The organism is Pseudomonas sp. MS19, from assembly GCF_013277615.1.
GTDB lineage: Bacteria > Pseudomonadota > Gammaproteobacteria > Pseudomonadales > Pseudomonadaceae > Aquipseudomonas > Aquipseudomonas marincola.
Genome location: NZ_VBTO01000005.1, coordinates 228,739 through 458,172 on the forward strand (window position 1 = coordinate 228,739; position 229,434 = coordinate 458,172).

213 protein-coding genes, 1 tRNA gene and 3 pseudogenes (2 of these 217 cut by a window edge) are annotated in these 229,434 nt (G+C 56.7%); 120 read left to right on the forward strand and 97 right to left on the reverse strand.

Translation table 11 applies throughout. The features are described 5' to 3' along the window. The 13 genes from fleN to FEZ62_RS03500 all read left to right on the forward strand — a co-directional run. Nucleotides 1-729, forward strand: the 3' portion of a protein-coding gene (gene fleN, locus FEZ62_RS03440) for a flagellar synthesis regulator FleN (protein WP_069901768.1). The gene continues 102 nt to the left of window position 1, outside the view; 729 of the gene's 831 nt are visible here — the last part of the coding sequence; its start codon lies off the left edge, out of view; it ends in the stop codon at nt 727-729. After that, nucleotides 726-1,469: an RNA polymerase sigma factor FliA gene (fliA, locus tag FEZ62_RS03445; protein ID WP_170827796.1), complete on the forward strand. Its 744-nt coding sequence runs from the start codon at nt 726-728 to the stop codon at nt 1,467-1,469. Before fleN ends, fliA begins: the two co-directional genes overlap by 4 nt. 133 nt (nt 1,470-1,602) lie before the next feature. Then, the gene (locus FEZ62_RS03450) at nt 1,603-1,977 is read left to right on the forward strand and encodes a chemotaxis response regulator CheY (protein ID WP_170827797.1); all 375 of its coding nucleotides are present in this window, start codon (nt 1,603-1,605) and stop codon (nt 1,975-1,977) included. 19 nt (nt 1,978-1,996) lie between these two features. Further along, complete coding sequence (locus FEZ62_RS03455) at nt 1,997-2,785, forward strand: protein phosphatase CheZ (RefSeq protein ID WP_172927066.1); 789 nt, start codon at nt 1,997-1,999, stop codon at nt 2,783-2,785. A 13-nt stretch (nt 2,786-2,798) separates the two neighbouring features. Further along, nucleotides 2,799-5,054 (forward strand): chemotaxis protein CheA, encoded by a 2,256-nt coding sequence (locus FEZ62_RS03460; protein ID WP_172926820.1) that lies wholly within the window; start codon nt 2,799-2,801, stop codon nt 5,052-5,054. An 86-nt stretch (nt 5,055-5,140) separates the two neighbouring features. Then, nucleotides 5,141-6,271, forward strand: coding sequence for a chemotaxis response regulator protein-glutamate methylesterase (locus FEZ62_RS03465; protein WP_172926821.1), 1,131 nt, complete (start codon nt 5,141-5,143; stop codon nt 6,269-6,271). Further along, on the forward strand, nt 6,271-7,011 hold the full coding sequence (locus tag FEZ62_RS03470) for a flagellar motor protein (RefSeq protein ID WP_069901773.1): 741 nt from the start codon (nt 6,271-6,273) through the stop codon (nt 7,009-7,011). Before FEZ62_RS03465 ends, FEZ62_RS03470 begins: the two co-directional genes overlap by 1 nt. 19 nt (nt 7,012-7,030) lie before the next feature. Next, nucleotides 7,031-7,951, forward strand: coding sequence for a flagellar motor protein MotD (gene motD / locus FEZ62_RS03475; protein WP_172926822.1), 921 nt, complete (start codon nt 7,031-7,033; stop codon nt 7,949-7,951). A gap of 5 nt (nt 7,952-7,956) precedes the next feature. Further along, nucleotides 7,957-8,745: a ParA family protein gene (locus FEZ62_RS03480; protein WP_069901775.1), complete on the forward strand. Its 789-nt coding sequence runs from the start codon at nt 7,957-7,959 to the stop codon at nt 8,743-8,745. 86 nt (nt 8,746-8,831) lie between these two features. Then, on the forward strand, nt 8,832-9,686 hold the full coding sequence (locus FEZ62_RS03485; RefSeq protein ID WP_172926823.1) for a CheW domain-containing protein: 855 nt from the start codon (nt 8,832-8,834) through the stop codon (nt 9,684-9,686). A 103-nt stretch (nt 9,687-9,789) separates the two neighbouring features. Then, entirely contained in the window at nt 9,790-10,269 is a 480-nt protein-coding gene (locus FEZ62_RS03490; protein WP_069901777.1) for a chemotaxis protein CheW, read from the forward strand. Nucleotides 10,270-10,272: 3 nt separating this feature from the next. Further along, complete coding sequence (locus FEZ62_RS03495) at nt 10,273-10,677, forward strand: DUF2802 domain-containing protein (protein WP_069901924.1); 405 nt, start codon at nt 10,273-10,275, stop codon at nt 10,675-10,677. A 133-nt stretch (nt 10,678-10,810) separates the two neighbouring features. Then, nucleotides 10,811-11,263 carry a rhodanese-like domain-containing protein gene (locus FEZ62_RS03500; RefSeq protein ID WP_172926824.1) on the forward strand — a complete coding sequence of 151 codons (453 nt, stop codon included), beginning with the start codon at nt 10,811-10,813 and terminating at the stop codon, nt 11,261-11,263. Here FEZ62_RS03500 and FEZ62_RS03505 read toward each other — a convergent pair. Both FEZ62_RS03505 and FEZ62_RS03510 read right to left on the reverse strand, forming a co-directional pair. Then, nucleotides 11,232-11,564: an EscU/YscU/HrcU family type III secretion system export apparatus switch protein gene (locus tag FEZ62_RS03505; protein ID WP_069901779.1), complete on the reverse strand. Its 333-nt coding sequence runs from the start codon at nt 11,562-11,564 to the stop codon at nt 11,232-11,234. The two genes, FEZ62_RS03500 and FEZ62_RS03505, sit on opposite strands and share 32 nt — an antisense overlap. Continuing rightward, nucleotides 11,561-13,114 carry a flagellar hook-length control protein FliK gene (locus tag FEZ62_RS03510; RefSeq protein ID WP_172926825.1) on the reverse strand — a complete coding sequence of 518 codons (1,554 nt, stop codon included), beginning with the start codon at nt 13,112-13,114 and terminating at the stop codon, nt 11,561-11,563. The genes FEZ62_RS03505 and FEZ62_RS03510 overlap by 4 nt, the downstream gene beginning before the upstream one ends. Before the next feature lie 193 nt (nt 13,115-13,307). Here FEZ62_RS03510 and ccmA point away from each other — a divergent pair, with 193 nt between their 5' ends. The 10 genes from ccmA (at nt 13,308) to FEZ62_RS03560 (ending at nt 20,614) form a co-directional block, all read left to right on the forward strand. Beyond that, a complete protein-coding gene (gene ccmA, locus FEZ62_RS03515) occupies nt 13,308-13,889 on the forward strand; it encodes a cytochrome c biogenesis heme-transporting ATPase CcmA (protein ID WP_242454891.1) in 582 nt (193 codons plus the stop codon). After that, nucleotides 13,886-14,557: a heme exporter protein CcmB gene (gene ccmB, locus FEZ62_RS03520; protein ID WP_069901781.1), complete on the forward strand. Its 672-nt coding sequence runs from the start codon at nt 13,886-13,888 to the stop codon at nt 14,555-14,557. Before ccmA ends, ccmB begins: the two co-directional genes overlap by 4 nt. A 79-nt stretch (nt 14,558-14,636) precedes the next feature. Beyond that, entirely contained in the window at nt 14,637-15,392 is a 756-nt protein-coding gene (locus tag FEZ62_RS03525; protein ID WP_090510625.1) for a heme ABC transporter permease, read from the forward strand. Next, a complete protein-coding gene (gene ccmD, locus FEZ62_RS03530) occupies nt 15,389-15,565 on the forward strand; it encodes a heme exporter protein CcmD (protein WP_069901783.1) in 177 nt (58 codons plus the stop codon). Before FEZ62_RS03525 ends, ccmD begins: the two co-directional genes overlap by 4 nt. After that, nucleotides 15,562-16,020: a cytochrome c maturation protein CcmE gene (gene ccmE, locus FEZ62_RS03535; protein ID WP_069901784.1), complete on the forward strand. Its 459-nt coding sequence runs from the start codon at nt 15,562-15,564 to the stop codon at nt 16,018-16,020. Before ccmD ends, ccmE begins: the two co-directional genes overlap by 4 nt. A gap of 11 nt (nt 16,021-16,031) precedes the next feature. Then, nucleotides 16,032-18,005, forward strand: a complete 1,974-nt coding sequence (locus FEZ62_RS03540) for a heme lyase CcmF/NrfE family subunit (RefSeq protein ID WP_172927068.1) — start codon at nt 16,032-16,034, stop codon at nt 18,003-18,005. After that, entirely contained in the window at nt 18,002-18,538 is a 537-nt protein-coding gene (locus FEZ62_RS03545; protein ID WP_172926826.1) for a DsbE family thiol:disulfide interchange protein, read from the forward strand. Before FEZ62_RS03540 ends, FEZ62_RS03545 begins: the two co-directional genes overlap by 4 nt. Then, nucleotides 18,535-19,014, forward strand: coding sequence for a cytochrome c-type biogenesis protein (locus tag FEZ62_RS03550; RefSeq protein WP_069901786.1), 480 nt, complete (start codon nt 18,535-18,537; stop codon nt 19,012-19,014). Before FEZ62_RS03545 ends, FEZ62_RS03550 begins: the two co-directional genes overlap by 4 nt. After that, nucleotides 19,014-20,288, forward strand: a complete 1,275-nt coding sequence (ccmI, locus tag FEZ62_RS03555) for a c-type cytochrome biogenesis protein CcmI (RefSeq protein ID WP_172926827.1) — start codon at nt 19,014-19,016, stop codon at nt 20,286-20,288. The genes FEZ62_RS03550 and ccmI overlap by 1 nt, the downstream gene beginning before the upstream one ends. Further along, nucleotides 20,285-20,614: a hypothetical protein gene (locus tag FEZ62_RS03560; protein ID WP_172926828.1), complete on the forward strand. Its 330-nt coding sequence runs from the start codon at nt 20,285-20,287 to the stop codon at nt 20,612-20,614. The genes ccmI and FEZ62_RS03560 overlap by 4 nt, the downstream gene beginning before the upstream one ends. 76 nt (nt 20,615-20,690) lie before the next feature. Here the strand turns inward: FEZ62_RS03560 and FEZ62_RS03565 are convergent, their stop codons facing one another. The 4 genes from FEZ62_RS03565 to FEZ62_RS03580 all read right to left on the reverse strand — a co-directional run bounded on the left by FEZ62_RS03565 (nt 20,691) and on the right by FEZ62_RS03580 (nt 24,354). After that, nucleotides 20,691-21,548, reverse strand: coding sequence for a pirin family protein (locus tag FEZ62_RS03565; protein ID WP_172926829.1), 858 nt, complete (start codon nt 21,546-21,548; stop codon nt 20,691-20,693). Between the two features lie 160 nt (nt 21,549-21,708). Beyond that, the gene (locus tag FEZ62_RS03570) at nt 21,709-22,491 is read right to left on the reverse strand and encodes a VacJ family lipoprotein (RefSeq protein ID WP_090510606.1); all 783 of its coding nucleotides are present in this window, start codon (nt 22,489-22,491) and stop codon (nt 21,709-21,711) included. Beyond that, nucleotides 22,484-23,782 (reverse strand): serine/threonine protein kinase, encoded by a 1,299-nt coding sequence (locus FEZ62_RS03575; protein ID WP_069901791.1) that lies wholly within the window; start codon nt 23,780-23,782, stop codon nt 22,484-22,486. Before FEZ62_RS03575 ends, FEZ62_RS03570 begins: the two co-directional genes overlap by 8 nt. Before the next feature lie 80 nt (nt 23,783-23,862). Then, nucleotides 23,863-24,354 (reverse strand): GNAT family N-acetyltransferase, encoded by a 492-nt coding sequence (locus FEZ62_RS03580; RefSeq protein ID WP_172926830.1) that lies wholly within the window; start codon nt 24,352-24,354, stop codon nt 23,863-23,865. Between the two features lie 121 nt (nt 24,355-24,475). Between FEZ62_RS03580 and FEZ62_RS03585 the strand changes: the two genes are divergently transcribed. Then, nucleotides 24,476-24,856 (forward strand): hypothetical protein, encoded by a 381-nt coding sequence (locus tag FEZ62_RS03585; RefSeq protein ID WP_172926831.1) that lies wholly within the window; start codon nt 24,476-24,478, stop codon nt 24,854-24,856. A gap of 51 nt (nt 24,857-24,907) precedes the next feature. Here FEZ62_RS03585 and FEZ62_RS03590 read toward each other — a convergent pair whose 3' ends face one another. Beyond that, nucleotides 24,908-26,461, reverse strand: a complete 1,554-nt coding sequence (locus FEZ62_RS03590) for a beta (1-6) glucans synthase (protein WP_242454869.1) — start codon at nt 26,459-26,461, stop codon at nt 24,908-24,910. A gap of 219 nt (nt 26,462-26,680) precedes the next feature. Between FEZ62_RS03590 and FEZ62_RS03595 the strand changes: the two genes are divergently transcribed. Then, nucleotides 26,681-27,001, forward strand: a complete 321-nt coding sequence (locus tag FEZ62_RS03595) for a ComEA family DNA-binding protein (protein ID WP_069901794.1) — start codon at nt 26,681-26,683, stop codon at nt 26,999-27,001. 181 nt (nt 27,002-27,182) lie between these two features. Here the strand turns inward: FEZ62_RS03595 and FEZ62_RS03600 are convergent, their stop codons facing one another. Both FEZ62_RS03600 and FEZ62_RS03605 read right to left on the reverse strand, forming a co-directional pair. After that, nucleotides 27,183-28,799: an NAD(P)/FAD-dependent oxidoreductase gene (locus FEZ62_RS03600; protein WP_172926833.1), complete on the reverse strand. Its 1,617-nt coding sequence runs from the start codon at nt 28,797-28,799 to the stop codon at nt 27,183-27,185. 173 nt (nt 28,800-28,972) lie between these two features. Further along, complete coding sequence (locus FEZ62_RS03605; RefSeq protein ID WP_172926834.1) at nt 28,973-29,638, reverse strand: hypothetical protein; 666 nt, start codon at nt 29,636-29,638, stop codon at nt 28,973-28,975. Between the two features lie 69 nt (nt 29,639-29,707). Here FEZ62_RS03605 and FEZ62_RS03610 point away from each other — a divergent pair, with 69 nt between their 5' ends. After that, the gene (locus tag FEZ62_RS03610) at nt 29,708-30,103 is read left to right on the forward strand and encodes a DUF488 family protein (protein WP_172927069.1); all 396 of its coding nucleotides are present in this window, start codon (nt 29,708-29,710) and stop codon (nt 30,101-30,103) included. 2 nt (nt 30,104-30,105) lie between these two features. Here the strand turns inward: FEZ62_RS03610 and FEZ62_RS03615 are convergent, their stop codons facing one another. From FEZ62_RS03615 to FEZ62_RS03675, 13 genes are all read right to left on the reverse strand, one after another. Further along, on the reverse strand, nt 30,106-30,432 hold the full coding sequence (locus FEZ62_RS03615; protein ID WP_069901797.1) for a cupin domain-containing protein: 327 nt from the start codon (nt 30,430-30,432) through the stop codon (nt 30,106-30,108). A gap of 21 nt (nt 30,433-30,453) precedes the next feature. Beyond that, the gene (locus FEZ62_RS03620) at nt 30,454-30,834 is read right to left on the reverse strand and encodes a nuclear transport factor 2 family protein (protein WP_172926835.1); all 381 of its coding nucleotides are present in this window, start codon (nt 30,832-30,834) and stop codon (nt 30,454-30,456) included. Nucleotides 30,835-30,945: 111 nt separating this feature from the next. After that, nucleotides 30,946-31,296, reverse strand: a complete 351-nt coding sequence (locus FEZ62_RS03625; RefSeq protein WP_069901799.1) for a DMT family protein — start codon at nt 31,294-31,296, stop codon at nt 30,946-30,948. A gap of 62 nt (nt 31,297-31,358) precedes the next feature. After that, on the reverse strand, nt 31,359-31,622 hold the full coding sequence (locus FEZ62_RS03630; RefSeq protein WP_172926836.1) for a pentapeptide repeat-containing protein: 264 nt from the start codon (nt 31,620-31,622) through the stop codon (nt 31,359-31,361). A 63-nt stretch (nt 31,623-31,685) separates the two neighbouring features. Next, a complete protein-coding gene (locus FEZ62_RS03635; protein ID WP_069901801.1) occupies nt 31,686-31,895 on the reverse strand; it encodes a hypothetical protein in 210 nt (69 codons plus the stop codon). A gap of 13 nt (nt 31,896-31,908) precedes the next feature. Beyond that, nucleotides 31,909-32,181, reverse strand: a complete 273-nt coding sequence (locus FEZ62_RS03640) for a hypothetical protein (protein ID WP_069901802.1) — start codon at nt 32,179-32,181, stop codon at nt 31,909-31,911. A gap of 50 nt (nt 32,182-32,231) precedes the next feature. Next, on the reverse strand, nt 32,232-32,627 hold the full coding sequence (locus tag FEZ62_RS03645) for a GFA family protein (protein ID WP_172926837.1): 396 nt from the start codon (nt 32,625-32,627) through the stop codon (nt 32,232-32,234). Nucleotides 32,628-32,667: 40 nt separating this feature from the next. Continuing rightward, on the reverse strand, nt 32,668-33,495 hold the full coding sequence (locus FEZ62_RS03650; RefSeq protein WP_172926838.1) for a PhzF family phenazine biosynthesis protein: 828 nt from the start codon (nt 33,493-33,495) through the stop codon (nt 32,668-32,670). 213 nt (nt 33,496-33,708) lie between these two features. Further along, nucleotides 33,709-34,077 (reverse strand): glyoxalase superfamily protein, encoded by a 369-nt coding sequence (locus tag FEZ62_RS03655; protein ID WP_172926839.1) that lies wholly within the window; start codon nt 34,075-34,077, stop codon nt 33,709-33,711. Between the two features lie 58 nt (nt 34,078-34,135). After that, nucleotides 34,136-34,468, reverse strand: coding sequence for a YnfA family protein (locus tag FEZ62_RS03660; protein ID WP_172926840.1), 333 nt, complete (start codon nt 34,466-34,468; stop codon nt 34,136-34,138). A 35-nt stretch (nt 34,469-34,503) separates the two neighbouring features. Continuing rightward, nucleotides 34,504-35,040, reverse strand: a complete 537-nt coding sequence (locus tag FEZ62_RS03665) for an AAA family ATPase (protein ID WP_172926841.1) — start codon at nt 35,038-35,040, stop codon at nt 34,504-34,506. A gap of 134 nt (nt 35,041-35,174) precedes the next feature. Then, complete coding sequence (locus FEZ62_RS03670) at nt 35,175-35,585, reverse strand: low affinity iron permease family protein (RefSeq protein ID WP_069901808.1); 411 nt, start codon at nt 35,583-35,585, stop codon at nt 35,175-35,177. Nucleotides 35,586-35,746: 161 nt separating this feature from the next. Beyond that, complete coding sequence (locus FEZ62_RS03675; RefSeq protein WP_172926842.1) at nt 35,747-36,313, reverse strand: HdeD family acid-resistance protein; 567 nt, start codon at nt 36,311-36,313, stop codon at nt 35,747-35,749. Nucleotides 36,314-36,703: 390 nt separating this feature from the next. Between FEZ62_RS03675 and FEZ62_RS03680 the strand changes: the two genes are divergently transcribed. Beyond that, the gene (locus FEZ62_RS03680) at nt 36,704-37,042 is read left to right on the forward strand and encodes a hypothetical protein (protein WP_172926843.1); all 339 of its coding nucleotides are present in this window, start codon (nt 36,704-36,706) and stop codon (nt 37,040-37,042) included. A gap of 517 nt (nt 37,043-37,559) precedes the next feature. On the opposite strand, the gene FEZ62_RS03685 is transcribed toward FEZ62_RS03680, so the two are convergent. Continuing rightward, nucleotides 37,560-37,635, reverse strand: a tRNA-Asn gene (locus FEZ62_RS03685). A gap of 256 nt (nt 37,636-37,891) precedes the next feature. Next, nucleotides 37,892-39,088 (reverse strand): amino acid aminotransferase, encoded by a 1,197-nt coding sequence (locus tag FEZ62_RS03690; protein ID WP_172926844.1) that lies wholly within the window; start codon nt 39,086-39,088, stop codon nt 37,892-37,894. 236 nt (nt 39,089-39,324) lie between these two features. On the opposite strand from FEZ62_RS03690, the gene uvrB reads away from it, so the two are divergent. Further along, complete coding sequence (gene uvrB, locus FEZ62_RS03695; protein WP_172926845.1) at nt 39,325-41,340, forward strand: excinuclease ABC subunit UvrB; 2,016 nt, start codon at nt 39,325-39,327, stop codon at nt 41,338-41,340. Between the two features lie 44 nt (nt 41,341-41,384). Here uvrB and FEZ62_RS03700 read toward each other — a convergent pair whose 3' ends face one another. Beyond that, entirely contained in the window at nt 41,385-42,452 is a 1,068-nt protein-coding gene (locus FEZ62_RS03700) for an FUSC family protein (protein WP_242454870.1), read from the reverse strand. 162 nt (nt 42,453-42,614) lie between these two features. On the opposite strand from FEZ62_RS03700, the gene FEZ62_RS03705 reads away from it, so the two are divergent. After that, nucleotides 42,615-43,040 (forward strand): hypothetical protein, encoded by a 426-nt coding sequence (locus tag FEZ62_RS03705; protein WP_172926846.1) that lies wholly within the window; start codon nt 42,615-42,617, stop codon nt 43,038-43,040. Between the two features lie 404 nt (nt 43,041-43,444). Then, a complete protein-coding gene (locus FEZ62_RS03710; protein WP_172926847.1) occupies nt 43,445-43,741 on the forward strand; it encodes a hypothetical protein in 297 nt (98 codons plus the stop codon). A 9-nt stretch (nt 43,742-43,750) separates the two neighbouring features. Here FEZ62_RS03710 and FEZ62_RS03715 read toward each other — a convergent pair whose 3' ends face one another. Both FEZ62_RS03715 and FEZ62_RS03720 read right to left on the reverse strand, forming a co-directional pair. Further along, nucleotides 43,751-44,017: a hypothetical protein gene (locus tag FEZ62_RS03715; protein WP_178115802.1), complete on the reverse strand. Its 267-nt coding sequence runs from the start codon at nt 44,015-44,017 to the stop codon at nt 43,751-43,753. 84 nt (nt 44,018-44,101) lie between these two features. Next, entirely contained in the window at nt 44,102-44,497 is a 396-nt protein-coding gene (locus FEZ62_RS03720; protein ID WP_172926848.1) for a hypothetical protein, read from the reverse strand. A 630-nt stretch (nt 44,498-45,127) separates the two neighbouring features. On the opposite strand from FEZ62_RS03720, the pseudogene FEZ62_RS03725 reads away from it, so the two are divergent. The 3 genes and pseudogenes from FEZ62_RS03725 to FEZ62_RS03735 all read left to right on the forward strand — a co-directional run. Next, a pseudogene (locus tag FEZ62_RS03725) lies at nt 45,128-47,086 on the forward strand (EAL domain-containing protein); the annotation flags it as partial. A 251-nt stretch (nt 47,087-47,337) separates the two neighbouring features. Next, on the forward strand, nt 47,338-48,555 hold the full coding sequence (locus FEZ62_RS03730) for an HTH domain-containing protein (protein WP_172926850.1): 1,218 nt from the start codon (nt 47,338-47,340) through the stop codon (nt 48,553-48,555). Nucleotides 48,556-48,590: 35 nt separating this feature from the next. Further along, nucleotides 48,591-49,226: a glutaminyl-peptide cyclotransferase gene (locus tag FEZ62_RS03735; protein WP_172926851.1), complete on the forward strand. Its 636-nt coding sequence runs from the start codon at nt 48,591-48,593 to the stop codon at nt 49,224-49,226. Between the two features lie 50 nt (nt 49,227-49,276). Here the strand turns inward: FEZ62_RS03735 and FEZ62_RS03740 are convergent, their stop codons facing one another. Next, entirely contained in the window at nt 49,277-50,464 is a 1,188-nt protein-coding gene (locus FEZ62_RS03740) for an MFS transporter (RefSeq protein ID WP_172926852.1), read from the reverse strand. A gap of 107 nt (nt 50,465-50,571) precedes the next feature. On the opposite strand from FEZ62_RS03740, the gene FEZ62_RS03745 reads away from it, so the two are divergent. Beyond that, nucleotides 50,572-51,501, forward strand: a complete 930-nt coding sequence (locus FEZ62_RS03745) for a LysR family transcriptional regulator (protein WP_172926853.1) — start codon at nt 50,572-50,574, stop codon at nt 51,499-51,501. Between the two features lie 144 nt (nt 51,502-51,645). Here the strand turns inward: FEZ62_RS03745 and FEZ62_RS03750 are convergent, their stop codons facing one another. Further along, the gene (locus FEZ62_RS03750) at nt 51,646-52,074 is read right to left on the reverse strand and encodes an organic hydroperoxide resistance protein (protein WP_069901818.1); all 429 of its coding nucleotides are present in this window, start codon (nt 52,072-52,074) and stop codon (nt 51,646-51,648) included. Nucleotides 52,075-52,472: 398 nt separating this feature from the next. Continuing rightward, nucleotides 52,473-52,922 (reverse strand): MarR family transcriptional regulator, encoded by a 450-nt coding sequence (locus tag FEZ62_RS03755; protein WP_172926854.1) that lies wholly within the window; start codon nt 52,920-52,922, stop codon nt 52,473-52,475. 179 nt (nt 52,923-53,101) lie between these two features. Between FEZ62_RS03755 and FEZ62_RS03760 the strand changes: the two genes are divergently transcribed. Continuing rightward, nucleotides 53,102-54,604 (forward strand): aldehyde dehydrogenase family protein, encoded by a 1,503-nt coding sequence (locus FEZ62_RS03760; protein WP_172926855.1) that lies wholly within the window; start codon nt 53,102-53,104, stop codon nt 54,602-54,604. Between the two features lie 151 nt (nt 54,605-54,755). On the opposite strand, the gene FEZ62_RS03765 is transcribed toward FEZ62_RS03760, so the two are convergent. After that, nucleotides 54,756-56,009 (reverse strand): ribonucleotide-diphosphate reductase subunit beta, encoded by a 1,254-nt coding sequence (locus FEZ62_RS03765; RefSeq protein WP_069901822.1) that lies wholly within the window; start codon nt 56,007-56,009, stop codon nt 54,756-54,758. Nucleotides 56,010-56,462: 453 nt separating this feature from the next. Next, nucleotides 56,463-59,366 (reverse strand): ribonucleoside-diphosphate reductase subunit alpha, encoded by a 2,904-nt coding sequence (locus FEZ62_RS03770; RefSeq protein ID WP_069901823.1) that lies wholly within the window; start codon nt 59,364-59,366, stop codon nt 56,463-56,465. A gap of 774 nt (nt 59,367-60,140) precedes the next feature. Between FEZ62_RS03770 and FEZ62_RS03775 the strand changes: the two genes are divergently transcribed. Continuing rightward, complete coding sequence (locus tag FEZ62_RS03775) at nt 60,141-60,866, forward strand: response regulator (RefSeq protein ID WP_090510540.1); 726 nt, start codon at nt 60,141-60,143, stop codon at nt 60,864-60,866. Next, nucleotides 60,863-62,467 (forward strand): ATP-binding protein, encoded by a 1,605-nt coding sequence (locus FEZ62_RS03780; protein WP_069901825.1) that lies wholly within the window; start codon nt 60,863-60,865, stop codon nt 62,465-62,467. Before FEZ62_RS03775 ends, FEZ62_RS03780 begins: the two co-directional genes overlap by 4 nt. A gap of 17 nt (nt 62,468-62,484) precedes the next feature. Here FEZ62_RS03780 and FEZ62_RS03785 read toward each other — a convergent pair whose 3' ends face one another. The 5 genes and pseudogenes from FEZ62_RS03785 to FEZ62_RS03805 form a co-directional block, all read right to left on the reverse strand. After that, nucleotides 62,485-62,892 (reverse strand): hypothetical protein, encoded by a 408-nt coding sequence (locus tag FEZ62_RS03785; RefSeq protein WP_242454872.1) that lies wholly within the window; start codon nt 62,890-62,892, stop codon nt 62,485-62,487. 67 nt (nt 62,893-62,959) lie between these two features. Then, nucleotides 62,960-63,214: pseudogene (locus FEZ62_RS03790) on the reverse strand (PAAR domain-containing protein); the annotation flags it as partial. Between the two features lie 414 nt (nt 63,215-63,628). Further along, nucleotides 63,629-64,807, reverse strand: a complete 1,179-nt coding sequence (locus FEZ62_RS03795; RefSeq protein WP_150548912.1) for a VWA domain-containing protein — start codon at nt 64,805-64,807, stop codon at nt 63,629-63,631. A gap of 187 nt (nt 64,808-64,994) precedes the next feature. Continuing rightward, nucleotides 64,995-65,840 (reverse strand): MoxR family ATPase, encoded by an 846-nt coding sequence (locus FEZ62_RS03800; RefSeq protein ID WP_069901828.1) that lies wholly within the window; start codon nt 65,838-65,840, stop codon nt 64,995-64,997. A 160-nt stretch (nt 65,841-66,000) separates the two neighbouring features. After that, a complete protein-coding gene (locus tag FEZ62_RS03805) occupies nt 66,001-67,065 on the reverse strand; it encodes a DUF748 domain-containing protein (RefSeq protein ID WP_172926857.1) in 1,065 nt (354 codons plus the stop codon). Nucleotides 67,066-67,185: 120 nt separating this feature from the next. Between FEZ62_RS03805 and cysK the strand changes: the two genes are divergently transcribed. Continuing rightward, nucleotides 67,186-68,160, forward strand: coding sequence for a cysteine synthase A (gene cysK / locus FEZ62_RS03810; protein ID WP_090510518.1), 975 nt, complete (start codon nt 67,186-67,188; stop codon nt 68,158-68,160). Between the two features lie 61 nt (nt 68,161-68,221). Here the strand turns inward: cysK and FEZ62_RS03815 are convergent, their stop codons facing one another. Next, nucleotides 68,222-69,130 carry an EamA family transporter gene (locus FEZ62_RS03815; protein ID WP_172926858.1) on the reverse strand — a complete coding sequence of 303 codons (909 nt, stop codon included), beginning with the start codon at nt 69,128-69,130 and terminating at the stop codon, nt 68,222-68,224. Between the two features lie 176 nt (nt 69,131-69,306). Between FEZ62_RS03815 and aceK the strand changes: the two genes are divergently transcribed. The 3 genes from aceK (at nt 69,307) to FEZ62_RS20835 (ending at nt 73,360) form a co-directional block, all read left to right on the forward strand. Beyond that, a complete protein-coding gene (gene aceK / locus FEZ62_RS03820; RefSeq protein WP_172926859.1) occupies nt 69,307-71,019 on the forward strand; it encodes a bifunctional isocitrate dehydrogenase kinase/phosphatase in 1,713 nt (570 codons plus the stop codon). Nucleotides 71,020-71,068: 49 nt separating this feature from the next. After that, nucleotides 71,069-73,105, forward strand: a complete 2,037-nt coding sequence (locus FEZ62_RS03825; RefSeq protein ID WP_242454873.1) for a TonB-dependent receptor — start codon at nt 71,069-71,071, stop codon at nt 73,103-73,105. Nucleotides 73,106-73,225: 120 nt separating this feature from the next. Continuing rightward, nucleotides 73,226-73,360, forward strand: coding sequence for a PA1414 family protein (locus FEZ62_RS20835; RefSeq protein ID WP_256547039.1), 135 nt, complete (start codon nt 73,226-73,228; stop codon nt 73,358-73,360). 36 nt (nt 73,361-73,396) lie between these two features. On the opposite strand, the gene FEZ62_RS03830 is transcribed toward FEZ62_RS20835, so the two are convergent. The 5 genes from FEZ62_RS03830 to speB form a co-directional block, all read right to left on the reverse strand. Beyond that, nucleotides 73,397-74,119: an MBL fold metallo-hydrolase gene (locus tag FEZ62_RS03830; RefSeq protein WP_172926860.1), complete on the reverse strand. Its 723-nt coding sequence runs from the start codon at nt 74,117-74,119 to the stop codon at nt 73,397-73,399. A 74-nt stretch (nt 74,120-74,193) separates the two neighbouring features. Then, nucleotides 74,194-75,534, reverse strand: a complete 1,341-nt coding sequence (locus FEZ62_RS03835) for a cytosine permease (RefSeq protein WP_172926861.1) — start codon at nt 75,532-75,534, stop codon at nt 74,194-74,196. 190 nt (nt 75,535-75,724) lie between these two features. Beyond that, complete coding sequence (locus tag FEZ62_RS03840) at nt 75,725-77,110, reverse strand: sodium:solute symporter (RefSeq protein ID WP_172926862.1); 1,386 nt, start codon at nt 77,108-77,110, stop codon at nt 75,725-75,727. Nucleotides 77,111-77,200: 90 nt separating this feature from the next. Beyond that, the gene (locus FEZ62_RS03845) at nt 77,201-77,923 is read right to left on the reverse strand and encodes a class II aldolase/adducin family protein (protein ID WP_172926863.1); all 723 of its coding nucleotides are present in this window, start codon (nt 77,921-77,923) and stop codon (nt 77,201-77,203) included. 91 nt (nt 77,924-78,014) lie between these two features. Beyond that, nucleotides 78,015-78,974, reverse strand: coding sequence for an agmatinase (gene speB / locus FEZ62_RS03850; protein WP_069901837.1), 960 nt, complete (start codon nt 78,972-78,974; stop codon nt 78,015-78,017). A gap of 213 nt (nt 78,975-79,187) precedes the next feature. Here speB and FEZ62_RS03855 point away from each other — a divergent pair, with 213 nt between their 5' ends. Together FEZ62_RS03855 and FEZ62_RS03860 are read left to right on the forward strand one after the other, a co-directional pair. Beyond that, nucleotides 79,188-80,081 (forward strand): LysR family transcriptional regulator, encoded by an 894-nt coding sequence (locus tag FEZ62_RS03855; protein ID WP_069901838.1) that lies wholly within the window; start codon nt 79,188-79,190, stop codon nt 80,079-80,081. Nucleotides 80,082-80,122: 41 nt separating this feature from the next. After that, on the forward strand, nt 80,123-80,776 hold the full coding sequence (locus tag FEZ62_RS03860) for a DTW domain-containing protein (RefSeq protein WP_172926864.1): 654 nt from the start codon (nt 80,123-80,125) through the stop codon (nt 80,774-80,776). A 1-nt stretch (nt 80,777) separates the two neighbouring features. Here FEZ62_RS03860 and FEZ62_RS03865 read toward each other — a convergent pair whose 3' ends face one another. The 3 genes from FEZ62_RS03865 to FEZ62_RS03875 form a co-directional block, all read right to left on the reverse strand. Continuing rightward, nucleotides 80,778-82,127, reverse strand: a complete 1,350-nt coding sequence (locus tag FEZ62_RS03865; protein WP_150548919.1) for an HlyD family type I secretion periplasmic adaptor subunit — start codon at nt 82,125-82,127, stop codon at nt 80,778-80,780. Between the two features lie 4 nt (nt 82,128-82,131). Continuing rightward, nucleotides 82,132-84,282, reverse strand: a complete 2,151-nt coding sequence (locus FEZ62_RS03870; RefSeq protein ID WP_172927073.1) for a type I secretion system permease/ATPase — start codon at nt 84,280-84,282, stop codon at nt 82,132-82,134. Nucleotides 84,283-84,424: 142 nt separating this feature from the next. Next, nucleotides 84,425-85,780 (reverse strand): TolC family outer membrane protein, encoded by a 1,356-nt coding sequence (locus FEZ62_RS03875; protein ID WP_172926865.1) that lies wholly within the window; start codon nt 85,778-85,780, stop codon nt 84,425-84,427. A gap of 442 nt (nt 85,781-86,222) precedes the next feature. Between FEZ62_RS03875 and FEZ62_RS03880 the strand changes: the two genes are divergently transcribed. Both FEZ62_RS03880 and FEZ62_RS03885 read left to right on the forward strand, forming a co-directional pair. Continuing rightward, entirely contained in the window at nt 86,223-91,961 is a 5,739-nt protein-coding gene (locus tag FEZ62_RS03880; RefSeq protein WP_172926866.1) for a retention module-containing protein, read from the forward strand. Nucleotides 91,962-92,073: 112 nt separating this feature from the next. Next, nucleotides 92,074-92,412 carry a tryptophan synthase subunit beta gene (locus FEZ62_RS03885; protein WP_150548921.1) on the forward strand — a complete coding sequence of 113 codons (339 nt, stop codon included), beginning with the start codon at nt 92,074-92,076 and terminating at the stop codon, nt 92,410-92,412. 70 nt (nt 92,413-92,482) lie between these two features. Here FEZ62_RS03885 and lapD read toward each other — a convergent pair whose 3' ends face one another. From lapD to FEZ62_RS03905, 4 genes are all read right to left on the reverse strand, one after another. Further along, nucleotides 92,483-94,432: a cyclic di-GMP receptor LapD gene (lapD, locus tag FEZ62_RS03890; RefSeq protein WP_172926867.1), complete on the reverse strand. Its 1,950-nt coding sequence runs from the start codon at nt 94,430-94,432 to the stop codon at nt 92,483-92,485. Nucleotides 94,433-94,441: 9 nt separating this feature from the next. After that, nucleotides 94,442-95,119 (reverse strand): cysteine protease LapG, encoded by a 678-nt coding sequence (gene lapG / locus FEZ62_RS03895; protein ID WP_069901845.1) that lies wholly within the window; start codon nt 95,117-95,119, stop codon nt 94,442-94,444. 93 nt (nt 95,120-95,212) lie between these two features. Beyond that, on the reverse strand, nt 95,213-95,611 hold the full coding sequence (locus FEZ62_RS03900; protein ID WP_172926868.1) for a YbaN family protein: 399 nt from the start codon (nt 95,609-95,611) through the stop codon (nt 95,213-95,215). An 8-nt stretch (nt 95,612-95,619) separates the two neighbouring features. Further along, nucleotides 95,620-96,207 carry a YecA family protein gene (locus FEZ62_RS03905; protein WP_069901847.1) on the reverse strand — a complete coding sequence of 196 codons (588 nt, stop codon included), beginning with the start codon at nt 96,205-96,207 and terminating at the stop codon, nt 95,620-95,622. Nucleotides 96,208-96,361: 154 nt separating this feature from the next. On the opposite strand from FEZ62_RS03905, the gene recQ reads away from it, so the two are divergent. From recQ to FEZ62_RS03935, 6 genes are all read left to right on the forward strand, one after another. Then, complete coding sequence (recQ, locus tag FEZ62_RS03910) at nt 96,362-98,488, forward strand: DNA helicase RecQ (RefSeq protein WP_172926869.1); 2,127 nt, start codon at nt 96,362-96,364, stop codon at nt 98,486-98,488. Nucleotides 98,489-98,597: 109 nt separating this feature from the next. Further along, the gene (locus tag FEZ62_RS03915) at nt 98,598-99,770 is read left to right on the forward strand and encodes a GGDEF domain-containing protein (protein ID WP_345940424.1); all 1,173 of its coding nucleotides are present in this window, start codon (nt 98,598-98,600) and stop codon (nt 99,768-99,770) included. A 120-nt stretch (nt 99,771-99,890) separates the two neighbouring features. Then, complete coding sequence (locus FEZ62_RS03920; RefSeq protein WP_069901849.1) at nt 99,891-100,325, forward strand: MarR family transcriptional regulator; 435 nt, start codon at nt 99,891-99,893, stop codon at nt 100,323-100,325. Then, nucleotides 100,322-101,728: a DHA2 family efflux MFS transporter permease subunit gene (locus FEZ62_RS03925; protein ID WP_345940425.1), complete on the forward strand. Its 1,407-nt coding sequence runs from the start codon at nt 100,322-100,324 to the stop codon at nt 101,726-101,728. Before FEZ62_RS03920 ends, FEZ62_RS03925 begins: the two co-directional genes overlap by 4 nt. 246 nt (nt 101,729-101,974) lie before the next feature. Continuing rightward, the gene (locus tag FEZ62_RS03930; RefSeq protein WP_172926870.1) at nt 101,975-104,128 is read left to right on the forward strand and encodes a FimV/HubP family polar landmark protein; all 2,154 of its coding nucleotides are present in this window, start codon (nt 101,975-101,977) and stop codon (nt 104,126-104,128) included. Between the two features lie 117 nt (nt 104,129-104,245). Beyond that, on the forward strand, nt 104,246-104,527 hold the full coding sequence (locus tag FEZ62_RS03935; RefSeq protein WP_069901851.1) for a SelT/SelW/SelH family protein: 282 nt from the start codon (nt 104,246-104,248) through the stop codon (nt 104,525-104,527). A 33-nt stretch (nt 104,528-104,560) separates the two neighbouring features. Here the strand turns inward: FEZ62_RS03935 and FEZ62_RS03940 are convergent, their stop codons facing one another. From FEZ62_RS03940 to FEZ62_RS03950, 3 genes are all read right to left on the reverse strand, one after another. Further along, nucleotides 104,561-105,412: an EamA family transporter gene (locus tag FEZ62_RS03940; protein WP_172926871.1), complete on the reverse strand. Its 852-nt coding sequence runs from the start codon at nt 105,410-105,412 to the stop codon at nt 104,561-104,563. Beyond that, the gene (locus tag FEZ62_RS03945; RefSeq protein WP_172926872.1) at nt 105,409-105,744 is read right to left on the reverse strand and encodes a tRNA-binding protein; all 336 of its coding nucleotides are present in this window, start codon (nt 105,742-105,744) and stop codon (nt 105,409-105,411) included. The genes FEZ62_RS03940 and FEZ62_RS03945 overlap by 4 nt, the downstream gene beginning before the upstream one ends. A gap of 81 nt (nt 105,745-105,825) precedes the next feature. After that, a complete protein-coding gene (locus tag FEZ62_RS03950) occupies nt 105,826-106,569 on the reverse strand; it encodes an AraC family transcriptional regulator (RefSeq protein WP_172926873.1) in 744 nt (247 codons plus the stop codon). A gap of 160 nt (nt 106,570-106,729) precedes the next feature. Between FEZ62_RS03950 and FEZ62_RS03955 the strand changes: the two genes are divergently transcribed. Together FEZ62_RS03955 and FEZ62_RS03960 are read left to right on the forward strand one after the other, a co-directional pair. Continuing rightward, the gene (locus tag FEZ62_RS03955; protein WP_242454874.1) at nt 106,730-107,611 is read left to right on the forward strand and encodes a UDP-2,3-diacylglucosamine diphosphatase; all 882 of its coding nucleotides are present in this window, start codon (nt 106,730-106,732) and stop codon (nt 107,609-107,611) included. Then, a complete protein-coding gene (locus FEZ62_RS03960; RefSeq protein ID WP_172926874.1) occupies nt 107,602-108,645 on the forward strand; it encodes a glycosyltransferase family 1 protein in 1,044 nt (347 codons plus the stop codon). Before FEZ62_RS03955 ends, FEZ62_RS03960 begins: the two co-directional genes overlap by 10 nt. A 9-nt stretch (nt 108,646-108,654) precedes the next feature. Here the strand turns inward: FEZ62_RS03960 and FEZ62_RS03965 are convergent, their stop codons facing one another. The 3 genes from FEZ62_RS03965 to FEZ62_RS03975 all read right to left on the reverse strand — a co-directional run bounded on the left by FEZ62_RS03965 (nt 108,655) and on the right by FEZ62_RS03975 (nt 111,135). Continuing rightward, nucleotides 108,655-110,043, reverse strand: a complete 1,389-nt coding sequence (locus FEZ62_RS03965) for an adenylate/guanylate cyclase domain-containing protein (RefSeq protein WP_172926875.1) — start codon at nt 110,041-110,043, stop codon at nt 108,655-108,657. 158 nt (nt 110,044-110,201) lie between these two features. Continuing rightward, entirely contained in the window at nt 110,202-110,786 is a 585-nt protein-coding gene (locus tag FEZ62_RS03970; RefSeq protein WP_090510461.1) for an HD domain-containing protein, read from the reverse strand. Nucleotides 110,787-110,817: 31 nt separating this feature from the next. Continuing rightward, nucleotides 110,818-111,135: an Mpo1-like protein gene (locus tag FEZ62_RS03975; RefSeq protein ID WP_069901858.1), complete on the reverse strand. Its 318-nt coding sequence runs from the start codon at nt 111,133-111,135 to the stop codon at nt 110,818-110,820. Between the two features lie 182 nt (nt 111,136-111,317). Between FEZ62_RS03975 and FEZ62_RS03980 the strand changes: the two genes are divergently transcribed. Then, nucleotides 111,318-112,352, forward strand: a complete 1,035-nt coding sequence (locus FEZ62_RS03980; RefSeq protein WP_172926876.1) for an AraC family transcriptional regulator — start codon at nt 111,318-111,320, stop codon at nt 112,350-112,352. 9 nt (nt 112,353-112,361) lie between these two features. Here FEZ62_RS03980 and FEZ62_RS03985 read toward each other — a convergent pair whose 3' ends face one another. Both FEZ62_RS03985 and FEZ62_RS03990 read right to left on the reverse strand, forming a co-directional pair. Further along, entirely contained in the window at nt 112,362-113,816 is a 1,455-nt protein-coding gene (locus tag FEZ62_RS03985; protein ID WP_090510457.1) for a TrkH family potassium uptake protein, read from the reverse strand. 86 nt (nt 113,817-113,902) lie between these two features. Beyond that, entirely contained in the window at nt 113,903-115,357 is a 1,455-nt protein-coding gene (locus tag FEZ62_RS03990) for a TrkH family potassium uptake protein (protein WP_069901861.1), read from the reverse strand. A 167-nt stretch (nt 115,358-115,524) separates the two neighbouring features. Here FEZ62_RS03990 and FEZ62_RS03995 point away from each other — a divergent pair, with 167 nt between their 5' ends. Both FEZ62_RS03995 and FEZ62_RS04000 read left to right on the forward strand, forming a co-directional pair. Further along, entirely contained in the window at nt 115,525-115,896 is a 372-nt protein-coding gene (locus tag FEZ62_RS03995) for a YkgJ family cysteine cluster protein (RefSeq protein WP_069901862.1), read from the forward strand. A gap of 224 nt (nt 115,897-116,120) precedes the next feature. Further along, entirely contained in the window at nt 116,121-116,696 is a 576-nt protein-coding gene (locus FEZ62_RS04000; RefSeq protein WP_172926877.1) for an NAD(P)H nitroreductase, read from the forward strand. Between the two features lie 44 nt (nt 116,697-116,740). Here the strand turns inward: FEZ62_RS04000 and FEZ62_RS04005 are convergent, their stop codons facing one another. The 5 genes from FEZ62_RS04005 to FEZ62_RS04025 form a co-directional block, all read right to left on the reverse strand. After that, nucleotides 116,741-118,078, reverse strand: coding sequence for an ATP-binding protein (locus FEZ62_RS04005; RefSeq protein ID WP_172926878.1), 1,338 nt, complete (start codon nt 118,076-118,078; stop codon nt 116,741-116,743). A 111-nt stretch (nt 118,079-118,189) separates the two neighbouring features. Beyond that, a complete protein-coding gene (locus FEZ62_RS04010; protein WP_069901865.1) occupies nt 118,190-118,591 on the reverse strand; it encodes a Spy/CpxP family protein refolding chaperone in 402 nt (133 codons plus the stop codon). 144 nt (nt 118,592-118,735) lie between these two features. Then, nucleotides 118,736-119,413, reverse strand: coding sequence for a response regulator transcription factor (locus FEZ62_RS04015; RefSeq protein WP_069901866.1), 678 nt, complete (start codon nt 119,411-119,413; stop codon nt 118,736-118,738). Nucleotides 119,414-119,436: 23 nt separating this feature from the next. After that, nucleotides 119,437-119,859: a translation initiation factor 2 gene (locus tag FEZ62_RS04020; RefSeq protein WP_242454875.1), complete on the reverse strand. Its 423-nt coding sequence runs from the start codon at nt 119,857-119,859 to the stop codon at nt 119,437-119,439. A gap of 116 nt (nt 119,860-119,975) precedes the next feature. Next, the gene (locus FEZ62_RS04025) at nt 119,976-120,275 is read right to left on the reverse strand and encodes a YciI family protein (RefSeq protein WP_150548937.1); all 300 of its coding nucleotides are present in this window, start codon (nt 120,273-120,275) and stop codon (nt 119,976-119,978) included. A 140-nt stretch (nt 120,276-120,415) separates the two neighbouring features. Here FEZ62_RS04025 and FEZ62_RS04030 point away from each other — a divergent pair, with 140 nt between their 5' ends. From FEZ62_RS04030 to rluB, 6 genes are all read left to right on the forward strand, one after another. Beyond that, nucleotides 120,416-121,291 (forward strand): PHP domain-containing protein, encoded by an 876-nt coding sequence (locus tag FEZ62_RS04030; protein ID WP_172927076.1) that lies wholly within the window; start codon nt 120,416-120,418, stop codon nt 121,289-121,291. Nucleotide 121,292: 1 nt separating this feature from the next. Beyond that, nucleotides 121,293-121,919, forward strand: coding sequence for an L-threonylcarbamoyladenylate synthase (locus tag FEZ62_RS04035; RefSeq protein ID WP_069901870.1), 627 nt, complete (start codon nt 121,293-121,295; stop codon nt 121,917-121,919). A 104-nt stretch (nt 121,920-122,023) separates the two neighbouring features. Continuing rightward, nucleotides 122,024-123,238 (forward strand): tryptophan--tRNA ligase, encoded by a 1,215-nt coding sequence (locus tag FEZ62_RS04040; protein ID WP_075723239.1) that lies wholly within the window; start codon nt 122,024-122,026, stop codon nt 123,236-123,238. Nucleotides 123,239-123,355: 117 nt separating this feature from the next. Next, complete coding sequence (locus tag FEZ62_RS04045) at nt 123,356-124,183, forward strand: ScpA family protein (protein WP_242454876.1); 828 nt, start codon at nt 123,356-123,358, stop codon at nt 124,181-124,183. Between the two features lie 2 nt (nt 124,184-124,185). Continuing rightward, nucleotides 124,186-125,163, forward strand: a complete 978-nt coding sequence (scpB, locus tag FEZ62_RS04050; RefSeq protein ID WP_172926880.1) for an SMC-Scp complex subunit ScpB — start codon at nt 124,186-124,188, stop codon at nt 125,161-125,163. Between the two features lie 137 nt (nt 125,164-125,300). Then, a complete protein-coding gene (gene rluB, locus FEZ62_RS04055; protein WP_069901874.1) occupies nt 125,301-126,404 on the forward strand; it encodes a 23S rRNA pseudouridine(2605) synthase RluB in 1,104 nt (367 codons plus the stop codon). Nucleotides 126,405-126,498: 94 nt separating this feature from the next. Here rluB and FEZ62_RS04060 read toward each other — a convergent pair whose 3' ends face one another. From FEZ62_RS04060 to FEZ62_RS04080, 5 genes are all read right to left on the reverse strand, one after another. Continuing rightward, nucleotides 126,499-127,425, reverse strand: a complete 927-nt coding sequence (locus tag FEZ62_RS04060; protein WP_090510433.1) for a GGDEF domain-containing protein — start codon at nt 127,423-127,425, stop codon at nt 126,499-126,501. Between the two features lie 248 nt (nt 127,426-127,673). Beyond that, nucleotides 127,674-128,414 carry a YciK family oxidoreductase gene (locus tag FEZ62_RS04065; protein ID WP_069901876.1) on the reverse strand — a complete coding sequence of 247 codons (741 nt, stop codon included), beginning with the start codon at nt 128,412-128,414 and terminating at the stop codon, nt 127,674-127,676. Nucleotides 128,415-128,503: 89 nt separating this feature from the next. Further along, a complete protein-coding gene (mupP, locus tag FEZ62_RS04070; RefSeq protein ID WP_172926881.1) occupies nt 128,504-129,175 on the reverse strand; it encodes an N-acetylmuramic acid 6-phosphate phosphatase MupP in 672 nt (223 codons plus the stop codon). Next, complete coding sequence (ubiG, locus tag FEZ62_RS04075) at nt 129,175-129,873, reverse strand: bifunctional 2-polyprenyl-6-hydroxyphenol methylase/3-demethylubiquinol 3-O-methyltransferase UbiG (RefSeq protein WP_069901878.1); 699 nt, start codon at nt 129,871-129,873, stop codon at nt 129,175-129,177. Before ubiG ends, mupP begins: the two co-directional genes overlap by 1 nt. 145 nt (nt 129,874-130,018) lie before the next feature. Then, nucleotides 130,019-131,341 (reverse strand): TRZ/ATZ family hydrolase, encoded by a 1,323-nt coding sequence (locus FEZ62_RS04080; protein ID WP_172926882.1) that lies wholly within the window; start codon nt 131,339-131,341, stop codon nt 130,019-130,021. A 240-nt stretch (nt 131,342-131,581) separates the two neighbouring features. Between FEZ62_RS04080 and mtnA the strand changes: the two genes are divergently transcribed. The 24 genes from mtnA (at nt 131,582) to FEZ62_RS04200 (ending at nt 161,716) form a co-directional block, all read left to right on the forward strand. Beyond that, on the forward strand, nt 131,582-132,658 hold the full coding sequence (gene mtnA, locus FEZ62_RS04085; RefSeq protein WP_150548941.1) for an S-methyl-5-thioribose-1-phosphate isomerase: 1,077 nt from the start codon (nt 131,582-131,584) through the stop codon (nt 132,656-132,658). 248 nt (nt 132,659-132,906) lie between these two features. Next, on the forward strand, nt 132,907-135,552 hold the full coding sequence (gene gyrA / locus FEZ62_RS04090) for a DNA gyrase subunit A (RefSeq protein ID WP_172926883.1): 2,646 nt from the start codon (nt 132,907-132,909) through the stop codon (nt 135,550-135,552). A gap of 155 nt (nt 135,553-135,707) precedes the next feature. Next, complete coding sequence (gene serC, locus FEZ62_RS04095) at nt 135,708-136,793, forward strand: 3-phosphoserine/phosphohydroxythreonine transaminase (protein ID WP_069901937.1); 1,086 nt, start codon at nt 135,708-135,710, stop codon at nt 136,791-136,793. After that, nucleotides 136,793-137,899, forward strand: coding sequence for a prephenate dehydratase (gene pheA, locus FEZ62_RS04100; protein ID WP_170827798.1), 1,107 nt, complete (start codon nt 136,793-136,795; stop codon nt 137,897-137,899). Before serC ends, pheA begins: the two co-directional genes overlap by 1 nt. A gap of 104 nt (nt 137,900-138,003) precedes the next feature. After that, complete coding sequence (hisC, locus tag FEZ62_RS04105; RefSeq protein ID WP_172926884.1) at nt 138,004-139,113, forward strand: histidinol-phosphate transaminase; 1,110 nt, start codon at nt 138,004-138,006, stop codon at nt 139,111-139,113. Continuing rightward, the gene (locus tag FEZ62_RS04110) at nt 139,110-141,365 is read left to right on the forward strand and encodes a bifunctional prephenate dehydrogenase/3-phosphoshikimate 1-carboxyvinyltransferase (protein ID WP_345940426.1); all 2,256 of its coding nucleotides are present in this window, start codon (nt 139,110-139,112) and stop codon (nt 141,363-141,365) included. Before hisC ends, FEZ62_RS04110 begins: the two co-directional genes overlap by 4 nt. Then, nucleotides 141,365-142,051, forward strand: a complete 687-nt coding sequence (gene cmk / locus FEZ62_RS04115) for a (d)CMP kinase (RefSeq protein WP_172927079.1) — start codon at nt 141,365-141,367, stop codon at nt 142,049-142,051. Before FEZ62_RS04110 ends, cmk begins: the two co-directional genes overlap by 1 nt. Before the next feature lie 181 nt (nt 142,052-142,232). Further along, a complete protein-coding gene (rpsA, locus tag FEZ62_RS04120; protein ID WP_069901883.1) occupies nt 142,233-143,918 on the forward strand; it encodes a 30S ribosomal protein S1 in 1,686 nt (561 codons plus the stop codon). Between the two features lie 274 nt (nt 143,919-144,192). Next, nucleotides 144,193-144,477, forward strand: coding sequence for an integration host factor subunit beta (gene ihfB, locus FEZ62_RS04125; RefSeq protein WP_069901884.1), 285 nt, complete (start codon nt 144,193-144,195; stop codon nt 144,475-144,477). A gap of 284 nt (nt 144,478-144,761) precedes the next feature. Next, entirely contained in the window at nt 144,762-145,817 is a 1,056-nt protein-coding gene (locus FEZ62_RS04130) for a Wzz/FepE/Etk N-terminal domain-containing protein (RefSeq protein WP_345940427.1), read from the forward strand. A gap of 117 nt (nt 145,818-145,934) precedes the next feature. Continuing rightward, entirely contained in the window at nt 145,935-147,185 is a 1,251-nt protein-coding gene (locus FEZ62_RS04135) for a hypothetical protein (protein WP_172926886.1), read from the forward strand. A gap of 27 nt (nt 147,186-147,212) precedes the next feature. Then, nucleotides 147,213-148,211, forward strand: a complete 999-nt coding sequence (gene pseB, locus FEZ62_RS04140) for a UDP-N-acetylglucosamine 4,6-dehydratase (inverting) (RefSeq protein ID WP_172926887.1) — start codon at nt 147,213-147,215, stop codon at nt 148,209-148,211. A gap of 3 nt (nt 148,212-148,214) precedes the next feature. Further along, complete coding sequence (pseC, locus tag FEZ62_RS04145) at nt 148,215-149,375, forward strand: UDP-4-amino-4,6-dideoxy-N-acetyl-beta-L-altrosamine transaminase (RefSeq protein ID WP_172926888.1); 1,161 nt, start codon at nt 148,215-148,217, stop codon at nt 149,373-149,375. Next, complete coding sequence (gene pseF, locus FEZ62_RS04150) at nt 149,372-150,079, forward strand: pseudaminic acid cytidylyltransferase (protein WP_172926889.1); 708 nt, start codon at nt 149,372-149,374, stop codon at nt 150,077-150,079. The genes pseC and pseF overlap by 4 nt, the downstream gene beginning before the upstream one ends. Before the next feature lie 50 nt (nt 150,080-150,129). Further along, complete coding sequence (gene pseG / locus FEZ62_RS04155) at nt 150,130-151,158, forward strand: UDP-2,4-diacetamido-2,4,6-trideoxy-beta-L-altropyranose hydrolase (RefSeq protein ID WP_242454877.1); 1,029 nt, start codon at nt 150,130-150,132, stop codon at nt 151,156-151,158. An 18-nt stretch (nt 151,159-151,176) separates the two neighbouring features. Beyond that, complete coding sequence (gene pseH, locus FEZ62_RS04160) at nt 151,177-151,734, forward strand: UDP-4-amino-4,6-dideoxy-N-acetyl-beta-L-altrosamine N-acetyltransferase (RefSeq protein WP_172926891.1); 558 nt, start codon at nt 151,177-151,179, stop codon at nt 151,732-151,734. 2 nt (nt 151,735-151,736) lie between these two features. Continuing rightward, entirely contained in the window at nt 151,737-152,795 is a 1,059-nt protein-coding gene (pseI, locus tag FEZ62_RS04165) for a pseudaminic acid synthase (RefSeq protein ID WP_172926892.1), read from the forward strand. Between the two features lie 43 nt (nt 152,796-152,838). Continuing rightward, nucleotides 152,839-153,930 carry a hypothetical protein gene (locus tag FEZ62_RS04170; RefSeq protein ID WP_172926893.1) on the forward strand — a complete coding sequence of 364 codons (1,092 nt, stop codon included), beginning with the start codon at nt 152,839-152,841 and terminating at the stop codon, nt 153,928-153,930. Nucleotides 153,931-153,964: 34 nt separating this feature from the next. Beyond that, nucleotides 153,965-155,194, forward strand: coding sequence for an O-antigen ligase family protein (locus FEZ62_RS04175; RefSeq protein WP_345940429.1), 1,230 nt, complete (start codon nt 153,965-153,967; stop codon nt 155,192-155,194). Beyond that, entirely contained in the window at nt 155,179-156,198 is a 1,020-nt protein-coding gene (locus FEZ62_RS04180; protein ID WP_172926895.1) for an NAD(P)-dependent oxidoreductase, read from the forward strand. Before FEZ62_RS04175 ends, FEZ62_RS04180 begins: the two co-directional genes overlap by 16 nt. Nucleotides 156,199-156,227: 29 nt before the next feature. Beyond that, a complete protein-coding gene (locus FEZ62_RS04185; RefSeq protein WP_345940430.1) occupies nt 156,228-157,160 on the forward strand; it encodes a glycosyltransferase in 933 nt (310 codons plus the stop codon). A gap of 934 nt (nt 157,161-158,094) precedes the next feature. Continuing rightward, the gene (locus FEZ62_RS04190; RefSeq protein WP_172926896.1) at nt 158,095-159,480 is read left to right on the forward strand and encodes an undecaprenyl-phosphate glucose phosphotransferase; all 1,386 of its coding nucleotides are present in this window, start codon (nt 158,095-158,097) and stop codon (nt 159,478-159,480) included. Beyond that, entirely contained in the window at nt 159,470-160,753 is a 1,284-nt protein-coding gene (locus FEZ62_RS04195; protein ID WP_242454897.1) for an O-antigen ligase family protein, read from the forward strand. The genes FEZ62_RS04190 and FEZ62_RS04195 overlap by 11 nt, the downstream gene beginning before the upstream one ends. A gap of 159 nt (nt 160,754-160,912) precedes the next feature. Continuing rightward, on the forward strand, nt 160,913-161,716 hold the full coding sequence (locus FEZ62_RS04200; RefSeq protein WP_172926898.1) for an SDR family oxidoreductase: 804 nt from the start codon (nt 160,913-160,915) through the stop codon (nt 161,714-161,716). Nucleotides 161,717-161,757: 41 nt separating this feature from the next. On the opposite strand, the gene rfbD is transcribed toward FEZ62_RS04200, so the two are convergent. The 4 genes from rfbD to rfbB all read right to left on the reverse strand — a co-directional run bounded on the left by rfbD (nt 161,758) and on the right by rfbB (nt 165,184). Next, nucleotides 161,758-162,636, reverse strand: a complete 879-nt coding sequence (gene rfbD, locus FEZ62_RS04205) for a dTDP-4-dehydrorhamnose reductase (protein ID WP_172926899.1) — start codon at nt 162,634-162,636, stop codon at nt 161,758-161,760. Nucleotides 162,637-162,638: 2 nt separating this feature from the next. Beyond that, the gene (rfbC, locus tag FEZ62_RS04210; RefSeq protein ID WP_150548961.1) at nt 162,639-163,181 is read right to left on the reverse strand and encodes a dTDP-4-dehydrorhamnose 3,5-epimerase; all 543 of its coding nucleotides are present in this window, start codon (nt 163,179-163,181) and stop codon (nt 162,639-162,641) included. Then, nucleotides 163,178-164,056 carry a glucose-1-phosphate thymidylyltransferase RfbA gene (rfbA, locus tag FEZ62_RS04215; protein WP_172926900.1) on the reverse strand — a complete coding sequence of 293 codons (879 nt, stop codon included), beginning with the start codon at nt 164,054-164,056 and terminating at the stop codon, nt 163,178-163,180. The genes rfbC and rfbA overlap by 4 nt, the downstream gene beginning before the upstream one ends. 69 nt (nt 164,057-164,125) lie before the next feature. Continuing rightward, nucleotides 164,126-165,184 carry a dTDP-glucose 4,6-dehydratase gene (rfbB, locus tag FEZ62_RS04220; protein WP_172926901.1) on the reverse strand — a complete coding sequence of 353 codons (1,059 nt, stop codon included), beginning with the start codon at nt 165,182-165,184 and terminating at the stop codon, nt 164,126-164,128. Between the two features lie 224 nt (nt 165,185-165,408). Here rfbB and FEZ62_RS04225 point away from each other — a divergent pair, with 224 nt between their 5' ends. After that, a complete protein-coding gene (locus FEZ62_RS04225) occupies nt 165,409-166,584 on the forward strand; it encodes an MFS transporter (protein ID WP_172926902.1) in 1,176 nt (391 codons plus the stop codon). A 33-nt stretch (nt 166,585-166,617) separates the two neighbouring features. Here FEZ62_RS04225 and FEZ62_RS04230 read toward each other — a convergent pair whose 3' ends face one another. From FEZ62_RS04230 to FEZ62_RS04245, 4 genes are all read right to left on the reverse strand, one after another. After that, the gene (locus FEZ62_RS04230) at nt 166,618-166,854 is read right to left on the reverse strand and encodes a YheU family protein (RefSeq protein WP_172926903.1); all 237 of its coding nucleotides are present in this window, start codon (nt 166,852-166,854) and stop codon (nt 166,618-166,620) included. Between the two features lie 120 nt (nt 166,855-166,974). After that, nucleotides 166,975-168,171, reverse strand: a complete 1,197-nt coding sequence (locus tag FEZ62_RS04235) for an osmoprotectant NAGGN system M42 family peptidase (protein ID WP_069900480.1) — start codon at nt 168,169-168,171, stop codon at nt 166,975-166,977. A gap of 67 nt (nt 168,172-168,238) precedes the next feature. Then, a complete protein-coding gene (gene ngg / locus FEZ62_RS04240; RefSeq protein WP_172926904.1) occupies nt 168,239-169,978 on the reverse strand; it encodes an N-acetylglutaminylglutamine synthetase in 1,740 nt (579 codons plus the stop codon). Nucleotides 169,979-170,112: 134 nt separating this feature from the next. Continuing rightward, entirely contained in the window at nt 170,113-171,882 is a 1,770-nt protein-coding gene (locus tag FEZ62_RS04245) for an N-acetylglutaminylglutamine amidotransferase (RefSeq protein ID WP_172926905.1), read from the reverse strand. Between the two features lie 111 nt (nt 171,883-171,993). On the opposite strand from FEZ62_RS04245, the gene FEZ62_RS04250 reads away from it, so the two are divergent. Continuing rightward, a complete protein-coding gene (locus tag FEZ62_RS04250; protein WP_090515351.1) occupies nt 171,994-172,467 on the forward strand; it encodes a MarR family transcriptional regulator in 474 nt (157 codons plus the stop codon). 115 nt (nt 172,468-172,582) lie between these two features. On the opposite strand, the gene FEZ62_RS04255 is transcribed toward FEZ62_RS04250, so the two are convergent. From FEZ62_RS04255 to mnmC, 4 genes are all read right to left on the reverse strand, one after another. Next, the gene (locus tag FEZ62_RS04255; protein ID WP_172926906.1) at nt 172,583-173,338 is read right to left on the reverse strand and encodes a sulfite exporter TauE/SafE family protein; all 756 of its coding nucleotides are present in this window, start codon (nt 173,336-173,338) and stop codon (nt 172,583-172,585) included. Beyond that, a complete protein-coding gene (locus FEZ62_RS04260; protein ID WP_172926907.1) occupies nt 173,335-173,877 on the reverse strand; it encodes a rhodanese-like domain-containing protein in 543 nt (180 codons plus the stop codon). The genes FEZ62_RS04255 and FEZ62_RS04260 overlap by 4 nt, the downstream gene beginning before the upstream one ends. A 28-nt stretch (nt 173,878-173,905) precedes the next feature. After that, nucleotides 173,906-174,172, reverse strand: a complete 267-nt coding sequence (locus tag FEZ62_RS04265) for a metal-sensing transcriptional repressor (RefSeq protein WP_172926908.1) — start codon at nt 174,170-174,172, stop codon at nt 173,906-173,908. 111 nt (nt 174,173-174,283) lie between these two features. Further along, complete coding sequence (gene mnmC / locus FEZ62_RS04270; RefSeq protein ID WP_172926909.1) at nt 174,284-176,254, reverse strand: bifunctional tRNA (5-methylaminomethyl-2-thiouridine)(34)-methyltransferase MnmD/FAD-dependent 5-carboxymethylaminomethyl-2-thiouridine(34) oxidoreductase MnmC; 1,971 nt, start codon at nt 176,252-176,254, stop codon at nt 174,284-174,286. A 165-nt stretch (nt 176,255-176,419) separates the two neighbouring features. Here mnmC and pap point away from each other — a divergent pair, with 165 nt between their 5' ends. After that, a complete protein-coding gene (gene pap, locus FEZ62_RS04275; RefSeq protein ID WP_172926910.1) occupies nt 176,420-177,907 on the forward strand; it encodes a polyphosphate:AMP phosphotransferase in 1,488 nt (495 codons plus the stop codon). A 116-nt stretch (nt 177,908-178,023) separates the two neighbouring features. Further along, nucleotides 178,024-179,208 carry a thiolase family protein gene (locus FEZ62_RS04280; protein ID WP_172926911.1) on the forward strand — a complete coding sequence of 395 codons (1,185 nt, stop codon included), beginning with the start codon at nt 178,024-178,026 and terminating at the stop codon, nt 179,206-179,208. Between the two features lie 61 nt (nt 179,209-179,269). On the opposite strand, the gene FEZ62_RS20700 is transcribed toward FEZ62_RS04280, so the two are convergent. Further along, complete coding sequence (locus FEZ62_RS20700; protein WP_242454878.1) at nt 179,270-179,491, reverse strand: DUF6316 family protein; 222 nt, start codon at nt 179,489-179,491, stop codon at nt 179,270-179,272. Between the two features lie 278 nt (nt 179,492-179,769). On the opposite strand from FEZ62_RS20700, the gene FEZ62_RS04285 reads away from it, so the two are divergent. Further along, nucleotides 179,770-180,738 carry a DMT family transporter gene (locus tag FEZ62_RS04285; RefSeq protein WP_172926912.1) on the forward strand — a complete coding sequence of 323 codons (969 nt, stop codon included), beginning with the start codon at nt 179,770-179,772 and terminating at the stop codon, nt 180,736-180,738. A gap of 92 nt (nt 180,739-180,830) precedes the next feature. On the opposite strand, the gene FEZ62_RS04290 is transcribed toward FEZ62_RS04285, so the two are convergent. Continuing rightward, a complete protein-coding gene (locus tag FEZ62_RS04290; protein WP_172926913.1) occupies nt 180,831-182,225 on the reverse strand; it encodes a class II fumarate hydratase in 1,395 nt (464 codons plus the stop codon). A gap of 389 nt (nt 182,226-182,614) precedes the next feature. On the opposite strand from FEZ62_RS04290, the gene FEZ62_RS04295 reads away from it, so the two are divergent. The 6 genes from FEZ62_RS04295 to FEZ62_RS04320 all read left to right on the forward strand — a co-directional run bounded on the left by FEZ62_RS04295 (nt 182,615) and on the right by FEZ62_RS04320 (nt 188,397). Then, entirely contained in the window at nt 182,615-183,115 is a 501-nt protein-coding gene (locus tag FEZ62_RS04295) for a DUF2059 domain-containing protein (protein WP_090515334.1), read from the forward strand. 12 nt (nt 183,116-183,127) lie between these two features. Continuing rightward, nucleotides 183,128-183,436, forward strand: a complete 309-nt coding sequence (locus tag FEZ62_RS04300) for a BolA/IbaG family iron-sulfur metabolism protein (protein ID WP_172926914.1) — start codon at nt 183,128-183,130, stop codon at nt 183,434-183,436. 174 nt (nt 183,437-183,610) lie between these two features. Next, complete coding sequence (locus FEZ62_RS04305) at nt 183,611-184,549, forward strand: rhodanese-related sulfurtransferase (RefSeq protein ID WP_090515330.1); 939 nt, start codon at nt 183,611-183,613, stop codon at nt 184,547-184,549. Nucleotides 184,550-184,552: 3 nt separating this feature from the next. Then, nucleotides 184,553-185,188: a DsbA family protein gene (locus FEZ62_RS04310; protein ID WP_172926915.1), complete on the forward strand. Its 636-nt coding sequence runs from the start codon at nt 184,553-184,555 to the stop codon at nt 185,186-185,188. Beyond that, nucleotides 185,181-186,959: an ABC transporter ATP-binding protein gene (locus tag FEZ62_RS04315; RefSeq protein ID WP_172926916.1), complete on the forward strand. Its 1,779-nt coding sequence runs from the start codon at nt 185,181-185,183 to the stop codon at nt 186,957-186,959. The genes FEZ62_RS04310 and FEZ62_RS04315 overlap by 8 nt, the downstream gene beginning before the upstream one ends. A gap of 196 nt (nt 186,960-187,155) precedes the next feature. Next, nucleotides 187,156-188,397: an alpha/beta fold hydrolase gene (locus FEZ62_RS04320; protein WP_172926917.1), complete on the forward strand. Its 1,242-nt coding sequence runs from the start codon at nt 187,156-187,158 to the stop codon at nt 188,395-188,397. Nucleotides 188,398-188,478: 81 nt separating this feature from the next. On the opposite strand, the gene FEZ62_RS04325 is transcribed toward FEZ62_RS04320, so the two are convergent. Next, the gene (locus FEZ62_RS04325; protein ID WP_172926918.1) at nt 188,479-188,730 is read right to left on the reverse strand and encodes a hypothetical protein; all 252 of its coding nucleotides are present in this window, start codon (nt 188,728-188,730) and stop codon (nt 188,479-188,481) included. Between the two features lie 635 nt (nt 188,731-189,365). On the opposite strand from FEZ62_RS04325, the gene hppD reads away from it, so the two are divergent. From hppD to FEZ62_RS04350, 5 genes are all read left to right on the forward strand, one after another. Continuing rightward, nucleotides 189,366-190,448 carry a 4-hydroxyphenylpyruvate dioxygenase gene (gene hppD, locus FEZ62_RS04330; RefSeq protein ID WP_069900461.1) on the forward strand — a complete coding sequence of 361 codons (1,083 nt, stop codon included), beginning with the start codon at nt 189,366-189,368 and terminating at the stop codon, nt 190,446-190,448. Between the two features lie 86 nt (nt 190,449-190,534). Next, nucleotides 190,535-191,518 carry a fumarylacetoacetate hydrolase family protein gene (locus tag FEZ62_RS04335; RefSeq protein WP_172926919.1) on the forward strand — a complete coding sequence of 328 codons (984 nt, stop codon included), beginning with the start codon at nt 190,535-190,537 and terminating at the stop codon, nt 191,516-191,518. Beyond that, nucleotides 191,508-192,158 carry a maleylacetoacetate isomerase gene (gene maiA, locus FEZ62_RS04340; protein ID WP_172926920.1) on the forward strand — a complete coding sequence of 217 codons (651 nt, stop codon included), beginning with the start codon at nt 191,508-191,510 and terminating at the stop codon, nt 192,156-192,158. The genes FEZ62_RS04335 and maiA overlap by 11 nt, the downstream gene beginning before the upstream one ends. 161 nt (nt 192,159-192,319) lie before the next feature. Next, on the forward strand, nt 192,320-193,780 hold the full coding sequence (locus tag FEZ62_RS04345) for a sodium-dependent transporter (protein ID WP_172926921.1): 1,461 nt from the start codon (nt 192,320-192,322) through the stop codon (nt 193,778-193,780). A 337-nt stretch (nt 193,781-194,117) separates the two neighbouring features. Next, a complete protein-coding gene (locus tag FEZ62_RS04350) occupies nt 194,118-196,076 on the forward strand; it encodes a methyl-accepting chemotaxis protein (RefSeq protein WP_172926922.1) in 1,959 nt (652 codons plus the stop codon). Nucleotides 196,077-196,135: 59 nt separating this feature from the next. On the opposite strand, the gene FEZ62_RS04355 is transcribed toward FEZ62_RS04350, so the two are convergent. Continuing rightward, on the reverse strand, nt 196,136-197,272 hold the full coding sequence (locus tag FEZ62_RS04355) for a metal-dependent hydrolase (RefSeq protein ID WP_172926923.1): 1,137 nt from the start codon (nt 197,270-197,272) through the stop codon (nt 196,136-196,138). 163 nt (nt 197,273-197,435) lie between these two features. On the opposite strand from FEZ62_RS04355, the gene arfB reads away from it, so the two are divergent. Both arfB and FEZ62_RS04365 read left to right on the forward strand, forming a co-directional pair. Then, nucleotides 197,436-197,849 carry an alternative ribosome rescue aminoacyl-tRNA hydrolase ArfB gene (arfB, locus tag FEZ62_RS04360; protein ID WP_172926924.1) on the forward strand — a complete coding sequence of 138 codons (414 nt, stop codon included), beginning with the start codon at nt 197,436-197,438 and terminating at the stop codon, nt 197,847-197,849. Nucleotides 197,850-197,943: 94 nt separating this feature from the next. Next, nucleotides 197,944-198,830: pseudogene (locus FEZ62_RS04365) on the forward strand (LysR family transcriptional regulator). Between the two features lie 37 nt (nt 198,831-198,867). Here FEZ62_RS04365 and FEZ62_RS04370 read toward each other — a convergent pair. Continuing rightward, nucleotides 198,868-199,491: a cation transporter gene (locus FEZ62_RS04370; RefSeq protein ID WP_172926925.1), complete on the reverse strand. Its 624-nt coding sequence runs from the start codon at nt 199,489-199,491 to the stop codon at nt 198,868-198,870. Between the two features lie 63 nt (nt 199,492-199,554). On the opposite strand from FEZ62_RS04370, the gene FEZ62_RS04375 reads away from it, so the two are divergent. After that, nucleotides 199,555-199,986 carry a helix-turn-helix domain-containing protein gene (locus tag FEZ62_RS04375; RefSeq protein ID WP_069900452.1) on the forward strand — a complete coding sequence of 144 codons (432 nt, stop codon included), beginning with the start codon at nt 199,555-199,557 and terminating at the stop codon, nt 199,984-199,986. 79 nt (nt 199,987-200,065) lie between these two features. Here the strand turns inward: FEZ62_RS04375 and gap are convergent, their stop codons facing one another. Further along, nucleotides 200,066-201,067, reverse strand: a complete 1,002-nt coding sequence (gene gap, locus FEZ62_RS04380; RefSeq protein WP_172926926.1) for a type I glyceraldehyde-3-phosphate dehydrogenase — start codon at nt 201,065-201,067, stop codon at nt 200,066-200,068. A 134-nt stretch (nt 201,068-201,201) separates the two neighbouring features. Between gap and edd the strand changes: the two genes are divergently transcribed. After that, a complete protein-coding gene (edd, locus tag FEZ62_RS04385; RefSeq protein ID WP_172926927.1) occupies nt 201,202-203,028 on the forward strand; it encodes a phosphogluconate dehydratase in 1,827 nt (608 codons plus the stop codon). Further along, the gene (locus FEZ62_RS04390; protein ID WP_172926928.1) at nt 203,025-203,978 is read left to right on the forward strand and encodes a glucokinase; all 954 of its coding nucleotides are present in this window, start codon (nt 203,025-203,027) and stop codon (nt 203,976-203,978) included. The genes edd and FEZ62_RS04390 overlap by 4 nt, the downstream gene beginning before the upstream one ends. Here the strand turns inward: FEZ62_RS04390 and FEZ62_RS04395 are convergent. After that, nucleotides 203,975-204,844 carry a MurR/RpiR family transcriptional regulator gene (locus FEZ62_RS04395; RefSeq protein ID WP_069900448.1) on the reverse strand — a complete coding sequence of 290 codons (870 nt, stop codon included), beginning with the start codon at nt 204,842-204,844 and terminating at the stop codon, nt 203,975-203,977. The genes FEZ62_RS04390 and FEZ62_RS04395 overlap by 4 nt on opposite strands. Nucleotides 204,845-205,016: 172 nt before the next feature. Here FEZ62_RS04395 and zwf point away from each other — a divergent pair, with 172 nt between their 5' ends. From zwf to FEZ62_RS04425, 6 genes are all read left to right on the forward strand, one after another. Continuing rightward, nucleotides 205,017-206,486, forward strand: coding sequence for a glucose-6-phosphate dehydrogenase (gene zwf, locus FEZ62_RS04400; protein WP_172926929.1), 1,470 nt, complete (start codon nt 205,017-205,019; stop codon nt 206,484-206,486). After that, on the forward strand, nt 206,473-207,195 hold the full coding sequence (gene pgl / locus FEZ62_RS04405; RefSeq protein ID WP_172926930.1) for a 6-phosphogluconolactonase: 723 nt from the start codon (nt 206,473-206,475) through the stop codon (nt 207,193-207,195). The genes zwf and pgl overlap by 14 nt, the downstream gene beginning before the upstream one ends. Nucleotides 207,196-207,207: 12 nt before the next feature. Then, entirely contained in the window at nt 207,208-207,879 is a 672-nt protein-coding gene (locus FEZ62_RS04410) for a bifunctional 4-hydroxy-2-oxoglutarate aldolase/2-dehydro-3-deoxy-phosphogluconate aldolase (RefSeq protein WP_242454879.1), read from the forward strand. Between the two features lie 135 nt (nt 207,880-208,014). After that, a complete protein-coding gene (locus FEZ62_RS04415) occupies nt 208,015-208,455 on the forward strand; it encodes a 3-isopropylmalate dehydratase (RefSeq protein ID WP_069900444.1) in 441 nt (146 codons plus the stop codon). Nucleotides 208,456-208,617: 162 nt separating this feature from the next. Then, on the forward strand, nt 208,618-209,037 hold the full coding sequence (locus FEZ62_RS04420) for a YciI family protein (protein ID WP_090515300.1): 420 nt from the start codon (nt 208,618-208,620) through the stop codon (nt 209,035-209,037). Nucleotides 209,038-209,066: 29 nt separating this feature from the next. Next, nucleotides 209,067-209,483, forward strand: coding sequence for a VOC family protein (locus FEZ62_RS04425; RefSeq protein ID WP_172926931.1), 417 nt, complete (start codon nt 209,067-209,069; stop codon nt 209,481-209,483). Between the two features lie 71 nt (nt 209,484-209,554). On the opposite strand, the gene ggpS is transcribed toward FEZ62_RS04425, so the two are convergent. From ggpS to phhA, 6 genes are all read right to left on the reverse strand, one after another. Then, a complete protein-coding gene (ggpS, locus tag FEZ62_RS04430; protein ID WP_090515296.1) occupies nt 209,555-211,834 on the reverse strand; it encodes a glucosylglycerol-phosphate synthase in 2,280 nt (759 codons plus the stop codon). 180 nt (nt 211,835-212,014) lie between these two features. Then, nucleotides 212,015-213,280 carry an MFS transporter gene (locus tag FEZ62_RS04435; protein ID WP_172926932.1) on the reverse strand — a complete coding sequence of 422 codons (1,266 nt, stop codon included), beginning with the start codon at nt 213,278-213,280 and terminating at the stop codon, nt 212,015-212,017. Between the two features lie 165 nt (nt 213,281-213,445). After that, nucleotides 213,446-214,783, reverse strand: coding sequence for a DUF2254 family protein (locus tag FEZ62_RS04440; protein WP_172926933.1), 1,338 nt, complete (start codon nt 214,781-214,783; stop codon nt 213,446-213,448). Nucleotides 214,784-214,921: 138 nt separating this feature from the next. Then, a complete protein-coding gene (locus FEZ62_RS04445) occupies nt 214,922-216,121 on the reverse strand; it encodes an aromatic amino acid transaminase (RefSeq protein WP_172926934.1) in 1,200 nt (399 codons plus the stop codon). Beyond that, on the reverse strand, nt 216,118-216,474 hold the full coding sequence (locus tag FEZ62_RS04450; protein WP_069900437.1) for a 4a-hydroxytetrahydrobiopterin dehydratase: 357 nt from the start codon (nt 216,472-216,474) through the stop codon (nt 216,118-216,120). The genes FEZ62_RS04445 and FEZ62_RS04450 overlap by 4 nt, the downstream gene beginning before the upstream one ends. An 83-nt stretch (nt 216,475-216,557) precedes the next feature. Further along, complete coding sequence (gene phhA / locus FEZ62_RS04455; RefSeq protein WP_069900436.1) at nt 216,558-217,343, reverse strand: phenylalanine 4-monooxygenase; 786 nt, start codon at nt 217,341-217,343, stop codon at nt 216,558-216,560. Between the two features lie 259 nt (nt 217,344-217,602). Here phhA and FEZ62_RS04460 point away from each other — a divergent pair, with 259 nt between their 5' ends. Next, nucleotides 217,603-219,165 carry a sigma-54-dependent transcriptional regulator gene (locus tag FEZ62_RS04460; RefSeq protein WP_090515287.1) on the forward strand — a complete coding sequence of 521 codons (1,563 nt, stop codon included), beginning with the start codon at nt 217,603-217,605 and terminating at the stop codon, nt 219,163-219,165. 113 nt (nt 219,166-219,278) lie between these two features. On the opposite strand, the gene FEZ62_RS04465 is transcribed toward FEZ62_RS04460, so the two are convergent. After that, nucleotides 219,279-219,545: an EF-hand domain-containing protein gene (locus FEZ62_RS04465; protein WP_150549693.1), complete on the reverse strand. Its 267-nt coding sequence runs from the start codon at nt 219,543-219,545 to the stop codon at nt 219,279-219,281. A gap of 367 nt (nt 219,546-219,912) precedes the next feature. Then, a complete protein-coding gene (locus FEZ62_RS04470; RefSeq protein WP_069900433.1) occupies nt 219,913-220,821 on the reverse strand; it encodes a LysR family transcriptional regulator in 909 nt (302 codons plus the stop codon). 150 nt (nt 220,822-220,971) lie between these two features. Here FEZ62_RS04470 and FEZ62_RS04475 point away from each other — a divergent pair, with 150 nt between their 5' ends. From FEZ62_RS04475 to FEZ62_RS04500, 6 genes are all read left to right on the forward strand, one after another. Beyond that, the gene (locus FEZ62_RS04475) at nt 220,972-221,799 is read left to right on the forward strand and encodes a MaoC family dehydratase N-terminal domain-containing protein (protein ID WP_172926935.1); all 828 of its coding nucleotides are present in this window, start codon (nt 220,972-220,974) and stop codon (nt 221,797-221,799) included. Nucleotides 221,800-221,827: 28 nt separating this feature from the next. Next, nucleotides 221,828-222,991: an acyl-CoA dehydrogenase family protein gene (locus FEZ62_RS04480; RefSeq protein WP_172927081.1), complete on the forward strand. Its 1,164-nt coding sequence runs from the start codon at nt 221,828-221,830 to the stop codon at nt 222,989-222,991. A gap of 10 nt (nt 222,992-223,001) precedes the next feature. Continuing rightward, a complete protein-coding gene (locus FEZ62_RS04485) occupies nt 223,002-224,351 on the forward strand; it encodes an MmgE/PrpD family protein (RefSeq protein ID WP_172926936.1) in 1,350 nt (449 codons plus the stop codon). A 57-nt stretch (nt 224,352-224,408) separates the two neighbouring features. Beyond that, a complete protein-coding gene (locus FEZ62_RS04490; protein WP_172926937.1) occupies nt 224,409-225,614 on the forward strand; it encodes a CaiB/BaiF CoA-transferase family protein in 1,206 nt (401 codons plus the stop codon). 33 nt (nt 225,615-225,647) lie between these two features. Then, nucleotides 225,648-226,472: a CoA ester lyase gene (locus FEZ62_RS04495; protein WP_172926938.1), complete on the forward strand. Its 825-nt coding sequence runs from the start codon at nt 225,648-225,650 to the stop codon at nt 226,470-226,472. Nucleotides 226,473-226,587: 115 nt separating this feature from the next. Further along, nucleotides 226,588-227,592 carry a TRAP transporter substrate-binding protein gene (locus FEZ62_RS04500; protein WP_172926939.1) on the forward strand — a complete coding sequence of 335 codons (1,005 nt, stop codon included), beginning with the start codon at nt 226,588-226,590 and terminating at the stop codon, nt 227,590-227,592. Nucleotides 227,593-227,831: 239 nt separating this feature from the next. On the opposite strand, the gene FEZ62_RS04505 is transcribed toward FEZ62_RS04500, so the two are convergent. Both FEZ62_RS04505 and FEZ62_RS04510 read right to left on the reverse strand, forming a co-directional pair. Continuing rightward, complete coding sequence (locus tag FEZ62_RS04505; protein WP_069900427.1) at nt 227,832-228,764, reverse strand: hydroxymethylglutaryl-CoA lyase; 933 nt, start codon at nt 228,762-228,764, stop codon at nt 227,832-227,834. A gap of 9 nt (nt 228,765-228,773) precedes the next feature. Then, nucleotides 228,774-229,434, reverse strand: partial view of a CoA transferase gene (locus tag FEZ62_RS04510; protein ID WP_090515269.1) — the 3' portion only. It continues 542 nt past the right edge of the window; only the last 661 of its 1,203 coding nucleotides appear in the window; its start codon lies beyond the right edge, outside the window — the gene reads right to left on this strand; the stop codon is at nt 228,774-228,776.

Sequence of the window (229,434 nt, forward strand, 5' to 3'; positions counted from 1 at the left end):
GGGCGTCGGGTCATGCTTATGGATGCCGACCTTGGTCTGGCCAATATCGACGTACTGCTTGGGCTGACGCCAAAGCGCACACTGGCTGATGTGATCAGCGGTGAATGTGATCTGCGTGATGTGATTCTGCAGGGCCCCGGTGGCGTGCGTGTCGTTCCGGCCGCGTCCGGTACTCAGAGCATGGTGCAGTTGTCGCCCATGCAGCATGCCGGCCTGATCCAGGCATTCAGTGATATCAGCGACAACCTCGATGTACTGATCGTCGACACCGCCGCCGGTATTGGCGACTCGGTAGTGAGTTTCGTGCGCGCCGCTCAGGAAGTGCTGGTGGTGGTGTGTGATGAGCCAACCTCGATTACTGACGCCTACGCGCTGATCAAGTTGCTCAACCGCGATTTCGGCATGAACCGTTTCCGCGTGCTGGCCAACATGGCTCACACGCCGCAGGAAGGTCGCAACCTGTTCACCAAGCTGAGCAAGGTGACCGATCGTTTCCTCGATGTGGCGTTGCAGTATGTTGGCGCGGTGCCTTACGACGAAAGCGTGCGTAAAGCCGTGCAGAAACAGCGTGCAGTGTACGAGGCGTTTCCGCGCTCGAAATGCTCCCTGGCGTTCAAGGCAATCGCCGAGAAGGTTGATGCCTGGCCGCTCCCTGCCAACCCGCGTGGCCACCTCGAGTTTTTTGTCGAGCGTCTGGTCCAGCCCGCCATACAGGAAATCGAGCCATGAGCAACGCAGGCCTACGTATGTATAGCAAGGCGCAAGCCATGGACGCTCAGCATCAGTTGATTGAACGTTACGCGCCGCTTGTCAAACGTATCGCCTACCACTTGCTGGCCAGACTGCCGGCAAACGTTCAGGTCGACGATCTGATTCAGGCCGGCATGCTCGGCCTGCTGGAAGCATCGAAGAAATATGACGCCAGCAAAGGCGCCAGTTTCGAAACCTTTGCCGGTATCCGCATTCGTGGCTCCATGCTCGATGAGGTGCGCAAAGGCGACTGGGCCCCCCGTTCGGTCCATCGAAATAGCCGCATGGTCAGTGATGCAATTCGAAAAATTGAAGCCAGAACGGGTCGAGACGCTAAAGATCAGGAGGTTGCTGCCGAACTCCAATTGAGTCTCGAAGATTACTACGGCATTCTTGGCGACACTTTGGGCAGTCGCCTGTTCAGTTTTGACGACCTTTTACAGGACGGTGAGCAGGGCGGATTGCAGGAAGACGTCAATAGTCATCATCCCGGGCCTTCGCGTGAGCTGGAAGACGAGCGCTTTCAAAGCGCACTGGCAGATGCCATCGGCAATCTGCCGGAGCGTGAACGCCTGGTCTTGTCGCTGTACTACGACGAAGAGCTGAACCTCAAGGAAATTGGTGAGGTGCTTGGGGTGAGTGAGTCTCGGGTAAGTCAGTTACACAGCCAGTGTGCCGCTCGTTTGCGGGCGCGGCTGAGTGAGTGGCGGGCGAAGTAAACAGATTTCTGGCGCGCCAGAGCAACGTTGCATATTGCTGGAAAGCGGGCCAATCAGCCGGTTTCTTGATTAAGGGGCGTGCCCATCAGTTGGGTGCGTTTGGGACTGTTCGGAGGTCGACTTGGACAAAAATATGAAAATCCTCATCGTTGATGACTTTTCAACGATGCGTCGGATTATTAAGAACCTGCTGCGCGATTTGGGGTTCACCAACACTGCTGAAGCGGATGATGGCGTAACCGCCTTGCCGATGCTGCAGAGCGGTAGTTTCGACTTTTTGGTAACAGACTGGAACATGCCTGGCATGAGCGGCATTGATTTGCTGCGTGCCGTGCGCGCGGATGAGCGCCTCAAGGGTATGCCGGTATTGATGGTGACGGCTGAAGCTAAGCGTGACCAGATTATCGAGGCAGCGCAGGCCGGCGTTAACGGCTACGTGGTCAAACCTTTCACCGCTCAAGTGCTGAAAGAAAAAATCGAGAAAATCTTTGAGCGAGTCAACGGCTGATCCACGCCGCGAGGTTGCAATGGAATACCAGGACTCCAGTAAGGCTGGTTTTGAATCAGCTTTAAAGCTTAACGCCAGCCAATTAGTCGACAGCCTAGAAAAAGGCGACATTGGCGAGGCGGTGCAACTCATCAATGAGCTTAACAAAACGCGCGACCGTGGCCTGTTTCACGAAGTCGGCAAGCTGACGCGTGAGCTGCACAACGCCATCATCAACTTCAAGCTCGACCCGCGCTTGCCACATGCCAGCGAAGTCTCACAAATTGCCGACGCCACTGAGCGTCTCAATTACGTGGTGACGATGACGGAGAAAGCTGCCAATCGGACCATGGATCTGGTCGAACTGAGCAGCCCTTTAGTCACGCAGGTCAGCACCGAGGCGCAAACCCTCAGCGAAGATTGGGGGCGCTTCATGCGCCGCGAAATGGACGCCGATGGTTTTCGTGAGCTTACCCGTCGAATCGAGCAGTTCCTTGCCCGCACGGCGCAGGATGGCGCTGCGGTTTCAGGGCATTTGAACGACATTTTGTTGGCGCAGGATTATCAGGATCTCACCGGTCAGGTCATCAAGCGTGTGACTCAGCTGGTCACCGAAGTTGAAAGCAACCTGCTGAATCTGATGCTTATGGCCAGCCGCGTAGACCGCTTTGCCGGTATCGAACACGGCGAAATTTCAGGGTCTGAGAAGGCTCACAAAGAAAAAAGTGCAAGTCACGGTGAAGGTCCGCAGATTCATGCCGATAAGCTTGATGACGTTGCATCCTGTCAGGACGACGTCGACGATTTGTTATCAAGCTTAGGGTTTTAGGAGCAGGTCCATTATGAGCTTCGGCGCCGATGAAGAAATCCTCCAGGATTTCCTGGTAGAGGCCGGCGAGATTCTCGAGCAGCTGTCTGAACAGCTGGTAGAGCTTGAAAGCCGCCCTGACGATATGAACCTGTTAAACGCGATTTTTCGCGGGTTTCATACCGTAAAAGGTGGTGCGGGCTTTCTCCAGCTGAATGCGTTGGTTGAGTGCTGTCACATTGCCGAGAACGTCTTCGACATCCTGCGCAAGGGTGAGCGTCGTGTCGACTCTGAATTGATGGACGTCGTGCTGGAGGCATTGGACACCGTCAATGCCATGTTTGACCAAGTGCGCGAAGGCGCCGAGCTGACCCCGGCAACGCCCGAACTGCTCGCGGCTTTGGCCAATCTTGCCCAGCCACAAGAACTGTTGGACGAAGAAGCCCCAGCCCCTGTTACAGAACACGCTGTGGCAGGCAACCCTGTGACAGCCAGTGCTGTGGCAGGTGATGCTGCTATTGCCGACGATGAATTCGAGCAGCTGCTCAGCGCATTGGCAGACAACGCAGCGCAGGCGCAAAAAACGCCTGCCAGTCCGGTAGCCAGTGCGGCGCAACCGTCAGACAGTGATGAAATCACCGATGACGAGTTCGAATCGTTACTCGACCAGTTGCACGGTAAAGGCCAATTTGTGGCCAACGCAGGCGGTCAGCCAGTTAAGGCTCAGCAGGATGACGATGTAGCCGTGGCCGATGCGCCCGATGAAATCACCGACGACGAATTCGAAGCCCTGCTCGATCAGTTGCACGGCAAGGGTCAATTCGCCAGCGGAGCTGCCCCAGGGTTGCCTGCCACAGCTTCGGCTGCCAGTACGCCGAGTGAACCAGTGGCCCCGGTTGCTGCCAGCAGCGCGGCGAGCGCTGATGAAATCAATGACGATGAATTTGAAGCGCTGCTGGATGAACTGCACGGCAAAGGCAAGTTCTCGGAAACGCCGGCCGTCAGCGCCGCCCCCGTTGCTGCCAAGGCGGTAGAAAAGCCAGCGGCCAAGCCTGCAGCAAAACCAGTTGCTGCCGCGCCAGCCAAAGCCCCAGCGCCTGAAAAAGCCGCGCCGGTCAATGAGGCCGAAACCACTGTGCGGGTGGACACGGCCCGGCTTGATGAAATCATGAACATGGTTGGCGAGCTGGTGTTGGTGCGTAACCGGCTGGTGCGTCTGGGTTCGACCAGCAACGACGAGGCGATGGCCAAAGCCGTATCGAATCTCGATGTTGTCACCGCAGACCTGCAATCCGCGGTGATGAAAACCCGCATGCAACCGATCAAGAAAGTCTTCGGGCGTTTCCCGCGACTGGTCCGTGACCTGGCGCGTAGCCTGAAAAAGGAAATCTCGCTTGAGTTGATCGGTGAAGAAACCGACCTCGACAAGAACCTCGTTGAAGCCCTGGCTGATCCGCTGGTTCACTTGGTGCGCAATGCGGTTGACCACGGTATCGAAACCCCGGAAGAGCGGGTGGCTGCGGGCAAATCGCGCGGCGGTAAAGTGGTGCTCTCGGCCGAACAGGAAGGCGATCATATCCTTCTGGTCATCAGCGATGATGGCAAGGGAATGGATGCTGATGTGCTGCGCCGCAAGGCTGTCGAGAAAGGCTTGCTGGAGAAGGAAGCGGCCGACCGGCTCAATGAATTTGAATGCTACAACCTGATCTTCGCCCCGGGCTTCTCGACCAAGACCGAGATTTCCGATGTGTCCGGTCGCGGTGTTGGCATGGACGTGGTGAAAACCAAGATCAGCCAGCTCAACGGCACGGTTAACGTGTTCTCGGTCAAGGGGCAGGGCTCGCGAATCGTCATCAAGGTGCCGCTGACGCTGGCGATCATGCCAACGCTGATGGTCATGCTGGCCAATCAGGCGTTTGCGTTCCCGCTGGTCAACGTCAACGAAATTTTCCACCTCGACCTGTCGCGCACCAATGTGGTGGACGGTCAGGAAATGGTCATCGTCCGTGACAAGGCATTGCCACTGTTCTATCTCAAGCGCTGGCTCGTTGGCCAGGCGGCCCACGAAGAGCAGGTTGAAGGCCATGTGGTGATTCTGACTGTGGGTAATCAGCGCGTCGGCTTTGTTGTCGACCAGTTGGTCGGGCAGGAAGAAGTGGTCATCAAGCCATTGGGCAAAATGCTTCAGGGCACACCGGGTATTTCCGGGGCGACCATTACCGGCGACGGTCGGATCGCGCTGATCCTCGATGTGCCGAGCATGCTCAAGCGCTACGCCCGTCGTTCCTGATCGCGCCTGTAGGGCAGTGGATGCGGCGCGGTTAAATTTGGCAGGACTGATCTGCAGTGGTTTCAGGCAGATTATTAGGAGTGGGTATGGCGGTTAAGGTATTGGTTGTTGATGACTCCGGTTTTTTCCGCCGGCGGGTGTCCGAGATCCTTTCGGCTGACCCGAACATCATGGTTATCGGCACCGCTACCAACGGCCGCGAGGCAATCGATCAGGTGCTGGCGTTGAAGCCGGACGTGGTCACTATGGATTACGAAATGCCGATGATGGACGGCATTACCGCCGTGCGAAACATCATGCAGCGGTGCCCGACGCCGGTGTTGATGTTCTCGTCGCTGACCCATGAAGGCGCTCGCGTCACCCTCGATGCGCTGGATGCAGGTGCCGTGGATTTCCTGCCGAAGAACTTTGAAGACATCTCGCGCAATCCCGAGAAGGTCAAGCAATTGCTCTGCGAGAAAGTCCATAGCATTGCCCGCAGCAATCATCGTTCCATGGCCCGGCTGACCACGCCGAGCGCTTCGCCTGCCGCTGCACACACACCAGCCCCTGCCGTGCGCACGCCGCCGAGTGCGGCGGTTGCGCGTCCTGCAAGCACGCCTACAAGCGCCACATCGGCACCTGCTGCGCGGCATTCTGTGGCCGTTAAGCGCAAGGCCTACCGGCTGGTCGCTATCGGTACGTCTACCGGTGGGCCGGTTGCTTTGCAGCGCGTACTGACGCAACTGCCGGCGAATTTTCCGGTGCCGATCGTGCTGATCCAGCATATGCCGGCAGCTTTCACCAAGGCCTTTGCCGAGCGCCTCGACAAGCTCTGCAAGATCAACATCAAAGAGGCCGAGGAGGGCGATATATTGCGTCCGGGTCTCGCCCTGCTGGCGCCAGGTGGCAAGCAGATGATGATTGATAATCGCGGCACGGTACGCATTCTGCCGGGCGATGAGCGCGTCAATTACAAACCCTGCGTGGACATCACCTTCGGCTCTGCCGCGCGCACCTATCACGACAAGGTGCTGGCGGTTGTATTGACCGGCATGGGCGCTGATGGCCGCGAAGGCGCACGTCTGCTCAAGCAGGGCGGCAGCCAGGTGTGGGCGCAGGATGAAGCCAGTTGCGTGATTTACGGCATGCCGATGGCCGTGGTCAAAGCCAATCTCACCGATGCAATTCTGCCGCTGGATGACATTGGCCGGCATATTGTCGAGGCCTGCCTGTAATGGACGTCCTCAGCCTCATCGGGATTGTGCTTGCTGCCGTGGCAATACTCGGCGGCAACTTTCTCGAGGGCGGCCATGCCAGCGCGCTGCTCAACGGCCCGGCGGCGTTGATTGTAATTGGCGGCACGCTGGGCGCTGCGTTACTGCAGACGCCGATGCCGGTCTTCAAGCGGGCGCTGGTGATTGTGCGCTGGATATTCATCGCGCCGGCCATCGATCTTGCGGGCGGGATTGATCGCGTGGTTGGCTGGAGCATGGTAGCGCGCAAGGAAGGCTTGCTCGGGCTTGAGGTGTTGGCCGATGGCGAGCCAGATCCGTATGCGCGTAAAGGCTTGCAACTGCTGGTGGACGGCGTTGAGCCCGAATTGATTCGAAGCATTCTTGAAGTCGATTTGTACACCCAGGAAGGGCGCGATATTCAGGCGGCCAAGTTTTTCGAGTGCATGGGCGGCTACGCGCCGACTATCGGCATCATTGGCGCCGTGATGGGGCTGATTCACGTGATGGGCAATCTGGCGGACCCGAGCATGCTCGGCAGCGGCATTGCCGTGGCGTTCGTGGCGACCATTTACGGTGTTGGCTTCGCCAATTTATTGCTGCTGCCAATCGCCAACAAGCTTAAAGCGATCGCCATGCGCCAGTCGCGTTACCGCGAAATGTTGCTCGAAGGGTTGTTGTCTATTTCTGAAGGCGAAAACCCGCGCGCCATCGAACTCAAGCTCCAGGGCTTCATGGACTGAACGGCTCAGGGAGTTGGCTATGGCGCGGCGTCGGCATCACGAAGAACACGAAAATCACGAGCGGTGGCTGGTTTCCTATGCGGATTTCATCACCTTGCTGTTCGCCTTTTTTGTGGTGATGTATTCGATCTCGTCGGTTAACGAGGGCAAGTACAAGATTCTCTCGGAAACCCTGACGGGCGTGTTCAATCATCCCGAGCGCTCGATTGTACCGATTGCTGTCGGCGAGTCGCGGCCGAAAACCACTTCGATGGACCAGGCCATCAGTAATCAGAATGGTGCGGACGACAACATCGAGAGCAGCAGTAATCAGCTCACGGTGATTGCGCAAAGCGTGCGCGAGGCATTTGCCGATCTGATAGATGCCGACCAGTTGCAAGTGCGGGGCAATGAGTTGTGGATCGAAATCGAACTGCGCTCAAGCCTGTTGTTTGGCAGCGGTGATGCGCTGCCCAATGACGCGGCCTTTTCGATTGTGGATAAAATTGCCAAAATATTGGCACCCTATGCCAACCCGATTCATGTCGAAGGCTTCACCGATGACCGGCCTATTAACACCATGCAGTTTCCGAGCAACTGGGAATTGTCGTCGGCGCGCGCCGCGAGCATCGTGCAGATACTGGCCATGAATGGAGTGAGTCCGGGGCGCATGGCCGCTGTGGGCTATGCAGAGTTCCAGCCCATCGCCGACAACACTACCGCCGAGGGGCGTGCGCGCAACCGGCGGGTGGTGTTGGTTATTTCACGCAATCTGGATGTTCGCCGCAGCGTAAGTGGAGTTGGCAGTGCCAATGCCAAGCCCGATTCCACGCTCAAACGCGCTGGCATGCAACCTGCAACAGTCTCGTCGAAGGAGCCGGCAAATGCGGCTTCACAGCATGTAGACGTCAACCCTCCGTCGCCAGTTCTCGACCGGCCGGTGCCAGAGTCGAGAGGATAAATACAATGAGAGTTTGGGCTGTAGCCAATCAAAAAGGTGGAGTCGGTAAGACCACCACGTCCATCGCTCTGGCGGGTTTGCTGGCGGATGCTGGCAAGCGCGTGGTGGTGGTCGATCTCGATCCGCATGGCTCGATGACCAGCTATTTCGGGCATGATCCCGATAGCCTTGAGCACAGCACGTTCGATCTGTTCCTCAATCAGGGCAATGTGCCTGAAGGCTTGCCCCAGCAGTTGTTGCTGCCAACCAGTCACGAGCGGATTTCGTTGCTGCCGTCGAGTACTGCGCTGGCCACACTGGAACGGCAGTCGCCGGGGCAGAACGGTCTGGGCCTGGTGGTTTCGAAAAGCCTGGCGCAGCTGTGGGGCGATTTTGACCATGCCATCATCGACAGCCCGCCATTGCTTGGCGTGTTGATGGTCAACGCGTTGGCGGCCAGCCAGCAGTTGGTGATTCCGGTGCAGACCGAGTTCCTCGCGGTCAAGGGGCTGGAGCGGATGGTCAGCACGCTGGCCATGATTAACCGCTCACGCCGTCAGGCATTGCCGTTCACCATCGTGCCAACATTGTTTGATCGTCGCACTCAGGCGTCCATGACCACGCTGCGCCAATTGCGCAACAGCTACCCCGAGAACCTGTGGCAGGCATACATTCCGGTGGATACTCGTTTGCGTGACGCCAGCCGTGCCGGCGTCACGCCTTCGCAGTTTGATCACAAGAGCCGCGGTGCGCTGGCTTACAAGGCGCTGCTTAAACACCTGCTCGAACAGCACGTGCGTGAAAAGGTAGCCTGAGTGGCAAACAATAGTGTGTGTCGGCCCTCAAGAATTTACTGCAACCTGCCGATAGCTGTTGCAAGTCAACTCTGTGAATTCGAACCATGAATCGTACCTTGCCCACTGCAACCAGGCCTCAAGTGGCCCTGCAGTCTTATCTCGACAGCTTGCTGCAAGAGGCCGTTATCGAGCTGGACAGCGGCAGTGAGTTGGCGGATTTCGAAGCCGCAGTGCTGGAAGAGCAATTGCGCGACGCCGAGCGCCTGCTCGAAAGCGTACCGGCGGTCAGTACGCCGCTGATACGCCCAGTCGAGTTGAGCTTGGTGACGGTGGCCGAAGAGCCGCCGGTTGAAACTCCGATGCCGGCTCCGGCCGCCAGTGAGTATTTGGCAGCCGCCGAACAAGCGCCGGCTCTTGAGGCGCCGCTGATTGACTTCAACCTCAACAATGAAGTGCCGGCGAGCCTTACGGTCGATTGGGATGAGCGTCCGCAGTGGGCAGAAGAACCCTTTGAATGCCTGCTGTTCGAAGTCGGCGGCCTGACTCTGGCTGTGCCGCTGGTGTGTCTCGGTTCGATTTATCCGCTGGCGGGGCACGAACTGACACCGCTGTTTGCTCAGCCGGACTGGTTCCTCGGCTTGCTGCCGTGTCAGGCCGGTAACTTGCGGGTACTGGATACGGCGCGTTGGGTGATGCCCGAGCGTTATCGCGATGAGTTACGCGAAACGCTGCAGTACGTGATTTCGATTCAAGGTTTTGAATGGGGGCTGGCCGTGCATCAGGTCAGTCGCTCGATCCGTCTCGATCCCGATCAGGTCAAGTGGCGCTCGCAGAGAGCCCAGCGGCCATGGTTGGCGGGTACGGTTATTGAACATATGTGCGCGTTGCTGGATGTCGCCGCGTTGGCCAAGCTGATCGAAAGCGGCAATGCCCAGCGTGCACTGGTCGGCAATGGCTGACGGAGTATTGCGCGCGACCTGAAAAAGGTCGGCGCAACCTGATAATTGACTGCGGGGTTTAACCGCGAATGCCGCTCAGGCGGCTTGTGATGAGGTCTGAATTATGAACAAAAGTGCAGCGCAAAGTGCTGATGATCCCATCCTGCAGTGGGTAACATTCCGCCTCGATAACGAGAGCTACGGCATCAACGTGATGCAGGTTCAAGAGGTGCTGCGTTACTCTGAAATTGCCCCGGTACCGGGCGCACCGAGCTATGTGCTGGGCATCATCAACCTGCGCGGCAATGTAGTGACGGTGATCGACACGCGTCAGCGTTTTGGCTTGCAGCCAAGCGAAGTGACCGACAACACCCGTGTGGTGATCATCGAGGCCGACAAGCAAGTGGTCGGTATCCTGGTCGATTCGGTTGCCGAGGTGGTGTATCTGCGCCAATCTGAAATTGAAACCGCGCCGAATGTGGGCAATGATGAGTCGGCAAAGTTCATCCAGGGCGTGTGCAACAAGAACGGCGAATTGCTGATTCTGGTTGAACTGGACAAGATGATGAGCGAAGAAGAGTGGTCTGAACTGGAGTATATCTGAGTGATGGTAACGAGTGCGCTGGTAGCGCTGGCCTGCCTATGCCTGATTCTTGTCGGCGTTTGCACCAGCCTGCATGTACGCCTCAAGCGCGCCCTGCAACAGCAGGCCGAGCGTGATGGCGTGCGTGATCAGCGCATCAAGGAGTTGTCGAAGCGCCTCGACGCGTATCTGACCGGCAGCATCACCATGGGTGAAGAGCTGCATGAGTTACGTCAGATCGTCGCGCCAATTCCCGACAAGCTCAGCCAGATCGAACAGCGTAACCCCAGCAGCCTGTCCTTCACGCAGGCCGCACGGCTCGCCGGAATGGGTGCCAGTGTGGACGACCTGACCTTGTCCTGTGGCTTGAGCAAGGCTGAGGCTGAGCTGGTGGCCAAGTTGCATCAGTCGCGCCAAGCCAATCGCTGACGCACACAGCTTTTTCCAGTGCCTTTAGTCCACCAGGCTCTTAGCCTGCGCGGCAGGTGCGCTTTTTATTCCTTTACGTAACGGTCCTACCCCCTAAGCTGAACCTGTGTGAAACCAACACGGGAGCAAGCTCATGCGCGCAATGGTTATTGTCGCAGTCCTCCTGCTCGGCTGGTCTGCTGCGAATGCGCAGGAAGCCCCGGCGCAAGTACCTGGTGCGGTTACCGTCAACGTTTTGCAGGCGCGTTATCTGTATGAGCAGGGCGCTTTGTTCGTTGATGTTCGCCCACAGCGTGAGTGGCTCTGGGGGCACGTTAATGGCGCCGTACAACTGGGGTTGGCGGACGAGTTCAAGAGCCTTAAACAGCCCGATTTGCCGCGCGAAATCGCCTTGGTCATTTACTGCGAGAGTGAGATTTGCAGTGCTGGTGCGCAGGCCGCCAAGCTCGCCGTAAGCTGGGGCTACAGCCAGGTTTACTACTTCCGCGAAGGCTATTTTGCCTGGCAGTTACTGGATTTTCCGCTGGCCAAGGGCTTTGAAGAGCCCAACGGGCTTATTGCTCAGGCGACTCGGGTGGCGCATTGAGCAGCAGTTGTGAATTGGCTTCGGGTTGCTCAGCGTTAAAGCCGGCCGGGCTTTTGCCTTGCAGATACCAGGCAAAGGCAATGATCTCGGCAATGCAGCGGTACAACTCGGCGGGTATCGCATCTCCCAGCTCCAGGCGCGCCAATAGTCTGACCAGTTCAGCGTTCTCGTAAATCGGAATCTCGTGCTCGCGGGCAATGGCCAGAATGGTCTCCGCCAACTGGTCATCGCCCTTGGCTGAGAGAGTCGGGGCGTTGAGGCCGTCGTAGGTGAGGGCAATGGCTTGGCGAGGGTTGCTCATGCGGTTTCATCCACCCAGCGTTGTTCCAGTGTCGTGCGCGCACCCTGCGGCGCCGTGCCTTGCTTGCACGCCAATTCCCTGACTTGCAGCCCGGCTGCCAACAGGCGCTCGCGCAGGTTGTCGAGTTCGCTGTCGATCAACAGTGCGGTGTCACTCTGTTGCGCCCACAAACAACCCGACAAACTGCCAAACGCCAACTGCGCCTGAACATGGATCGGCCCGAGTGGCGGTATATCGAACGCCAATTCGACCTTCCACAGGGTTTCCCGCGGCTCATCTGTTTGGCTTTGCTGCTGTTGCTGGTCCTGCTGAACTTTGATCTGCACCGGGTAGAACTCCTGCGCGTGACGCATCGGTACTTCCAGTTGCCAGGTGGTCAGTAAATTGCCATCCGGGCCGATCTGGCTTTGTGCAAGGCTTGAAAGCTGGTGCGTCTGCAGGCGGGAAATCGCGGCTGCCGCCAGTTTGAGCAAGGCTTCGAGGTCGGCTTCTTCCTCACAGTTGAGCGCCGCCCCCGCATGCAGCGGGAAACTCAAAGCCTGTTGGCGGCTATTGGACTGCGCCAGATTACCCAGAATATTGCGCGCGAACGCCGGCAAGGCTTGCGACAGCGCCGTGCTTGCCGCTGCATTGGCGGGGATCAGTGGCGCCGGATTGGTCAGGTTGGGCTGCAGTTGGCCGAGCAGGCGCAGCAAATTGGCTTTGAGGTCGGTGGGCAACTGCTGGGTTTGCCCGCCGAGCAGCTTGCTCTCCAGAAACAGCCCGCTGTTTTCCAGTGCGCCACTGAGGCCCTTGGCTGTGCTCAACTGGCTGCTGTCGGGCAGGGCGGCGAATAACTTGTCGATACTGCTGCGCAGGCCTTCACTCAAACCGGGTTGGCTGTTCAGGCTTTGCATGGTTTTCAGCAGGCCATCCAGCGAACCCTGGCGCGTCTGTTGGCCGCCAAGGTGCTGGTTTAACGCCAGCTGGTCGAGCCGCGAGCCCAGCGGAATGAAATTCAGGGCCTGTGCACCTTTTACTTCGGCGCTGAGCAGGCTGCCCGGTTGCAGCGCCAGATTGGTTTCAAGGTTGAGTGTGCGTCCCGCCAGCGCCGAGTTAAGCAGCATAACCACGGTCTTGAACACTGCCTGCGGGCCCGTTTGCCCCGGCAGGGCTTCACGGCTGAGCACTTTGCCCTGAAGCAGGGTGCCAACCGGTAATTGGTTGAGGTCTAGCTGGCCAAGGGGCTTATCTGTGCCGCCCTGCAAGAGCACGCTCAGGCGGGTATCGGACAGGGCAGTCACGGCGGTATTCAGGCCGAGTGCCAGTGGGCGAGAAGAAGTCGCTTCAAGGGTTGTTTGCCGGCCACTCTCGAGGGTCAGCTTGAGCAACACCTGAAAGCTCTGTTCGATCGACTTGACTCCCACCACTTCGGCCTTGGCGGTCTCGCCGCTGGCCAGCAAGCCGCCCAGCGGTTGCAGCAGTTTCAGCGTCTGCGCAACATTCTGCGCGGCGCTGCGAGCCGTGGCTGGTGACGGGGTGGCTGGGCGAGGGCCGCTGATTTCGGTCATGGTGGGTTACAACCTTTTGGAAATGGCCCTGCGGTGGTGCAGGCATGCTATGTATAATGCTGCGCCAATTGAGCTTGGAGCCTTAGCATGTTAACGGCTACCAGTCTGCCAACTTGAATCAAATTTGGGTATCAATGCCTTGACCCGCGCCCTGATAGAAGCTGAAGCCATCGCCTGCGAGCGTGACTGGCGCATGTTGTTCGAAGATCTGCACCTGCGCCTGTTACCGGGCGAGATGCTGCAGGTTTCCGGCCCAAACGGCAGCGGTAAAACCAGCCTGCTGCGCCTGCTGGCCGGTTTGATGCAGCCGACAGCCGGACACATTAAGCTTAACGGGCAGGCGCTTGACGGCCAGCGCAACGAACTGACGAGCAATCTATTGTGGATTGGTCATGCCGCCGGAATCAAAGGTTTGCTCACCGCCGAAGAGAATCTGGCCTGGCTTTGCGCGTTGCACAGCCCGGTGGAGCGCAGCCAGATCTGGCAAGCGCTGGAGGCGATCGGCCTGCGCGGTTTTGAAGATGTGCCGTGCCATACGTTGTCTGCCGGCCAACAGCGCCGGGTAGGCCTGGCGCGTTTATACCTGCCAGGCCCTGAATTGTGGATTCTCGACGAGCCGTTCACCGCGCTGGATAAACGCGCTGTGACCCAGTTGGAACAGCATCTGGCCGACCACTGTGAAAAGGGCGGTGCGGTAGTGCTGACCACTCACCACACCCTGGCCATCAAGGCGCAGGGTTATCGTGAGCTTGATCTGGGATTGCGCGCCGCATGAGTAACGTTTTCAGCCTGTTACTGGCCCGTGAATCGCGCTTGTTGTTTCGTCGTCCGGCGGAGCTGGCAAATCCGCTGGTTTTCTTCGCAATCGTCATTGCATTGTTTCCGCTTGCTGTCGGCCCCGAGACCGAACTGCTGCAAAATATTTCCCCCGGCCTGATCTGGGTAGCGGCCCTGCTGGCCGTGCTGCTCTCGCTGGACGGGCTTTTCCGCAGTGATTTCGAGGATGGCTCACTGGAACAGTGGGTCCTTTCGCCGCACCCCCTGCCACTATTGGTTCTGGCTAAAGTACTGGCACACTGGGCTTTTTCCGGGTTGGCGCTGGTTGTTTTGGCGCCGTTGCTGGCCATGATGCTGGGCTTGCCCGTGCGCTGCCTGCCGGTGCTGTTGATATCGCTGCTGCTGGGCACGCCGATACTGAGCCTGCTGGGTGCGGTCGGTGCGGCGCTCACGGTCGGGCTCAAGCGTGGCGGATTGTTGCTGGCGCTGCTGATATTGCCGCTGTACATCCCGGTATTGATTCTGGGCACGGGTGCGCTGCAGGCGAGTTTGCAAGGTTTGCCGGCGGTCGGCCAGTTGCTCTGGTTGGCTTGCCTGACTGCACTGGCCGTAACATTTACACCTTTTGCCATTGCCGCCGGACTTAAGATAAGTGTTGCAGAATAGACAACACAGCTAACGTCCTGCGGCCTTGTGTGCCGGTGGGAAGCTCCACCGAATAATTGAAGAACTGATGAGTAAATAGATGAACTGGACGTGGTTTCATAAACTCGGCTCACCTAAATGGTTCTACGAGATCAGTGGCCGTTGGCTGCCCTGGTTGGCTGTCGCGGCGGGCGTCCTGATGGTCGTCGGACTTGTCTGGGGGCTGGCGTTTGCGCCGCCCGAACGGTATCAGGGTGACAGCTACCGGATCATCTACATCCACGTGCCGGCTGCATTCCTTGCGCAGGCCTGTTACATCACCATGGCGCTGGCCGGCGCTGTAAGCCTCATCTGGAAAATGAAACTGGCCGACGTGGCCCTGCAACAAGCCGCGCCGATTGGCGCCTGGCTGTGTTTTATCGCGTTGGTCACCGGCGCCATCTGGGGTAAACCCACATGGGGCACATATTGGGTCTGGGATGCGCGACTGACCTCGATGCTGATCCTGCTGTTCCTGTACTTCGGCGTCATTGCACTCGGCCAGGCAATCAGTAATCGTGACAGCTCGGCCAAGGCCTGTGCGGTTCTGGCACTGGTGGGCGCTGTGAATATCCCGATCATCCAGAAGTCGGTTGAGTGGTGGAATACCCTGCATCAGCCGGCGACCTTCAAGATTACCGGCAAGGCCAGCATGAGCGCCGAAATGTGGTTGCCGCTGCTGATCTCGGTGCTGGGTTTTTACTGTTTCTTTGTGGTTGTGCTGTTGCTGCGCATGCGCCTTGAAGTTCTCAAGCGCGAGTCGCGGAGCAGTTGGGCCAAGGCTGAAGTTATTCGCCAGGTGGAGGCGCGCTCATGAGTTTCGACTCCTTCCAGGATTTTCTGGCAATGGGCAAACATGGAGCCTACGTCTGGTCGGCGTATGGCATCAGTCTGGCGGTTGTCGCGTTGAATATAGCCATGCCGATTCTAGCTAAACGGCGTTATCTGCAAGACGAGGCGCGCCGTTTGCGCCGGGAGAAAAAATCGTGAACGCGGTCCGTAAAAAGCGTCTGTATATTGTTCTGGCTCTGGTTGCCGGCGTAGGTATTGCTGTCGCGCTGGCGTTGTCGGCGCTGCAGGAAAATATCAACCTGTTCTACACCCCGACGCAAATCGCCAACGGTGAAGCACCAACCGGTTCGAGGATTCGCGCCGGTGGCATGGTTGAGGAAGGATCGCTGAAACGCTCGGGTGATTCGTTGAGCAATGAATTCGTCGTAACCGATTTTGCCAAGAGCGTGACCATTCGTTATCACGGCATTCTTCCGGATCTGTTCCGTGAAGGGCAGGGCATTGTTGCGCTGGGCAAACTCAATGCGGACGGCGTGCTTGAGGCCGATCAGGTATTGGCCAAGCACGATGAACAGTACATGCCGCCCGAGGTGACCAAAGCCCTCAATGAAAGCGGCAAGTCGAAACCACAGACCAAAGAGGGCGGAGCATGAACAGCAGTCTGATGATCCCGGAACTTGGCCATCTGGCCATGATTCTGGCGCTGTGCATGGCGCTGGTGCAGGCAACCCTGCCGATGATTGGTGCCTGGCGGGGTGATCGCCAGTGGATGAGTCTGGCCCAGCCAGCCGCCTGGGGCCAGTTTGCCTTTCTGCTGTTCTCATTTGCGTGCCTGACCTATGCCTTCATGGTCGATGACTTCTCGGTGCGCTACGTTGCCAGCAACTCCAACAGCGCACTGCCGTGGTACTACAAGTTCAGCGCCGTGTGGGGCGCTCACGAAGGTTCATTGCTGCTCTGGGCGCTGATCCTTGGCGGCTGGACCTTTGCGGTGTCGGTCTTCTCGCGCCAGTTGCCGGAAGAAATGCTCGCCCGTGTACTCGGTGTGATGGGCATGATCAGCGTTGGCTTCCTGCTGTTTCTGATCATCACCTCCAACCCTTTTGCACGCTTGCTGCCGAATATCCCTGCAGATGGCCGTGACCTCAATCCGCTGCTGCAGGACTTTGGCCTGATCATTCACCCGCCGATGCTCTACATGGGCTATGTCGGTTTCTCGGTCGCCTTCGCCTTCGCCATTGCGGCGTTGCTCGGCGGCAAGCTGGACGCTGCATGGGCGCGCTGGTCGCGGCCGTGGACGATTATTGCCTGGGCATTTCTCGGCATAGGCATCGCGCTCGGTTCCTGGTGGGCGTATTACGAGCTTGGCTGGGGCGGCTGGTGGTTCTGGGACCCGGTAGAGAATGCCTCGTTCATGCCGTGGCTGGTCGGCACCGCGCTGATTCACTCATTGGCGGTTACCGAAAAGCGTGGCGTGTTCAAAAGCTGGACCGTGCTGTTGGCCATCGCCGCGTTCTCGCTGAGCCTGCTCGGTACGTTCCTGGTGCGCTCGGGTGTTCTTACCTCTGTGCACGCGTTCGCCACAGATCCGGAGCGCGGGGTGTTTATCTTGGCGTTCCTGCTGGTCGTCGTAGGCGGCTCGCTGGCCTTGTTTGCAGTGCGTGCGCCGGTGGTTAAAAGTCAGGTCGGTTTTGCATTGTGGTCACGGGAAACATTCCTGCTGATCAACAACCTGATCTTGGTCGTCACGGCGGCAATGATTCTGCTCGGCACCCTGTATCCGTTGGTGCTGGATGCCATGACCGGCGCCAAATTGTCGGTCGGCCCGCCTTACTTCAATGCCTTGTTCGTGCCGTTGATTGGCCTGCTGATGGCCGTGCTGGCAGTAGGCGTGCTGGTGCGCTGGAAAGACACGCCGGTGAAGTGGCTGATCAGCATGCTGCTGCCGGTTGCACTGGCCAGTGCAGTGTTGGCGGTTATTGCCACGCTGCTGCTGGGCGACTTCAACTGGTCGGTACTGGCCGTGTTCATGCTGTCGGCGTGGGTGGTATTGGCGGGCGTGCGCGACATTCTCGACAAAACCCGGCACAAGGGTTTGCTCAAAGGATTGCCGGGTCTGGGCCGCAGCTATTGGGGCATGCAGATGGCCCACTTCGGCCTGGCGGTCTGCGCCATGGGCGTGGTGCTGACCAGCGTTGGCAACTTCGAGCGTGACCTGCGCATGGCGCCGGGTGACTCGGTTGACATGGGCCACTACCAGTTCGTGTTTGAGGGCGCTGCCCATCGCGAAGGCCCGAATTTCCAGGCTGACCGTGGCACCGTGCGGGTACTTGAAGACGGTAAGCAGATTGCCGTTCTGCACCCGGAAAAACGTTTTTATCAGGTTCAGCAGTCGATGATGACCGAAGCGGCGATTGATGCCGGCTTCACCCGCGACTTGTTCGTTGCCTTGGGCGAGCCGCTGGAAAACGGCGCGTGGGCCGTGCGGGTTCAGGTTAAGCCATTTGTGCGCTGGATCTGGCTCGGCGCTTTGCTGATGGGCCTGGGCGGCTTGCTGGCTGCTGCTGACCGGCGTTATCGGGTCAAGGTCAAAACGCGCGTGCGCGAGGCGTTGGGGATGGCAGGAGCACAAGCATGAAACGACTGATTTTACTGGTGCCTCTGGCGATCTTTCTGGCTGTCGCCGTGTTTCTCTATCGCGGGTTGTTTCTCAACCCGTCTGAGCTGCCTTCGGCGCTGATCGACAAGCCGTTTCCGGGCTTCGAGCTGCCTGCAGTTGAAGGCGACAAGACTGTGTCGCTGGCGGACATCAAGGGTAAGCCGGCGCTGGTAAACATTTGGGCGACCTGGTGCATCTCGTGCAAAGTCGAGCACCCGGTACTCAACGAGATTGCCAAGACCGGCGTCAATATCTACGGCGTCAATTACAAGGATGACAACGCCGCTGCGCAGAAATGGCTCAGGGAATTCCAGGACCCATACCAACTGAATATCAGCGATCCGAAAGGTACGCTGGGTCTGGATTTGGGGGTTTATGGTGCGCCGGAAACCTTCCTGATCGACAAGAACGGCATCATCCGCCACAAGTTTGTCGGTGTGATCGACGAGTCGGTTTGGCGCGATAAGCTGGCACCGCTGTATCAGGCGCTGGTTGATGAGGGCACGCCATGAAACGTTTGCTAGCGGCCTGTGTGATTGGCCTCAGCTTGATCGGCGTGGCCAATGCGGCCATTGACACTTATGTGTTCAAGACCGACGCCGAACGCATGCGCTATCGCACGCTCACCGAAGAGCTGCGTTGCCCGAAATGCCAGAACCAGAACATTGCCGATTCGGATGCACCGATTGCCATGGACCTGCGTGCGGAAATCTACCGCATGATGGAAGAGGGCAAGGACAACCAGCAGATCATTGATTATCTGGTCGCCCGCTACGGCAATTTCGTGCTCTACAACCCGCCAGTTACGGCGCGCACCATGCTGCTCTGGTATGGGCCAGGTGGTTTGCTGATCTGCGGCTTTATCGTGCTGGCGGTCATCCTCATCCGTCGACGTAAGAAAGCCGCAGCGCCTACTGGCCTGCTTGCCGATGAGCAGCAACGTCTTGACGCCCTGTTAACTCAAGCGCCTTTGGATAAGAAAGACTGATGATTGAATTTTGGCTGTTAGCCGGCCTGCTATTAGTGGCCGCTCTGGGTTTCTTGTTGGTTCCACTGGTGCGCGGGCGTAAGGCTCAAACCGAAGAAGACCGCACTGCACTCAACGTTACGCTCTATCAGGAGCGCATGGCTGAACTCGAAAAACAGGCAGCGGCCAACGTGTTGACTGCCGAGCAGTTGCAGGCGGGCAAAGATGAAGCCGCCCGCGAACTGCTGGCTGATACCGATGGCTTGCAAGGCAAGGGCACAACTGTGCTGGGCCGTCAGGTGCCGATTATCATCGCCTTGCTGGTGCCGTTGATGGGCTATGGCATGTATCTGCACTGGGGCGCGATTGGCGATGTCGAGCGCACGGTGGACATGGTTGAGAATCAGCCCAAGAGCATCGAGGAGATGACTGCCCGGCTTGAGAACTCCCTGAAAGAAGACCCCAACTCGGCAGAAGGCTGGTATTTCCTCGGCCGTACTTACATGGCGCAAGAGCGCGCCAGCGAGGCCGCCAAGGCTTTCGAGCGTTCCATTGAGTTGAGCAGCCGCGACCCTGCATTACTCGGCCAATGGGCGCAGGCGTTGTATTTTGCCAGTGACAAGCAATGGACCGAGCAACTGCAAAGCATCACCGACGAGGCACTGAAGGCCGACCCGGAAGAGGCAACAAGCCTTGGGCTGCTGGGTATCGCGGCGTTCGAGGAAGGCCGCTTCAACGATGCGATTGGCTATTGGGAAAAGCTGGTGGCCGTGCTGCCGCCTGAAGACCCTTCGCGTGCCGCGATTCAGGGCGGTATTGAGCGTGCGCGTGCGCAGATCAATCCGGACGCTCAGGCTCCGGCTGTTGCCGGCGCTGATCAGCAGGCTGGGCCGCAATCGGCTGGGCCGCAGTCGGCTGAGCCACAAACGGCTGCCACTGACAGCGCTGCCAAGCTTAACGTCAAGGTTTCACTGGCCGCCGACCTTAAAGACAAGGTGCAGCCGGGCGACAGTGTGTTCGTATTCGCCCGCGCCGTTTCCGGCCCGCCAATGCCGTTGGCCGTCAAGCGCATGACGGTGGCAGATTTGCCAGCCGAGGTGAGTTTGTCCGACGCTGATGCAATGATGCCGATGCTGAAAATTTCCGGTTTCAAACAGGTGCAACTGGTGGCGCGCATTTCGCGTAGTGGCAATGCCCGCGAAGGCGAATGGGTGGGGCAGAGCGAACCCTTGAACAATGACACCGCCGAGTTGCAGCAACTGACCATCAACACAGCAGACACTCAAGTCCAATGAAACTGATACGTGGGGCGCTAGTCGCCGGTTTGTTGTTTGTTTCGGGGTGCGCCGTGCAGAGCACGACGCCAGGCACTACGCCGGCCAGCCAGTTGCCGACCAAGCCGTCGCATCCGCGCTATGCACCGCCGCCTGGCGTGAGTAGCGAATGGGTGCCAAGCCTGGGCGTGTATGCCGTGGGTGGCCAGCGGGATATGTACTACCGCGAACGCACCTACTACCGCTGGAACAATGGCTGGAGCTGGGCGGTAAGCCCGAACGGCCCGTGGACCGACACCGACAGCAGCGGGATTCCGCCTGGCCTGTATCGCCAATACAGCCAGTAACGCGTTCAGGGTTCGATAAAAAAACCGCACAACCTCCCGGCTGTGCGGTTTTTTTATTGCTGGCAAATACCGTCCGTTATTGGCCGAATACGCCATCGCGAAAATCACGCATGGCCTGCTCGATCTCTTCGCGACTGTTCATCACGAACGGCCCATATTGCACGATGGGCTCACCCAGCGGCTTGCCGGCAATCAGCAGCACGCGTGCGCCAGATTCGCTGTAGATAGTCAGGCTGCCGCTATCCGACAGACGCACCAAGTTGCCAGCCTTGACGCTACGGTTCGGCGTGCCCTGCAGCTGGATTTCACCTGAATACACATAAAGCATCGGGCGGATGCCATCTGCCAGCAGCGGCGCGATGTGCGAGCCAGCCGGCAAGGCCAGATCGAACAGCTGCGGTTCGGTATGCGGCCGCTGCACCGCGCCTGCCTGTTCAATGTTTGCGGTGCGCAATGTACCCGCAATCACCACGGCCTCAACACCCGCTTCGGTGGTAATGCGTGGGATGCTCTTGGCCGGTATGTCGCGATAGTCGGCGGGGTTCATCTTGTCTTTGCCTGGCAGGTTCAGCCACAGCTGAAAGCCGCGCATCATGCCGTGCTCCTGCTCGGGCATTTCACTGTGAATGATTCCGCGTGCGGCGGTCATCCATTGCACGTCACCGGCTTGCAGCAAGCCGACATTGCCCAGATGGTCTTCGTGGCGCATGCGCCCTTCAAGCATGTAGGTAATGGTTTCGAAGCCGCGGTGCGGGTGCGGTGGAAAACCGGCGATGTAGTCATCGGGATTGTCGGTCGAGAACTCATCGAGCATCAGAAACGGGTCGAAGCGTTCGATACCGGCGCCACCAATTACCCGGTTTAGACGCACGCCAGCGCCATCCGATGCAGGCTGGCCGGGCTGAATGCTGAGAATGGAGCGAGGGTTATCCATGTGGCACCTCCGTAGTGAGCGATGTGCCTAGCTTATTCTGATTTATTCGATTGATGGGTGAGTAATTTACGGCTTAGTAATCGAATAGTTTGATGGTTTGCCTTTAACCGGGTGAGCTCAGTTGCCCCGGTTAAAGGCAGATACAGCATAACTTTCGGCGTTACTCGGCGATTTGCAGCTTACGTGCCTCGGTCACCACGTAGCGGATTTTCTCGTACTCGAATGGCGAGTTGAGCTGGCCGTAACGGAAGTCAGTGGTCTTGCGCAGGTCGATTGCCCACAGAGCGGTCATGGGCAGGGTGTCCATGCTGATCGAGGCAAACTCAAGGAAATCCACAGAGCCTTCGGTCTCGAAGTCGACCAGCAGGCCGGTGCCATCGCGCAGGCTGGATGGGCCGAAGAACGGCAGCATCAGGTAAGGGCCGGCTGGCACACCCCAGTAACCCAGTGTTTGGCCAAAGTCTTCGCGCTGCTGGGGAATGCCCATCTTGGTCGCCGGGTCCCAGGCGCCCAATACACCAATGGTGGTGTTGAGGAGGATGCGTGCGGTGGTGTCCATCGAACGTTTGACCTTGAGCTGCAACAGGCTGTTCATCAGGCCGCTGAAGTCGCGGATGTTGTTGAAGAAATTGGTCACCCGGTCTTCAACAAAATCCGGGGTTATCCAGCGATAGCCGCGCACCGTTGGCAACAACACCCACTCATCAAAGCGGTAGTTGAAGTGGTAGATTTCCCGGTTGATCGGTTCAAACGGATCGTAGACTTCAAGTGCTTCGAGGGTTGATCGCTCAAAAACGCGTTGATCCAGACCCGGTCGGAACTTGAGTTCTTGCAGCGGATTCTTGAAGCCATCGTCATCGACAGCGGGTTTTTCGCTATCAGGCTGTGCATGGGCCAGGCTGGTGGCGAGTAACAAGGACGGCAGGAGAAGATTCTTAACCACGGAAGAACTCCAGCATGGCGTCGCTGTTGACGCGGTAATTAAGGTTGCCGCAATGGCCCCCGAGCGGATAAACAGTCAGACGATCACCAAAGGTGCTGCGCAAAAAGCCCAGATCGCCACGGCTGAGGATGATGTCGTCGGCGTTGTGCATGACCGCAATTTTCGGGCTGTTGTGCAGGTAGTCCTTGAGGCTGTAGAGACTGACGTCCTGAATCAATTGATTGAGGCTGCCGCCGTCATAGCGCGCTCGCCACATGGGGATCAGCTGTTCGGTCATGTAGCAGTCAAAGTCGCACGTCAGCGCACGGCGGAAATACGGCGTCATGTCGGTGCTTTTCTTGATCTTGACGTCTGGCGGGGTGATCAGCCCGCGATGGTTGAGCAGGTCTGAGGTGAAGGCGATATCGGCGGATGAGAAGCGAAATGCCGTGCCGATCAGCATCGCCATCTGCTCATCGTTCAAGGCTTCCTTGGAGCTTTGGAAGTCGGCCAGCATCGCTTCATTGATGTCGATGTAGCCCTTTTGCTTGAAGTAGCGGGTGAGCTTCTTGAAGATCAAGTCATAGAAGTTGGTGTTGTTGCTGACCCCCTTGACCTCGGTTTGCACCAGCTTGTTGAGGTTGCTGATCGAGGCGTACAAGTTCACTGGCGGGTTGAGCAGGAGTACGCGTTTGAAGTTGAAGCTGCGGCGCGTTTCATCCAGCTTGCTGACGAACGCGGCGTGCAGGCCGCCCAGGCTGTAACCGGTGAGGTAATAGTCGGTGACTTTGAGTTCCGGGTGCTGAGCACGTACCGCCTGCATGGCGCGGTAGAGATCGTCGGCATCTTCGGTAGACACGCCAGGCGTGGCGAAGCGCGAAGCCGATACCATGAAGTCATAGCTTGTAGGCGATGAGAGTTGCACCACATGGTAGCCCGCGCCATAAAACAGTTTTTTCAGGTATTCGGGCGTGCTGCTGGAGTAAGCCGCACCTGTGCCGGCAATGATGAATACCAGCGGCGCAGCGCCTTTTTGCCGGGCCAACCGGTAACCCATCTTGGTGACCGGCCAAAAGTTGTCAGTCAACTCAAAGGCGCGCTCGGGATGCAGCTGGATCTTGTAGTCATCCTGATCAATGTCGCTGTCCTCCGGAAGCTTCGGGCGCAGAGCTTCCGGGGTGGTGGCCAGCGTGGCGGCGAACGGATTGGTGATCGGGTAGCCGTAAGTCTGTGGGTCTACATCCAGTGCTAAAACCGGCGCACTGGAAAACAGACCGCAGAGTACAGCGGCAAAGTAGAAAACACGCAGCATGGCAAAATCCTGTTTAGCAAGCAGGGCAATTTAGTTATGGATGTATGACAATCGATTAAGCGAAATGATCGCTTAGCCTGCTATTTATTGTTATAGGCAGCCAACTCACCCAAGGCCGGGCCGGTTAACCGGTAGACCGTCCATTCATCTTGCGGCACTGCGCCCAGCTTCTTGTAAAAGCCGATCGCGGGTTCATTCCAGTCGAGAACAGACCATTCCAGGCGACCGCAATTACGCTCGACGGCCAGCTTGGCCAGTGCCCCGAGCAATGCTTTGCCGAGACCGACGCCGCGCGCGGACTGCCGCACATAGAGGTCTTCGAGGTAGATGCCGGGCTTGGTCAGAAACGTCGAATAATTGTGGAAGAACAGCGCAAAGCCCATGGGTACGCCGTCGATTTCCCCGATCAGCACTTCAGCATAGGGTTTGGCGCCAAACAGGTGTTCGGACAACTGCGCGGGATCGGCAACCACCTGATCACTGAGTTTCTCGTACTCGGCCAGCTCGCCAATCAACTCGATGATGAATCCGACGTCTTGAGGTTGAGCAGGGCGGGTGTTTATCTGGTGCATGGTCATTCCTTAACGGCTTAGCCTGAAGAGAATGCCGTGCTACCGGCAAATGAGCAACAGCACTTGCATCCTTTGGCCGTCAGATTACTCTAGCGGGCTTGATTGATAGGAATGCATGTTGATGCCTCGTTACCTCGGTTGGCTGGTCTTTGCGGTGAGTGCCTTGCTGGTTCTGGCAGCCAGTTTGTGGCTGCGCTATAGCTTGATGGAAGGCCCGCAGTGGGTCGATATTTGTCTGCAACCCGAGGTGAGCTGGCAGTGCCAGTTGCGAGCCTATCTGGGACTTTGGATACATTTCGGGGTCTTGTCGGCTGCCGCGTTGATCAGCGCCGTAGTGGCTTTTTTCTGGCCGGGCAAATCAGGGCGTGTTATCGCAGGGCTGAGTTTTTTGCTGGCGATACCGGCGCTCATTTTGTACAGCGCCAGCCTCGGTGTGCTGGCTACGGTGTTGGCGCTGTTGCGTTTGGTGCGTGACAACAAGCGGCCTTTCGCTGCCGCTTGATGTGCCGACTCATGGCTATGTGCACAAAACCATTGCGGGGTTTGCGAGTCCTTAACCGGGCAACGGCCGCGAGCTGCGCCAGAGTGCGCAGGCGAGCAGTGCACTGACCAGCGCCCAGCCAATGGCCTGCTGATTGCCCAGAGTTTCGATATACAGCTGCGGTGCAATGCCCAGCGTAATGATCAGCGCCAGCAGCCTGCACTCACGAACCGGCATGCGCACTGGGCGCAATGCATAAAACAACGCCGGCAGCAGCAAAGCACTGCTCGGGAAGCTGCGATAACGCGCATCGACCACCAACGCGAGCATCATTACTGCCCCCGCAAAACCTGCGCCCAGCAGCCAGTAATGGGCGCGACGCTGCAACCACTGAAACCAACGCTGACGCCAGCCGTGTTGATTTGAAAGGGCGAGAGCGGCGTGCGCCATAACCATCAAATTGAGCAGCAGCAAGGCAAATGCCCACAACCATTCGCCCCAATAGCGGCTGGTAAGCCAGCTCAACTGGACCCATAGCGCGATAGAACCCCCGGCAATACTGGCCAGTGCAGGCAGCAGCAAGGCATTGCGTCGCGAAGTGACTGTACCGCCCAGCCATAAGGCGATCAGCACCAAAGCGCCACTGACCGCCAGCCAGACGGGCCAGTCAGGCACATTGGAGACATCGCCCTGCAGAATTGCCTTGTCGTTGCGGTCGGCATCATAAAGCCCCCAGTAACCGCCCACTGCGCCTTCGCTGGCGCGCTTCCAGGGCTGATCGAACGCTTCGATCAAGTTGTAATCCCAGCCATTTTCCTCAGCCATCGCCACGAAGCCGCGCATGAAGAGCGCCTGATTGACCCGGCTGGGCGCTGCGGTTTCACGCTGGCGGCCTTCGCTTGGCCAGCCGGTTTCACCGATGAAAATCTCTTTCGGGGCGAATTGCTTGGCAAAGCGATCATGCACCTTGGCGACTTTGCTCAGCGCAGTGTCGATGCCCGCCGGATTATCTTCCCAATAGGGCAGCAGGTGGATGGTGATGAAGTCTACCGCCGGTGCTACTTCCGGATGCTTGAGCCAGAACTCCCAGACATCGGCGTAAGTGACAGGCTGCTTGACCTTGGCTTTGACCTGCTCGATCAGCTTGACCAATTGGCGCGGCGTCACCTCTTTGCGCAGCAGCGCCTCGTTGCCGACGATGACCGCTTTGACAACATCCGGATTGGCGTTGGCCATGCGTATCGCGTTGTTGATTTCGACTTGGGTGTCGTCATGGCTGCGGCTGACCCAGGCGCCGATCATCAATGTGAGGCCATGTTCGCGGGCAATTTCTGGCAACGCCTCAAGGCCTGTGACCGAATAGCTGCGCACGCAGGTGAATTGCTTGGCCAGCAGCGCCAGATCGGTCTCCATTTGCTCGCGGTGTATTTGCAGCGGCTGCTGGAATGGCGATTGGTCCTTGCCGAACGGGCTGTATGAGGCGCACTGCATTTTGTGGCTGGCGCTGGCAACATCGGGCAGGTTCACCGCGCGGCCAAGTCCGTACCAAAGGTAGGTCAGGAGAGCGAGGCTGACTGCGCAAGCAACAAGGTAGACGAGGCGAACAGAGGGTTTTTTGGCTGGCATAGTTGCGGTAGTCAAGGGACAAGCGGCGCATATTAGCCCAAGCGCAGCGGCGCGGATATGGACGGATTAACCGACCGTGAACGCTCTACTTAAACGATATGAGCGCGCAAACACAAGCCCCGGATTGACAGCCGCTTGCTGCCAGCTAGGTTTGCCCTTGCAGTTCGCCAACGCAACTGTGGCCAGGCCGGCCAATATTAACCGAGATGGAGTTCGACCATGCGCAGTCATTTTTTGCAGCTCATTTTTGCAACCCTCCTGTTAGCAGGCCCTTGTCATGTAATGGCCGAGCCGGAGCAGGCAGTGGCCGGTACTGAACCGGCCGTTCAGGAGCAAAACAACAGTGCGATAAACCTCAATACCGCCGATGCACAAACCTTGCAGCAGTCTTTGGCTGGTGTAGGCGAGGTAAAAGCCTCGGAGATAGTCAATCATCGCGACGCGCATGGCGATTTTGTCAGCGTCGATGAATTGCTGGAGGTGAAAGGAATTGGCACCTCGATCATCGATAAAAATCGCGACAAACTGATCGTTGACTGAGGTGTATACCAGCCGCCGGCGCAATGCCGGTTGCTGGAGATAGGCGGCAGGAATGTGAATAGCTGCGCAATGCCTCAGCGAGTTTAGGCGGTGGCGCGGCACGCAAAACGTTTGTGGCATCTGTGCCGGGGCGGGTGGGGTTGAACACGCCACCCGCCGCTGTATTGCGCTGTAAAAGGGCTCAGGCAGGAGAGGTGCCGAGCATGTCATGGATTACCGCTTCAGCAACCCGAATGCCGTCGACGCCCGCCGAGAGAATCCCGCCGGCGTAACCTGCACCTTCACCTGCCGGGAACAAACCTTTGACGTTAAGGCTTTGCAGTTCTGCGTTGCGGGTGATACGCAGGGGCGATGACGTGCGGGTTTCGATTCCGGTGAGCACTGCATCGTGCATCGAGAAGCCGCGAATCTGCTTTTCGAACGCCGGCAGCGCCTCGCGAATGGCTTCAATGGCAAAATCCGGCAAAGATGGCGCCAGATCGCCCAGTTTCACGCCTGGCTTGTAGGACGGCTCGACGCTGCCCAGTCCCGTGGATGGCTTGCCAGCAATGAAATCACCGACCAATTGGCCTGGCGCTTCATAGGTGCTGCCGCCGAGAATGTAGGCGTGAGATTCAAGCTGCTCTTGCAGTTCGACACCCGCCAACGGACCGCCCGGATAATCCTGTTCCGGAGTGATGCCCACGACAATACCGGCATTGGCGTTGCGCTCATTACGCGAGTACTGGCTCATGCCGTTGGTGACCACGCGATTGGGCTCGGATGTTGCCGCCACCACAGTGCCGCCCGGACACATACAGAAGCTGTAAACCGAACGGCCATTTTTTGCGTGATGCACCAGTTTGTAGTCGGCCGCGCCCAGTTTCGGGTGGCCGGCATATTTGCCCAGACGGGCGCGGTCGATGATCGATTGCGGGTGTTCAATGCGGAACCCCACCGAGAACGGTTTGGCTTCCATGAACACGTCGCGGCTGTGGAGCATGCGGAAGGTGTCTCGCGAGCTGTGACCGAGCGCCAGAATCACGTGACGGCTGAGCAATTGTTCGCCGTTTTCGAGCACTACGCCTTGCAGTTGACCGTCTTCTATCAAGACATCGCTGACGCGCTGCTCAAAACGGACTTCGCCGCCCAGCGCCTTGATTTCTTCGCGCATGGTGGCCACCACGCCGGTGAGGCGGAAGGTGCCGATATGCGGCTTGCTGACGTACATGATCTCTTCCGGCGCGCCGGCTTTGACGAACTCGGTGAGCACTTTGCGGCCGAGAAATTTCGGGTCCTTGATCTGGCTGTAGAGTTTGCCGTCCGAGAATGTCCCGGCGCCGCCCTCACCAAATTGCACGTTGGATTCCGGGTTAAGCACATTCTTGCGCCACAAACCCCAGGTGTCTTTGGTGCGTTGGCGGACTTCCTTGCCGCGTTCCAGCACGATTGGTTTAAGACCGGCCTGCGCCAGAATCAAGGCCGCAAAAATTCCGCAGGGGCCAAAACCGACAACGATTGGGCGTTGTTCAGGCGCGGTCTTGGCTACGCCCGCAGGCTTGTAGCTGATGTCGGGGCTGACGCTGATGTGGCGGTCTTCAGCGAATTTTTCGAGCAGTGCGGCTTCATCACGCACGGCGCAGTCGATGGTGTAGATGAACTGCAATTCGCTGGATTTCTTGCGCGCATCGTAGCTGCGTTTGAACAGCGTGAAGTCGAGCAGGGCGTCATCGTTGATGCCAAGACGCTGCGCAATAGCAGGGCGCAGGGCTTCTTCCGGATGATCGAGGGGTAATTTGAGTTCGGTAATGCGCAGCATGAGGGCGTCCACATTCAGGGCCGGAGGCAACCCGGCAACTTGAGAAGGCGCTGATTATACGCGGATTTGCGCGCCGCGAGACTGCCCGGCGCTGAGCCCGGTCAGCCGTTTGGCTGAAAGTGTTGCGAAGCAGCGGCTGCCAGCATCGGGGGTCGCCAGCAGCCACTTGCGATTCAGCGGTCGTATGCGCCGCCGTAGTAGGCACAACCGCGCATAACCGTGCCATTGAGGCGCAGTTCTGCGCTCAGGTGCTGAACGCCGCCGCTCATGCTGTTAATGCAGCGCTGCGGAGTGACCCACAACTCAACGCGCTCACCATTGGCTTCGCTGGCGATGCTGGTGCGGCCTTCCGGCAACTGCTCGACCACATAAGGCAGAACCAGCGGGTCTTTACCCAGACGCTTGAGGAGCATGCCCTTATTGCTGACCAACACATTCCAGTCTGGCTCAGTGCCACTGGCGTTGATCACGGTTGGCAAGAAGTTCAGGTCGCGGCAGGTTTGGCCTTCGGCCTGCAGGCGATAAACCGTGTCGAGCACAAATCGGCCATCGGCTTCGTTGTTGCCACCGGCGGTCAACTGGCCGCCAAAGTCGGCGTGAAGCGAGGAAGCGCCGTCGGCCATCAGGCGGCGGGCGTCCTGAGCAACACCGGTTGGGTCATCGTCGCTGATGACAAACTGACGCTTCTCATCGCACGGCTGGAACAGCAGTTTGCCGGCACTCATTTTCACTTCGCCTTGCATGCGACTGGAAGGAATCGGCGCATCCGGCTTGCCGGTGTACACGCAACCGGCAAAAATGGGTAACAGGGCAAATACAAAGGCGCGGCTGAGTTGCATCACAAGGTCTCCTGACAAGTGCGGCCACGTTACCGAGCCCGCCCGGTGTTCACAAGAGGCAGCATGGCGATGATTCAATCTAAGCGAGTCTATGAAGCCGTAACCGATAACGACGGACAGCGGGTGCTGGTGGATAGGCTGTGGCCGCGCGGCATCAGCAAGGCTGATTTGTCTGACGTTAACTGGTGCAAAGAGGTGGCGCCGAGTGATGCGTTGCGCAAACAGTTTCACCAACACCCCGACACCTTCACTGAGTTCCGTAAGGGTTATCGTCAGGAACTGGCGGCGCATCCGCAATACTGGCAGCAACTGCTGGTGATCGCCGCACGTGAAACCCTGACGCTGCTGTATGCGGCCAAGGACACGGAGCAGAATAACGCCGTGGTCTTGGCCGAATTCCTTGAGGATGAGCTGGATAGGCGCGGCGATTCAAGCTCGCCAGTGTGTTACGCCGACGAACGCTAAGGCTATTCTGCTGCGATGTCGGTTGGCTTGAACCAGAACTCGATTTCGTCGGTGTCCTGCTCGAAAGAGGCGGCATGTTCAACATGCGCCGGTACGTGATACCAGTCGCCGATGCCGAAGCGCTGAACAGCGCCGTGCATATGCAAGATTAATTCGCCGCGAATAATCACCCCATAGTTATCGGTGTCGTGGCTGTGGGGTTCGATATGGTCGCCGCTGGCGTAGGAGGCCAGCAGGACATCGGCGCCGTCTGCCGCCAGCTTGTAGGCATCAAATCGCCCGCTGTAGAGGGGTAGGGTGCGAAATTTGTCGGGATAAAGACCGCTCATGAAACCTCCGTATCGGGATAGCTAGAACATTCCGTGTTGATTAGGTGACTGGGCAGGCACCGCCTGAGCAATATCCCACAGTTCGACGATAAGGCCATCGACAAATCTAAACAGGTGCACCACCGCAATGCCGGGATCACCCGGTTTGTGAATCACCCGCGAGTGAACAGCCACGCGGTCACCGTCCTGCAAGCAGGTCTGCACCTCGAGTGCGGCGCAAGGATTGTTCTCGGCATTTTCCTGCATGGCCTGCATCAGCGACTGGGCATCGCCCTTGAAGTGCGGGTTATGGTGGATGAAGTCGTGGCGCACGCAGGCGCTGTAGGCTTTGGCGCTATGCCCCGAGATAGCCAGCTGGAGAAAGGCGACTGCGGTTTCTTTGTTTGACTGGGCTGTGCTCATCTTCGGCTCCTGTCAGGTGGCGCGTGATGCTGGTCCGCGAGGCCAGTGGGTTAGCGCATGAGTAAAGCGCATCACCCGAAAAGCCACAATTTTCAGCTTTTGCCAGCCGGATCAGCCGAGCTTGCTTCTAAACATAAAGTAAACCGCGCCCACCAGGCAAAGGCCTGCCCACAAGTAATCCAGCTTCAGTGGTTCTTTGAGGTACATCACCGAGAACGGCACGAAAACACTCAGGGTGATGACTTCCTGAATGATTTTCAGTTGGCCGACACTCAACACAGTAAAGCCAATGCGGTTGGCCGGAACCTGCAGCAAGTATTCGAACAGCGCGATGCCCCAACTGATGAACGCGGCGATTATCCAGGGTTTGTTATTCAATTCCTTGAGGTGGGCATACCAGGCGAAGGTCATGAACACATTGCTGCAGGCGAGAAGCCCGATTGAGACGAGGATTGGATTCATTGCTGTGGTTTCTGCGAGGTCAGGCCAGATTCAGGCCGCGAGCGCCAATGATAGGGTCGAATTCAACGCGCGTGAAGCAGCTGGTAGGCGCGAAACAACTCGCTGACGGCAATGCCATCAATGGTCATTTCGCTGAGGTCGGCATCTTCGATACGAACCCCGCTCAGGCAGACGTTGCGCAGGGTAGCGTTACGCAACGAGACGTTGTTGAACTGCGCCAGATCTATGCGAACGTCATTGAAGCAGGCGTGGCTCAAATTGACGTCGTCAAAAGTCGAGCCTGTAAGGTCGGTGTTCTCGTGGTGTACGGCGTTGGTGTTCGGCATCGCTGTGCTCCTTGGCAGTGGTTGCAGCATCCATTTATCGCGGTGAACACGCGTTTGGTGAGCCTAGCGCCTGAAAAAGTAAGGCAATGCCGCCACCACGGCGCACACCGCGACCATCAGCACAACAGATTCGATGAAGTAGGGCAGGCCCATCAGCAGAAGGCCGCAGACAAAGGGCACGGCCGAGCGCTGTTTCTTGCCGTAAATGGCGTAGCCAAGGCCAATAGAGCCGAACAGCAAACCCCACAACAGTGATGCCGTGTCTAAGCTCAACCTGAGTTACCCATCAGCGTTTCAGGCTCCAGGTGTCTGGCGCGCCCTGAACGGCGATAATTTCCGGGCTGCGCGTGCAAACTGCGCGAACCCGGTCGGGGGGCAGGAGTAACGCTTCGGCCATGTCTTGCGCGGTGTGGAGGGTTTCAGGGTTTGTGCCGGCAGCGTCTCGCAGAAACTTCAGCACCACGCCTTCATCGATTTTGAACTTGATCCATTTATAGAGCCAGTAATGGCCGATAAGCGCCACGATCACCACGATGGCAATTATCACTTTCGCTTCCATGTCCGGCTCCTGTTTCTGCGCTCAGGCTTAAAGCGCCAAGCATACGGGTTTCAGCGCCCCGGCTGCCACTGATCATAGGCCGGCAGGCCGTTGTATTCGAGCCACGGCACGTCGTATTCAGTCCAGATATGGTGCTGAGGTTGCACGCCAGGGTCTTCATCGAGTGTGGCAACGCGCACAATCACATGAGGCTGCTGGTCGCGCTCGGCAACCAAGTGCGAGCCGCAGACTGAGCAGAAGCGCCGCAGTTTGCCGGGTGATGACTCGAAAGCTGCTAGTTTGTCTTCACCTTTGAGCCAGCGAAAATGCTCGCGCAGTACCCCGGCCGTGGTGGCAAAGGCCGCTGAGTGCGCCTTGCGGCAGGTGCGGCAATGACAATGCCCGATTGGCTTGTCGAGGCTGTCTATCTGGTATTCGATTGAGCCACACAAACAACTGCCTTTCATGTTGCCTCCAGAGACGCTGGTTAGTGATTGGTTGTTGCTTTCAGAGGGTTCGTACCGCGCCTGAAACACGGATGGAGGCGCCTGGTGTTGGGGGAATCTGCGCGGTGATTCGCGAGCGCATCCCCATGTCTTCACCCTGAATGATCTCTATTTGGCCGTTATGTGGCCAGCTGATGTCACGCAGGTAGCCCGCCAGTGCTGCGGTTGCTGCGCCGGTTGCCGGGTCTTCGTAAACGCCGCCCGAGGCAAACGGATTCCGGCTATGGATCAACTGCGGTGTTTGCGCATAGCCGAGCAGAATGGTCACCAGCCCGGCATCGTTCATCAGCTTGCGTCCAGCCTCCTGGTCGTAGTGCATGGCAGCGAGTTGTTCGCGGCTGTTGAGCATGATCAGCAAATGATCGGCGCCGCCGTTTGCCAGCGCGGGTGCAATGCGCGTGTCCAGTGCTGCACGGTTATAGCCGAATAACGCCAGTGCTTGATCCAGCAGGTCATCGGGCGCTGGCGCGCTGCGTGTGGGAGGGGATTGCAGCGCCGCTGAGAGTTGCCCATCGGTTTGTTGGCCTTCGACGCTGATCGATGCCAGATTCAGTTCCAGCGGATAGACGCCATTGCCGTGACGCATGGCCAGCGCCGCGCCCAGTGCAATGGTTGCATGGCCACAGAAAGGCACTTCCGATTCTGGCGAGAAATAGCGCACGAGCCATGCCGAGCCTTGAGGCGCGGCGAAGGCTGTTTCGGAGTAACCGACTTCATGGGCGATACGCTGCATGTCCTCGGCGGCAGGCAGTTCGTTACAGATAACTATGCCAGCAGGATTGCCGCCCGTTTCTCCATCAGCAAATGCCGCCAATCGTTGGATGTCCATGATCTCTCCGGGGTTAGTCGCGTGTTATCAATTTTACTGTGAAGTCTTGCGTTGCGCCTGGTGCTGCAAACAACTGTCCGAGTGTTGGAAAGTCTTCTTCGCTATCAAAAGCGCCGCGCTGCGGTTGTTGGCGTCTGCGTTCCGCCAGTTGCGCCAGGCATAGCGCATCGCTCGTTTGCAGTCCGTATTGGCGACGTCTGACGGCCTGATTTCTCAGGTGTCGGTGGCCATGGTGAAGGTCAGGCGGTTGCCGAACGGGTCCATCACCGACATATCGCGGCTGCCCCACGGCATGTCTGCAATGTGCGGGCGACTGTAGCCGTAGGCTTTGGCGAGTAATTGTTGCTGCAGTGCATCGATGTCTGCGCTCTCGATACGCAGTGCCGCACCGGGGCAGCAATCGCCGTGATGCTCGGACAGGTGAATGATGCAGGCATCGCGCGAGACCTGCATATATAGCGGTAAGTCTGCGGCAAAGCGATGTTGCCAGTCGAGCGTGAAACCGAGGAAGTCGACATAAAATTCGAGAGCCTTGGCACTGTCGAAAATCCGCAGAATCGGGGTGGTTTGCAGCAGCTTCATGGTCACGCGTTCCCTGTGCGAGTTGTTGTGTAAGCTTTGTATAGTTCAGCCTGGCGCTTCAAAGCTGGCGCGGGGCAAACATGATGATTGCCATGCCCAGCAGCGCCACGCCGCCGCCAATCAGGTCCCAGTGGCTGGGCTTGATCCCGTCCACCAGCCACAGCCAAATCAGCGCGGTCGCTATATAAACGCCGCCATAGGCTGCATACACGCGACCTGCGGCCGTTGGGTGCAGGGTCAGGAGCCAGGCAAACAGGCTCATGCTGAGCAATGCCGGGAGCAGCAGCCAAATGCTCTTGCCTTGCTTCAACCACAGATAGGGTAAATAGCAGCCGATTATTTCGGCCAGCGCGGTCAGTACAAACAGGCCGATGGTTTTAAGCTCAGGCATGGGCGATTACCTGCAACAGCCGCTGGTGCGGGGAGTCAAAATACATCTTCGACTACGTCCAGAATGAAGTCGGCGCGCTCTTCAATACTCACCTTGGGCACCTCGACAGGCGTGTATCCCCAGAGCGTGTACCACTGTTTCAATCCTTCGAAAACCTGCACCGATTCCTCGAAGGTCTGGTCGCGCTCGGCGTCGGTCGTGTAGATTTCCGGCCACGGCTCGAATAAAAACACCACCTCGTTGTACGGATGGGCAACCACTTTGCGGGCCTTGTCGAGGTGTGAAAGGGCGCCGATGACATTGAGCATGTTCAACGCATCGAGAACGCCACGGTCGTAAAACGTGGGCTCGTCCTCGATCCAGAGTTTGTGATATTGCTCGATGTCTGCGCGCAGAACGTCCTGGGCAAAGGTTTTTGGGTCTGGGCGCGGCGGCAGGTTCTGACTCAGACGGGCTTGGATGATTTGCCTGGCAGACTCCGGTGCAACCGCCAGTTCACGTTGCTGCAAGGCATGCAGTACGCTGGTTTTGCCCGCACCCGGGCCGCCCGTGAGTACAAATCTGCTATTCATTTACACCGCCAATGTGTGCTGGGAGTCATCTGCTGCTACCGAGTGTTTGCGTGGCCGTGGCACAAGGTCTGAGCACTTTACCCGAGCACAGGTTCAAGTTTGTTGAAAAGTTACAGATTGAGCTTGGCACGTGCTTAGGCCTCGGGTGTGCCCGTGTCCTGGTCGCCTGAAGACAGGCCAGCCCGTGCGGCTGCGGCCAGGGCCTGATATTTGAGCTTGAAGGCATCCAGCGCGTCTTCCTCCAACTCCTCAAGGTCCAGCAGCGCGTTGTGCGCACCTTGGGTGGCACGAATCAATTCATCCAGCTTGACCTGAATCGCCTCAGTGTCGCGGTTCTGAGTGTTTTGGATGAGGAACACCATCAGGAAGGTGATGATGGTCGTGCCGGTATTTATCACCAACTGCCAGGTGTCGCTGAAGCCAAACAGCGGGCCGCTGATCAGCCATACGACGATTAACCCGGCAGCGAAGGTGAATACGCGTGGGCGGCCGCAAAAGTGTGCCGCCGATTTGGCGAAGCGCGAATACCAGGCGTTGCGTTGCATCAGGCGGCTCCCGTTACGGTTGGGGACTTACTTTTTGTCGAGGATCAGGTCGTTTAGTAGCAATCAGTCTTGGATGAGGGTGGCTGCACAAAAAAGGGATCAGCCGACTATTTGCATCGGGCTGATCCCTTAATTAACGGTTGAGCTATGGGCCTGAGGCGTTAGCCATTAACCAGTTGTTTCTTGAACTTCTTGGCCTTGAACGCCAGCACCACCATGATCACGCCAAAAACAACCGCATATGTGGCGATGAGCCAGAGCAGGGTCAGCGCGCCGGCAAGCGGTTGCGCCACCATGATCACGCCAAACAGAATCGAGGCGGCACCTGCCAGAATCAACAACCACTCACCCTTGATCTCACGGCGCAGACGAATAGCCGTAACCACCTGCATAACCCCCGATGCAATCGCCCAGATCGCAATGTAGAACATCAGCGCCACGGTCGTAATGCCCGGGGCAGTGAGCGTCAGTACACCAATGCCCACGCCGACCAGCCCCCAGAGAAGAAAGGCCCACCAGTGATCGTCTTCTTTACGCCCGGATATTGCAGTCCAAATCCCCAGTACCCCATCCGTCAGGCTATAGATACCGAACAGAATGACTAATGCCGCCAGAGAAATGCCCGGTTGGATCCACGTCAGTACGCCAAACAAAATTGCTATCACGCCGCGCACCAGCAGCATCCACCATGTATCGGAAAGAATGCCGGACAATTGGTTTTTATCCATCTGAATATCCATATGCGATTTACTCCGTCAATTAAGAACCTGCCACTTCAGTCTATGCCAATCTGCAATTTTTGCTTGAGTCATACGCCGTCCATAAATGTGCGCACGGGGTGTCTAACAGGCATGGATCGGGGCATTAGCGATACGGGGCTGGGGGAAAGGACAACGTGGTATGGCGTCGACGCCTTTGGAGACCGAAGCTGCCCGGCAAAATAGTAGAGCTAGCCCACCGAAAGATGGATAACCGCAGGTTAGGTGACCGTTGAGCAAAGGTGCGGCATTGCCGCGGGCCCGAGATTGGGCGATTGCCATCGCCATGACGGATTACCCGGCGCCGCCGTGTTATCCATCCTCCGGTTTGGCCATCAAGACCGAGGCGAGTCTCGGAGGATGGATGAACCGAAGGTTGATCCGTCATTGAGGGATCGGCGTGAAATGGATGCGACCGGTTTAGGCGATTGTCATCGCCATGACGGATTACCCGGCGTGGCCGTGTTATCCATCCCCCGGTGTTTGGCCATCAAGACCAAGGCGAGTGGCGGAGGATGGATGAACCGCAGGTTGATCCGTCATTGGGGGATTGGCGTGAAATGGCTGCGACCGCATTGGGCGATTGTCATCGCCATGACGGATTACCCGGCGCCGCCGTGTTATCCATCCTCCGGTTTGGCCATCAAGACCGAGGCGAGTGGCGGAGGATGGATGAACCGCAGGTTGATCCGTCATTGAGGGATCGGCATGAAATGGGGGCGCACGCATTGGGCGATTGCCATCGCCATGACGGATTACCCGGCGCCGCCGTGTTATCCATCCTCCGGTTTGGCCATCAGGACCGAGGCGAGCGGCGGAGGATGGATGAACCGTAGGTTGATCCGTCATTGAGGGATTGGCGTGAAATGGATGCGGCCGGTTTAGGCGATTGTCATCACCATGACGGATTACCCGGCGTGGCCGTGTTATCCATCCCCCGGTTTGGCCATCAGGACCGAGGCGAGTATCGGAGGATGGATGAACCGAAGGTTGATCCGTCATTGAGGGATTGGCGTGTAATGGGGGCGCACGCATTGGGCGATTTCATCGCCATGACGGATTACCCGGCGTAGCCGTGTTATCCATCCTCCGGTTTTGCCATCAGGACCGAGGCGAGTGACGGAGGATGGATGAACCGCAGGTTGATCCGTCGTTGGGGGAATGGTTTTGTAACACGCATTAAAAAGCCCCGGTTATTAAACCGAGGCTTTGAATTTGGCTCCACGACCTGGACTCGAACCAGGGACCCAATGATTAACAGTCATTTGCTCTACCAACTGAGCTATCGCGGAACAACGGTGCGTATCCTACTGATTCAGAACGGAAAGTCAACACTCTGCCGATCATTGAAATGCAATTTTTTTCGCTCTTTTATAATTTTAGCTGGCGCTGCAGAATTTTGGCCGGTGAGGCGCTGCTGAAAAGAAAAAAACGGCATAAAAACCCAGATTATTTAGAATCAATCTGAGCCTTTAGCCGTTTTCAGGGTGTCGATTGTCTCGACACCCATTCTGCTGGAGGCGCATTTTGGTTGCGCCTCTTAATCGCTTACAGGACGTTGGCGATTGCTTCGGTCACTGCTGGCAGGTTGCGCTGGTTCAGCGCCGCTACGCAGATGCGGCCTGTGCCGACGGCGTAGATGCCGAACTCGTTGCGCAGGCGTTCTACTTGCTCGGTGGTGAGGCCGGAGTAGGAGAACATGCCGCGCTGTTGGGCAACGAAGCTGAAATCGCGCTTGGCGCCAAGGGCGGCCAGTTGTTCAACCATGGCCATGCGCATGTTGCGGATGCGGTCGCGCATTTCGCCCAGCTCGGCTTCCCACATCGCCCGCAGCTCTGGCGTGTTGAGCACGGTGGCGACAACGCTGGCGCCATGCGTTGGCGGGTTGGAGTAGTTGGTGCGGATGACACGCTTGACCTGCGACAGAACGCGGCCGGTTTCGTCGTTGGAGCCGGTCACGATCGACAGTGCGCCGACGCGCTCGCCATACAGCGAGAACGACTTGGAGAACGAGCTGGACACGAAGAAGGTCAGGCCCGACTGAGCAAACAGGCGCACAGCCACGGCATCTTCTTCAATGCCGTCGCCAAAGCCCTGATAAGCGATGTCGAGGAATGGCACGTGCTCGCGCTCACGGAGGATTTCCAGGATCGCTTGCCAGTCTTCGAGGTTCAGATCTACGCCGGTCGGGTTGTGGCAGCACGCGTGCAGCACAACGATTGAGCGGGTTGGCAGGTTCTTCAGGTCTTCGAGCAGGCCGCCGCGGTTTACACCGTTGCTGAATGCATCGTAGTAGCGATAATTACGCACAGGGAAGCCGGCCGACTCGAACAGGGCGCGGTGGTTTTCCCAGCTTGGGTCGCTGATGGCGACAGTTGCATCCGGCAGCAGGCGCTTGAGAAAATCTGCACCGATCTTCAGTGCGCCGGTACCGCCGAGCGCCTGAGTGGTGACTACCCGGCCTTCGCTGATCAGTCGCGAGTTGGCGCCGAACAACAGGGTTTGTACCGCTTGGTCGTAAGCCGCGATGCCTTCAATTGGCAGATAGCCGCGCGGGGCATGCGCTTCAATGCGCGCCTTTTCCGCCTCGGCCACTGCGCGAAGCAGCGGAATACGGCCTTCTTCGTTGGTGTACACACCAACTCCGAGGTTGACCTTGGTGGCGCGGGTATCCGCGTTGAATGCTTCGTTAAGACCCAGGATAGGATCGCGCGGAGCCATTTCGACGGCAGAGAACAGACTCATGGATGCGGCAACTCTGTGGCAAAGAGTGGAGGGCAGCAACCCGCAGTCGGCAAGGGCTGTGGGTTACGTAGTTGGCCCGGTAGTATAACGGGCCTGTGCACGTGCTGCGACTGCGCAAGCACGCTTTTCGTTAGGCTCTTTTGCCGCGTTAACGCCAGTTGACGCAGAAACGGCAATAGACCCTCGTTATGACGTACTCTATTGGGTCGCGTCACAACCGTTTGTCGAGGTTTGCTATGTCTGAGTTTGAATTAGTCACCCGTTTTCAGCCTGCAGGTGATCAACCGGAAGCAATCCGGCAGATGGTCGAGGGCCTCCAGGCTGGGCTTTCTCACCAGACCCTGCTCGGCGTGACCGGCTCGGGCAAGACCTTCAGCATTGCCAACGTAATTGCTCAGGTAAAGCGCCCGACGCTGGTGCTGGCGCCGAATAAAACCCTGGCCGCGCAGTTGTACGGGGAGTTCAAGAGTTTCTTCCCGCACAACGCAGTCGAATATTTCGTTTCCTACTACGACTATTACCAGCCCGAGGCGTATGTTCCGGCGTCCGACACGTTCATCGAGAAAGATGCCTCGATCAACGACCATATCGAGCAGATGCGGTTGTCGGCGACCAAGGCGCTGTTGGAGCGCAAAGACGCGATCATCGTCACCACCGTGTCGTGCATTTACGGTCTGGGCAGCCCCGAGTCGTACTTGAAGATGGTCCTGCACGTTGACCGTGGCGATCGCATGGATCAGCGCGAACTGCTGCGCCGTCTGGCCGACTTGCAATACACCCGCAACGACATGGACTTTGCCCGTGCGACGTTCCGGGTGCGCGGCGATGTAATCGACATCTTTCCGGCGGAATCGGACCTCGAAGCGGTGCGCATTGAGCTGTTCGATGATGAGGTGGAGAGCATTTCGGCATTTGATCCGCTGACCGGCGAAGTGATTCGCAAAATGCCGCGCTTCACCTTTTACCCCAAGAGCCACTACGTAACGCCTCGCGAAACGTTGATGGAGGCGATCGACAAGATCAAGGTCGAGTTGGCAGAGCGCCTCGAGTACCTGCGCGGCGCCGACAAGCTGGTCGAAGCGCAGCGCCTTGAGCAACGCACACGGTTTGATCTGGAGATGATTCTCGAACTCGGCTACTGCAACGGCATCGAGAACTACTCACGCTATCTGTCCGGTCGCGGGCCGGGCATGCCGCCGCCAACTCTTTACGATTACCTGCCGGACGAAGCCCTGCTGGTGATCGATGAGTCGCACGTGAGCGTGCCGCAAGTAGGCGCCATGTACAAAGGCGACCGCTCGCGCAAAGAGAATCTGGTCAACTACGGCTTCCGTTTACCGTCGGCGCTGGATAACCGCCCGATGCGTTTTGAGGAGTGGGAAGCTGCCAGCCCGCAGACCATCTTTGTCTCGGCAACGCCCGGACCGTATGAAGCTGAACATGCCGGACGGGTGATTGAGCAAGTGGTGCGGCCGACCGGTCTGGTCGACCCGGAAATTGAGGTGCGCCCGGCGCTGACGCAGGTTGATGATTTGATGTCAGAAATCCAAAAGCGCGTGGAGATCGGTGAGCGCGTGCTGGTGACCACACTGACCAAGCGCATGGCCGAAGATCTGACCGATTATCTCGGCGATCACGGCATCAAGGTTCGCTACCTGCACTCCGACATCGACACGGTTGAGCGGGTCGAGATTATTCGTGATCTGCGCATCGGTGCGTTTGATGTGCTGGTCGGGATCAACTTGCTGCGTGAAGGCTTGGATATGCCGGAAGTCTCGCTGGTGGCGATTCTCGATGCCGACAAGGAAGGCTTCCTGCGTTCCGAGCGTTCATTGATCCAGACTATCGGTCGTGCCGCGCGGAACCTCAACGGCCGGGCGATTCTGTATGCCGACCGCATGACTGGCTCCATGGAGCGCGCAATCGGCGAAACCGAACGCCGTCGCGACAAACAGATCGCCTTCAACACGGCAAACGGCATCGTGCCCAAGGGCGTGTTCAAGGACGTCAAAGACATCATGGAAGGCGCTGTGGTGCCGGGCTCGCGCAGCAATAAGCGCAAAGGCATGGCCAAAGCGGCAGAGGAGCAGGCGCGCTACGAAAACGAACTGCGCTCGCCGAGCGAGATTTCCAAGCGGATTCGTCAGCAGGAAGAGAAGATGTACCAGTTGGCACGCGATCTGGAGTTTGAGGCTGCGGCGCAAATGCGCGACGAGATACAGAAATTGCGCGACCGCTTATTGCAGGTTTGATCGCTTTTACTGCGCGGGAGGTTTCTCCCGCGCAGTGTTTGCGCTTAGTGGGCCTTCCACTTTTTCGCGGTATCGGCGAGTTGTTCACGCATGCCTTCAAGTGTTGCCGACAACTCATGCGTCAGCAGTATGTAGCCGCCCAGGCTGGAAATGGTGTCGGCCTCAAAGTGCAGCGGCTTTTCCAGCGGATGGCGTTGCTTGCTGATCGCATTCGCCGAGCCGATGCGCAGTGCCCGCGCCATGCCCACCAATAAGCGTCTGATGCTGCGATTCTCTGCGCCCAGCGCGGACTGCAATAACGCCAAACCTTGTTCGTCATTCGGTCGGGTGTGCGCGAGAATTTCCAATGTGCTGATGCACATGCGCAAACTGCGCTGAATCGCGTCCATTCGGGTCATGGATATGTGCATTTCCTTGGCCGCCGATGGCATTAATGAACGCAGTTGCACCATGGTCTTGTTCAGGCGATTGAGAATCGCCTGATGCTCATCGCCCGTTACCGGCTTGCCGGAAATAATCCGGCTATGAATGGCCGCGCAATCACGCAGTGCGCCCGACAGGTTGTAGCGCCAGGAATAAAACGCGTAGAGGGGCAAAGCAAACGAAAACAGCAGCGCCAGGACGATACCAATCAGAATATTCAGGCTGCGCCAAATGCCTATGCTCAGCGGATTATCGCCATGCCCGGCGACGATAAACAGGGTGATGGCCGATAGCAGGGCGATGTAGCCGCCCTTGTCGATGGCGTGATAGGCAAACACGCCGCAGCACAGCGACATCAAGGTGTACGTCAGCACTGGCATTTGCAGGTAGTCGTGCTGGATAGCCAACAGCAAGCCCAAACCGGCGCCGATCAGCGTACCTGCCGCACGTTCTGCGGCCTTGCGGCGAATATTGCCGTGATGCTGCAAGCCGCCAATGACCACCAGCATAGTCACCGAAGCCCATTCACCGTGGGGCACACTGATGCCGGTGGTGAGCAAAATGGATACCAGCAACCCGACCGAAATACGTCCCGCATGAATATAACGCGCATTGCGATAACGCCGGTACGGATCAGTAACCGGGCGAACCAGTTTGTGCAAAAAAGTGCGGATACGAAGAGTGTGCAAATCGCCGCCTGTTCGATGTTCAAGGGTCGGACGTTCAGAGTACTAAAGTCCATCTGCAAACCGTAGCCCAAAGCCGATCAGCCACCAAACGCCGATGCGTTGCGCAGCGACATTTTATCGCCGGCCGATAATATGCCGACCCCGTATAACCGGTGGCGAGCCATGACGGAAGCCGCGTTGCGGATTCCATCCTCCACATTCAACCCAGAACCGAAACCGGTGATCCAAAAACCGAAAAACCGTAAAACCGGAGGATGGATAGCGTGCGCAGCACCGCAATCCGTCATGGCGATGCAATCGCCCAATCAACAGACCAACGCAAAATCCCGCACAGCCAAAACTCAAAGCCAATCCGCGCAACACAGCCCTGCCGCCATGACGCAAATCGCGATGCGGATTCCATCCTCCACATCCAAACCGGAACCCAAATCCGGACAACCGAAAAAACCGAAAACCGGAGGATGGATAGCGTGCGCAGCACCGCAATCCGTCAAGGCGATGCAATCGCCCAATCAACAGACCAACGCAAAATCCCGCACAGCCCAAATGCCCAAATCCAATCTGCGCAACACAGTCCCGCCGTCATGACGGAAGCCGCGACGCGGATTCCATCCACCACATTCAAACCGGAACCCAGACCCGGACAACCGAAAAACCGAAAAACCGGAGGATGGATAGCGTGCGCAGCAAAGCAATCCGTCAAGGCGATGCAATCGCCCAATCAACAGACCACCGTAAAATCCCGCACCGCCAAAAACCCAAAGTCAAACCGCGCAACACAGCCCCGCCGCCATGACGGAAGCCGCGATGCGGATTCCATCCTCCACATTCAAACCGGAACCCAAATCCGGACAACCGAAAAACCGGAGGATGGATAGCGTGCGCAGCATCGCAATCCGTCATGGCGATGCAATCGCCCAATCAACAGACCAACGCTAAACCCCGCACCGCCAAAAATCCAAAGCCCATCCGCGCAATACAGCCCCACCGCCATGACGGAAGCCGCGTTGCGGATTCCATCCTCCATATTCAAACCGGAACCCAAATCCGGAACACCGAAAAATCGAAAAACCGGAGGATGGATAGCGTGCGCAGCACCGCAATCCGTCATGGCGATGCAATCGCCCAATCAGCAGACCAACGCAAAACCCCGCACCGCCAAAACTCAAAGCCAATCCGCGCAACACAGTCCCGCCGCCATGACGCAAATCGCGATGCGGATTCCATCCTCCGACATAAACCTCAAACATCGCTTGGATGACGGCAATCCGCGCGGTGTGTGGCCGTGAATGCAGACCTTAACGTTTGCCCATTGAGCGACGGGTGCCGTTTGGTGCGGGGCCGATCTTCTTTTCGTGGGCGGATTTATGACCTTTGCCGTGCCACGCTTGATTGTCGTTCTTGCCCGGCGCAAATGTGGCGGGTGAGAACGGGAATTTGAAGGCAGGAATAACCGGTTTGCTGTTGGGTTCGCCAATCGCTTCAGGCGTCGACTCGTTGATAGCGACCTCCGGCGAAATCGCTTGGGGCTCGAGTGACTGGGCGGGCGGTTGTTTTGTGGTCATGATGATCCGGCAGGCGCTGGGGGAATAGGGGGCGCGAGTATACGCCTTGCCCGCTAATTAGCTATGCAGGGCGCTGGCCGGTGATCAAATTCCGATGCGCAGCGTCAGCAACGCGCCTGGCACATAACCCGGATGAGGGGCCGGCATGGTTTTAATCGACGTCACATTAAAGCTCACCCGTTCATGGCGCGTCTTGGCTGCGGCAATAAAATGACTGGGTTCGTGGCTATGTCCGGGTTTGGCGATCAAGCGCGTCAGTAACTGAGTATTCCGGCCAACCTGGCTCAACCGGCGCTCAATACTCACCGCCTTGATTTCTGTAAGCCCCATGCTGGCCGAGCCCATTGGCGGTTGGATTAACGATTTGTCTATGCCCGTAGCACCAATTCGTTCAGCCAGGCAGGCGGTGATTATTCCGGTAAAAGTGAGACAGAGCGCGTGGAGGTGGAGCATTGCACAATCCTTGTGGAGTAAATCCATGCTGAAAATCAGCGCGATAGTCGTTGACTCGATGCGCCAATTCTAGAGATTGCAGCGCTGGCGAGGGCTAACTGCAATCACACAATTGCCTACACAAGGCGTGCCACTGCCAGAGGCTTGCAAAACTGTGATCTGCGCCAGCAACAGCAACTCGCTGTTAGGCCAATAGCATTGAGTCACCCCGAGAAATGGCTGATTTTCTACCGTTGATCGCTTTTGCATAATCTTCAATAAAGCAAATCAAGGCGCAGGCCGATATGCCCGACGAGGCCTCTATTGCACAGTTTTCGGCGTTAAAAAAACACTGTAAATTTTGTGGGATTGGCAATGGTGTTGCGTATATAGTGGCTATTTGATGTCAATGGTGCCGTTTCGTCGTCTGCACCCAATAGGTGTTTCATGCTTGCCAGCAGTTACAACAGTGTTTTTGTCATCTTTTCTCTGATTGTTGCCATTCTCGCGTCTTACACTGCCCTGAACATGGCTGGGCGTGTTTCCAGTTCCAGAGGGGCGTCCCACACGGGCACGTCCTCTACTGGCATGTCCCGAACGGGCACGTCCTCTACAGGCACGTCCCGCACGGGCAAGTCCCACACGGGCACGTCCCAATACAGCAAATCATCTGCGCTCTGGTTGGCGGGCGGCTCGTTTGCGATGGGCTTTGGGATTTGGTCGATGCACTTTATCGGCATGCTCGCATTCAGTTTGCCCATCCCGCTGGGCTATGACGTCACGCTGACAGTGCTGTCGTTGTTGATCGCTATCGTATCCTCGGCCTTTGCGCTGTGGCTGGTTTGCCAGCACAATCTTCCCGGCGTGCGGCTCGGGGTTGGCGGCTTGTTGATGGGCTCAGGCATCGCCGCCATGCATTACACCGGCATGGCCGCAATGATGATGACGCCAGGCGTGGTCTATATCCCGTGGCTGTTTGTGTTGTCGATTGTTATTGCCGTTCTCGCTTCGTGGGCATCGTTGTGGATTGCCTTCCGCCTGCGCAGTGACAGCAAAAAGAATACCTACGCGCGTATTGGTGCATCGCTGGTGATGGGCTGCGCCATTGTCGGTATGCATTACACCGGTATGGCGGCTGCGCAGTTCCCGGTGGGGAGTTTCTGCGGCGCGGCGAACAGTGGCATTGATACCAAGTGGTTGGCGGTGCTGGTGATTGTTGTGAGCCTGGCTGTGTTTGCCATTGCTCTGATTATTTCGATGCTGGATGTGCGCACCAATATCCTCGCCACCTCCCTGGACCGGGCCAACAGCGAACTCTTGCAGTTGGCGCTGCATGACACCCTGACCAAGTTGCCGAACAGACTGCTGCTTAACGACCGCCTGGAACAGGCGATCAATAAGTCAGCACGCGAGCGTTACCCCTTTGCGGTGCTGTTCATGGACTTGGATGGCTTTAAAGCGGTCAACGATGTTTATGGGCATCACACGGGTGACCGCCTGCTTATGGAAGTTTCACAGCGGATTCTGAATACCAAGCGGGTTGAAGATACGGTGGCGCGCATAGGCGGTGACGAGTTCGTGTTGTTGATTGATCCGAGCGCTCCTGAAGACGCAGCGGCATTGGCGCAACGTTTGATCGACACCATCAACAAGCCTTACAGCATCGCCGGTAACGCCCTCAATGTGAGTGCAAGCATTGGCATCGCACTATTCCCGCATGATGGCAAGACCGCGCACGATCTGATGATTAACGCCGATGCGGCGATGTATCACGCCAAGGAAACCGGTCGTAATGGATACTGCTTCTTTGAGAGCAAGATGAACGCCAACGCGCACGAGCAGATGCAGCTGCAACAAGAGTTGCGCCATGCTGTTGAACGCAATGAATTCCTTTTGCACTACCAACCAAAAATGCTCGCACCGAAAGGGCCGATGGTAGGCGTCGAAGCGCTGTTGCGCTGGCAAAGCCCTGAGCATGGCCTGATTCAACCCGATATTTTCTTGCCACTCGCAGAGAGAAGCGGGTTGATTATTCCGATTGGCAACTGGGTGATTGATGAAGCTTGCCGGCAGATGCGCCAATGGCATGACGAGGGATATACCAGCTGGAGCGTAGCGGTAAACCTATCGACAGTTCAGTTGGCCCATACCAGCTTGGTCGATGTTGTACGTGACGCTTTGACGCGGCATTCACTCGATGCGCGATATCTGGTCCTGGAAGTGACCGAGTCCACCGCCATGCGCGATGCCGAGGCCAGCCTTGAGGTGCTTAATCGTTTATCGGCACTGGGCGTGAGTATTTCCATCGATGATTTTGGCACCGGCTATTCCAGCCTGTTGTACCTCAAGCGGTTGCCCGCCAATGAGCTGAAAATCGACCGTGGTTTCGTCACTGAATTGGCGCAAGGCAATGATGATGCTGCAATCGTTTCAGCGATCATCGCGCTGGGGCAAACCCTCGACATGCGAATCGTGGCTGAAGGTGTGGAAACCACTGGCCAACAGGAACTGTTGACGCGTTTGGGTTGCGACACCTTACAGGGATATTTCCTCGGCCGGCCCATGCCAGCAAACAAGTTGATCAACAGTTTGGCTGCAAACACCGCAATGGCTAATGATGCTGTGGCAGCTGGGTAAAGTTTCGCTCATATCGATCTGAATCGGACCAGTCTGAAAGCTGCTGAGCCGGCTGCAGTTGATGATGCAAGCAAAGAGACGGGGACGGTTCTGGTCAGCAAACGACCGGGCCCGTCCCCGTTTTGCTGTGAGCCTGTTGCATCACGTGCCTGCCAACAACTGGAGCGTGGCGGCAATCGCTGCTTGAATGATGCACGACGAGTTTTTCTGCTAAGGCTCTGGCGAAACGATTGCGGGCGTGGTGCGAAGCAATGGATTCACTGATTACAGCGGCGGCGCAGGCACTGGCGGCGGGCGATGCGTTAGGCGCGCTGAATCGGGTTGCCTTGCGTGACGATGCGCCGGCACTGGCGTTGCGCGGCATTGCCATGGCACAGCTGGGAGATTTGGCGCGGGCCAAAATACTGCTGCGCAAAGCCTGTCAGACGTTTTCGCCCCGGGAGACAATGGCTCGTGCACGCTGCGCAGTGGCTGAGGCCGAAGTCGCCCTTGCCGACAGAGATCTGAGTTGGCCGACTCAGGCCTTGCTGAACGCGCGGGCCACTCTGGAGGCTCATGCAGATTTTGAAAATGCGGCGCACACGTATTACCTGCAAGCCAGACGCTGGCTATTGCTCGGCCGGTTGGATGAGGCACAGCAGGCGCTGGCCAAGCTTGATGGCAGGCGTTTGTCAGCGGCCCTGAAAGCAGCCTGTGAGTTGGTTGTTGCGGGCATTGCCATGCGGCGCTTACAGGCGCAGCCCGCACGCGACGCACTCGAGCGGGCGCTGCATTCTGCGCGGCAATCGGCTATTGCGGCACTGGTGAGTGAGGTGGAAAACACCTTGCGGGTGATCAATCAACCAGTTGCCCGGCTGATGAAAGGCGGACAGGCGCAGCCGCTGTTGCTTGATGAGGTAGAAGCGCTGCATGCCTCTTCGGCGCTGGTGGTTGATGCCTGTTGCTATGCGATCAGCGACTCGCGAACACGGGTATCACTGGCCACCCGGCCCGTGTTGTTTGCGCTGGCGTATGCTCTGGCTGAGGCGTGGCCTGCGGATATTGCCCGGGCAGCGCTTTATGAGCGCGCATTTCGCGGCACCTTCAGTGATGAAACCCACCGCGCCAGACTGCGCGTAGAGATCGGCCGGCTCCGCGGTTTGTTAGGCGAAATGGCCGCGATCAAGGCGACTGCCAACGGTTTTGTTCTGCAGCCGCGCGCTGCTGAAATCGCGGTGCTGGCGCGACCTGTCACTGACAAAAACGGCGCCATATTGGCATTGCTCAGTGATGCGCAAGCTTGGTCCAGCTCGGCCTTGGCCATGGCATTGGGCATCAGCCAGCGCAGTGTGCAGCGGGCACTGGATGCATTGGAGACGTCCGGGCTGATCAAGCCAATCGGCAATGGCAGAGCGCGTCGCTGGATCACCTCACCGGTGCCGCGATTCGCGACGACCTTGTTACTCCCGGTCTCATTGGCAACTGATTAATCTGGACTTCTCGATCACTGATGAGGTTTTAAGCGATGAAACGTTCCAGTGCTGAAATTGTTCGTGAGTTTTCCGATTTCCCCGGTGTTGATCACGTCAACGGTGTGAGTTACGACGGCACGCATGTGTGGGTCGCGACTGGTGCAAAACTCAATGCGCTCGACCCGCAAAGCGGTGTCATCCTCCGCTCGCTGGATATTGCGGCTCATGCGGGTACGGCGTTCGACGGGCGCTATCTGTATCAGATCGCGGAAACACAGATCTACAAACTCGACCCGCAAACCGGCGCGGTGCTGGCCAGTATTGCCGCGCCGGGAGGCGGTGAGGATTCGGGATTGGCGTGGGCAGAGGGCTCGCTTTGGGTGGGCCAGTACCGCGAGCGCAAGATCCACCAGATTGACCCCGAAACCGGCAAATTGATTCGCAGCATCGACTCCAATCGCTTCGTCACCGGCGTGAGTTGGGTCGATGGCCAGCTGTGGCACGGGACCTGGGAGGGTGATGAAAGCGAGCTACGCCAGATCGATCCACAGTCGGGCGAAGTCTTGCAACGCGTGGTCATGCCTGAGGGCGTTGGTGTTTCCGGGCTTGAGTCGGATGGCGGCGAGCTGTTCTTTTGCGGCGGAGGAAACAGCGGCAAAGTACGGGTAGTGCGTCGACCCCACGGATGACGAGTCAGCGCAACGGTGGGCACTTCGCCCACCGTTGCGTGTTAGAGCGGTTACTGGCGGCGCAGCATCAGCAATGCAATGACCACGCCGAGGGCGGCAATGCCGGTGGCAATAATGCCCAGCGACGCCAAGCCAAAATGGCGGATACCCAGGCCGCCAAAAATTGCGCCCAAACCAATCCCGGCGTTGGCGGCCGAAATATTCATCGTTGCCGCCAGCGCCTGAGCCTTGGCGCCTGCTTGCATGACGCGCACCTGACACACCGGAAACAGGGCGGTGTAGGCAATGCCCCAGGCGATAAGTGCGATCACCAGCCCAATAGAATTTGTGGCCAATGGCACAGCAGCGAGCATGCCCGCGCCAAGAATCAGCAGGAACAGCAGCATTGCCCCGAGCGGGTTTTTATCGACCATGTTGCCGCCAATCTGGTTGCCGATCATGCCGATAGCGCCGAAGCCCATCAACCACCAGCCAACTTGACTGGCCGGGATGCCCGCGAGGCTTTCCAATGTATCGGCCAGATAGGTGTAGGCCGTGAACATAGCCGTAAAGGCCACGACAGAGAGCAGCACGTGGGCGAGAAAGCGCGGCTCCCTGAGAATCGCCGTTTGCTTGTCGCCTGCTGCGCGTTTGGGCGATGAGGGCAACGTCGGCATGCACAGGTGCATCAGCAAGCCAATCAGCAAGCACAGCGCCGCCAGAATCCAGAAACTACCGCGCCAGCCCACTGAGTCTGCCGCAAGGGTGCCCAGCGGCACACCGAACACCAGCGCTGCGGAGATGCCCAGATAAACCCTGGCGACTGCTTTACCAGCCTTGCTTGGCCCGGCCAATTGTCCGGCTGTTTCGCTGGCCGTGCCCCAGAAAACCGGTAGAAACAGCGCCGGGATAAACCGTGCCAGCGCCAATATCCAGAAATTGCTGGCGAGCGCGGCCAGCACGTTGGAAGCCGCAAAAATCAGCAGAATACCGGTGAACAGGTGCTTGCGATTAACCTGCGCCAGCTTGGCGGTTAGCACGGGCCCGAACAGCATGACGGTAAAGGCAAACAGCGTGACCACCTGGCCTGCTAGCGCGACGGAAATGTTCAGGTCACGCGCGAGCGCAGGCAGCAGGCCGACAATCAGGAATTCTGTGGTCACGATGACAAACGCGGCCACCGCCATGATCAGAATCTGTAAGCCTGTGCGTGAGGTATCTGGCGTGATTGCGCTCGGCGTCAGCGTCGAGGTTTGCATAAACCTTTACTCAAAGAAGAATTTGAGTCAGCTTATTAGAGAATTTAATGCTGATTCAGGCTTAAATTTATTAATTGTTATGAATTAAATTCTCAAATGAGGCGACGATGTATTCGTCTGAACGGCTCAAAGGCATTGATGTGTTTGTTTGTGTGGCCGATGTCGGCAGCTTCACGGCTGCTGCCGAGCGCTTGAACCTGACCAGTTCTGCGGTCAGTAAAGGCATTGCCCGGCTGGAGAGCCGCCTGCGGGTTCGGCTGTTCAACAGAACCACGCGGCGCTTGTCGCTAACCGACGCCGGTGTCGAGTTTTATCGCACCTGCGCAGGCGTGCTGGCCAATCTGGAAGAGGCCGAGCTGGCGTTGCATGCCGAGGCCGAAGAGCCCCGTGGCAAAGTGCGCATCGACTTGCCTGCCTCATATGGTCGCCTGCATGCGCTACCGGCGATTCTGCAGTTTGTTGAAGATCACCCGTTGTTGAATCCGCATATATCGTTCTCCGATCGATTCGTCGATCTGGTCGAGGAGGGCGTCGATATTGTAGTGCGCATTGGCGGCGCAGATACGTGGCCGGCCACGTTGGGTCGACGATTTCTCGGCATGCAAAGGCTGATTTTCTGCGCCGCCCCTGCGTATCTGCGCAAGTACGGCGAACCGCAGAGTGATCGCGACTTGGAGCAGCATCAATGCATCAGCTACGGTGCGACCGATGGTTTGCTAAGGCCCTGGTATTTTGCCGGAGCCCAGCCCGGTGAGATGGAACAACGGGTGCTCCCGGCACGGATTGCTGTCGGCGATGGAGAAGGCCAGGTGATGGCGGTATTGGCAGGGCACGGTGTCGCGCAACTGCCAACCTGGCTGGTCAGGCATCACCTTGATCAGGGTACTCTGGTTGAAGTGCTGCCGCAGTTGGCCACTGATGGCCTGCCGCTCAATCTGGTGTGGCTGAAAAGCCGCGAGAAACTGCCGAAAGTCAGTGCGATGCTGGAAATGCTCAGCGCCTGCCTGACCCCGTCAGGTCGATCCGGCGCGATATAGAGTCGAGAGAATATAACGGGGCCCATCAAGTGTTTATGCAGGGCCCCGCCATCAGCCGGAGTGGCGCTGTAAAGCAGCGCTCAGCGCTGAATGTAAATGTGACCGGAGTGCTTTGGGTAAGCACTCCGGCCACTTACGCTTTGATTAATCGACCAACGTCAGGGTGACGTCGATATTGCCACGGGTGGCGTTTGAGTAAGGGCAAACGATGTGCGCCCGGTCGATAAGCAGTTGTGCTTGCTCACGGTCCACGCCCGGGAGGCTGATGCGCAACTCAACTTCAATGCCGAAACCGTCAGGAATGGCGCCGATACCCACCACGCCTTCGATTGAGGCATCCGCTGGAATCGCCAGCTTATCGCGGGCGGCGACGAACTTCATGGCGCCAATGAAGCAAGCGGAGTAACCGGCAGCGAACAGTTGCTCCGGGTTGGTGCCTTGGCCGCCCGCGCCACCGAGTTCTTTTGGCGTGGTCAGGGCAACATCAAGCACACCATCGGAAGAGATGGCACGGCCGTCACGGCCACCTGTGGCTTCGGCGTAAGCGCGATAAGCAATGGTTTCGATCGACATAGCAGTATTCCTCTTCACGTGTGTTCGGGGTGCCGAACTGAAATGGTTCTGTGCTATCCAATGATTAACCGCCAGGGTTGGATTCATCGGTAGCATTCGATTTGTTGCGAGCCAGATTCTTGCGCGCTAATCAAATTCGATGGGCAAACATTAGCGCTCAATTATTTAGTGCGCAATATATATTTTAGAGTATTCGGCTATTAAGCCAGATGCTTTGGCTCTTTCAGGTTGTCACGGGTGAGCAGAACCCTGCGCTTCGAGCGTGCACTGGCCAAGCATTTGAATGATAGTCGCTGCTGCACGATACGCAGTGGTTCCGCCTGGCACGCAGGCGATCTGGGCGTTTGCGTGGGCAATGTCAGGCAGGTGAATGCAGCCGCAGGGCGCGGCCGCTTGGCTCAGAGAGCGTCTTGCAGGCTCTTGCGCAGCACGATCAAATCTTGTTTGAGCGACTGCAACTGTTCCACCGTCTGCTGGCTAGCGCGCACGATACACGCGGGAACTGCTTTGGCCTTCTCGCGCAGTGCACGGCCGTTTTCTGTCAGGTGCAACTCGACCACACGCTCGTCAGTTCTGCTGCGGGTGCGGGCGAGTAATCCTTCTGCTTCCAGGCGCTTGAGCAATGGCGTTACCGAGCCCGGATCGGTGATCAGCCGGGTGCTGAGTTCGCCGACAGTGATGCCGTCGCCTTCCCAGAGCACCATCATGGCCAGGTATTGCGGGTAGGTCAGGCCGAGTTCCTGCAGCAAGGGTTTGTAGACCTTGGTCATCATCAGCGAGGTGGAGTAGAGGGCGAAGCACAACTGGCTGTCCAGATGCAGTTCGACGTCGGAGTCTGGGGTTTTCATGAGGGCCTCGAATGACGCAGGTGTGTGCAACAATTTAACGCGCAAATTAACAGAGTGCCAAGTTATTACCGGCATACGTGAAAGCGGCATACGCAGCCGAACGAAATGCCGGGTCAGATGACGCTATAAAGTGATTCCTATACATTACGAGCCCGCTCATTGAATGGTGAAATTGCTTCATGGCTCTCGCGCTCGAACGTCTCATCGCCGGTACACCGATACCTTACGCCGGTAATCGTGTTTCTTTGGTCAGTGCCGAATTGGCCGCTCGTTTCCAGCCGGGTGACCACCTGTTGGTGGAGCAAACCAGCGGCGAGTTGCTGCTGATCCCCGTGGCTGACCAGCAAGCGGCAGCTGTCGCGATTGAGCGGGCGCAGCTGGCCTTCAAGGCCATGTCGGCCGTTTCAGATGCGGACATCAGTCGATTCTTTGATCTGTTTGCCCAGCGTCTGGAATCCGCTGAAACATGGGCGCTGATCGAAGCCGCCAATTTGGCTGACATTGAAAAGGCCAAGGCGCGAGGCCGTTCAACTACCCGGTTGCTCGCCAACGAGGCCATGCGCCGCGACATGATCGCCGGCTTGCGTGCATGGCGAGACGCTGCGCCAACACGTGGCAAGGTCTTGAGTTGTGTTGAGCATGACGGCTGGAAGGTCGAACAAGTGATGGCGCCATTAGGCATTGTCGCCTTCGTGTTTGAAGGCCGCCCCAATGTATTTGCCGATGCCGCCGGTGTTTTGCGCACGGGCAACACCGCGGTGCTGCGCATTGGCAGCGACGCCTTGGGCACGGCGCAAGCGATTGTCAGCCATGCGCTTAATCCTGCGCTCAGTGAAGCCGGGTTACCTGTCGGCGCCGTATCACTGGTCGAAAGCGTCAACCACGCCGCGGGCTGGGCAATGTTTGCCGACCGGCGTTTATCGCTGGCCGTTGCCCGTGGCTCGGGCCGTGCGGTCAGTCAGTTGGGCAGCATTGCCCAGCAGGCCGGCACGGATGTCAGCCTGCACGGTACAGGCGGCGCCTGGCTGATTGCCAACCATGACGCTGATGCTGAGCGCTTCTCCAGCGTGGTGCGCAACTCGCTCGACCGCAAAGTCTGCAACACCCTGAATGTTTGCCTGATTCACCGTGACCGCGCGGCGCAATTGGTTCCGCTTTTCCTTGCCGCCTTGCAAGAGGCCGGTGCGGCCCGAGGCCAGGCCTGCAAGCTGCACGTAGTTGAAGGCAGCGAATCGTATCTGCCAGCCGATTGGTTGAGCGCCAGCGTCGAGATTTATCGCGCCGAAGGCTATCGCACCGAGAAGCAAGTTGAACTGCTGCCTGAAAATCAGTTGGGCCGCGAGTGGGAATGGGAAGAAACGCCGGAAGTCAGCCTCAAAATCGTCGATGATCTGGACCATGGCATTGGCTTGTTCAATAGCTACAGCCCGCAGTTCACCGTGTCGCTGATCAGTGAAAGCGCGCAGGCACATGCGCATTTCTACGAGCAGGTGAATGCGCCTTTCGTGGGCAACGGCATCACCCGCTGGGTAGACGGCCAGTACGCGCTGAACAAGCCGGAGCTGGGCCTTTCCAACTGGGAGAACGGCCGCCTGTTCGCGCGCAGTGCCATTCTTTCCGGCGATGGTGTATTTACTGTCCGCAGCCGCATGACCCAAACCGATCTGGGCGTTAAACGCTAACGGCGCAAGAGAGCAGGGTGGATGAAGCAGTGTTCATCCACCAACTTCAGGCTGCAACGTTTGCCTGTCTTGGGTTTACGCGTTAGCTGCGTAGCAGAAACAAAAACCCCCGCACTCAGGCGGGGCTCTCAACTTTCAGCGAGTGAGCTGATTAATCCCAGCTCAGCGCGCCGCCCGTTTGATACTCGATCACGCGGGTTTCGAAGAAGTTTTTCTCTTTCTTCAAGTCCATGATCTCGCTCATCCACGGGAACGGGTTGGTGGTGCCCGGGTACTCTTCTTTGAGGCCGATTTGGGTCAGGCGGCGGTTGGCGATGAACTTGAGGTAGTCCTCCATCATTGCCGCGTTCATGCCCAGTACGCCGCGTGGCATGGTGTCACGTGCGTATTCGATCTCAAGCTGAGTGCCCTGCAGAATCATCTGCGTGGCTTCTTCTTTCATCTGCGCATCCCACAGGTGTGGGTTTTCGATTTTGATCTGGTTGATCACGTCGATACCGAAGTTCAGGTGCATCGACTCGTCACGCAGGATGTACTGGAACTGCTCGGCAACGCCGGTCATCTTGTTGCGGCGGCCCATCGACAGGATCTGGGTGAAGCCGCAGTAGAAGAAGATGCCTTCCAGTACGCAGTAGTAAGCCACCAAGTTACGCAGCAGTTCTTTGTCGGTCTCGACGGTGCCGGTATCAAACGTCGGGTCGGAGATCGAACGGGTGTACTTCAAGCCCCAGGACGCTTTCTTCGCGACCGAAGGAATCTCGTGGTACATGTTGAAGATCTCGCCTTCATCCATGGCCAGCGATTCGATGCAGTACTGGTAAGCGTGGGTGTGGATCGCCTCTTCGAACGCCTGACGCAGGATGTACTGGCGGCATTCCGGGTTGGTGATCAGGCGGTAAACAGCCAGCACCAGGTTGTTGGCAACCAGCGAGTCGGCGGTGGAGAAGAAGCCGAGGTTTCGCATGACAATGCGGCGCTCGTCGTCGGTCAGGCCGTCGGTGCTTTTCCACAACGCGATGTCGGCGTTCATGTTGACTTCTTGCGGCATCCAGTGGTTTGCACAACCGTCCAGATACTTCTGCCAGGCCCAGTCGTACTTGAATGGTACGAGCTGGTTCAAGTCTGCGCGGCAGTTGATCATGCGCTTCTCGTCAACCGCGACGCGGGCCGAGGCACCTTCCAGTTCGGCCAGGCCTTCAGCCACGTCAAGCTCGTCCAGTGCAGCTTTGGCGCGTGCGATTGCAGCGCTGTCGTCAGCCGAGACTGCGCGGGCTTCTTGGGCAGCAGCGTCGCCAACCTGATCCAGTTTGTCGATGTTCATGTCTGCCATCGAGGCAGCAGCGTTGCTGCTGGCGGCTGCAGTTTCTGCGCCGTCTTCCTTATCGAATTCGTCCCAGCTCAACATAGTCGGCTCCTTAAGATATAAATTTCGTGGGCCTGCTGCGCATAGCCCAGACTGCGTTGAACGCGATAATCGCGGGTTCTTGTACGCCACCCGCTCAACCGCGTCTGCCTTGCCTGAACTCCGCTCGCAAGTCCCTGACTCGAAGCTTAAAGCGCTAGGCGCTTCACGTCGTGTATAGCTGCTGCCGCGAAATGCAGCGCCAGCAGAGTGCTCTTGTGTCTGACAAAGCACCTTGATTTGAATCACTCAACTGCATCTGCAAGTGCACTCAAACCAAAATGCTTTCGTGTTCTTGATCTCACCCGCATCACTACAAATGCAGCGTGCTGCTGAGAGAGTAGCCGTTAGGCGCCGGCTGGCACTGAACCCTGAGCGTACATCTGTACGTGAGGGGGCAGGGCCAGTCGGCAACAACGCGGATGCCTCTCAGCATCGCGCGTCATCTGTTACTACTTACTGACAAGCTTCGCAGTCTGGCTCGTCGATGGCACAGGCTTTAGGCACTGGCGCCGGACCGGCGGACATCTCAACTGCTGGCGCCTTGGCTGGAGCGGCGCTCAAACCATCACCACCGCCGCTGGATACGGCGTTCAGCTTGCCGGTGCTTACAGTCGACTTCTCGGTGCTGGTCGCGGCCAGGGCACGGAGGTAGTAAGTGGTTTTCAGGCCACGGTACCAAGCCATGCGGTAGGTCACGTCGAGCTTCTTGCCCGATGCGCCGGCGATGTACAGGTTCAGCGACTGAGCCTGGTCGATCCACTTCTGGCGACGGCTGGCAGCGTCAACAATCCACTTGGTTTCAACTTCGAACGCAGTGGCGTACAGGTCTTTCAGCTCTTGCGGGATGCGCTCGATCTGCTGCACGGAACCATCGTAGTACTTCAGGTCGTTGATCATGACCGAATCCCACAGGCCGCGAGCTTTGAGGTCGCGAACCAGGTACGGGTTGATCACGGTGAACTCGCCGGAGAGGTTCGATTTCACGTACAGGTTCTGATAAGTCGGCTCGATCGACTGCGACACGCCTGTGATGTTGGCGATGGTAGCAGTCGGTGCGATGGCCATGATGTTGGAGTTACGAATACCTTTCTGTACACGGGCGCGAACCGGTGCCCAGTCGAGGCTCTCGTTGAGGTCAACATCAATGTACTTCTGGCCGCGCTGCTCGATCAGGATTTGCTGAGAGTCGAGCGGCAGAATGCCTTTAGACCACAACGAGCCGTCGAAAGTCTCGTAAGCGCCACGCTCATCAGCCAGGTCGCACGAGGCTTGAATGGCGTAGTAGCTGACCGCCTCCATCGACTTGTCGGCGAACTCAATGGCAGCGTCCGAGCCGTAAGGAATGTGCTGCATGTACAGCGCATCCTGGAAGCCCATGATGCCCAGACCGACCGGACGGTGCTTGAAGTTGGAGTTACGCGCCTGTGGCACCGAGTAGTAGTTGATGTCGATAACGTTATCGAGCATGCGTACCGCGGTGTTGACGGTTTTTTCCAGCTTGGCAGTGTCCAGCTTGCCGTCCACGATGTGGTTCGGCAGGTTGATCGAGCCCAGGTTGCAAACCGCGATCTCGTCCTTGTTGGTGTTCAAGGTGATCTCGGTGCACAGGTTCGAGCTGTGGACCACGCCAACATGCTGCTGCGGGCTGCGCAGGTTGCATGGGTCTTTGAAGGTCAGCCATGGGTGGCCGGTTTCAAACAGCATGGAGAGCATTTTGCGCCACAGGTCTTTAGCCTGAATGGTTTTGTGCAGCTTGATCTTGCCGTATTCGATCAGCGCTTCGTAATACTCGTAGCGCTCTTCGAAGGCCTTACCGGTCAGGTCGTGCAGATCCGGCACTTCGCTCGGCGAGAACAGGGTCCATTTGCCGTCATCGAAGACACGCTTCATGAACAGGTCAGGGATCCAGTTAGCGGTGTTCATGTCGTGCGTACGGCGACGGTCATCACCGGTGTTCTTGCGCAGTTCGATGAACTCTTCGATGTCCATGTGCCAGGTTTCAAGGTAGGCGCACACAGCACCCTTACGCTTGCCACCCTGGTTCACGGCAACGGCGGTGTCGTTGACTACTTTCAGGAAAGGTACAACGCCCTGAGATTTGCCGTTGGTGCCTTTGATGTATGCGCCCAGCGAGCGAACAGGGGTCCAGTCGTTGCCCAGACCGCCTGCGAATTTCGACAGCATGGCGTTGTCGTGGATCGCGTGGTAGATGCCCGACAGGTCATCCGGAACGGTGGTCAGGTAGCACGAAGACAGCTGTGGACGCAGGGTGCCGGCGTTGAACAGCGTAGGGGTCGAACTCATGTAGTCGAACGACGACAGCAAGTTGTAGAACTCGATCGCGCGGTCTTCTTTCTGCTTCTCTTCAATCGCCAGGCCCATGGCCACACGCATGAAGAACACCTGTGGCAGCTCGAAGCGAATGCCGTCTTTGTGAATGAAGTAACGGTCGTACAGTGTCTGCAAGCCGAGGTAGGTGAACTGGCCGTCTCGCTCGTGGTTGATCGCTTTGCCGAGTTTCTCCAGGTCGAAGTCTTGCAGCTTCGGATCCAGCAGGTCGAACTGAATACCTTTGGCGATGTAAGCCGGCAGGGCCTTGGCGTACAGGTCAGCCATTTCGTGGTGAGTCGCGCTGGTTGCAACTTCGAGGAAGGTCAGGCCTTCAGCACGAATGTTGTCCATCAGCAGGCGGGCCGTTACGTAGGTGTAGTTCGGCTCGCGCTCAACCAGGGTACGCGCGGTCATTACCAGCGCGGTGTTGACGTCGCTCTGGGCAACGCCGTCGTAAAGGTTTTTCAGGGTTTCTTTCTGGATCAGCGCGCCGTCCACTTCAGCCAGGCCTTCGCAGGCTTCGGTGATGATGGTGTTCAGACGACCCATGTCCAGCGGCGCAACCGAGCCGTCGGCGTGGGTGACGCGGATGCTTGGGTGCGGCTCGGCAATATCGGTGCCTTCGCGCTTACGCTCTTGCGAACGCGATTCGCGGTAGATCACGTAGTCGCGGGCCACTTTCTGCTCGCCTGCGCGCATCAGCGACAGTTCGACTTGATCCTGAATTTCTTCGATATGGATGGTGCCGCCCGAAGGCATGCGACGCTTGAAGGTTGCCGTGACTTGTTCAGTCAGGCGGGCAACGGTTTCATGGATGCGCGACGAAGCGGCAGCGGTGCCGCCTTCTACTGCGAGAAACGCCTTGGTGATGGCGACGGTGATCTTGTCATCGGTATACGGCACGACGGTACCGTTACGCTTGATCACACGCAGTTGGCCCGGTGCGGTTGCCGCCAGGTCTTGAGTGGCGTCAGGGCTTTGCAGTGCAGCGCCCTGCGATTTCTCGCGAGAAGTGTCGGTGTGCATGAATGTCTCCGTGTTCATAATTATTTCAGTTAGACGCTTGTGCGGTTGATTGCTACGACGTACCAACGTTCATTCCATTTCTAACAACGTCACTCGCCCGGAACACAGTCCGAGCCAATTGCATATTGCTGGTGGTATCTGGAGGTGCGACGAAAGCGCCTCTAACAGCTTGCTTAAGTCTAGTGCCGGCTTTTCGCAGGCACCACTACATGTAGTGTTCTGTCTGTTCGTGCTCAACAGCCTGTGGAAGGCCCGTGCGCGCGAGTGGCGTCTTACCGGTTACGCTTGCTACAGGTGGTGCTCAAACAGCCAGTAATGCTTTTTTATGCACAATTTCGGTTCGGGATATGGACTAAAACTGTGCAAATGTGTTTGGGTTGTTTTTAGGTTAAACCCCAATATGTAGGTGTTTAACGCGATGGGGATACAAGATAGTGCGATGGGTGAGGGTTGGCAAGTTGATAAAAACGCTCAGCCTGTGGATAAAGCTGTGGGTTATCGTGGGGTAACAATCGCCAAGCCGCGTTGTTGCTGGGATTGTTGTCTGTTCGCCGTTCGTCGAAGTCGCCGGAGGTTTTTTTTAGTGACTTTTTAGGCGTTATCAGTCAGTCACAAAAACACTACATATAGTCATAGAAGCCCTGCATATGGTGTGTGTTTTGCTGTGCTGGCAGCGCACTCGGCGCTAGGCCTTTTTCAGTGCTACGGATTAGCCGTGCCGCGTGGTTACAATGCACGCCGAAGATATGGTTTTCGTAAGCCCTGGAGGTCGTGGTGGAGCAAGCGTCTTGGCAAATTCTGATCGTTGAAGACGATCAGCGGCTGGCCGAACTGACCCGCGAGTATTTGCAGGGTAACGGCTTTGCCGTTGCGGTGGAGTCGGATGGAGCGCTTGCCGCTCAGCGTATTTTAACCGAGCAGCCCGATCTGGTCATACTGGATTTAATGCTGCCGGGCGCCGATGGTCTGACAATCTGCCAAGCGGTGCGTGATGGCTATTCGGGGCCGATTCTGATGTTGACGGCGCGTACCGATGACCAGGATCAGGTGCTGGGTCTGGACATGGGCGCAGACGACTACATGTACAAGCCGGTGCGCCCGCGCGTGTTACTGGCGCGGATCAATGCGCTGCTGCGTCGGCTCGATGCGCCGCAAGTGGCTCTGGCTGATAACCCGGCGCGGCGTTTGCAGTTCGGCTCGCTATTAATAGATGCCTCGCGGCGTGAAGCGTCGCGCGCGGGGGAGCGAATCGATCTGACCAGTGCCGAGTTTGATCTGCTCTGGCTGCTCACTGCCAATGCCGGGCGTATTCTGTCCCGCGAAGAAATTTTCACCGCCTTGCGCGGCATCGAGTATGACGGCCTCGACCGTTCGATTGATGTGCGCATCTCTCGTATCCGCCCCCGCATCGGCGATGACCCGGTGCAACCGCAAGTCATTAAAACCGTGCGCGGCAAGGGTTACCTGTTTGTCGCCGAAGCGGCTGTCGAGCTGCTATGAACTCGATCTTCCTGCGTATCTACGGCGGCATGCTTGCCGTTCTGGTGTTGGCGGCACTGCTGGGCGTGGTGACCTTGCACATGGTTAACGAGGTGCGCACTGACCAGTACCGCGAAGACCTGGCGCGCGGTACGTTCCGCCTGATGGCGGATAATCTGGCCGGCCTCGACGATGTTGAGCGCCGCCGCGCCGTGGCTGTCTGGGGACGACTTCTGGGCGTGCCGCTTAAAGTAGAGCCCGTGGACGCTGCTGGTTTGAATAGCGGTGAGCGCGGGCGCTTACTGCGCAGCCAGGTTGTGGTGCGCATGACCGGCCCGCACGCGGCACATATATATAGCCTGATTGGTGAGCAGAACGTGTTGCTGCTCACCGGCGAAGTGCAGCAAGTCAGCGAACAGTTGGCGCGCGCCACCGCGTTCCTGTTGATTGATGAACTGGTGCGTTATCCGGTGGATGAGCAGCCACGGCGTCTGGCCGAGTTGAAGCAATCGAAGCAGTTCGGCTTCGAATTGCGTCTGGTCAAGCTCGACAAAGCCAATCTCGATGATGATCAGCGTCGCCGCGTGGACGAAGGCGACACGGTGATGGCATTGGGGCAGGGCGGTGACACCATTCATGTGTTCTCCGGCATCGTCGATACGCCATGGGTATTGGAGATCGGCCCGCTGTATCAAATGAATCCCTATCCGCCGGAGTTGCTGGTACTGATCGGTGCGCTGGGCCTGAGCATGATTGGCTTGATGGTTTACCTGTTGGTCCGTCCGCTGGAGCAACGCCTGCGAGAACTGGAAGGCGCCGCCACCTTGATCGCCAGTGGCCGGCTGGAGGCGCGAGTGCCGACGCGCGGCCCGGATTCGATTGGTCGCCTCGCCGTCGCATTTAACGACATGGCCGAGCACTTGCAGCGCTCATTGGGCATTCAGCGCGAAATGGTGCGGGCGGTGTCGCATGAATTGCGTACGCCGGTCGCACGCCTGCGTTTTGGCCTGGAAATGATCGAGGACGCGCCCAGTGAGCAAGCGCGGCAAAAGTACATGGAAGGTATGGACAATGACATCCAGGACCTCGACAAACTGGTCGACGAGATGCTCACCTTCGCCCGGCTGGAGCAGGGCGCGCCGGCGCTGAATTTTGTCGATGTAGAGGTCGACACGTTAATCGATCAGGTAATCGGCGAGTTGGCGCCGTTGCGCGCCGATGTGCAGGTTACTCAAGGCCCGGTGTCGTTGGCCGAGGCTGGAATGAGTACGCAGGTTGATGCAGATTTTCGCTATCTGCACCGTGCCCTGCAGAATCTGTTGAGCAACGCCATGCGTCATGCCGAAACGCAGGTGCGCATAAGTTTGCACATTGGTCTTAAACACTGTCGGATCGACGTGGACGATGACGGGCCCGGAGTGCCGCAAGAAGCCTGGGAGCATATATTCACCCCATTCCTGCGCCTCGATGACAGCCGCACCCGAGCCTCCGGTGGCCACGGTCTGGGCCTGTCGATCGTGCGGCGCATTGCCATTTGGCATGAAGGTGAGGTGTTGCTCGATCACAGCAACGCACTAGGCGGCGCCAAATTCAGCCTGGTGTGGCCGTGTAAGCAAGGGTAAGTGCGTAACCGTGTGGGCTACATATCAGCCGTCATGTTTGGGCACCTCTGGAGCCGGTCAGCGTCGGTGCCTTTGCTGTAGTCAATATCGGCATTGGCATCCAGGTAGATAGTCGTGTGTGGCCACTTTGGGGTGACGCTGACGCAATGCTCACGCCCCTTGCCGAGCCTCCACCAGAAAAACTCAACGCGGTGGTCCGCGTCCCTGACGATATCTACTGTTTCGGTGGTGTAACCGCCCGGGCCAATAGCACTGTCGTATGAACTTCCGTTGTCTACCCAAAGATAGCCGATTGCAGCAGTGGCATCTTCGGAGTAATAGACCCTGACCCCCGGCAGCAAAAGCGTGCCGTAGCGCATCACAAGGAATGCAACGATTGGCCACATCCACCAGCGCATGCGCCACTTGCGTTTACCTGCACTCATGCGGCTTAACGCCCCCTCCCCAATCGTTGGTAGGTACTGCAAGCACTTCGGCCATGACCACATCGCCGCCGACATTCTCCGAGCCGCTGGTGATCATGCCGCCGTGGCTGGTCGGGCTACCCAAATAAGCCATTGGCCGATCGTTGACAATGATCGACGGGAAGCCCGCGATGATAACGGCTCCGCACCCACAGGCATCGCCGACTCGCGCCGCCCAATCCCCGTTGATTATCACGTTGTCGCTGGCTGAGATTATGGGCGTGGTGCCATGCCCGGGAAGCGGGCAAACATGGCTGTCACCCTTGCGCGCCGATGGGATCATCTGTGCACCTCATTTCATCCGTGAAAAGTAGCGCTGGCCGTCGCAAACAATGTCGTTGAACGAGCCTTGGGGCGTTTTGCCTGGCGAAGTCCTTTCGCGCAAATATCTATGAAATTTGCAGATGCCTGGCGTGTTCGTTACGGCTTGCGGACAGTGTTTTGTCCACGCAAAGTCGCACAGCGATTGACGTCCGGTAAAGGAAATAAGTTTGTAGGAAACGGCCTGCGCGGGGCGGGGAAGGAGTGCTGCAGGTCGCTTAGTCTGGCGGGAGACGAGCGGCTAGTGGGGGCGAGAATCAGTTGATGCGGTATCACCACGACGGTTTTGGTGATTTATGTCCGGACAATGAATTTGTGCGTTAGCAAAGGCGGGCGTGAGCGAATTGCGCCGCATTGCGGCGCAATCCATCAAGGTTTATTTAGACAAGAACTTCATGCCGTCTTCCAGACCCTGCAATGTCAGCGGGTACATCTGGTCTTCGATCAGCTCGCGGACGATATTGGTCGACGCCGTATAGCCCCAGGTGTCTTTTGGATACGGGTTGATCCAGATGAGCTTCTTGTATTTGTCCATGAAGCGGCGAATCCACACGTGTCCGGCTTCCTCGTTCCAGTGCTCCACGCTGCCACCCGCTTGAGTGATTTCGTAGGGCGCCATCGCCGCATCACCGACGAACACGACCTTGTAGTCGGCGCCGTATTTATGCAGTAAATCCTGGGTGGAGAAGCGTTCCGAGGTGCGGCGCAGGTTGTTCTTCCACACCGATTCGTACACGCAGTTATGGAAGTAGTAATACTCCATATGCTTGAACTCGGTCTTGCAGGCGGAGAACAGTTCTTCACAGACCTTTACGTGCGCATCCATCGAACCGCCAATATCAAACAGGATCAGCAGTTTGACAGTGTTGCGGCGCTCCGGGCGCATCTGGATGTTGAGCAAGCCACCGTCTTTTGCGGTGTGGTCGATGGTGCCGTCGAGATCGAGTTCGTCTTCGGCGCCTTGGCGGGCGAACTTGCGCAGGCGGCGCAGGGCGACCTTGATGTTGCGCGTGCCCAGTTCGACCTGATCATCGAGGTTCTTGTACTCGCGCTGATCCCAGACCTTGGCCGCTTTACCCTGACGCTTGCCCGCATCGCCGACACGAATACCTTCCGGGTTGAAACCGCCTGAGCCGAACGGGCTGGTGCCGCCGGTGCCGATCCACTTGTTGCCGCCGGCGTGGCGTTCTTTCTGCTCTTCGAGACGTTTCTTGAACTCTTCGATCAGTTTGTCGAGGCCGCCGAGTGATTCGATCTTGGCGCGCTCTTCTTCAGACAGCGAGCGTTCAAACTCCTTGCGCAGCCACTCATCGGGGATTAGCGCCTCGATGTGCTGATTAAGGTTTTGCAGGCCGTTGAAGTAAGCGCCAAATGCGCGGTCGAACTTGTCGAAATGGCGCTCGTCTTTCACCAGAATGGTTCGCGACAGGTAATAAAACTCGTCCATGTCGGCGAACACCACGTTGTGCTTCAACGCGTTGATCAGGTCGAGCAGCTCTCGCACCGAGACCGGCACTTTAGCTGCACGCATTTCATTGAACAGGTTGAGCAGCATGGCTGCACCCTCGTTATTCGTTGGTTGCAGAGCGCGGCCAATGAGGCCAGCCGTGCTCTTTCATCGCGCAAGGCAAGGCTTGCGAGCGTCAATCAGGCATGTCGGAACGCGCTGGTGGCGCGCCATTCACAGCAGAGAAGGCGCACACTGAGTCAAATGCCAGCGCCGCATGCCCGACAACCGCTAATTATCGAGAGCCCCGACGGCTCATAAAGGCCAGGCGTTCGAGCAGTTGCACGTCTTGCTCGTTCTTGACCAATGCCCCAGCCAACGGCGGAATGGCCTTGGTCGGATCGCGCTCGCGCAGAACCGCTTCACCAATGTTGTCGGCCATCAGCAGCTTCAGCCAGTCGACCAGTTCTGAGGTCGAGGGCTTCTTCTTCAGACCTGGCACTTTACGCACGTCGAAGAACACATCCAGCGCTTCAGCAACCAGATCTTTCTTGATGTCGGGGTAGTGCACATCCACGATCTTTTGCAGGGTCGTGCGATCCGGGAAGGCGATGTAGTGGAAGAAACAACGGCGCAGGAACGCGTCCGGCAGCTCTTTCTCGTTGTTCGAGGTAATGATGATGATCGGGCGCTGAACGGCCTTGATCGTCTCGTTGGTCTCGTAAACGTAGAACTCCATCTTGTCGAGTTCTTGCAGCAGGTCGTTAGGGAACTCGATGTCGGCCTTGTCGATCTCGTCGATCAGCAGAATTACCCGCTCTTCAGACTCAAACGCTTCCCAGAGCTTGCCTTTCTTGATGTAGTTGCGCACATCGTGAACTTTGTCCGAGTCGAGCTGCGAGTCACGCAGGCGGCTGACCGCATCGTATTCGTAGAGGCCCTGATGGGCTTTAGTGGTCGACTTGATGTGCCAGGTAATCAGCTTGGCACCAAAGGACTCCGCCAACTGCTCGGCAAGCATGGTCTTGCCGGTGCCGGGTTCGCCTTTGACCAGCAGCGGGCGCTGCAAAGTGATCGCTGCGTTTACCGCCAGCTTAAGGTCGTCTGTGGCGACATAGGACTGAGTGCCTTCGAATTTCATCAATAAATCCTCGAACCGAACGCCCGGGCTAAGCACCTCGGGTCAAATAGGTAAAAAACTACTATACCGCGCAGGCCGGTCGACTGTGAACGTAGACGGGGCATTCAGTCACTGAATGGCGAGTCACGCCAGCAACGTACCCGCCTCGGCGGGCACGGGATTACTCGCTTGTGGAGTCAAATCGATTGCTGAAGGCTTTGACGAAGGCATTGCGCAGAATGGCCTTGAATGCCTGCCATTGGCTGACGTCGTAGGCGTTGAGGTCGCCGGCCAGCTCGATGCGTGTGGCGAATTGATCTTTTTGGTGGTTTTTCAGCAGCCAGCCACCGCTGGCGACCAACGCTTCCCAAATGCCGGTGAGAATATTTTTGTCCTTGGCTTCAACATCCTGCTTCCAGTCGAAAATTTCCATATCCCGAAGCAATGGTTTGGCGTAGCCATCAAGCTTGCCTTTGCGCGCCTTAATTTCCATGACGAAATCCCCGTGACCTTTCACAAAGTCAAACTCGGCATAGGTGCGGGTGAAGTCGTTGAGCCGCTTGAGTTGAATGTCGGTGATGCGCAGTTTCAAATCGAAGTCATCGAGTTTGCCCAGCGGGTTGAGCTTGGCGCTGGTCTCGAGCGGTGCGTCGCCGAGCACGTTTGCCGTGGCCTGGAAACTGGCGGGCAATAACTCCTTGCTGTTGCGGGTGTTGCTCAGGTTAAGCAAGGTTGCGTTGACCTGAGTGGCTTCGAGGTCAACGTTGGGTTTCGAGGTGAAATTGCGAAAGGCCAGCGTGCCTTGCTCCACACGCACCTCGTTAAGGGTGATGGGCAGCAACGCTTTGAGTTGCTCACGCCAGTCGACGCCTTCACCGGTTTGCGAGGCTTCAGCATTGCCGCCGTCAACAAAGTTCAGCCGGGGTTGTTCAAACACCACGCTGGCGACAATTGCATGCTCATGCCAGAGCGCGCTCCAGCTCACCGATAAATCAATCGCCGGCGCGTCGAGTAACGGCACCGGTACCTTGCCGTTGACCTTGTTGATCTTCAGCTCATTAATCCGGTAGGCGCCACGCCAAAGCGCGAGGTCTACGTCGGTGACATGGCCACGGTAGTCGCCCATGTCAGCCATCTGTTTATTGAGGTAGTCACGGACCAGAGAAGGCAGGGCAATATGCAGCACCACCAGTGCTATGACCAGCGTTAGGATAATCCCGGACGGAATAGCGAAACGTTTTCTCATAGTTATGTGACTAAGGTTATGGCAATAAGTTTTAATCATGGTCTGTGACGCACTGGACTGCCAACCCAACGCGTCATACGCTTGCAGGCTAACCGGCAACGCACGCACAAGGAATTCGTTATGAGCCGTATCTATGCAGACAACGCCCAAGCCATCGGCAATACGCCGCTGGTGATGATCAATCGTCTGGGCCCAAAAGGCGTCACCATTCTGGCCAAGATCGAGGGCCGCAACCCGGCGTACTCAGTGAAGTGCCGCATCGGTGCCAACATGATCTGGGATGCTGAAGCGCGTGGCGTGCTCAAGCCGGGTATGACTATTGTAGAACCAACTTCCGGAAACACCGGGATTGGCCTGGCCTTTGTGGCCGCAGCGCGTGGTTATAAATTGCTGCTGACCATGCCGGCGTCGATGAGCCTTGAGCGGCGCAAGGTGCTCAAGGCGCTGGGCGCAGAGTTGGTGCTCACCGAGCCTGCCAAGGGCATGAAAGGCGCGATTGAAAAAGCCAGCGAGATTGCAGGCTCCGATCCAGCGCAATACTTCCTGCCGCAGCAGTTCGAGAACCCGGCCAACCCGGCGATTCACGAGAAAACCACCGGGCCGGAAATCTGGAACGACACCCAAGGCGCCATCGACGTGCTGGTGTCGGGCGTTGGCACCGGCGGCACGATTACCGGTGTCTCGCGCTACATCAAAAATACCGCGGGCAAGGCGATTATCTCAGTGGCCGTAGAGCCCGTCAGTTCGCCGGTTATCAGCCAGACCCTTGCCGGTGAAGAGGTGAAGCCCAGCCCGCACAAGATTCAGGGCATTGGCGCAGGTTTCGTGCCGAAGAACCTCGATTTGAGCGTGGTTGACCGGGTCGAGCAAGTAACCGATGAAGACGCTAAGGACATCGCCCTGCGACTGATGCGCGAAGAAGGCATTCTCTGCGGCATCTCCTGCGGCGCGGCCATGTCGGCAGCCATTAAGCTGGCCAACGAGCCGAACATGATGGGCAAGACCATCGTGGTTATCCTGCCGGATTCCGGCGAGCGCTACTTGTCGAGCATGCTGTTCAGCGACATGTTCAGTGAGCAGGAACTGGTGCAGTAATCGCCGCTTAACCGCTGCCAATAAAGCCGCAAATCCGCGAGGTTTTGCGGCTTTTTACGTTTCAGCGCGCGGCATTATTGAGCTGGACTGTTTCGGTCGGGCGCACCACCAGCCACAAGGCCAGCGCGATCACTGCGCCGCCATAGAGGTAAGCCCACGACAGCGGCTCGTCGAGCAGCAGCCAGCCCCAGAAAACCCCGAAAACCGGAATCAGAAATGTTGTGGTCGAGGCTTTTATCGGGCCAATATCGGTTATCAGACGAAAGTACAGCACGTAGGCAAATGCCGTGCAGACAAAGCCCAGCCCGGCCAGAGACAGCCATTCCTGCAAGCCGCCCCACGAGGCCGGCGGCTGTACGGCCAGCGAGCCAAAGAACAGCGGCAGCAAAAACAGGCTGGCACCGCACAAGCTGCTGAATGCAGTCAGGCGATTGTCTAGGCCGCCTTGCTGGCCGATCCACTTACGTGTGAGAAACCCGGCAAAGCCGTAGCAGATAGTCGCAATCAGGCAGGCGCCTGCGCCCAGCAACAGGTACATGTCGACCGCGACCGGGCCGGTTTGCGTAAGCAGCCAAACACCAAATAGCCCGAGCGCAACGCCAGTGGTTTTGCTGGGTGTGAGCGCCTCGGAGAAGAACATTGCACCGATCAGCACGCCCATTAATGGCGTCAACGCATTAAAGATGGATGAGTAACCGGCGGGCAAGACCAGCGCGGCCAGGCAATACATGGCCGAAGGCAGACCGGCGTTGATAACGCCGAGTACCAGGCATTGCTTGAGCTTGCCGCGAAAATCCCAGGGCACACGCATGATCAGCAAAATTGCCAGCAAGCCAAGTGCGCCCAGGCTGGCGCGGAAGAAGGCCGTGGGCATACTGCCCAGCACCGGCGCAACAATACGCATCAACAGGAAACTGGCGCCCCAGATGGCGGCGAGCAATAGCAGTCTGAGCAAGTCGGTAATGCGCACAATAGGCTCCGGGCAGTGGCAGGCGGGAAGTGTTGCTGCGCACCGCAGCCAATGCAATACACAACTGACTTTTAAATCCCCGTGCGGGCAGCTGGCAATCGATGCAGAGGCTTTCCCGTGCTAGTTTGACTGGATACGTTCACCGCCACCCAGCCTTGCACGCACTGAGGTTTTTCATGTCGCAGCAACCGCTAGCCACCGAGATCGCCGCGCAGATTCTGACCGGCTTTGATGATTATCGTGAGCATTTCCGGCAGATCACCGACGGTGCCCGCGCGCGCTTCGAGCAAGCGCTCTGGCAAGACGCGCAAAAGGCCTCGGCGGCGCGGATCAACCTGTATGAAGATAAAGTCAGCGAGTGCAGCCAGCGCCTTAAACGGCATTTCCAGCAGGGGCTGACTGATGTGGAGCAGTGGCCGCTGGTCAAACGTGCCTACATCAAGCTGATTGATCTGCGCTTTGATGATGAGTTGTCCGAGACATGGTTCAACTCGATCTTTTGCAGCCTGTTCAGCCACGACCAGATCAGCGATGGCTGTATGTTCATTCACAGCACACGGCCAGCCTTGCGCAGCCAGGAGCGTGTGGCGCAAACGCGGGTCTACCGGCTCGATGTCAGCCTCGGCGAGATGCTCCAGGCAATTTTCGACGATTACTGTTTTTCGGTGGCATTCGAGGATTTACCCCGGGATTTGGCGCGTCTTGAAGGCCAGTTACGCGAAAGCCTGCCGGATTGGGTGTGCAAAGACCCGGCCTTAACCGTCGAGTTGTTCTACTCGGTGCTGTATCGCAATAAAGGTGCGTACCTGATCGGGCGGATTTACACCCATGATGAGCAATGGCCGTTGGCGATTCCGTTGCTGCACCGTGAAGGCCAGGGCATCCAGATAGACGCGCTGATAACCGACGAAGCCGATGTGTCGATCATCTTCTCGTTTACCCGCTCGTACTTTATGGTGGATGTCGCCATCCCGGCCGAGTTCATCGGTTTTCTCAAGCGGATTTTGCCGGGCAAGCACATAGCCGAGCTTTACACCTCTATCGGCTTCTACAAACACGGTAAATCTGAGTTCTATCGCGCGCTGATCAATCACCTGGCCTCGACCGATGACAAGTTCATCATGGCGCCGGGTGTGCGCGGCATGGTCATGAGCGTGTTCACGCTGCCGGGCTTCAACACCGTGTTCAAGATCATCAAGGACCGTTTCTCGCACACCAAGAGCGTGTCGCGCCAGACCGTGATCGAAAAGTACCGGTTGGTTAAAAGTGTCGATCGGGTAGGGCGCATGGCCGATACCCAGGAATTTGCCGATTTCCGCTTCCCCAAAGCCAAGTTTGATGAGCAGTGCCTGGCCGAACTATTGGAAGTTGCACCTTCAACCGTTGAAGTTGAAGGCGACACCGTGCTGGTGCGCCACTGTTGGACCGAGCGGCGCATGACGCCGCTCAATCTGTATGTCGAGAGTGCCAGCGAGTTGCAGGTCAAGGCGGCGCTCGAGGACTACGGATTGGCGATAAAACAGCTGGCGGCGGCGAATATATTTCCGGGCGACATGTTGCTGAAAAACTTCGGCGTTACTCGTCATGGCCGTGTCGTGTTCTATGACTACGATGAAATCTGTTTTCTGACCGAAGTTAATTTCCGGCGCATTCCGCCGCCGCGTTACCCTGAAGATGAAATGGCCAGCGAGCCCTGGTATTCGGTGGCGCCGATGGATGTGTTTCCGGAGGAGTTTCCGCCATTTCTGTTTGCCGATATCCAGCAGCGGCGCTTGTTCAGCAAGTTGCACGGCGAACTTTACGATGCCGAGTATTGGCAGAGCCTGCAGCAGGCGATAAACACCGGCAAAGTAATTGATGTGTTCCCTTACAGGCGTAAGACCGAATAAACCAACGCGTGCCAGCAAACCTGGCTAATCCCCGGATACAGAGGTTTTTTTGAGATTATCCCTGGCAACAGCGGCCGGTGTGCTGCTGGGTACAAATGCGCAGCTGGCACCTGCAAACGAGCCCGAATCAAAGCAAGCGGTCGAGATGGCGCCTCTGCTGATTGTCTCGCCCCGCATCCGCAGTAGCTGGTTGACCACGCCCGCCGCAGTCAGCGTGGTCGAGAGCAATGATGCCAGCGCCGAGAAGAGCCTTACCCTGCAAGGCCTGTTGGCTTCAGTGCCGGGCGTATTCAGCCAGAATCAATACAACCTGGCGCAGGGATTACGGCCGTCTATTCGCGGCTTTGGCGCGCGCGGCAACTTCGGTGTGCGCGGCGTGCGCGTGCTGGTCGATGGCGTGCCGCTGACCATGCCGGATGGCCAGACTGAACTCGACGGGCTGGATTTGGGCTTGGTCGAACGGCTGGAGGTACTGCGTGGGCCGTCTTCTGTGCTTTACGGCAACGCAGCTGGTGGGGTTTTGAATATCGAGACCCGGCAGCCACCCGCCACGCCCTACAGCTTTTTTGATCTCAGTGCCGGCGAGTTGGGTTATCAGCGGGCGCGCGTTGAAACCGGTGGCAGTGTTGGCGATATTGGCGGGTTGCTGTCCTTCAACAGCACCCAGTCCGATGGCTATCGTGACCATGCGCGGGCCGAAACCAATAGCCTGACCGGCAAGCTGCGCTGGTACAGCGATTATGGGCGGCTGCGCATTGGCTTCAACGCCATCGACAACCGCGCCGAAGATCCGGGCGGCTTGCAGGCCAGTGAAGTTGACGCTGATCGTGGTCAGGCGGCACCGAATAACTTGCGCTACGACGCTGACGAGACCATTCGGCAGCAGCGCTTAAGCGCGGTGTGGGATGGTTTCGCGACCGGCAGCGATGAGTATCAGCTACGCAGCTACGTCGGCCAGCGTGAGTTTGGCAACCGGCTGCCGTTTACCGGCGGTGGCCAAACAACCTTCGACCGTTTGTTCGCCGGGATTGGCGGTCAATACAGTCACAACAACCAGTGGCTAGGCATGGCCCATAAGATTACCGCTGGTTTCGACGTTGAAACCCAGCGCGATGATCGTCGTCGGTACGATAACCTGCTCGGCGAGCGGGGCGCTGAGACGCTCAAAGAGGACGAGAATGCCGACAGCAGCGGGATATTTGTCGAAGATCAAATCGATCTTGCACAGAACTGGCAGGCCACATTGGGCGTGCGCTACGACCGCGTGCGCTTGTCGGTCGACGACCGCTTTCTGAGTGACGGTGACGACTCCGGCTCACGCAATCTCGAGGACTGGAACTACAGCGCCGGCTTGAGCTATCAACTTGATGCCCATCAGTCGATCTACGCCAAGATCGGCACCTCATTTGAAACACCGACCATCAGCGAGCTGGCCAATCCTGCCGGAGGTGGTTTCAATCCCTCGTTACAGCCCTCGCATGCGCTCAATCGGGAGCTGGGCCTGAAAGGTGAGTGGCAAACCTTACGTTACGATCTGGCCGTATACAGCATGAAGCTGGATGACGAACTGGTGGCGTACAGTTTGCCGGGCCAGTCGGGGCGCAACTTTTACCGCAATGCTGGTGAGTCGCACCGCGAAGGTGTGGAAATGAGCCTGAGCTGGCAGCTGGCCGATGCCTGGCGCTTGTCGGGCGCTTATACCTACAGCCGCTTTCGGTTTGATGAGTATCAGCTTGATGGCGCCGATTACAGTGACAACTCGCTGGCTGGGATTCCGCAGCAAACCCTGTTTACCGAGATTGCCTTTGAGCAGAATGATTACTACGCACGCTTGAATCTGCGGGCGTTTGACTCCATGTATGCCAATGACGCCAACACGGTCGAGGTGGCCGGCTACGCGCTCACCAACTTGCGCGCAGGCAAACGTTTCAAGGCCGGCGGGCAGCTGTGGGAGCCTTATGTTGGGGTCGATAATCTGTTTGACCGGGAGTATTACGACAACGTGCGCATCAATGATGCAAACGGCCGGTATTTCGAGCCGGGCCCTGGCCGTACGGTGTATGCGGGGCTGCGTGTAACATTTTGAGTGGAGTTAGTGGCGCGCAACTGACGAACATCAAGCTTGCGCAGATTCATTCAAGGTAATCTATGCTCATAGCAAGCATGTAAACAGTGCTTTTCGTTAGTCTTGGCAGGAGGGTGTCTTATGATCGCCAAGTTGCAGAATGCTTTTCATGACCTGTTGGTGGCGTTGGGCTTGCTGGACCGCCCAAAACTTCAACCCATTCCAGTGCGTACTGATGATCCGCGTCGCCCGCGTGAGCCACGCCGTCAGCGCTGAAATCCGCTCCGCCTGCTGCAAAGCGTCAATTGCTGATCAGTGGTCCAGAAGCCACTGATCTATCATTTCACGCATCCGCTGCCCGGAAAAACTCTGAAAATGCCCGCCATGAACTGTGCGTATCGGCAGCTTGCGCAGCCGTTGCAGGCTCTTGGCGTAATCATCGAGATTGGAATGATAGGCATCTTCGATCAGCGGGCCGTCATAAATAATGTCGCCGCTGAACAGCGTCTGCGTTGCCGCTTCCCACAGGCTGATACCGCCCGGTGAATGGCCTGGCGTGTGCAGCACTTGCAACACGCGATCACCCAGATCGAGCACATCACCTTCCTCAATCAAGCGTGTAGCGGGTGCTGCACGCACCTTGTACTCGGCGTAGCACAACGGACAATCCGGGTGCGCGTCGAACATCTCGTCTCCAACAAAGTCGCTGGCCAGCGTATTGGCACCGGATGGCGCAGCCAGAATGTCCGCTTCCGCCGGATGCACCAGGCGTTCGGCAAACTCATGATGCCCGGCAATATGGTCGAAATGGCAATGGCTGGCCACGGCCAACAGCGGGCGTTCAGTAAGCCAGGGCAATTGTTCACGCAAACTGACCAGTCCTGAGCCCGAGTCAATCAACACATCGCGATCACGCCCCTGCACATGCCACAGATTGCAGCGATAGAAAGGCCGCACGTACGGCTCATGAATCAGGCTGATGCCATCGTAGCGATGCTCGACTTCGAACCATTTGTCGCGGCTGACGATTTTCATGCGGCAATTCCTTGCTGGCGGTGCAGTCGGGATCGGGCCTGAGGCGCAGTGCTCAAGCCCGATCTTGGGCGTGCTTAGGCGGTTTGCTGGCGCGGAACCAGCAACCATTTACGCACCACCACGTAGCTGCAGGCAGTGATCACGAATACCGGCAACGATGCGCCAAACGCCAACGGCGAGACCCAGCCCCAGTAATACGCCAACACGGCGCCGAGTGCATAGGCGACGAATGCTGCCGGGTTGATGCCGTTGCTGTAGTGATAGCAGCCACCGTCTTCGCGTGTCAGGTCGCTCACCGAGTACTGGCCGCGATTGATCACGAAGTAATCGGCGATCAGCACCGCAAATGCCGGAATGAACACGCTGCCGATAACTAGCAGAAAATTCTGGAAATTATCGAGGATGCCCGGAATCTGCGAGCCGAGAATCGACAGCACACCGATGATCAGTGCGGGTTTCCAGAAAGTGCTTTTCGGGCTGATGTTCAGGTAAGACAGAGTGGCGCTGTACACGCACATTACGTTGGTGGTCATCACCGAGAGGAACACCACGATAGCCGCTGGCAGCCCAAAGCCGAAGCCAGACAACAACACCGCCGGATCGTAGGTTTGTTCGCTGCCGGTGAGGATGCTGAAACCCGAAACCGTCGCGCCAAGGCCCATGGCCAGAAGCGTTGCCGCCACATAACCCACCCAGGTGCCCGTTGCGGCAATGCCCTGGCTGCGGCAGTTACGGTTGTAGTCGGCGGCCAGCGGAATCCATGAAAACGCCGTGGCAATCACGATGTCGAATGCAACGCCGGCAGTAATGCCATTGCGCGGCTCCTCGTTCATGCTCAGCAATTGGCTGAACTCGAAGTGCTGGTTCATCGAATAGAACACGGCGGCGGCAAGAATCAGCATGCCGACAGCGGCCCAGCGCTCTACACGTTCAATGCCCAGATGCCCGCGCAGGGCAATCAGCAGTACCAACGTTTCACAGAGGATGGTGAATAACGCCAGGTTCGAATAACCGGTGATGTGCTCGACGGCAAAGTTCAGGCTCATGCCCGCCAGCAACGCCTGAATCCAGCTCCAGGCCAGCAGCGTCAGCAGGTTGATCAGAGAGGGCAGTTTAGCGCCCAGGGTTCCGTAGCTACCGCGAGCCAGCACCATGGTGGTGAGGCCCGTGCGCTGGCCCATCAGGCCGACCAGCACCAATGGCAAGATGCCAATCGCAGAGCCGATCAGCACGATCATCATGGCTTGCAGAAACGGAAGGTCTGGCACCAATAGCATGCCGGTAAGAATGGTTGTGACCACCACGTTAGCGCCCAGCCACAGCGCGGTTGTGCCGCTGAAGCCGAGGCTGCGGTGGTCGGCCGAGGTCGGGGCAAGCCCATCCTGACCAAAGTGTTTAGTGAGGTTCTTGAGCACGAGGGTTACTCCCAGAGTCTTTATGATTATGGTTGTTGGGTTAAGCGTTCGTGGCAGATTTCAAAAACAGCAATCGTTGCAAGGTTCAGGTTCACGCTGATGCGGCGAGACCTTTTTATTAGGGGTAAAACCAAAACATCGACCCAGCCGGCTAGCGGCTGAGTCGATGGTCATATCAGTGCAGCAGCCCTTATGCGAGGCTGATGCGGCTGGTGCTGGCGCGGGTCATGAGGCTGATGGCAACAAAGCTCACGCCACCGGCAGCCAGGCTGTAGTAGATCGGTGTGTTGGCTTCGAGGCCGTCGATGTACATGAACACGCACGCGGTCAGGTTGCCCAGAGCCATGCTGGCGATAGCGCCGGCAGTGGAGGCGTGCTTCCAGTAAATAGCGCCCAGCAGCGGGATCAACATGCCGCCAACCAACAGGTTGTAAGCCATGGTCAGCGCGCTGATTACATCGCTGACAACCAGGGCGATGGCCAATACGACGAGGCCCAGCAAGAAGGTGAAGATGCGGTTTTCATGAGCGCTCGACTCATTGCCCTTACCCTTGCGCAGCAGCGGCCAGAGGTCTTGCGCGGCAGTGGTCGATGCGGCCAGCAGGCCAGCACTTGCGGTCGACATCAGCGCAGCCAGAGCTGCTGCAATGACCAGGCCACGTACGCCGTCTGGCAGGCTCAGTTGCACGATGCTGGCGAATGCATTGTTGACGTTATCAAGGTCCGGGATCAGCACTTTCGCGGCCATGCCGATGATTGCAGCGGCCAAACCGTAAAGGACGCAGTAGATCCCGGCAGCGGAGCCGGCAACCTTGGCAACCCTTTCACTGCGTGCGGTGAACACACGCTGCCAGATGTCCTGGCCAATGAAGATGCCGAAGAAGTAGATCAGGAAGTAGGTGATGATGGTGTCCCAGCCAATCGCGGTCATCGAGAAGTAGCTGGCTGGCAATTTCGCGACCAGTGCGTCCCAGCCGCCGGCATCGCTGATCGACATGGGCATGAGAATGAACACCAGGCCGATGGTCATGATCAGGAACTGAACGATATCGGTGAGGCTCAGCGACCACATGCCGCCAACGGTCGAGTAGGCCACCACGATGCCGCCGCCGATCAGAATCGACAGCCAGAACGGCAGATCGAACAGAACGCCCATCACGGTGCCAATGGCAATGGTCGAAATCGCACCGATCATCAGCGCGTAGATCAGCATGATTGCTGCGCTGGCGGTACGCGCTGTTGGGCTGTAACGACGCTCAAGCACTTGAGTGACGGTAAAGATTTTCAGTTTCAACAGAGGTTTGGCGAGGAACAGGCTGATGCCGACAATCCCCAGCCCCAGTGTTGCGCAAAGCCAGAAGCCGGAAAGGCCGTAAACATAGCCAAGGCGCACGGTGCCGATGGTGGAAGCGCCGCCCAGAACAGTTGCCGCCATGGTGCCCATGTAAAAACCAGGGCCCAGATTGCGACCTGCTACCAGGTAGTCTTCACGGGTTTTCGCACGGCGCATGCCGTAAAAGCCGAGCCCGAGCATGGCCGCGACGTACAGTAGGATTACAACGATATCTAAGGTCATTTCAGGTCACTCACTCTGATTTTTTTTATAGGCAGTGCTGGTGTTAATGCTTCGCCAAACGCATTCGCGGCCAGCGCTGTGCAGCAGGTTTTAGTTTTTGTAGTCGGGACACTCACGATCAAGCTTGCGCAGCCAGGCCTCCCATAACAGCTGGCGTTGCCCTTCAGCTCCCTGAAATTGTTCGCAGGCATGCCGGCTGAGGGCTTCAGGCATTTCGCTGACACCCAGCAGCGCCGCAGCACTGAGTTGGATTTCACAGGCTTTGTTCAGGTAATACATGACGTAAAACGCATCGGCGACACTGGCGCCAACGCTGAGTAAGCCGTGGTGCCTGAGAATCAGCGCGATATTGTTGTCGAGCGAAGCGACCAGTCGCTCGCGTTCCCCCAGATCCAGCGCAATACCTTCATAGGTGTGGTAACCCACACGCTGATGAAATTCGGCGTTGATCTGGTTGAGTTGCAACAAACCTTTATCGGCAGCCGCGACGGCCATGCCGGCCAGCGTGTGCGTGTGGATGACGCAATGGGCGTCTTCACGGGCCATGTGCACAGCGCTGTGAATGGTAAAGCCGGCGACATTGTAATCGGCTTTGCCCTCAATAACGCGGCCGTGCATGTCGACAATAATCAGGTCACTGGCTGTGACTTCTTCGAAGAACAAACCGAATGGATTGATCAGAAAGCGCGGCTCTTCGCCGGGCAAACGCGCAGAGAAGTGGGTGTAGAGCGTGTCATCCCAGCCGAACATCGCCGCTAACCGGTAAGCGGCAGCGAGATCTCGGCGCAGGGTAGCCTCATTTGTTGTAGTCATAGGCTTGAATCCGCTTGAGCGTGTATCGGGTTGGTCGCGGCGCCCCATCACTTACCGCTGCGGGATGGGGCGGGCGCTGGTTTGCTTGCGATTACCGGCGTTCAACACCTGGCAAAATGCAGAGCATTTCGTACAGCAGGTTGGCGCCCAACAGCGAAGTGTTGCCGGTGGTGTCGTAAGGCGGGGAAACCTCGACCAGATCGCCGCCGATAATGTCCAGGCCCTGACAGCCACGAATAACTTCGATGGCCTGAATGGTGGTCAAACCGCCAATTTCAGGGGTGCCGGTGCCCGGCGCCCAGGCCGGATCGATGCCATCGATATCGAACGACAGGTAAACCGGGCCGCCGCCGACTTTCTCGCGGACTTCAGCCATCAGCGGCTCCAGCGATTTGTGCCAGCATTCTTCGGCCTGGACCACGCGGAAACCCTGCTTACGGCTCCAGTTGAAGTCTTCTGCGGTGTAACCCTGAGCCCGCAAGCCAATCTGCACGACGCGGTCGCAGTCGAGCAAACCTTCTTCAACGGCGCGGCGGAAGGTGGTGCCATGGGCGATTTTCTCGCCAAACATGTGATCGTTGACGTCGGCGTGCGCATCGATATGCACCAGACCGATCTTGCCGTGCTTCTTCTTTAGCGCACGCAGAATCGGCAGAGTGATGGTGTGGTCGCCGCCCAGTGTCAGCGGCAGAATACCGTCGGCAACGATCTGGTCGTAGGATTGTTCAATGATGCGAACGGCTTCAGCCATGTTGAAGGTGTTGATTGGCACATCACCGATGTCGGCGATATTCAGCGAATCAAACGGCGCAGCGCCAGTGGCCATGTTGTAGGGGCGGATCATGACCGACTGAGCGCGAATCTCGCGTGGGCCAAAGCGGGTGCCGGAGCGCAGTGAAGTGCCGATGTCGAGGGGAACGCCGACGAAACCAACGTCGAGTTCAGCACGCTCTGCAGGCGACTGAATATGCGGCAAGCGCATCATGGTGGCGATCCCGCCGAAGCGTGGCATCTCGTTGCCGCCAAGTGGCTGGTGCAGATTCTTTTCCATGGAGGCCTCACAGTTTTTATGGTTTTAAATTTCAGTGAGGGAATTCTTGGTCAGGACGGCTTGCGGAAAAATCGCTGGGAGAAAAAACTTAGTTCATGATTTTCTAAACTATTGGCATGTACACTTAGCGCCGTTGCAGTTGAATGAATTGCAGTCCCGGCCCATCGGCGTTCCTTCGCGTCGCCAGAGGCCGCTGATTCGTGTGGAGTGTTCATGAGCCAATCCTTGCCCGACCTGAAGTTACTGCGGATTTTTGTCAGTGTGGTCCGCAATCAGGGTTTTGCAGCGGCGCAGCCTGAGCTGAATTTATCGACCTCGGCCATCAGCACTTATATGAGCCAGCTGGAATCCCAGCTCGGCCTCGTGCTGTGCCACCGTGGGCGCGGTGGTTTCAGCCTGACCAGCAAAGGTGAGTTGTTCTATCAAGAGACACTGCGTCTGTTGAGTGAACTGGAAGGATTCGAGCGCTATTCTGCAGCGCTCAAGGGCGAGTTGCGCGGCACGCTGAATCTGGGTGTGCTGGACTCGACCGTGGGCGATAGCTCGTTGCCCCTGGCTGAAGTGATTGGCGCCTACAGCCTCGAACACCCCGGCGTGCACCTGCATTTGTCGGTGATGAGCCCGTATGAGTTGCAGTTGGCGGTGCTCGATAACCGCCTGGATATCGCCATTGGCGCGTTCTCGACCCGCATGACTGGCTTGATTTATCAGCCGCTTTACCGTGAACAACACTGGCTGTATTGCAGTGAACGTCACTCGCTTTATACCCAGCGGCGCATTCCGGCCGAGGTGATTACCCAGCAGCGCATGGTGGGGCGTGGCTACTGGAGTCAGGCCGAGCTGGCGCGGCACGGTTTCAAGCACAGCGCGGCCACGGTAGATTCAATGGAAGCCCAACTGATTCTGGTGCTTTCAGGTGCTTACATCGGTTATCTGCCCGAGCATTACGCGCAGTATTGGGTCGACCGCAAAGAATTACGGGTTTTGCTCCCGGCAACCTTTGGTTATCAGGCGCCGTTTTCGCTGATTTTGCGCCGCGGACGAACGCGCGAACCACTGATTCAAACCTTCCGCGACTTGCTCAAGGCACAGCTTAATGCGCAATAACAGTCAGCAGATTCAGAAGTCGTCAGACGCGCGGGGCGGCTATGGCGCGGCCTGAATGTGAGCGTTGTAAACGGCCGCAGACGCGCTGCTTGTGCGCCTTGATTCCGCATTTGCACAGCCGCACGCGGGTGCTGATCCTGCAGCACAACAGCGAGGCGGGGCATGCGCTGAACACCGCCCGGTTAGCGGCTCTGGGGCTGAATAACGCACAGCTTGAGGTCGGCGAAACATTCAGCCAACTGGATGACTGGTTGGCGTTGCCGGGCTATCGCCCTTGCTTGCTGTTTCCGGGGGATGAGGCTGTGCCGGTCGCAGACTTTGCCGAGGCTGCAGTGGCCACGCCGTTATTGCTGGTGGTGCCGGATGGTACGTGGCGCAAGGCGCGCAAGCTGCTCTACTGCAATCCGCTGTTGCAAGCGTTGCCGCGCATTACTTTGCCGTCCGGATTGAGTTCACGCTATCGCTTGCGCAAGGCGCCAGAGCCTGGCGCGTTATCGACAATTGAAGCGATTGTGGTGGCACTTGAGGCTATAGAGAAACCCGCGCAGTTTGGCGAATTACTCAGGCCATTCGAGGCCTTGATCGAAGGCCAGATCGCGGCGATGGGCGCTGAGACCTATCAGCGTAATCACGCGGGCGGTGCCGCAACGGCGGCACCTGAAAACGGCCCGGATGCGCCTGAGCAGGCTGACTGAATCAGCGTTCGCGCAGGGCTTCGGTTCTGGCTTTGAGCACCGGCTTGAGCAAGTAGTCGAGCACGCTTTTCTCGCCGGTCACGATGTCTACAGTGGCGATCATGCCGGGAATAATGGTTAAAGGGTGGTCATCACCGCCTAAATGGCTTTTTTCAGTGCGCACTTGAATCAGGTAGAAACTGTTGCCTTCATCATCGGTGATGGTGTCGGCGCTGATCAGTTCCAGATTGGCCTTGAGGCCACCGTAAATGGTGTAGTCGTAGGCGCTGAACTTGACCATGGCCTTCTGTCCCGGATGGAGAAAGGCCACATCCTGTGGGCGCACCTTGGCTTCGATCAGCAGATTGTCGTCCAGCGGTACAATCTCGATCATGTCATTGCCCGGCTGAACCACGCCGCCGATGGTGTTGACCTTGAGTTGCTTAACGATGCCGCGCACCGGTGAAACGACCGTTGTGCGGCTGACGCGGTCATCTATCGCTTCGGTGCTGGCGCTGAGTTTCTTAAGCTCTGTGCGCGCATCATTGAGCTCCTTGAACGCATCGGAGCGAAACGCCAACTCGGACTCGTCCACCTTGCTTTTGATTTCGTTAATCGCCGACTCGGCGCGCGGAATGGCCAGTTTGGTTGCATCCAGCGAGCCACGCATTTCCACCGCTGTGCGGCGCAACCGCAGAATCTCGACCTGCGAGATGGCGCCACTCTTGACCAGCGGCTGTGACATGTTCAGTTCCTGCTGAACCAAACCAAGCCCCGAGCTGTATTGCTGGGCTTTCGAGCGGTACTCGGCCAATTCCTGTTGCTTCTGGCGCAGTTGTTCGCCCAGCGTGCGTTGCTCGCTTTGCAAGCGATCCTGACGGGAGCGGTACAGGCCTTCCTCATCCAGTGCCAGTTGTGGGGCTTTGCTGGCAATTTCTTCTGGCATCTTCAACGGGCGGCCTTCGGCCTCCGCAGTCAGGCGTTCGATCCGGGCGATCAGGGCGAGCCGGTCGGCATCGCTTTCGCCTTTGTTCGAGAGAAAGCGGGTGTCGTCGAGGCGCAGCAGCACGTCGCCTTTCTCGACCACCTGACCTTCACGGACGAATATCTCGCTGACAATGCCGCCTTCAAGGTTCTGGATTACCTGAATCTTGCTTGATGGAATGGCTTTGCCCTGACCGGTAGTCACCTCTTCGAGTATCGCGAACTTGGCCCACACCACGGCTGCAACCAGGCACGCACAGACCACCCAAAGGGTGACGCGTGAAAGCCAGGGCGAATCCTCAAGCATCACGCCCTCGACTTCGGGCATGAACTCGGCGTCTTTCCTGTTCGGCCGCTGGTTGGCGAAATAGCTGCTGTCAGTCGTCATCACCTCACCCCGCAGCCGGGCCAACACGGCCCTTACGCAATGCATCAATCACGGTTTCTTTCGGACCATCGGCAACGATGTGCCCGTTATCCATGACAATCAGTCGCTCAACGAGGCTGAGCATCGACATGCGATGGGTAATCAGCAGCACGGTTTTGTCTTTCGCCCAGCTCATCAGCTTGCCGCGCAGGGCATCTTCGCTGCTGTTATCCATTGCGCTGGTAGGCTCATCCAACACCAGAATTGGCGGGTCGAGGAGCATGGCGCGGGCGATCAAAACGGCCTGGCGCTGGCCACCTGAAAGCAGTTGACCGCGTTCGCCCACGGGGCGGTCAAAGCCTTGCGGGTGCTGTCTGGCCAGTTCGTTGACGCCGGTAAGCTCGGCAACTTCAAGCATCCGCGCATCACTGACATAACGCGCGCCGAGGGTCAGATTGTCGCGCAAACTGCCCGCCAGCAGGGGCAGGTCATGCGAGACGTAACCGATCTGGTGGCGCAGGTCGGCGACATCGAGCTGGCGCAGGTCGAGGTCGTCGAGGAGTATTTGGCCTTCATCCGGGCTGTAAAACGCCATGAGTAATCTGGCCAATGTGCTCTTGCCCGAACCGCTGCGACCGATGATGCCAATCCGCTCGCCCGCAGCCATGCGCAAGCTGACCCCGGCCAGCGCTGGCGTGCTTTGATCCGGGTAACTGAACGTGACGCCCCGCACTTCCAGCGCGCCTTTAAGCTGGGTGCGTTCCAGTGGTCGCTGTTTGGCCTCGCGCTCTTGTGGCAACGCCATCAATGCATCGGTTGAGGTCATGGTCAGGCGGGCTTGCTGGTAGCGCGTGATCAAACTGGCAACCTGGCCGAGTGGTGCCAGCACGCGGCTGCCGAGCATGTAGCAGGCAACCAGGGCGCCGACGCTGAGATTGCCGGCGATAATGCTGTAAACACCAGCGATAATCGTGCTCATGCCGGCGAACTGCTGAAGGAACAACGTGCCGTTGGTGGCCAGCGAGGCCAGAAAACGTGCATGCATGTCGAGACGGGTCAGTGAACCGTGGGTTTTCTCCCACTGATGCTGGCGTTCACTCTCGGCGCCACAGGCCTTGAGGGTTTCCAGCCCGCCGAGGGTTTCGATCAGCAACGCCTGACGTTGTGCGGCCAGCACCAGGCTGCGCTCCACGGTATCGCGCAGACGCACCTGAATGATCCAGGCGAACAGGGCGGTGAGTGGAAACGCCAGCAACGGGATCACCACCAGCCAACCGCCGAGCAGGCCGATAACCGCAATCATCAACAGCGCGAACGGCAAGTCGATCAGGCTGGTCAGGGTAACGGCGGTGAGAAACTCGCGCAGGCCCTGGAAGTCATGAATACTCTGGGCAAAGCCGCCGACGGTGGCCGGTCGCGACTTCATAGACATGCCGGTGATGCGCTCGAACAGCGTGGCGGATAACACGATGTCGGTCTTTTTGCCGGCGGTGTCCAGCAGGTGCGCGCGCAGCACGCGCAGCAACAACTCGAACCCCGCCCCGATCAGCAAGCCAATGGCCAATACCCATAGCGTCGCCGTCGCCTGATTGGGCACCACGCGGTCGTAGGTTTGCATCACAAATAACGGAACCAGTAGCCCCAACACGTTAATCAGCAGACTGGCCAGCACGGCGTCGGCATACAGCCAGCGTGACAGCTTCAAGGTGTCGCGAAACCACGCTGTCACTCTGGGCATCAACGGGTTGCGCGCTTGCTCCAGTTCGTGACGCGGCCGGGCAAACAGCGCTTGGCCGGCGTATTCGTGGGCAAGCTCAGCGCCGTTCACCCATTGTTCGCCGCCGTCGGTTTCGCAGGGGAGAATCAGTGCCTGCTCATTTTCGCCCCAGGCCTTTAGCACGGCACTGCGGCCATCTTTGAGCAGTAACAGCACCGGCAGATTGAGCGCCGAAATCGCGCTCAGCTCGCGGCGTAGCAAGCGTGCCTGCAAACCGGCACGCGCTGCAGCGCGACTGAGTAAATTGGCGGACAAGGTTTGTTGCGGCAGCGGCAGGCCGGCAGTCAGGCTGCCGCGGCTGACTTTGCAATCATGCAGGCGACAGAGAATCAGTAAACCATCAAGCAGCGGATCGTCATGGCTCAGGCGTGGGTCATTAACCGGACTGCTGTGCTCCATATTCGTCACTAGCGACTACTCCTAAACATCTGTCCCTGAGGTTTCAGCGCCATGTGCTGGCCAGTCACGCAACTGAAAAATCCGTGAAACCTGTGTTGCCAGTGGCCACAAGGCCCTGCCCGGAGCAGGGCCTTGTGGTTACTTATTGCAAAGCAGGCAGATGCGCCTCGCTTTTGACTTCGCTCAGCGCAACCGATTCGGCTGGCAGCACCACTTGCTGTTGGCGCAGCAACTGACCGGTGGCAGCCAACACGCGGTACATCGAGTACTCCTCGGTGTAGCGCACATCGGTGTAGCGACGGTTGGCGGTGAACAACTCGTTCTCACTGTCGAGCAAGTCGAGCAGGGTGCGCTGCCCCAAGGTGAATTGCTGCTGATACGCCTCACGAACACTGGCGGTGTATTCGGCATAGTCACGCGCTTTCGGGGTTTGCAGCCGCGCATTTTCCATCGCGTTCCAGGCCAGCGCCGTGTTCTCGTTGATCAGACGCAGGGCATTGTTGCGGATGTCCATAGACTCGTTGATCTGGTGTGAAGAAGACTCCAGACGTGCCTTGTCACGCATGCCGTTGAACAGGTTGTAGTTCATCACAACACCTGCGCGCCACGTGTTGTAGTGGCCGGCGTCGCCCTGAATATTATCGTCAGCAGTGGTTGCCAGTTCAGCATCTACGCGCGGGTAGAACGGCGCCTTGGCGGACTCGTATTGTTTCTCGGCCGCGTTGACATCGGCTTGCGCAGATTTCAGGAACGGGTTGTCCGCCATCATCACCTGGCGTGCAGTTGGCAAGTCAGCCGGCACTTCGCCCTTGACCGACGCCGGTGCAGAGAGCTCATCCGGATAACGGCCCACGGCGCTGAAGAAGTTAGCCTCGGCATCGACCAGGTTGACCTGCTCGGTGTAGAGGTTGTTTTCCGCCAGGGCCAGACGTGCACTGGATTGGTCGAGGTCAGCCGTGCTGCCAACGCCTTGCTGGCTGCGCAGTGAGATCTGGTCGTTGATGCGCTGATGCGCCAACAGGTTGTTCTTGGCCAGCGCCACCATTTCCCGACGTTTCAGTACATCGAGGTAAACCTCGGCGGTGCGCAGGGCCAGGCTCTCGGATGTGCCGCGCACGTAGTAGGCACGTGAGTTGACTACCGCCTGGGTTCGCGCCACTTCATTCGGGGTATTGAACCCGTCGAAGAGCATCTGTCGCAGGCGCAACTCGGTGTTGCTGTAGGTGAGGGTTTCCTTGTTGTGATCGCCGATGATGCGGGTGCTCGGGCTGTCGGTATTTTCACGGCCATAGCCGACGAGTGCATCTACGGTTGGCAAGTAACCGCCCTTGGCAATTTTCACGTCCTCGTCTGACGACAGACGACGGTTCACGCCCGCGCTTATTTCCGGGTGGTTATCGATGGTGCTCTGGATCGCCTCTGACAAAGTCATTGCTTGGACGGGTGAAAAAGTCATGGCCAGAAGCATGCCTGTCCATAGCGGGTTGACTGCACGCATTGGTAATACTCCTTTGCTGTGTGCTCTGATCTTTCCTCTCCGCCAAAAAAATGTCTTTTTAAGGCGGGCGTCGTTTTTGGGTTCTCACTCTAGGCATTGAAGATCATTATTTATGTTGGCACAGAAAAATTTAGCACAAGATTTATGAAAAAATATTCTTATACAAAAAAGCCGACAGAGGACATTGTTACCCCTGAAAGTAGGCGTGGAAGCCGCATCGCGTCTAAGCTTGATGAAAATAGGCCTGAAACAGGCAGTTGTTTACACAGGGCGGGGTTGCAGTTGGGACGGTAGGCAGCAAGGAGGCGACAATAATTTGTCGTTTTTACGAAGGGCCGAATTGCTGTCTTCTCAACCGCTTAGGTGAAGTATCTGTGTTTTGCACTGTTGATGCCTTCTTTAGGAGATACCGGCGAACGCCGGTGGCAGTGAGGAACACGTTATGGCCACTCTGATTGGTAAAGTCACCCAGGTTATTGGTGAGGTTTTCGCCGTTGCAACTGATGGCTCGCGTCGCCCACTGGGTGTGGGTGATCAAGTTTTTGCAGGTGAGCAATTAGTCACGGGCGCATCGGGTGCTGTGGCTGTAGCGATGACCGATGGTCAGCAATTAACCTTGGGGCGTGAGAGTCAGCTCAGCCTGAATGCCCAAATGCTTGGCCAGGGGGACGACAGTCAGGCGCCTCAGGATGCGCCTGTCACGGCGCCAAGTGCTGATGACTTAACAGACGTCGAACAACTATTGGCGGCGATTGAAGCGGGCGCCGACCCCACTCAGGAAGCCGAAGCCACAGCCGCAGGGCCTGGTGGCGCCGGATCGGGTGGCGCTGGCGGTGTAGGGGGCGGCCACAGTTTCGTGCTGCTCGATACCGTCGGGGGGGCGGTTGAGCCGGTTCTGGGCTTTGACACTTCAAATTTCAGCACGGGGCCAGAGTTCCCTAATCCTGAACCCATCGTGATTCCAGTGCCGCCGCTGGTTCAGGAAGCGCCAACTCCGCCAGCGCCTCCAGCAGAGCCTGAAGTGGTTGATTTCCAGCCGGTCGTCAGCGTTATTTATCAGGACGCTGTCGGCAGTATCAGCACCAGCCCGGCTGTGGTTGAGGAGCGTGCATTGGCGGGTGGCAGTAACCCGCAGAGTAATGCCGAACAGGCCAGCGGGCGCTTTCAGGTGGTTTCACCCGATGGCGTAAGTGCGCTTGAGGTGCAGGATGCCAACGGCAACTGGGTGAATGTGACCGCTGGCAATTCGGTGCAGGGCCAATACGGCACTTTGCAGGTGGATGCACAGGGCAATTGGACCTACACCCTGACCGCCGGCGTGCAGCATGGCACACCGGGGGCAACCGGTGCTGATGATCAGATTGGCGAAAGCTTCAATGTGCGGGTTACCGACAACGATGGCGATGTATCGCCGGTGGCGGTGCTCGACGTAAGCATTTATGACGACGGACCGCAGGCTATCAACGACGTTAACAGCGTGGCTGAGGACAGCGTCGCGCCAGTTGTCGGAAATGTGCTGAGTAACGACCAAGTCGGTGCCGACTCACCTGCAAGTTTTGTCGCCTGGCAAAGCACCGCGGCAACCTTTGGCTCCTTCACGCCGACCGCCAACGGTGGTTACAGCTACCTGCTCAATTCGGACAATCCGCTGATTCAGGCGCTCGACACGGGCGAGACGCTGACAGAAACCTTCAGCTACACCATGCAGGATGCGGACGGTGACACCTCGACGGCCATGCTGACGATAACCATCACCGGCACCAACGACATTCCCGTGGTCAGCGTGCCACCGCTTGGTGAAGGCACTAATGCGCAAGTTTATGAGTCCGGACTGGCCAATGGCAGTGACGCCGCTGCCAACAGCGAGTTCACCACCGGCACCTTCACCTTGAGCGATGTTGATGGCCTGGATGATTTGCAAAGCGTGACCATTAACGGCAATACCGTGGCAATCGGCAGCCTGAACAGCGGCTTGAATGTGTTTGTCGGTGAATTCGGCACCCTGACCATTACCGGCTACGACGCGGCGACGGGGCAGGGTACTTATCAGTATCAACTGACTGCACCGACAATCGATGGCGCAGGTATTGAGACCGATACCTTTGTCATCAGCGTATTCGACGGCACTTCGTCGTCGGCGCCGGCCAATATCGTTATCGAAATCATCGATGATGTGCCGACCGCCAACGCCGACACCGGTTCGGTCAAAGAAGGCGCAACGCTCACGGTTAATGCCGCCAATGGCGTACTGGCTAACGATGTTGCCGGTGCTGATGGTTTTGGCTCGTCCAGTGTTGTGGGCGTGCGTGCCGGTTCGGATACAGCTACAGACGCTTCGGGCAATGTCGGCGGTTCCATCACCGGCGCTTACGGCACATTAACTTTGGCAGCTGACGGCTCATACACCTACCACTCAACTGCCAATGGTGTGGGCGCCAATGCGCTGGACGCCAATGCGCTGGATCACTTTGTGTATACCGTGGTTGATGGTGACGGCGATTTGAGCACCACTACGTTGACTATCGACGTGTGCAATTTCACCGTGGTTGGCGGTGTCGGTGGCGAAGCTGATACCAGCGTGCGCGAGGCTGCGCTGGATCTAATTGGCAGTAATCCGGCCAGCAACGATGAAGTGGCCAGCGGCCAACTGACCGGCAGCGGCGGCGCGGGTGGTTATCAGTTCAGCATTGCCGATGGCGTGGGCCAATACGGCACGCTCAGCGTTAACGCCAACGGCCAATATACCTACACACTCACCAGCCCGGTTGATACACCAGCTGGCGATAACGGCAACAATATCCAGGCGCAGGAAACCTTCACCTTCACGGTTACCGATGCCAATGGCAACACCGGCACCGGCACATTGCTGATTGATATCGTCGACGACATTCCAAAGGCCTATGCCGACACTGGCTCGGTGCAGGAAGGCGCAACGCTCACGGTTAATGCTGCCAATGGCGTGCTGGCTAACGATGTTGCCGGAGCCGATGGTTTTGGCTCGTCCAGCGTTGTGGGCGTGCGCGCCGGTTCGGATACAGCTACAGACGCTTCCGGCAATGTTGCCACTTCCATCACCGGCGCATACGGCACATTAACTTTGGCAGCGGACGGCTCATACACCTACCACTCAACCGCCAATGCGCTGGACGCCAGTGCGCAGGATCACTTTGTGTATACCGTGGTTGATGGTGACGGCGATTTGAGCACCACCACTTTGACTATCGATGTGTGCAATTTCACTGTGGTTGGCGAGGTAGCAAGTGGTTCGGATACCAGTGTGCGTGAGGCCGCGCTGGATCTAATTGGCAGTGATCCGACCAGCAATGATGAAGTGGCGAGCGGCCAACTTACTGGCAGCGGCGGCGCGGGTGGTTATCAGTTCAGCATTGCCAATGGTAACGGCAACTTTGGCACCCTGACGGTGGATGCCAGCGGTAATTACACTTACACGCTGACCAGTGCGCCCAAATTGCCGGCCGGTAATAACGGCAATAATATCCAGACGCAGGAAACCTTCAGCTACACCGTGACTGATGCCAACGGCAATACCGGCACCGGTACGCTGGTGATAGAAATTGTCGACGATGTGCCCACTGCGCACGATGACACCGCCTGCGTGGGCGCCGAACGTGGCCTCGATTACAACGCGGTGTTTGTGCTCGATTTCAGCGGCAGCATCAGCAACAGCGAGCTCAATGTGATGATGCAAGCTGTGCGAGCGGCAGGGCAGAAGCTGTTTGATGGCACCAATGGCGATGTCAGCATTCAACTCGTGGCCTTTTCGGGCACCGCAAAGTCGTATGCGGCGGTGAGCAATTTTGCCGACCTTTCGCACCTTATCGACACGCTCAATCCGGCTGATGGCGGTACCCGGCCATACAGTGGCAATACCGACTTTACGGCTGCAATCAAAGAGACCATGGCTGTATTCGAGCCTGTGGTGGGTGCCAGCAATCAGGTGTTCTTCATCAGCGATGGCAACCCCAATGAGCAGACCGGTAATAACTCTTCGTTGACCAACGCCACGGCGGCGCAATGGAGCAATTTCGTTAATGGCAATAACATCAACGTGACCGCAGTCGGTGTGGGCGGCGGTATCGACAATGCCCGCTTGCAGGACATCGATGTGGACGGTCAGGGTGCGCCGATCCAGGTCGCCAATTTTGAAGATCTGGTCGAGTCACTGCTGCAGGTCGTCACCGGTGGCAGTGTTCAGGGCAATGTGCTCAAGGGCGATGACAATGCTGTGGGCGGCGGCGATGACGATGTATTTGGCGCCGATGGCGGCCGCATTCTGTCTATTTCGGCGGATGGCCAAACCTACACGCTCAATGGCACGACTATTCAGACTGCTGCCAGCGCTTCGCAATACAGCTGGGATGCGAGCACCAAGCTGTTGACCCTCAATACGGACACTGGCGTTCTCAAGTTCTATATGGCGGATTCCAGTGGCCATGCGGCGGGTGACTATCAGTTCCAGGCGCACAGCGGTTTGGATTTTGGCGCCAGTGGCCAGCTCAATGAGGTCTTTACCTACACGCTGATCGACAACGACGGCGATACGGACTCGGCCAATCTGACCATCTGCATCGACGGGCCGGAGATTTCAGCGCTGGTGGTGGGCAGCAATGCCAGCGATCAGGGTAACTCCGCGGTTGAGCACACCGTGCCGAATCCGCAAGATGCCGACCGCGCCGGTGAGATCATGGGCACCTACGGCAAGGATGTTCTGCTGGGGGATGTCGGCGGCGTTAACAGCAACTTTACACCGGGCAAAAACTACAACATCGCGCTGATCCTCGACCGCTCGGGGAGCATGGCGGATGCTTCCGGTACGCCTGGGTTGAGCCGCCTGGCGCTGGCCAAGGATGCACTGACCTCGCTGGCCAATCAGTTAGCCGGGCATAGCGGTGTGGTCAACGTGCGGCTGATTCCGTTCGGTGAAACGGCCTCTAATGGTTACACCATAAATGGCCTCAACTCGACCAATGTCGTGACCTTGATTGCTGCAATCAACGGCCTGACAGCCAGCGGCGGCACTAACTATGAGTCGGCATTCAAGGCCACGGTCAACTGGTTCAATGACCAGGTCAATGGTGGAAAAGACGCGGCGCATGGCTTCGAGCAGCTGACGTTCTTCCTCACTGACGGCAACCCGACGTTGTACCTCAACGGCAGCGGCAACACTGCTGGTAGCGGCAGCAACACGGGATACAACGAGTTGAGCCAGTCGGTTGATGCGGTGCAGGCGCTGGTTGCCGGCACGGGGAGCGATGCGGTGCAAATGCACGCCATTGGGATTGGTGATGGCGTGAGCGCCGACTTCCTCAAGTTTTTCGACAATACCCCGTTGACCGGGAACACGCTCGGACAGGGCGCTTACGACTTCCCGAATGACAATAAGCCGCCTGTCACCGGCCAGACCGGCGACCCGACAATCGTTAATACCGCCGATGAGCTGCATGCGGCGCTGGTCGAAGGCAGCACCACCACAACGCTTGCGGCGGTGGGAGCCGATCATCTGATTGGCGGACAGGGCGACGACATCATCTTTGGCGATGTCATCAATACCGACAGCCTGGCGTGGGCCGGGAATGCAGCGGGCACGCATGACGGCGCCGGTTATCAGGGCTTGCTCGATTACCTGACGGCAACCACCGGCACCGCGACGCTGGATCAGGTCAAAGCCTACATCGAAGCCAATGCAACGTCCCTGAACGTGGCGGGTGATACCCGTGGCGCCGGTGACTTGCTTGATGGGGGCGCGGGCAATGACTGGCTGTTCGGCCAGGGCGGCGATGATGTATTGATCGGTGGAGTAGGCAACGACCACTTATACGGTGGCACGGGCGCCGATACCTTTGTCTGGAATGCCGCCGATCGCGGCGGAAATTATCACGATGTGGTGCATGACTTTAATGTGGCCGATGGCGACAAGCTGAATTTGTCGGCCTTGCTCGATGGCGTCGATCCCAATGCCGGTGTCGATGTGCTGAGTCAGTACCTGAGCGTAGATACCAGCAATGGCGTAGACACGCTGGTCAATGTGTCCAGCAGTGGCCATGTGCAGGATACGGCTGCGGTGGATCAAACCATCACGCTGGCTAACACGGTGTTGTCCGGCGGCGACAGTGCGTCGATTATCCAGGGCATGCTGGATAACAACACGCTGGTGAGCTAGAGCGGTTGGCTGCGTAATATTTCAGTCGAATCGCTGGACTGCGACTAAAATAAAATCACCCGTCTCTGATGTTGGAGACGGGTTTTTTTATGACTGCTGCAGAGGAGCTCCAATGGTTTTCGTTCAGCGCGATGGGCACAACAGAATTATCCGGGTTGATGGCGAGCCTTTCAGTGCCATGACACAACCCATGCAAGAGGATGACCCGGAGGTAATAGCATTCCGAGCGAGCAACTCACTGAGTGATCGCTTGCTGGATCTGCAGCGCTCCGACCTCGAAATGGTGCGGGTGGTTGAAGACTTGGTGACCGTATTGGTCAGCAAGGGTGTGATCCGCTACACCGACTTGCCCGAAGCTGCCCAGAGAAAACTCAGCATGCGCGAAGAAACCCGGGCCAAGCTGAATGACCTCACCGGCCTGCTGGGCAGCGACGAAGAGCATTTCCCCTAGTCGCAGCTTGCAGTAACAGTGCGTTTGCGCAGCCGAATGGGCTCACGGCTGGGCAAGCGCACCTGATCTTTTAATCCTCCGGCCACGGCGCGGGCGCACCAATCAGGCGACCCATCGCGCCATCAATGCCCAACTCTTTCAGCGCGGCCAGTTCACCCTCGGTTTCAACCATCTCGGCGATCAATGGCAAGTCGATGCTATTCGAGGCGCGGAACAATGCTTCGATGAACAGGCGCTTATCCGCTTCCTGGTCGATTGAACGGATGTAGCTGCCGTCTATTTTCAGGTAATCGAGGCCCAGATGCGTGAGGTTGCCGATAAGGCTGAAACGCCCTCCGAAGTGTTGCAGGCCCAGCTTGTAACCGGTTTCGCGGATGCGCAGGCTTAGCGTTTCCAACTCAGCGGCGGGGGGCAGATAACGCTCATCCAATTCCAGCGTCATCAGTGCGCCGTGCTGCGGATGCTCTTTGAGTACTTTAATGAGCTGCGCAAAGCTTTCCTCGTCGCGCAACGTCGCAGCGGCCAAACTCAGCGCCAGCGGCAGCGGATGTTTGGCCAGATGCTCAAGGCTGTGCTCGAGCATTGCCAGATCGAAGCGGGCAGCCCAGCCCAAACGGTCAATCCAGGGCAGGAAACGGCCCGCTGCAATTGCCTCGCCTTGTGGGTCGAGCAAGCGTGCCAGAACCTTTTGGTGCATGACCTGAGTCGTGTCGTCGCAAGGCGCCACGGGCTGGAAGTAGAGCTGGAGCTTGCCCTCATTGAGCGCTGCATCAATCCAGTTGCGCCACTCATGCAGGCCTTGCTCGGGGGCAACATTAAAGTCGTCCAGCCGCGCCCAGCACTGTTCCGGATTGCTCTGCGCTTGCGCCAAAGCCTGATCGGCACGGCCAATCACGTCACGCACCTCCTCGCCGGGACGGAATGCGGCAATGCCGATATGGGCAACCGGTTTACAGTCACTGGCGCCGGTCTGGCGCAAGCTTTCGAGTTGCTCGCTGAGTTCCTGAGCCAACCGGTCGCAATCTTCTGCACTCAGGCCGGGCGCAAGCAGCGTGAATTCCCCGCCACGGCTGCGCGAGGCCAGCCAGCCCGTGGAGTTTCTGTTCTCGATGTCACGGGACAATTGAATGCCGATACTTTTAATCAACGCATCGGTCTTCTGGCCGCCCAAGCGCTGGTTGAGCCCGCCGAGATCATTGACCCGCAAGAACATCAGATAACCGTCAGTGTTCTGCTCATTGGCTGACAATTGATTGGCCAGGCGAATATCAAACAGGCGGCGATTGGCCAGGCCTGTGAGGCTGTCCTGATACGCCTCTTCGCGTAACTTTTCACTGCGCGCCGCCTCCTCGGCAAACAAGGTTTTGAGCTTTTCGACCATCTGGTTCATGGCCAGCACCACACGCTTGAGTTCCGGCGTGCGTGGCACTTTTTGCAGGCTCATGAATTCACGTCGGGTAATGGCTTCGGCCTGCTGCACCATATTGTCGAGCGGACGCAGTTGTGAGCGCAGCAGCCAGCCGCCGAGCAAGGCGCTGACAACTCCGCAGCCGAGCAACCAGAGCAGGCTGCCGATGGCGCTGTCCCAGAGTTTATTGATGGCAAACTGCGGATGGCTGAGTACCTCGACCCGCGCCGCCTGTTCCCAACCGCGCATGATCAATGCATCGCCCGGCTGAGGTTGCAGATCGACCATGTCGACAAACCAGCCCGGTACATTCTCGGGCGTGGTGGTGGTGCGCCGCTCTACGATGGTCTTGTTGTCGGCGATGTTGACCACACGGATCTGCGCGAAATAGCCGCTGTCGAAAATCGAGCTGACCATCAACTCAATCATCGCCGGATCATCGACATGCGGGGTCATCGACAGGCCAAGGGCCGTGGCGGCGTCTTGCGCATGCGAGCGTAACTGGCTGAGCAACTGCTCGCGCGAGCTCTCCATGCTGCTGATGAAACTGCCGGTAAACGCAACAATCAAAAACAGGCAGATGGCGATGAATAGCTGTTTGAGTAAGGACATTAAATTCTCCTAGCCTTCGCCTATGGCGAATCCTTCCGCGCGCATTTTTTTAAGCAAGTCCTGCCAGCGCGATAGTTTCTTGGTGTCACTCTTACGCGTGTTGGAACCCGCCACATACAGGCCTTCTGCGTTAAAGGCGTATACCGGAAGCAGGTCTTTGCGTTGTGAGGCGGGGCGTATTTGGCCAATCAGGTTGTCCAGCACCAACGGCTCGCTGGTGGGCGTTGCGTAGTAGGTGAGAACCATGTGCGCCTGATTCTGGCGCAGGGCTTTTACGTAGGTGATGCGCAGCTTTTCGGCGGGCATGCCAAGGCGGCGCAAGGTGAAATACTTGGCGATTGAATAGTCTTCGCAGTCGCCCGCACCTTTGACCAGAGACTCGACCGGCGTGGCCCAATAATCGGCCTGACGCCAGTTGCGCTGATCATCGCTGAAGCGCAACTGCTTGTTGAAAAAGCCATTTACGACCTTGAGTTTTTCCGTGTCGGGCAGGTCGGTGCTGGCGTTGATCAGGCTGTCCCAACTCTTGATCCGCTGCTCTGCAACGCCGAGATTGCCGTAGCGGCTTTCGGCGTTCTTGAGGATCAGGGCAAAGTCCCAGTTTGCCACCGCAGCAGCATAGGCCAGGAGCAGGCTTGCGCCTATCCATAGCTGGCCTCGCACCTGGCGGCCTGGCACTTTGTGCATGAAGAGTTTCCCTACGTTTGATCCTGGCAAGTCTAGGCACTGTTGTGCCGGTTCGCAGGCGCGCAAGGCGATTATTTACAGGAATTTAGAGCGCTAAAGGTTGGCGCGGGTTTTTTGCCGCAGAATGTAGAGGGTTACCAGCACCGCGCTGGTGAGCATGAAGGTGCGCGCCCAGAACAGCGGCACCAGATAGCAGGAAAAACCAATGCTCAGCCACATCAGGCTGATGGCGTAGATTTTACCCTTGAGCGGAATGCCCTCGCCGTCGAGATAGTCGCGAATCCACGGGCCGAGGTGCGGGTGACCGGTCAGCCATAAATAGAAGCGCTCTGAGCTGCGGATGAAACAGGCAGCGGCAAGCAGCAAGAAGGGCGTGGTCGGCAGCACCGGCAGGAATATTCCGATGACCCCAAGCGCTACGCTCAGCCAGCCAAGGGCCAGCAGAGCGTAACGAACCAGCGGATTGCGATTAAGCTTGGGCGCCTGCGCCATCGTGGCGATCAGTGATGGCGGGGTTTGAGCAGGGCTGGCTTCTCATCGGGTGCGTTGCACAGCAGGAACAGGGCGGTCAGCAGTTCCGGGATTTGCTCGGCCATGCTATCGACCAGGTCGCGGTCCTGAGCCATTTCGTCGAATTCAGGCTGCTCGTCGAACAGGCCGGAAGCGACCATGATTGGCAGCAGCAACTCGCTGACTTCATCTTCCGAATCTTCAAACCAGACCGACTCACGCAGGAATACGCCTTCCATGAAACCGATGCACCAGCCGCGCAGCTCGGATTCGTCCGGGTCGTCGCCAAGGTCAAGATCGCACGGCATTTCAGGCTCATCGTCACTCGCCAACTGACGGGCGATGTGCGCGCGCAACTGGATCAGCGTGGATTCGATTTCTTCACGCTCGGCATCGTCGCGATATTGCGGCGTTTCGGAGAACAGGGCGTCGATCCATTCGCGCTCCGGAACAAGCTCCGGGCAAATGGAGATTGCCGTGAGGTAACCATGAGCTGCGACGTAGTCCAGAGCTTCTTCATGCAGATCATCGGCATCGAGGAAGGCTTGCAGGCGGGACAGTTGCTCGGCGAAGGACATCGGGGGGCTACCTTGAAGAAGTAAACGAGGCTGAATTCTAGTCTACAGCGGGCGCTGCGGCCATAGGCGCGGATCAATGTGCACGTGATTACAGATCAAAAACCAGCTGGCGACTCACATGAGTATAATGCGCGGTTAGATTTGGAGGCCTTTGATGCTTGAAAACGCGCAGCGCATATTAAAAGACGTATTTGGCTATGACAGCTTTCGGGGCCGCCAGGCTGCGATTATCGAGCGAGTAGCCAATGGCGGCGACGCGCTGGTGCTGATGCCGACCGGCGGCGGCAAGTCGCTGTGCTTTCAGGTGCCTGCGCTGCTGCGCGAAGGCCTCGCCGTGGTGGTTTCGCCGCTGATTGCATTGATGGACGATCAGGTCGCCACGCTCGATGAGCTGGGTGTTGCCGCCGTTGCATTGAACTCGACACTGAGTGCCGATCAGCAGCGCGACATTGCCGAACGCATTCGCCGGCGTGAAATCAAGATGCTCTATCTGGCGCCTGAGCGTCTCGTGCAGCCGCGCATGTTGAGCTTCTTGCAGCGCCTGGATATTGCCCTGTTTGCCATCGACGAGGCGCACTGCGTGTCGCAATGGGGTCACGATTTTCGGCCGGAATACCTGCAACTGGGCCAGTTGGCCGAGTTGTTTCCCGAGGTGCCGCGTATTGCCCTTACGGCAACTGCCGACATGCGCACACGCGAGGAGATCATCGAGCGCTTGCATTTACAGCGCGCCGAACGCTTTCTTTCAAGTTTCGACCGGCCCAATATTTTTTACCGGATCGTGCCCAAAGAGCAGCCGCGCAAGCAGCTGTTGGGATTTTTGAGCGCGCGTAAAGGTGACGCCGGCATCGTCTATTGCCTGTCGCGTAAAAAAGTCGATGAAGTGGCCGCGTTTCTGTCTGAGCAAGGTTTTCCGGCGTTGCCTTATCACGCCGGCTTGCCCAGTGAGTTACGCGCCTACCATCAAAAACGCTTCCTTAATGAGGAAGGCTTGATCATGGTCGCGACCATCGCGTTCGGCATGGGCATCGACAAACCCAACGTGCGCTTTGTCGCCCACCTCGATTTGCCCAAGTCGCTGGAAGCCTATTATCAGGAAACCGGCCGCGCCGGTCGTGATGGTTTACCCGCCGATGCGTGGATGGCTTACGGCCTGCAGGACGTGTTGCTGCTCAAGCAAATGCTCAACAACTCCGAGGGCGATGAGCGGCACAAGCGCGTTGAGCAACACAAGCTCGATGCGATGCTCGCCCTGTGTGAGGAAACCCGTTGCCGGCGTCAGGCGCTGCTGGCCTATTTTGACGAAGTTCTCGAAAAGCCCTGCGGGCATTGCGATAACTGCACCGATGGCGTTCAGACCTGGGATGCGACAGAGCCCGCGCGCCAGGCGTTGTCAGCCATTTATCGCAGTGGTCAGCGTTATGGGGTCGGCCATTTAGTCGACATGCTGCTGGGGCGCGATAACGAGCGGATGCGCAAGGAAGGCCATCAGCACTTGTCGGTGTTTGGTGTGGGCAAGGCGCTCAGCGAAGGCGAGTGGCGCTCGCTGTTTCGACAACTGGTCGCACGCGGGCTGGCTGACGTAGACCTCGAAGGCTACGGCGGGCTGCGGTTGTCCGAGAGTTGCCGGCCATTATTGCGCGGAGAGGTCAATTTGCAGCTGCGCCGCGATCTGAAGCCGCAGCAGAGTGCCAAGGCTTCAAGCAGTGCCGCCAGCCAACTGGTGCGCGGTGATGAGCGTGAGCAGTGGGAAGCGTTGCGCGCCTTGCGCCGCAAACTGGCTGAAGAGCACGGCGTGCCGCCTTATGTCATCTTCCCGGATGCGACGCTACTGGAAATGCTGCGCAGCAAGCCGAGCACTCTGCCGGAAATGGCGCAGGTCAGTGGCGTTGGCGCGCGTAAGCTTGAGCGTTATGGTGAGGCCTTCCTGCAAGTGCTGGGCGGCGGTGAAGAGGCGCCGAGAGCAGTTGTCGATTTGCGGCACGAGTTGATCAGCCTGGCTTGCGCCGGGATGACGCCGGCCCAGATTGCCAATCAGTTGCAGTGTTCACAGAAAAACGTTTACAGCATGTTGGCCGATGCATTGGCCGCTCAGCAGATTTCGCTGGATCAGGCGCTCGATTTGCCGGAAGACCTGCTACTCGAGATTCAGGACGCGTTCCTCGATGGCGAGGGCGAGTTACCGGCGGTCTCAGAGGTGTCGGAGCAATTTGCCAAGCGGGTGGATGAGGGCGTTTTGTATTGCGTGCGTGCGGCCTTGCAAGCGGAGTTTCAGCTCTAGGCCATTGGCCCTTACATACAAACTAATAATTGACGCCAGTATCGCGTCTTGTGGCTGGTGGCTTCGGGCCACTAGACTGCTGGCTGGAGATACATATGCCGAGGGAATTGTGGCTTCTGAAGAGATTGGTCTGGACGACGTCCTGCACAGTCCGTACACCCAGCAATTGGTTGCAGGCTTTCGCATGCTGCGTTTTTCGCCCGTGCTCGAGGGCGAATACCGCCAGTACCTGTTAGAGGAAAGCGTCGATCTCAAGCGCGTTGCACTCTTTCTGGGCATCATCTTGTGGACCAGCTTTACCTTTCTCGATATTGCCCTCGCTGCGCCGGGCAATCTGTGGGCGACTCTGTTATTGCGCATGGCAGTGCTGAGCCCGCTACTGTTGACTGTCTGGTTGGTGCATACGCGAACTCATCTGCCGTTACTGCAGGTGATGTCGCATGTATGTATCCTCTCGCTCGGTATCGGCGGAGTCATGATTATTGGCAATGCCCATCAATCCCAGCCTAATTTCCCCTATGAAGGCTTGTTTCTGGTGTGCATGGCGGCCTATTTTCTGGTCGGTTTCAGGCTCAGCGAAGCGTTGGTGTGCTCGACCACCATCATGATCGTTTACCTGTTTGTTGAGCTCTGGGTGCAGTTGCCAACGCACCAGTTGATCAACAATTTCGTGTTCATGGCCAACGCCAATCTGATCGGCGCAGTGGGTTGCTACCTGCTGGAATTCAAATCACGCGAACACTTCCTGACCAAGCGAGTGCTGAGCTTGCAGGCCGAGCAGGACAGTCTTACCGGGCTGGACAACCGGCGCAGTCTTGGGCGTATCTTCACGCGGTTGTGGCGACAGGCCAGGCGCGAGTCCTATCCGATCAGCATGCTTTTGTGTGATTTGGACTTCTTCAAGCAATACAACGACTCCTATGGGCACCAGGCTGGCGATGAGGTGCTGGTGCGGGTGGCGTCGATTCTCAATGAATTGGCACGCCGGCCACTCGATGTTGCGGTGCGTTTTGGTGGCGAGGAGTTTGTGTTGATTTACTACAATCTTACGGAAGCAGAGGCGGTGCAACGGGCTGAATTGCTTTGCCACACCTTGCGCCGCGTCAACATAGAACACGGCACGTCCGCTGCAACCTCGCGGGTGAGTGTTTCGATCGGCGTGGCGATGATCCAGCCACACTTGAATGAACACTTCAGTGACCTCTACAAGCGCGCCGATGATGCCTTGTACAAGGCCAAGGAGCAGGGGCGAAACCGGGTTGTTTGCAGTTGCCCATGCTGAAGAGGTTGGGACGCCAGCACAGCTTGTAAAATACTGTTTGATTCAGAGGCTTGCGCACTTTAAAAGGTTATGATTAGCTTGCTAATAATTGCTATTTCATACTTATAAGAGTTGCTACCGATGTCGTTGTCTGATCAACACCGTTTTGCCATGCAAGTTGCCCAGTTATCCCGCTCCTGGCGGGCTGAGCTCGATCGCCGATTGGCCGGGCTTGGCTTGTCGCAGGCGCGCTGGCTGGTTTTATTGCACCTGGCCCGCTTTGATGAGCTGCCGACCCAGCGCCAGCTTGCGCAAAGCGTAGGTGTTGAAGGCCCAACCCTGGCCCGCCTGCTGGACGGTCTTGAGGCGCAGGGACTTGTCAGTCGTCAGGCAGTTCCGGAAGATCGCCGCGCCAAGAAAATCGCCCTGAGCCCTCAAGCCCAGCCGCTGATTACTGAAATTGAAGCCATCTCCACTCAACTGCGTCTTGAACTGTTCTCGGGCATCAGTGAAGAAGAACTCAGTTGCTGTCAGCGCGTGCACGCACAGATTCTGAGTAATCTGGAAAAGCGGTGAGTCTGCAAAGTCTCGATGCGTTGCATGAGCGTTACGGCAAGCACTATCCCCGTTGGCTTTTAAGCCTGTTGATGATCAGCACCATGGCGATGGTGCTGGCATCGACCAGCATCAACGTTGCCTTGCCGGCACTCATGCACGACCTGGATATCGGCCGGCCACTGGCGCAGTGGTTGTCTACCGGTTTTCTAGCCGCCATGACCGCCGGTTTGTTACTCAGCGCCTGGTCATTGGGCCGGTTTGGTGCGCGGCGGACCTCACAATTTGGCCTGTTGGTCTTCATTCTTTCATCTTTATTGGCTCTGATCAGTGACTCGGCCTGGCAGCTGATTGCCTTGCGCATTGTTCAGGGGCTCTGCGCCGGGATCATCCAGCCACTGGCCATGGTTCTGATTTTTCGGGTGTATGCCGGTGCCGGCAGGGGCATGGCGCTTGGCATTTATGGGCTGGGCATCATGCTGGCGCCCACCGTGGGCCCGACAGTAGGCGGCTATCTCACTGATGTTTTTGGCTGGGTGGCGGTCTTCTGGTTGCCGCTGCCGCTGTGTTTCATCGGGCTGCTGGGTGCGGGCTGGCTGATGCCTAACACGCGTGAAGCGCAGCCGCCCACGTGCGATGTATGGGCCTTTATGCTGTTATGCGTGGCGCTTTTTGCGTTGCTGGGCGCGCTGGCGGAAGCGCAACGCTTCGTCTGGAGTGCGCCGCGTGTCTACGTGCCTGGGCTGATTGGCGGCTTGGCGTTGCTGGGTTTTGTTCAGCGTTGTCGGAAACAGGCGCGGCCATTACTGCCGGTGCAACTGTGGCGTTACAGGGGTTACCGCAACGCTTGCTGGGTGGCCGTTACGCTGGGCGTCGGGCTTTACGGTTCCACCTATCTTATCCCCTTGTACCTGCAAACTGTCGAAGGCTATAGCGCCGGGCGTGCCGGCTTGTTGCTGTTGCCGACAGGGGCAGTGCTCGGGCTGGCCTCGTTTGCCGGCGGCTGGTTGAGCGACCGGATCAGCGCCGCGGTGCTGTTGGTGACAGGTTTGCTGTTGTTTGCCGTGTCGAGCGCCGCCTTCGGTGTGCTTGCCAGCGGTACTTCCTTTGCCGTGTTGTGCTTCTGGGCGTGTGTCGGGCGTATCGGCTTCGGCCTCATTCTTCCGGCCTTGAATACCGGTGCGCTGGATATTCTCAACCCGCAAGAACTGGCGCAGGGCGCGGGGACCATCACCTTTATGCGGCAGTTGGGTGGCGCATTCGGGGTGAATCTACTGACCTTCTTTGTTGAATGGCGACATGCAGCCGGTGGCGGCGATGCGCTGGCTGAGGCGACTGCTTTTCAACAGAGCTTCGTAGTGTTGGCAGCGGTATTCGCCCTTACCGTACTGGCCGCGATGAAAGTTCAAGTGTCGAGTCGATAACTCAACAAAAGTCCTGTAATTACCTAAGAATTAACGCTAATTAGTGGTTACTGGCGATATGCCTTGTCTGCGAGTTTGTCTATACTGAGACCCAGTTCACGCGGCTGTGAGCTCGATAAAACAAGGGGTGCACGGAAGCGCATCCCAACAAAAAATGTATTCACCGCTCTAATTCGTAGTTCTCAGGATGAGCAAGCCCAGTGGGTAATAGCGATGGAGTTTTGAGCGGGGCAGAGGGAGGCACGGATGATTCAAGTTCGCCATTTATTAATTGGCCTTGCGTCCAGTTCAGCGTTTTATTCAGGATTCACACCGGCGTTGGGGCTGGGTGAGATAAGCCTGCACTCTGCATTGAATCAGCCACTGAATGCGGACATTCAGTTGCATGACGTCAGGGACCTGACGTCGGCCGAGTTCAATATCAAACTGGCATCGACCGATGTCTTTGATCGCGCGGGTGTTGAGCGCTTCATCTTCCTCAATGACTTGCGATTTACGCCAGTACTCAAAGGCAATAACAGCATCATCCGGGTGACATCCAGTCAGCCTGTTCGCGAACCCTATCTGAATTTTATCGTTGAGGTCTCAAGGCCCAACGGTCAATTGCTGCGCGAGTACACCGTGCTGCTTGATCCGCCGGGTACATCGGCATATCGCAGCACAGCCTCTGTTCCCGCCGCACCCAACTATGCCCCTCGTCCTGTTGCCAAAGTAAACACGACACCGGTATTCAAAGCACCGCCGGTAATGCCGAGCACCGAGCTGGGTAAACAGTACACGGTGGCCAGTGGCGACAGCTTGTGGAAAATTGCCGGCAAAATGCGCGGAGCCGACGGTGATATCAATCAACATACGTTGATGCGCGATATTTTTGCCCTCAACCCGCAGGCGTTTAGTAACGGCAATCCGGATCGTTTGATAGCCGGTGCCAATCTGACTCTGCCTGACCGCGTTAGCGTGCCGGGTAGCAATAACAGCCCGGCGTCTGAGCAGAATCTCGCTGAAAGCGATGCGAGTGGCCAATCTTCGGCAGATGCACCTGTGGCAGGCATTCCTGCGGCAGACGAATCTTCTATTGCAGAGCCAGCGTTAACAAATGCCACTGCAGACACAGCCGCCGCTGGTACTGCGCCTGCACAAACCTCGACCGCCGCCACTAACAGCGCTGCCGATCAAACGTCGCTGGCTTCGGCTGATACGACAGGCGCGCAAGGTGAGCAACCAGTGGTTGCAACTGATGCGGATGTGAGTATCGAGCAATTGGCTGCGCAGCAGAATCGGGTCGAGCAGGAGCTGGCCAATCGTTCTGAAGAAAACCTGCAAATGCAGCAAGGTCTGGCTGATCTGCAAGTTCAGTTGGAACAGTTGCAAGCGCAAGTGCTCGACAAGGATGAGCAGTTGGCTGCCTTGCAAGCACAGCTGAGCGCCAAAAATGCCGCAAGGGCTACCCAGACCAGTTGGTTCTCGCAGAATAATCTGCTGTACACCGGGCTGGGTGGGCTTTTATTGCTGTTGCTGGCCGCATTCGGCTGGTCGCGGCGCAAGCCAACCGAGCCGGTAACGGTGGTCAACGCCAATACGCAGGCAGTCGATCCTCTGGAAAGCTCAGCGCCGCAACTGCGTCCAGTCGCGGCAGTGAACAATGCCCCGGAGGCGAAACTCGATCCGCTGGAAGGTGCCAATCTGTATATCGCTTACGGGCGCCTGCCTGAGGCTGAATCCGCCTTGCGTCAGGCGCTGGATGAGGAGCCGCAGCGCACCGATTTGCGTTTCCGCCTGCTGGAAGTGTTGGCCCAGATGGGCAGCGTCAAGGCCTTTGCAGCAGAAGAGGCCATCTTGCGCGGCAAGGGCTTTGATGCCGAACGCATCGACGCGCTGAAAGCCGGCATGACCCCTGAGCCTGAGTTTGAAGATGTGCTGGACGTGGACTTGGTTGCGCCTTTGCCGGTAGAGGATAAAGCCGCGCCTGCTGAGCAGGTCGATAACTTCAAGCTCAACCTGGATGAATTGTCGCTCGACGATGACTGGGATCAGATCAGCCCGTTCGATGACAAGCCGGCAGAAAAGCCGACTGCCGGGAAGAAGCCAGCGGCGGACAGCGATTTCTCCATGGGTTTGGATGCACGCAGCCCATTCGCCGAGCCAATGCTGGTCGAAGAGGATGACTGGTTGGAGACGCCGACAGGTGAGCAGGGTTTTGAGTTGGATGAAGAAATCAACTTTGACGACCTGCTCGATGCCGATACCCAGCCAACCAATGTTGCCAAACTCAATCAGGCGCTGGCTTATATTGAGCAAGGCAGTTTCGACAGTGCCTGCGAGATTCTTCGTGAGTTGATCCACGGTGGCGATGAACTGGTGAAGAAAGAAGCTCGCGCTTTGCTTGATAAAATTGCCTGACCCCGCCTCAAGGCTGTGCAGCTCCCCGCTGCGCAGCCTTGGTGGTTAGCCGCTTTGTACGGCTATTTCGACAGACCGCAGATGCGTTATCCTGACGTTTTTGCCGGTGCCTGAATCATGTCTCCAGCCAAGCCAGAAGTTGTCATTACCTACTGCACGCAGTGTCAGTGGCTGCTGCGCGCCGCGTGGCTGGCGCAGGAACTGCTGTCGACATTCAGTGATGAATTGGCAAGGGTCAGTCTTGAGCCGGCTACGGGCGGGACGTTTCGGATCACTTGTAATGGCGTGCTGATCTGGGAGCGCAAGGTCGATGGCGGATTTCCTGAAGCCAAGGTGCTCAAGCAGCGCGTGCGCGATGTCATCGACCCAACTCGGGATCTGGGCCATAACGACCGCTAAGCGTTGCGCGGGGCTAGTGCTTAGCGGGTTCCTTTAGCGGGCCATTCGCGCCGAGGCAAAAATTGCCAGAATGATCAGTGCACCGCCAATACACATGCGCAGTGTCGGTTGCTCGGCGAACAACAGCCAGGCAAATGCGATGCCGTAAACCGGCTCCATGGCAAAGATCACTGCCGTGGTGCGCGCCTTCAATACGCGCAGGCTGGCAACAAACAGGCTGTGCGCAAGGCCGGTGCAAAATATGCCGAGCATGGCCAGCCAGAACCAACTGATCGCGCTGAGGTTGGGCAGTTGCTGCCAGGTAAAGGGCAGCAGGCAGATGAGAACCGTGAAGTTCTGATACAGCGCGGCCTTGACCGGGTCCAGGCCTTTTGTGCTTGCCCGGTTAAGAAGTGACAACAGCGCAAACAGCAGGCCTGAAAGTACCGCCCAAAGCAGCCCCTCGGTTGCCTCGTTGGCAAGGTCGAAGCTGGGTGTTACCAGTGCCAGACCGACACACACCAGCGCGACCATGAGAAACTCGCTGGGCCGCGTGCGCTCCCTGAACAGAATACCTTCGAGCAATACGGTAAATGCCGGGAAGCTGGCAAAGCCCAGCGTTGCAATCGCCACGCCGGAGACATTGACCGCTTGGAAAAAACTCACCCAATGCCCGCCCAGCAGTAGCCCGCCAAGCGCGAGCAGACCGAGTTGCCTGAGTGAGGGATGTTGTCCACGAGACTGCTTGAACAGCTGTGCAAACAGAGCCAGCGCCAGCACGGCAAAAATTGCCCGCCCGGAACTGATTGCCATTGGCGTGGTGTTCGCTAACTTACCGAAAATGCCCGACAAACCGAAGAGCAGGGCGCCCAGATGAATCGCCCACAATGCCTTGCGCTCGTTCATGCCAGTCGTGCGCCATTTGCCAGCGGCCTGTCGAACCCGGCAAGCACGACGCGCTGTTGATCGTCATACACGCCAGTCACTAAAACTTCGGAGCGAACTCCGGCGACGCGTTTGGCGGCGAAGTTACACACGCACAAAACCTGACGGCCGATAAGCTGGTCGGCTTGATAGTGCGCGGTAATTTGCGCGCTGGAAGTCTTGATGCCCAGCTCGCCCAGATCAACCTGCAGCACGAAGGCGGGCTTGAGGGCTTTGCTATTTGGCTGCGCCGAGATGATGGTGCCGACCCGCAAATCGATCCGTTGAAAATCTTCCCACTGTATTTCCTGCATAACGCCTCCAGCCTCAAGTGGCTCTAGTGTAGGTGGCGGGGCGTGGGATTGTCTGTCGCGAAAGTCGCGCGGTTTGTCGCGTTACTCGCGCAGGCGGCGTAATTGTCGGGGCGTCATACCGCAGTGGCGCGAGAGGGCGGCGGTGAAAGCGCTTTGCGAGCTGTAACCGGTTTGTTCGGCCACTTCATGCACAGGCAACTGGGTGCTGATGAGTAATTGGCGGCCCTGTTGCAGACGCCGTTGGCGCACAAAATCCATCGGCGTGATGCTGTTTTCGGCGAGAAAACGTGCATGAAAGCGCGCCGTTGATAAGCCGCTGATGCGCGCCAGGTCATGAACTTGCAGCGGGTGCGCAAGATGCTGGTCGATGTAGGCGGTGATTGCCGCCATGGGCAAGCCGTGCGGCTCGCTGCGCACTTCGGCAGTCAGGCTGGCCAGCAGCAAGATGGTGCCTTGCTCGGCAATCAGCGGATCGTTGATCGGGCTGTTGGCCAGCCAGTTGATCAATTGACCCTGACGTGCGCTTAGGGCGCAGGTGCGGTTCTGTTCGAGCAAGCTGCGACTGGCATCAGCATGCCTGCCAAGACGTTGCGTCAGCCAGGACTCTGAGGGCACATCAAGGACCAGGCAATCACTGCCTTGCGGGCTGCCACACGCATGTACAGCGCTGGGCGGAATCACGGCCATCATTTGCGGCGCCATCAGGCTCTCTTGTCCGGCGACTTCGAGTTGCAGGTCGCCGCGCAGGGCAAACACCACTTGCGAGTGCTCGTGGCTATGGCTGAGCAACTCCTGATCGTAATGACGCAATGTGAGTAGGGACATGAGCAAATCTCTCGGCAGAAGCGCCAGTTTATCAGGGCTGTAGTGCCGTTGGGCGGTTTTGCGTCTGCCTTGAGCTGCATGTAACCAATTTGCCATATGAGCTTCATATTCAGGTCATAGCGACCACGCAAGCTCAGGAAAACCCGCCCGGAGGTTGTCCATGAGCAGTGCTCAGATGATAAAACCCAGCCGCAAACAACGCGTCCGCACTCTGTGGATTTCTGATGTGCACCTTGGCACACGAGATTGTCAGGCCGAACATCTGGCCGCCTTCCTGAAACGCTATGAAGCTGACAAGATTTATCTGGTCGGCGACATCATTGATGGCTGGAAATTGCGCGGGGGCATCTATTGGCCGCAGGCGCACACCAATGTGATTCGTCGCCTGCTGACCATGAGCAAGCGCGGTACCGAGGTGATTTATGTCACCGGTAACCACGACGAGTTTCTGCGCGGGTATACTAGCCTGATGCTGGGAAATATCCAGTTGGTGGATGAAGCTGAACACATCACCGCCGACGGCCGTCACTTGTTGGTAATTCACGGTGATCAATTTGATGTGATCACCCGCTATCACCGCTGGTTGGCGTTTTTGGGGGATTCGGCCTATGAGTTCACGCTCACTCTTAACCGCTGGTTGAATCACTGGCGGCGCCGGTATGGCTACGGTTACTGGTCACTCTCGGCGTACCTCAAGCACAAGGTCAAAAGCGCTGTCAGTTTTATCAGCGACTTCGAAGAGGCAATTGCCCATGAGTGCGTAAAGCGCGGGTTTAACGGCGTGGTTTGCGGGCACATTCACCATGCGGAAATTCGCCCGATGGGTGACGTCGAGTACATGAACTGTGGCGACTGGGTCGAGTCCTGCTCGGCGCTGATCGAGCATATCGACGGCCATATCGAGCTATATCGCCTGGCTGAAGATCAGCAGCAACAGGCTGACTTGCACAAGACCGCCAGCGCTGCCAGCGCTGCCAGCGCTGCCAGCACGCCAGAGACCGGCACGGTGACGCCGAAAAGTGAGCCTGCTGCATGCGATTGATGATTGTGACCGACGCCTGGGCGCCGCAGGTTAATGGCGTTGTCACCAGTATTGCCGCGTTGATTGGCGAGCTGCGCGCGCTGGGCCACGAGGTCGACGTATTGGCGCCGGATCGATTTCGCTCTGTGCCTTGCCCGACCTATCCGGAAATTCCACTGGTGTGGAATATTTGGCAGGTAGGTGCCGCTATTCGTCAGTATCAGCCTGACTGCGTCCATCTGGCCACGGAAGGTCCACTGGGCTGGGCTGCCAGACGCTGGCTGATGAAGCACAACATGGCGTTCTCCAGCGCCATTCATACCCGCTTTCCCGAGTACATCAGTACGCGTTACCGCTGGGTGCCGCTGAGCTGGGGCTACGCCTACCTGCGCGCATTTCACCGGCCAAGCCATTCAGTGCTGGTGACCACCGAGCGGATGCGAGATGCGTTCAAACAGCGCGGCTTGCAGCGTTTGCAGCTGTGGCGCAAAGGCGTGCAGGGTGATGTGTTCACCCCCGCTAACGACGCTGCAAAGGCGCATGACCGGGCAGTGCAGTTTCTGTATGTCGGGCGCATCGCCCCGGAGAAAAATCTGCAAGCGTTTCTCGAGCTGGATCTGCCCGGCAGCAAGCATGTGGTGGGCGACGGCCCGCAGCGTGCGGCGTTCGCGCAGCAGTATCCGCAGGTAAAATTCCACGGTTATTTAAGCGGTGAGGCGCTGGCACAGGCGTACCGGCAGGCCAGCGTTCTGGTGTTCCCTTCACTCACCGACACCTTCGGGCTGGTGATGCTGGAAGCACTGGCTTGCGGCACTCCGGTGGCGGCGTTTGCTGTGCCGGGGCCGCTGGATGTGTTGGAGCAGGGCGTGACTGGGGTGATGGGTACGGATTTGCGGCAGGCGTGTCTGGCTGCGCTCAAACTTGATCGCCAGGTCTGCGCCGAGCATGCTGCGCGCCAGTCCTGGCGTGCATCGGCGCTGGAGTTTCTTGAGCAGCAACCGTTACTCGATGGCGGCCGTTGTGGCTTGCAACTGGCTGGGGCGACGCCGAATTAAGCCTTGTGCTTACATGATGACTTTGTCGCGCAGCTTCTCGGCGGCTTGTTGCAGGGCGTAGATCACCCGTTCTTTGTCGAAATTCTGGATGCCATTGGTGTCCAGATACATCGAAAAACCGGGGATTTCATGTTCGACATAGCTGGACGTCGCGCCCAAATCCCGGCGGAAGTCGACCACCTGATAAATCTGCACCGGGCGGGTAAAGCCCTTGACGCTGATCTGGCCCTTGTCACAGCACATGATCACGTCTTTAACCAGTGAATAGGTTTCGTGCGAGATCAGAATCTCGCCAGACTCGGCCGCACTTTCAAGGCGGCTGGCAAGGTTCACGTCGCGGCCGATAATGGTGTAATCCATGCGTGTATCGGCGCCGAAGTTGCCCACCGTGCAGTAGCCAGTGTTCAGGCCCATGCGGATTTCCAGTGGCTTGGTGATGCCCTGCGAACGCCATTGCTGACGCAGTACCTTCATGACTTTGCGCATGGCAATGGCCATGGATACGGCTGCTACCGCGTCTTTCTTGGCGCCCTGGCTCGCCGGGTCGCCAAAGAACACCATAACGCTGTCGCCGATGAATTTGTCGATGGTGCCGCCGTACTTGAGGCAGATTTTCGACATTTCGTTGAGGTAGTTGTTGAGCAGATCGGTCAGTGCTTCGGCCTCAAGCTCCTCGGACAGCTCGGTAAAGCCTTTGATGTCGGAAAAGAATACCGTCAATTTTTTTCGCTGGGTTTCCAGTCGAACGGTTTTCTTGCCGCTGAATATCGATTCCCAGACTTGAGGTGACAGATATTTGGCTAGGTTGCGTGCCAGTCGCGCGGCTTTTTCCTGCTCGCGTTTGATTTCGCAGCGCACGGCATCCAGGCGCAAGCTCTGTTGATGCATGAAATAGCCGGTGATGCAGATGAATACGATAGTTGTGCCAATACTGGCCAATGCCAAAAGTGGCGGCGTATCGAGGTTGATCTGCGGGCTGATCGCCGCTGAAGTCAGCACGGTGCCGATGATTGTCGAGAGCACGGCGACTGCGCCGGTGCGCAAACCATCCGATACCAGTGCGCCGAACGTTACGGCGAGCAATGCCATGAGGCTGGGCACGGGTGAGAAGCCCATGAACGCGATCGCAATGCCGCAGTGCAGGCCGTCGATGCCGAGCATGATGGCGTTACTGGTGTGGGGTTTATTCTGCTTGAGACGTTTCGACAGGTGTTGCGCGAGTTGCGGATAGAGCAACGCGTACGGCACTATCCAGACATTCTCGAAGGCGAGATGCTGGCAATAAGTGCCGACTGCAACGCTGGCCGCGATGATCAGATAAGCAATAACCCGCGAGTAATACTCCCGCATTGTTGCATCGGAAGCCGCGTTGTTTCGACTGGGGGGCGTGGCATTCATGCTGGAAGGGTTGTTCCCTGATAATTTTCTGACGTCTCTCACGGACGCCTATTCCCCTGCAAGGGCTGGGCCAGTCTTGCAGAGGTGGCGGGATCATAACCAAGGCATGCGGTGTCGCCAAGTGGCAATTGAGCTGTTTGGCTGCACGGGGCAACGAATTATTCAGTGGCCTCCATCGCCGCTTTGTAGATCGAGTTTTTCGGTTTGGCGAAGACCCGGCGCAACATTGGCTCGAAGAACGTCAGCGGCAGGCTCTCAAACTCGGGATCAAAAGCGGCGCCATCGTACTTGGCACAAAACTCGATGGTGGCGTGGTATTGCGGGTGATCCTTGAATTGCTCGCGCAGGTGGCGATCCATCCCCAGGTGATGGAAGAAGTAATAACCCTGAAAAATCCCGTGGTTGGCCACCATCCACAGGTTCTCGGCACTCACAAACGGCTTGAGTATGGCCGCGGCGATATCCGGGTGATTGTAGGAGCCGAGCGTATCGCCAATGTCGTGCAGCAGCGCGCAGATCACATACTCTTCATCGCGACCATCCTGATGGGCCCTTGTAGCCGTTTGCAGCGAGTGTTGCAGGCGGTCAATCGGGAATCCGCCGAAATCACCATCCAAAAGCTTCAGGTGGGTCAGGATGCGGTCTGGCAGATGGGCGGCGAAGGCGGTGAAGTCTTTGGCAATAATGGCCCAGTCGTCCGCAGTACCTTGGTCCATGTGCGTGAAAGTGGCTTGAGCGCTCATTGAGTCGGTCTCCTCGGTGTGCTGATTGTTATTAGAATTTGATGCGCCCGGTGAAGGCATCCTTGAGCATTACCCAGTCGCCCATCAGGGAATAGAACGGGTAATCGAAGGTTGCCGGACGATTTTTCTCAAACACGAAGTGGCCGAGCCAGGCGAAACCATAACCGGCCAGCGGAACGGCCAGCAACCACAGCCATTGTTGGGATGCCAGCGCGTAAGCAAGGATGCACAACACCAGCAAACTGCCGACATAATGCAGGCGACGGCAAGTCGGATTACTGTGCTCTTGCAGGTAGTAAGGATAAAACTCGGCAAAGCTTTGAAAACGTGATTCGGCAGGTCGGGTCATGGCGGTTCTCCGCTTATTATTGGCTATTCGCAGCGTGCCTGATGCGCGGCGGCAGTGTCACTTTGGTTTTTCGCAGTGTAGGTTGAGTGGCTCGTGCAGCCAGTGACAATAAGTGCCAGTTTAGTATCCTTCTCATTCAAACCGACCGGATTGGTCATAGCCGAATCTAATAAGAAACCACCATGAGTGAACGTACGACTTCATCGAATTGGGCTTTGGGCATCGTGCAGGCGCTTGAAATGGGCGGTGTCGATTGCCGGGCGATCTTCCCGGAACTGGGCCTCGACTACAGCGACCTGGAAAACCCCGATGCGCGCTTTGCTCAGGACGACATGACGCGGCTGTGGCAGCGGGCTGTGGCGATTTCCGGCAATCCGGCGATTGGTTTGAACATGGCTAAAGTGATCCGCCCAGCCTCGTTTCATGTGGTCGGCTACGCGCTGATGTCGAGTGCCAGCCTCAAGGAAGGGTTGGCGCGTCTGGTGCGTTATCAGCGAATCATCGCCGAAGGCGCCGATCTGAGCTTTACGCAAACGGCCAAGGGCTATGAGCTGGTATTGGCGATTCATGGCGATCGCCTGCCTCCGGCCCGGCAAAGCGCTGAGGCTTCGATGGCCTATGCGCTGGCGTTTTGCCGCTGGATTAGCGGGCGCATGATCCAGCCACGGCAGGTGTTGTTCCAGGGCTCGCCGCCGGACGATATCGAACCTTTCCAGCAAGTGTTTCAGGCGCCGCTGAGTTTCAACTCCAGTCATTATGCGCTGCTGTTTGAGCCTGTCGACATGGAGGCGCCGTTACCGACCGCGAATCATTCGCTGGCGCAACTGCATGACCGTTTTGCAGGTGAGTACCTGACCCGCTTCTCTGAGAGCCGTGTGACGCATCAAACCCGACAAGTGCTTTGCCGGCTGCTTCCCCAAGGCGAGCCGAAGCGCGAACGGGTGGCGCAGACGCTGCTGGTTTCCCAACGCACCTTGCAGCGCCGGTTGCAGGAGGAGGGCACCAGCTTTCAGCAATTGCTCGACGATACGCGCCGTGAGCTGGCCGAGCAGTACTTGCAGCAACCTTCGCTGACGCTGCTGGAAGCCTCGTATTTGTTAGGCTTTGCCGATCCGAGTAATTTCTTCAGGGCATTTCGACGCTGGTTCGGGGTAACGCCGAGCGATTACCGCGCTGCCCACCTGCAAGGCACAAAGGCCGACAAAGCCAGCGTTTAATACGCTTGCTCAGTGACGCCAGAAGGTCGGCACGAACAGGATCAGCACCGTCAGAATTTCCAGGCGGCCGAGCAGCATGCCGGTGGTGAGAATCCACTTGGCGGTGTCTGGCAGGCTTGAGAAGTTACCGGCCGGGCCAATGATTTCGCCCATGCCCGGCCCCACGCCGGAGAGCGTGCTCGCCGCGCCGCTGAGTGCGGTGATCCAGTCCAACCCGCACAGCGTCAGCCCGAGCGCGAGTACCGCGATGGTGCTGGTGTAGACGAAGGCGAAGGTCAGAATCGAGCGGACAATGTCTTCATCGAGGCGGTGGTTGTTGTAGCGTTGCTTGATCACGGCGCGCGGGTGCACCAGTTGCAGCAAGTTGGCTTTGAGCAGGCTGTACGCCACCTGAAAACGGAAGATTTTCAGGCCACCAGCGGTCGAGCCCGAACAGCCGCCAACAAAGCCGATGTAGAAGAACAGCATGCCGGCAAATCCGCCCCACAGCGTGTAGTCGCCCAGGGCGAAGCCGGTGGTCGAGATGATCGATGTGGTGTTGACCGCCACATGGCGCACGGCTTCGAGCCAGTGTAGCTGGGTGGTGAGTGCGTACCACGAGCCCAGTACCAGCCAGATCAGCAGCAAAATTCCGATGAAGCCGCGCACCTGCTGGTCGTGCAACAAGGCTTTGTAGTTGCCGCGCAGCACCGAAACGTACAGCACGAATGGCAGGCTGCCGAGAATCATCAGCACCACTGCAACCCAGTGAATGGCCGGCTGCGACCAATTGCCGAGTGAGCGGTCCGAGGTCGAAAATCCGCCGGTGGCGATGGCCGACATGGTGTGGTTGATCGAGTCGAACAAGCCCATGCCGGCCAGCCAGAACGCCAGGACACCGATCAGGCTCAGGCCGACGTAGGCCAACACCATGAACTTGGCCACCATGTGTGAGCGCGGCAGGATTTTTTCACTGCGGTCAGAGGATTCGGTCTGGAACAGACGCATGCCACCGATGCGCAACATGGGCAGAATGGCCACCGCCATACCGATAAAACCCATGCCGCCGAGCCAGTGCAGCAACGAGCGCCAGATCAAGATGCCTTGCGACATTTCATCCAGGCCGCTGAGCACCGTAGCGCCTGTCGCGGTTATGCCGCTCATGCTTTCAAAGAAGGCGTCGGTGTAACTCATTTTCTGCGCGAGTACGAATGGCACAGAGGCAAAAACGCCGACCACCAACCAACTCGAAACGGTCAGCAGGTACATGTCGCGGGGACGCAGATTGACGCCTTCTGGCCGGCCTCTGGCAATCAGCGCAAGGCCGGCGATCAGGCAGCAGATGCTCGACCAGAGAAAGCCGCCCATCTCGTTCGTGCGCTCGTATATCAGCAGGGTGATTACGGGCACCAGCATGCTGATGGCCAGGGTAATCAGAAAAATACCGTTGATGAATCCGATGATTCTCAGCGTCGGCCCTGACATGTTAATGCGCTACCCGTGTTGTTTTAGTCGCCAAGGCATTGCCCGACGTGGCTGCATTAAATAGTGCGCAAATATTGGCCACCGGGTTAGTGCCTCCAGAACGCGCGGGTGACCAGAACAAACACCGTGAGGATTTCCAGGCGCCCGAGCAGCATGCCGATGGTCAGCAGCCATTTGGCCGAGTCTGGCAGGCTGGCGAAGTTACCGGCTGGGCCAATAATCGGTCCCAGGCCCGGGCCAACGTTACATACCGCGGTGGCGGCGCCGGTCAAGGCGGTGACCCAGTCCAAGCCGATCAGTGCCAGGCCGAGGGCGATGATGCCGATGGTGATGGTGAAGAAGAACGAGAAGGTAATCAGTGAGCGAACGATGTCTTCGTCGAGGTTGTGGTTGTTGTATTGTTGTTTGATTACCGCTCGCGGGTGCACCAGTTGCTGCAAGTTGGCACGCAGCAAGACATATGCCACCTGAAAACGGAAGATTTTCAGGCCGCCCGAGGTGGAGCCGGAGCAGGCGCCCATAAAGGTCAGATAGAAGAACAGCATCATCGAGAAACTGCCCCACAAGGTGTAGTCGCCAAGGGCGAAACCGGTGGTGGTGACAACCGAGGTGACGTTTACCGCGACAATGCGCACGGCGGTGAACCAGCTGTAATCAGAGTGCAGCCACAGCCAGGTGCCAAATACCATCCAGGTCACCAGCAGGAAACCCAGAAACCCGCGTACCTGATGATCCTTGAACAGGGCCTGACGATTTCCACGCAATGTGGCGACGTACAGGGTGAACGGCAGGCCGCCGCAAATCATCATCATCACCGACACCCAATGCACAGCGGGTTGTTCCCAATGCGCCAAGGATGAGTCGGACGTCGAGTAGCCGCCGGTTGAAATCGAGGTCATCGAATGGTTGATGGCATCAAACGGGGTCATGCCCGCGGCCCAGAAAGAGGCGAAGCCGATCACGGTGAGCCCCACATACACCAGCAGAATGTACTTGGCGGCCATGTGCGAGCGCGGCATGACTTTCTCGCCCCAGTCCGATGATTCGGTCTGGAACAGGCGCATGCCACCGACGCGCAGCAGCGGCAAAATGGCCACGGCCATGCCGATAAAGCCGATGCCGCCCAGCCATTGCAGCATCGAGCGCCAGATCAACAGCCCCGGAGAAGCTGTATCCAGCCCGGTAATCACGGTAGAGCCCGTGGTGGTGATGCCCGACATGGTCTCGAAAAAGGCATCGGTGTAGCTGATGTGGTGAATCTGCACCATTGGTAACGCCGCAAATACGCACACCACCAGCCAGCTGCCGGTGGTTAACAGGTACATGTCGCGGGGGCGTAGATGAGCGTTTTCGGGGCGGCCCGGAATTACCAGTGCTAAACCTGCGATTGCGGTGATAAGGCTCGACCACAAGAACGGATCGAGATCGCCAGTGCGGTCGTAAATCAATAATGTCAGCACGGGAATAACCATGCTGAGTGACAACGTAAGAAGAAAGATGCCGAGGATGAAACCGATAATTCTTAGCGTCGGCAGGGCCATTTAATTGGGCTCGATTTGGGTACGGTGTGGAGTATGGCAAAAGGCGCCATTTTACTCACCTGTTGTGTGCTGTAAACCAACCTTAAAACGTCGCTTTACAATTTAACGGCGCTGCATAGAATAGCCGCCAGGTGCCGGCCCTTGCCGGTTTCTGAGCCCATTAAATCATGTCTAACGCTAATCCTTGTTTAACGTGCGGCGCCTGCTGCGCGTATTTTCGTGTGTCTTTCTTTTGGGGTGAGTGCCAGTCGGCTGGCGGCACCGTGCCGGATGATCAGGTAGTCCTGATTACCCCGCACCGGGTTGCCATGCGCGGCACTGAGTACAAACCAGCCCGTTGCAACTCGTTGATGGGTGAGGTCGGTGAAGGTGTGCGCTGCACGCTGTATGAAAACCGTTCCTCACCGTGTCGTGAGTTTGAAGCGTCCTGGGCCAATGGTGAACACAACCCTCGTTGTGATGATGCCCGCGCAGCCTATGGCATGCCGCCATTAACGCCGCCGGTACAGCCGATGATCTCTCCCGAGCGCGTCGCATAAAGCCTCGCAGCCCCACACTTTCTGCATTTGCAGATGCTGTGGGCGCCGCTCAACTGCCCGTGACACCTTGACTATGCATGCCTGCTCGGACAGAGGCGTGCAGCGTCAGTGCGTGCAAGGACTACAGTTGGCAGTGCGTATGATGATTTAATGCAGCCAGTCGGTGACTGCAGCGCTGCTGTATTGTCGTGCCTGAATGTTTTACCTGTAGTTGGAGGTTTTCAATGGATGCACTGGATGCACTGCTAAACCGCGTTTCGGCGCCACGTTTGACCGAGCCGGGGCCTACGGCTGAGCAGCGCGAGCTGATGTTCAAGGCCGCGTTGCGCGCGCCGGACCACGGCCAGTTGCGGCCCTGGCGTTTCCTGACCATTGAGGATCAGGCGCGTGAGCAACTCGGCGAGTTGTTTGTGCAGGCTTTGCTGGCGGGCGCTGAAGTTCCGACGCAGGCAGCGCTGGACAAGGCGCGGGCGATGCCGCTGCGTGCACCCCTGATGATTGTGGTCATTGCGGTGGTTCAGGATCACTACAAAGTGCCGGCGCAGGAGCAGGTGCTGGCCGCCGGCTGTGCTGCCCATGCAATTGAGCTTGCCGCTTACGCGCAAGGTGTTGGCGTGGTCTGGCGTACCGGCGACATGGCGTACAACTCAACCGTTGCTGCAGGGCTCGGGTTGGCGAGCCATGAGCAGATTGTCGGGTATCTGTATCTGGGCACGCCGGAGCGTGAATTGCGCACGCCGGCGCCGCTTGAGTGCGCTGAATTTGTGACGTCGTGGTCGGCCAAGTCGCAGGCTGAGTAATCGCGGCGACTTGACCCAGTGCTGCTCGGTTGAGCGGATTCGGCTCAGGCTCTGCCTGTGGCTTCATCGAGTAGTGGCAAGCAAAGGCGTGCGTTGAAGCCGCCTTGCGGGTGATTGCTCAAACTCAAGCTGCCGCCCAAACGTTCCGCGGCGCGCCGCGCAATTGCCAGACCCAAACCGTGGCCCGGAGCGCTCTGGCCCGGCGCGCGAAAAAACGGTTCGCCGAGTTGGGGCAAGTTCTCGGGGGCTGTGCCCGGGCCGTGATCGCGGATATTTATCCAGGCATTTTCGCCGCTGCGGCTCACGTTGATTTCGATCGGCTGATCCGCCGGATTGAAGCGCAAGGCATTGCGCAGCAAGTTGTCGATAGCGCGTTCAAGCATTTCCGGCCAGCCTGTCAGTTTGATCGACTGATCCACGCTGATCTGGATGTTTTGCTCTGGCGCACTGAGCTGTGCGTCTTCTCGCAGCTTGTTCAACAGGCGCGGCAGATCAATCACCTGTTCAGCGCCAGGCTCGGCATCGAGGCGGGCGAGGGCCAGAATCTCACTGATCAATGCTTCGAGGCGATCGCACTCCTTGGTCAGGCGCGGCCAGAGTTTCTCGCGTTCCTCCTGGCTGGCGCGCTCGGCCAGTGCAAGAGCAATGCGCAGGCGCGCCAATGGTGAGCGTAATTCATGGGACACATCGCGCAGGAGTTGCCGTTGGCTGCCAATCAAGCCCTGCAAGCGTGCGCCCATGCGATTGAAGTCTCGCGCCAGCAGGCCGAACTCATCCCGGCGTTGGCCGAGCAGCGCCAGGCTGTCTTGCTGATAGCTGGTTTGGCCAAGGTCATGCACCGCGCCGCGCAAACGGCTTAATGGGCGGGTGATAGAAAGCGTCAGCAAAACGCTTAGTCCGGTCAGAACCACCAGCGCAATACACAGTGCACTCAGCGGCCAGATCAGGCTGCCGCGATGCCAGGCGTCGAGTTCTGGGTGCGGAATACGGTAAATGAACAGAAAGGTTTCACCGCTGGTTGGGCTGCTGTATTCGCTGGTCATACGCCGCCAGGGCAGGCGTTTCTTGTTGGGCTGACGGGACTCGAAATCAGCCGCACGCTGGGGAAATGTACCTTCGACTACCTGCTGACCATTCTCGCCGATGACCTGAACATTCAAGCGATAGCGTTTGCGGGCTTTCTCCAGCAGGTCTTGCGCGGCCGCTGGTCCCTCCCGTTCATAGCGCTGGGTCCATTGTTTGGCGAGGTTTTTAATGGCCGGATGATGATTGATGATCCATGCATCCTGATTGAGCGCATGGCCGAGCAGTATCGACAGGCCGGCGACCAGCGCAATGGCCAACCAGAGACTTGCAAAAATTCGCCAGAACATTGAGCGCACGGTATCTCCTGCTATTCAGTCATACGCAACAAAGCCCGCGCAGCGCAGGCTGCACGGGCTTGTCGAATCGAATCAGGCTTTGGGGTCTGTATGGCCCCAAAGCCGTTCCGGTCAGTTGGCCGGTTTTGCCGCTTTTTCAGCTTCTTTAGCGGCGCGACGTTCTTGCATTTTCTTCAGCTGAGCATCAAACGCAGCCTGCTGCTCCGGCTTGAGCAGGGCACGCATGGCGCTCTGCTGGGTTTCGCGTGAAGCGTCCATCTCGGCTTTCATGGCTTTCTGCTCAGCTTCTGGCAGCTTGTCGAGATATTTGCGGGTGATGTCGTGACGGTCTTTCATCTGCTGACGCATCAGCTTGTGCATTTCTTGCTTCTGTTCTTTGCTCAGATTCAGCTCTTTGAACATGCCGCCGCCATGATGGCCGCCTTCATGACGCGGGCCACCTTCTGGCATCGCGGCCATGGCCACGGCTGGCAGGGTCAGAGCGAGCAGAACTGCAGTTAGTGTCTTGCGCATGATGTATCTCCTGATCTTGATGCCGGTCTGTTACCGGATGAGTTCAGTGTACGGCGCGCAAAGTAAAGCGCAGTCAGCCAAGCGTAAAGCTTCGGTAAAGGCGGCTGCTTATCAGTAAAAGTGCCGCGGGCCTTTATTCATCACTCAAGCGTTGTAGTAATAGCCACGGCTGCGCAGGGCGACAATCCTGTGGCGGCCGTCGGCGTGGGTGCCGAGCTTTTTACGCAGGTTACTGACATGCATGTCGAGGCTGCGATCGTACAGCGTCAACTTGCGACCCAGCGCCAGTTGTGCCAATTCCTGCTTGTCTACCGGTTCGCCGGGTTGGCGGAGCAGGGCTTCGAGCACTTTGCTCTCTGAAAGCGTAAGGGCAATTTCCTGTCCGGCCACGGTTACCACGCCGCGTGCATGGCTGTAGCTCAGATCACCCTGTTCCAGTTGGCTCGGCGCGGCGGGCGGCAGCGTGCGGCGCAGTACCGCGCGCAGGCGTGCGGTCAACTCACGCGGATCGCACGGCTTGGCCAGGTAGTCATCAGCGCCCAGTTCCAGGCCGAGAATGCGGTCGAACGGCTCGCCCCGTGCAGAAAGCATCAGCACCGGCAGCTCCGGGAAGTCGCTGCGCAATTGTTTGAGCAGTTCCAATCCGCTGCCATCCGGGAGCATCACGTCGAGTACCACGGCGTCGGGTTCTTGCTCGGCCAATGCACGCTTGGCGCTCTCGCCATCATGGCAAGCGCTGACCGTGAACCCTTCTTGGCTCAACCAGTGATTGAGCAGCTCGCACAGTTCGACGTCGTCATCTATTAACAGTAATGCACTCATGTCATGACTCGTAATTACAGCGACTAATTTGCCCAGCCGGAACGCTTGCGGCCACTACCCCGCAGCAACGCGCCAAACAGTACACAGAGCAATGCCGTTGCTCCACCGATTGCAAACCACATTTGTTGTTCGCTCACCAGCGGTGCGGGTTGTTCAGCGCGTACACGCTTGAGTTCTAGCTTGAGGCGCTGATTGTCCTGGCGCAAGCGTTGCAATTGCGCACTTTCGATCTCTCGCTGGTTGTTGTTTAGCTCGGCGGCGAGAATCTCGCGCTGCTGTTCACTTTGCGCCAGACGCTGTTGCAGCTCATCAAGTTTTACCTGAAGCACTGACTGCGCAGTGGGCTCTGTCTCGGACTCTGGGTTAACTGTAATAGTTTCTTCTGCCTGCACCTGCAAAGGCACAAGCCATGCAGTGAACAGCAAACACGGTAGAAGTTGACGCATCAAGACTCCCGAGCCTGAGCGGATGCTCCGGCGAATATTCGAATTATTATAAGTAGCCCAATCCGCGCTTCGGGCGCCAGCCCTATTGCCAAGCGCGGTTCGGGTGAGGCGTGCGATTAAGGCAGAACCAGCTTGAATGGCTTGACTACAACGGACTCATAAACGCCAGCTGCGCGGTATGGATCGGCGTCGGCCCATTCCTGTGCGGCGCTCAGTGAAGCGAATTCGGCGACAATCAGGCTGCCGGTGAAGCCCGCAGCGCCCGGATCGTTGCTGTCGATAGCCGGGTTTGGACCGGCGAGGATCAGGCGGCCCTGGCTTTTCAACTGTTCCAGGCGCGCGAGGTGGGCCGGGCGGGCGGCAAGGCGGTTTTCCAGCGAGTTTTCAACATCGGTAGCAATGATGGCGTAGAGCATCTCAGTCCTTAATTCGAAGGTGGCAGGTGATGGGGCGTCGAAGCCAGGGCAGGTAAGACGAAGAAATCTTCAGTCCTGGCAGCATGAAACTGCATGTGCCTGCATAATAATAAACATAAATGACTGAGAAAGTGCCCGTTATGGAAGTTGATCTGCATTGTCACAGCACCGCCTCAGATGGCGCGCTGGCCCCCGCAGCCGTTGTTGCACGGGCGCATGAGCGTGGCGTCCGGCTGCTCGCGTTAACCGATCACGATACCTGCGAGGGCATTGTTGAGGCGCGTGCGGCGGCAGATTCGCTGCAAATGCAGTTGATAAACGGGATTGAATTGTCCTGCATGTGGGGCGGGGCGACGATTCATGTGCTCGGTTACGGCTTCGATGCAGAGGCTCCAGCCCTGACCAAGGCGATCGCTGATCTGCACGATGGCCGCTGGCTGCGCGCGGCAGAAATCAGCCGCAAGCTTGAGCTCAAAGGCATGCCGGGCGCACTTGAAGGGGCGCGCGCTATCCAGCAGGAGCTGGGCGACAGCGGCAATGCCCCGGCGCGCCCGCACTTTGCTGATTTTCTGGTACGCCAGGGCCATGTGAAGGATCGCGCAGAGGCGTTCCGCAAATGGTTGGGCTCGGGCAAGCTCGGTGATGTGAAGCAACATTGGCCCTCTTTGGATGAGGCGGTAAACACATTAAAGCAGTCGGGCGCGTGGATTAGTCTGGCGCACCCGTGGCAGTACGACTTTACTCGTAGTAAGCGACGCAAATTAATTGCGGCATTCGCCCAGGCGGGCGGGCATGCGCTGGAAGTAGTCAACGGCATGCAGCCGGCAGAGCAGGTGGGCGGTTTGGCTATTTTAGCGCGCGAGTTTGGCTTGATGGCGAGCGCGGGGAGTGACTTTCATGCGCCGGGCGACTGGTCTGAACTGGGTATGTATCGCCCGGTACCGGATGATCTGACGCTACTGTGGAGGCGTTTCAAGCATGTCCAGCAGTCTATTGTTGTCGGAGCAGGGGTCTAGCATGAGCCAGTTTTTCCAGATTCACCCGCAGAGCCCGCAGAATCGTCTGATCAAACAGGCGGTCGAGATTATCCGTGCCGGTGGCGTGGTGGTTTACCCAACCGACTCGTCCTATGCGGTGGGCTGCCGGATTGGCGACAAGAATGCCATCGAGCGAATACGACGTTTGCGCCAGCTTGATGACAAGCACAACTTCACGCTGGTGTGTCGTGACCTGTCCCAGCTGAGTGTGTTCGCCAAGATTGATACCGGCGCGTTCCGCCTGCTGAAAAACCACACCCCCGGCCCTTATACCTTCATCCTCAATGCCACCCGCGAAGTTCCGCGCATGCTCCTGCATCCCAAACGCCGGACCATCGGTTTGCGTGTGCCCGGCCATCCGATCGCCGAGGCGCTGCTGGAGGAATTGGGTGAGCCGTTGATGAGTGTCAGCCTGATTCTGCCGGGAGATGACCTGCCCATGAGCGATCCGTACGAGATGCGCGAGAAGCTTGAGCATCAGGTCGATCTGATTGTTGATGGCGGGCATGGCGGGCTGGAAGCCTCGACAGTAATCAATCTGGCAGAGGGCGAGCCTCAGGTTGTGCGGGTCGGCTGCGGCGATCCGAGCCCGTTCGAGGATGCTTGAGGTCTTGTGAAAAGCATCGTTACGATGATTTTTTCCGGTATATACCGCGCGACCGTCTTGGCTCGTTATACTCCAGCCATCTTTAGATCGAATAGGTTACCGGTTTGAATCCTGTTGAGTCAGAACGTCGCGTCTTGTCGGGGATGCGTCCCAGTGGTCGATTGCACCTTGGTCATTACCACGGTGTGTTGAAAAACTGGACCAAGTTGCAGCACACCTACGAGTGCTTCTTCAGCATCGTTGACTGGCACGCGCTGACCACCGAATACGATGAAGTGGGCAATATTTCCGGCCATGTTATGGACATGGCGATTGACTGGCTCTCAGCGGGGGTCAGCCCCAGCTCTTCAACCATGTTTATTCAGTCGCAAGTGCCGGAACACGCCGAATTGCACTTGTTGCTGTCGATGATCTGCCCGCTGAGTTGGCTGGAACGCCTGCCGACTTATAAAGAGGCGCAGGAACAGCAGCGTGGCAAGGACTTATCAACCTACGGGTTTCTCGGTTATCCGCTCCTGCAAGCCGCCGATATTCTGCTTTATCGCGCTGGTGTGGTGCCGGTTGGCGGAGATCAACAGGCGCATGTCGAATTTGCCCGTGATGTCGCGCGGCGCTTTAACCATCTATACGGTCGTGAGCCCGGCTTTGAAGAAAAGGCCGAGGCGGCGATCATCAAGCTCGGTAAAAAGCCGGCCAAGCTCTACAACAAACTGCGTCAGGCTTATCAGGAGCAGGGCGATGTCGAGGCGCTGGACACCGCCCGTGCGCTGTTGAAAGAGCTGCAAAACATCACCATCGGCGACAAAGAGCGTTTGTTCGGCTACCTCGAAGGCGGCGGTAAAGTGCTGCTGCCCGAGCCGCAAAGCTTGCTCAGCGACACCTCGCGCCTTGCCGGGCTTGATGGCGGCAAGATGTCCAAGGCCAACAGCAACGCGATTTACCTGTGTGACAGCCCGGATGCCATCGAAGACAAGATCAAGCGCATGCCGACTGATCCGGCGCGGGTGCATCGCTCCGATCCGGGCAGCCCGCAGAACTGCCCGGTGTGGCCGCTGCACGAGATTTACTCCGACACCAGCACCTGTGCGTGGGCGGCTGAAGGCTGTAAAAGTGCCAGCATCGGCTGCCTTGAGTGCAAAGGTCCGCTGATCGAGGCGGTGCAGCTGGATTTACAACCCTTGCAGTTGCGCGCGGCGGAGTACCGCGATAACCCGGACCTGGTCCGCCATATTCTCGCCGAGGGCGCCGACCGTGCCCGCGTTGAGGCGCGAGAAACCCTTGCCGAAGTGCGCTCGGCCATGGGCATCAATTACCGTTAATTGGCTATTGGCCCAGCGGCGGTGCTGTGAATTGTGCGCAGCGCCGCCCATTCTGTGTTTCCGCCCGGCGTAATCGCGCGCTAACATCACAGCCGTTCAGATTTGGAAGCCTGTGCCATGAGCACTGAAACACTCGATCAGCCACTCGACAGCCAGGCCGGCACTCAGCAAGAGCTGCCCTTTGCCAAGGTCTATGGCGAGGCTTTCAATGACCTGCCAATCGACCTGTACATTCCGCCGGACGCGCTCGAAGTGTTCCTTGAGGCCTTTGAAGGCCCGCTGGACTTGCTGCTTTACCTGATTCGCAAGCAAAACATCGACGTGCTGGACATTCCCGTAGCTGAAATTACCCGCCAATACATGGGCTATGTCGAGCTGATGCAGGCCGTGCGTCTGGAGCTGGCGGCAGAATACTTGGTGATGGCAGCGATGCTGGCAGAGATCAAATCGCGTATGTTGCTGCCGCGTTCAAGCGACATGGTCGAGGAAGAGGATGATCCGCGCGCGGAGCTGATTCGTCGTCTGCAAGAATACGAACGCTACAAAGCCGCCGCTGAAGGGCTGGATACCTTGCCGCGCGTTGGCCGCGATTTAACGGTGCCGCGCCTGGATGCCCCGCAAGCCAAGGCGCGCAAGCTGCTGCCTGATGTCAGCCTGGAAGAGTTGCTGGTGTCGATGGCGGAAGTGCTGCGCCGCGCCGATATGTTCGAAAGCCATCAGGTGACCCGCGAGACGCTGTCTACCCGAGAGCGCATGAGTGACGTGCTGGAGCGCCTCAAGGGCGGTCAGTTTGTGCCGTTCGTTGAGCTGTTCCGCGCAGAAGAAGGGCGGCTCGGGGTGGTTGTGACCTTTATGGCAGTTCTTGAATTGATCAAGGAATCGCTGGTCGAGTTGGTGCAAAATGAGGCTTATGGCCCTATCCATGTCCGTGCTCGAGCCGAATAAGCATGAATTTGAGTGATCCCCGCGAATTATCAACTTTGCTTGAAGCCTTCCTGCTGGCTTCGGGCAAGGCGCAGTCGATAGAGCGTTTGTACGAGTTGTTCGAAGAAGCCGAGCGCCCGGAACCTGCCGTGTTCAAGAAAGCCCTGAGCCTGTTGGCCAAGGCGTGTGACGGGCGGGCAGTCGAGCTGGTTGAAGTTGCCACGGGCTACCGGCTGCAGGTGCGCGAGAAGTTTGCACCCTGGGTTGGGCGCCTGTGGGAAGAGCGCCCGCAGCGTTATTCGCGGGCCTTGCTGGAAACTCTGGCGTTGGTTGCTTATCGCCAGCCGATTACCCGTGGCGAGATCGAAGATATTCGCGGCGTGGCGGTTAACAGCAATATCGTCAAAACCCTGCTTGAGCGCGAGTGGATTCGCGTAGTGGGTTATCGCGATGTACCGGGCAAACCGGCCATGTTGGCGACCACCAAGCATTTCCTCGATCACTTCAACCTGAAAAGCCTCGATCAGTTGCCGCCGCTGGCAGAGCTGCGCGAACTTGAACCGGCGCAGCCGGATTACAGCCAGGATGACGATGCGCCGGTGCCGGATAGCCTGCAGGCGCGTGCCGATCTGGCGCTGAGCGAAGACGCTGAGGCGACGCCGGATGCGCCTGACGCCAAGGAAACCAGTTTCAGCAGCTTGTTGGCTGAACTCGACAGCATGGAGCAGGGCTTGAAGGTCGACTTTGACGACCTCACCGAATTGCCGCAGACACCCGCAGTGGCGTCGGAAGGCAATGAGGAAGACAGAACCGAGGATGAGTCTGGCCAATCTGCTGCTGCCGCTGAGCCGTCAGAAACGCCCCAGCCTGCGCCGGTTGCCGCGCCAAGCGCAGAAGATGAAGCCGCAGCCGAGGCACGCGCTCTTGCAGAAGCAGAGGCGGAAGAGGCGAGGGCGCTGCAGGAAGCGATTGCGGCTGAACTCAACGAGCGCAACTGGTAACGTCTAACGCCTGTGACCGGTCGGCGTAAAGTCCGCCGCGTTACGAATGGCTGGCTACTATTTCAACGGGCGCGTATGATGCGCGCCCTTCGACGAGATGTCGTCCCATCACTATAGAAACACCGGGAGGTGCCCAGATGAGTGAAACCCCAGAACATAGCCCCGCTGGCGAAAAACTGCAGAAAGTCCTGGCCCGCATGGGTTTGGCTTCACGCCGTGAAATTGAAACCTGGATCGGCGCTGGCCGGGTCAAGGTCAATAACGTCGCCGCAACCCTCGGCCAACGCGTCGATTTGCACGATGCGATTGCCATCGACGGCAAGTTGATCAAGCGCGAAGAAGCGGCTGAAACCGTACGTCGTGTGATTATTTACAACAAGCCCGACGGCGAAATTTGCACCCGAGACGACCCGGAAGGTCGCCCCACCGTATTTGATCGTCTGCCGCGCCCGAAAGAAGGCCGCTGGATCAATATCGGCCGCCTCGATATCAACACCACGGGCTTGCTGATGTTCACCACCGACGGTGAGCTGGCGAACCGCTTGATGCACCCGTCTTACCAGATGGACCGCGAATACGCGGTACGTGTGCGCGGTGAAGTGGACGAGGAAATGATCGAGCGCCTCAAGGCTGGCGTGATGCTGGAAGATGGCCCGGCCAAGTTCACCGACATCAAGGAAGCGCCTGGCGGTGAGGGCTTCAACCATTGGTACCACTGCGTGGTAATGGAAGGCCGTAACCGCGAAGTGCGTCGTCTGTGGGAATCGCAGGGCGTTGTGGTCAGCCGCTTGAAGCGCGTGCGCTTTGGTCCGGTTTTCATGACCTCCGACCTGACCATGGGCCGCTGGCGCGAAATGGGCCAGCGCGAAGTCGACATTCTCAGTGAAGAGGTCGGCCTCAAGCCTGTCGCTATGCCGGACATGAAAGAGAAAACCCGTGACAAGCTCGATCGCATGCAGCGCAAATCGGCCAAGCCGGTGGGTCGCGGTGAGCGTTCCGCGCGCACTTTGCGTCCGGCTCATGGCGGCCCGGCGCGTGGTGAAGAGCGTGGCGGTCGTAACGATCGTGGTTCGGCCGTTGCTGAGCGCCCGACTGACGTTAACAAGCGTGCTCCGGCCAAACCGCGCACCACGCGGCCAGGTGTTGAGTTGACCGAGCGTCCTTCGCGCAAACCGGCAGGCGCGCCGCGTCGTCCGGCTACCGACGGTCAGCGCCCGACTCGCGGTCGCAAGCCCGAGTAAGCGTCGAAATAAAAAATGGGACTCTGATGAGTCCCATTTTTTTGTCCGCAATAACCTGTCGCTGGCTTACCTTAGGTAGCTTACTTTAGGTGGCTTAGCCCGCCATGCGCAGGCGGTTGCGCCCGGCGCGTTTAGCGTCGTAGAGCGCGCCATCAACCCGACCCAGCAGGCTGCTGGTGTTCTCGCCAAGTTGCAGGGCGGCGCAACCCAGGCTGATCGACAGGCCGAGTTGCTGGCAATGCATCGGCATTTGCATGGACACCACTGCGTGGCGCAAGCGCTCGCCGACCATTGCTGCCGCTTCACTGCCGGTACCAGAGAGCAGCACCAGAAACTCTTCACCGCCGTAGCGGAACACCATGTCGACATTGCGCAGTTGCGACTTGATCGTCGCCGCGACGGCTTTGAGGACTTCATCGCCGGTGTGGTGGCCGAAGTTATCGTTGATCTGCTTGAAGTGGTCGATGTCGAGCATCAGCACTGAAAGCGGCGACTGATTGCGCTTGGCCAGCTCCACTTCGCGTTGCAGTGACTGATCCATCGCCAGACGGTTGCCGGTCTTGGTCAGTGGATCGCGCAGCGAGCTTTGCACGGCCAGCCGGTACAGCAGCGCATTGCGCAGCGGGAAAACCAGACTGGCAATCAGCGATTCGAGTTCGGCAAGTTCTTCTTCCTTGAAGCGCTGTTGACGGGTAAAGGTCAGGCAGCCGAGTTGCTCGCCGTCATGGCTGAGGTGGTAGGAGGTCGAATGACTGGCTGCTTCGCCGAGCTGCAGGCTCATGTCGGTTGAGTCCTGAACGTAGCTCAGGCTGTCGAACGTCACCAAACGCTGGCTCTCTGCCCGGAAGATGGTCAGGATTCGCTCAGCGTCGAGGCTGGTCTGCAACTGCATGCTGAGCTGCTGGCGCAGTTGCGCCAGGCTGACCGGTTGCAGTGTCGGCAATTGCTTCTGTGCGTAGCCGAGGCGCTGCAGCCGGGCTGTATCGAAGTCAACAGTATTTGTGTGTTCGGACGGAAGCATCAAGGGTGAACCTCTGGCGCTAAGTGCGGCAATACAGCCTTCTGAGCGAATTTCATGCCAGTAGTTTCAGTTATAGCAAAAATAGTGTGATTTAGATCACGGCGGGTCCGCCGACGCTGGCAGATAGCCATTATTGGCGGTCAGTCGTCGGAAAGTACTGAATTCGGGAGGCTTGGAGGGTGTTCAACAGCGGCAAGGCGTTGCCGCTGTTGAGAGAGGGATGCCAAATAATTGCCGCAATCGGCGATTTACTGCGCGTCGAACGCCTGACCATTGACGCCGCTGCTGTCCGGACCCATCAGGTACAGGTAAACAGGCATGATGTCGTCTGGCAGCGGATTGTTCAGCGGGTTCTCGCCAGGGTAGGCGTGCGCACGCATGTCGGTGCGGGTCGCGCCCGGGTTGATGCTGTTGGCGCGAACCGGCGCGACGCCGTCGAGTTCATCGGCCAGGCCCTGCATCAGGCCTTCGGTGGCGAACTTGGAGACGCCGTACGCGCCCCAGTAAGCCCGGCCTTTGCGGCCCACGCTGCTGGAGGTGAAGATGATCGACGCGTCGCTGGAGAGCTTGAGCAGCGGCAGCAGTGTGCTGGTGAGCATGAACATCGCATTGACGTTGATGTGCATGACCCGCATGAAGTTCTCGCCCGAAAGCTGTTCGGCTGGGGTGCGCGGGCCAATGATCGAGGCGTTGTTGAGTACGCCGTCGATCTTGCCGAATTCGGTCTCGATCATCGCGGCCAGTTCATCGTACTGATGCGGCAGGGCTGTTTCGAGATTGAACGGGATAACCACAGGTTGCGGGTGACCTGCCGCTTCAATGGCGTCGTATACCGCGCTGAGGTTCTCTTCGGTCTTGCCCAGCAGCAATACGGTGGCGCCATGCGCGGCGTAGCATTTTGCGGCCGCCGCGCCGATTCCGCGACCCGCGCCGGTGACCAGAATAACGCGGTCTTTGAGGAGGTCAGGGCGAGCGGTGTATTCGAACATGTTCAAGTCTCACAGGCTGCAGGTGGCGGGCTAGGGTGCGGCCACCTGTTGGAAGGTGACTGCCGATAGGCTCGGCAGTATTGCAGTTGTCAGCAGCTACACAGTGCGCGGTCGAGCACGCCAATGAGCTCCTGCGGATGATCAACCACCACGTCGGCGCCCCAATGGCGCGGGTTGTCGTCAGGGTGAATATAGCCGTAGGTGACAGCTGCGGTTTTGGTTCCCGCCGCACGGCCGGATTCAATGTCACGCAGGTCGTCGCCGACAAACAGCACACTGGCCGGATCCAGGCCGAGGGTTTTGCAGGCCAGCGTCATCGGCTCAGGGTCGGGTTTGCTGTTGGTGACGTGGTCCGGGCAGATCAGAATGGCCGAGCGCTCTGCAAGGCCCAGTTGCTGCATGATCGGTTCTGCATAACGCAAGGGTTTGTTAGTTACTACGCCCCAGATCAGCTTGGCCTTTTCGATTTCGCCGAGCAGTTCAGCCATGCCGGCAAACGGATGGGTAAATACGGCGCAGTGCGACTGATAACGCTCCAGAAACTCCAAGCGCAGGGCCTCGAAAGTCGGCTCTTCGGGGCTCATGGCGAAGGTGGCAGCGACCATGGCGCGGGCACCGCCAGAAATCTGGTCGCGAATCAGCTTCTCATTAATCGGCTCAAGCCCGCGCTCCTGACGCATGGCCTGGCAGATGGCGATGAAGTCCGGCGCGCTGTCGAGCAGCGTGCCGTCCATATCAAACAGTACTGCGCGTAAACGCATCACGCCTCCTTGTGAGTCTGGATCATGTAGTTGACGTCTACATCGGCTGCAAGCTTGTAATGCTTGGTCAGCGGGTTGTAGGTCAGCCCGATGATGTCTTTGACTTCAAGGCCAGCCTGACGGCTCCAGGCGCCCAGTTCGGACGGCCGGATGAACTTCTTGAAGTCGTGCGTGCCGCGCGGCAGCAGGCGCAGCAGGTATTCGGCACCGATAACCGCAAACATGTAAGCCTTGGGGTTGCGGTTGATGGTTGAGAAGAATACTTCGCCGCCCGGCTTTACCATGCGATAGCAGGCGCGGATGACCGATGACGGGTCCGGTACGTGCTCCAGCATCTCCAGGCAGGTGACGACGTCGAACTGCTCGGGCATTTCTTCCGCCAGGGCCTCGGCGGTAATCTGCCGGTAATCGACTTCTACGCCGGATTCGAGTTGATGCAGGCGGGCAACGGCAAGCGGCGCTTCGCCCATGTCGATCCCCGTTACCGTGGCGCCACGCTGAGCCATCGACTCGCTGAGGATGCCGCCGCCGCAGCCCACGTCGAGGACTTTCTTGCCAGCCAGACCGACGCGTTCGTCGATCCAGTTGACGCGCAGCGGGTTGATTTCGTGGAGCGGCTTGAACTCGCTCTCACGGTCCCACCAGCGGTGGGCGAGGGCTTCAAATTTGGCGATTTCAGCGTGGTCGACGTTGCTCATAAGTGTTCCTGATAAAGCTGCAGGCGGATGGCCGTGAATGCCGTGGCTCATGGTGCCAGTTTCAGTCGCCAATGTGGGCGATCGAGGTCGGGCCAGTGTATGTCAGTTTGTCGCAGTACCCGCTATTCAGCGAGTGAGCGGCTATTTATGCCTTTTGGGCAATCTTCTCGCCCCATTGGCGAGTCGAGCTAAGAATCTGTTGTTCGTCCAGCCGGGTCAGCTGGCCGTTGCTCAGCAGCGGCTTACCGTTTACCCAGACATGTTCAACGCAATTGCGGCCGGTGGCGTAGATCAGCTGTGAAACCGGATCGTACACCGGCTGCTGGGCCAGGCCGCTCAGGTCAAACACGCTGATGTCGGCCGCTTTGCCTACCGCCAGTGAGCCGGTGATCTCGTCGAGACCCAGTGCTTGCGCGCCGTTCAGCGTGGCCATGCGCAATGCGCTGTGGGCGTCGAGTGCGGTAGCAGAACCGGCGACAGCTTTTGCCAGTAGCGCGGCGGTGCGGGTTTCGCCGAGCAGGTCGAGGTCATTATTGCTGGCCGCGCCATCGGTGCCTACTGCCACATTGACGCCGGCCAGACGCAGTTTTTCGACCGGGCAGAAGCCGCTGGCCAGTTTAAGGTTGGACTCAGGGCAATGAATCACGTTGCTGTTGCTGGTGATCAGCAGTTCTAGGTCTTCATCGTCAATCTGAGTCATGTGCACAGCCTGAAAACGTGGCCCCAGCAAACCGAGGCGGGCCAGTCGCGCCAATGGGCGTTCGCCGGTCAGCTCCAGGCTCTGCTGCACTTCAAAGGCGGTTTCGTGCACGTGCATATGAATACCGGCATCGAGTTCTTCGGCCAGTACACGGATGTTTTCCAGTTTATCGTCGCTCACCGTGTAGGGTGCGTGCGGGCCGAAAGCGACCTTGATGCGCGGGTGGTGTCTGAGTTCATCAAACAGACGCATGCCTTTATGCAGCGATTCGCTGGCATCGCGGGCGCCCGGAATCGGGAAATCGAGCACTGGGATGGTGATTTGCGCGCGAATACCGCTGTCGTGCACGACCTTGCAGGCGGTTTCCGGATAAAAGTACATGTCCGAGAAGCAGGTAATGCCGCCTTTTATCTGCTCGGCAATCGCCAGCCGGGTTCCGTCTTCAACGAATTGCTCATCAATCCATTTGGCTTCCGCCGGCCAGATGTGCTCCTGCAGCCATGTCATCAGCGGTAAATCATCGGCCAGGCCGCGAAAAAGGGTCATGGCCGCGTGGCCGTGGCTGTTGATCAGGCCCGGCGTGAGCAGCCGGCCGGGTAACTCCAGCACTTCGAGCGCCGCGTGCTGCAATGCCTCTTCTCGCGGGGCGATTAAGGCAATCTTGCCGTCGCGAATGCCCAGGCCATGGTCTTTCAGTACCACTGCGGCAGGCTCAACCGGAACTAGCCAGGTAGGCAGCAGGAGCAGGTCGAGTGGGGCTTGGGTCATGGTTTGGTTTCCGCGAGTCATTTAACCTGCGAGTTTATAGGGGATCGCGGCAGGCTTGAAGCGCTAAAGGGCAAGGCCCGGCCTAATGTTGTGTGGTCTACCTTTTAATAGGCGGCTGGATTGGCCGGTAGTTTGGTCTTGGGGTGATTGTTCGGGTTGTTTCGATGCGGTGGTGATTGCTGCTGATAAATAAAACCATCGGCGTATAATCGCCGCCTTTTGCTCCACGGGGGATGTGTCATGCGCGAGCAATTGCTGGCAGCGGAGAAAGTTAAAGCCATTGAATGGCGTGATGGTGCTCTGCATCTGCTTGATCAGCGCGTACTGCCATTCGAGGAGAAGTGGTCGAGTTACCACACGGCTGCCGATGTTGCCGATGCTATTCGGGCGATGGTGGTCCGCGGTGCGCCGGCAATCGGCATTGCTGCAGCATTTGGTCTGGTGCTCGGTGCGCGTGCGCGCCTGCTTGAGGGTGGAGACTGGCGCGCGGCGCTGGAGCAAGACTTCACCCGGCTGGCGGACTCGCGGCCGACCGCGGTCAATCTGTTTTGGGCGCTGAATCGCATGCGCGAGCGTCTGGATAAGCTCAAGCCCGAAGATGACCCGCTGGCGTTGCTGGAAATCGAAGCCATCGGTATTTATGACAGCGATCGCGAAGCCAATCTGACCATGGCGCAGTTGGGCGCGGAGCTGATCCGCAAGCAGCAGGGCAATCCGCAGAATCTGCTGACACATTGCAACACCGGCGCGCTGGCCACTGGCGGCTTCGGCACGGCGCTTGGCGTTATCCGTGCGGCGTATCTTGAGGGGCTGGTTGAGCGTGTGTACGCCGACGAGACCCGGCCGTGGCTGCAAGGCTCGCGTCTGACTGCCTGGGAACTGCTCAATGAAGGCATCCCGGTCAGCCTGAATGCAGACTCGGCAGCTGCCCATCTGATGAAGACCCGTGGCATTACCTGGGTAATTGTCGGCGCTGACAGGATTACCGCCAATGGCGACGTGGCCAACAAGATCGGTACTTATCAGCTCGCAGTCAATGCCATGCACCACGGCGTGCGTTTTATGGTGGTGGCGCCAAGCTCGACAATTGATATGGAGCTGGAGAGCGGCGACGATATTCCGATTGAAGAGCGTGATGGCTGCGAGTTGCTCGAAGTGGGCGGTCATCGTGTGGCGGCTGAAGTTGATGCAGTCAATCCGGTATTTGATGTCACACCAGCTGATCTGATCGATTTTTTGGTTACGGAAAAGGGCGTAGTCGAGCGTCCGGACAAGGCCAAACTGACACAATTGATGTGCCGCAAGCGTCTGCATTGAGCGGCTGAATGCCGGAGTTTGCGTGTGGTCGGCTATGCCCCGCTGGGGGATAGGTGCAAGGCGCTGATTGTGGTAAGCTCCGGCAGTTATTAAAGGTGCCCTCACAGGCGCCCTCAAGTGCGCAGATACATGGCATAACTCATTGATTTGTCGTGAGTCGTGGTTGGCCTAGTGCTCAGCCCGACAGGCTTCGATTGGTTCAGGAAGAACGAGTCGGAGTTTCACCAGAAAAAGGAACCAGGCTACTCATGGGCGAACTGGCCAAAGAAATCCTCCCGGTCAATATCGAAGACGAACTGAAGCAGTCCTACCTCGACTACGCGATGAGCGTAATCGTCGGGCGTGCTTTGCCTGATGCGCGTGATGGCTTGAAGCCCGTGCATCGTCGCGTGCTCTATGCAATGAGTGAGTTGGGCAACGACTGGAACAAGGCGTACAAGAAGTCTGCTCGTGTGGTCGGCGACGTAATCGGTAAGTATCACCCGCATGGTGATACCGCGGTGTACGACACTATCGTACGTATGGCGCAGCCGTTCTCGCTGCGCTACCTGTTGGTAGACGGTCAGGGCAACTTCGGTTCGGTCGACGGCGACAACGCCGCTGCGATGCGATACACCGAGGTGCGCATGACCAAGCTGGCGCATGAGTTGCTGGCCGACCTGCACAAGGAAACCGTGGATTGGGTACCTAACTACGACGGTACCGAAATCATTCCGGCGGTTATGCCTACCAAGGTTCCGAACCTGCTGGTCAACGGCTCCAGCGGTATTGCCGTGGGCATGGCCACCAACATTCCGCCGCATAACCTCACCGAGGTTATCAATGGCTGTCTGGCGCTGATTGCCAATCCTGAGCTGACCGTCGATGAGCTGATGCAGTACATCCCGGGCCCGGATTTCCCGACAGCTGCGATCATCAACGGTCGCGCCGGTATCGTCGAAGCCTATCGCACCGGTCGCGGGCGTATTTACATGCGCGCCCGTGCCGAGATCGAAGACATCGACAAGGTGGGCGGTCGCCAGCAGATCATCGTCACCGAGCTGCCTTACCAGCTGAACAAAGCGCGCTTGATCGAGAAGATCGCCGAGCTGGTTAAAGAGAAGAAGCTCGACGGCATCACCGAGCTGCGCGATGAGTCTGACAAAGACGGCATGCGTATCGTGATTGAGCTGCGTCGCGGTGAAGTGGGTGAGGTTATTCTGAATAATCTTTACGCCCAGACTCAGATGCAGGGCGTGTTCGGCATTAACGTGGTGGCCCTGATTGACGGCCAGCCGAAGGTGCTGAACCTCAAGGACATGCTCGAAGTGTTCATTTTGCATCGTCGCGAAGTGGTCACACGACGCACGGTGTTTGAGCTGCGCAAAGCGCGCGAGCGCGGCCACATCCTTGAAGGTCAGGCGGTTGCCCTGTCCAACATTGATCCGGTTATTGCCCTGATCAAAGCCTCGCCAACTTCGGCCGAAGCCAAGGAAGCGCTGATCGCCCATGCGTGGGAATCGAGCGCGGTTCAGGCCATGGTTGAGCGCGCTGGCGCTGACTCGTGCCGTCCGGAAGGCCTCGATCCGCAGTACGGTCTGCGCGATGGCAAATACTACCTGTCGCCTGAACAGGCTCAGGCGATTCTTGATTTGCGCCTGCACCGCCTGACCGGTCTTGAGCACGAGAAGCTGCTTGCCGAGTATCAGGAGATTCTGGCGCAGATTGGCGAGCTGATCCGCATCCTCACCAGCGCTGAGCGCCTGATGGAAGTGATCACCGAAGAACTGGAAGGTATCAAGGCTGAATTCGGTGACGCACGTCGTACCGAGATTCTTGATAACCGCCTGGACCTGACGCTGGCCGACCTGATTACCGAAGAAGAGCGTGTGGTCACCATTTCCCACACTGGCTACGCCAAATCGCAACCACTGGCCGCGTATCAAGCGCAGCGCCGTGGCGGTAAAGGCAAGTCGGCCACTGGGGTTAAAGATGAAGACTACATCTCGCATCTGCTGGTCGCCAACAGCCACACCACGTTGCTGCTGTTCTCCAGCCGCGGCAAGGTTTACTGGCTGAAGACTTACGAAATTCCAGAAGCATCGCGCGCTGCGCGTGGTCGTCCGCTGGTTAACTTGTTGCCGCTGGATGAGGGTGAATTCATCACCACCATGCTGCCGGTCGACGAGTACACCGAAGGTCACTTCATCTTCATGGCGACCGCTGGCGGTACCGTGAAGAAGACCCCGCTCGAGCAGTTCAGCCGTCCGCGTAGCGTTGGCTTGATCGCGCTGGATCTGGATGAAGGCGACACGCTGATTTCGGCTTCGATTACCGACGGTAATCGTGAAGTGATGCTGTTCTCCGATGGCGGCAAGGTTACCCGCTTTAAAGAGAGCGACGTGCGCGCAATGGGTCGTACGGCCCGTGGTGTTCGCGGCATGCGTCTGGCCGAAGGGCAGAAGCTGATCTCCATGCTGATTCCGGAAGAGGGCAGCCAGATTCTGACGGCTTCCGAGCGCGGCTACGGCAAGCGCACCGAAATCGGCGAATTCCCTGAGTACAAGCGCGGCGGTCAGGGCGTAATCGCCATGGTCAGCAACGAGCGTAACGGCAAGCTGGTCGGCGCTGTGCAGGTGCTCGACGGTGAAGAAATCATGCTGATTTCCGATCAGGGCACGCTGGTGCGTACGCGGGTCGGTGAAGTGTCGAGCCTGGGCCGTAATACTCAGGGCGTGACGCTGATCAAACTGGCTAAAGATGAGAAACTGGTCGGCCTCGAGCGCGTCCAAGAGCCTTCGGAAGAAGAGCTTGAGGAAGGCGAAGAAGGTGTTGTGGTTGAAGGCGATGAAGTCGTCGATACCGGCAACGCTGAACAGGCTGGCGATGAAGCAGTAGAACCCGAGGCGGAATAATCCCCTCAGCAAAAACGCCGGATAAGTCACGATGATTATCCGGCGTTTTTCGCTACGAATTTACGGTGAAGAGTGGCGTTCAGCGCCCACTCATCCCGACTTGAAGCATGTGTGTCCGCCCGAGCGCGGTTTCCGGTGACTAAAGAGAGATGGATGTGAGCAAGCGAGCCTTTAACTTTTGCGCCGGCCCCGCCGCGCTTCCTGAAGCTGTTTTGCAGCGTGCCCAGAGCGAACTTCTCGACTGGCAAGGCCGTGGCCTGTCGGTTATGGAGATGAGCCATCGCAGCGATGAGTATCTCGCCATCTCGGGCAAGGCGGAGCAGGATCTGCGCGACTTGCTGACCATCCCTAATGACTACAAGGTGCTGTTTCTGCAAGGCGGCGCGAGCCAGCAGTTTGCCGAAATCCCGCTGAACCTGTTGCCGGAAGACGGTGTTGCCGACTATATCGACACCGGTATCTGGTCGAAGAAGAGCATCGACGAAGCCAAGCGTTACGGACACATCAATGTGGCGGCTAGCGCCAAGCCGTATGACTACTTTGCTATTCCGGGGCAAAACGAATGGCAGCTGTCGAAAGACGCCGCCTACGTGCATTACGCCAGTAACGAGACTATCGGCGGCTTGCAGTTCGACTGGATTCCCGAAGTCGGTGACGTGCCGCTGGTGGCCGATATGTCCTCCGACATCCTTTCGCGCCCGCTTGATGTGTCGAAGTACGGCCTGATCTACGCCGGTGCGCAAAAGAATATCGGCCCGAGCGGCCTGGTTGTTGCCATCGTCCGCGAAGACCTGCTGGGTCGTGCACGCAGCAGCTGCCCGACCATGCTCAATTACAAAATTGCCGCAGACAACGGCTCCATGTACAACACGCCTGCAACCTTCTCTTGGTATCTCTCCGGTCTGGTCTTTGAGTGGCTGAAAGAGCAGGGCGGTGTCGAGGCGATGGAGCTGCGCAATCGCGCCAAGAAAGAGCTGCTGTACGGTGCAATCGACAGCAGCGAGCTGTACAGCAACCCGGTTGCGACTAATGCGCGCTCGTGGATGAACGTACCGTTCCGTCTGGCCGATGATCGTCTGGATAAACCTTTCCTTGCCGGCGCTGATGCGCGCGGTTTGCTTAACCTTAAAGGTCACCGTTCGGTTGGCGGCATGCGCGCCTCGATCTACAACGCGGTCGGCCTCGATGCGGTGCAGGCGCTGGTTGCCTACATGGCTGAATTCGAGAAGGAACACGGCTAATGAGCAACGTAGTGTCCGAGCAAGAACTGCAGGCCTTGCGCCTGCGTATTGATAGCCTCGATGAGAAGATTCTCGAGCTGATCAGTGACCGTGCGCGCTGCGCAGAAGAAGTGGCGCGTGTGAAGATGGCGGCGCTGCCTGTTGGCGAGACGCCAGTATTCTATCGGCCTGAGCGTGAAGCGCAGGTGCTCAAGCGCGTAATGGACCGTAACAAAGGCCCGTTGGATAACGAAGAGATGGCGCGTTTGTTCCGCGAAATCATGTCTTCGTGTCTGGCGCTGGAAAACCCGCTGAAAGTCGCCTACCTCGGCCCGGAAGGCACCTTCTCGCAAGCGGCTGCCATGAAACACTTTGGTCACGCGGTTGTCAGCGTGCCAATGGCGGCAATCGACGAGGTGTTCCGCGAAGTGGCTGCCGGCGCAGTCAACTTCGGCGTGGTGCCGGTTGAGAACTCCACCGAAGGCGCAATCAACCACACGCTCGACAGTTTCCTTGAGCACGACATGGTTATTTGCGGTGAGGTCGAGCTGCGTATTCACCACCATCTGCTGGTCGGCGATACCACCAAGACTGACAAAATCACCCGTATCTACTCACACGCACAGTCCCTTGCGCAGTGCCGCAAGTGGCTTGATGCGCATTACCCGAATGTTGAGCGCGTTGCGGTTTCCAGCAACGCCGACGCGGCCAAGCGGGTGAAAGGTGAGTGGAACTCTGCAGCAATCGCCGGTGATATGGCGGCTAATCTGTATGGCCTGACCAAACACGCCGAAAAGATCGAAGATCGCCCGGATAACTCCACGCGCTTCTTGATTATCGGCAGCCAGGAAGTGCCACCAACCGGCGACGACAAAACGTCGGTGATCATTTCCATGAGCAACAAGCCAGGTGCGCTGCACGAGCTTTTGGTGCCGTTCCACAAGAACGGTATCGACCTCACGCGTATCGAGACGCGCCCGTCGCGCAGCGGCAAATGGACTTATGTGTTCTTCATTGATTTCGTCGGCCACCACCGCGATCCGCTGATCAAGGATGTGCTGGAGAAGATCAATCAAGAGGCCGTCGCGCTGAAAGTGCTGGGTTCCTACCCGAAAGCGGTTCTATAAAGCACTGCGCAAATGTGTAGCGGTCTTTAGCAACTATCGAAATGGCGTCGCCTGCTGTTAATGCGGGCGACGCCACTGAGACGATTGGCAAAACGAGGCAAGCAATGAGTTGTGATTTCCTCGCCCTGGCCCAGCCAGGCGTGCAAAAACTGTCGCCCTACGTGCCAGGCAAGCCGGTTGATGAGCTGGCCCGTGAACTGGATCTTGATCCGCTGACCATCGTCAAGCTGGCCAGTAACGAAAACCCGATGGGCCCGAGCCCCAAGGCGCTCGAGGCCATTACAGCCGAGCTTGCCGAACTGACGCGTTATCCCGATGGCAATGGTTTTGCGCTGAAGAGCCAGCTTGCTGCGCGTTGCGCCGTGCAAACCAATCAGATCACCTTGGGCAATGGCTCCAACGATATTCTGGAACTGGTGGCGCGAGCCTATCTCGCTCCCGGCCTGAATGCCGTGTTCAGTGAGCACGCATTTGCGGTGTATCCGATTGCCACGCAGGCCGTGGGCGCGCGCTGCAACATCGTCCCAGCCAAGGATTACGGTCACGACCTTGAGGCCATGCTGGCGGCAATCGACGCCGATACCCGCGTGGTGTTCATCGCCAACCCGAACAACCCGACTGGCACCTGGTTGGGCCCTCAGGCGCTGGCTGCATTCCTTGATCAGGTTCCGGAGTCGGTGCTGGTTGTGCTTGACGAGGCGTATATCGAATATGCCGAAGGCGAAGAGCTGCCAGACGGCCTCGATTATCTGGCCAAGCACAGCAATTTGCTGGTTTCGCGGACGTTCTCCAAGGCTTACGGTTTGGCTGGCTTGCGGGTGGGTTATGGAATCAGCTCGGCGCAGATTGCCGATGTGCTCAATCGTGTGCGTCAGCCGTTCAACGTCAACAGTCTGGCCATTGCCGCTGCTTGCGCTACGCTCGCTGATGACAGCTATTTGCAGCAGAGCCGCGAGTTGAATGACGCCGGCATGCAGCAACTCGAAGCCGGTTTCAAGGCGTTGGGCCTTGAGTGGATTGCGTCGAAGGGCAACTTCATCGCCGTCAATGTCGGGCGTGAAGGCATGCCGGTTTATCAGGGCTTGCTGCGCGAGGGTGTGATTGTTCGCCCTGTGGCCAATTACGGGATGCCGAACTACTTGCGCGTCTCGATCGGCTTGCCAGCTGAGAACGCGCGGTTCCTTGACGCGTTGGCCAAGGTGTTGAGCGCGTGAGCGATTTGCACAAAAACACCCAGCCCGTTGCTGCTCAAGCGCCGATCATCAATCGTCTGGTTGTCGTGGGGCTGGGGCTGATTGGCGGCTCTTTTGCCAAGGGTTTGCGCAGCAGTGGCCTTTGCCGTGAAGTGGTTGGCGTTGACCTGGATGCGCCGTCGCGCGTGCAGGCTGTTGAACTCGGTGTCGTTGATCGCTGCGAGGCTGATCTGGCAACGGCGTGCATCGGTGCCGACGTCATTCAGCTGGCTGTACCGATACTAGCCATGGAGCGCTTGTTGGCTGAATTGGCCAAGCTCGATCTGGGTAATGCGGTGCTTACCGATGTTGGCAGCGCTAAAGGCAACGTGGTGCGGGCTGCGCGTGAGGCGTTCGGCGCCATGCCGGCGCGTTTCGTGCCGGGCCATCCGATTGCCGGCTCCGAGCAAAGTGGCGTCGAAGCCGCTAATGCGGCGCTGTTTCGTCGGCATAAAGTCATTCTTACTCCGCTGGACGAGACCGACGCGCAAGCCGTCGCGCTGGTCGAGCAGCTTTGGCGCGCACTGGGCGCCGATGTTGAACAGGTGCAGGTCGATCACCATGACCAAGTGTTGGCGGCCACAAGCCACTTACCGCATCTGCTGGCGTTTGGCCTGGTTGATTCGCTGGCCAAGCGCAGTGAAAACCTGGAGATATTCCGTTACGCCGCTGGTGGCTTTCGCGACTTTACGCGCATAGCTGGCAGTGATCCGGTGATGTGGCACGATATCTTCCTCGCCAATCGCGAGGCGGTGTTGCACAACCTGGACTTATTTCGCGACGATCTCGACGCTCTACGTGCCGCGGTTGACGCAGGCGACGGGCATCAACTGCTGGGCGTATTTACGCGCGCCCGGGTAGCCCGTGAGCATTTCAGCAAAATACTGGCCCGCAGGGCCTATGTGGACGCTATGCACTCGAATAATCTGATTTTTCTGGCTCAGCCAGGTGGTAACGTAAACGGGCGCATTCGCGTGCCTGGCGACAAGTCGATTTCCCACCGCTCGATCATGCTCGGTTCGCTTGCCGAAGGCGTGACCGAAGTCGAAGGTTTCCTTGAAGGCGAAGATGCGCTGGCGACCCTGCAGGCATTTCGCGACATGGGCGTGGTCATCGAAGGGCCGGATCACGGCCGCGTGACGATTCATGGTGTAGGCCTGCATGGCTTGCAAGCGCCGCCTGGGCCAATCTATCTGGGCAACTCGGGCACATCGATGCGCCTGCTGAGTGGCCTGCTGGCTGCGCAAACATTCGATACCACGCTGACTGGCGACGAATCGCTGAGCAAGCGTCCGATGAACCGTGTGGCTAAGCCGCTGCGTGCAATGGGCGCATTGATCGACGCTGCGCCGGAAGGGCGTCCGCCGCTGACTGTTCGTGGCGGTCGTCGTCTGGGCGGCATGACTTACGAAATGCCGATGGCCAGTGCTCAGGTTAAATCTTGCCTGTTGTTGGCGGGGCTTTACGCGGCCGGTTCCACTACCGTGATCGAGCCTGCGCCGACCCGTGACCACACCGAACGCATGCTGCGCGGTTTCGGTTATCCGGTGACGGTTGAAGGCAATAGCGCTACCGTCGAGTCCGGTCACAAGCTGACAGGCACGCACATCGAGGTGCCGGCTGATATCTCATCGGCTGCGTTCTTCCTAGTTGCAGCGAGCATCGCCGAGAACTCAGAGCTGGTGCTTGAGCATGTTGGCGTTAACCCGACGCGCACCGGCGTTATTGACATCCTCAAGCTGATGGGCGGCGACATTACCCTTGAGAATGAGCGTGAAGTCGGCGGCGAGCCGGTTGCAGATATTCGCGTGCGCTCAGCTAAGCTTAAAGGTATCGACATTCCGGAAGATCTGGTGCCGTTGGCAATCGACGAGTTCCCGGTATTGTTCATCGCTGCCACCTGCGCTGAAGGGCGCACTGTGCTGCGCGGCGCTGAAGAGTTGCGGGTCAAGGAGTCTGATCGCATTCAGGTGATGGCGGATGGCTTGCTGACTCTGGGCGTCAAAGTCGAGCCGACCCCCGATGGCATTATCATCGAAGGTGGCAGCATGGGCGGCGGCGAAGTCTATGCGCATGGCGACCACCGCATCGCGATGGCCTTCAGTGTGGCCTCGCTGCGTGCGACCGCGCCAATCAAGATTCACGATTGCGCCAACGTCGCCACCTCGTTCCCTAACTTCCTGGCATTGGCTGGCAAAGTGGGCATGCGTGTAACAGAAGAGGGCAAGTCGTGATGAGCAAAGCGCCGGTAATCGCAATCGATGGGCCAAGTGGCTCGGGTAAAGGCACGGTTGCCGGTTGTTTGGCTCAGCGTTTGGGATGGGCGTTGCTGGATTCCGGCGCGCTTTATCGCCTGCTGGCTTTTTCCGCGCGCAATCATGGCGTCGATCTGAGCAACGAAGAATCGTTGAAAGTGCTTGCCGCTCATCTGGATGTTCAGTTTATCGCGGCCTGTGCCGACTTCGATCAGCGCATTATTCTGGAGGGCGAGGAGGTTACCAACGCCATCCGTAATGAGCAGATTGGCGCCAGCGCCTCTGTTGTTGCAGCCTTGCCGGGCGTGCGCGAGGCCTTGCTAGAGCGTCAGCGGGCATTCAGCGAGATGCCGGGACTGGTTGCCGATGGTCGCGACATGGGCACTGTGGTGTTCCCGAATGCACCACTGAAAATCTTTCTGACAGCCAGTGCCGAGGAGCGTGCGCGCCGACGCTACTTGCAGTTGAAGGCCAAGGGCGATGATGTTAATCTTGCGAGTCTACTTGATGAGATTCGCCTGCGGGACGAGCGTGATACTCAGCGTGCTGTAGCGCCGTTAAAGCCTGCAGATGACGCGATCGTGCTGGACTCGACAGAGATGACCATCGAGCAAGTGATTGAAAGAATTCTGAGTGAGGTCGCCATTCGCGATCTCGCCGGTTGAGAAGCCTGAATACTCGGGCTTCTTCAGATTAGCCGCAAGCTAACGCTTGTAACTAATTTGAACAGGGCGGCATGCGTGGGACCAGTCCTAAGCCCGTGTGCCGCTTTTAATATAAACGTACCCACATTGTCTGGAGTGTGGTTTGGGCAGAATTCACTGCCCTGCATCTACAGGAATCAACATGAGCGAAAGCTTTGCGGAACTCTTTGAAGAAAGCCTAAAAACCCTCGACATGCAGCCGGGCGCCATCATCACTGGCCTGGTAGTCGACATCGACGGTGACTGGGTTACCGTTCATGCCGGTCTGAAGTCTGAGGGCGTCATCCCGCTCGAGCAGTTCTTCAACGAACAAGGCGAGTTGACCATTAAGGTCGGTGACGAAGTCCACGTTGCGCTGGACGCGGTTGAAGATGGCTTCGGTGAAACCAAGCTGTCCCGCGAAAAAGCCAAGCGCGCTGAGTGCTGGATTGTTCTGGAAGCAGCTTTCGCCGCTGAAGAAGTGGTTACGGGCGTTATCAACGGTAAGGTTAAAGGCGGCTTCACTGTCGACGTTAACGGCATCCGTGCGTTCCTGCCAGGTTCTTTGGTCGATGTGCGTCCAGTGCGTGATACCACTCACCTGGAAGGCAAAGAGCTGGAGTTCAAGGTCATCAAGCTGGACCAGAAGCGCAACAACGTTGTTGTTTCTCGTCGTAGCGTCCTCGAAGCTGAGAACAGTGCTGAGCGCGAAGCTCTGCTCGAATCTCTGCAGGAAGGCCAGCAAGTTAAAGGTATCGTCAAGAACCTCACAGATTACGGCGCATTCGTTGATCTGGGCGGCGTTGACGGCCTGCTGCACATCACCGACATGGCTTGGAAGCGCATCAAGCATCCTTCCGAGATCGTCAACGTTGGTGACGAAATCGATGTTAAGGTTCTGAAGTACGATCGCGAGCGTAACCGCGTATCGCTGGGCCTGAAGCAGCTGGGCGAAGACCCATGGGTTGCTATCAAAGCTCGTTACCCAGAAAACACCCGCGTTGTTGCACGCGTAACCAACCTGACCGACTACGGCTGCTTCGCAGAGCTGGAAGAAGGTGTGGAAGGCCTGGTGCACGTATCCGAAATGGATTGGACCAACAAGAACATCCACCCGTCTAAAGTCGTTCAGGTTGGCGACGAAGTGGAAGTTATGGTTCTCGACATCGACGAAGAGCGCCGCCGTATCTCCTTGGGTATCAAGCAGTGCAAAACTAACCCGTGGGAAGATTTCTCGGGTCAGTTCAACAAAGGCGACAAGATCTCCGGCACCATCAAGTCGATCACCGATTTCGGTATCTTCATTGGTCTGGATGGCGGCATCGACGGCCTTGTTCACCTGTCCGACATCTCTTGGAACGAAGTAGGCGAAGAAGCTGTACGCCGCTTCAAGAAAGGCGACGAGCTGGAAACCGTTATCCTCTCCGTTGATCCGGAGCGTGAGCGCATTTCCCTGGGCATCAAGCAGCTGGAAGACGATCCGTTCTCCAACTACGTTTCCGTTAACGACAAAGGCACCATCGTGCGCGGCGTTGTGAAGGAAGTTGATGCTAAAGGCGCAATCATCGACCTGGGCAACGAGATCGAAGCCACTCTGAAAGCTTCTGAAATCAGCCGTGACCGCGTTGAAGACGCGCGCAACGTCCTGAAAGAAGGCGAAGAAGTTGAAGCCAAGATCATCAGCGTTGATCGTAAGAGCCGCGTAATCAGCTTGTCGATCAAGTCGAAAGACGTTGAAGACGAAAAAGAAGCAATCAAAGAAATGCGCACCAAGCAGGACGAAGCTGCTCCTGCTGGTCCGACCACCATCGGTGATCTGATCCGCGCACAAATGGAAAACCAGAACTAAGTTCAGGTAGACCATAGAAAAAGGGCGACTTCGGTCGCCCTTTTTTTTACCTGCGGTTTAGGAGCTCGGGTGGCAGCTCAAAGCGATGTTCGGCCGCATAGTGACTTGATTTATGACACTGCATGATGTCAAATTGCCGCCGCTGGAAATCGAGCGTTTGTGGCAAAAGTGTATGCGCCGCTAATCCCTTGATTTATATACTGTTCAAAATTCTGAAGGCGTGCTAAAACCTTTATATCGAGTGATCTAGCTGCTTGAAAAAGAAGGGAAAACCATGACCAAGTCAGAGTTGATCGAAAGAATAGTAACGCACCAGGGCCAGCTCTCATCCAAGGATGTCGAGCTAGCCATCAAAACCATGCTTGAGCAGATGTCCCAGGCGCTGGCTACCGGAGATCGGATTGAGATCCGAGGCTTTGGCAGCTTCTCGCTGCACTTCAGGGCGCCACGAGTAGGGCGTAACCCGAAGACAGGACAGTCCGTCTGTCTGGATGGTAAATTTGTACCGCACTTTAAGCCAGGGAAGGAACTCAGAGACAGGGTGAATGAGGACGAATGAGTTCTCTGTCGAAGATCAAATAGCCTAATACATGATTTGGTCTTATTGAAAACCGATTGCTTTTTCAGGATCGTATAGTGCGCAGTCTTTTTCCTAGGGTGGAAGCTTAGAGCCAAGAGAGTGTCTCTCGCCGATTATTTTTTGATGAGTTATTTCCTTGAACAGAATTTGTCAGGAAAACTGATGTCAGAAATAGGTTGGTAGGCTATTTGGTTAAGGACTATGTTGCTGGGCGAGGATTCGCGCTCAGTACATATAAAGGGCAACAATAAATGGGAGCTTCTGTGAATCAGAGTATTACTGCTGAACAATCTGACTCGTCTGATGAGATCGATTTGGTTGAGTTGGTGAAGCAGCTTTGGCTGCAGAAATGGCTAATAGCTGGATGTACATTGCTCATCGCAGGTATTGCAGCGGCATATGCATTTCTTACCGCACCCGTTTATCAGGTTACCGCTGGCGTTATGCCGCCTAGCCTAAGTGATATCTCTGGTTATAACCTGGGTCGTAGTGAAGCTAAGCTTACTGAATTCACCCCTGAAGGTGTTTATGCAGTTTACAAGCGCAACCTATTATCCGGTTCGCTGAAACGTCAGTTTTTTGATGAGATATATTTGCCCAGTCTTTCAGCAGAAGAACAAAGCGCTCCGAAAGATATATTATGGAAACACTTCAACTCTGACTTCAGTGTCCAAGCGCCCGATATAAAAAACAACCCCGACTATTACGTTGTAACAGTTGAAGGTAAACAGCCAGAGATAGTGGCGGACTGGGCAAATCGCTATGTTCAAATGGCGGCTGAAAAGTCGGAAAACGCCATGCGCACGAACCAATTAACTGAAATTGGAACTAAGGCCCAGTCGCTTTCCCGGCAGGTTGATGCGCTCCGTGTCACCGCAGAAAATCGACGCAATGACAGAATCGCTCGGTTGCAGGAGGCATTGGTGGTTGCCAATGCTGTTGGCTATGACGCGCCGCAAGTTACACCGGCGAAAACTTCATCAGGTGGAGAGCTCGCTGAGTTTATGGACGGCAACCTAATCTATATGCGCGGAGCAAAGGCAATCAATGCTGAACTAGCTGTTCTGGAGAAGAGAACCAATGATGATCCATTTATTGATGAGTTGCGCAGCATTCAAAACCAGATGGACTTCCTTCGTAAGGTCGATGTGAATCCTGATAATGTCTCAGTGTTTACATTTGATAGCCCTGCGCTGGTTCCTGAGACTCCGGTTGCACCGAAAAAAATGTTGATATTGGCCTTAGGCATAATTCTGGGTGGAGGAGTGGGGCTGCTTTTGGCTTTTATTCGAATGCTGTTTTTCCGGCGTGTTGATTGAATTATATGTTTTACAATCGAGGAGTGAATATAAACAATGGCTATTCACGTGTAAGCTGGCTTTCGTGTCTTTATCGGTTTTTAGATGGTGCCGATTAATATGCCTTACAGAAAGCTCATGCTTCGACCTAAGATCACGCTGTTAATAAGTATTTCTCTACGAGCAGTAACGCTCGGATCAAGATTTTTATTGGTTTTTTTTCTAGCTCATTATCTGGTTCCTGCTGAGTTAGGCTTGTATGGATTGTTAGTAGCTACTATAGGGTATGCATTATATCTTCTAGGAATGGATTTCTACACCTTCACAACTCGTGAGCTTATCAAAAGTTCTCGTGAAGACTGGGGTGGGTTATTGAAAAGTCATGGTGCCTTGGCGCTGATGTTGTATTTCATATTCCTGCCTCTGTTGGTGTGCATATTCTGGAGCGATACTCTCCCGTGGTGGCTAGCAGGTTGGTTTTTTGTCCTAGTTATTCTTGAGCATTTAAATCAAGAGTTCATGCGCCTACTAATTGCAGTTTCTGAACCTCTGATGGCGAATGTGATGTTGTTTCTGCGGCAGGGTGCCTGGGCTGTGCTGATTACGGGGATAATGTATTTACACCCTGAGTATAGAACCTTGCAGGCTGTGCTACTCGCGTGGAGTGTAGGAGGAGGGACCGCTTTGCTCCTTGCTTTGTACAAACTCCACCACCTTCAGATCCAAGGGTGGTCACAGAAGGTCGATTGGTACTGGATTTCTCAAGGGCTAAAAGTTGCTTTGCCTTTACTGGTTTCAACCTTGGCATTACGGGGGTTGTTCACAATTGACAGATATTGGCTTGAGGCGCTTGGAGGGCTAGATGTACTAGGTGCCTATGTACTCTTCATGGGGTTCAGTAATTCCTTGATGGCATTTTTAGATGCAGGTGTTTTTGCTTTTATTTACCCAAAGCTTATTAGTTCTTTCCAAAAAAAGAATGCGTCAGACTACCGAAAAGGTGTAAAAAAACTGGCAGTCCAGACAATAGCACTCTCGGTGTTGTTTGTAGTCGCTGCACTTTTATTGATAGGACCTCTTTTGAAGTTTCTTGATAAACCTCTTTATATAGAGCAGCAGGCAATGTTTCCTTGGATTCTATTAGGGATGGTTTCTTATGCGCTAGGGATGATCCCCCACTATGCGCTGTATGCTCAAGGATTAGATCGACCAATAATTAGAAGTCATATCGCAGGATTAATAGTATTTGTATTAGCAACTTTGATGTTGTCCAGTTTTTGGCCTGCTTTTGCAGTGCCAATGGGTGTTGCAATTGGCCTGATTTGTATTCTGATATGGAAAATTGTCGAATATACACGTCTAAGCCCTAAGCAGTATCTTATTTATTGATTAATAGTTTAACCAAAGGTATTACACATGTTTGATGATAAGTCCATTTTAATCACTGGCGGTACTGGTTCGTTTGGTCATACGTTCGTTCCAATGATTTTGTCACGCTACAATCCTCGCCGAGTGATAATTTATTCGCGGGATGAAATGAAGCAGTGGGAGATGGCAAAAAAGTTCCAAGGTGATAATCGTGTGCGTTTCTTTATTGGAGATGTACGCGACCGTGAACGTTTGTATCGTGCCCTCGACGGTGTAGATTATGTTGTACATGCTGCCGCGACTAAAATTGTTCCAACAGCTGAATATAACCCTTTTGAGTGTGTAAAAACTAATATCAATGGTGCAATGAATCTTATTGATGCATGTATTGATAAAGGGGTGAAGCGCGTCGTGGCGCTTTCTACAGACAAAGCAAGTAGTCCAATCAATCTCTATGGTGCTACTAAACTTGCATCAGATAAACTTTTTGTTAGTGGGAACTCCTATGCTGGCGGGCATGACACTCGTTTTGCAGTAGTTCGCTACGGCAACGTGATGGGCTCACGTGGATCTGTAATCCCTTTCTTCATGTCAATCAAAGATAAAGGCGTTCTGCCGATAACAGATAATCGCATGACGCGTTTTATGATTTCTCTGGAAGAGGGAGTTGAGCTAGTTTGGCATGCATTTGAAGACATGGAGGGTGGTGAGATCTATGTTAAGAAAATTCCATCAATGAAAGTGACTGACTTGGCTCGGGTAGTCGCTCCAGATGCCAAGCAAGAGGTCATTGGGATACGGCCGGGAGAGAAACTCCACGAGCAGATGATCAGTGCGGAAGACTCCTACTACACTTATGAGTACCCTGAGCATTTTAAGATTTTGCCGGTAATCAATGAATGGGCTACATGCCCCAAGCGCATTAAAGAAGGGAGTAAGGTAGCCGAAGGTTTCGTCTATTCAAGTGATAACAACACTGAATGGATGGACGACGAGTCATTGAAGTCGTGGATAGAACAGAATCGCGAGAAGATTGGGAGCATCTAATCCATGATTCCTTATGGCCGGCAGGACATCACCCAAGCAGATATAGATGCTGTTGTAGACGTTTTACAATCGGACTTCCTTACTCAAGGTCCGATGGTGCCGCGTTTTGAAGAAGCCGTTGCGCTGCATGTTGGTGCGCAGTACGCATTAGCTGTGAACAGCGCAACTTCGGCATTGCATATAGCCTGCTTAGCATTAGGCTTAGCTCCTGGCGATTATCTGTGGACAAGCCCTGTCACATTTGTAGCCTCGGCTAATTGTGGCTTGTACTGTGGGGCACAAGTGGATTTCGTAGATATCGACCCTCGATCCTACAACCTATGTCCTGATGCTCTGGCACGAAAATTGGCACAAGCAGAGGAAAATGGGAAGCTGCCTAAGGTCGTAGTAGCTGTTCATCTCTGTGGCCAACCATGTGATATGCAAGCTATTCATGAGTTGTCCATACGCTACGGTTTCAAGATTATAGAAGATGCTTCGCATGCCATTGGTGGCAGATACCAGAAACAATATATTGGTAACTGCCGTTTTAGCGATATCACAGTTTTCAGTTTTCATCCGGTTAAAATTATTACAACCGCAGAGGGTGGAATGGCACTGACCAATGATGAGCACTTGGCAGAGCGTATGGCTCTGCTGCGTAGTCATGGCATCACCCGTGAAACATCAAAGATGACTCACGAGGCCGATGGACCTTGGTACTACCAGCAGATAGATCTTGGCTTTAATTATCGAATGACTGAGCTACAGGCTGCACTAGGGGTTAGCCAGATGCAGCGTTTAGACCACTACGTTGCTCGACGTCATGAGTTGGCTAGGAGATACGATCTCCTAATGGATGATCTGCCAGTCAAGCTACCCTGGCAGCATCCTGATAGTTACTCAGGTTTACACCTTTATGTAATTCGCCTTCAGCTTGATAAATTAAAGCTTACGCATCGCCAAGTTTTCGAGTTGCTGCGAGAGCTGGGTATCGGTGTCAACTTACATTACATACCCGTTCACACTCAGCCTTATTACGAATGTAAGGGATTCAAAGCTGATGACTTTCCGGAGGCAATTGCATATTACCGAGAGTCTATTACTTTACCTATGTTCCAAACGATGACGGATGATCAGCAGGATGCTGTAGTTGCAGCTCTTCGTAAGGTGCTGTGCTCATGAAGCTCGCTGTGATTCCAGCGCGTGGTGGTAGCAAACGTATACCCCGTAAGAACATTAAAAATTTCTGCGGTAAGCCTATGATCGCATGGTCGATTGAGGTTGCTTTAGCAAGCGGTTGCTTTGAGCATATAGTTGTCAGCACTGATGACGATTATATTGCAGAGGTTGCACGCGAGTACGGTGCAAGTGTTCCATTTACACGTCCAGATGAATTATCAGGTGATTACATAGGAACCACTCCTGTTGTCAATCATGCGATTCAGTGGTTCATTGCCCAAGGCATACATCCCACGCATATCTGTTGCCTTTATGCCACTGCACCTTTTGTATTTGCGGAAGATATTCAACGAGGATATGAATTGCTGAAATCTAGTGACTGCGATTTTGCATTGTCAGTGGCCAGCTACGGCTTTCCAATCCAGCGTGCAGTTCGTATTACTAAAGATGAACGTTTAGAGATGTTTAGCAATGAAAACTTCAATACCCGCTCTCAGGATCTTGAAGAGGCCTTCCATGATGCCGGGCAATTTTACTGGGGGAGGGCTGAAGCTTGGCTCCAAGGCAAAATGATTTTTGGATCATCGTCTGTACCTATTAGACTTCCTCGACATCGTGTACAAGATATAGATACTCCTGAAGACTGGCTACGTGCTGAGTGGTTGTTTAGGGCCATGAAAGCTCAACTTGGTAACATGTCAGAATGATAGTTGTATTTCGAGTGGACGCGTCTCTGCAGATTGGGAGCGGCCATGTTATGCGCTGTCTAACACTTGCAGGTGCCCTAAGAAAACAAGGAGCTGAATGCCACTTTATTTGCAAGAATCATTCAGGACATCTTATACAGCAAGTACGTGAAGCGGGTCATATCGTTCATGAGATACCTGTTGAAGACAATGCCATAGCCGAGATTAATGGGCTGGGACATTCGTCTTGGTTGGGGAGTACACAAACGCGAGATGCACAAGCCAGCCTACTGATCTTAAACACATTGATACCTACATGGATTGTCGTGGATCACTATGCCATCGATAGGGCCTGGGAGGAAGAGATCAAGCCCTTGTGCCAGAAACTAATAGTTATTGATGATCTGGCTGATCGTGAACATTGCTGTGATGTTGTAATTGATCAAAATTTGGGTAGACAAGCTAATGATTATAGAGAGTTAGTACCTGACAATTGCAAAATTCTTGCTGGGCCGAAATATACGTTGCTACGCCAAGAGTTCTCTGAACTAAGAAAGTACAGTCTTCAGCGAAGAGCGCGACCAAGCCTTCAACATATAATTATTAATATGGGTGGGGTTGACAAAGATAATGCGACAGGAAGAGTTTTGTCAGCATTACAGCATTGTACATTACCAAAAAATTGCCGTGTCACTGTGATTATGGGAGCTAGAGCACCTTGGGTCGAGAGTATCAGGTTGCAAGCTCTCTCAATGTCTCACCTAATTGATATTAAAGTAAACGTTACCAATATGGCCGCGTTGATGGCGGAGTGCGATTTGGTGATTGGCGCTGCCGGTAGTACTTCTTGGGAACGGTGTTGCTTAGGAGTGCCCACTTTGATGGTTATATTAGCCTCAAATCAAGTAGAATCTGCTAGAGCTTTAGAGAAACAGGGCGCCGCTGTTATTTTAACGCTCGAGAGTGAGTTTGATTATTTGCTTAATAGTTATCTTAAGAGTGTGATAAACGATGGTTCTGTTTTGACCAATATGATTGGCTGTGCATCACGCATAACTGATGGCTCCGGCTGTAGGCGCGTAGTTGAAGCTTTGCTATAAAAGTATTAGGAGAATAAATTGGAGACTGATTTTGGCTGTTTAAGAGATGTTGCCGATCATGAGATAGAGCTAATGCGAAGCTGGCGCAACCTACCTGCAGTCAGACGCAATATGTACAACCAACATGAAATATCAGCCAGTGAGCACCAGAAATGGTGGGTTTCAATACGTGAATCCAATGTTAATCGATATTTTATGTACGAGTATAGAGGTGAACCTTCTGGAGTAATTGCTTTTACGAATATCGATCGTATCAGTTCAAATTCTACGTGGGCATTTTATGCTGCTGGTGATGCTCCGAAAGGTACGGGAAGCCGAATGGAGTTTCTTGCGCTTGACTTTGCATTCCAATCACTAAAGTTACAGAAATTAAGTTGTGAAGTGCTGGCCTACAATTCACCGGTAATTAAATTACACCAAAAATTCGGATTTCAAGTAGAAGGAATTTTCAGAAAACAGTATTTGTTAGACGATGACTATGTCGACGTATACCGGTTAGGAATTTTGGCTCCTGAGTGGATTAAGATTCGAGGTGACATGAAACACAAACTAATGCTGTTGAATAAGAGTGTTTAACCATGAATAACATAGTGATAAATAATCGTACTATCGGGCTGGATTGCCCTCCTTATATAATTGCCGAACTTTCTGCTAACCACAATGGAAACATGGATACCGCATTAAATATAATAGCAGCTGCTAAAACAGCGGGCGCTGATGCGGTCAAACTACAAACTTACAAGCCAGATACGATTACTCTGAATAGCGCTAAAGAGGAGTTTTGTATACGCGGTGGGCTTTGGGATGGTCGTACACTTTACGAGTTATATGAAGAAGCTCACATGCCCTGGGAATGGCACAAACCCTTATTTGAGTATGCCAAAAAAATCGGAATTACAATATTCAGCTCTCCATTTGACAATACCGCAGTTGATTTGCTTGAAAGTTTGAATGCGCCTGCTTACAAAATTGCTTCGTTCGAGGCTGTTGATCTACCGTTGATCAAGTATGTGGCGAGCACGGGGAAGCCAATGATTATATCCACGGGTATGGCTGATTCAGATGAAATATCAGAAGCAATCACTGCCGCGAGAGAGGGGGGGTGTGAGCAGTTGGCAATTCTACACTGCGTCAGTGGCTATCCCGCACCAGCGGATGATTATAATCTACGCATAATTCCTGACATGATCAGTAGATTCGGGCTAGTGACTGGGTTGTCCGATCACACGATCGACAATACTACTGCTATTGCGAGTGTTGCTCTCGGAGCATCGATTATTGAGAAGCATTTCACACTAGATCGTCAGGGAGGTGGTCCAGATGATAGCTTTTCATTAGAGCCATTGGAGATGAAAGCACTGTGTAGTAATAGTAAGACTGCTTGGAGTGCGCTTGGAGCCGTTGACTATGGTCAAAAATCGAGCGAGGTCGGCAACGTTAAGTTTCGTCGCTCTTTGTACTTTGTTAAGAGTATGAAGGCTGGTGAATTAATTACACCTGACTGCATCAGAAGTGTTAGGCCAGGATATGGGTTGCAACCCAAGTATTACCATAGTTTGTTAGGTAAGAAAATTTTGTGCGACGTAGATCTAAATGAGCCCGTGAAAGGAGAGTATGTTAGTGGCTGGTGTGAGTAATCTCACTTCCAGGTTTGTATGTGTTTGATTGAAGGTTAGCTGAATGACCGATCTAGTAGTCTCTTGTGAAAATAAAGGTGAGTTGGAATCTATATTAAGCTTGCTTGATGAAGTTTTGACAATTAATAAAGGGTTTAATGTCACTATTTTCAATAGCATGTCTTTGTACTCTCAAGAGAAATTTGAGGATTCGTTTGACAACATTGTTTCGTGCAAGCGTTTATTTTCTGGGCAGTTCAAAACGCTTAACGTTTTATTGCGTTTCATTGAGTCTCTGTATATAGCGCTTCAGTTATATTTCTTAATGCGCTCGAAGCGTTCTACAGTGCTAGTCGTTGGTGTTTCGCTTGTTTATCATAGGGTTCTGAAGTTTCTCTTAAGAGATAAGCTTTTGTTGGTTTCGGTTGTAAGAAGTATCATTGTACAGGGGGCTGACGATATAGGTTTTAAAAAACATTTGAGAAGATTAGGCCTAATTGGAAGTGTTGGTGATGTAGGTTTAACAACTGGGCCAGTAACTTCTAGATATTTAGGTAATAATATGGTGCGTAGCATTTATGATGTTGGACCTTTCGATATTGATAAGTGCTATGAAGCAAGCTCTAAGAAAGATTTAAATTACACTCCTCAAGCGGTTGTGTTTATTACGAGTGCTTTTTCGTGGCATGGTGATTATAAGGGGCAATGTCAACAGGTTGAATTTTGTCGCGAGCTCGCAGTAGCCGCTTTAGCTGATGGTTTGCGTTTTTTTATACTTGTACATCCGAGGGATAATAAGGGGCAGTATGAATCGCTGGGTCTAGATGTCGAAATTGTGAGTGGAGGGCTTGGTAAATGTATTCAGGTTAACGAAAACTTTGGTGGTGCAGTGTGTTTTGTATCAATGGTTTCGACACTTTCCTTCGAGTTGGCCTATATCGAGTTGCAAAGTAAGCTGATGGTGCCGAAGAGTTTCTATGAGAATAACTCAACATGGTATGAGTCAGTAGGCGTTAAGCCTCTAGTTGATATACAATCAGGCTGGATTGGATATGGGCAAATAGACTGCTCGCGTGTTTTCAATTTAAGTAATAGAGGGCGTGTTGCGCAAGAGGCGGCTGCTTTGTTAGTTCGTGAGTTCAATAAACATGAATAGAAGTTGTGCTGTGTCAGAGCGACCCTTGCACGATATGCGATTCTCGGCGCGATTATTTTCTTTTCTATTCCTGTGCTATCTAATATTCTGTGTTGTATCGCCATCTGGCAGCATTTTTGGTGTTTCCATTAGACAAGGTCTTTTTTTAGCGGTAGTCGTATCATGTATTTTTGATATTGCATGTAATCGTAAAGCTCAGATTTCTTGGATGTTAGCTGGGTTCTTCATTTGTTTGTGCTTGATGTTTTGGGCGCTTATAGGTTTGGTTAACGGTTATCCAGATTACAGTGTATTTGGTGAGCTATCCGATGTCCTGGCGACGTTCAGTACTGTCTATTTTGGGGTTTATGCCTATCGCTCGGCTGGACTCACGTTAGCTAGGGTTTCTAATGTAATAGTCAACTCGGCCCTACTGTTCGGATTGGCAAAAGTCATAGTTTTCATTTTATTGTATCTGCATGTCGCCACGTATAGTCAGTTCATTGATTGGCATCAGAGTATTTTCGGGTTGTTACCGATTACGCTAATAGCGGGTGACTTTGTTCGCATCAATAACGTCAATGATTTTGTTTTTCCTCTCGTTCTGTTGTATTATTTTGTCGGCGGATGGAGGCGTGGTAGTTGGTTTGGTTTGTGTGTCATAGTTTTCGCTTTGATTGTGTCCTACTCGCGATATTTATGGTTCTATTCATTTGTTCTTTTTCTCTCGTACTTCTTCTTTCGTGCTGAATTCACTACACGAATAGTTGGTGTTTTTTGTTTGTTCATGATTGTTCTGTGTTTATTGTTTGTTGATGCTGCATTTGTTATCAGCTTCATTGTTGAACGTTATTCTGGTGAGAAGGCTGGAGTTAGTGACACTATCCGGTTGGATATGTACCCTGTTCTGGTAGAAATGGTCAATGATAACGTATTGTTTGGCAACGGTTTCGGAGCATACTCCAAAGCGTATTATCGGTTTGAGCTTAATCCTTGGCTTTATGAGCTTCAATGGCTATCTTGGGTCAAAGATGTTGGTGTAATCGGTCTATTCCTCACTCTGACTTTACTGTATAGGCTATATAGATTTAATAGTTTATTCAGAGGCAGCGTTGGCCGTTCTGAATTCGTTTGGTATGTTGCAATGATAATGTGGTTGGCTGTGGGTCTAGTAAATTGCTTTCTGCTCGGTCCCACTGCAGGAGTCGTCTTCTATTTTCTTTGGATAATACGCTATTTATTTTGTTTCAATGATACGGAGGCGCAGTTATGTCCTGTGCGGTGATTTTCGGTGGTACGGGTTTTATTGGTTCGTTCTTTTCTGACTTCTTAATCAAAAACAATCATTTTGATAAAGTTTACCTTTACGACTTGGAGGGTATTAGTGATAAGGCCAGCGATTTCAGGCGGTCGTTGATTTCTTCTAATATCAATGTAGTTACGATCACTGGCGATGTTAGGAGTGATATCGATTGGTTTCCCGAAGAGCCTGTCACGTTAATTGCTAATTTCGCAGCTGTTCATCGTGAACCAGGGCACAATGACTGTGAATACTATGAGACTAACCTTCTTGGAGCGGAGAATATTTGCGCTTGGGCTGAGAAAACAGGCTGTGATCGTCTCATCTTCACAAGTTCAATTTCGCCTTATGGCTCCGCTGAAGCAGTGAAAGATGAGTCAGCAATACCTGTGCCTACGTCACCTTACGGCGGTTCAAAACTGGTCGCGGAATATATACATCGTACATGGCAAGCTAGGGATCAGGAAAATCGACAGTTAGTCATAGTTAGACCTGGGGTTGTTTTTGGGCCGGGCGAGGGAGGTAATGTTTCACGCCTAATTAAGGCAGTTTTACACCGCTATTTCTTTTACATGGGGAACCGCTCGACATGTAAAGCGGGTGTATATGTCAAAGAGCTCTGCAATGCCATGTGGTGGGTATTGCAACGACAAGATATTATTGAAGAGCGTGTGAGCTTGTTTAATATGTCTATGGACCCAGGGCCTTCTATCGAAGATTATGTTGCTACAGTCTGTAAGGTTACAAGCTGTAAGCGTATGATTATCGGAATTCCGTATCCGATGATTTTGGCTGCAGCATACATTATTGAGATGCTTGCTAAGCCCTTTGCTATCAAGCACCCTTTCAGTCCTGTACGAATAAAAAAGTTGGTGCGTTCAAATAATATTTCCCCGGGTTATTTGACCAATAATGGATATTTATACATATATACACTCGAGAGCGCCTTTTCTGATTGGAAAAAAAGCTGTCCTGAAGAGTGGAATTGACCAGAGGCTGAATGTCAAACTTTACTAGTATCGCCAATATTAAAGTCGCTTGCATCGTTCCGACATATAATGGTCGGAGTGATCTGTGTCGATTGTTGTGTTCTCTTGAAAAACAGAGTGCTGCGTTTGATCTTTTCCTTGTCGACTCCAGTTCATCTGATGGAACTGCCGAGTTAGCACGATCGAAAGTCGAGTGCGTTGTGACCATCCCCGGAAGTGATTTTAATCACGGGGGGACGCGTCAGATGATGGTATCCACCAATCCTGGCTACGATATATATGTATTCTTAACTCAAGACGCTTATCTGGAAGAACCCGACGCAATCTTGCATTTGACCAGATACTTTGAGGACGATAAAGTTGCCGCTGTATGTGGTCGCCAGCTGCCTCACTTCAATGCAAACCCCTTAGCTCAACATGCGCGAGCATTTAATTATTCAGGCTCAAGTGTAATTAAATCCTACTGTGATGTTCCAGACCTTGGCATTAAGACTGCGTTCATGTCCAATTCATTTGCAGCATATCGTGGCGAAGCGCTCATTAGTGTTGGTGGTTTTCCTAAGCATGTCATTTTTGCAGAAGATATGTATGTTGCTGCCAAAATGCTAGTGGCCGGTTGGAAAATAGCTTATGCCGGCGATGCTGTTTGTAGGCATTCCCATAACTACACCGTTCTTGAAGAGTTTCGCCGCTACTTTGACATGGGAGTTTTTCATGCGCGTGAGCCATGGATACGTGAGCAGTTCGGCGGGGCTGGCGGTGAAGGGTTTCGTTACGTCAAGTCTGAACTCAGATTTCTAGGCTTGCGTTATATATATTTATGGCCCGCATCGATTTTGCGCAATGCTTGCAAGTTGTTGGCCTACAAACTTGGTCAAAAAGAGAAATATCTGCCTATCTATTTAAAGAAGAAGATGGGTATGTATAAGGGCTACTGGGACAGTCGTTACGCGCAGATATAGCAATAGCAATAGCCTGAATCTCACTTTTTTTGGGGGGGGCGATAACTCACAAGTGTTTTTTGAGGGTTAAGTCTTCATCTACGTCAGCTATATACCCAGGCTAACGCTAACCTCTAAGATCTGCTGAGCCAGTTGAGTATGCCGCGGTTATGCATTTTATGCAGAGTCTATCGGCTTAGTGTTTCTCATCCTTCTCTTTTTTTGTAGGCAATACTATCGGTCGGGTTCTCGCAGCCCAAGATCATTTATTCATTGCAGATGAAGTTTTGCTTTTGACAGACTCATGATTCTATTCCCAGATGTTGGAAGCAGATATGTTTTTTGCCCGTTCAATGGTGTTAGGTCTGTTGCTGTGCTGTTATTTGTGAGTTGAGCCATTCTAAGTGGGCTTTCATAGCAACTTATTTCGGCTGGAGAGTGCTTTTTGGTTTTGAAGTTCTGCTAATGGACATGGCTCACTAATCTTCAGTGAATTCGAGTAATACAGTTATTAGTTTGCTCCGCCTGATGTGCTAGTAGTATCAATAGGGTCTTATTCGCAGTTAATTCTCTATTATCACAAAATCTACTTCTTGACTTCGGTATCCATGCATCAATGTAGCATTTTTTACTATCAGTTCTCCTGTATTCAAATAGTTTTACTAAGTGCTGGTAGTTCCTAGGATTACGAATACTTGTGGTCATAATCTTCCATTTGAATTGTGAAGTGACAACTGAATAGCAAGCAGTTTGTTTTGACGTCAATACCTGTTCTCTTACGTCAAGTGAGGAGTCTTGTCAGTTTCTCATCGTCCTGTTTCTCCGTCGGCACAGGTGGAGTTACGGCGGAGTGAGATACAGCGTCTTCACTTTGCTGATTTTTTTTTCCATGTCATGTTAATATACACAGCTAAACGCCTATATTTTTAAATACGTTGGAGCTTAGCTTACAAACATGACACAGGCCATTCATCATCAGCCTACATTCGCTGAGCGCTATCCTATACCTCTTGTTGCTACTATTATTGACTTAGGAATCGTCATTTTTGCTTGTTATTTAGCCTATTTCATTCGATTTGGTGATTGGGGTATGCCAGGGCGGTATAACACAGCAACCCTGTTTATGGGCGTTGTCGTGATGATTAGTCTGGTGATGAGCGGCGTTTATGGCTCTTGGCGAGGTCGCTCGTTCGTCAGGCAGATCGGCTCTGTTTATTTTGGCTGGTTTGTCGGCGCTGGGGCTGTACTTGCTACTGCTTTCTTTTTAAAAGTCTCGGGTGTTTATTCTCGTGTTTGGTTTGCAACGGCCTTGTGCTTGGGTATAGGTTTCACCACGCTGCTTCGTGTTTTTGTGATGCTTCTCCTTCGTGCAGCTCGTTCTAAGGGGCGGAATCTTAAAGGTGTTTTACTTGTTGGAGAGGGCGGGCGGGTAGCCAGCTCACTAAATTCAGGGCTCGATTTAGGCGAATCAGGTTTTAAGATCCTCAAATCTCTTCCTTTCCAGTCTGGTGAGGTCTGGATCAACGAACTCAAGCAAGCTTTAGCTCAAACTGGCGCCCACGAAGTGTGGTTGTGTCTATCGCTCAAAGATGCTGAGTCGCTTGAGAAGATTCTTTACGGTTTACGCCATCATATGGTCGAGGTTCGCTTCTTTCCTGACCTGGGTGATATCCCGTTACTCAATCATAAAGTTAGCCGTATTGCGGGCCGTTACTCTCTTGATCTGAGCTGTAGCCCTATGGATGGACCTGCACGCATTGTAAAACGGATTGAAGATATAATGCTTGGTAGCATCATCTCTCTATTGATAATCCCAGTTTGTATCTTAATTGCCATTGCCATCAAACTTGATTCTCCGGGGCCGATCTTGTTCAAACAATATCGAATGGGTATCAACGGTAAGCGCTTTAAAGTTTATAAGTTTCGTTCAATGGTTGTGCATGAAGAGTCAGCAGATAAAGTCACTCAGGCTTCACGTGGTGATTCTCGAATCACTCGTCTAGGGGCCTTTTTACGCAAAACTAGCCTTGATGAATTGCCCCAGTTCCTCAACGTTCTGCAAGGGCGCATGTCAATTGTCGGTCCTCGTCCTCATGCACTTGCTCATAATGAGTATTATAAAGACCTCGTAGAGTCATATATGCAGCGTCATATGGTAAAGCCGGGCATAACGGGTTGGGCGCAAGTCAATGGTTATCGTGGTGAGACGGACACTCTTGACAAAATGAAAGACAGAGTTGAGCATGATTTGTGGTATATCGACAACTGGTCATTATTTCTCGATTTAAAAATTATAATTCTCACCGTATTTAAGGGCTTTCTTGGAAAAAATGCTTACTAATAATTCTTTTTTCCTTTGGCTGCGTCAGTCCTTCAAGCTGTCGCTCCTAAGTTTTCATTCCAGTTTGTACTTCCTTCTCGGGATTGGCGTTTTTGTTCAGTTGTCAGGTTTGGTTTTTAATAATGACAATAGTCGTTATGCGACTCAGCTTAATTTATTGTTGTTTCTTCCTTCTCTGTTAGTTTTGTTTGTTTCTGTGTTATCTAAGGTTTTTTGGTTGCAGCGCTCTATGCTCCTAATTAGTGCTTTGTTTGGTTGGGTGCTGGTGTATTCATTAGTCAACAATGCTGCTGGCGATAACTTCTTGCACTGGTTTAAAAATGTTTTTTATATTCTTTTATACCTGTCTGTCATTGGCTTTTTAGTTTTTGATGAGAGGCGGTTTTGCTGTGTTTTGGCGTCTTCGTCTTTAGTGGTTGCAGTTGCAGCAATTTTAACCCTGTACTATCAATTCCTTGTTCTCAATCATCCGCTCGATTATGAGTCTGCTCGTTGGCATCGTTTATTTCAGCTTGGGTGGAGGGGGTTTGCAGACTTAGACCATCCAATCTATGCTGGCCTGTATTACGGTGTTTTTTCAATAGTTTTGACTTGGTTTTATCTCAATTTTAAACTCAAACACTGGCAGTGTGTTTTCCTGTTTGTCGGTTTGTTTTCTCTACTTTTCTATGTGCTTTATACCTTCTCTCGTGGAGCTTGGTTCGCAACTGCTTTTTCAGGTTTCATGCTGCTGATCTTCAGTTGGAATAAAAAATCTAAAATTCTTATGACGTTTGGTTGTCTGGTTATTGCTCTTAGTTTGTTTGTGTTCTGGTCGGAAATATATAATGAGCAAAAGATTGGGGTTAATGGCAGGCAGTTAATTTGGGGTGCATGGCTTGATCAATTACCTACATTTTGGATGTGGGGTAATGGTGCAGGCAGTATCTTCAGTTTCACCTTTCCTGGTGGTATGGGAAAAATTCCAGCAGGTTTTACAGTCAACCAAGCCCACAGTTTATATTTGCAGCTCTGGTATGAATATGGTGTCGTAGGTCTTATCTTATTCCTATCTTTGCTCGTGAGTTTGTTTCGAAAGGCTTGGGCGTGTCGTGAGCAGCCCTTGGCCAAATTAGGCGCAGCGCTGTTGATATTTTGTATGGTTGCAATGGTTTCGGAGGTACACTCCATCATCATGCGTCCTAATCCTTACTGGGTTGTCGTTTGGTTCCCTATAGCCATTCTTCTCGGCATTAAAAAGTCTGATGCCAAACAAGTGAATCATGTTGAGTAATATTCACCTACTTTGTTGTTAGGCTCCTTTCAGCTCTCTAGGTTGCTCCAGCATCATAGCCTTCACATCTATCTCTAATATTCATGCGTGTTATTTTGGGCTTACTCATAAACAAAATTGATACAGTTAGCCGAACATTAAAATTGAAGGCGACTCTGTATGCAAAATCGCATCATGATTACTGGCGCAGGTTCAGGCTTAGGCCGCGAAATAGCGTTACGTTGGGCGCGTGAAGGCTCTCAGCTTGCTCTCTCAGATGTTAACGCTGAAGGTTTAGCTGAAACACTTGCGCTGGTTCGTGATGCTGGCGGTGATGGTTTCACCCAGCGCTGCGATGTGCGCGACTACAGCCAGCTCACTGAGTTCGCCCAAGCTTGTGATGAGAGGTTCGGCGGTATTGATGTGATCGTCAATAACGCCGGTGTTGCTTCAGGTGGTTTCTTCAGCGAGCTTTCGCTTGAGGATTGGGATTGGCAGATTGCTATCAACCTGATGGGCGTGGTGAAAGGGTGTAAGGCCTTTCTGCCATTACTTGAACGTAGCGAAGGCAAAATTATCAACATCGCATCCATGGCAGCCTTGATGCAGGGCCCGGCTATGAGCAATTACAACGTGGCCAAGGCAGGTGTTGTAGCGCTTTCTGAAAGCTTGTTGATAGAGTTAAAAGATCAGGGCGTCGGGGTTCACGTTGTTTGCCCTTCGTTCTTCCAGACTAACTTGCTGGATTCATTTCGTGGCCCAACCCCTGCGATGAAAGCCCAAGTGGGCAAGCTGCTTGAGAGTTCGCCGATCAGTGCTCAAGATATCGCTGATTATATTTATCAGCAGGTGGAACAGGGCGAGTTTATGATTCTGCCGCACGAGCAAGGCCGCATGGCCTGGGCGCTTAAGCAGCAGAACCCGCAGATGCTCTACGATGAGATGGCCAAAATGGCCGGCAAAATGAAGGCGAAAAGCAGTTAATCTACGCAAAAGAGGAGCGTTTATCGCTCCTCTTTTTCATATCAAATAGCCATTTCCTTGAGCATTTCCCTTAGCTCATCCCGCCAGTCGCTCTGCGTAATATTCAGCTTCTCCTCAATCAAGCTGCAGTCCATAACCGACCAAGCCGGGCGGCGTGCCGGTGTCGGGTAGTCCTGTGTATTGATTGGGTTTACCTGGGGCACTTTTGCCAATATTTTGAAAGCAACTGCCTGGTTAAAAATCTCTTCTGCAAAACCATGCCAGGTTGTCGCTGGCATGTTGCTGAAATGATAGATGCCCCAGTTCAGGTTGCCCTTGTTGCTGTATTGGCTGGCAAGTGACCACAGTGCCTTGGCAATACTAGCTGCCGATGTGGGGCAGCCATGTTGATCGGCTACAACACCCAATTCATCACGGCTTTGGGCCAGGCGCAGCATGGTTTTAACAAAGTTATTGCCCTGAGCACCAAACACCCAGCTTGTGCGCATGATTACGTGTTGTGCGCACTGTTTGGCCACAGCCAGTTCACCTGCAAGCTTACTGGCTCCATAAATCCCGGTGGGGCCGGTTGAGTCCGTCTCTTTATAGGGCGCGCTGGCATCGCCGCTAAACACATAATCGGTAGAAATATGCAGCATTGGGATGCCAAGCGCTGCAGAAGAAGCGGCCAGGTTTTCAGCGCCTTTTGCGTTAACGGCATAGGCGCGTTCGCTGACTGTTTCCGCTTTATCGACTGCGGTATAAGCGGCTGCGTTAATGATTAGCTGCGGCTTCAGTTCGCTAATCTGGCTGACAACTTGCTCTGGGTTGCTGATATCCAGTTCGCTCGAGCCCAGGCCTATCACCGAAAAGTCAGCAGGTGCCAAGCGAATGAGTTCCTGGCCAACTTGACCCTGAGCGCCAGTAATCAATACGTGCATGTTCAGCCCTCTTTGCCGAGCAATTGTTGCAATGTCGGGTTGAGCTGGTCTTTACCGGATAGCAACGGCTGCTCGATTGGCCAGGGAATATTCACCTCGGGGTCATTCCAAATCAAACCGCCTTCGTCTTCCGGGAAGTAGAGGTCGGTACATTTGTACTGAAAGTCCGCGACCTCACTTAATACACAAAAACCGTGAGCATAGCCTGGCGGCACCCAGAGTTGACGATGGTTTTCATCGTTCAATTCAACGCCTACGTATTGTCCGCAGGTGGGTGATTGCGGATTAATATCGACTGCAACGTCATACACCGAGCCACGGCTGACACTGACGAGCTTGCCTTGCGGGCGAGTGCGCTGAAAGTGCAGGCCACGCAGCACGCCGCGCTGCGAACGTGAGTGATTATCCTGGACGAAGGGCAGGTCAATCCCAGCGTCGCGATAGCGTTCGGTCTGGAAGCTTTCGAGGAAGAAGCCTCGATGATCGCCAAATACCTTAGGCTCGATGATCAGTACGCCTGCAAGTGCCGTTTCTATTACCTTCACTGTGCTTTCTCCTGCTCAAGCAGTCGGGTCAGATACTGCCCGTAGCCTGTTTTGCTCAATGCCTTGGCTTGTGCGGATAACTGCTCGGCAGAGAGCCAGCCTTGCGCGTAAGCGATCTCTTCGAGGCAGGCGACTTTCAGGCCCTGGCGCATTTCAATGGTATGCACGAATTGGCTGGCTTCCATCAGCGAGTCATGGGTGCCGGTGTCCAGCCAAGCGAAGCCACGGCCAAACATGCTGACGTGCAAGTCGCCGCGTTGCAGGTAGGCGTTGTTGACATCGGTGATCTCAAGTTCCCCGCGTGCGGATGGCTTGACGTTCTTGGCGATCTCAACCACTGAGTTATCGTAGAAATACAGGCCAGTCACTGCATAGTTGGACTTTGGCTTGGCTGGCTTCTCCTCAATAGAGATCGCCTTGCCTGTTTGGTCAAACTCGACAACGCCAAATCGCTCTGGGTCACTGACATGGTAGCCAAATACAGTGGCTCCTTGAGTTCGGCTGGCGGCTTGTTTGAGCATAGAACTGAAGCCGTAACCGTAAAAGATATTGTCGCCAAGAATCAGGCAGACATTGCTGTCGCCAATAAACGTTTCGCCAATAATAAATGCTTGCGCCAAGCCATCAGGTGAAGGTTGTTCGGCATAGCTTAGTTCTATACCAAACTCATCTCCGTTGCCGAGCAGCTTGCGGAATTGGGCGAGATCTTCAGGCGTCGAGATGATCAATATTTCACGAATCCCCGCGAGCATCAGCACGGACAGCGGGTAGTAAATCATTGGCTTGTCATAAATTGGCAAGAGCTGCTTGGACACGCCACGGGTAATGGGGTGCAGGCGCGTGCCGGAGCCGCCAGCAAGAATGATACCTTTCATGTAAACGTCCTGTTTGATTCTGTTTGGGTTGCTGCAGCAGGGCGCACTCAATTTTGCCCAGCAGCTCAATTAGAGTGTGGCGCCGAGCCGGCCTAGTCGATAATCGCCTGACAGCACGCGTTGCCACCAGTCTTTATTATCGAGGTACCAGTGCACCGTCTTGCGCAAGCCGCTGTCGAAGGTCTCTTGCGGCGTCCAGCCTAATTCACGCTCGATTTTAGAAGCGTCAATGGCGTAGCGCAGGTCATGACCCGGGCGGTCTTTAACGAAGGTGATCAACTCCTTGTAGCTTTGTTTTGAGGCTTGTGGCACCAGTTCGTCAAGCAGTTCACAAATAGTTTGCACAACCTCTAGATTGCGCTTTTCATTGTGCCCACCAATGTTGTAAGTCTCTCCAACAGCCCCTTTGCTTACCACTTCAACCAAAGCGCGGGCGTGGTCTTCGACATACAACCAATCACGTATTTGCGAGCCATCGCCATAAACCGGCAGGGGTTTGCCCGCCAGTGCATTGAGAATTACGTGAGGAATCAACTTTTCCGGGAAGTGGTACGGGCCGTAGTTGTTCGAGCAGTTGGTCAGCAGCACCGGCAAGCCATAGGTACGCTGCCACGCCCGGACCAGGTGGTCGGAGCTGGCCTTGGAGGCGGAATAGGGCGAGCTGGGTGCATAGGAGGTGTTTTCGGTGAACAGGTCATCGGTGCCTTCAAGGTCACCGTAGACTTCATCGGTGGAGATGTGCTGAAAGCGAAAGCCGCTCTTTTCATCATCAGCCAATGCGTTCCAGTAGCGACGCGTGGCCTCCAGCAGGTTGTATGTGCCGACAATGTTGGTTTGGATGAACTCGGCGGGGCCATCGATAGAGCGGTCAACATGTGACTCTGCTGCGAGGTGCATTACTGCACTGGGTTTGAACTCGGCGAATACCGCATCCAATGCAGCGCTGTCACAGATATCAACCTGGTAAAAGCTGTAGCGCGATGAGTCCTTCACATCAGCAAGCGATTCGAGGTTGCCTGCATAGGTCAGCTTATCGAGGTTGGCGACGACGCACTCTTTGTTCGCAATCAGGTGTCGAACCACAGCAGAACCGATAAATCCCGCGCCGCCCGTTACAATAATCCGCATCAATGCCTTCTCCGCTAAAGCTAATTTTCCAAGTGTATTAAGCTGCATGCTAAGCCATCCATATTACCCCATCTTCGAACACGTTTCTTCAAAGGCCTTTTTCTGTGATTTCAGCAGGGCAGTTAATTTGACTTAATGGTCAACTTTTTTATGGTTAACACTTGCTGATAATCAGGCCGATGGTTAGGGTTACCGGCTACTTATCGAATCATTTGGAATCCCCCGTGAAGCCCGCATCACGCCCCTTACTCTTTGCCGCGCTAATTATTGCTGCAGTCAATCTGCGCCCTGGTATCACCTCGTTTGCACCATTGATCGAGCGGATCGCCAATGAGCTTTCACTGAGCCGTAGCGTCATGAGCCTGAGCACGGCGCTGCCGGTCTTGTGCATGGGCTTGTTAGCACCTTTCGCGCCGCGCCTTGCGTTGCAGTTTGGTCTTGAACGTACGATTACAGTTTGTTTGGGGCTGATTACCTTGGCTCTGGCATTGCGCCTTGCGGGTGATTCGAGTGTGCTGCTGATCAGCACGGCTGCCTTGTTGGGGGCGGGGATTGCGGTGGCTGGGCCGCTGATTTCGGGCTTTATCAAGCGTCATTTTGTCAGTGGAGTGGGGCAGGTTCTCGCGTGGTATTCCTTGAGCATGGCCATTGGCGGTGCTGCAGGGGCGGTGCTGACTTTTCCTCTGATGGAGTTGTTTGGGCTTGGCTGGGTGGGTGGTTTATCGGTTTGGGCTGTGCCGGCATTGCTGGGCGTAGTGTTGTGGTTATTTATTCCAAACACGCGAGAGGTTGCGTCGCAAAAAAGCGCCGCTGTTGAGTCCGTCGGGTTGCCGTGGAATAAACCCAGGGCCTGGCTGATCAGCGGTTTTTTCGCGATTCAGGCGGGATTGTTTTACGCGCTGGCAACGCGGGCGGTTGCGCGTTATCACGAAGCCGGTTTGTCGATGAACCACAGTAATGCGCTGTTCGGCATGATCATGCTGATGGGTTTGCCCAGCGCCTTTATCATGCCATGGCTCGCTCAGCGTTTTGACAGTCGCCCGCAGCTGTTGATCTTGTGTGGTGTGGTTACCAGTATTTGTCTGGCCATGATCAGCTTTGCACCATTGCTTGTGCCCGAGGTTTGGGCTGTCGCGCTGGGGCTTTCCTTGAGTGGCTCATTCTCGCTGTCGCTGGTGTTGCCGCTTTACGAGGTCAATACACCGCTGGCCGTGAGCCGTTGGACCGCGATGATGCTGTTTATGGGATATAGCGTTGGCTCGCTCACGCCTGTCTTGAGCGGTTTGGCGCGGGACTTATCGGGCAGTTATCAGCTACCGTTTGTGGTGCTCATGTGCCTGGCGATGCTGATGACGGTTCTTGCGATATTGATGCTGAAGGGCCGTAAGCCTGCTGATTAATTCGCGCGCACGCGCCTAATCAAGTGCGTGCAATCACTCCAGATCTTCCAGCCATTCTTTTGGCACTTCGTGTTTGAGTGCTAGCTGGCACTGTTGGCTTTCCGGATCGAAAACGATAACCGCCTGACCTTTGTCCAGTGCAGTACGTACGCGTTGCACGCGTGTCTCCAGCGGGGTTTCATCACCATTGTCGGTACCGTCGCGGGTGACGAAGTCTTCGATGAGGCGGGTGAGAGTGTCGGCGTCGAGCATGTTGGCGGGGATTAGCACGGTGTGTTCTCCAGTGAACTGCCGCGATGCTAATGCGCAGAGGTCGCGCAGTCGAGTCTGTAGTTGGCTAAATAGTCAGACGTGGCAGGCAGCCCAAGAACAGGCTGCCGCCTCGCCAGACTATTTGCGTTTTTTCTTCGCGGGCGTCGCCAGTACGCTGTCCACCGATGGTACGCGGGTGTCGCTGGCCATCTGGGTTTGATGCTCGAGTTGATGGCTGAAACGCTCCAGCGTGCCTTCTGCGGGCTGGGCATCGCTGGCGAATACCGGCGGGCTCAGCAGATAAGCGCCCAGCAAGCGGCTGAGCGCCGCGAGGCTGTCGATATGCGTGCGTTCATAGCCGTGGGTAGCATCACAGCCGAACGCCAGCAGCGCGGTGCGAATGTCGTGGCCGGCGGTTACCGCGGATTGCGCATCGCTGTGGTAATAGCGGAACAAATCGCGGCGCACCGGGATTTCATTCTCGCCGGCCAGGCGCAATAACTGTCGCGACAGGTGATAGTCGTACGGGCCGCCGGAGTCCTGCATCGCCACGCTCACTGTATGCTCGCTGGACTGCTGGCCTGGCGCTACGGGGGCGATGTCTATACCGACGAACTCACTCACATCCCAGGGCAACGCGGCGGCAGCGCCGGAGCCGACTTCTTCGGTGATGGTGAACAGTGGGTGGCAGTCGATCGGTGGTTCTATGCCGCTGTCCACCACTGCTTTCAGGGCTGCCAGTAGCGCGGCGACGCCTGCTTTGTCATCCAGATGGCGAGCGCTGATGTGCCCGCTTTCGGTGAATTCTGGCAGCGGATCGAAGGCCACGAAATCGCCTACCGATACTCCCAGGCACTCGCTGTCGGCACGGGTTGTAGTCATCGCGTCGAGGCGAAGTTCGACATGATCCCAGGTCACGGGCATCTGGTCGATTGCGGTGTTGAAGGCGTGGCCAGAGGCAAGCAAAGGCAGCACGCTGCCGCGCAATACGCCGTTGTCTGTGAACACGCTGACGCGGCTGCCTTCGGCAAAGCGGCTCGACCAATGGCCAATCGGGGCCAGACCCAGACGACCATTGTCCTGAATGATGCGGACGCTTGCGCCGATGGTGTCGAGGTGTGCTGAGACGGCGCGATCCGGGCTTTGCAGTTTGCCCTTGAGGGTGGCGCGGATGGTGCCACGGCGGGTCATTTCAAATGGGATGCCAAGCTCATTCAACTGTTCGGCGACGTAACGCACGATGGTGTCGGTGAAGCCTGTCGGGCTGGGAATGGCGAGCATCTCAAGCAGGACTTTTTGCAGGTATTCGAGATCTGGCTGCGGTAGTTGGCTCATAACTCTCCTTGATTCGCGAAGCCGCACTGCGCGCGCTCAGCGCAGCAGCAATGCGGCGGATGGCTGACTAACTCACGACCTGGCTCAGGGGGAAGAGCAGGTCGACAAAGCGTTCAGCTGTCGGTTGCGGTTCGTGATTGGCCAGGCCGGCGCGTTCATTGGCTTCAATGAACACATATTCCTGCTGGTCGGCAGCAGGCACTAACAGGTCCAGCCCGACCACTGGGATATCCAGCGCGCGGGCGGCGCGTCTTGCGGCGTCTGCCAGTACCGGATGCAGGGTGTCAGTGACATCCTCCAGGCTGCCGCCGGTGTGCAGGTTGGCAGTTTTGCGCACGGCCAAACGCTGGCCGGTCGGCAGCACGCTGTCGTAGTCGAAGCCGGCTGATTGCAGGGTGCGCAGGGTTTCTGCATCTTTGGGGATGCGGCTTTCGCCGGCCGTTGCGGCTTGGCGACGGCGGCTTTGTGCATCGATCAAGTCACCGATGCTGTGCAGCCCGTCGCCAATCACCTCAGCAGGGCGGCGAATAGCGGCCGCGACGACTTCGAAGCCGATGACTACGATGCGCAGATCCAGCCCTTCGTGGAAGCTTTCGAGTATCACCCGCTCATCAAAGGGTTTGGCCCGTTCGATGGCGTCATGCACTTCACCTGGCGTGCGCAGATCCACTGCAACGCCTTGGCCTTGTTCGCCGTCAACTGGCTTGACCACGACGCGACCGTGCTTTTTCAGGAAGGTCGCGTTGTCCTCGGCGCTGGCTGCCAGGCGCTGATCAGGCAGGCATAAGCCAGCGCGAGAAAGTGCGCGATGGGTCAGGCGTTTGTCCTGACACAAGGTCATGCTGACGGCGCTGGTCAGGTCGGTCAGTGACTCACGGCAGCGAATCCTCCGGCCGCCATGATTGAGGGTGAACAGGCCTGCCTCCGCATCATCAACCTGCACTTCAATGCCCCGGCGCAATGCTTCATCGACGATTATCCGCGCATACGGATTCATCTCGCTGTGCGGGCCAGGGCCAAGGAACAGGGTCTGATTGATGCCGTTTTTACGCTTGATGCTGAAGGTTTGCAGCTCGCGAAACCCCAGTTTGGCGTACAGACGCTTGGCTTGTTTGTTGTCGTGCAGAACTGAAAGATCCAGATGGCTGAGGCCACGGCTTTGATAGTGTTCAATCAAGTGGCGAACCAGCACTTCGCCAACGCCCGGCCGACTGCATTGTGGGTCTACTGCCAGGCACCACAAGCTGCTGCCGTTTTCGGGGTCGCGGTAGGCCCGCTGGTGATTGAGCCCCATCACGCTGCCGATGATATTGCCGCTGTCTTCATCTTCTGCCAGCCAGTACGTCGGGCCACCTTGCTCATGGGGCGTGAGTTTTTCTGGAACAATCGGCTGCATGCCTCGCGCCTGATACAGGCAGTTGATCGCCTGCCAGTCGGCGTCATTCTGGGCGCGACGAATGCGATAACCGCGAAAGCCGCGACGGGCAGGGCGGTAGTCGCTGAACCACAAACGCAGCGTGTCGGAAGGGTCGAGAAACAACTGCTGGGGCGCATAGGCGAGCACCTGATGCGGCGCTGAAACATACAGCGCAATATCGCGCTCGCCAGGCTCTTCGCTGATGAGTTCGGTGACAAGCTTCTCTGTATCGGCAAACGTATGGCCGATGAGTAACCGACCCCAGCCGCAATGCACGGCAACCGGCGTGCTGGGTTTGGCATCGCGGTCTTCAGCGAGGCGCGCTTGCAGGCGTTCGTAAGAGGGTGTTTGGCCGCGCAAGAGGCGTTGATTGATGGCAGTAGGTCGCATTGGAGAGTGATCCTTTGCTGTCTGCGACGCCCGGATGGTTTCCGGGTCATTAATATTCGCGTTGTCGACCGGTATTTACTCCGGCTACGCCTGATAAACCAACGCGGAGTGCACATGCACTCCGCTTTTTTTCGTTACAGCCCCTGTTCGTTAAGCCAGAGGTTGAGTGCCGCCATTTGCCATAATTTGGAGCCGCGCAGCGGTGTCAGCTGGCCATGCGGGTCCGACAACAGTTTGTCGATCATTGCCGGGTTGAACAGGCCACGGTCCTGGCTCGGATCAACCAGCAAGTCGCGTACCCAGCCCAGTGTTGCGCCTTCAAGATGCTTCAAACCCGGTACGGGGAAGTAGCCCTTCTTGCGGTCAATCACGGCATCCGGAATGACTTTACGCGCGGCTTCTTTCAAGACGTATTTGCCGCCCTCCGGTAACTTGAATCGACCCGGAATACGTGCCGAGAGTTCCGCAACGCGATAATCGAGGAACGGTGTACGCGCCTCCAGGCCCCAGGCCATGGTCATGTTGTCGACACGTTTAACCGGGTCATCGACCAGCATTACGGTGCTGTCCAGGCGCAGCGCTTTGTCTACCGCCGCACTGGCCCCAGGCTGTGCGAAGTGTTCGCGGACAAATTCGCCGGCGTGGTCATCGGTCAGCCAGGCGGGCTGTACGCAGGCTGCATATTCATCATGCTCGCGGTCGAAGAAGGCCTTGCGATAGGCAGCGAATGCATCGTCTGCACCATCCACTTCCGGGTACCAGTGATAGCCTGCAAACAACTCATCGGCACCCTGGCCGCTTTGCACCACTTTGCAGTGTTTGGCGACTTCGCGTGAGAGCAAGTAGAACGCGATGCAGTCATGGCTGACCATCGGCTCGCTCATGGCGCCAAATGCGGCAGGCAACTGGTCAAGAATCTCGCTTTCACCAATGCGCAATTGGTGGTGTTGAGTGTTGAAGCGCTCTGCGATCAGGTCTGAGTACTGGAACTCGTCACCACGCTCGCCACCGGCGTCCTGAAAGCCGATCGAGAAGGTCGACAGGTTCTCGACGCCCGCTTCACGCAGCAAGCCAACCAGCATGCTCGAATCAACGCCGCCAGAGAGCAGAACACCGACGTCAACGGCAGCGCGTTGGCGAATCGAAACGGCTTCGCGCATGCTGGTGAGCACTTGATCACGCCAGTCTTCAAAATCGAATGCCTGCTCATCGGCTTTAGGGCCGAACTCAAGATTCCACCAGGTTTGTTGCTCGCAGTTGCCCTGCGCGTCAAAGCGCATCCAACTGGCAGGGGCGAGTTTTTCGACACCTGCAAGAATCGTCCGCGGGGCCGGCACGACGGCGTGGAAATTGAGATAATGATTCAGCGCAATCGGGTCGAGTGCTTTGCTGATGTCGCCGCCTTTTACCAACGCTGGCAGGCTTGACGCGAAGCGCAGGCGCTGGCCGGTACGCGACAGATACAGGGGTTTGACCCCGAGGCGGTCACGGGCGATGAAGAGCTGCTGGGTATCGCGCTCCCAAACGGCAAAGGCAAACATGCCGTTGAGCTTGGGCAGCAAATCCTTACCCCAGGCGTGATAGCCCTTGAGCAGGACTTCGGTGTCGCCACCCGAGAAGAAGCGATAGCCCAGTGCTTTGAGCTCTTCGCGCAGTTCAGGGTAGTTGTAGATGGCGCCATTGAAGACCATCGACAAACCCAGGTCGCTGTCGATCATGGGTTGGCCGGAAGCTTCCGCCAGATCCATAATTTTCAGGCGTCGGTGGCCGAGGGCTATTGGCCCCTGGCTGTGAAAACCATGGGCATCCGGGCCGCGAGGGGCCAGATGATGGGTGATTCGCTCGACTGCAGCCAGGTCGGCCGGTCGTTGATCAAAACGTAATTCTCCAGCTATTCCGCACATATTTCCTTACCGGTGTTGCCGTTGGGGAGGTGTTCGGATGCACCGAACCTTTTACACGAAAACAAAATAATGCTTTCATGTCAAAGCTTTAATGTCTTATGAAAGGCGAATATGTCTAAAAAAATAGTTTCTACTGAAATGGATTTGTCATCTGTTTTGGCCTTCGAAATGCCGATTTTCAAGGCCTTGCGCCGTTTGCAGCAGGCAGGAGAGGTGCATGCCAAGAGGCTCAGTCGCTTTGGCGGGCTGACGCCGATGCAGTTGATGATATTGCAAGTGTTGGCGGGTGAGGCCCGATTAACGGCAAGTGATTTGAGCGGTCGCGTCAGTCTCACCGCGGCGACGTTGTCGGGCATGATCGACCGGCTTGAAGAGCGCAACCTGTTGCATCGCCAGCGTGATGATCAGGACCGTCGTCGCCAATGGCTGTTGATCAGTGATGCCGGGCGTGAATTGCTCAAGCAAGCGCCTTCCCTGTTGCCTCCCGAGTTTAATAAACACTTCGCCGAGCTAGCTGAGTGGGAGCGTTATCAGCTGACCGCAACATTGCTACGCGCTGCCGAGTTGTGTGCCGAAGTCGAGTGAGTCTGAGTGTTTGCTGCAAGTTTGACTCGTCGTTGAGGCAACATTCGTCAGTCTGGGTGTGGCCAATTTTGCTGGCGAATTCGTGCGCAATAGGCGTCGTTATCGGCTGGCTGGTTCAGCTGCCTGCAAAAAGTTTTTGAGCGGCAAGCGTCAGGCTGACGATGACCAGCATCAGTGCAAAGATCCGTTGCAGCAAGCGCCCGCCAATGCGTTGAGCCAGAAAGTTACCGGCCATTACCCCGACTGCGCCGCCTGCGGTAAGCCCTGCAAGTAACTGTGGCGATGGGCTGGCGTGGCTCAGGTAAAGTAAAAATCCTCCGCCTGATACCAGTGAAATTACCGCCATTGATGTGGCCATGGCCGACAGCAGCGACAGCGGGGTAAACCACAGAAGTGCAGGCACTACCAGAAAGCCGCCGCCGACGCCCATCAGTCCCGACAGCAAGCCGACGCCAATGCCAATCAACACCAGTGGGCCGCTGCGTAATGGGCCTTCGCTCGCACGTGGCAAACTGCTGCTGCGCCACATTCGCCACGCCGCCCAAAGTACGAGCAAGCAGAAGGCCACAACCAGAGCTTTCTCTGGGATAAATTGGCCCAGCCATTGACCTGTCGCGTTGCCCGGCAAACCGCTGAGCGTCAGCAATAGCGCCGGTTTCCACGCAACCTTGCCTTGCCGGGCGCGGGGTATGGCGCCGACCAGTGCGGTTAACGCGACAGCGCCAAGGCTCACGCCAATCGCATCGCGCAGTGGCAAGTGCAGGCTGAGCAACAAGGGCAGGGCAACTAGCGAGCCGCCTGCGCCGGTAAGCCCCAGCAGCAAGCCGAGAATGCTGCCAACTGCGAGCGACTCGGCCAGCATGTTCATCATTTATTCCACGGCATGCGGGCGAGCAGTAGCGCCATGGCGCAGGTGTTGCTGATGCCGGCGAAGGTCAGGCCGGCCCCCACAAAGGCGCTCAGGCCAACCCAGGCAGGGGACACAGTTGCGCCCAGTATCACCCCGAGCAGTACCAGCGAACCTGCGGTGATCTGCACTTGGCGTTGAATGCTGATGACTGCGGATTCGGCCTTGTTCGTTGCTACGCCGCAAGCTACGCAGGCGTTGGTGCCGCCGTCGATAACCCGAACGCCGGGCAGTAATTGCTTTAGCTGTTCAGCAGCTTTGCGCGCACGCATGCCGCTTTGACAGAGCAGGTACAGCTCATCACCGCGCTGCAGGCCATCGGCCTTGAGTTGAGCTGCCAACTGCTCGGGTTGCAACTGATCGAGCGGAACATTGCGTGCACCGGCCACGTGTTCGGCACGAAATTCAGCTGGGCTGCGCACATCGAGCAAAAAACGGGTTTGGCCCTGACGCTGCTTGTCGGCGAATGCGCCAGCATCGATTGTCTGGATGTCTGTGGTCATTTGCTTACCCCCACACTGAGATCGGTTTTCAGGTGTATTTGGTGAAAATGGCGCGCACTCGGGCGAGAGTGGCCTGGGCGTCGCCATTTTCGTTGAGCATGGTTTCCTCAATCAGGCAGGCCAGCATCTCCTGATAGGCTTTATCTAGCGCCTTGCGGGCGGCCGAGAACTGTTGAGCAATCGACTCGCATTCTTCGCCACGGCGAATCATGGCCTGAATGCCGCGAATCTGCCCCTCAACGCGGGCCAGGCGCTTGAGCATGGCGTCCTGTTGGTTAGTTGTTGGTGTTGTCATCGGTTTTCTCTTATACCCCTGGGAGTATATATACAGGGGGGAGTATTGTTGCGTAGGCGCAGTTTTGCAACCGCCACCGATCAAAGGTGTAGGGTGCGTGGGCGTACTCAGCTAGAGATTTCGAACCAGTTTGCGCAGTGCGAAGCGGTTGGGATGGCAGCCCTCTGCAACATCGCGAGGCACTGGCAATGGCTCATCATTGAGCCATGCGGCAATCATCTCGCCGCTCAATGGCGCGGTAATCAAACCGCGTGAGCCGTGGCCGCTGTTTATATACAAACCCGGTAGCCAGGGGCATTTAATCTCCGGTATCTGACGCGCATCCTTGCTCAGAATCGCATAGGCATCAGCGAAGGCGCGCAGATCGGCTAGAGGTCCGACGATGGGCAGATAGTCCGGGCTGGTGCAACGAAATGCAGCCCGGCCTTGCAGTGACTCAGCCGGGTATTCGCGTGCGTTGAGTCGTTGGCTCAGATCGCTGGAGATTGCTTCCAATAACTCGATGTTGTCTGCATGATCGTGCGCGTTTGCCGTTAAATCGTTACTGTTAAAGTCAAAGCTGGCGCCCAGTGTGTGTTCGCCATCGCGGGCTGGAGCCACATAACCTTCGGCACAGATAACAGTATTGAGTTCAGCACTTTGCACGGTTTCAGGCAGGCGGGTAATTTGCCCGCGAATACGTTTAAGCGGCAATTCGGCGCTGTACTCAAACTGTTTGATATCGGCGGCGCCTGCCAGCACCACAACCTCGGCGCTGGCCAGTAATTGCTCGCCATTGCGGGCTTGCCAAAGCCCGTCTTCCCGCTTGAGCTGGAGGGCGTCCTGATGCAATTGCAGGGTGATATTGGCATGTGCACACAGGCTTTGGCACAAGGCTGGGGGATGAACCCAGCCGGCTTGGGGGTAGTACAGACCGCCACTTTCAAGCTTGACCCCGGCAATGGCTTCGGCCTGGCTCTGGCTGATGTTCTGCACCAGGGCTTGCGGGAATGCCTGGGCGATCTTTGCCTGACGCTGCGCCTCTTTGTCGTCAAAGGCCAGTTGCAGTACGCCACAGTTGTCCCAGTCGAGCCCCTTGTTCAGCCGTTCAAGCTGACGGCGGGTGTAGCCGAAACCACTGACAATCAGCCGTGAAAGTGCCGTGCCGTGCGCGGACAGCTTCAGGTATAACACGCCTTGCGGGTTGCCCGACGCCTCTGCAGCAATGCTTGAATGACGCTCCAGTACGGTCACTTTCCAGCCGCGCTGGGCCAGGCTTGCAGCCGTTGCGCAGCCCGCCAGTCCCGCACCAATAACCAGCGCGTGACGCTCTTTCGCCGTGTTAACTGGGCGCTCAAACCAGGGTTTTTGCACGGCAGTGGACTCGCCGGTAAATTCACCTTTGATGAACTCCCATTTCTTGCCAATGCCCGGGACGCGTTTCACCGTGAAGCCCGCTTCTTTAAGCGCGCGGCGTACCACCCCGGCGCTGCTGAACGTACCAAAGCTGGTGCCTGCTACAGAAAGCCTGGCAACTTGTTCGAACAGTTCAGGCGACCACAGTCGCGGGTTTTTCCCAGGTGCAAAGCCATCGAGAAACCATGCATCCACTCGCGCATCGAGTTGGCTGAACATCTCGACACCATCACCGATCAGCAGGTCCAGCACAACGCGTCCACCGGCTAGCTTTATGCGCTGAAAGCCTGGATGAATGGCCACGTATTGGCCGAGCAGCGGCTCTGAGAACTCAACCAGCTCTGGCCAGAGTGCCAGTGCGCGCTTTAAGTCATCGGGGCTCAGCGGGTATTTCTCGACGCTTATAAAGTGCAGGCGGGCAGAGGCAGGCGCTTGTCGATTAAACAGTTGCCAGGCGCATAAAAAATTCATGCCGGTACCAAAACCGGTCTCTGCAATCACAAAATTATCGTTGGCTTGCAGCGCCGCAAAGCGTTCGGGCAGGTGGTTGTTTTCGAGAAACACCACGCGGGTTTCCTCGAGGCCGTCATCGCGTGAAAAGTAGATGTCGCCATAGGCGCTGGAGAAGGGCAGGCCCTGTTCATCCCATTCGAGCTGAGCGTATTCGATGACTGGTGTTTGCGACATGACGGCTACCTGGCAAATGCAGCGCTCATTTTAACTGATAAAGCCCCGTATCCATGCAATCGCTGAGGCTCGAGCTAAGCGTTTTTCTTGAAAACCCATGCTTATAGCTCAGACAGAACCCCTAATCATCCGCTAGGCTGATGTATGCAAATCAGGGAGTAGCGTATGTTCGAGTCCGCCGAGATTAGCCGCACCATTGATAAAGAAACTTATGATCTGGCAGTTCCAGCGCTGCGCGAAGCATTGCTGGAGGCGCAATACGAATTGAGTCAGCAGGGCCGGTTTGCGGTGCTGATTCTTATCAACGGGATTGAGGGCGCCGGTAAGGGCGAAACCGTCAAACTGTTGAACGAGTGGATGGACCCCCGGTTAATCGAAGTCAGCACCTTTGATGCACCTACCGATGAAGAACTGGCCCGTCCACCGGCCTGGCGCTTTTGGCGCCAGCTCCCACCGAAAGGGCGCATGGGGATTTTCTTTGGCAATTGGTACAGTCAGATTCTTCAGGGGCGCGTGCATGGCCGGTTCAAAGACGCCGTGATGGATCAATCGATCGACACGGCCGAGAGCCTTGAGCGCATGCTCTCGGATGAAGGCACGCTGATCTTCAAATTCTGGTTTCATCTGTCGAAAAAGCAGATGGAAAACCGCCTGAAATCGCTCAAGGACGACCCGCTGCACAGTTGGCGGATCAGCCCGCTGGACTGGCAACAGTCGAAAACCTACGACAAGTTTGTACGCTACGGAGAGCGCGTGCTGCGCCGCTCCAGCCGAGATTACGCACCTTGGTATGTGGTTGAAGGCTTTGATGAAAATTACCGCAGCCTGACCGTTGGCAAAGTATTGCTCGACGGCTTGCAGGCCGCCCTGAAAGCCCAGGCTGTTCAGCGACCGCATCCGCATTCGGCGCCGCTGACTTCAAGCATCGACAATCGCACGTTGCTCGACAGCCTGGACATGAGCCAGGCCCTTGAGAAGTCGGATTACAAAGAGCAGCTGGTGATCGAGCAGGCGCGGTTGTCCGGGTTGATGCGCGACAAACGTATGCGCCGGCATTCGCTGGTCACAGTTTTTGAAGGTAACGATGCGGCTGGCAAGGGCGGTGCAATTCGCCGGGTTGCCGCCGCGCTGGACCCGCGCCAATACCGGATTGTGCCAATCGCAGCGCCCACCGAAGAGGCGCTGGCGCAGCCCTATTTGTGGCGTTTCTGGCGGCATATCCCCGCGCGCGGCAAGTTCACGGTTTTCGACCGTTCCTGGTATGGCCGTGTATTGGTTGAGCGGGTTGAAGGTTTTTGCAGCCCGAGCGACTGGTTGCGAGCCTATGGCGAGATTAATGATTTTGAAGAGCAACTGACAGACTCAGGCGTGGTGCTGGTGAAGTTCTGGCTGGCCATCGACAAGCAAACGCAGCTTGAGCGTTTTCAGGCGCGCGAAAAGATCCCGTTCAAACGCTACAAGATTACCGAAGATGACTGGCGCAACCGCGAAAAGTGGGAGGTTTACCGCGATGCAGTGGGCGACATGGTCGACCGCACCAGCACCCGGATTGCCCCGTGGACACTGGTCGAGGCCAACAATAAGTACTTCGCCCGGATCAAAGTACTGCGCACCATCAATGAAGCTTTGGAAGCCGCATTTGCTAAAGACTAGTGCTGTAGCGCGCGGCGGGATGTTCGCGCATACAAGCGATGAATGATCGTCGCGAATCGATATTGAGCGGAATTATTCTAAGTTCATGCCCAACATCATCAACTCCGAGGTGTGTCATGCGTGAAGTAGTGATTGTAGATAGCGTACGAACCGGTCTGGCCAAGTCTTTTCGCGGTCAGTTCAATCTGACCCGTCCAGACGACATGGCAGCGCATTGCGTGAACGCGCTGCTCGAACGTAACAACCTGGACCCTGCTCTGGTTGAAGACTGCGTAGTCGGCGCCGGTTCTAACGAAGGCGCTCAGGGCATGAACATCGGCCGCAACGTGGCCGTGTTGTCTGGCCTCGGTATTCAGGTGCCGGGCATGACCCTTAACCGCTATTGCTCGTCCGGTTTGCAAGCCATCGCCATTGCGGCCAACCAGATCGCCTCGGGTTGCAGTGATGTGATTGTGGCTGGTGGTGTGGAGTCGATCACCATGACCATGAAGAGCATCAATACCGATCACCTCTTCAATCCGATTATCCAGGAAAAAATTCCCGGTATTTACTACCCGATGGGCCGCACTGCCGAGATCGTTGCGCGCCGCTATGGTGTCACGCGTGAAGCGCAGGATGCCTATGCATTGCAAAGCCAGCAGCGTACTGCAGCAGCCCAGAAGCAGGGTTTGTTTGAAGACGAAATTGTGCCGATGAGCGTCAAGTATCAGGTCGAAGACAAGGCCACAGGCGAGAAGTCGATTCTCGATGGCATTGTCGACCGTGACGATTGCAATCGCCCGAGTACCACCCTGCAGGATTTGGCCGGCTTGAAGCCTGTGTTTGCCGAGGATGGCTCGGTAACCGCCGGTAATGCGTCGCAGCTTTCCGATGGTGCTTCCATGACGCTGGTCATGAGCATGGACAAAGCGCTTGAGCTGGGCCTTACCCCGCGGGCAATTTTCCGTGGATTTACCGTGTCGGGCTGTGAGCCGGATGAGATGGGCATCGGTCCGGTTTTCTCGGTGCCCAAGCTGCTGCAAGCCAAAGGCCTGAGCGTGGCCGATATTGATTTGTGGGAACTCAACGAGGCGTTCGCGTCGCAGTGCCTGTATTGCCGGGATCGACTGGAAATCGACAACGACAAGTACAACGTCAACGGCGGCTCAATCTCCATTGGTCACCCGTTCGGCATGACTGGCTCGCGTCAGGTCGGTCATCTGGTGCGCGAGTTGCAGCGCCGCAAACTGCGTTATGGCATCGTCACCATGTGCGTGGGCGGCGGTATGGGCGCAACGGGGCTGTTTGAATCGTTGAGCTGATCGAATCGAATAACCGCTGGGGTCTGGCAAAGACGCTTTGAGATTTGCCGGGCCTGCGCGGTTAGTGGTTGCTTTTCATTGAGCGATGTTTAGGCAATTGCCGCGCAATGAACATCCGGTTGATGTACGAATCAATTTCTCGCAAGGCATCTACCCGTGTGAAAAACGGGCCTTCCAGCGTGCCTTCCCGCGTTGCAAAAAAATACTGACCGTTTACCGAGCTGATGCGCTCACTGCGATAATGGGTGCCGTGTAGTGGATCGCAATTGCGCTTGCAGAACATAGCAGTTACTCAAAAGTTTTATTTTGATGAGTTTGATTCTAATCAGCGATTGTTGTTTTGCTAAGGCTGCTGACCAGCGGTCGAATCTGCAGGCCCCAGTGGGTAAGGGCTGTGGCTATTCAAGCAGGTTCGCGGCGCTTTGCACCCGTACAGTTTTGCCGGTTATCGCGCTAGCACTGTAGCTGTGCTGGTTACTATGTGCATCGCTAAAATAGCCCTGCACGAGACGATACTGCTCAACTTCCGATGCAGTGGGTCTTCGCGAATTTGAGGCTGTCATGCATATCTCTTCTGGTCGCTGGGCATACGGTATGTTCCTGGCGATGGTTACCGCTGTGCTCTGGGGCATCCTGCCGATCAAACTCAAGCAAGTACTGGCCACCCTCGATCCGGTCACTGTTACCTGGTATCGCCTGTTTGTTTCGGGCTCAATTCTGCTGGCGTTTCTGGCCGCCACCCGGCGACTGCCGCGGTTCAATATTCTCGGGAAGAAAGGCATCGGTTTACTCTGCCTGGCCATCCTCGGGCTTACCGGCAATTATGTGCTGTACCTGATGGGGTTGAACCTGCTGAGCCCCGGCACGACGCAGCTGGTTATTCAAGTCGCGCCCATTTTGTTACTGATCAGCAGCATCTTCATTTTTCGTGAGAAATTCAGCGTCGGGCAGGGCACGGGGCTGGTTATTTTGTTGCTCGGCTTTGGCTTGTTCTTCAATCAGCGCCTCGACGAGTTGCTGAGCTCGCTCACCGCCTATACCACCGGCGTTCTAACGGTCATGCTGGCCGCACTGGTCTGGACCTTTTACGGGTTGGCGCAAAAGCAACTGCTCAGCTCATGGAATTCGCTGCAGATAATGATGGTGATCTATCTCGCGTGCGCCCTGTTGCTAACGCCTTGGGCCAAGCCGTTGGATGTACAGCTGTTAACCCCGGTGCAGGGCTGGCTGTTACTGGCTTGCTGCCTGAACACGCTGGTTGCCTATGGCGCTTTTGCCGAGGCGCTGGCGCATTGGCAAGCCTCGCGGGTGAGCGCTGCGTTGGCGATTACGCCGTTGGTGACTTTTGCGTCCGTGGCGCTGGCGGCTGTTTGGTGGCCCGCCTATGTGCAACCTGAACAGGTGAACGGGCTGGCGTATTGTGGCGCGGTTCTGGTGGTACTGGGGTCTGCACTGACAGCGCTGGCGCCCTCGATAATGGCCAATCTGCGCGCTCGCCGAGCCCGCGTGGCGGTCGTTAAGGCTGTTTGATTTGGTCGACGCGCAGCGCATTTAGTGCTGCGCGGCTATTGCAGATTGACTGCTGTTATCACCGCGCCACGCTTTGCCCAGCGGGCGCTTGTCTAGTGAGTATGCCCGTTACCGAGCATGCTTTCAGGACGAACCCATTCTGAAAACTCCTCCTCGGTGACATAGCCCAACTGCAACGCTGCTTCACGCAATGTGGTGCCTTGCTGATAAGCCTGTTTGGCGATTTCGGCGGCCTTGTCATAGCCAATATGTGGATTGAGCGCCGTCACCAGCATCAGTCCGCGCTCAAGATGTTCCGACATCTTTGCCGCGTCGGGCTCCAGTCCGGCAATGCAGTGGGCCTGGAAGTTGCTGCAGCCGTCCGCGAGCAGCCGGATCGATTGCAGCAGACTGTTGATGATCACCGGCTTGAATACATTCAGCTGCAAATGACCCTGGCTCGCGGCAAAGGTGATGGTTGTATCGTTACCCATCACCTGGCAGGCGAGCATCGACAGCGCCTCGCACTGAGTTGGATTCACCTTCCCCGGCATAATCGAGCTGCCCGGCTCATTGGCGGGCAAGCGGACTTCGGCGAATCCTGCGCGCGGTCCGGAGCCCAGCAAGCGCAGGTCGTTGGCGATTTTCATCAGCGTTGCGGCCAAGGTTTTCAGCGCGCCAGACATAATCGTCAGCGGCTCGTGCCCAGCCAGTGCGGCAAATTTATTCGGCGCGCTGATCAGTGGCATGCCGGTGAGCGCGGCCAGCTCCCCGGCAATCGCTTCGGCGAACCCTGCTGGTGCATTCAGGCCTGTACCAACAGCGGTTCCGCCTTGCGCCAGCTCGCAAACAGCGGGCAGAGCACTGCGAATAGCGCGTTCGGCATAATCCAGTTGCGCGACAAAGGCCGACAGCTCCTGACCGAAAGTGATCGGCGTGGCATCCATCATATGGGTGCGACCCGTCTTGATAAGGTTGCCGTGGCGCGCAGCTTGCTCGGCCAGGCCGCCAGACAGTTCGGCAATTGCCGGCAGTAATTGGTTGTAGACCGCGCTGGCCGTGGCGATGTGCATGGCGGTCGGGAAGCAATCATTCGAGCTTTGCGAACGGTTGACGTGATCATTCGGGTGCACCGGGCTTTTGCCACCGCGTGCACCGGTCGCCAGCTCGTTGGCGCGCCCGGCAATCACCTCGTTAACATTCATGTTGGTCTGCGTGCCGCTGCCGGTCTGCCAGACCACCAATGGGAACTGCTCATCCAACTGGCCGCCGATAACCTCGTCTGCCGCCTGCTCGATCAAGCGAGCGACATCTTGTGGCAGGCTGCCGTTACGATTATTGATCCGCGCCGCCGCTTTCTTGATGGTCGCCAGCGCATGCACCACCGCGATGGGCATGCGCTCCTGTCCGATCGCAAAGTTGATCAGCGAGCGCTGAGTCTGCGCCCCCCAATAAGCATCTTCCGGGACGTCGATGGCACCAATGCTGTCGGTTTCCTTGCGGCTCATGTGATTCTCCTGATAGGGGTATTTGCAGTTTAGGTCGTGATAACGGCTCGCAGGTTCCGTTGGGGAGATAATTACGCCGTGACGCTGGGTTTGCAGTACGAGGCTAACGTTCTGGTGTGTTGCATATCAGGGCGCTGGCGATGGTTGCCGAATGAGTTATGTAAGTCGCGTGAATCAACGCTGTGCAAGCCTGCGCGGCGAGTGTTTGCATATTCCCCGCAGCAAGTTGATGGGCAGTACTTTTGGTGTGGCGAGGCTGATAATGCGCGAGCAGATAGGCGGGCTGTTGGCGCAGGCCGCAGTTAAGCCGCTTGAGGTCTGTGTGGCTAAGGCACAAAATACCGTCCGCGCTGTCCTACGGATTCATCTTGCTAATTCTGGAGTATTTAATGCCACGTTTATCTGCTGTTTTTGCAGTTGCCTTGCTGGCTGTGGGGAGCGCGAACGCGTTCGCGGATGCCGCCAGTCACGCGGCCGATGCCGAGCGCTTTTTACTGTTGGCGCGAGCAGACAAGCTGGCGGCTCCTGTTCACGCCCAAGTGCAGCAAATGTTCGCGCAGCGCTTTGCCGAGAGCGGCTCGCCAAAGGGCAAGGAAGCAACGCTTGAGCGTTATCAGGCCAAGGCCAACGCCGCGATCGACAGCGCCGTGGGCTGGGACAAAATCAAGCCCGATATGATCAAGCTCTACACCAGCAATTTCAGTGAGCCGGAATTGAAAGAGCTGATCAAGTTCTATCAGTCGCCGCTGGGCAAGAAGTTCATGCAGAAAATGCCCGAACTCACGGCTCGCTCGGCGCAACTGACCCAAGCCAAATTGCAGGTGGCGGTTCCCCAAGTGAACAAAATGCTGCAGGACATGACCGACGAAATCGCCCCTAAAAAACCTTGATTGGAGTCCCTGATGTCGAAGCTTGAACAGATTGAGGGCGCGCTGGCTGCACTCGAACCGCAACACCTGAGCGTGCAGGATGAGAGCCACATGCACAGCCGTGGGCTGGAAACGCATTACAAGGCGGTGATCGTCAGCGAGCAGTTTGCCGGGTTGAACGCGGTCAAGCGTCATCAGAAAGTGTATGCCTGTATGGGCGATCTGATGGGCCAGGTGCATGCGTTGGCGCTGCACACGTATACCGCGAAAGAGTGGCAGGCGCAGGGCATCGCCCCCGCGTCGCCAACTTGTCTGGGCGGCAGCAAGCACGACGCGCACTGATTCAATCAAGCTCGATTGCAGGGGCAGGGAATGATCCATGTTGACGCATGGGTCAAATCAGCTCTACACCAATTGCTGCAAATTCCGTAAAATCGAAAAACGCCAGCAGCGATGCTGGCGTTTTTTATTACCCAGTCCGCCCTTTACGTGGGCGACTACTGCAGGAATATTCTGATGACCGACAAGATTGTCGTTGCCGCGCTATACAAATTCGTCTCGCTACCTGACTTCCACGATCTGCGTGAGCCTTTGCTCAACGCCATGCTCGAGTACGGCATCAAAGGCACATTGCTGCTGGCCGAAGAGGGTATTAACGGCACCGTTTCGGGCAGCCGTGCGGGCATCGACAATCTGCTTGAGTGGTTCCGTCAGGATGCGCGCCTGATTGATATCGACCACAAAGAATCCTATTGCGACGAGCAGCCGTTCTACCGCACCAAGGTCAAACTGAAAAAAGAAATCGTGACCCTTGGGGTTGAGGGTGTAGACCCGAACAAACGTGTCGGCACCTATGTCGAGCCGCAGGACTGGAACGCGCTGATCGCAGACCCGGAAGTTCTGTTGATCGATACGCGCAATGATTACGAAGTGTCGATTGGCACATTCGACGGCGCGATTGACCCGAAGACCAAAACCTTCCGCGAATTCCCCGACTACATCAAAGCCAACTTTGATCCGGCCAAGCACAAGAAAGTCGCCATGTTCTGCACCGGCGGCATTCGCTGCGAAAAGGCTTCAAGCTACATGCTCAATCAAGGCTTCGATGAAGTGTTTCACCTCAAGGGCGGCATTCTCAAATACCTCGAAGAAGTGCCGCAGGAGCAGAGCCGCTGGAAGGGCGATTGCTTCGTGTTCGATAACCGGGTCACCGTGCGCCACGACCTTAGCGAAGGTGAGTATGATCAGTGCCATGCCTGCCGCACGCCGATTTCGACAGAAGACCGCGAGTCCGAGTTTTACACGCCCGGCGTGAGTTGCCCGCATTGCTGGGACTCATTGCCAGAGAAAACCCGTGCCGGTGCCCGTGAGCGCCAGCGTCAGATCGAACTGGCTCAGGCGCGCAATATGCCGCATCCGCTGGGATACAACGCACGCCTCGCGAAAAAGGATTAAGCCATGCAAACCCGCCTGCTGTACGTGATGGACCCGATGTGCTCCTGGTGCTGGGGATTTGCTCCGGTAGCGGAAGCGCTGTCGCAGCAGGCGCAGGCAGCAGGCGTCGACTTGCACTTGATCGCAGGGGGGCTGCGCACGGGCAACAATGCCATCCTCGACCCTTCAACCCGGCGCTACATTCTTGAACACTGGCAGGCGGTCGCAAACGCTACCGGCCAGCCATTCAAGTTCGAGGGTGCGCTGCCAGAAGGCTTTGTCTACGACACCGAAACCGTGTGCCGTGCACTGGTTACCGCGCGCTCGCTTTCGCCGCAGGGCGCCTGGCGCTTGGTTAAGTCAATCCAGCAGGCGTTTTATGTTGAAGGCCGCGATGTAACTCAGGTTCAGGTTCTGCTTGAACTTGCCGAAGCTGCCGGGCTGTCGCGCAGTGCATTCGCCGATGCCTACGACAGTGCGGCGCAGCGTGCGGCCACCGCGGAAGATTTCAGCTGGGCGCTGGACTTGGGCATCGCCGGATTCCCGACCCTGCTGGCCCAGCGCGATGGCCAGTTGGCGTTGCTGACCAACGGCTATCAGCCGCTGGAAACCCTTGCGCCACTGCTGGCGCGCTGGCTGGAGCGTTCCGTCAATGCCTGACCGCCTCAGTTGGGCGGAAATTCGGCGTCTGGCCCTGCATCACAAGAAGGCCCTGATACTGGCCAATCTGGTGGCCATATTCGCCACGCTGTGCAGTGTGCCTATTCCGTTGCTGTTGCCCCTGCTGGTCGATGAAGTCCTGCTCAAGGATGGCGACAGCGCGCTCAAGGTGATGAATCACTTCCTGCCCGACAGCTTGCACACGGCTGTCGGCTATATCGGTTTGATGCTGGTCGTCACCTTGATGTTGCGCGGCGGCGCATTGATTTTCAACGTGATCCAGGCGCGCCTGTTCGCGCGCTTATCGAAAGACATCGTCTACCGTATCCGCGTGCGCCTGATCGAGCGCCTTAAGCGTATTTCCCTGAGTGAATACGAAAGCCTTGGCGGCGGTACGGTTACCACGCATTTGGTCACCGACCTCGATACGCTGGACAAGTTTGTGGGCGAGACGCTTAGCCGCTTCCTAGTCGCCATGCTCACGCTCGCCGGGACTTCGGCGATTTTGCTGTGGATGCACTGGCAGTTGGCATTACTGATTTTGCTGTTCAATCCGCTGGTGATCTACGCCACGGTGTTGCTGGGTAAGCGGGTCAAGCATCTAAAACGGCTCGAAAACGACAGCACTTCGCGTTTCACCCAAGCCTTGACCGAAACCCTTGAAGCAATTCAGGAGATACGCGCGGGTAACCGTCAGGGTTACTTCTGGGGCCGTCTGAGCGGTCGTGCTCGTGAGGTTCGTGACTTTGCCGTGGCTTCACAGTGGCGTACCGATGCGTCGAATCGCGCCAGTGGCTTGCTGTTTCAGTTCGGTATCGACGTGTTCCGCGCCGCCGCGATGCTCACGGTGTTGTTCTCTGATCTGTCGATTGGCCAGATGCTCGCCGTGTTCAGTTACCTGTGGTTCATGATCGGCCCGGTGGAGCAGCTGCTGAGTTTGCAATACGCGTTTTATGCCGCCAGCGGCGCGCTCTCGCGGATCAATGAATTGCTCGCCCGCGCCGATGAGCCGCAATACCCGGGCGGCGTTGATCCGTTCAAGGGCCGCGATACCGTGGGCATCGAGATCAATGACCTGAAGTTCTCGTACAACGATGAGCCGGTGCTCAATAACCTCAATCTGAGTATTGCGCCAGGCGAAAAAGTCGCCATCGTCGGTGCCAGTGGTGGCGGCAAAAGCACGCTTGTGCAATTGCTGCTTGGCCTCTATACCCCGCAAGCGGGCACTATCCGTTTTGGCGGCAGCAGCCAGCAGGAAATCGGTCTGGCGACTGTTCGCGATAACGTGGCGGTGGTGCTGCAACATCCCGCCCTGTTTAACGACACCATTCGCGCCAATTTGTGCATGGGCCGTGAGCGTAGTGATGAAGCCTGCTGGCGAGCGTTGGAAATCGCTCAGTTGGCCCACACCATTCGCCAGCTCCCTGCCGGGCTTGAGAGTGTGGTTGGGCGTTCGGGTGTGCGTTTGTCCGGTGGTCAGCGCCAGCGCCTAGCTGTCGCGCGCATGGTCTTGGCCGAACCTAAAGTGGTGGTGCTCGACGAGGCCACATCAGCCTTGGATGCGGCGACCGAATACGCCCTGCATCAGGCTCTCGCGCAGTTTCTGCAAGGCCGTACCACGCTGATCATTGCGCATCGCCTGTCTGCCGTGAAACAGGCAGACCGCGTGCTGGTATTTGATGGCGGCACAATCGCCGAGGACGGCGGCCATCAGCAATTGATCGCCGAAGGTGGTCTCTACGCTCAGCTTTATGGCCATCTTCAGCATTAATCTGTTGGCTTCCGGCTAATCTCAGCGCGCTTGCGTCAAAAAGCCCTACGCTTCGTCTGGTATTTTGCTGTTCACGCCCACGCAACGCGCTATCGTCGTTTAGGCTATGGACGCAAATTTTTTCGCGAGCGGGGTTGCTCCTGCCAGCTAAGGTTGGCGCACGGCCGAGTCCGCATGAAAGCTAAGGATGCCTGACATGAATCGTAAGAAAGTGGAATTTCCCGGCAGCAATGGACAAATGCTCGCCGGCTTGCTCGAACTCCCGGAAAACCACCGCCGTATCGAGTATTACGCGCTGTTCGCCCACTGCTTTACGTGTGGCAAGGATATCGCCGCCGCGACTCGAATCAGCCGTGAACTGGCCGATAACGGCATTGCGGTCCTGCGCTTCGATTTCACCGGCCTCGGAAACAGTGACGGCGATTTCGCCAACAGCAACTTCACCTCCAATATTGAAGACCTGGTTGCGGCTGCCAACCTGCTGGCGACCGAGTATCAGGCGCCACAGCTGATTATTGGCCATAGCCTGGGCGGTGCAGCAGTGCTTGCCGCAGTTGCGCAAATTGAGTCGATCAAGGCCGTTGCGACCATTGCCGCACCTTCGACTGCGCACCACGTGCAGCACCTGTTTGAAACCTCCAAAGAGAAAATCGCCGCCGAAGGGGAGGCGACGGTGAAAATCGGCCTGCGTGAGTTCTCGATCAAGCAGCAACTGATTGAAGACCTTGATCAATACGTCGATCTGCAGCACATCGCCAAGTTGCGCCGGCCATTGATCGTTTTTCATTCGCCGGTCGACAGCATTGTTCCGGTCGCCGAGGCGGGCGCTATTTTCGGCGCCGCCAAGCACCCCAAGAGTTACGTCTCGCTGGATAAGGCCGATCACTTGTTGAGCAACAAGGCGGACGCTGTCTACGTGGCCAAAACCCTGGCAGCGTGGGCGGCGCGTTATATCGAGGTGCCAACCGAGGAGCATGCAGGCAATCATCTGGATGACGGCCATGTGCTCGTTACCGAACTCGACAAGAAGTTTCTGCGCGGTCTGTACAGCCGCACGCATGCGCTGGTGGCGGATGAGCCGAAGGATTTTGGCGGCTCAGATTTGGGTCCGACACCCTACAACCTGCTGCTGATGGGATTGGGCGCCTGTACCTCGATGACTATTCGCATGTACGCCGCACGCAAGAAGATCGCGTTGGAGGATGTCGATGTGCGTCTGGTACATGACCGCGTGCATGCCGACGATTGCGATCAGTGCGAAGGGCGTGAGGGCAAGATCGAGCGCATCAGCCGGTTCATCCGCTTCGAGGGCGCAGAACTGACCGAGGAGGACAAGCAGAACATGCTCAGAATCGCAGATTTGTGTCCGGTCCATAAAACCCTGGAAAGTGATCCGGTTATTACCACGCAGTTGGAAACACTGAACCGTGATGAGTGAGTTTTTAATGATTGACGCATAAACTAAAACGGCCACTCGAAAGTGGCCGTTTTAGTTTAAGAAGTGGCTATTAGCTATCAGTTAGTTGTAATTAACAAACACTACGTAAGCATCCCGGCTATTGGCTGCCAAGTTGAGTTTATACCGCGCAGAGAAGTAACCGTTGTCGGTACGCTCGGCTGAGGGCGCTTGCAGGTCTTGCAAGGCCAGCGGGTGAGGTGGGCTGGATATGTCGCGGGTGTTGGCTTTGACGTTACGCAGGGTTTGAAGCTCGAAATGGGCGCTATGCGCCGCGTTAGGGCACTTGTCGAAATCGATGTTGGAGTCATTCAAGTTCGCCTGGCAGGTCGACTCGGTAATCGCTCCTCTGAATGAGATGCTCCCGGCCGATGCCTGGCCCATCAGAGTAGCGCTGGCAAGTAGTATTAAAAATGTATTTCGGGCGCTGTTAATCGTATTCACGACTCACCTATTTATTATGCCTGGCTGGCTATCTTTATTACTGTCGGGCTTTAGGGTTGGCGGGTAACTCCGTGCCACTACTTGTCGTCCGATGATGTCCCTACTGCGCCTTGAGTTGTTTATCTCAGGTGTAGCTTTTGTTATCACGCGGTATTGGCCGAAGTTGTGGACTCGGTTCGATTTAGCTTATTTATTTTTCGGCCGCGGGCTTTTTTGAGTGCTGGGTTTCAGTTGCCGGCGGAATTTGCGCGTAAGCGCGAATTGTTTGCGACTGGCAGCTTCCTGAACCGCCCTGTAACGAATTTGTTACGCGCTGGTGGCGTCCATTGCGGTGGTTTTGAGCGGGAGGCGGGGTGTAATGAAATATTTACGCGCGGGCGGCGTAAACCATTGTTTTCGGCGTTTAGGGGCGCTTGTTTGCGCAGGGTTTAGGGAGTGATATGGGCACATTCCCGTTCGCCACAGAACTGCGGCGGGCGACCCTGACAACAATAAAAGGAGGCGAAATGAACGCCGTGAGCAAAATTGCCCAGCACAACCCGATTGGTACCGACGGCTTCGAGTTTGTCGAATACACCGCCCCAACGCCGGAAGGCATTCAGCAGTTGCGTGAACTGTTTGTCGCCATGGGTTTCACTGAAACGGCCAAGCACCGTTCCAAGCAGGTTTTCCTGTTCCAGCAGAACGACATCAATTTCGTCCTTAATGGCAGCCCGACTGGGCATGTGCGCGAGTTCGGCCTCAAGCATGGCCCAAGCGCCTGCGCCATGGCATTTCGTGTCGAGAACGCCGCCCAAGCAGCCGCCTATGTAGAAGCGCAGGGTGCGAAACTGGTCGGCAGCCACGCCAATTTCGGCGAACTGAACATTCCGTGTGTTGAAGGGATCGGTGGCTCGCTGCTGTATCTGGTTGACCGTTATGGCGATAAAACCATATACGACGTTGACTTTGAATACATCGAAGGTCGCTCGCCCAACGACAATGCGGTGGGCCTGCAAACCCTCGATCACCTGACTCATAACGTTAAGCGCGGGCAGATGGATGTCTGGTCCGGCTTTTACGAGCGCATCGCCAACTTCCGTGAAATCCGCTACTTCGACATCGAAGGCAAACTCACCGGTTTGCTCTCGCGTGCGATGACTGCGCCGTGCGGCAAGATCCGTATCCCGATCAACGAATCGGCGGACGACAAGTCGCAGATCGAAGAATTCATTCGTGAATATCAGGGTGAAGGCATCCAGCACATTGCCCTGAGCACTGAAGACATCTACGCGACCGTGCGCCAATTGCGTGCCAACGGCGTCGATTTCATGCAAACCCCGGGCACTTACTACGACAAGGTTGATACCCGTGTCGCCGGCCACGGTGAGCCAACAGAAGTCCTTCGCGAACTGAACCTGCTGATCGACGGCGCGCCTGGCGATGACGGCATTCTGTTGCAGATTTTCACCAATACCGTGATTGGGCCGATTTTCTTCGAGATCATCCAGCGCAAGGGCAATCAGGGCTTTGGTGAAGGCAACTTCAAGGCGCTGTTCGAATCGATTGAAGAAGACCAACTGCGTCGCGGTGTGATTTCTGCCGATTGAGCCGCTGGCCAATCGCAAGGCTTAACCTGCGGTTTTAGCTGGTTGTTCCAGCAAAACCGCACAAACTTCTTGATAAGGTCGTTTAGATGAAACTTGCCTCTCTGCAACAAGGCCGTGACGGCATTCTGCTGGTGGTCTCGCGGGATCTTACCCGCGCGGTCAAAGTGCCTGCCATTGCCGCCACCCTGCAAGCTGCGCTGGATGATTGGGCCAATCTCCGTGCTCCGCTGGATGCGGTGTATCAGCGCCTCAACGATGGCCTTGAGGCGGACTCCTTTGCCTTTGACCAATCGGCGTGCCACAGCCCGTTGCCGCGCGCCTTTCATTGGGCCGATGGCAGTGCCTATGTGAATCACGTGGAGTTGGTGCGTAAAGCCCGTGGCGCCGAAATGCCTGAAAGCTTCTGGCATGACCCGCTGATGTATCAGGGCGGCAGTGATGCCTTCATCCCGCCGCACAGCCCGATTCGCATGGCAGATGAAGCCTGGGGTATCGACCTTGAGGCCGAACTCGCAGTGATTACCGATGACGTGCCGATGGGCGTGAATTCGGCCGATGCTGCGGGTCACATCAAGCTGCTGATGCTGGTCAACGATGTTTCGCTGCGCAATCTGATTCCCGGAGAACTGGCCAAGGGCTTCGGTTTTTATCAGAGCAAGCCGTCATCGAGCTTCTCGCCGGTGGCGATCACCCCTGATGAGCTGGGCGATAGCTGGAAAGACGGCAAGGTGCAGCGGCCATTGGTGTCGCACATCAACGGTCAGTTATTTGGCCAGCCGGATGCCGGCACCGACATGACCTTCAATTTCCCAACGCTGGTGGCGCATGCGGCAAAAAGCCGGCCGCTGGGCAGTGGTACGGTCATTGGTTCGGGCACCGTTTCCAACTACGACCGCAGCGCGGGGTCTTCTTGCCTTGCTGAGAAGCGCATGCTTGAAATCATCGAGCAGGGCGAAGCTAAAACACCGTTCCTCAAGTTCGGTGATCGGGTCCGTATCGAAATGTTCGATGCGGCGGGCCACAGTCTGTTTGGCGCTATTGATCAGGCTGTAGAACGCTATGAGCCATGAGCTGACGCTCTATTCCTACTGGCGCTCCAGCGCAGCCTACAGGGTGCGGATTGCGCTTAATCTCAAGGGTTTGGGTTACCGGCAATTGCCGGTTCACCTGGTTCGTGATGGCGGCCAGCAATTAAGTCCCGAGTATCAGGCGCTCAATCCGCAGGCATTGCTGCCGTTGTTGGTTGACGGTGATGTGCGCATTGCGCAGTCGCTGGCGATTCTGGAGTACCTCGAAGAAGTCTATCCGGTGCCGGCCTTGCTGCCCGCCGAGCCTGCTGCGCGGGCTCAGGTGCGGGCGCTGGCGCTGCACATCGCCTGCGAGATGCATCCACTGAACAATCTGCGGGTGTTGCGTTATCTGTCTGGCGAGCTGGATGTCAGTGATGTGCAGAAAACCGCGTGGTATCAACATTGGCTGCACACCGGCTTCAAAGCGGTAGAGGCGGGGCTGGCGGTCTTTGATGGCAAATTGTCACTTGGTCAGCGTCCCGGATTTTTCGAAGCCTGTTTGATCCCACAGGTGTACAATGCTCGCCGTTTTAACTGTGACCTCGATGCGTACCCACGCATTCTTGCCATGACGGCGCGTTGTGAAGCTCTCGATGCCTTTAAACAGGCGGCTCCCGAGGTGCAACCCGACGCAGAATAAGGTTTATCCGACCTTGCGGGGCGCCACATGCAAACGTTTAGCAGGCATTGCTGCGCTCCATAGCGCAGCGTGAAGGCGCGTTTGTCTGGGCCCTCTACATTCCGTCGCACCACGAGTGCGGCGGGTTCGATTCCGTCACAGATAAAAACAACAGGTGACGTATGACCCGAGCTACACCTAAAAACCTCTGGCTCTCACGCTGGGGCTTTATCCTTGCGGCAACTGGCTCTGCGGTAGGGCTGGGTAACATCTGGAAATTCCCCTATATCACAGGCGAGTACGGCGGCGGTGCCTTCGTGCTGATGTACCTTGCCTGTATTCTGGCCATCGGTATTCCGGTCATGATGACCGAGATCGCCATTGGTCGCCGTGGTCGCGGCAGCCCGATTGACGCCATTGGCCGCGTGGTTGAAGAAAACGCCGGTAACCCGTTGTGGAAAGCCGTCGGCGGCATGGCCATGCTCGCAGGCTTCATGATCTTGTGCTTCTACGTGGTCGTCGCGGGCTGGGCGTTTGCCTACACCTGGATAATGCTCGACGGCTCGCTGGCGGCCACCAGTGTTGAGGCACTCGGCGCTGCATTCGAGGCGCACAACGCCAATCCCTGGCAGTTGGGCGGTTGGAGTGTGCTGGTTGCATTGCTAACCCTGTGGATCGTCGCCAAGGGCGTGCAGAAGGGCATCGAGAACTCGGTTCGCTGGATGATGCCGGGCCTCGCGGTAATGCTGGTCGCGCTGGTGGGTTATGCCTACAGCAGCGGCAGCTTCTCGGCCGGCTTCGACTTCCTGTTCACCTTTGATGCCTCGAAAATCACCGGTGAAGCATTGCTGGCGGCATTGGGCCACGCGTTCTTCACCCTGAGCCTGGCCTCGGGTGCGATCCTCACTTATGGCTCATACATCCCGGATGGCCAGTCCATTGCCCGTACCACCTTCATGGTAGCCATCTGCGACACGGCTGTGGCACTGCTGGCGGGTCTGGCAATTTTCCCGATCATTTTCGCCAACGGCATGAGCCCGAGCGCCGGGCCGGGCCTGATCTTTATGAGCCTGCCGCTGGCCTTCCAGCAAATGCCAATGGGCACCGTGTTCGGCGTTCTGTTCTTCGCCATGGTGTCGATCGCAGCGCTGACTTCAGCCATCTCGATGATCGAAGCAACGGTTGCCTACCTCAACGAGAAGCACGGGGTTAGCCGGATCAAGGCTGCGCTGGTTTCGGGTGCGGTGTTGCTGGTCATCAGCATGCTGGCGATGCTGTCGTTCAACCTCATGGCCGGCTGGACGCCGATGGGCAAGAACTTCTTCGACTGGCTGGACTACCTGACATCGCGTTGGATGATGCCGCTGGGCGGGATATTCATCGTGTTGCTGGCGGGCTACGCACTGCGTGACGAGATCATGCGTGAAGAGCTCGACTTGCCGCCATTCGGCTACGCACTGTGGTTGTTCATGGTGCGCTACGTATCGCCGGTGCTGATCATGATCGTGTTCCTCAATGCCCTTGGCTGGCTGGGCTTTGATCCGATTGCTGGCTGGTATTGGATTGCCGGTGCGATTGGCCTGCTGACCATCCTCGGCGAGGTCATGTGGCCGCGCGTGGTGCCTGTTCTGGCAGGTCGTTAAACACCTCCGGGCAGCAAAGAAAAAAGCGTACGGCGCGAGCCGTGCGCTTTTTTTATGCCTGCGATTCAAGCGCCAAGGTCGGTACCAACCTGCGGCTGAGTGGCGGGAACCTGCCAAATTCAAGGTTAAGCTCAGCGTGAACTTGCCGATATAACACTTTGGATATAAGACGATCTGCACGCATTGCTGATCAATCTTGCGCGCCAGAGGCGTCGATGATTAGGACAAGGAGTGATGGCATAAGGCTTGCTATCGCAATCGTCCAACAAATACTGCTGCTGGCCCGGGCTGTCGCGAGGCCCGCCGGTGCAGTGAATAACGATAATGGAGTGATTCTATGCTGTTGCCTGTTTCCCGCGTATTTAGCAACTTTGCCGTCGGCAAAAAACTGCTCGGCGGGTTTACCGTCGTGTTGCTGTTAACGGCGGCGGTGGCGCTGACGGGCTATTGGGCGGTAGAGGCTGTTGCCGGGCGACATGAGCAGGTCAACCGTTTCAGTGCGATCGACGTGGCAGTGCTCAATGCGCTGCGTTTCGAGGGTGATTATGCGCTGAAACAAACCGCCGATACGGCATCGCGGACCCGCGATCAGTTCGACGTGGTCAAGGGTCTGCTGGATGAGCAACTGAGCCGCGACGATGGCCACAACAGCGCCCAGTTGGAAGCCATGGGCACTGCTTTAGAGCAGTATCGTCAGCAGTTCGATCAGTTTGTGGCGCTGACCGACAAAGCGCGCCAGGCGCGCGAACAAATGAGCAGTGCGGCGGGCGAGGCGCGTGATCAGTTCGAAATGATCGAGTTCGAAATGTACGACGCCGTGCGTGAACTGCGCCTTGAAGGCGACAAATTAAAAGGCAGTGATCCATTAACGCTGGCGGAGACAGCATCGGGGTTGAGCAAGCGCATGCTCGACCTGCGCAGCAATGAGAACCTGTACATCATTGATGGTTCGGCCGACGCCCTGCGCGACTGGAAGTACACCAATGAAGACCTGGAAACGGTCGCGCGCAACCTGATGATCTGGCTCGATGATGATCAAAAGACCTCGATTGATAAAGCCTTGCAGGCGCTGAAGGTGTATCAGCAGGCCTTCAATAACTACATGCAAGTGGTCAGCGATGGCGATGCTGCCGAGGCCACCATGCTTGAGGCTGCTCATGCAGTGCTGGCGCTGGTTGATCAGGCCAAGGTGGCGGAAGCTGCAAGCATGCAGGGCATTCGCCAGCAGGCATTGCTGGCGCTGATCGGCATGGCTGCCGCTGCGGTGCTGATCGGAGTGATTGCAGCCTTGCTGATCACCCGCTCGATTGTCGCGCCATTGCGCCAAGCCGTTACCTTTGCCGAGCAGATCGCTGCCGGTGACCTGAGCCGTGACATCGTCTGCGAGCGGGCCGATGAGGTCGGACAGTTGATGTCGGCCATGCAGCGCATGACCCTGAGCCTGCGCAATTTGATCGGGCACATTGGCGGTGGTGTCAGCCAGATTGCTGCTGCCGCAGAGCAGCTTTCGACCATTACCGCGCAGACCAGCGTTGGCGTGCAGCAGCAGAAACTTGAAACCGAACAGACGGCAACGGCCATGCACCAGATGGCCGCCACTGTGCAGGAAGTTGCTCAGAACGCCGATCAAGCGTCTCTGGCTGCTCGCGAGGCCGACAGTGAGGCGCAGCAGGGCAATAGCGTGGTGCAGGAGGCGGTTTCGCAAATACACAGCCTGGCAGGCGAAGTTGAGCAGTCGGCACAGGCCATTGAAGCGCTTAATCTTGAGAGCGAGCGCATTGGCAGCGTGCTTGAGGTGATCCGCTCGGTTGCCGAGCAAACCAATCTGCTGGCGCTCAACGCCGCGATTGAGGCGGCGCGGGCTGGCGAGCAAGGTCGTGGTTTTGCGGTAGTGGCAGACGAGGTGCGGGCCTTGGCGCAACGTGCGCGCACCTCAACCGAAGAGATCGAAACCCTGATCGCCGGGCTGCAAGACATGGCCAAGGGCGCTGCAGAGCAGATGGGCAGCAGCTTGAAGCTGACGCGGCGCACGGTTGATCTGGCCCTTGATGCGGGTAATGCGCTGGGCCGCATCACTTCGTCTGTCAGCACCATTGAGCAGATGAACCAGCAAATCGCGGCGGCCGCTGAAGAGCAAAGCAGCGTGGCGGAAAACATCAGCGAAAGTGTGACTCGAGTGCGCGACATTGGCGAGCAGAGCGCCACCGCGAGCGAGCAAACCGCAGCCTCCAGCGCCGAGTTGGCGCGCCTTGGGCTTGAGTTGCAAAATCTGGTTCGCCAATTCCGCACGGCGTAAATCATTGCGCGCAGGCTAGTCGTTCGAGTCTGCGCGCAAGTGGGCGAGTGGCGCTTGGTTTAGCGGGTTTGACTGATCAACGGCTTGGCCAACTCGCTGGCCCATATCGCCAAGGGTACCGGCGTATCAGGGTGCCAGATGCGGGTCCAGAGCAGTTCCAGGCGATCCAGATCGCCCCGGGCGACCGGCCAACGCTCAACCGTGCTTTGCAATTGCCATTGGCCGTTTTGCCAGTGAGCAAAGTCGAAGCGGAAAGGATGAAACCCGGTCATGCCCAAGCGCAAATCAGTGACAATCAAATAACTTTCAGCCTCTTTCTGCCTGTCAGCGCTCAGGCCATCAGCCGCTAAGTTGCTATGAGTTCGGGAGTCCCCACGCTGGCCGTCAATTCGGTCGTAACGCAACAAACCATCAGTAAACCAGGCCAGTCGCGCATGTGCGGGCGAATCCTTGAGGGCTTCTGCCAATTGCGTGCCGCGTGAAATCCGTTCGAGTACAGGCGGGCTATGGTCAAACCAGCCGGACAACGCTTCATAGTAATCATCGCCATCGAGCACCATCACCCGCCAGAGCAGGCTATTGAACGGCGTGGGCGAGCTGAATATCTGCTCAGCATGGATCCCTTGTTTCGCCAGTTGCGCTTCGACCCGGTGTTCGGCAACGTTTTTACCCACCACAGTGCTGGCCAGATACGCCGTTGATAGTGCCAGCGCGATGGCGGGTGCCTTGGCGAATCTGCCCTTCAGGCCGTAAATCAGGCCAAGCGCCATCGCCGCCAACAATGGCAAGGTGTACAGCGGATCGATGATGAATATGCTCGACCAGGCAGTGGGCGTCGGCGTCAGCGGCCAGAACAATTGGGTGCCATAACTGGTGAAGCTGTCGAGCAATGGATGGGTGGCGAGCACCAGCCACAGGGTTAACAGCAGGCGTTTACCCGAATAGCCAGGGTTGGGTGCAAAGCGCCGGATCAACAGCGTCAGCACTATTGCCACGGCGCTCAACACCAACAGGGAATGGCTGAAGCCGCGGTGATAAGTCATGTCTGCTACTGCATCGCCGTAATCGATCAGCACGTCCATGTCCGGCAGCGTGCCGAGCAGCCCGCCATAGAGCAGGGCTTTACGACCTTGCCAATGACCGAGCAGGGCGCCCTGAATGCCGGCGCCGAGCACCACTTGAGTCAGTGAGTCCATGATTCAACCTTGCGATGGAGATGAGGCAATTCGCCTAAATTAGCCTAAGCGCCTACGCGGTGGCACTGAAAAAGCGTGATTAAAATTTACCGGGCTCAGGCTTAAACCCAGCCCGGGTGCGAGTCGGGTTATGCTTGCAGCTCATTTATCAAGAATTGCGAGCATGCTGGAAGTCTCAAATAGCGTTCATTTGCCAGACGATGAGGTCGAGCTTACGGCTATCCGCGCTCAGGGTGCGGGCGGGCAAAACGTCAACAAGGTATCGAGCGCCATGCATTTGCGCTTCGACATTCAGGCCTCCTCATTGCCGCCGTTCTACAAGGAGCGTTTGTTGGCGCTGCGCGACAGCCGGATTACCGCGAGCGGTTTGATCATTATCAAGGCGCAGCAATACCGCACGCAGGAACAAAACCGCGCGGATGCACTGGAACGTCTGGTTGAGTTGATCCGCAGTGCGGCTAAAACCGAAAAAGCCCGGCGCCCGACCAGGCCAACTCTTGGCTCCAAGAAGCGCCGGCTTGAGGGCAAGACCAAGCGCGGGGCGATCAAGGCCGGCCGCGGCAAAGTCGATTTTTAATCACGGCAGAGCACGTCGGTGGCCGGCGTTGGCTCTGAGGATTCATGCGTGAACAGAGCTGTTTTGCGCCGTCTTTTTTGATTAAAGTTCAGCAATGAAATCGACCCTTGATGAGTTACAAGCCTACGTCGCGGTCATTGACTGCGGCTCTATCAGTGCGGCTGCAGAATTGCTGGAACAGACTGCATCCGCCGTTAGCCGGGCTCTCAGTCGGCTTGAAGAAAAGCTCGATGTAACCCTGTTGCGGCGCACCACCCGGCGGCTGGAAATCACCGAGGAGGGGCAGGCATTTCTGCTGCAGGCGCGCAAGATCATCGCCTCGGTGGAAGAGGCCGAAGAACAGATGGCCCTGCGCAGGCAAAAGCCGGCCGGACGCCTGCGGGTAAATGCGGCCTCGCCGTTTATGCTGCATGTCGTGGTGCCGCTGGTTGACGGGTTCCGGGCGCTGTATCCGGATATCGAGTTGGAACTCAATAGCAGCGATCAGATAATCGATCTGCTCGAGCAGCGCACCGATGTGGCGATACGTATTGGCCCGTTGCGTGACTCGACCTTGCACGCCAGGCCGCTTGGCAGCAGCCAGCGGCGCGTGCTGGCAAGTCCTGCATACTTACAGCGCGCCGGCGTGCCCGAATCGGTCGATGCGTTGAGGCAGCATTGCCTGATCGGTTTCACCCAGCCAGAAAGCCTTAACCTGTGGCCGCTGCGCCATGCGCAGGGTGATGGCTGGATGATCAACCCAGCCTCTATGCCTCAAGTGGCGAGACAATCCGCCAGTTGGGCTTGGCTGGGAACGGCATCGTGTGCCTGTCGGACTTCATGACCGCAGCGGATTGCGCGCTGGGTAATCTGGTGCAGGTTTGCCCGCAGGACACGCTCGAATCGATGCAGCCAATCAATGCCGTGTATTACCGCAACACGGCATTGGCGGCGCGGATCACCTGTTTCATCGATTACCTGAGCAGTCATATGGTCAGGTGATGATCGCGCCGATTCTGCGAGGCTGGCGTCAGGGAGCTCAATGGCTGTGCGCCTCTGCCTGCAGTTCATCACGTGCCTGGCGAGTGACCTGATACGCGGCGCTGATGGCCAGGCTGGCCATGATGCTGGCAACAATCAGGTCAGGCCAGGCGCTGCCGGTGCCGAATACACCCAGTGCGGCAATCAGAACGGCAATGTTGCCGATGGCATCGTTACGGGTGCACAGCCAAACGCTGCGCATGTTGCTGTCGCCTTCACGGTAGGCGTAAAGCAGCGCTGCCGTCAGCAGGTTGGCAGCTAACGCGAGCGTACCGATCACGCCCATGGTTTGCGCTTCGGGCACCACGCCATTGACCGCGTGCCACACGGCCACAATCAATACGCCGCAGCCGAACACCAACATCGAGAACGCTTTGAACAGCGAGGCCTTGGCGCGCCATACAACGGCCATGCCGAGTACCCAAAGGCTGATGCCGTAGTTGGCGGCGTCGCCGAGGAAGTCCAGTGAGTCAGCCAAAAGCGACACCGAGCCGGCCTGGAAACCGCTGGCAATCTCGACCACGAACATGGCGAAGTTGATGATCAATGCCAGCCAGAGGATTTTCCGGTAGCCCTTGTCCGGTGGTGTTTGCGGTGTATGAGCGCAGCAATTTGCAGACATTTTGCTTCTCCTGTCAGGTAATGAGCGCTACGCTAAACCCTGTAGTCACTACGGAGTCAACAGGTGAGTAAGCCATTTACCATCAGTGCGCTGAGCCGCGAAAGTGGCGTTAACCTCGAAACTATCCGCTTCTATGAGCGTAGCGGCCTGTTGCCGGAACCGCACCGCAGCGCTTCCGGTTATCGTCACTATCAGCCGGTGGATGTAGACCGCGTGCGCTTTATTCGCCGTGGTCGCGAGCTGGGTTTCAGTCTCGACGAAATTCGTACCTTGCTCGGCTTGGCCAGCCAACCGCATCGCTCATGCGAGGCTGCCGACAAACTGGTACGTGAGCACATTGCGGCGATAGATGAACGTGTCCGCGACTTGCAACGCATGCGTGCCGAGCTGGCCAAGCTTGAGGGCTGTGAAAGCCATGAGGCGCAGCATTGTCGACTGCTTGAGGCGCTGGACAATCGCGCCTGCTGTATCGAGCCTTTGCAACTGGATAGCTAAGCGCGGCTGTCGGGCCTTCACTTGGCGCAGAAGCAAGTGAAGGCCCAATGACTCTGCGGTTTGTCGCTGCAAGCGCCAGTCAGCGCGCCGCGCACAGGGCAATGCAGTTATCGAGCATGCGGTTGGAGAACGCCCATTCGTTGTCGTACCAAGCCATTACTTTGAGCAGGTTGCCGCTGACGCGCGTGTGGTTGGCGTCGAATATCGACGACAGTGGGTTGTGATTAAAGTCGCATGACACCAACGGCAGGCTGTTATAGCCGAGTACAGATGATCGTTCGCTGGCGGCAAGCATCATCGCATTGACCTCATCGCGATTGGTCTGGCGTTGAACATTCAGGGTCAGATCCACCAGCGACACATTGATCACCGGTACGCGCACCGCCATGCCCGTCAACTTGCCGGCCAGTTCCGGCAGCACCAGGCCTACGGCTTCGGCAGCGCCCGTCTTGCTGGGAATCATCGATTGGGTGGCTGAGCGGGCGCGATAAGGGTCGCTGTGATACACATCGGCCAGGTTCTGGTCGTTGGTATAGGCGTGAATGGTAGTCATCAGGCCATTTTCGATGCCCAGTTCGCGATGCAGCACTTGCGCGACCGGGGCCAGGCAGTTGGTGGTGCAGGAAGCGCTGGAAATAATCTGGTGTTCGGCGCGCAGAATGTCGTGATTCACCCCGAATACCACGGTTGCGTCAGCGCCTTTGGCGGGCGCCGAGATAATCACCTTGTTGGCGCCGGCCTTGAGGTGGGCGGCAGCCTTGCTGCGTTCGGTGAATAATCCGCTGCATTCGAACACCACATCGACCTGTAGTTTTTGCCACGGCAATTGCCCGGGATCGGCAATTGCACTGACAGCGATGCGGTCACCGTTTACGCTAATACTGTGGTCATCGTATTCGATGCTCGCATCGAACAGGCCGTGTACGCTGTCGTGCTTGAGCAGGTGGGCATTTATGGCGCTTTCGCCGAGGTCGTTGATGGCAACGACTTGCAGATGCTGGCGGTAATCCTGCGTATACAGCGCGCGCAGGACGTTACGGCCAATTCGACCAAAACCATTGATAGCGATACGCAGCGTCATAAGCTTGTCCGTTTTTGGTTTTGTTGTTGGAAAACCAAAATTACTCCTGTTTAAATAGAAATCAAGGCGTTATTAAACGCATTATTTTGTTAGATGTTACTAATGCGGCTTATCACGAGCCCGGAGTCAATATCATGCATCCCCGTGTTATCGAGGTAACAGACCGTCTGATTGAGCGCAGTCGCGCCACCCGCGAACGCTACATGGCGATGATTGCGGCGGCGGCCAGTGACGGCCCGCAGCGTGGCAAGTTGCAATGCGCCAACTTCGCTCATGGTGTGGCCGGTTGCGGCGCGGAAGACAAGCAGTCGCTGCGCCTGATGAATGCCGCCAACGTGGCGATCATTTCGGCTTACAACGACATGCTCTCGGCGCATCAGCCGTACAAGGATTACCCCGAGCAGATTAAACAGGCGCTGCGCGATGTCGGCTCTGTCGGCCAGTTTGCCGGTGGCGTACCGGCGATGTGTGATGGCGTCACCCAGGGTGAGCCCGGCATGGAGCTGGGCATCGCCAGCCGCGAAGTGATTGCCATGTCGACGGCCGTGGCGCTGTCACACAACATGTTTGATGCCGCGCTGTATCTGGGTATTTGCGACAAGATCGTGCCGGGCCTGATGATGGGCGCGCTGCGTTTCGGTCATCTGCCAACCCTGTTCATTCCTGCTGGTCCGATGCCTTCGGGACTGTCGAACAAGGAAAAAGCCGACGTACGCCAGCGCTATGCCGAGGGCAAAGCCAGCCGTGATGAACTGCTCGAAGCTGAAATGAGTGCTTATCACAGCCCCGGCACCTGCACCTTTTACGGCACGGCCAACACCAATCAATTGTTGATGGAAGTGATGGGGCTGCACTTGCCCGGCGCCTCGTTCATTAACCCGAATACGCCGCTGCGTGATGCGCTGACGGTCGCTGCTACGCGGCAGATAACCCAACTGACCAAACAGGGCGGGCAGTTCACGCCGCTGGCCGAGATTGTTGATGAGCGCTGTCTGGTCAATGCCATTGTGGCCCTCAGCGCGACTGGCGGCTCGACCAATCACACCCTGCATTTACCGGCGATTGCCCGGGCAGCCGGCATACAACTGACATGGCAGGACATGGCCGACTTGTCGGCGGTGGTGCCGACGCTGGCGCATGTTTATCCCAATGGTAAATCCGATATCAATCACTTCCAGGCCGCAGGCGGCATGGCGTTTTTGATTGCTCAATTGCTTGATGCCGGCTTGCTGCATGACAACGTCAACACAGTTGCCGGGCACGGTTTGCGCCGCTATACCCAAGAGCCGTTCCTGCAGGACGGTGAACTGGTGTGGCGTGACGGGCCGGGCAAGAGTTACGACGAAAGCGTGCTGCGGCCGGTAGCTAACCCGTTCTCGCCTGAAGGCGGATTGCGGGTGATGGAGGGCAATCTCGGCCGTGGCGTGATGAAGGTCTCTGCGGTGGCGCTGGAGCATCAGGTTGTCGAGGCGCCTGCCAGGGTGTTTCAGGATCAACAAGCCCTGGCCGATGCGTTCAAGGCCGGTGAACTGGATTGCGACGTGGTCGCGGTGATGCGTTTTCAGGGCCCGCGCTCGAACGGCATGCCCGAGTTGCACAAGATGACGCCGTTTCTCGGCGTGCTGCAAGATCGCGGTTTCAAGGTGGCGCTGGTAACCGACGGGCGTATGTCCGGTGCGTCGGGCAAGATTCCGGCGGCCATTCATGTGTGTCCCGAAGCCTTTGATGGCGGCCCGCTGGCACGTGTGCGCGATGGCGACATTATCCGCCTCAACGGCCTGACCGGAGAGCTGAGCGTGTTGCTCAGCGATGGCGAATTGGCCGCTCGTGAAAATGCGCCGGGCCTGCTGGACAACGGCGTCGGTTGCGGCCGTGAGCTGTTCGCCTTTATGCGCCACTCATTCAGCACCGCCGAGCAGGGCGCCAGCGCCTTCACCCAGAGTCTGGAGTCGCTTAAGTGATAGTGGCAATTGTCGGCGACATTGGCGGCACGCATGCGCGTTTCGCCGTGTGGCGCGACAACGCCCTTGAGCAAATCGAGGTGCTGGCGACAGCGGATTACTCCAGCCCCGAGTCTGCGCTGGCGGTTTACCTTGAGCGAGCCGGTTTGTCTCTGGGTGCGGGCAGTGCCGTGTGCCTGGCTTGCGCCGGGCCGGTGAGTGATGGCGACTTTCAGTTCACCAATAACCACTGGCGAATCAACCGCAGCGCCTTTTGCCAGGCTCTGCACATCGAGCGGTTATTGCTGATTAATGACTTTGCCGCCACCGCGCTCGGCGTTACGTTGCTCGAGCCGAGTGAGCGGCTGGCGGTGCGCGCTGGTCATGCGCAGGCGGATCGCCCGGTTGTGGTAATGGGGCCGGGTACAGGCTTGGGCGCGGCGAATCTGTTGCCTAAAGGCGCAGGCGAGTGGCAGGCGTTGCCGGGTGAGGGCGGGCATGTCGACTTGCCGATTGGCAGTGAGTCCGAGGCTGAGCTTTGGTTGTTGCTGCACCGGCAACTCGGGGCTGTGCAGGCCGAAGATGTATTGAGCGGCGCGGGGTTGCTGGCTTTGTACGCGGCGGTGTGCCAGCGCAATGGTCAGCCGGCGCAACACGCAAATGCCGCGCAAATCTGTGCGGCGGCGTTGCAAGGTGAGCCGCTGGCAGCAGCGGCGCTGGAGCAGTTCTGCGTGTGGCTGGGCCGCGTGGCGGGAAACCATGTGTTGAGTTTGGGCGCGCGCGGTGGCGTGTACATCGTCGGTGGAATGGTGCCGAGATTTGCCGACTTCTTCTTGCGCAGCGGCTTTGCGGCCGCTTTCGCCGACAAAGGCGCGATGGGTGATTATCTGGCGGATGTTCCGGTTTGGCTGGTAACCGCGCCATACCCGGGCTTGTTGGGCGCGGGTGTGGCGTTGCAGCAGGCCGGTTAGTCGATGTCGCTGTCGACCGGATAGCGACTGTCGTTGAGGCTCTCCTTGATCTTGCGCAGGTGCGGCTGGAAATCCACGCCACGGCGCAGGGTTACGCCCGTCGCCAGCACATCAAGAACGGTCAGCTGGATGATGCGCGAGGTCATCGGCATGTAGATGTCGGTGTCTTCCGGCAGGGGAATGTCCACGCTCAGCGAGCTGGCTTTGGCCAGTGGTGAGCCGGCTGCGGTAAGCGCCAGCACCGATGCGCCGTTTTGACGGGCAATGCGTGCGACTTCGACCAGTTCGCGGGTGCGCCCGGTATAGGAAATAATCACGAACAACTCACCGGTGTGTGCGACCGACGCCAGCATGCGCTGCATCAGCACATCGGCGTGGGCGCTGACTGCCAGATTGAAGCGGAAGAATTTGTGTTGGGCGTCGAGTGCGACGGGCGCCGAGGCGCCGAGGCCGAAAAAGTGAATCTGCCGGGCCTGGATCATCATGTCCACTGCGCGGCTGATCAGCTGCGGATCAAGTGACTGGCAGGCGCTGTCGAGTGAGGCGATCGCACTGCCAAAAATCTTGCGGGTGTAGGCATCCGGCCCGTCACTGGCCTCGACTGCACGGCTGACATAAGCCGCGCCGCTGGCGAGGCTTTGAGCCAATTGCATTTTCAGTTCCGGATAGCCGTTAACTCCGAACGAGCGGCAGAAGCGATTGACTGTCGGTTCGCTGACCTCAGCGGTTTGCGCCAGCGCAGCTATGCTCAGGCGAGTGGCCTGCTGCGGGTTGCGCAAAATGACTTCGGCGACCTTGCGTTCCGCCTTGCTCAGCGTGTCGAGGCGGCCCTGGATTTGCTCCAGAAGATTACGCGCACGATCCATTTTTATTCCTTATTCGGTCGATAAAGTGCAGGGCTATCGTACTGGCGCCCATGCGTTGCGGCCACATCAACCTAGTGTAGCTGAGATATGTTGTTTTTATTACTACATTAGTCCTTGAAAAAATCAGTCGTAGCGGTTAAATCTAGGTTTCATTGTTAAAAGAACTAACATCATGCCTAGCATTACGGTTGACTGCTGCACCTTCGCGCTGTTTGGCGCGCTGGGTGACCTTGCGCTCCGCAAGCTGTATCCGGCGCTTTACCAGTTGGATCGGGCGGGGTTGCTTAACTGCGACACGCAGATTCTGGCGCTGGCCCGTGATGCCGGAGAGCCGCAGCATTACCTTGGGCTGATCAGTGATGCACTGCGCCAATATGTGCCGGTCAATGAACATGATGATGCGGTAATGGCACGGTTCGAGGCGCGCCTGCGCTATTTGCGCATGGACTTTCTGGTTGAGGACGATTACCGCGCCTTCGCCGATGCCACCCGTGATGCCCGCCAGGTGATTGCCTATTTCGCCACGCCTGCTGCTGTTTACGGCGGCATCTGCGCCAATCTGGCGCGCCTGGGTTTGGCCGGCATTACCCGCGTGGTGCTGGAGAAACCGATTGGCCATGACCTGCAATCATCACGCGCGGTCAACGACGCCGTGGCGCAATTTTTTGCCGAGACACAGGTTTACCGGATAGACCATTACCTCGGCAAAGAGACCGTGCAAAACCTGATTGCCCTGCGGTTTGCCAATAGCCTGTTCGAGACCCAGTGGAACCAGAATCATATCTCCCACGTGGAAATCACCGTGGCCGAGAAGGTGGGCATCGAAGGGCGCTGGGGTTACTTCGACAAGGCCGGGCAGTTGCGCGACATGATTCAGAATCACCTGCTGCAATTGCTTTGTCTGATCGCCATGGACCCGCCGAGCGACCTCTCGGCAGACAGCATTCGTGACGAGAAGGTCAAGGTGCTCAAAGCGCTCGAATCCATCAGCCCGGAACAGCTGAGCCAGCGCGTGGTGCGTGGCCAATACATTGGCGGAACCTCGGGCAACAAAGCCGTGCCTGGCTATCTGGAAGAAGACAACGCCAACGCGCACAGCAACACCGAAACCTTTGTTGCGCTGCGCGCAGATATTCGCAACTGGCGTTGGTCGGGCGTGCCGTTCTACTTGCGCACCGGTAAGCGCATGCAGGAAAAGCTTTCGCAAATTGTCATCCATTTCAAAGAGCCGCCGCATTACATCTTTGCGCCAGAACAGCGTGCACTGATCAGCAACCGGCTGATCATTCGCTTGCAACCGGATGAAGGTATCTCGCTGCAAGTGATGACCAAGGATCAAGGACTGGATAAGGGCATGCAGTTGCGCAGCGGGCCTCTGCAGCTGAGTTTTTCCGACACTTATCCCAGTGCGCGGATACCGGATGCGTACGAGCGCTTACTGCTTGAAGTGATGCGCGGCAACCAGAATCTGTTTGTTCGCAAAGACGAAATTGAACATGCCTGGCAATGGTGTGATCAGTTGGTCGCCGGCTGGAACAAGCTCGGTGATACACCCAAACCTTATGCAGCAGGAACTTGGGGGCCAATGGCTTCGATTAATCTGATAGCCCGAGACGGGAGGTCCTGGTATGGCGATCTCTGAGCTGGCGTTGCCTGAAGGCGTGATTGCTCATTGTTTGAAAAAGCCTCAGCAAATGGCAACTTCGCTGGCGCACAACGTCGCCGATGTGTTGCGCCAGGCTATTGTGGCGCGTGGCGTGGCAACGCTGGTGGTGTCTGGCGGGCGCAGCCCGATTGCCTTCTTTGAAGCATTGGCGACACAGCCGCTGGATTGGGCCAAGGTCGTTATCAGTCTGGCGGATGAGCGTTGGGTGCCGGTCACCCATCCGGACAGCAACGAAGGCCTGCTGCGCAAGCATCTGCTTCAAGGTGCATGCGCGGCGGCGCGTTTTGTCGGGCTCTATCATGGCGGGGCCACGTTACAGGCGGCTGCAAAGTTGGCTGATGAGGCGCTGGCGTACTTGCCGCCGATTGATGTGCTGGTGCTGGGCATGGGCGATGACGGCCATTGTGCGTCGCTGTTTGCCGGTAATCCTCAGCTCGATGAAGCCCTGCTGCCAGGCAACACCACGCGCTGCGTGCCGATGCTGGCGCCGGGTGTGCCGCATCAGCGCATCAGCATGACCTATGCGTTGCTGGCATCTGCCGATGTGCAGTTCCTCGCGGTGCAGGGGGCCAGCAAACTCGACACCTTGCAACAGGTCGTCAGTGACCTTGACGCTACTTCTGCCATGCCCGTGCGCGCTTTCATGCGGCCACCACTGCAAATTTACTGGAGCCCGCAGGGCTAAGGATTCGCCTCCATGTCTATGACCGAACAACAGTTGCAGCGGCACATGGCTGAAAAGACTGCCCGGCTTGATCAGATCTGCGCGCAGGCGCGGATCATGCCGGTGATCACGATTGCCCGTGAAGCCGATATTCTGCCGCTGGCCGATGCCTTGGCCGCAGGTGGTTTGACGGTTCTGGAAGTGACGCTGCGCTCCGAACACGGCCTGGCCGCTATCGAGTTGCTGCGCAAGCAGCGCCCGGAGTTGTGTGTTGGCGCCGGCACGGTGCTGGACGCCGCCACCTTCAGTGCCGCTGAGCAGGCGGGCGCGCAATTTATCGTCACGCCGGGCTCGACTGAAGAGGTGCTCAAGTTCGCGATGCACAGCGCCGTGCCATTGCTGCCAGGCATCGCCACGGCCTCTGAATTGATGCTTGGCTACGGCCTTGGCTATCGGCGCTTCAAGCTATTCCCGGCGGAGGTATGCGGCGGCGTGGCGGCGCTCAAGTCGTTGGGCGGGCCTTTCGCCGCCGCGCGGTTTTGCCCGACAGGGGGGGTGAGCCCGGCCAATGTTCGCAGCTATATCGAGCAGCCAAATGTCATGTGTGTGGGCGGAACCTGGATGTTGAATAAAGAGTGGATAGCGCAGGGCGACTGGGCTCAGGTCAGCCAAAGCAGCGCCGAGGCGTTACGCTTGCTCGACTAGCGAAGTGCAAAGCCGCTTTGCAAGTTCGCTGGTTGATTGCAACGGTTTGTTACAGATGCGCCAGCTTTGATTGAGCCGCGTCTCGCAGTAGTGGCATAGTGTTGGCCAGCTGTATCTCACTCATGGAGGATTTATATGCGCTTGATCGTTGCGATGTTGTTACCACTCGTTATGGTTGGTTGTTCATCTGTTCCCGCCGAGAAGGTCAAGCCTATTGCTGAAGATCGCTTCCTCGCGTTTCAGGAGCCGGGGGAGAACACCGGTGAGCTGGTGGTCAATCGGGATTACGGTTTCATGGGCGGTGGCTGCTACATTGCCGTCAAGGTCGATCGCAGCGTCGCCGCGCGCATTGCCGTAGGCGAATCCGCACGGTTCAACGTCTCACCCGGCAATCACATCCTCGGCATCGCCATTGACGAGCAGGGCGAGTTCCTCTGCAACAACGGCCGTCTTGAGCGCGAACTCAAGGTGCGGGTCGAGAAAGGCCAGTCTCAGGAGTTTCGCATCGTCAGTGAAAACAAAGGCGGGTTCGATATCCGCAAGGTAGAAGTTCAGGCAGAAGCTGAGGCGCCCTGATCGCCAACACTCTGGCCATCTATCTAAAAAACACCCGTGCACTCGCCGGGTGTTTTTTTATGACTAGAATTTTATCCTTGGCTATCAACTCTTCAGTTGCTTTGTGTCATGAGCGGCCCGTGCTGTTGGTAGCACTATCGAATACCCGGATGGAGTTTGATTATGCGCTTTATGGTTATGGTCAAGGCGAGCCCTGAAACCGAGGCGGGCATCATGCCCACTCGCGAGCTTCTCACCGAAATGGGTCGGTATAACGAGGCGTTGGTCGAGGCCGGTGTGCTGGTCTCGGGTGAGGGATTGAAAGCCAGCCGGCATGGTGCCCGTGTGCGTTTCAGTGGTGCTTCCCGTGAGGTGGTTCATGGGCCATTCGGCTCGCCAAATGATCTGGTCGCGGGCTTCTGGATTTTCCGCGTCGACTCATTGGATGAGGCGATCGAATGGGTCAAGCGCTGCCCAAACCCGATGATCAGTGACAGTGACATCGAAATTCGCCAGATCCTTGAAGACGATGATTTCGGCGCGGCTTTCGATGATCCCTTGCGTGAGCAGGAAGCCCAGTTGCGTGCGCGACTGGCAGATTAGGTGAGCGCCTTAATTGGCGGGAGTCGATCATGAAAATAAATCCCTACCTGATGTTTGATGGCCAGGCAGAAGCGGCGTTTCAGTTGTATGCCAAGGTCCTCAAGGGCGAAATCCAGGCGCTGATGCGCTACCGCGAAAACCCTGAATGTGCAGAGATGCCCGAGCCGTTTCTGGATCGGGTGATGCATGTCTGCCTTGAGGTTGATGGCCAGCTGCTAATGGCGTCGGATACCGCGTCGGCAGAGCCATTTTCTGGCATGAAAGGCTGCTCGATCACGCTCAATGTCGTGAGCATTAGCGAGGCGCAGCGGGTATTTGATGCGTTGTCTGAACAGGGCACGGTGGAAATGCCGCTGGCGCAAACGTTCTGGGCAGTGCGCTTCGGGTCGCTGGTCGATCGCTTCGGTGTTTCCTGGCTGATCAACTGCGAAAAAGATAACGCCTGATTCGCGTCGGGGCTAACCACATGATTGCCGTGCAGCCCGCTTGAGCAGGCTACACGGCAATTTGGCGGGTCTTACGAGGCCATGCCGATACGCGCCAGTTCGGCGTCTACCGGCTGCTGCGGCTCATCGGCAACCGCTGCGAGGAACTCGTCACCCCAGCGACGAATGTCGTTGTAGCTGACGATATCGAACAGCTCGCGCAGGCGCGCCTGAGCTTCTGTCTTGGGCAGGTTGAGCGCCCAGTAACAGGTTTGTGCCAAATCCTTCGGGTCGTGCGGGTTGGTCAGCAGCGCGCCCTTGAGTTCGGCGGCCGCACCGGCAAACTCCGACAGCACCAACACGCCGCAACCGCCCAGCAAGCCCTGCGCTGCGACAAACTCCTTGGCGACCAGATTCAGCCCGTCGCGCAGTGGGGTAATCCACATCACGTCGGCCATGGCGTACCAGGCGCTGACTTCCTCGAACGGCAAGCTGCGGAAGAAGAACTGCAAAGGGGTCCAGCCGATGCGCGCAAAACGTCCGTTGATTCGGCCGACGGCTTGCTCGATCTGGGACTGCAACTCATCGTAAATTGTCATTTCCTTGGCTGCCGGCACGCACACCGTGACCAGCGTCACCTTGCCGAGCAGCTCAGGGTTCTCGTCGAGCATGCGCTCATAAGCCTGGAGCTTTTCCAGAATGCCTTTGGTGTAATCGAGGCGCTCAACCGAGAGGATCAGCTTCACACCCACCAACTCTTCGCGCAGACGATCCATCATTTCACGAATTTTCGGGCTTTCGAGTGCTGTACGTACCCGGTCAATATCCAGGCCCACCGGATGCGCGCCAAGCTTGACGGTGCGGCTGCCGGTGTCCACGGCAGTGGTCATGCGCTCAAGGCCCACGGCGCAACCGTAGGTGATGAAGCGCGGCGCACAATTTTGCCGGCTGACGGTCTGCAGCGGCGTTACACCGCGCGCCACATCAACGAAGTTTTCGACCTGACGCGGAATGTGGAAGCCGATGTAATCACACTGAAGCAGGCTGCCAATGATTTCGCGGCGCCATGGAAGCACGTTGAATACATCTGCTGACGGGAAGTAGGTGTGGTGGAAGAAGGCGATGCGCAGGTCGGGGCGCAACTCACGCAAGTAGCCGGGCACCATCCACAAGTTGTAGTCGTGCAGCCATACGGTGGCGCCTTCTGCGGCTTCCAGTGCCGTGCGCTCGGCGAAAGCACGGTTGACCTTGAGGAACACTTCCCAGTCCTCTTCGCGGAACTGTGCGCGCTCCCAGAAGGTGTGCAGCGTCGGCCAGAAGGCTTCCTTGGAGAAGCGCTTGTAGAAGATGTCGACCTCTTCCTTGGTCAGCGCCACACGCGCCGCTTTGAGCTTTGGGTAACGCTCGGCGTCTACCGTGGTGTGGGTCTCAAAGGCGTCTGCTTCATCGCCTTCATGGATGGCCCACGCCACCCAGGAGCCGGGACGACCATCGCCAAAGAAACTCAGCAGGGTCGGGATAATACCGTTAGGTGATGTCGGTCGACGGCGCTGTAACTTGCCATCGGCGCCGCGGTATTCCTCATAAGGCAGGCGGTGATAAACCATGACCATTTCGGCTTTGCCCGGCTGCGCGGCCTGACGGCGCTCGGCGGCAATACCGTGTTCGCCAAGGAAACCGAAGTGGGCAAACGCTTGCAGAATGCCGCCGCAACCGCTGCGGTTGGCGTGCAACGTGCGTGAGTGGTGCGCGGTTGATTCGAGCAGGGCTGATTCGGACTGGCCAACACACACACCCTTGAAACGGGTGCTGAGCATGCTCAGGTCGTTGAGCGTATCGCCAGCGGCGAGTACCTGGTCGTCTTCCAGCTCCAGCCAGTCGGCAAGTGCCTCAAGGCTGGTGCCTTTGTTGACGCCCTTGGGCAGGAAGTCGAGATAGCGTTCGGCGGAGTAGAGCAGGTCGCAACCGAGCTTCTCGGCCACTTCGATCAAGGCTGGATTCGACGCCTCTTCCGGGCTGCAGAAATACGAGCAGCGACGCACTTGCGGAACATCCTGACGCTCCAGTGCAAAGCCTTCCACGGCGCTGGCGACCTGACTTTCGCCGGGCCAGAGCGCGTCGATGTTGTTCTGCAGCGGTTGCACCGGTTGCAATGAATCACCGTAAACGATGCTGCCGCCCACATCGGCGATGATGTAGTCGGGCATTGGCAGTGTTGGGTCTGCCAGCAGCGGCAGCACCGCTTCAAGGCTGCGGCCGGTGACGTAAGCCAGTTTGATTTCCGGGTGAGCGGCAATGGTCTGGTAAAGACTTAGACGATCTTCGGGATCGCCAGCGAGAAAGGTTCCATCAAGATCGGTAGCAAGTAGCATGCGCTGTCTCCCTGTCCAGTAAGTGGTGCAGTGACGCGCCGACAATGGCCGACGAGCTAAGTGCTATCGATTCATGTACAGCAGCCGCGCAGGCTGGCGACAGATTCGATAGGCACTGCATTAGGCAGCTGACCATAAGGTGGCTGCCTTGTTGTTATGCAGGCGGGCGTAGCGCCGCGCCTACGGGTGTTGAGGGGCTGGCCCCTCGGATTCGGTTGGCTCATCTTCAGCGGGCGCGTCAGGCATGAGCTCGAGCACGGTGTGACTGGTGCGCAGCATGGGCACAAAGTGCGCCTGATCACCGCTGACCAGTTCACTGACACGACGCAGTCGGTAAAAGGTATAGACGCCAAGCAGGCCAAGGACCACAGCAAAATACAGTGGCAGGGCATGCGCGCCCAAATGCTCCATCAGCACGCCGACCAATAGCGGGCCGCATACCGAGCCAATACCGTTGACCATGAGCAGGCTGCTTGAGCCGGCAAGAATCTCATCACTGTGCAACTGGTCGATCAGCTTGGCTACCGCAATTGGATAGATGGCAAAGGTCAAGCCGCCCCAAATGAAGAACAGGCCCATCAATAGTGGCCCGGCAGTGACCAGGCTCATTGCAAGTGAAATGACCACAGACAACGCCACGATCCAGAACATCACCAGACGTCGGTCATGCTTGTCGGAGTAGCGGCCAATGGGCAGCTGGAGCAAGGCGCCGCCGAGAATCGTGGCACTCATCAGCAAACCGACGCCGCGGGCATCGAAGCCGCTGAGGCTGGCATAAATCGGTGCCATGCCCCAGAACGCGCCCAGCGCCAGTCCGGACAAGCCCGCTGCGGCAATCGACAGCGGCGCAATGCGGGCGATCTCGCGCAGGTTGGTGTGCAGGGTTTCCGGTACGGTCGGCTGCGATTGGCGGGTCATGGTGATTGGCATCAACGCCGCAATAATCAAAATGGCCGACAACGAGAACAGTACAAATTCGGTCGGGGCGGCTAAGCCTAATAATTGCTGGGCCGCGGCCAGCGCGCCGAGGTTGACCGCCATGTAGATGGCAAACACCAGACCGCGTTTTTCGTTGCTGACTTTAGCGTTGAGCCAGCTTTCGATGATCATGTACAGACTGACCAGCGCCAGACCGTACAGCACCCGCAATGCAAGCCACACCCAAGGGTTGATGATGATGACGTGAACCAGAACGGAGATCGCAGCGAGGGCGGCGCACAGGGCAAACGCACGAATGTGCCCGACGCGCCTGACCAGCGGAATCGCCAGCCAGGTACCGAGAAGGAAACCGACAAAGTACCCGGACATGATCAGTCCGAGCATTCCGGTGGAGTAGCCTTCGGCCACACCACGCAGCGTCAGTAATGTATTGAGCAGACCATTGCCGAGCAGGAGTAATGCAACCCCACTCAGCAGTGAACTGATTGGGGCAATTAGGGACCACATGGCGAACTACCCTAGGGAACTCTGTGCGTGATAGCAAGCACGAAGCGCGCCAATAGTAATTTATTGTTACTGCTAACTATCTGATTTATATATGTTTTTACCGACATAAATAAATCGATTAATTTTTTATGGCGGCAAAATGCACCAGCGTGGGGCGCAATTGTGTTATCGCGCATCGATCTCCAGAGGTTTCAGTGCCGTTTCATTTTGCAGTGGCGCCGCGTTAAAACGCTGCACGAATGCATTCAGCTCCTGACGGTCGCGTGGGTTGAGCAATTGCGCATCGGCGGTGTCGAGAACACTCTTGGCGTAATCAATAATTTCGTTCTGGTAGCGGGTTTGCGGGCAGGCATACAGCATGTTTTTAAGGGCTTGCAGCAACGTTGTAAGCACGCCCGGATCTGCGCCCCCGTATGTGCGAATAGAGCCCAAAACCAATTGCAGTAATTGCGCGACTGTAAGCTCGCGGATGTAGAGGCGGGGCGGTTCGTCATCCAGCTCAGCTACATCGAAGTCCGGCAACTGCAAGCGTTGAGTGAACAGCACGCTGAGCAGGTCAATGGCCTTGATCGCAGTGCCCGGATCGTTGATGCCGGGGCTCAGCGCCTTGACCGCAATTTCAGAGATTTGCTTGCAGCCGAAAAAGTAATGAATGCTTGCGTACTCCTCGATAAAGAAGTCGAAGCAGTCGAGCAACTGCTGGCAGATTTCTTCGTTGCCTGGTCGATTGGTCTTGAATAGCGGGTGGCCAGTGCTGACAAAGAAACCGTGATGGACCAGCACAGTCATTTGCAGGTCGTTTTCCTTGAGTATTTGATTGGCGGCGGCGACATTCAGCGCTTTGAAATAGCCACTGCGTTGTGATCGGGTCTGTGCCCAGTTTTGGTCGTTGGGCCATTCAGGTGAAGTTTCCAGTGCCTGTATCTTTTTGATCCGGCCCTGGAGTTTGCAGTGGGTGGTGGTGAATAGATTACTGAGGATGTGCTCGACTTGAATCGACTGCGAAATCGAGCGAATGAAGTGCACGAACAAGCCCAGGCAGCCAATGCCCAGACCCAGTGAAATCAGCACGCCGAGGCTGGGTACTTTGTCGCTGCCGTTAAGTTCGATGGTGGTAATCAGCAGCAGGGAATAAAGAATGGTGCCGAGGTAGACGCCGAGGGTCTTTTGATGGCTCTTGCTGCTCACCAAACCGGGAATTACCCGGGGCGAAAGCGCTGCGGCGGCGTTGTTGAGTACCACCATGACCATCGAGAAGCTGAACACCATCAGCGACAGAATGCCGCCAACCAAGGTGCCGAGAATCAGCCGTGCGTTGTCGGCATTTCGCACCAGGCCGATGTCGATTTTTTGCTTGATGCTCATCAGCCACGACTGATATTCAATCGACATGGTCAGTATGCAGAGCAACAAAAAGCCCAGGGCGATTACCGTCGGGTAAAACGCCAGGCTATGAATGGTGCGTTGGTAAAGCCGAAACAGAATGTTGGAAGGGCTGGCCACTGTGAGTCGCGCTCATGTGAAAACGAATAGGCCAACTATAGCGAAGTACGCCGCGATGAGCCGAACCTTGCGCGGGTTAATCTGCCCGGCTCTGCGCTAAACACCGCACAAAGCCGGGCACTTAACTGATTTGACCGGTCAAACCTTGCAGACGTCGGCAATCGCTTGCGCCAGTTGATCGACCCGCCGAGCGTCGATTCCAGCCGCATTGGCGCGGCCTGAACCGACCATGTAGACGCTGTGACGTTCGCGCAGGCGCTCGACCTGCTCGCGCGTCAAACCGGTGTACGAGAACATCCCACGCTGGTGTGCGATATGGCCAAAACGCTCGGCCAGATCATAAGGCTTCAAGGCATCGACCAGTGCGCAGCGCAAACTGGCAATGCGCTGACGCATGCCTTCAAGCTCATCGGTCCAGAGTTTACGTAGCGCCTCATCGTCGAGAATGGTGGCGACCACGGCGGCGCCATGTGCCGGCGGTGTCGACCACAGGTTGCGGGCGATGAAGGCCAGTTGGCTGCGCACATCGGTCAGCTTGCTGCTCGAATGGGCGCACACAATCAGCGCACCGGTGCGTTCGCGGTAAAGGCCAAAGTTCTTTGAGCAGGAACTGGTAATCAGCACCTCGGGCAGTGCCTCGCAGAACAGTCTCACCGACCAGGCATCGGCTTCGAGTCCGTCGCCAAAGCCCTGATAGGCGATGTCGATCAACGGCAGTAAATCGCGCGCTTTAACTAACTCCAGCACCTGAAGCCAATCGGCCTGGCTGAGGTCGAAGCCCGTCGGGTTGTGGCAGCAGGCATGCAGCAGCACCACATCGCCACGCGGCACGTGGCTCAATGCAGCCAGCATGGCGTCGACATTAAGGCGGTTGTCCGCGTCGACATAGGGGTAATGATTAACCGCTAGCCCGGCGCTGGCGAAAATGCTCTCGTGAATTGGCCACGTTGGATCACTCAGCCAGATTCCACGCCCCGGCAAGCACTGCTTGATAAAGTCAGCTGCCAGGCGCAAGGCACCGGTGCCACCCGGCGTTTGCGTGGCCGCAACACGTTCATCGGCGAGTACCGGCGACTGATCGCCAAGCACCAGCCGGGTCACGTGCGCGCAGAACAACGCATCGCCATGGCCGCCGATGTAACCCTTGGTGGTTTCAGTTTCGACCAGGCGCTGCTCGGCCAGCTTAACGGCGCTGGGGATCGGGGTTTGACCGTTGGCGTCACGGTAAACGCCAACGCCCAGATCCAATTTGGCAGGGTTGCTGTCGAGCTGATAGGCCTCCATCAGGCTCAGAATCGGGTCACCCGGTACGCGCAGGATCGGTGAAAAATGTTTCACTTGCGCCCCTCGGCCGTGCTCGCAACCTCGTCGGTGCGTGCGGCCATGATGAAGTCGTTACGGTGCAGGCCTTTGATCGAATGGCTCCACCAGGTCACGGTTACTTTGCCCCATTCGGTGAGCAGGCCCGGGTGGTGGCCTTCGGCTTCGGAGATTTCGCCTACGGCGTTAGTGAAGGCCAGCGCGTGTTTGAAGTTCTTGAACAGGTACACCTTCTCCAGTTGCATGATCGAGTCACGCACCTCGATGTTCCAGTCTGGAATCAGTTTCAGCAGTTCCGGTAGTTCGGCGTCGGACACTTGCGGTGCGCCGGCGCTGCAGGCTTCACAATGGGCTTGGGTCAGGGCGTTCATGGGTTTCTCCAAAAAAGTGTTGGGCAGCGATCTGGCTGCCTCGTTCAAGGTGTACCAAAGTGCTTAATCGAAAGGCGCCGTTGTCAGGCCGCTTTCGGTGGAAATTTGGGGCTGTGCAGGCCCAGTTGCATCGCTGTTTTAACCATTGCCATGATGTCCTCGTGGGCCAGATCGAACAGGCGCTTGAGGTTGGGCAGGGCGAAATACAGCGGCTGCAGAATGTCGATACGGTAAGGCGTACGCATCGCCTCCAGCGGATCGAAAGCCTGATGCTCAGGCGCATCAGACAAGCAGTAAACGGTTTCTTTGGGTGACGAGAGAATGCCGCCGCCATAGATGCGTCGTCCCTGGCTGGTGTCTACCAGGCCAAACTCAATAGTCATCCAGTATAGGCGGGCCAGATAAACCCGCTCTTCTTTGCTCGCCTGCAAACCCAGCTTGCCATAAGTGTGGGTGAATTCTGCAAACCACGGGTTGGTCAGCAACGGGCAGTGGCCGAACACTTCATGAAAGATGTCCGGCTCTTGCAGGTAGTCGAGTTCTTCGGGGGTGCGGATAAACGTTGCGACCGGAAACTGCTTGCTGGCGAGCAACTCAAAGAAGGTCTGGAAGGGAATAAGCGCAGGCACGCGGGCCACGCTCCAGCCGGTAGTGGCCTGCAGGGTTTTGTTCACTTCAGCCAATTGCGGAATGCGCTCGGTCGGCAGTTTCAGCCGCTCGATGCCATCGAAGTATTCCTCGCACGCGCGCCCTTCGATCACAGCCATCTGGCGGGTAATCAGGGTATTCCATACCTGATGCTCAGCTTCGCTGTAGTCAATAAACCCGTTCTCGTCGGGCTGCCGAGCCACGTATTGCGTGCTCTTCATGCTTGCTGCCTCCTGCTGGGGCTTTGTTGTTGTGTAGCTATAGGGATACCGCAGGTTGCAGGTGCTTGCAGCTAGCGTTACAGGCGCCTGATTGGCGCAATGAGTGGAAATTTGTAAAGAAATAGTTACGGTATTGGCTGAGGCGCGCGATGCCTTCTTGTGTGAAGGCTAAGCTGTCACATATTCTTGACGAAAATTCTGTCGCAGCCCGCGATTTTTAGTGGCTGTGGCGCATAATAAGACTGTGTAGAGCGCCTTCATGCGAATCAAAGTTCACTGCCAAAATCGAATTGGCATCCTGCGTGACATTCTCAATCTGCTGGTCGAGTACGGCATCAACGTCGCGCGCGGCGAGGTGGGCGGGGAGCAGGGCAATGCCATCTACCTGCATTGCCCTAATCTGATAAACCTGCAGTTTCAGTCCATGCGCCCGAAGTTCGAGGCCATCGGCGGCGTGTTCGGCGTTAAACGTGTGGGCCTGATGCCCAGCGAACGCCGCCATCTCGAACTCAATGCATTGCTCGCCGCGCTGGAGTTTCCGGTGTTGTCTATCGACATGGGCGGCTCCATCGTCGCGGCGAATCGTGCGGCGGCGCAATTGCTCGGTGTGCGCGTGGATGAAGTGCCGGGTATTCCGTTGTCGCGCTATGCCGAAGACTTCGATCTGCCTGAGTTGGTACGGGCCAATAAGTCGCGTATCAATGGCCTGCGGGTCAAGGTCAAAGGCGATGTATTCCTCGCCGATATCGCTCCGCTGCAATCCGAGCATGATGAAAGTGAGGCGCTGGCGGGCGCGGTGTTGACCCTGCATCGGGCTGACCGGGTCGGTGAGCGCATTTACAACGTGCGCAAGCAAGAGCTGCGCGGCTTTGACAGCATTTTCCAAAGCTCGAAAGTCATGGCGGCGGTGGTGCGTGAGGCGCGGCGGATGGCCCCGTTGGATGCGCCGCTATTGATAGAAGGCGAAACCGGTACCGGCAAGGAGCTTTTGGCGCGTGCTTGTCACGTTGCCAGCCCGCGTGGCCAGTCGCCGTTTATGGCGCTCAACTGTGCCGGCTTGCCTGAGTCGATGGCTGAAACCGAGTTGTTTGGTTACGGGCCGGGAGCGTTTGAAGGGGCGCGCCCGGAGGGCAAGTTGGGCCTGCTGGAACTGACCGCAGGCGGCACATTGTTCCTCGATGGTGTCGGTGAAATGAGCCCGCGCCTGCAGGCCAAGTTACTGCGTTTTTTGCAGGATGGCTGCTTTCGCCGAGTCGGCAGTGATGAGGAGGTTTACCTGGATGTGCGGGTGATTTGTGCAACTCAGGTCGACTTGTCCGAGTTGTGCGCCAAGGGCGAGTTTCGTCAGGATCTGTATCATCGGCTCAACGTACTCAGTTTGCACATTCCGCCGTTGCGCGAGTGCCTGGACGGGCTGGTGCCGTTGGTTGAGCACTTTCTCGATCAGGCCAGCCGGCAGATCGGTTGCGCACTGCCTGTGATCGAAGCTCAGGCGCTGGAGCGTCTCAAGCATTACCACTGGCCGGGCAATGTGCGGCAGTTGGAGAACGTGTTGTTTCAGGCCGTATCGCTGTGTGATGGCGCTTCGGTCAAGGCCACGCACATACGTTTACCCGACTACGGCGCGCCGCAGCCGATGGGTGATTTCTCACTTGAAGGTGCGCTGGACGATATCGTCGGACGCTTCGAGAAAGCCGTACTTGAACGCCTGTTCGACGAACACCCGAGCAGTCGTCAACTGGGCAAGCGCTTGGGCGTTTCGCACACCACCATCGCCAACAAGTTACGTGCCTACAACATTGGTAAAGATGCTCAGCCCTGAAAGCGCAGTAGTCGGAGTAGCGCACACGGTGTATGCGGGCTGAGCTAAAACTGCGGCAGTAGCGTCACGCCATATTGGCGCACGCTACTGCCGATGCGTGATGTCAGAGCGAATTAAGGGCGACCCTGTGGCTTGGGCATGTTCTGCAGTTCATCAAGCGAGAGAACGCCGTCTTTGTTGCTGTCCACATCGCTGAAGTGCTCGGCCAGCGGGCCCTTGACCTCTGACTGCGACAGCTTGCCGTCACCGTTGGCGTCCATCCGCTCAATCATCGTGGCAGGGTCTGGACGGCCGCCTCCTTTGTGCTTGGGGCCTGAGCAGCCAGCCACCAGAACGGTCGCAGCGATTGCAAACAGAACAGCCAAAGTAGTGCGTTTCATGAGGTTTCCTAAGTGCGTGAATGAGGAAACAGAGTGTGCCAGCGGCGGCGCGCATTGGCTGTCAGGGCAGGGTAAATATCTGTAAAGAAGGTGTAAATGCCCGCGCTAGAGCCATTTCTGCGTTGAATTCGTGCGCGATGTTGACGAACGACCACCTCGTTGTAAGACCTTGGTGTAATAGTCAGCCCGGACTGTGCGCCGCACACTCGGCCTACCAGATCTTGCGTGGTCCGGTTGTTGAGTCTGTTTACTGCGAGGTGAGCAGATCATGCGTTTATTCCACTCCCATTTTGGGAGCTCCCAAGCGGTCCTTTGGATCGCTTTTTTTTGCCTGGGATTTCACCCGGCAGACTCAGCCGTTTGCCCGCTATTGATCTGATTGAAGTGCCGCAGTCTCCGGGCGCAATGTTGCGACCAGGGCTCTCACGCTGCCCGGTAAGGCTTCGAGATCGCGTACCAGAATACTCCGCTCACGGATGGCCCATGGCTCGTCCAATTCAATGGTTTCGATTTGCATGGTGCGGCTGTGACGCTGCGCGGCGGACTCCGGGATGATGCCGATACCAACACCGGCTTCTACCATGCGGCAAATCGCCTCGAAGCTGGACACTTGTATTCGCAGTGACAATTTCTTGCCGAGCGTTTCGACCTGCTCACGCAGAAAGCTCAGCAGCGTGCTGCCTTCACGCAAGCCAATGTGCTGATACTCCAGCGTATCGTTGAGGGTGATATTTTTACGGCCCGCCAGCGGATGCTGCTTAGGAACCGCCAGTAGCAGTCGGTCGGTGCTGAAGTGCAATACCTGCAGGCCACTGGCAGCTACCGGTCCGGCAATGATGCCCATGTCGGTCGAGCCATCAAGCACGCCGCGCACAATATCGCGGCTGAGCCTTTCCTGCAGATCAATGGTGACGCCTGGTCGCTCTGCCAAAAAGCCTGCGAGGATTTCGGGCAAAAACTCCGTTACCGCGGTTGTGTTGGCGAATATTCGAATATGCCCTGCCGAGTCGGTGCCGTAATCGGCGAACTCAGTTTTCAGATAGTCGACTTGCCGCATGATAAGGCGAGCATGCTGCAGTAACCGCTGACCGGCGGGAGTCAGCTCCACACCACGGCTGTCGCGATACAGCAGACGGCTGCCGAGTTGTGCCTCCAGGGCTTTTATTCGGGCACTGGCAGCGGCTGGCGAGAGGAATGCACGGCGGGCACCCTGCGTCAGGCTGGGCGACTCAGCAATATGAATAAACAAGCGCAGGTCGGGTAAATCGAAGTGCATGGAGGCCTCTGGCGATAGTTGCTTTGAGGGGAATTCATCTGGCTATGGCGTTCATCATAGCCGAACGCTGCTTCATTAAAATGCAAATTCACAGTACGCCGTCCAGCTTGCATGCTTGAGCTACATCAAGAACGCAGCTGGATATAACTCATGACTGACGCCTCACTATCTGCCTGGATCGGCCGCACCGAAGAGGTTCACGATCAATTAAGCCGCAATCTGGTTATGCGCATCGCAGCAACTCTGGGTGAGCCGACGCCTGCTCACGGTGAGCCATTGCCGCCACTGTGGCATTGGGCATTTTTTCAGGAGCCGGTTGCAGAGGAAGGCTTAGGCGCGGACGGGCACCCGGCCCGAGGTGGGTTTTTACCGCCTGCCGAGAATCGCAATCGCATGTGGGCAGGCGGACGGATCGACTTCCGTAAGCCTTTGCGCGTGGGGCTTGAAGCCAGCCGCGTCTCGACCATCACCCACATCGAAGAGAAGCACGGCAGCACCGGTGCACTGCTGTTTGTCACGGTTCAGCATGACTGCTTGCAAGAGGGTGAGCTGATGATTCGTGAAGAACAGGACATCGTCTATCGCGAGCCAAACCCGGCAAAAACCGCGAGCAGCCAACCCCTTATTGCAGGTCAGTGGCGGGAAGTCGTTACGCCAACACCCACCCTGTTATTTCGCTACAGCGCCGTGACATTCAATGGCCACCGCATTCATTACGACTGGCCCTATGTCACCGAGACGGAAGGTTATGCCGGGCTGGTGGTGCATGGCCCGCTGATCGCAACCCTGACTTTGCGCGCATTTTGCCGGGCCAACCCTGATGTGCAATTGCGCCACTTCTCTTATCGAGGCTTACGGCCTTTAGTCGCACCGCAAGCGTTTGAGGTGGGCGGGCATATCTCTGCTGCCGGCACCGCTCAACTGTGGGCCGGCAACGAGTCGGGTTTAGCCCAGCGCAGCGAAGTTCACTTTGATTGATAACTCTGGCCAATACGAGATACCGATGATGAATCCTAATAATAACCCTGAATTCAATGCCATCCGTGAAGGTGTACAAGCCTTGTGCGCCGAATTTGATGCTGCGTACTGGCGCAAGGTTGATGAAGAAAAAGGCTTCCCCGAGGCCTTCGTTAAAGCACTGACGGATGCCGGTTGGTTAGCGGCAATGATTCCAACCGAATATGGCGGCTCAGGGTTGGGTTTAGCAGAAGCGTCGATCATCCTCGAAGAAGTAAACCGCTGCGGGGGCAACTCAGGCACGGTTCACGGGCAGATGTACAACATGTTCACCTTGCTGCGTCATGGTAGCGAGGAGCAGAAAAGCTTCTATCTGCCGAAAATTGCGGCGGGCGAACTGCGCCTGCAATCGATGGCCGTCACCGAACCCACCACGGGCACCGACACCACCAAGATTAAAACCACTGCGGTTAAGCAGGGCGACAAGTATGTGATCAACGGCCAGAAGGTCTGGATCTCGCGTGTGCAGCACTCAGATCTGATGATCTTACTGGCGCGCACCACTGCGCTTGCCGAGGTTAAGCGCAAGTCGGAAGGCATGTCGATTTTCCTGGTAGACCTGCGTGAGGCGATTGGCAACGGTCTGACAGTTCAGCCGATAGCCAACATGGTTAACCATGAAACCAACGAGCTGTTCTTTGACAATCTGGAGTTGCCGGCAAGCAGCTTGATCGGGGAAGAGGGCAAGGGCTTCAAGTACATCCTTGATGGCTTGAATGCTGAGCGCACATTGATCGCTGCCGAATGTATCGGGGATGGCCGTTGGTTTATCGAAAAGGCCAGCCAATATGCCCGTGAACGCGAGGTGTTTGGGCGGCCAATCGGCCAGAACCAAGGTGTGCAGTTCCCGATCGCTGAGGCCCATATTGAAGTTGAAGCGGCGGATCTGATGCGCTGGCGCGCTTGCGAGGAATATGACTCAGGCATCAATGCCGGCGCCAGCGCCAATATGGCGAAATATCTTGCGGCCAAGGCATCCTGGGAAGCCGCCAACGCCTGTATGCAAACCCACGGCGGGTTTGGTTTCGCCTGTGAATACGACATTGAACGCAAGTTCCGCGAGACTCGCTTGTACCAGGTTGCGCCGATCTCAACCAACTTGATTCTGTCGTACGTGTCCGAGCACTTGCTCGACTTGCCGCGTTCATTCTGAGGCCCGGACCATGACTCACACTGAGCAGCTTGCCGGGTTCCTGGCTGATTTGCGTTATGAGCACTTGAGCGATGCCGTGGTGTCGCGCACCCAGGAGTTATTTCTGGACTGGTTGGGTTCGGCGCTTGCCAGTCAGGGCAGTCACCCGATTCCGTTGTTTGAGCGCTACGCCGAACTTATGGGGCCGGCAGCCGGTCCGGCCAAAATCATCGTTAATGGCCGCTCTACAAGCGCTTATTTCGCGGCCTTGGTCAACGGCGCGTCTTCGCATTTGGTCGAGCAAGATGATCTGCACAACAGCTCGGTATTGCACCCGGCAACGGTGGTGTTTCCGGCCGCTTTGGCCGCCGCACAAGACCTGGGTTGCACAGGGCGCGAGTTGTTGCTGGCAGCCGTCGCAGGGTATGAAGCGGGAATTCGCATTGGCGAGTTTCTTGGGCGTTCGCACTACCGGGTTTTCCACACCACGGCCACCGTCGGGACGTTCGCAGCCGCTGTGGCGGTCGGTAAATTGCGTAATTTTGATGCGGCGCAATTTATTAACGTACTGGGCTCGGCTGGCACGCAGGCGGCTGGATTGTGGGAGTTCTTGCGTGACGCCGCCGACTCCAAACAACTGCATACCGCCAAGGCCGCAGCGGATGGATTGCTGGCAGCCTACCTAACTGCCGATGGTCTGACCGGAGCACGCAATATCCTTGAGGGCGAGCAGGGCATGGCTGCCGGCATGTCGAGTGATGCTCAACCGCAAAAATTGTCCGATCGACTCGGCAGCCGCTGGGCGCTGCTTGAAACGTCGTTCAAGTTCCACGCCTCCTGCCGCCACACCCATCCGGCAGCCGATGCATTGCTGGGACTGATGCAGCGCGAAGGGCTCAGCCACGAGCACATCGAACGCGTCACCACCCATGTGCATCAGGGCGCCATTGATGTGCTGGGGCGCGTAGATGTGCCGCAGAGCGTGCATCAGGCCAAGTTCTCGATGGGCACCGTGCTGGGTTTGATTGCCGTGCACGGTAAGGCCGGGCTGCCTGAGTTTGAGCAGTTCGCGCTGGATGATCCGCGTGTAGCGCGTTTTCGCGACAAGGTGCAGATGCAGCTGGATGCGCAGGTAGACGCTGCCTATCCGCAGCGCTGGCTGGGCCGGGTTGAGGTGCTCACAGTCGATGGCCGCCGGTTGCAAGGCGCTATTGATGAGCCCAAGGGTGATCCTGGCAATACCTTGTCTCGCCCTGAGCTGGAAGAAAAGTTCCGGAGCCTGTTGGCGTTCTCGGGCGCGCTTGAGGGTGCACCAGTTGATGCGTTGATTTCACAGGTGTGGCAACTGCATCAGCGCCCTGAGGTGCACAGCCTTATCTAACCGGATGACGGCGACTGCGCTTCTCTGGCGCTCGCCAACTGACATGAGAGTTATGCAATGAATACATCGAATAATGCGCCACGTCCGTTAGACGGCATCACCGTTGTCAGCCTTGAGCATGCGATCGCCGCCCCGTTTTGTACGCGTCAATTGGCGGATCTGGGGGCTCGGGTAATCAAGGTCGAGCGCCCGCAAACCGGCGATTTTGCGCGCAACTACGACGAGCGCGTAGGTGGCCTGGCCTCGCATTTTGTGTGGACCAATCGCTCCAAAGAAAGCCTGACCCTGGACCTGAAACAACAGCGTGCGAGCGAGGTGCTCGAGGCGTTACTGGCCACGGCTGATGTGCTGGTACAGAACCTCGCGCCAGGCGCTGCGGCGCGTATGGGCTTGTCGTTCGAGGCGTTGCATGAGCGGTTTCCGCAGTTGATCGTGTGTGACATTTCAGGTTATGGCGAAGGCGGCCCGTATGAGCAAAAGAAAGCCTACGACCTGCTGATTCAGAGCGAGGGCGGTTTTCTTTCTGTAACCGGGGATGCGGGCGAAGAGCAGATGGCCAAGGCCGGCTGTTCGATTGCCGACATTGCGGCCGGTATGTATGCCTATACCGGTGTGCTGTCGGCGCTGATGCTGCGCGGCAAAACCGGGGTTGGCAGCCGGGTGGATGTGTCGATGTTAGAAAGCCTGGTCGAGTGGATGGGCTATCCCATGTATTACGCCTACGAAGGCGCTGCGCCGCCGCCACGTGCCGGTGCCGCGCACTCAACCATTTACCCGTATGGACCTTTTCCCGCGGGCGATGGCGGCACTGTGATGCTGGGTTTGCAGAACGAACGTGAGTGGCGGGCGTTTTGCGACAAGGTGCTGTTGCAACCCGAACTGGCGGACGACGCACGATTTTCAGCGAACTTTAAGCGCTCCGAGAACCGCGCTGAATTGCGCGCAATCATTGTTGCAAGCTTCGCGGCACTCAGCGCTGAGCAAGTGATTGAGCGGCTCGACAGCGCGCAAATTGCCAATGCCCACGTCAACGACATGGCTGGTGTCTGGCAGCACCCGCAACTCAAGGCCCGGGAGCGCTGGACTCAGGTGGAAAGCCCCGCTGGCCTGTTGCCAGCCTTGCTCCCGCCCGGCCGCAACAACGCCTTCTCGCCACGTATGGATGGCGTGCCAGGGCTCGGCCAACACACCGACAGCGTGCTTGCAGAGCTGGGCCTGAACCCGGCCGCCATTAAACAACTGCGTGAGCAGGGTGCGGTTTGACCTGCGCTTGAGCGATAGAAAGGATAGAAAACCATGAGCCTTCGTACTGTTCGCACAGCCTTATTTGTACCCGCTTCGCGTCCGGAGCGTATTCCCAAAGCGCTTGCGGTTGGCGCTGACGCGGTAATTGTCGACCTTGAAGATGCGGTAGAGGAAAGTCTAAAGGAGCAAGCGCGGGAAAACCTGAGTGCGTTTTTGAGCAGCCAGCCTGATGCACGAGTTCTGGTGCGTATCAATGCGCCGAACCATTGCGCTCATGCGGCGGATATAGCCCTTTGCGCACGGCATGATGGCGTCATCGGTGTGCTGCTGCCCAAGGTTGAAAGCGCAGACCAAGTTGCTCGTGTGCAAGCGTGCAATAAACCAGTCTGGCCGATTATTGAAAGCGCTGCAGGCTTATACGCACTGCCCGAAATCGCCCGTGCACACGGCGTTGAGCGCTTGTCGTTTGGCGGCCTGGATTTGGGACTCGACTTGGGTTTGGACTCTGCAACTGCCGCCGGAGGCAGAATTCTTGATCAGGCGCGATATGCGATTTTATTGCACTCACGCCTTGCGCAGTTGGCGCCACCGCTGGATACCGTGTTTCCGGCCATTAATGACCAAGCAGGCTTGGCTCGCGTTGCTCGGGACGCCAGCGATATGGGCTTTGGTGGCGTGCTGTGCATTCACCCCACGCAAGTGGCGGTAGTGCACCAAGCACTCATGCCGGATGCCGATGCGCTGGCTTGGGCGCAGCGCGTCATGAGTGGCGCAGAGCAGGGCGCGGGTGTGTTTGTGGTCGATGGCCAGATGGTCGATGCACCTGTTCTGGGTCATGCCAGGCGGTTGCTTGAGCGCGCCGGTATCAAAATCTAACCCCTGAAAATTTATCGGGCCCAAGCGTTGCTGGCTTGGGTTCTGTCTCAGCGACTAATCGTATTCGGCGACTGAGACAACGGTTTCTTCCATGACAAAAATAAGAGGCAAGACCATGTATAAATTTCCTGCTAAGGCGCTGCTATGCGTTGTTTCATTGTCGGCATCGGTCGTCATGTCTGGGCTTGCTCAGGCGGCTGACCCGATCATTATCAAATTCTCGCATGTCGTGGCGGACAGTACGCCAAAGGGTCAGGGCGCTTTGCTGTTCAAAAAGCTGGTGGAAGAGCGCCTGCCGGGCAAAGTCCAGGTTCAGGTTTATCCAAACTCGTCCTTGTACGGCGACGGTAAAGAGATGGAGGCGCTCTTATTGGGCGATGTGCAAATGCTGGCGCCATCTCTGGCCAAATTCGAGCAGTACTCCAAGCCCATTCAAATTTTTGATTTACCCTTTCTGTTCGACAACCTGGCTGCCGCCGATCGCTTTCAAAGCAGCCCGGAAGGTAAAGGCCTGCTGAAGTCGATGGAAAGCAAGAACATTACCGGTTTGGCCTATTGGCACAACGGCACCAAGCAACTCTCGGCCAACAAACCGCTGCGTGTGCCCGGTGATGCACGCGGGCTGAAGTTCCGCGTGCAAGCATCCGCTGTGCTTGAAGAGCAGTTCAAGGCGGTTAGAGCCAACCCACGCAAGATGAGTTTTGCCGAGGTCTATCAAGGCCTGCAAACCGGTGTAGTCAACGGCACTGAAAACACCTGGTCCAACTACACCAGTCAGAAGGTCAACGAAGTACAGAAATACATGACCGAGTCGGATCACGGTCTTATCGATTACATGGTGATCACCAACACCAAATTCTGGAACGATTTGCCTGCTGATATTCGTACCCAGCTCGATGAAATCATGGGGGAAGTGACCGTAGCGGTGAACAAACAAGCCAGTGATTTGAATGAGCGCGCCAAGCAGGAAATTATCGACTCTGGCACCACTGAGGTCATCACCCTGACGCCTGAGCAACGGGCTGAATGGCGAGTGGCGATGAAGCCGGTGTGGCAGAAGTTCGAAGGCCAGATTGGTGCCGACTTGATTCAAGCGGCTGAGGCTTCAAACGGGCAGTAAGGATTTCGCCCAAACATGAAAAAGGCTGGCAGATCACCTCTGCCAGCCTTTTTCATGCGTATGAAACGCAGCGCCCGGATAGTTGTGTGCGTGTTAAATCCGAACTGTAAATCACCCAAGGCGCTAGCACCTGCAAAGGACTGTTGCCCGGCCGGTCATAATTACCGCCTGCACAGTAAACGGCGCGCCAACACGGGCTCTGTTGGCGCTTTGCAGTATTGCGTTCGCAAGTGCCTTACTTAGCTGGCGTTTTCCATCCACTTCGGCTTGGGATAGCGGCGGTCAGACTTTCCGGCTTTGAGGATCGCGCCGGGCACATCGTGGCCCAGTAATTCCGGCAGGGTGGCTGCGGCGGCGAGCAGGGCATCGAGGTCGACGCCGGTGTCGAAGCCCATGCGCTGGAACATGTGCACCAGATCTTCCGTACAAATATTGCCGCTGGCACCTGGCGCGTAGGGGCAGCCGCCGAGGCCGCCAAGCGAGGCGTCGAAGCGGTCTACGCCGGCATTCAGTGCCGCGATTGCGTTGGCCAGGCCCATGCCCCGGGTGTTGTGGAAGTGCAGGGTGAAAACGGTTTCTGGCCAGCGGGACAATGCTTCCCGGCTGATGCGCTCAACTTGCGCCGGGTCGGCTATGCCGGTGGTGTCGCACAGCGTGACGCCCTGAACGCCGATGTCGGTGAGTTTTTGTATCAGCTCATACACCCGCGACTCGGCAACATCGCCCTCAAACGGGCAGCCGAATGTGGTCGACAGCGAGGCATTGATAAACACGCCGCTGCCACGCGTGACCTCGATGATTTCCTTGAACTGTTGCAATGACTGCTCGGGCGTCATGCGCAGGTTTGCCAAGCCGTGCGTGTTGCTGGCGGACATGACCAGATTGATTTCATCAACCTGACACGACAGCGCGCGCTCGCAGCCGCGCACGTTAGGCACCAATACCGTGTATTCCACGCCCGGCACGCGTTGAATGCCACGCATCACTTCTTCTGCATCACGCAGGTTGGGAATCGCCTTGGGCGAGGTGAATGAGGTGACCTCAACCTTGGCCAGGCCGGTGTGCGAGAGATAATCGATCAGCGCGATCTTGTCTTCGGTGGCCACAAAGTTGGGTTCAATCTGGAAGCCATCACGGGTGGCTACATCCTGGATATACAGACGCTTAGTCATCACGATTCCTTAAATAATGCCGCGTTCGCGCAAGCCCTGACGCTGCTCATCGGTCAGGCCCAGGCCTGCCAATACATCATCGGTGTGCTCGCCAAGTGCCGGACCGCCAGTGCCGATGCGGCCCGGTGTGCGGCTTAATTTGGGTAATACGCCAGGGACTTTTAACGGGCCTGCGGCGGTTTGCACGGTCTCGATCATGTTGCGCGCGAGATAGTGCGGGTCGCTGACGATGTCGGCAGCGGTGTATGGGAAACCGGCCGGAACGCGGGCCTCATTGAGTGCATCGAGCACTTGCTGGCGGCTGCGTTGGGAGGTCCATTGAGCAATCGCCTCGTCGATCATGGCGGCGTGTTCGCTGCGTCCGTCGTTATGCTCAAGGCGCGGATCATTGGCGAGGTCGGCACGCTCAATCAGCAGCATCAAGCGCTTGTAGATGCTGTCGCCGTTGCCTGCGATCAGCACATAACTGCCGTCGTTGCACGGGTAGGAGTTGGATGGCGTGATTCCGGGCAGGGCGCTGCCGGCGGGTTCGCGTACATAGCCAAAGGCGTCGTATTCGGGGATCAGGCTTTCCATCATGGCGAACACCGACTCGTACAGCGCCACATCAATGTATTGGCCCAGACCGCTGCGTTGACGCTCTTGCAGGGCCAGCAAAATACCGATAACG

Bases quoted from the DNA above. Each gene is read 5' to 3' on its own strand.
- fliA (WP_170827796.1), top strand. From the start codon at position 726: ATGAGCAACGCAGGCCTACGTATGTATAGCAAGGCGCAAGCCATGGAC.
- FEZ62_RS03450 (WP_170827797.1), top strand. From the start codon at position 1,603: ATGAAAATCCTCATCGTTGATGACTTTTCAACGATGCGTCGGATTATT.
- FEZ62_RS03455 (WP_172927066.1), top strand. From the start codon at position 1,997: ATGGAATACCAGGACTCCAGTAAGGCTGGTTTTGAATCAGCTTTAAAG.
- FEZ62_RS03460 (WP_172926820.1), top strand. From the start codon at position 2,799: ATGAGCTTCGGCGCCGATGAAGAAATCCTCCAGGATTTCCTGGTAGAG.
- FEZ62_RS03465 (WP_172926821.1), top strand. From the start codon at position 5,141: ATGGCGGTTAAGGTATTGGTTGTTGATGACTCCGGTTTTTTCCGCCGG.
- FEZ62_RS03470 (WP_069901773.1), top strand. From the start codon at position 6,271: ATGGACGTCCTCAGCCTCATCGGGATTGTGCTTGCTGCCGTGGCAATA.
- motD (WP_172926822.1), top strand. From the start codon at position 7,031: ATGGCGCGGCGTCGGCATCACGAAGAACACGAAAATCACGAGCGGTGG.
- FEZ62_RS03480 (WP_069901775.1), top strand. From the start codon at position 7,957: ATGAGAGTTTGGGCTGTAGCCAATCAAAAAGGTGGAGTCGGTAAGACC.
- FEZ62_RS03485 (WP_172926823.1), top strand. From the start codon at position 8,832: ATGAATCGTACCTTGCCCACTGCAACCAGGCCTCAAGTGGCCCTGCAG.
- FEZ62_RS03490 (WP_069901777.1), top strand. From the start codon at position 9,790: ATGAACAAAAGTGCAGCGCAAAGTGCTGATGATCCCATCCTGCAGTGG.
- FEZ62_RS03495 (WP_069901924.1), top strand. From the start codon at position 10,273: ATGGTAACGAGTGCGCTGGTAGCGCTGGCCTGCCTATGCCTGATTCTT.
- FEZ62_RS03500 (WP_172926824.1), top strand. From the start codon at position 10,811: ATGCGCGCAATGGTTATTGTCGCAGTCCTCCTGCTCGGCTGGTCTGCT.
- FEZ62_RS03505 (WP_069901779.1), bottom strand. From the start codon at position 11,564: ATGAGCAACCCTCGCCAAGCCATTGCCCTCACCTACGACGGCCTCAAC.
- FEZ62_RS03510 (WP_172926825.1), bottom strand. From the start codon at position 13,114: ATGACCGAAATCAGCGGCCCTCGCCCAGCCACCCCGTCACCAGCCACG.
- ccmA (WP_242454891.1), top strand. From the start codon at position 13,308: ATGTTGTTCGAAGATCTGCACCTGCGCCTGTTACCGGGCGAGATGCTG.
- ccmB (WP_069901781.1), top strand. From the start codon at position 13,886: ATGAGTAACGTTTTCAGCCTGTTACTGGCCCGTGAATCGCGCTTGTTG.
- FEZ62_RS03525 (WP_090510625.1), top strand. From the start codon at position 14,637: ATGAACTGGACGTGGTTTCATAAACTCGGCTCACCTAAATGGTTCTAC.
- ccmD (WP_069901783.1), top strand. From the start codon at position 15,389: ATGAGTTTCGACTCCTTCCAGGATTTTCTGGCAATGGGCAAACATGGA.
- FEZ62_RS03540 (WP_172927068.1), top strand. From the start codon at position 16,032: ATGATCCCGGAACTTGGCCATCTGGCCATGATTCTGGCGCTGTGCATG.
- FEZ62_RS03545 (WP_172926826.1), top strand. From the start codon at position 18,002: ATGAAACGACTGATTTTACTGGTGCCTCTGGCGATCTTTCTGGCTGTC.
- FEZ62_RS03550 (WP_069901786.1), top strand. From the start codon at position 18,535: ATGAAACGTTTGCTAGCGGCCTGTGTGATTGGCCTCAGCTTGATCGGC.
- ccmI (WP_172926827.1), top strand. From the start codon at position 19,014: ATGATTGAATTTTGGCTGTTAGCCGGCCTGCTATTAGTGGCCGCTCTG.
- FEZ62_RS03560 (WP_172926828.1), top strand. From the start codon at position 20,285: ATGAAACTGATACGTGGGGCGCTAGTCGCCGGTTTGTTGTTTGTTTCG.
- FEZ62_RS03565 (WP_172926829.1), bottom strand. From the start codon at position 21,548: ATGGATAACCCTCGCTCCATTCTCAGCATTCAGCCCGGCCAGCCTGCA.
- FEZ62_RS03575 (WP_069901791.1), bottom strand. From the start codon at position 23,782: ATGCTGCGTGTTTTCTACTTTGCCGCTGTACTCTGCGGTCTGTTTTCC.
- FEZ62_RS03580 (WP_172926830.1), bottom strand. From the start codon at position 24,354: ATGCACCAGATAAACACCCGCCCTGCTCAACCTCAAGACGTCGGATTC.
- FEZ62_RS03585 (WP_172926831.1), top strand. From the start codon at position 24,476: ATGCCTCGTTACCTCGGTTGGCTGGTCTTTGCGGTGAGTGCCTTGCTG.
- FEZ62_RS03590 (WP_242454869.1), bottom strand. From the start codon at position 26,461: ATGCCAGCCAAAAAACCCTCTGTTCGCCTCGTCTACCTTGTTGCTTGC.
- FEZ62_RS03595 (WP_069901794.1), top strand. From the start codon at position 26,681: ATGCGCAGTCATTTTTTGCAGCTCATTTTTGCAACCCTCCTGTTAGCA.
- FEZ62_RS03600 (WP_172926833.1), bottom strand. From the start codon at position 28,799: ATGCTGCGCATTACCGAACTCAAATTACCCCTCGATCATCCGGAAGAA.
- FEZ62_RS03605 (WP_172926834.1), bottom strand. From the start codon at position 29,638: ATGCAACTCAGCCGCGCCTTTGTATTTGCCCTGTTACCCATTTTTGCC.
- FEZ62_RS03610 (WP_172927069.1), top strand. From the start codon at position 29,708: ATGATTCAATCTAAGCGAGTCTATGAAGCCGTAACCGATAACGACGGA.
- FEZ62_RS03615 (WP_069901797.1), bottom strand. From the start codon at position 30,432: ATGAGCGGTCTTTATCCCGACAAATTTCGCACCCTACCCCTCTACAGC.
- FEZ62_RS03620 (WP_172926835.1), bottom strand. From the start codon at position 30,834: ATGAGCACAGCCCAGTCAAACAAAGAAACCGCAGTCGCCTTTCTCCAG.
- FEZ62_RS03625 (WP_069901799.1), bottom strand. From the start codon at position 31,296: ATGAATCCAATCCTCGTCTCAATCGGGCTTCTCGCCTGCAGCAATGTG.
- FEZ62_RS03630 (WP_172926836.1), bottom strand. From the start codon at position 31,622: ATGCCGAACACCAACGCCGTACACCACGAGAACACCGACCTTACAGGC.
- FEZ62_RS03640 (WP_069901802.1), bottom strand. From the start codon at position 32,181: ATGGAAGCGAAAGTGATAATTGCCATCGTGGTGATCGTGGCGCTTATC.
- FEZ62_RS03645 (WP_172926837.1), bottom strand. From the start codon at position 32,627: ATGAAAGGCAGTTGTTTGTGTGGCTCAATCGAATACCAGATAGACAGC.
- FEZ62_RS03650 (WP_172926838.1), bottom strand. From the start codon at position 33,495: ATGGACATCCAACGATTGGCGGCATTTGCTGATGGAGAAACGGGCGGC.
- FEZ62_RS03655 (WP_172926839.1), bottom strand. From the start codon at position 34,077: ATGAAGCTGCTGCAAACCACCCCGATTCTGCGGATTTTCGACAGTGCC.
- FEZ62_RS03660 (WP_172926840.1), bottom strand. From the start codon at position 34,468: ATGCCTGAGCTTAAAACCATCGGCCTGTTTGTACTGACCGCGCTGGCC.
- FEZ62_RS03665 (WP_172926841.1), bottom strand. From the start codon at position 35,040: ATGAATAGCAGATTTGTACTCACGGGCGGCCCGGGTGCGGGCAAAACC.
- FEZ62_RS03670 (WP_069901808.1), bottom strand. From the start codon at position 35,585: ATGCAACGCAACGCCTGGTATTCGCGCTTCGCCAAATCGGCGGCACAC.
- FEZ62_RS03675 (WP_172926842.1), bottom strand. From the start codon at position 36,313: ATGGATAAAAACCAATTGTCCGGCATTCTTTCCGATACATGGTGGATG.
- FEZ62_RS03680 (WP_172926843.1), top strand. From the start codon at position 36,704: ATGGATGAACCGAAGGTTGATCCGTCATTGAGGGATCGGCGTGAAATG.
- FEZ62_RS03690 (WP_172926844.1), bottom strand. From the start codon at position 39,088: ATGAGTCTGTTCTCTGCCGTCGAAATGGCTCCGCGCGATCCTATCCTG.
- uvrB (WP_172926845.1), top strand. From the start codon at position 39,325: ATGTCTGAGTTTGAATTAGTCACCCGTTTTCAGCCTGCAGGTGATCAA.
- FEZ62_RS03705 (WP_172926846.1), top strand. From the start codon at position 42,615: ATGACGGAAGCCGCGTTGCGGATTCCATCCTCCACATTCAACCCAGAA.
- FEZ62_RS03710 (WP_172926847.1), top strand. From the start codon at position 43,445: ATGACGGAAGCCGCGTTGCGGATTCCATCCTCCATATTCAAACCGGAA.
- FEZ62_RS03715 (WP_178115802.1), bottom strand. From the start codon at position 44,017: ATGACCACAAAACAACCGCCCGCCCAGTCACTCGAGCCCCAAGCGATT.
- FEZ62_RS03720 (WP_172926848.1), bottom strand. From the start codon at position 44,497: ATGGATTTACTCCACAAGGATTGTGCAATGCTCCACCTCCACGCGCTC.
- FEZ62_RS03730 (WP_172926850.1), top strand. From the start codon at position 47,338: ATGGATTCACTGATTACAGCGGCGGCGCAGGCACTGGCGGCGGGCGAT.
- FEZ62_RS03735 (WP_172926851.1), top strand. From the start codon at position 48,591: ATGAAACGTTCCAGTGCTGAAATTGTTCGTGAGTTTTCCGATTTCCCC.
- FEZ62_RS03740 (WP_172926852.1), bottom strand. From the start codon at position 50,464: ATGCAAACCTCGACGCTGACGCCGAGCGCAATCACGCCAGATACCTCA.
- FEZ62_RS03745 (WP_172926853.1), top strand. From the start codon at position 50,572: ATGTATTCGTCTGAACGGCTCAAAGGCATTGATGTGTTTGTTTGTGTG.
- FEZ62_RS03750 (WP_069901818.1), bottom strand. From the start codon at position 52,074: ATGTCGATCGAAACCATTGCTTATCGCGCTTACGCCGAAGCCACAGGT.
- FEZ62_RS03755 (WP_172926854.1), bottom strand. From the start codon at position 52,922: ATGAAAACCCCAGACTCCGACGTCGAACTGCATCTGGACAGCCAGTTG.
- FEZ62_RS03760 (WP_172926855.1), top strand. From the start codon at position 53,102: ATGGCTCTCGCGCTCGAACGTCTCATCGCCGGTACACCGATACCTTAC.
- FEZ62_RS03765 (WP_069901822.1), bottom strand. From the start codon at position 56,009: ATGTTGAGCTGGGACGAATTCGATAAGGAAGACGGCGCAGAAACTGCA.
- FEZ62_RS03770 (WP_069901823.1), bottom strand. From the start codon at position 59,366: ATGCACACCGACACTTCTCGCGAGAAATCGCAGGGCGCTGCACTGCAA.
- FEZ62_RS03780 (WP_069901825.1), top strand. From the start codon at position 60,863: ATGAACTCGATCTTCCTGCGTATCTACGGCGGCATGCTTGCCGTTCTG.
- FEZ62_RS03785 (WP_242454872.1), bottom strand. From the start codon at position 62,892: ATGAGTGCAGGTAAACGCAAGTGGCGCATGCGCTGGTGGATGTGGCCA.
- FEZ62_RS03795 (WP_150548912.1), bottom strand. From the start codon at position 64,807: ATGCTGCTCAACCTGTTCAATGAAATGCGTGCAGCTAAAGTGCCGGTC.
- FEZ62_RS03800 (WP_069901828.1), bottom strand. From the start codon at position 65,840: ATGAAATTCGAAGGCACTCAGTCCTATGTCGCCACAGACGACCTTAAG.
- FEZ62_RS03805 (WP_172926857.1), bottom strand. From the start codon at position 67,065: ATGAGAAAACGTTTCGCTATTCCGTCCGGGATTATCCTAACGCTGGTC.
- cysK (WP_090510518.1), top strand. From the start codon at position 67,186: ATGAGCCGTATCTATGCAGACAACGCCCAAGCCATCGGCAATACGCCG.
- aceK (WP_172926859.1), top strand. From the start codon at position 69,307: ATGTCGCAGCAACCGCTAGCCACCGAGATCGCCGCGCAGATTCTGACC.
- FEZ62_RS20835 (WP_256547039.1), top strand. From the start codon at position 73,226: ATGATCGCCAAGTTGCAGAATGCTTTTCATGACCTGTTGGTGGCGTTG.
- FEZ62_RS03830 (WP_172926860.1), bottom strand. From the start codon at position 74,119: ATGAAAATCGTCAGCCGCGACAAATGGTTCGAAGTCGAGCATCGCTAC.
- FEZ62_RS03840 (WP_172926862.1), bottom strand. From the start codon at position 77,110: ATGACCTTAGATATCGTTGTAATCCTACTGTACGTCGCGGCCATGCTC.
- FEZ62_RS03845 (WP_172926863.1), bottom strand. From the start codon at position 77,923: ATGACTACAACAAATGAGGCTACCCTGCGCCGAGATCTCGCTGCCGCT.
- speB (WP_069901837.1), bottom strand. From the start codon at position 78,974: ATGGAAAAGAATCTGCACCAGCCACTTGGCGGCAACGAGATGCCACGC.
- FEZ62_RS03855 (WP_069901838.1), top strand. From the start codon at position 79,188: ATGAGCCAATCCTTGCCCGACCTGAAGTTACTGCGGATTTTTGTCAGT.
- FEZ62_RS03860 (WP_172926864.1), top strand. From the start codon at position 80,123: ATGGCGCGGCCTGAATGTGAGCGTTGTAAACGGCCGCAGACGCGCTGC.
- FEZ62_RS03865 (WP_150548919.1), bottom strand. From the start codon at position 82,127: ATGACGACTGACAGCAGCTATTTCGCCAACCAGCGGCCGAACAGGAAA.
- FEZ62_RS03870 (WP_172927073.1), bottom strand. From the start codon at position 84,282: ATGGAGCACAGCAGTCCGGTTAATGACCCACGCCTGAGCCATGACGAT.
- FEZ62_RS03875 (WP_172926865.1), bottom strand. From the start codon at position 85,780: ATGCGTGCAGTCAACCCGCTATGGACAGGCATGCTTCTGGCCATGACT.
- FEZ62_RS03880 (WP_172926866.1), top strand. From the start codon at position 86,223: ATGGCCACTCTGATTGGTAAAGTCACCCAGGTTATTGGTGAGGTTTTC.
- FEZ62_RS03885 (WP_150548921.1), top strand. From the start codon at position 92,074: ATGGTTTTCGTTCAGCGCGATGGGCACAACAGAATTATCCGGGTTGAT.
- lapD (WP_172926867.1), bottom strand. From the start codon at position 94,432: ATGTCCTTACTCAAACAGCTATTCATCGCCATCTGCCTGTTTTTGATT.
- lapG (WP_069901845.1), bottom strand. From the start codon at position 95,119: ATGCACAAAGTGCCAGGCCGCCAGGTGCGAGGCCAGCTATGGATAGGC.
- FEZ62_RS03900 (WP_172926868.1), bottom strand. From the start codon at position 95,611: ATGGCGCAGGCGCCCAAGCTTAATCGCAATCCGCTGGTTCGTTACGCT.
- FEZ62_RS03905 (WP_069901847.1), bottom strand. From the start codon at position 96,207: ATGTCCTTCGCCGAGCAACTGTCCCGCCTGCAAGCCTTCCTCGATGCC.
- recQ (WP_172926869.1), top strand. From the start codon at position 96,362: ATGCTTGAAAACGCGCAGCGCATATTAAAAGACGTATTTGGCTATGAC.
- FEZ62_RS03920 (WP_069901849.1), top strand. From the start codon at position 99,891: ATGTCGTTGTCTGATCAACACCGTTTTGCCATGCAAGTTGCCCAGTTA.
- FEZ62_RS03930 (WP_172926870.1), top strand. From the start codon at position 101,975: ATGATTCAAGTTCGCCATTTATTAATTGGCCTTGCGTCCAGTTCAGCG.
- FEZ62_RS03935 (WP_069901851.1), top strand. From the start codon at position 104,246: ATGTCTCCAGCCAAGCCAGAAGTTGTCATTACCTACTGCACGCAGTGT.
- FEZ62_RS03940 (WP_172926871.1), bottom strand. From the start codon at position 105,412: ATGAACGAGCGCAAGGCATTGTGGGCGATTCATCTGGGCGCCCTGCTC.
- FEZ62_RS03945 (WP_172926872.1), bottom strand. From the start codon at position 105,744: ATGCAGGAAATACAGTGGGAAGATTTTCAACGGATCGATTTGCGGGTC.
- FEZ62_RS03950 (WP_172926873.1), bottom strand. From the start codon at position 106,569: ATGTCCCTACTCACATTGCGTCATTACGATCAGGAGTTGCTCAGCCAT.
- FEZ62_RS03955 (WP_242454874.1), top strand. From the start codon at position 106,730: ATGAGCAGTGCTCAGATGATAAAACCCAGCCGCAAACAACGCGTCCGC.
- FEZ62_RS03960 (WP_172926874.1), top strand. From the start codon at position 107,602: ATGCGATTGATGATTGTGACCGACGCCTGGGCGCCGCAGGTTAATGGC.
- FEZ62_RS03965 (WP_172926875.1), bottom strand. From the start codon at position 110,043: ATGAATGCCACGCCCCCCAGTCGAAACAACGCGGCTTCCGATGCAACA.
- FEZ62_RS03970 (WP_090510461.1), bottom strand. From the start codon at position 110,786: ATGAGCGCTCAAGCCACTTTCACGCACATGGACCAAGGTACTGCGGAC.
- FEZ62_RS03975 (WP_069901858.1), bottom strand. From the start codon at position 111,135: ATGACCCGACCTGCCGAATCACGTTTTCAAAGCTTTGCCGAGTTTTAT.
- FEZ62_RS03980 (WP_172926876.1), top strand. From the start codon at position 111,318: ATGAGTGAACGTACGACTTCATCGAATTGGGCTTTGGGCATCGTGCAG.
- FEZ62_RS03985 (WP_090510457.1), bottom strand. From the start codon at position 113,816: ATGTCAGGGCCGACGCTGAGAATCATCGGATTCATCAACGGTATTTTT.
- FEZ62_RS03990 (WP_069901861.1), bottom strand. From the start codon at position 115,357: ATGGCCCTGCCGACGCTAAGAATTATCGGTTTCATCCTCGGCATCTTT.
- FEZ62_RS03995 (WP_069901862.1), top strand. From the start codon at position 115,525: ATGTCTAACGCTAATCCTTGTTTAACGTGCGGCGCCTGCTGCGCGTAT.
- FEZ62_RS04000 (WP_172926877.1), top strand. From the start codon at position 116,121: ATGGATGCACTGGATGCACTGCTAAACCGCGTTTCGGCGCCACGTTTG.
- FEZ62_RS04010 (WP_069901865.1), bottom strand. From the start codon at position 118,591: ATGCGCAAGACACTAACTGCAGTTCTGCTCGCTCTGACCCTGCCAGCC.
- FEZ62_RS04015 (WP_069901866.1), bottom strand. From the start codon at position 119,413: ATGAGTGCATTACTGTTAATAGATGACGACGTCGAACTGTGCGAGCTG.
- FEZ62_RS04020 (WP_242454875.1), bottom strand. From the start codon at position 119,859: ATGCGTCAACTTCTACCGTGTTTGCTGTTCACTGCATGGCTTGTGCCT.
- FEZ62_RS04025 (WP_150548937.1), bottom strand. From the start codon at position 120,275: ATGCTCTACGCCATCATTGCTACCGATGTTGAAAACTCGCTGGAAAAC.
- FEZ62_RS04030 (WP_172927076.1), top strand. From the start codon at position 120,416: ATGGAAGTTGATCTGCATTGTCACAGCACCGCCTCAGATGGCGCGCTG.
- FEZ62_RS04035 (WP_069901870.1), top strand. From the start codon at position 121,293: ATGAGCCAGTTTTTCCAGATTCACCCGCAGAGCCCGCAGAATCGTCTG.
- FEZ62_RS04045 (WP_242454876.1), top strand. From the start codon at position 123,356: ATGAGCACTGAAACACTCGATCAGCCACTCGACAGCCAGGCCGGCACT.
- scpB (WP_172926880.1), top strand. From the start codon at position 124,186: ATGAATTTGAGTGATCCCCGCGAATTATCAACTTTGCTTGAAGCCTTC.
- rluB (WP_069901874.1), top strand. From the start codon at position 125,301: ATGAGTGAAACCCCAGAACATAGCCCCGCTGGCGAAAAACTGCAGAAA.
- FEZ62_RS04060 (WP_090510433.1), bottom strand. From the start codon at position 127,425: ATGCTTCCGTCCGAACACACAAATACTGTTGACTTCGATACAGCCCGG.
- FEZ62_RS04065 (WP_069901876.1), bottom strand. From the start codon at position 128,414: ATGTTCGAATACACCGCTCGCCCTGACCTCCTCAAAGACCGCGTTATT.
- mupP (WP_172926881.1), bottom strand. From the start codon at position 129,175: ATGCGTTTACGCGCAGTACTGTTTGATATGGACGGCACGCTGCTCGAC.
- ubiG (WP_069901878.1), bottom strand. From the start codon at position 129,873: ATGAGCAACGTCGACCACGCTGAAATCGCCAAATTTGAAGCCCTCGCC.
- FEZ62_RS04080 (WP_172926882.1), bottom strand. From the start codon at position 131,341: ATGACCCAAGCCCCACTCGACCTGCTCCTGCTGCCTACCTGGCTAGTT.
- mtnA (WP_150548941.1), top strand. From the start codon at position 131,582: ATGCGCGAGCAATTGCTGGCAGCGGAGAAAGTTAAAGCCATTGAATGG.
- gyrA (WP_172926883.1), top strand. From the start codon at position 132,907: ATGGGCGAACTGGCCAAAGAAATCCTCCCGGTCAATATCGAAGACGAA.
- pheA (WP_170827798.1), top strand. From the start codon at position 136,793: ATGAGCAACGTAGTGTCCGAGCAAGAACTGCAGGCCTTGCGCCTGCGT.
- hisC (WP_172926884.1), top strand. From the start codon at position 138,004: ATGAGTTGTGATTTCCTCGCCCTGGCCCAGCCAGGCGTGCAAAAACTG.
- cmk (WP_172927079.1), top strand. From the start codon at position 141,365: ATGAGCAAAGCGCCGGTAATCGCAATCGATGGGCCAAGTGGCTCGGGT.
- rpsA (WP_069901883.1), top strand. From the start codon at position 142,233: ATGAGCGAAAGCTTTGCGGAACTCTTTGAAGAAAGCCTAAAAACCCTC.
- ihfB (WP_069901884.1), top strand. From the start codon at position 144,193: ATGACCAAGTCAGAGTTGATCGAAAGAATAGTAACGCACCAGGGCCAG.
- FEZ62_RS04135 (WP_172926886.1), top strand. From the start codon at position 145,935: ATGCTTCGACCTAAGATCACGCTGTTAATAAGTATTTCTCTACGAGCA.
- pseB (WP_172926887.1), top strand. From the start codon at position 147,213: ATGTTTGATGATAAGTCCATTTTAATCACTGGCGGTACTGGTTCGTTT.
- pseC (WP_172926888.1), top strand. From the start codon at position 148,215: ATGATTCCTTATGGCCGGCAGGACATCACCCAAGCAGATATAGATGCT.
- pseF (WP_172926889.1), top strand. From the start codon at position 149,372: ATGAAGCTCGCTGTGATTCCAGCGCGTGGTGGTAGCAAACGTATACCC.
- pseG (WP_242454877.1), top strand. From the start codon at position 150,130: ATGCGCTGTCTAACACTTGCAGGTGCCCTAAGAAAACAAGGAGCTGAA.
- pseI (WP_172926892.1), top strand. From the start codon at position 151,737: ATGAATAACATAGTGATAAATAATCGTACTATCGGGCTGGATTGCCCT.
- FEZ62_RS04170 (WP_172926893.1), top strand. From the start codon at position 152,839: ATGACCGATCTAGTAGTCTCTTGTGAAAATAAAGGTGAGTTGGAATCT.
- FEZ62_RS04175 (WP_345940429.1), top strand. From the start codon at position 153,965: ATGCGATTCTCGGCGCGATTATTTTCTTTTCTATTCCTGTGCTATCTA.
- FEZ62_RS04180 (WP_172926895.1), top strand. From the start codon at position 155,179: ATGTCCTGTGCGGTGATTTTCGGTGGTACGGGTTTTATTGGTTCGTTC.
- FEZ62_RS04190 (WP_172926896.1), top strand. From the start codon at position 158,095: ATGACACAGGCCATTCATCATCAGCCTACATTCGCTGAGCGCTATCCT.
- FEZ62_RS04195 (WP_242454897.1), top strand. From the start codon at position 159,470: ATGCTTACTAATAATTCTTTTTTCCTTTGGCTGCGTCAGTCCTTCAAG.
- FEZ62_RS04200 (WP_172926898.1), top strand. From the start codon at position 160,913: ATGCAAAATCGCATCATGATTACTGGCGCAGGTTCAGGCTTAGGCCGC.
- rfbD (WP_172926899.1), bottom strand. From the start codon at position 162,636: ATGCACGTATTGATTACTGGCGCTCAGGGTCAAGTTGGCCAGGAACTC.
- rfbA (WP_172926900.1), bottom strand. From the start codon at position 164,056: ATGAAAGGTATCATTCTTGCTGGCGGCTCCGGCACGCGCCTGCACCCC.
- rfbB (WP_172926901.1), bottom strand. From the start codon at position 165,184: ATGCGGATTATTGTAACGGGCGGCGCGGGATTTATCGGTTCTGCTGTG.
- FEZ62_RS04235 (WP_069900480.1), bottom strand. From the start codon at position 168,171: ATGAGCCAACTACCGCAGCCAGATCTCGAATACCTGCAAAAAGTCCTG.
- ngg (WP_172926904.1), bottom strand. From the start codon at position 169,978: ATGCGACCTACTGCCATCAATCAACGCCTCTTGCGCGGCCAAACACCC.
- FEZ62_RS04245 (WP_172926905.1), bottom strand. From the start codon at position 171,882: ATGTGCGGAATAGCTGGAGAATTACGTTTTGATCAACGACCGGCCGAC.
- FEZ62_RS04250 (WP_090515351.1), top strand. From the start codon at position 171,994: ATGTCTAAAAAAATAGTTTCTACTGAAATGGATTTGTCATCTGTTTTG.
- FEZ62_RS04255 (WP_172926906.1), bottom strand. From the start codon at position 173,338: ATGATGAACATGCTGGCCGAGTCGCTCGCAGTTGGCAGCATTCTCGGC.
- FEZ62_RS04260 (WP_172926907.1), bottom strand. From the start codon at position 173,877: ATGACCACAGACATCCAGACAATCGATGCTGGCGCATTCGCCGACAAG.
- FEZ62_RS04265 (WP_172926908.1), bottom strand. From the start codon at position 174,172: ATGACAACACCAACAACTAACCAACAGGACGCCATGCTCAAGCGCCTG.
- mnmC (WP_172926909.1), bottom strand. From the start codon at position 176,254: ATGTCGCAAACACCAGTCATCGAATACGCTCAGCTCGAATGGGATGAA.
- pap (WP_172926910.1), top strand. From the start codon at position 176,420: ATGTTCGAGTCCGCCGAGATTAGCCGCACCATTGATAAAGAAACTTAT.
- FEZ62_RS04280 (WP_172926911.1), top strand. From the start codon at position 178,024: ATGCGTGAAGTAGTGATTGTAGATAGCGTACGAACCGGTCTGGCCAAG.
- FEZ62_RS20700 (WP_242454878.1), bottom strand. From the start codon at position 179,491: ATGTTCTGCAAGCGCAATTGCGATCCACTACACGGCACCCATTATCGC.
- FEZ62_RS04285 (WP_172926912.1), top strand. From the start codon at position 179,770: ATGCATATCTCTTCTGGTCGCTGGGCATACGGTATGTTCCTGGCGATG.
- FEZ62_RS04290 (WP_172926913.1), bottom strand. From the start codon at position 182,225: ATGAGCCGCAAGGAAACCGACAGCATTGGTGCCATCGACGTCCCGGAA.
- FEZ62_RS04295 (WP_090515334.1), top strand. From the start codon at position 182,615: ATGCCACGTTTATCTGCTGTTTTTGCAGTTGCCTTGCTGGCTGTGGGG.
- FEZ62_RS04300 (WP_172926914.1), top strand. From the start codon at position 183,128: ATGTCGAAGCTTGAACAGATTGAGGGCGCGCTGGCTGCACTCGAACCG.
- FEZ62_RS04305 (WP_090515330.1), top strand. From the start codon at position 183,611: ATGACCGACAAGATTGTCGTTGCCGCGCTATACAAATTCGTCTCGCTA.
- FEZ62_RS04310 (WP_172926915.1), top strand. From the start codon at position 184,553: ATGCAAACCCGCCTGCTGTACGTGATGGACCCGATGTGCTCCTGGTGC.
- FEZ62_RS04315 (WP_172926916.1), top strand. From the start codon at position 185,181: ATGCCTGACCGCCTCAGTTGGGCGGAAATTCGGCGTCTGGCCCTGCAT.
- FEZ62_RS04320 (WP_172926917.1), top strand. From the start codon at position 187,156: ATGAATCGTAAGAAAGTGGAATTTCCCGGCAGCAATGGACAAATGCTC.
- hppD (WP_069900461.1), top strand. From the start codon at position 189,366: ATGAACGCCGTGAGCAAAATTGCCCAGCACAACCCGATTGGTACCGAC.
- FEZ62_RS04335 (WP_172926919.1), top strand. From the start codon at position 190,535: ATGAAACTTGCCTCTCTGCAACAAGGCCGTGACGGCATTCTGCTGGTG.
- maiA (WP_172926920.1), top strand. From the start codon at position 191,508: ATGAGCCATGAGCTGACGCTCTATTCCTACTGGCGCTCCAGCGCAGCC.
- FEZ62_RS04345 (WP_172926921.1), top strand. From the start codon at position 192,320: ATGACCCGAGCTACACCTAAAAACCTCTGGCTCTCACGCTGGGGCTTT.
- FEZ62_RS04350 (WP_172926922.1), top strand. From the start codon at position 194,118: ATGCTGTTGCCTGTTTCCCGCGTATTTAGCAACTTTGCCGTCGGCAAA.
- FEZ62_RS04355 (WP_172926923.1), bottom strand. From the start codon at position 197,272: ATGGACTCACTGACTCAAGTGGTGCTCGGCGCCGGCATTCAGGGCGCC.
- arfB (WP_172926924.1), top strand. From the start codon at position 197,436: ATGCTGGAAGTCTCAAATAGCGTTCATTTGCCAGACGATGAGGTCGAG.
- FEZ62_RS04370 (WP_172926925.1), bottom strand. From the start codon at position 199,491: ATGTCTGCAAATTGCTGCGCTCATACACCGCAAACACCACCGGACAAG.
- gap (WP_172926926.1), bottom strand. From the start codon at position 201,067: ATGACGCTGCGTATCGCTATCAATGGTTTTGGTCGAATTGGCCGTAAC.
- edd (WP_172926927.1), top strand. From the start codon at position 201,202: ATGCATCCCCGTGTTATCGAGGTAACAGACCGTCTGATTGAGCGCAGT.
- FEZ62_RS04395 (WP_069900448.1), bottom strand. From the start codon at position 204,844: ATGGATCGTGCGCGTAATCTTCTGGAGCAAATCCAGGGCCGCCTCGAC.
- zwf (WP_172926929.1), top strand. From the start codon at position 205,017: ATGCCTAGCATTACGGTTGACTGCTGCACCTTCGCGCTGTTTGGCGCG.
- pgl (WP_172926930.1), top strand. From the start codon at position 206,473: ATGGCGATCTCTGAGCTGGCGTTGCCTGAAGGCGTGATTGCTCATTGT.
- FEZ62_RS04410 (WP_242454879.1), top strand. From the start codon at position 207,208: ATGTCTATGACCGAACAACAGTTGCAGCGGCACATGGCTGAAAAGACT.
- FEZ62_RS04415 (WP_069900444.1), top strand. From the start codon at position 208,015: ATGCGCTTGATCGTTGCGATGTTGTTACCACTCGTTATGGTTGGTTGT.
- FEZ62_RS04420 (WP_090515300.1), top strand. From the start codon at position 208,618: ATGCGCTTTATGGTTATGGTCAAGGCGAGCCCTGAAACCGAGGCGGGC.
- FEZ62_RS04425 (WP_172926931.1), top strand. From the start codon at position 209,067: ATGAAAATAAATCCCTACCTGATGTTTGATGGCCAGGCAGAAGCGGCG.
- ggpS (WP_090515296.1), bottom strand. From the start codon at position 211,834: ATGCTACTTGCTACCGATCTTGATGGAACCTTTCTCGCTGGCGATCCC.
- FEZ62_RS04435 (WP_172926932.1), bottom strand. From the start codon at position 213,280: ATGTGGTCCCTAATTGCCCCAATCAGTTCACTGCTGAGTGGGGTTGCA.
- FEZ62_RS04450 (WP_069900437.1), bottom strand. From the start codon at position 216,474: ATGAACGCCCTGACCCAAGCCCATTGTGAAGCCTGCAGCGCCGGCGCA.
- phhA (WP_069900436.1), bottom strand. From the start codon at position 217,343: ATGAAGAGCACGCAATACGTGGCTCGGCAGCCCGACGAGAACGGGTTT.
- FEZ62_RS04460 (WP_090515287.1), top strand. From the start codon at position 217,603: ATGCGAATCAAAGTTCACTGCCAAAATCGAATTGGCATCCTGCGTGAC.
- FEZ62_RS04465 (WP_150549693.1), bottom strand. From the start codon at position 219,545: ATGAAACGCACTACTTTGGCTGTTCTGTTTGCAATCGCTGCGACCGTT.
- FEZ62_RS04470 (WP_069900433.1), bottom strand. From the start codon at position 220,821: ATGCACTTCGATTTACCCGACCTGCGCTTGTTTATTCATATTGCTGAG.
- FEZ62_RS04475 (WP_172926935.1), top strand. From the start codon at position 220,972: ATGACTGACGCCTCACTATCTGCCTGGATCGGCCGCACCGAAGAGGTT.
- FEZ62_RS04480 (WP_172927081.1), top strand. From the start codon at position 221,828: ATGAATCCTAATAATAACCCTGAATTCAATGCCATCCGTGAAGGTGTA.
- FEZ62_RS04485 (WP_172926936.1), top strand. From the start codon at position 223,002: ATGACTCACACTGAGCAGCTTGCCGGGTTCCTGGCTGATTTGCGTTAT.
- FEZ62_RS04490 (WP_172926937.1), top strand. From the start codon at position 224,409: ATGAATACATCGAATAATGCGCCACGTCCGTTAGACGGCATCACCGTT.
- FEZ62_RS04495 (WP_172926938.1), top strand. From the start codon at position 225,648: ATGAGCCTTCGTACTGTTCGCACAGCCTTATTTGTACCCGCTTCGCGT.
- FEZ62_RS04500 (WP_172926939.1), top strand. From the start codon at position 226,588: ATGTATAAATTTCCTGCTAAGGCGCTGCTATGCGTTGTTTCATTGTCG.
- FEZ62_RS04505 (WP_069900427.1), bottom strand. From the start codon at position 228,764: ATGACTAAGCGTCTGTATATCCAGGATGTAGCCACCCGTGATGGCTTC.